The 226,447-nt window shown below is 66.8% G+C and carries 201 protein-coding genes, 4 tRNA genes and 3 riboswitches (2 of these 208 only partly in view); of the genes, 113 read left to right on the top strand and 92 right to left on the bottom strand.

Annotation, left to right across the window (positions count from 1 at the left end):
* On the top strand, positions 1-1,045 hold the 3' end of the coding sequence (locus SBI20_RS04875; RefSeq protein ID WP_317973991.1) for a TonB-dependent receptor. 1,391 nt of this gene lie to the left of the window's left edge; the window shows 1,045 of its 2,436 coding nt (coding positions 1,392-2,436); its start codon lies off the left edge, out of view; the stop codon is at positions 1,043-1,045.
* A gap of 74 nt (positions 1,046-1,119) precedes the next feature.
* On the opposite strand, the gene SBI20_RS04870 is transcribed toward SBI20_RS04875, so the two are convergent.
* Positions 1,120-1,953, bottom strand: a complete 834-nt coding sequence (locus SBI20_RS04870; protein ID WP_317973990.1) for an AIM24 family protein — start codon at positions 1,951-1,953, stop codon at positions 1,120-1,122.
* Positions 1,954-2,145: 192 nt separating this feature from the next.
* On the opposite strand from SBI20_RS04870, the gene SBI20_RS04865 reads away from it, so the two are divergent.
* Positions 2,146-3,468 carry a YceI family protein gene (locus tag SBI20_RS04865; protein WP_317973989.1) on the top strand — a complete coding sequence of 441 codons (1,323 nt, stop codon included), beginning with the start codon at positions 2,146-2,148 and terminating at the stop codon, positions 3,466-3,468.
* A gap of 78 nt (positions 3,469-3,546) precedes the next feature.
* Here the strand turns inward: SBI20_RS04865 and SBI20_RS04860 are convergent, their stop codons facing one another.
* The 5 genes from SBI20_RS04860 to SBI20_RS04840 form a co-directional block, all read right to left on the bottom strand.
* Complete coding sequence (locus SBI20_RS04860) at positions 3,547-4,194, bottom strand: TetR/AcrR family transcriptional regulator (RefSeq protein WP_317973988.1); 648 nt, start codon at positions 4,192-4,194, stop codon at positions 3,547-3,549.
* A gap of 28 nt (positions 4,195-4,222) precedes the next feature.
* Positions 4,223-4,513 carry a hypothetical protein gene (locus SBI20_RS04855; RefSeq protein ID WP_317973987.1) on the bottom strand — a complete coding sequence of 97 codons (291 nt, stop codon included), beginning with the start codon at positions 4,511-4,513 and terminating at the stop codon, positions 4,223-4,225.
* A gap of 165 nt (positions 4,514-4,678) precedes the next feature.
* Positions 4,679-6,196, bottom strand: coding sequence for an efflux transporter outer membrane subunit (locus SBI20_RS04850; RefSeq protein WP_317973986.1), 1,518 nt, complete (start codon positions 6,194-6,196; stop codon positions 4,679-4,681).
* A complete protein-coding gene (locus SBI20_RS04845; protein ID WP_317973985.1) occupies positions 6,196-7,782 on the bottom strand; it encodes an MDR family MFS transporter in 1,587 nt (528 codons plus the stop codon). Before SBI20_RS04845 ends, SBI20_RS04850 begins: the two co-directional genes overlap by 1 nt.
* A complete protein-coding gene (locus SBI20_RS04840; RefSeq protein WP_317973984.1) occupies positions 7,782-8,936 on the bottom strand; it encodes an HlyD family secretion protein in 1,155 nt (384 codons plus the stop codon). The genes SBI20_RS04845 and SBI20_RS04840 overlap by 1 nt, the downstream gene beginning before the upstream one ends.
* A 367-nt stretch (positions 8,937-9,303) precedes the next feature.
* Between SBI20_RS04840 and SBI20_RS04835 the strand changes: the two genes are divergently transcribed.
* From SBI20_RS04835 to SBI20_RS04820, 4 genes are all read left to right on the top strand, one after another.
* Entirely contained in the window at positions 9,304-10,776 is a 1,473-nt protein-coding gene (locus tag SBI20_RS04835) for a helicase HerA domain-containing protein (protein WP_317973983.1), read from the top strand.
* A gap of 154 nt (positions 10,777-10,930) precedes the next feature.
* Complete coding sequence (locus tag SBI20_RS04830; protein WP_317973982.1) at positions 10,931-11,410, top strand: MarR family winged helix-turn-helix transcriptional regulator; 480 nt, start codon at positions 10,931-10,933, stop codon at positions 11,408-11,410.
* A 41-nt stretch (positions 11,411-11,451) separates the two neighbouring features.
* Positions 11,452-11,937, top strand: a complete 486-nt coding sequence (locus tag SBI20_RS04825) for a c-type cytochrome (RefSeq protein WP_317973981.1) — start codon at positions 11,452-11,454, stop codon at positions 11,935-11,937.
* Positions 11,938-11,951: 14 nt separating this feature from the next.
* On the top strand, positions 11,952-14,465 hold the full coding sequence (locus SBI20_RS04820; RefSeq protein WP_317973980.1) for a glycosyl hydrolase: 2,514 nt from the start codon (positions 11,952-11,954) through the stop codon (positions 14,463-14,465).
* Here SBI20_RS04820 and SBI20_RS04815 read toward each other — a convergent pair.
* A complete protein-coding gene (locus SBI20_RS04815; RefSeq protein ID WP_317973979.1) occupies positions 14,420-15,418 on the bottom strand; it encodes a LacI family DNA-binding transcriptional regulator in 999 nt (332 codons plus the stop codon). The two genes, SBI20_RS04820 and SBI20_RS04815, sit on opposite strands and share 46 nt — an antisense overlap.
* Before the next feature lie 267 nt (positions 15,419-15,685).
* Between SBI20_RS04815 and SBI20_RS04810 the strand changes: the two genes are divergently transcribed.
* Complete coding sequence (locus tag SBI20_RS04810; RefSeq protein WP_317973978.1) at positions 15,686-16,129, top strand: RrF2 family transcriptional regulator; 444 nt, start codon at positions 15,686-15,688, stop codon at positions 16,127-16,129.
* Between the two features lie 77 nt (positions 16,130-16,206).
* Entirely contained in the window at positions 16,207-17,016 is an 810-nt protein-coding gene (locus tag SBI20_RS04805) for an outer membrane protein assembly factor BamD (RefSeq protein WP_317973977.1), read from the top strand.
* Between the two features lie 94 nt (positions 17,017-17,110).
* On the opposite strand, the gene SBI20_RS04800 is transcribed toward SBI20_RS04805, so the two are convergent.
* A complete protein-coding gene (locus SBI20_RS04800; RefSeq protein WP_317973976.1) occupies positions 17,111-18,196 on the bottom strand; it encodes a glycosyltransferase family 4 protein in 1,086 nt (361 codons plus the stop codon).
* Between the two features lie 10 nt (positions 18,197-18,206).
* Positions 18,207-19,094, bottom strand: coding sequence for a UDP-2,3-diacylglucosamine diphosphatase (locus SBI20_RS04795; protein WP_411911540.1), 888 nt, complete (start codon positions 19,092-19,094; stop codon positions 18,207-18,209).
* Between the two features lie 201 nt (positions 19,095-19,295).
* On the opposite strand from SBI20_RS04795, the gene recN reads away from it, so the two are divergent.
* Genes recN through SBI20_RS04775 form a run of 4 tightly spaced genes read left to right on the top strand, consistent with a single transcriptional unit; the run spans position 19,296 to position 24,388 of the window.
* Positions 19,296-20,960 (top strand): DNA repair protein RecN, encoded by a 1,665-nt coding sequence (gene recN, locus SBI20_RS04790; protein ID WP_317973975.1) that lies wholly within the window; start codon positions 19,296-19,298, stop codon positions 20,958-20,960.
* Positions 20,957-21,640, top strand: a complete 684-nt coding sequence (locus SBI20_RS04785) for a GNAT family N-acetyltransferase (protein ID WP_317973974.1) — start codon at positions 20,957-20,959, stop codon at positions 21,638-21,640. Before recN ends, SBI20_RS04785 begins: the two co-directional genes overlap by 4 nt.
* Before the next feature lies 1 nt (position 21,641).
* Positions 21,642-23,735, top strand: a complete 2,094-nt coding sequence (ligA, locus tag SBI20_RS04780) for an NAD-dependent DNA ligase LigA (protein ID WP_317973973.1) — start codon at positions 21,642-21,644, stop codon at positions 23,733-23,735.
* Between the two features lie 23 nt (positions 23,736-23,758).
* On the top strand, positions 23,759-24,388 hold the full coding sequence (locus SBI20_RS04775; protein ID WP_317973972.1) for a LysE family translocator: 630 nt from the start codon (positions 23,759-23,761) through the stop codon (positions 24,386-24,388).
* A gap of 63 nt (positions 24,389-24,451) precedes the next feature.
* Here the strand turns inward: SBI20_RS04775 and SBI20_RS04770 are convergent, their stop codons facing one another.
* Positions 24,452-25,420 carry a 50S ribosomal protein L11 methyltransferase gene (locus tag SBI20_RS04770; protein ID WP_317973971.1) on the bottom strand — a complete coding sequence of 323 codons (969 nt, stop codon included), beginning with the start codon at positions 25,418-25,420 and terminating at the stop codon, positions 24,452-24,454.
* Between the two features lie 267 nt (positions 25,421-25,687).
* Between SBI20_RS04770 and sdhC the strand changes: the two genes are divergently transcribed.
* The 3 genes from sdhC to sdhA are packed head-to-tail and all read left to right on the top strand — an operon-like array spanning position 25,688 to position 28,343.
* A complete protein-coding gene (sdhC, locus tag SBI20_RS04765; protein ID WP_317973970.1) occupies positions 25,688-26,113 on the top strand; it encodes a succinate dehydrogenase, cytochrome b556 subunit in 426 nt (141 codons plus the stop codon).
* A gap of 37 nt (positions 26,114-26,150) precedes the next feature.
* A complete protein-coding gene (sdhD, locus tag SBI20_RS04760) occupies positions 26,151-26,534 on the top strand; it encodes a succinate dehydrogenase, hydrophobic membrane anchor protein (protein ID WP_317973969.1) in 384 nt (127 codons plus the stop codon).
* Between the two features lie 3 nt (positions 26,535-26,537).
* On the top strand, positions 26,538-28,343 hold the full coding sequence (gene sdhA, locus SBI20_RS04755) for a succinate dehydrogenase flavoprotein subunit (protein ID WP_317973968.1): 1,806 nt from the start codon (positions 26,538-26,540) through the stop codon (positions 28,341-28,343).
* A 201-nt stretch (positions 28,344-28,544) separates the two neighbouring features.
* On the opposite strand, the gene SBI20_RS04750 is transcribed toward sdhA, so the two are convergent.
* Together SBI20_RS04750 and ypfJ are read right to left on the bottom strand one after the other, a co-directional pair.
* Entirely contained in the window at positions 28,545-29,129 is a 585-nt protein-coding gene (locus tag SBI20_RS04750) for a hypothetical protein (RefSeq protein ID WP_317973967.1), read from the bottom strand.
* 84 nt (positions 29,130-29,213) lie between these two features.
* Positions 29,214-30,140: a KPN_02809 family neutral zinc metallopeptidase gene (gene ypfJ, locus SBI20_RS04745; RefSeq protein ID WP_317973966.1), complete on the bottom strand. Its 927-nt coding sequence runs from the start codon at positions 30,138-30,140 to the stop codon at positions 29,214-29,216.
* 253 nt (positions 30,141-30,393) lie between these two features.
* Between ypfJ and SBI20_RS04740 the strand changes: the two genes are divergently transcribed.
* The 4 genes from SBI20_RS04740 (at position 30,394) to SBI20_RS04725 (ending at position 35,500) form a co-directional block, all read left to right on the top strand.
* The gene (locus SBI20_RS04740) at positions 30,394-32,127 is read left to right on the top strand and encodes a M28 family metallopeptidase (protein ID WP_317973965.1); all 1,734 of its coding nucleotides are present in this window, start codon (positions 30,394-30,396) and stop codon (positions 32,125-32,127) included.
* Positions 32,128-32,193: 66 nt separating this feature from the next.
* Positions 32,194-33,651, top strand: a complete 1,458-nt coding sequence (gene guaB / locus SBI20_RS04735; RefSeq protein WP_317973964.1) for an IMP dehydrogenase — start codon at positions 32,194-32,196, stop codon at positions 33,649-33,651.
* A complete protein-coding gene (locus SBI20_RS04730; protein WP_317973963.1) occupies positions 33,648-34,829 on the top strand; it encodes an RsmB/NOP family class I SAM-dependent RNA methyltransferase in 1,182 nt (393 codons plus the stop codon). The genes guaB and SBI20_RS04730 overlap by 4 nt, the downstream gene beginning before the upstream one ends.
* Before the next feature lie 77 nt (positions 34,830-34,906).
* Complete coding sequence (locus SBI20_RS04725) at positions 34,907-35,500, top strand: hypothetical protein (RefSeq protein WP_317973962.1); 594 nt, start codon at positions 34,907-34,909, stop codon at positions 35,498-35,500.
* Between the two features lie 79 nt (positions 35,501-35,579).
* On the opposite strand, the gene SBI20_RS04720 is transcribed toward SBI20_RS04725, so the two are convergent.
* Complete coding sequence (locus SBI20_RS04720) at positions 35,580-36,068, bottom strand: RNA pyrophosphohydrolase (RefSeq protein ID WP_317973961.1); 489 nt, start codon at positions 36,066-36,068, stop codon at positions 35,580-35,582.
* A 13-nt stretch (positions 36,069-36,081) separates the two neighbouring features.
* On the bottom strand, positions 36,082-37,041 hold the full coding sequence (locus SBI20_RS04715) for an alpha/beta hydrolase (RefSeq protein WP_317973960.1): 960 nt from the start codon (positions 37,039-37,041) through the stop codon (positions 36,082-36,084).
* A gap of 165 nt (positions 37,042-37,206) precedes the next feature.
* Here SBI20_RS04715 and SBI20_RS04710 point away from each other — a divergent pair, with 165 nt between their 5' ends.
* The gene (locus SBI20_RS04710) at positions 37,207-38,598 is read left to right on the top strand and encodes a cryptochrome/photolyase family protein (RefSeq protein WP_317973959.1); all 1,392 of its coding nucleotides are present in this window, start codon (positions 37,207-37,209) and stop codon (positions 38,596-38,598) included.
* On the opposite strand, the gene SBI20_RS04705 is transcribed toward SBI20_RS04710, so the two are convergent.
* The 3 genes from SBI20_RS04705 to purF all read right to left on the bottom strand — a co-directional run bounded on the left by SBI20_RS04705 (position 38,595) and on the right by purF (position 41,324).
* Entirely contained in the window at positions 38,595-38,924 is a 330-nt protein-coding gene (locus tag SBI20_RS04705; protein WP_317973958.1) for a PilZ domain-containing protein, read from the bottom strand. The genes SBI20_RS04710 and SBI20_RS04705 overlap by 4 nt on opposite strands.
* Positions 38,925-39,099: 175 nt before the next feature.
* Positions 39,100-39,843, bottom strand: a complete 744-nt coding sequence (locus tag SBI20_RS04700; RefSeq protein ID WP_317973957.1) for an SDR family NAD(P)-dependent oxidoreductase — start codon at positions 39,841-39,843, stop codon at positions 39,100-39,102.
* Between the two features lie 2 nt (positions 39,844-39,845).
* Positions 39,846-41,324: an amidophosphoribosyltransferase gene (purF, locus tag SBI20_RS04695; protein ID WP_317973956.1), complete on the bottom strand. Its 1,479-nt coding sequence runs from the start codon at positions 41,322-41,324 to the stop codon at positions 39,846-39,848.
* A 486-nt stretch (positions 41,325-41,810) separates the two neighbouring features.
* Between purF and SBI20_RS04690 the strand changes: the two genes are divergently transcribed.
* The 8 genes from SBI20_RS04690 (at position 41,811) to SBI20_RS04655 (ending at position 54,183) form a co-directional block, all read left to right on the top strand.
* The gene (locus SBI20_RS04690; protein ID WP_317973955.1) at positions 41,811-43,568 is read left to right on the top strand and encodes a sensor domain-containing diguanylate cyclase; all 1,758 of its coding nucleotides are present in this window, start codon (positions 41,811-41,813) and stop codon (positions 43,566-43,568) included.
* A gap of 178 nt (positions 43,569-43,746) precedes the next feature.
* Positions 43,747-44,988 (top strand): lipoprotein-releasing ABC transporter permease subunit, encoded by a 1,242-nt coding sequence (locus SBI20_RS04685; protein ID WP_317973954.1) that lies wholly within the window; start codon positions 43,747-43,749, stop codon positions 44,986-44,988.
* Positions 44,981-45,655 carry an ABC transporter ATP-binding protein gene (locus SBI20_RS04680; RefSeq protein WP_317973953.1) on the top strand — a complete coding sequence of 225 codons (675 nt, stop codon included), beginning with the start codon at positions 44,981-44,983 and terminating at the stop codon, positions 45,653-45,655. The genes SBI20_RS04685 and SBI20_RS04680 overlap by 8 nt, the downstream gene beginning before the upstream one ends.
* Positions 45,656-45,795: 140 nt before the next feature.
* Positions 45,796-46,062 carry a hypothetical protein gene (locus SBI20_RS04675; RefSeq protein WP_317973952.1) on the top strand — a complete coding sequence of 89 codons (267 nt, stop codon included), beginning with the start codon at positions 45,796-45,798 and terminating at the stop codon, positions 46,060-46,062.
* Positions 46,063-46,399: 337 nt separating this feature from the next.
* The gene (locus SBI20_RS04670; protein ID WP_317973951.1) at positions 46,400-46,894 is read left to right on the top strand and encodes a glutathione peroxidase; all 495 of its coding nucleotides are present in this window, start codon (positions 46,400-46,402) and stop codon (positions 46,892-46,894) included.
* Positions 46,895-47,018: 124 nt separating this feature from the next.
* Positions 47,019-48,851 (top strand): DUF885 domain-containing protein, encoded by a 1,833-nt coding sequence (locus tag SBI20_RS04665; protein WP_317973950.1) that lies wholly within the window; start codon positions 47,019-47,021, stop codon positions 48,849-48,851.
* Positions 48,852-48,928: 77 nt separating this feature from the next.
* Positions 48,929-52,525 carry a DNA polymerase III subunit alpha gene (dnaE, locus tag SBI20_RS04660; RefSeq protein WP_317973949.1) on the top strand — a complete coding sequence of 1,199 codons (3,597 nt, stop codon included), beginning with the start codon at positions 48,929-48,931 and terminating at the stop codon, positions 52,523-52,525.
* A gap of 50 nt (positions 52,526-52,575) precedes the next feature.
* Entirely contained in the window at positions 52,576-54,183 is a 1,608-nt protein-coding gene (locus SBI20_RS04655; RefSeq protein ID WP_317973948.1) for a long-chain fatty acid--CoA ligase, read from the top strand.
* Positions 54,184-54,258: 75 nt separating this feature from the next.
* Here the strand turns inward: SBI20_RS04655 and SBI20_RS04650 are convergent, their stop codons facing one another.
* The 6 genes from SBI20_RS04650 to SBI20_RS04625 form a co-directional block, all read right to left on the bottom strand.
* Positions 54,259-55,329 (bottom strand): PA0069 family radical SAM protein, encoded by a 1,071-nt coding sequence (locus tag SBI20_RS04650; protein ID WP_317973947.1) that lies wholly within the window; start codon positions 55,327-55,329, stop codon positions 54,259-54,261.
* Positions 55,330-55,401: 72 nt separating this feature from the next.
* A complete protein-coding gene (locus tag SBI20_RS04645) occupies positions 55,402-55,800 on the bottom strand; it encodes a hypothetical protein (protein ID WP_317973946.1) in 399 nt (132 codons plus the stop codon).
* A gap of 116 nt (positions 55,801-55,916) precedes the next feature.
* A complete protein-coding gene (locus tag SBI20_RS04640) occupies positions 55,917-56,333 on the bottom strand; it encodes a DUF4279 domain-containing protein (protein ID WP_317973945.1) in 417 nt (138 codons plus the stop codon).
* Positions 56,334-56,335: 2 nt separating this feature from the next.
* Positions 56,336-56,863: a molybdenum cofactor biosynthesis protein B gene (gene moaB, locus SBI20_RS04635; protein WP_317973944.1), complete on the bottom strand. Its 528-nt coding sequence runs from the start codon at positions 56,861-56,863 to the stop codon at positions 56,336-56,338.
* Positions 56,853-58,595, bottom strand: a complete 1,743-nt coding sequence (locus tag SBI20_RS04630) for a lytic transglycosylase domain-containing protein (RefSeq protein ID WP_317973943.1) — start codon at positions 58,593-58,595, stop codon at positions 56,853-56,855. The genes moaB and SBI20_RS04630 overlap by 11 nt, the downstream gene beginning before the upstream one ends.
* Before the next feature lie 50 nt (positions 58,596-58,645).
* Positions 58,646-59,359, bottom strand: coding sequence for a uracil-DNA glycosylase family protein (locus SBI20_RS04625; RefSeq protein WP_317973942.1), 714 nt, complete (start codon positions 59,357-59,359; stop codon positions 58,646-58,648).
* A 277-nt stretch (positions 59,360-59,636) separates the two neighbouring features.
* On the opposite strand from SBI20_RS04625, the gene SBI20_RS04620 reads away from it, so the two are divergent.
* The 7 genes from SBI20_RS04620 to SBI20_RS04590 all read left to right on the top strand — a co-directional run bounded on the left by SBI20_RS04620 (position 59,637) and on the right by SBI20_RS04590 (position 67,999).
* Positions 59,637-61,283, top strand: coding sequence for an electron transfer flavoprotein-ubiquinone oxidoreductase (locus SBI20_RS04620; protein ID WP_317973941.1), 1,647 nt, complete (start codon positions 59,637-59,639; stop codon positions 61,281-61,283).
* Between the two features lie 147 nt (positions 61,284-61,430).
* Complete coding sequence (locus tag SBI20_RS04615; protein WP_317973940.1) at positions 61,431-62,228, top strand: 4-(cytidine 5'-diphospho)-2-C-methyl-D-erythritol kinase; 798 nt, start codon at positions 61,431-61,433, stop codon at positions 62,226-62,228.
* Complete coding sequence (locus tag SBI20_RS04610; RefSeq protein WP_317973939.1) at positions 62,225-62,965, top strand: N-formylglutamate amidohydrolase; 741 nt, start codon at positions 62,225-62,227, stop codon at positions 62,963-62,965. Before SBI20_RS04615 ends, SBI20_RS04610 begins: the two co-directional genes overlap by 4 nt.
* A gap of 115 nt (positions 62,966-63,080) precedes the next feature.
* The gene (gene ilvD, locus SBI20_RS04605; protein WP_317973938.1) at positions 63,081-64,937 is read left to right on the top strand and encodes a dihydroxy-acid dehydratase; all 1,857 of its coding nucleotides are present in this window, start codon (positions 63,081-63,083) and stop codon (positions 64,935-64,937) included.
* A complete protein-coding gene (locus tag SBI20_RS04600; protein WP_317973937.1) occupies positions 64,937-65,314 on the top strand; it encodes a hypothetical protein in 378 nt (125 codons plus the stop codon). Before ilvD ends, SBI20_RS04600 begins: the two co-directional genes overlap by 1 nt.
* Positions 65,295-66,761, top strand: a complete 1,467-nt coding sequence (locus SBI20_RS04595; protein ID WP_317973936.1) for an NAD(P)H-hydrate epimerase — start codon at positions 65,295-65,297, stop codon at positions 66,759-66,761. Before SBI20_RS04600 ends, SBI20_RS04595 begins: the two co-directional genes overlap by 20 nt.
* An 8-nt stretch (positions 66,762-66,769) precedes the next feature.
* Positions 66,770-67,999 (top strand): class I SAM-dependent RNA methyltransferase, encoded by a 1,230-nt coding sequence (locus SBI20_RS04590; RefSeq protein WP_317973935.1) that lies wholly within the window; start codon positions 66,770-66,772, stop codon positions 67,997-67,999.
* A 6-nt stretch (positions 68,000-68,005) separates the two neighbouring features.
* On the opposite strand, the gene SBI20_RS04585 is transcribed toward SBI20_RS04590, so the two are convergent.
* The gene (locus tag SBI20_RS04585) at positions 68,006-68,674 is read right to left on the bottom strand and encodes a class I SAM-dependent methyltransferase (protein WP_317973934.1); all 669 of its coding nucleotides are present in this window, start codon (positions 68,672-68,674) and stop codon (positions 68,006-68,008) included.
* Entirely contained in the window at positions 68,671-69,831 is a 1,161-nt protein-coding gene (locus SBI20_RS04580; RefSeq protein WP_317976040.1) for a BtaA family protein, read from the bottom strand. The genes SBI20_RS04585 and SBI20_RS04580 overlap by 4 nt, the downstream gene beginning before the upstream one ends.
* Positions 69,832-70,211: 380 nt before the next feature.
* On the opposite strand from SBI20_RS04580, the gene SBI20_RS04575 reads away from it, so the two are divergent.
* From SBI20_RS04575 to SBI20_RS04565, 3 genes are all read left to right on the top strand, one after another.
* Complete coding sequence (locus SBI20_RS04575) at positions 70,212-71,417, top strand: saccharopine dehydrogenase family protein (protein ID WP_317973933.1); 1,206 nt, start codon at positions 70,212-70,214, stop codon at positions 71,415-71,417.
* 162 nt (positions 71,418-71,579) lie between these two features.
* Positions 71,580-72,779, top strand: a complete 1,200-nt coding sequence (locus SBI20_RS04570) for a carboxynorspermidine decarboxylase (RefSeq protein WP_317973932.1) — start codon at positions 71,580-71,582, stop codon at positions 72,777-72,779.
* Positions 72,780-73,019: 240 nt separating this feature from the next.
* Positions 73,020-74,219: a type III PLP-dependent enzyme gene (locus tag SBI20_RS04565; protein WP_317973931.1), complete on the top strand. Its 1,200-nt coding sequence runs from the start codon at positions 73,020-73,022 to the stop codon at positions 74,217-74,219.
* Between the two features lie 191 nt (positions 74,220-74,410).
* Here SBI20_RS04565 and hemA read toward each other — a convergent pair whose 3' ends face one another.
* Both hemA and murI read right to left on the bottom strand, forming a co-directional pair.
* Positions 74,411-75,637, bottom strand: a complete 1,227-nt coding sequence (gene hemA, locus SBI20_RS04560) for a 5-aminolevulinate synthase (RefSeq protein WP_317973930.1) — start codon at positions 75,635-75,637, stop codon at positions 74,411-74,413.
* Positions 75,638-76,046: 409 nt separating this feature from the next.
* Complete coding sequence (gene murI / locus SBI20_RS04555) at positions 76,047-76,889, bottom strand: glutamate racemase (protein ID WP_317973929.1); 843 nt, start codon at positions 76,887-76,889, stop codon at positions 76,047-76,049.
* Between the two features lie 94 nt (positions 76,890-76,983).
* On the opposite strand from murI, the gene plsY reads away from it, so the two are divergent.
* The 3 genes from plsY (at position 76,984) to topA (ending at position 81,488) form a co-directional block, all read left to right on the top strand.
* Positions 76,984-77,610: a glycerol-3-phosphate 1-O-acyltransferase PlsY gene (plsY, locus tag SBI20_RS04550; RefSeq protein ID WP_411911494.1), complete on the top strand. Its 627-nt coding sequence runs from the start codon at positions 76,984-76,986 to the stop codon at positions 77,608-77,610.
* Positions 77,610-78,749 carry a DNA-processing protein DprA gene (gene dprA / locus SBI20_RS04545; protein ID WP_317973928.1) on the top strand — a complete coding sequence of 380 codons (1,140 nt, stop codon included), beginning with the start codon at positions 77,610-77,612 and terminating at the stop codon, positions 78,747-78,749. The genes plsY and dprA overlap by 1 nt, the downstream gene beginning before the upstream one ends.
* A gap of 129 nt (positions 78,750-78,878) precedes the next feature.
* Positions 78,879-81,488 carry a type I DNA topoisomerase gene (gene topA, locus SBI20_RS04540; protein WP_317973927.1) on the top strand — a complete coding sequence of 870 codons (2,610 nt, stop codon included), beginning with the start codon at positions 78,879-78,881 and terminating at the stop codon, positions 81,486-81,488.
* Between the two features lie 342 nt (positions 81,489-81,830).
* Here the strand turns inward: topA and era are convergent, their stop codons facing one another.
* The 3 genes from era to lepB all read right to left on the bottom strand — a co-directional run bounded on the left by era (position 81,831) and on the right by lepB (position 84,431).
* Positions 81,831-82,769 carry a GTPase Era gene (gene era / locus SBI20_RS04535; RefSeq protein ID WP_317976038.1) on the bottom strand — a complete coding sequence of 313 codons (939 nt, stop codon included), beginning with the start codon at positions 82,767-82,769 and terminating at the stop codon, positions 81,831-81,833.
* Positions 82,770-82,887: 118 nt separating this feature from the next.
* On the bottom strand, positions 82,888-83,589 hold the full coding sequence (gene rnc / locus SBI20_RS04530) for a ribonuclease III (RefSeq protein ID WP_317976037.1): 702 nt from the start codon (positions 83,587-83,589) through the stop codon (positions 82,888-82,890).
* Positions 83,562-84,431: a signal peptidase I gene (gene lepB, locus SBI20_RS04525; protein ID WP_317973926.1), complete on the bottom strand. Its 870-nt coding sequence runs from the start codon at positions 84,429-84,431 to the stop codon at positions 83,562-83,564. The genes rnc and lepB overlap by 28 nt, the downstream gene beginning before the upstream one ends.
* A 168-nt stretch (positions 84,432-84,599) precedes the next feature.
* Here lepB and pgi point away from each other — a divergent pair, with 168 nt between their 5' ends.
* Both pgi and gorA read left to right on the top strand, forming a co-directional pair.
* Positions 84,600-86,132, top strand: a complete 1,533-nt coding sequence (gene pgi, locus SBI20_RS04520; protein WP_317973925.1) for a glucose-6-phosphate isomerase — start codon at positions 84,600-84,602, stop codon at positions 86,130-86,132.
* A 97-nt stretch (positions 86,133-86,229) separates the two neighbouring features.
* Complete coding sequence (gene gorA / locus SBI20_RS04515) at positions 86,230-87,600, top strand: glutathione-disulfide reductase (protein WP_317973924.1); 1,371 nt, start codon at positions 86,230-86,232, stop codon at positions 87,598-87,600.
* A 45-nt stretch (positions 87,601-87,645) separates the two neighbouring features.
* Here the strand turns inward: gorA and SBI20_RS04510 are convergent, their stop codons facing one another.
* Genes SBI20_RS04510 through crtY form a run of 4 tightly spaced genes read right to left on the bottom strand, consistent with a single transcriptional unit; the run spans position 87,646 to position 91,901 of the window.
* Positions 87,646-88,602, bottom strand: coding sequence for a phytoene/squalene synthase family protein (locus SBI20_RS04510; protein ID WP_317976036.1), 957 nt, complete (start codon positions 88,600-88,602; stop codon positions 87,646-87,648).
* Entirely contained in the window at positions 88,599-89,180 is a 582-nt protein-coding gene (locus SBI20_RS04505) for an LOG family protein (RefSeq protein ID WP_317973923.1), read from the bottom strand. The genes SBI20_RS04510 and SBI20_RS04505 overlap by 4 nt, the downstream gene beginning before the upstream one ends.
* The gene (locus SBI20_RS04500; protein ID WP_317973922.1) at positions 89,177-90,685 is read right to left on the bottom strand and encodes a phytoene desaturase; all 1,509 of its coding nucleotides are present in this window, start codon (positions 90,683-90,685) and stop codon (positions 89,177-89,179) included. Before SBI20_RS04500 ends, SBI20_RS04505 begins: the two co-directional genes overlap by 4 nt.
* Before the next feature lies 1 nt (position 90,686).
* Complete coding sequence (crtY, locus tag SBI20_RS04495; protein WP_317973921.1) at positions 90,687-91,901, bottom strand: lycopene beta-cyclase CrtY; 1,215 nt, start codon at positions 91,899-91,901, stop codon at positions 90,687-90,689.
* 179 nt (positions 91,902-92,080) lie between these two features.
* Between crtY and SBI20_RS04490 the strand changes: the two genes are divergently transcribed.
* The gene (locus tag SBI20_RS04490; RefSeq protein ID WP_317973920.1) at positions 92,081-92,581 is read left to right on the top strand and encodes a glycine zipper 2TM domain-containing protein; all 501 of its coding nucleotides are present in this window, start codon (positions 92,081-92,083) and stop codon (positions 92,579-92,581) included.
* A 167-nt stretch (positions 92,582-92,748) separates the two neighbouring features.
* Here the strand turns inward: SBI20_RS04490 and SBI20_RS04485 are convergent, their stop codons facing one another.
* The 5 genes from SBI20_RS04485 to SBI20_RS04465 form a co-directional block, all read right to left on the bottom strand.
* Entirely contained in the window at positions 92,749-93,081 is a 333-nt protein-coding gene (locus SBI20_RS04485; RefSeq protein WP_317973919.1) for a hypothetical protein, read from the bottom strand.
* A 404-nt stretch (positions 93,082-93,485) separates the two neighbouring features.
* Positions 93,486-93,788: an alkylphosphonate utilization protein gene (locus tag SBI20_RS04480; protein ID WP_317973918.1), complete on the bottom strand. Its 303-nt coding sequence runs from the start codon at positions 93,786-93,788 to the stop codon at positions 93,486-93,488.
* Between the two features lie 69 nt (positions 93,789-93,857).
* Positions 93,858-94,217 carry a hypothetical protein gene (locus tag SBI20_RS04475; RefSeq protein WP_317973917.1) on the bottom strand — a complete coding sequence of 120 codons (360 nt, stop codon included), beginning with the start codon at positions 94,215-94,217 and terminating at the stop codon, positions 93,858-93,860.
* 172 nt (positions 94,218-94,389) lie between these two features.
* Entirely contained in the window at positions 94,390-95,226 is an 837-nt protein-coding gene (dapD, locus tag SBI20_RS04470) for a 2,3,4,5-tetrahydropyridine-2,6-dicarboxylate N-succinyltransferase (protein ID WP_317973916.1), read from the bottom strand.
* A 57-nt stretch (positions 95,227-95,283) separates the two neighbouring features.
* Positions 95,284-95,976, bottom strand: coding sequence for a pyrimidine 5'-nucleotidase (locus tag SBI20_RS04465; protein ID WP_317973915.1), 693 nt, complete (start codon positions 95,974-95,976; stop codon positions 95,284-95,286).
* Positions 95,977-96,202: 226 nt separating this feature from the next.
* On the opposite strand from SBI20_RS04465, the gene SBI20_RS04460 reads away from it, so the two are divergent.
* From SBI20_RS04460 to folP, 3 genes are all read left to right on the top strand, one after another.
* Entirely contained in the window at positions 96,203-96,847 is a 645-nt protein-coding gene (locus tag SBI20_RS04460; protein WP_317973914.1) for a ribonuclease HII, read from the top strand.
* Positions 96,848-97,095: 248 nt separating this feature from the next.
* Entirely contained in the window at positions 97,096-98,283 is a 1,188-nt protein-coding gene (locus SBI20_RS04455) for a site-specific DNA-methyltransferase (protein ID WP_317976035.1), read from the top strand.
* Positions 98,284-98,304: 21 nt separating this feature from the next.
* Positions 98,305-99,420, top strand: a complete 1,116-nt coding sequence (folP, locus tag SBI20_RS04450; RefSeq protein ID WP_317973913.1) for a dihydropteroate synthase — start codon at positions 98,305-98,307, stop codon at positions 99,418-99,420.
* Between the two features lie 23 nt (positions 99,421-99,443).
* Here folP and SBI20_RS04445 read toward each other — a convergent pair whose 3' ends face one another.
* A complete protein-coding gene (locus SBI20_RS04445) occupies positions 99,444-100,862 on the bottom strand; it encodes a sigma-54-dependent transcriptional regulator (protein WP_317973912.1) in 1,419 nt (472 codons plus the stop codon).
* 163 nt (positions 100,863-101,025) lie between these two features.
* On the opposite strand from SBI20_RS04445, the gene SBI20_RS04440 reads away from it, so the two are divergent.
* The 4 genes from SBI20_RS04440 (at position 101,026) to SBI20_RS04425 (ending at position 104,107) form a co-directional block, all read left to right on the top strand.
* On the top strand, positions 101,026-101,148 hold the full coding sequence (locus tag SBI20_RS04440) for a hypothetical protein (protein WP_317973911.1): 123 nt from the start codon (positions 101,026-101,028) through the stop codon (positions 101,146-101,148).
* Between the two features lie 4 nt (positions 101,149-101,152).
* Positions 101,153-102,289, top strand: coding sequence for an NAD(P) transhydrogenase subunit alpha (locus SBI20_RS04435; protein WP_317973910.1), 1,137 nt, complete (start codon positions 101,153-101,155; stop codon positions 102,287-102,289).
* A 121-nt stretch (positions 102,290-102,410) separates the two neighbouring features.
* A complete protein-coding gene (locus tag SBI20_RS04430) occupies positions 102,411-102,695 on the top strand; it encodes an NAD(P) transhydrogenase subunit alpha part 2 (protein ID WP_317973909.1) in 285 nt (94 codons plus the stop codon).
* Positions 102,695-104,107, top strand: coding sequence for an NAD(P)(+) transhydrogenase (Re/Si-specific) subunit beta (locus SBI20_RS04425; RefSeq protein ID WP_317973908.1), 1,413 nt, complete (start codon positions 102,695-102,697; stop codon positions 104,105-104,107). The genes SBI20_RS04430 and SBI20_RS04425 overlap by 1 nt, the downstream gene beginning before the upstream one ends.
* A 57-nt stretch (positions 104,108-104,164) precedes the next feature.
* Here the strand turns inward: SBI20_RS04425 and thiC are convergent, their stop codons facing one another.
* Positions 104,165-106,027 carry a phosphomethylpyrimidine synthase ThiC gene (thiC, locus tag SBI20_RS04420; protein WP_317973907.1) on the bottom strand — a complete coding sequence of 621 codons (1,863 nt, stop codon included), beginning with the start codon at positions 106,025-106,027 and terminating at the stop codon, positions 104,165-104,167.
* A gap of 44 nt (positions 106,028-106,071) precedes the next feature.
* A riboswitch (TPP riboswitch) is annotated at positions 106,072-106,224 on the bottom strand.
* Positions 106,225-106,348: 124 nt separating this feature from the next.
* On the opposite strand from thiC, the gene SBI20_RS04415 reads away from it, so the two are divergent.
* The 7 genes from SBI20_RS04415 to gcvPB all read left to right on the top strand — a co-directional run bounded on the left by SBI20_RS04415 (position 106,349) and on the right by gcvPB (position 113,547).
* Positions 106,349-106,669, top strand: a complete 321-nt coding sequence (locus SBI20_RS04415) for a hypothetical protein (protein ID WP_317973906.1) — start codon at positions 106,349-106,351, stop codon at positions 106,667-106,669.
* A 109-nt stretch (positions 106,670-106,778) separates the two neighbouring features.
* On the top strand, positions 106,779-107,474 hold the full coding sequence (locus tag SBI20_RS04410) for an aspartate/glutamate racemase family protein (RefSeq protein ID WP_317973905.1): 696 nt from the start codon (positions 106,779-106,781) through the stop codon (positions 107,472-107,474).
* A 30-nt stretch (positions 107,475-107,504) separates the two neighbouring features.
* Positions 107,505-108,683 (top strand): deoxyguanosinetriphosphate triphosphohydrolase, encoded by a 1,179-nt coding sequence (locus tag SBI20_RS04405; RefSeq protein WP_317973904.1) that lies wholly within the window; start codon positions 107,505-107,507, stop codon positions 108,681-108,683.
* Positions 108,684-108,808: 125 nt separating this feature from the next.
* Positions 108,809-108,920: riboswitch (glycine riboswitch) on the top strand.
* A gap of 1 nt (position 108,921) precedes the next feature.
* A riboswitch (glycine riboswitch) is annotated at positions 108,922-109,047 on the top strand.
* 32 nt (positions 109,048-109,079) lie between these two features.
* Positions 109,080-110,252, top strand: a complete 1,173-nt coding sequence (gcvT, locus tag SBI20_RS04400; protein WP_317973903.1) for a glycine cleavage system aminomethyltransferase GcvT — start codon at positions 109,080-109,082, stop codon at positions 110,250-110,252.
* Positions 110,252-110,623 (top strand): glycine cleavage system protein GcvH, encoded by a 372-nt coding sequence (gcvH, locus tag SBI20_RS04395; protein ID WP_317973902.1) that lies wholly within the window; start codon positions 110,252-110,254, stop codon positions 110,621-110,623. The genes gcvT and gcvH overlap by 1 nt, the downstream gene beginning before the upstream one ends.
* Positions 110,624-110,629: 6 nt before the next feature.
* Positions 110,630-111,988, top strand: a complete 1,359-nt coding sequence (gene gcvPA / locus SBI20_RS04390; RefSeq protein ID WP_317973901.1) for an aminomethyl-transferring glycine dehydrogenase subunit GcvPA — start codon at positions 110,630-110,632, stop codon at positions 111,986-111,988.
* Complete coding sequence (gcvPB, locus tag SBI20_RS04385; protein ID WP_317973900.1) at positions 111,985-113,547, top strand: aminomethyl-transferring glycine dehydrogenase subunit GcvPB; 1,563 nt, start codon at positions 111,985-111,987, stop codon at positions 113,545-113,547. Before gcvPA ends, gcvPB begins: the two co-directional genes overlap by 4 nt.
* Before the next feature lie 79 nt (positions 113,548-113,626).
* On the opposite strand, the gene SBI20_RS04380 is transcribed toward gcvPB, so the two are convergent.
* Positions 113,627-113,758, bottom strand: a complete 132-nt coding sequence (locus tag SBI20_RS04380; protein WP_317973899.1) for an entericidin A/B family lipoprotein — start codon at positions 113,756-113,758, stop codon at positions 113,627-113,629.
* Positions 113,759-113,903: 145 nt separating this feature from the next.
* Between SBI20_RS04380 and SBI20_RS04375 the strand changes: the two genes are divergently transcribed.
* Positions 113,904-114,134, top strand: a complete 231-nt coding sequence (locus SBI20_RS04375) for a hypothetical protein (RefSeq protein WP_317973898.1) — start codon at positions 113,904-113,906, stop codon at positions 114,132-114,134.
* A 178-nt stretch (positions 114,135-114,312) separates the two neighbouring features.
* Here SBI20_RS04375 and SBI20_RS04370 read toward each other — a convergent pair whose 3' ends face one another.
* The gene (locus SBI20_RS04370) at positions 114,313-115,809 is read right to left on the bottom strand and encodes a CpaF family protein (RefSeq protein WP_317973897.1); all 1,497 of its coding nucleotides are present in this window, start codon (positions 115,807-115,809) and stop codon (positions 114,313-114,315) included.
* 132 nt (positions 115,810-115,941) lie between these two features.
* On the opposite strand from SBI20_RS04370, the gene SBI20_RS04365 reads away from it, so the two are divergent.
* Positions 115,942-116,265: an HNH endonuclease gene (locus tag SBI20_RS04365; RefSeq protein ID WP_317973896.1), complete on the top strand. Its 324-nt coding sequence runs from the start codon at positions 115,942-115,944 to the stop codon at positions 116,263-116,265.
* A 32-nt stretch (positions 116,266-116,297) separates the two neighbouring features.
* Here SBI20_RS04365 and SBI20_RS04360 read toward each other — a convergent pair whose 3' ends face one another.
* Positions 116,298-117,131: a response regulator transcription factor gene (locus tag SBI20_RS04360; protein WP_317973895.1), complete on the bottom strand. Its 834-nt coding sequence runs from the start codon at positions 117,129-117,131 to the stop codon at positions 116,298-116,300.
* Between the two features lie 335 nt (positions 117,132-117,466).
* Here SBI20_RS04360 and SBI20_RS04355 point away from each other — a divergent pair, with 335 nt between their 5' ends.
* The gene (locus tag SBI20_RS04355) at positions 117,467-118,777 is read left to right on the top strand and encodes an MFS transporter (RefSeq protein WP_317976034.1); all 1,311 of its coding nucleotides are present in this window, start codon (positions 117,467-117,469) and stop codon (positions 118,775-118,777) included.
* 89 nt (positions 118,778-118,866) lie between these two features.
* On the top strand, positions 118,867-119,967 hold the full coding sequence (locus SBI20_RS04350; RefSeq protein ID WP_317973894.1) for a glycoside hydrolase family 68 protein: 1,101 nt from the start codon (positions 118,867-118,869) through the stop codon (positions 119,965-119,967).
* A 37-nt stretch (positions 119,968-120,004) separates the two neighbouring features.
* Here the strand turns inward: SBI20_RS04350 and SBI20_RS04345 are convergent, their stop codons facing one another.
* Positions 120,005-121,051, bottom strand: a complete 1,047-nt coding sequence (locus tag SBI20_RS04345; RefSeq protein WP_317973893.1) for a LacI family DNA-binding transcriptional regulator — start codon at positions 121,049-121,051, stop codon at positions 120,005-120,007.
* Between the two features lie 248 nt (positions 121,052-121,299).
* Here SBI20_RS04345 and SBI20_RS04340 point away from each other — a divergent pair, with 248 nt between their 5' ends.
* Positions 121,300-123,807, top strand: coding sequence for a TonB-dependent receptor (locus tag SBI20_RS04340; RefSeq protein ID WP_317973892.1), 2,508 nt, complete (start codon positions 121,300-121,302; stop codon positions 123,805-123,807).
* 87 nt (positions 123,808-123,894) lie between these two features.
* On the opposite strand, the gene SBI20_RS04335 is transcribed toward SBI20_RS04340, so the two are convergent.
* Complete coding sequence (locus SBI20_RS04335; protein ID WP_317973891.1) at positions 123,895-124,827, bottom strand: ROK family protein; 933 nt, start codon at positions 124,825-124,827, stop codon at positions 123,895-123,897.
* A 375-nt stretch (positions 124,828-125,202) separates the two neighbouring features.
* Between SBI20_RS04335 and zwf the strand changes: the two genes are divergently transcribed.
* Genes zwf through SBI20_RS04310 form a run of 5 tightly spaced genes read left to right on the top strand, consistent with a single transcriptional unit; the run spans position 125,203 to position 130,540 of the window.
* Positions 125,203-126,651 carry a glucose-6-phosphate dehydrogenase gene (gene zwf, locus SBI20_RS04330; protein WP_317973890.1) on the top strand — a complete coding sequence of 483 codons (1,449 nt, stop codon included), beginning with the start codon at positions 125,203-125,205 and terminating at the stop codon, positions 126,649-126,651.
* Positions 126,644-127,288, top strand: a complete 645-nt coding sequence (locus SBI20_RS04325) for a 6-phosphogluconolactonase (protein ID WP_317973889.1) — start codon at positions 126,644-126,646, stop codon at positions 127,286-127,288. The genes zwf and SBI20_RS04325 overlap by 8 nt, the downstream gene beginning before the upstream one ends.
* The gene (gene edd / locus SBI20_RS04320) at positions 127,285-129,108 is read left to right on the top strand and encodes a phosphogluconate dehydratase (RefSeq protein ID WP_317973888.1); all 1,824 of its coding nucleotides are present in this window, start codon (positions 127,285-127,287) and stop codon (positions 129,106-129,108) included. The genes SBI20_RS04325 and edd overlap by 4 nt, the downstream gene beginning before the upstream one ends.
* 31 nt (positions 129,109-129,139) lie before the next feature.
* The gene (locus SBI20_RS04315) at positions 129,140-130,108 is read left to right on the top strand and encodes a glucokinase (protein ID WP_317973887.1); all 969 of its coding nucleotides are present in this window, start codon (positions 129,140-129,142) and stop codon (positions 130,106-130,108) included.
* 60 nt (positions 130,109-130,168) lie between these two features.
* A complete protein-coding gene (locus tag SBI20_RS04310; protein ID WP_317973886.1) occupies positions 130,169-130,540 on the top strand; it encodes a tRNA-binding protein in 372 nt (123 codons plus the stop codon).
* 50 nt (positions 130,541-130,590) lie between these two features.
* Here the strand turns inward: SBI20_RS04310 and aroB are convergent, their stop codons facing one another.
* The gene (gene aroB / locus SBI20_RS04305) at positions 130,591-131,697 is read right to left on the bottom strand and encodes a 3-dehydroquinate synthase (protein ID WP_317973885.1); all 1,107 of its coding nucleotides are present in this window, start codon (positions 131,695-131,697) and stop codon (positions 130,591-130,593) included.
* Entirely contained in the window at positions 131,688-132,278 is a 591-nt protein-coding gene (locus tag SBI20_RS04300; protein WP_317973884.1) for a shikimate kinase, read from the bottom strand. Before SBI20_RS04300 ends, aroB begins: the two co-directional genes overlap by 10 nt.
* A gap of 59 nt (positions 132,279-132,337) precedes the next feature.
* Between SBI20_RS04300 and SBI20_RS04295 the strand changes: the two genes are divergently transcribed.
* Genes SBI20_RS04295 through SBI20_RS04280 form a run of 4 tightly spaced genes read left to right on the top strand, consistent with a single transcriptional unit; the run spans position 132,338 to position 136,600 of the window.
* A complete protein-coding gene (locus SBI20_RS04295) occupies positions 132,338-132,622 on the top strand; it encodes a hypothetical protein (RefSeq protein WP_317973883.1) in 285 nt (94 codons plus the stop codon).
* On the top strand, positions 132,619-134,541 hold the full coding sequence (locus tag SBI20_RS04290; protein ID WP_317973882.1) for a hypothetical protein: 1,923 nt from the start codon (positions 132,619-132,621) through the stop codon (positions 134,539-134,541). The genes SBI20_RS04295 and SBI20_RS04290 overlap by 4 nt, the downstream gene beginning before the upstream one ends.
* Positions 134,538-135,620, top strand: a complete 1,083-nt coding sequence (locus tag SBI20_RS04285; RefSeq protein ID WP_317973881.1) for a tyrosine recombinase — start codon at positions 134,538-134,540, stop codon at positions 135,618-135,620. The genes SBI20_RS04290 and SBI20_RS04285 overlap by 4 nt, the downstream gene beginning before the upstream one ends.
* A gap of 32 nt (positions 135,621-135,652) precedes the next feature.
* On the top strand, positions 135,653-136,600 hold the full coding sequence (locus SBI20_RS04280) for an acetyl-CoA carboxylase carboxyltransferase subunit alpha (RefSeq protein ID WP_317973880.1): 948 nt from the start codon (positions 135,653-135,655) through the stop codon (positions 136,598-136,600).
* A gap of 367 nt (positions 136,601-136,967) precedes the next feature.
* Here SBI20_RS04280 and SBI20_RS04275 read toward each other — a convergent pair whose 3' ends face one another.
* Complete coding sequence (locus tag SBI20_RS04275) at positions 136,968-137,177, bottom strand: Flp family type IVb pilin (RefSeq protein ID WP_317973879.1); 210 nt, start codon at positions 137,175-137,177, stop codon at positions 136,968-136,970.
* 121 nt (positions 137,178-137,298) lie between these two features.
* Positions 137,299-137,469 carry a Flp family type IVb pilin gene (locus tag SBI20_RS04270; protein ID WP_317973878.1) on the bottom strand — a complete coding sequence of 57 codons (171 nt, stop codon included), beginning with the start codon at positions 137,467-137,469 and terminating at the stop codon, positions 137,299-137,301.
* Between the two features lie 111 nt (positions 137,470-137,580).
* On the opposite strand from SBI20_RS04270, the gene SBI20_RS04265 reads away from it, so the two are divergent.
* The 8 genes from SBI20_RS04265 to SBI20_RS04230 all read left to right on the top strand — a co-directional run bounded on the left by SBI20_RS04265 (position 137,581) and on the right by SBI20_RS04230 (position 142,723).
* The gene (locus SBI20_RS04265) at positions 137,581-138,102 is read left to right on the top strand and encodes a (deoxy)nucleoside triphosphate pyrophosphohydrolase (RefSeq protein WP_317973877.1); all 522 of its coding nucleotides are present in this window, start codon (positions 137,581-137,583) and stop codon (positions 138,100-138,102) included.
* A gap of 50 nt (positions 138,103-138,152) precedes the next feature.
* A tRNA-Arg gene (locus SBI20_RS04260) sits at positions 138,153-138,229 on the top strand.
* A gap of 70 nt (positions 138,230-138,299) precedes the next feature.
* A tRNA-Arg gene (locus SBI20_RS04255) sits at positions 138,300-138,376 on the top strand.
* Between the two features lie 57 nt (positions 138,377-138,433).
* Positions 138,434-138,510: transfer RNA gene (locus SBI20_RS04250), tRNA-Arg, on the top strand.
* 507 nt (positions 138,511-139,017) lie between these two features.
* Positions 139,018-140,175 (top strand): pyruvate dehydrogenase (acetyl-transferring) E1 component subunit alpha, encoded by a 1,158-nt coding sequence (gene pdhA, locus SBI20_RS04245; RefSeq protein WP_411911493.1) that lies wholly within the window; start codon positions 139,018-139,020, stop codon positions 140,173-140,175.
* Position 140,176: 1 nt separating this feature from the next.
* Entirely contained in the window at positions 140,177-141,556 is a 1,380-nt protein-coding gene (locus tag SBI20_RS04240) for a pyruvate dehydrogenase complex E1 component subunit beta (protein ID WP_317973876.1), read from the top strand.
* A 21-nt stretch (positions 141,557-141,577) separates the two neighbouring features.
* The gene (locus SBI20_RS04235; RefSeq protein WP_317973875.1) at positions 141,578-142,144 is read left to right on the top strand and encodes a hypothetical protein; all 567 of its coding nucleotides are present in this window, start codon (positions 141,578-141,580) and stop codon (positions 142,142-142,144) included.
* A gap of 102 nt (positions 142,145-142,246) precedes the next feature.
* Positions 142,247-142,723 carry an EF-hand domain-containing protein gene (locus SBI20_RS04230; protein WP_317973874.1) on the top strand — a complete coding sequence of 159 codons (477 nt, stop codon included), beginning with the start codon at positions 142,247-142,249 and terminating at the stop codon, positions 142,721-142,723.
* Between the two features lie 52 nt (positions 142,724-142,775).
* Here SBI20_RS04230 and trmFO read toward each other — a convergent pair whose 3' ends face one another.
* From trmFO to gyrA, 3 genes are read right to left on the bottom strand one after another with little or no spacing between them, the layout of a single operon-like run.
* Complete coding sequence (gene trmFO, locus SBI20_RS04225; RefSeq protein ID WP_317973873.1) at positions 142,776-144,134, bottom strand: methylenetetrahydrofolate--tRNA-(uracil(54)-C(5))-methyltransferase (FADH(2)-oxidizing) TrmFO; 1,359 nt, start codon at positions 144,132-144,134, stop codon at positions 142,776-142,778.
* A 7-nt stretch (positions 144,135-144,141) separates the two neighbouring features.
* Complete coding sequence (locus tag SBI20_RS04220; RefSeq protein ID WP_317973872.1) at positions 144,142-144,501, bottom strand: DUF952 domain-containing protein; 360 nt, start codon at positions 144,499-144,501, stop codon at positions 144,142-144,144.
* Complete coding sequence (gyrA, locus tag SBI20_RS04215) at positions 144,498-147,242, bottom strand: DNA gyrase subunit A (protein ID WP_411911539.1); 2,745 nt, start codon at positions 147,240-147,242, stop codon at positions 144,498-144,500. Before gyrA ends, SBI20_RS04220 begins: the two co-directional genes overlap by 4 nt.
* 427 nt (positions 147,243-147,669) lie before the next feature.
* Here gyrA and SBI20_RS04210 point away from each other — a divergent pair, with 427 nt between their 5' ends.
* Entirely contained in the window at positions 147,670-148,998 is a 1,329-nt protein-coding gene (locus SBI20_RS04210) for a tetratricopeptide repeat protein (RefSeq protein WP_317973870.1), read from the top strand.
* 78 nt (positions 148,999-149,076) lie between these two features.
* On the opposite strand, the gene SBI20_RS04205 is transcribed toward SBI20_RS04210, so the two are convergent.
* The gene (locus tag SBI20_RS04205) at positions 149,077-149,730 is read right to left on the bottom strand and encodes a carbonic anhydrase (RefSeq protein ID WP_317973869.1); all 654 of its coding nucleotides are present in this window, start codon (positions 149,728-149,730) and stop codon (positions 149,077-149,079) included.
* A gap of 67 nt (positions 149,731-149,797) precedes the next feature.
* On the opposite strand from SBI20_RS04205, the gene lipA reads away from it, so the two are divergent.
* Entirely contained in the window at positions 149,798-150,778 is a 981-nt protein-coding gene (gene lipA, locus SBI20_RS04200; RefSeq protein ID WP_317973868.1) for a lipoyl synthase, read from the top strand.
* Positions 150,779-150,782: 4 nt separating this feature from the next.
* A complete protein-coding gene (locus tag SBI20_RS04195; RefSeq protein WP_317973867.1) occupies positions 150,783-151,244 on the top strand; it encodes a type II toxin-antitoxin system RatA family toxin in 462 nt (153 codons plus the stop codon).
* 82 nt (positions 151,245-151,326) lie between these two features.
* On the opposite strand, the gene SBI20_RS04190 is transcribed toward SBI20_RS04195, so the two are convergent.
* The 3 genes from SBI20_RS04190 to SBI20_RS04180 are packed head-to-tail and all read right to left on the bottom strand — an operon-like array spanning position 151,327 to position 153,754.
* Positions 151,327-151,905, bottom strand: a complete 579-nt coding sequence (locus SBI20_RS04190; protein WP_317973866.1) for a CinA family protein — start codon at positions 151,903-151,905, stop codon at positions 151,327-151,329.
* Positions 151,906-151,922: 17 nt separating this feature from the next.
* Positions 151,923-152,525 carry a hypothetical protein gene (locus SBI20_RS04185; protein WP_317973865.1) on the bottom strand — a complete coding sequence of 201 codons (603 nt, stop codon included), beginning with the start codon at positions 152,523-152,525 and terminating at the stop codon, positions 151,923-151,925.
* Positions 152,522-153,754, bottom strand: a complete 1,233-nt coding sequence (locus SBI20_RS04180) for a bifunctional 2-C-methyl-D-erythritol 4-phosphate cytidylyltransferase/2-C-methyl-D-erythritol 2,4-cyclodiphosphate synthase (protein WP_317973864.1) — start codon at positions 153,752-153,754, stop codon at positions 152,522-152,524. The genes SBI20_RS04185 and SBI20_RS04180 overlap by 4 nt, the downstream gene beginning before the upstream one ends.
* A gap of 117 nt (positions 153,755-153,871) precedes the next feature.
* On the opposite strand from SBI20_RS04180, the gene dusB reads away from it, so the two are divergent.
* From dusB to hflX, 7 genes are all read left to right on the top strand, one after another.
* Positions 153,872-154,891, top strand: coding sequence for a tRNA dihydrouridine synthase DusB (gene dusB / locus SBI20_RS04175; protein ID WP_317973863.1), 1,020 nt, complete (start codon positions 153,872-153,874; stop codon positions 154,889-154,891).
* A 65-nt stretch (positions 154,892-154,956) separates the two neighbouring features.
* Entirely contained in the window at positions 154,957-156,123 is a 1,167-nt protein-coding gene (locus SBI20_RS04170) for a two-component system sensor histidine kinase NtrB (RefSeq protein ID WP_317976032.1), read from the top strand.
* Positions 156,120-157,592: a sigma-54-dependent transcriptional regulator gene (locus SBI20_RS04165; protein ID WP_317973862.1), complete on the top strand. Its 1,473-nt coding sequence runs from the start codon at positions 156,120-156,122 to the stop codon at positions 157,590-157,592. Before SBI20_RS04170 ends, SBI20_RS04165 begins: the two co-directional genes overlap by 4 nt.
* Before the next feature lie 77 nt (positions 157,593-157,669).
* A complete protein-coding gene (locus SBI20_RS04160; protein ID WP_317973861.1) occupies positions 157,670-159,949 on the top strand; it encodes a sensor histidine kinase in 2,280 nt (759 codons plus the stop codon).
* Positions 159,950-160,013: 64 nt separating this feature from the next.
* Positions 160,014-161,399, top strand: coding sequence for a nitrogen assimilation response regulator NtrX (gene ntrX / locus SBI20_RS04155; RefSeq protein WP_317973860.1), 1,386 nt, complete (start codon positions 160,014-160,016; stop codon positions 161,397-161,399).
* Between the two features lie 265 nt (positions 161,400-161,664).
* Entirely contained in the window at positions 161,665-162,255 is a 591-nt protein-coding gene (gene hfq, locus SBI20_RS04150) for an RNA chaperone Hfq (RefSeq protein WP_317973859.1), read from the top strand.
* Positions 162,252-163,589 (top strand): GTPase HflX, encoded by a 1,338-nt coding sequence (hflX, locus tag SBI20_RS04145; protein ID WP_317976031.1) that lies wholly within the window; start codon positions 162,252-162,254, stop codon positions 163,587-163,589. The genes hfq and hflX overlap by 4 nt, the downstream gene beginning before the upstream one ends.
* Before the next feature lie 54 nt (positions 163,590-163,643).
* Here hflX and mazG read toward each other — a convergent pair whose 3' ends face one another.
* The gene (gene mazG / locus SBI20_RS04140; protein ID WP_317973858.1) at positions 163,644-164,420 is read right to left on the bottom strand and encodes a nucleoside triphosphate pyrophosphohydrolase; all 777 of its coding nucleotides are present in this window, start codon (positions 164,418-164,420) and stop codon (positions 163,644-163,646) included.
* 138 nt (positions 164,421-164,558) lie between these two features.
* Between mazG and SBI20_RS04135 the strand changes: the two genes are divergently transcribed.
* On the top strand, positions 164,559-165,725 hold the full coding sequence (locus SBI20_RS04135; RefSeq protein ID WP_317973857.1) for a pyridoxal phosphate-dependent aminotransferase: 1,167 nt from the start codon (positions 164,559-164,561) through the stop codon (positions 165,723-165,725).
* 84 nt (positions 165,726-165,809) lie between these two features.
* On the opposite strand, the gene SBI20_RS04130 is transcribed toward SBI20_RS04135, so the two are convergent.
* A complete protein-coding gene (locus SBI20_RS04130) occupies positions 165,810-166,250 on the bottom strand; it encodes a globin domain-containing protein (RefSeq protein WP_317973856.1) in 441 nt (146 codons plus the stop codon).
* Positions 166,251-166,373: 123 nt separating this feature from the next.
* Between SBI20_RS04130 and SBI20_RS04125 the strand changes: the two genes are divergently transcribed.
* From SBI20_RS04125 to SBI20_RS04080, 10 genes are all read left to right on the top strand, one after another.
* Positions 166,374-167,057, top strand: coding sequence for a response regulator transcription factor (locus SBI20_RS04125; protein WP_317973855.1), 684 nt, complete (start codon positions 166,374-166,376; stop codon positions 167,055-167,057).
* 8 nt (positions 167,058-167,065) lie between these two features.
* Positions 167,066-168,493, top strand: a complete 1,428-nt coding sequence (locus tag SBI20_RS04120) for a sensor histidine kinase (protein ID WP_317973854.1) — start codon at positions 167,066-167,068, stop codon at positions 168,491-168,493.
* 222 nt (positions 168,494-168,715) lie between these two features.
* Positions 168,716-171,964: an efflux RND transporter permease subunit gene (locus tag SBI20_RS04115; protein WP_317976030.1), complete on the top strand. Its 3,249-nt coding sequence runs from the start codon at positions 168,716-168,718 to the stop codon at positions 171,962-171,964.
* Positions 171,954-173,132: an efflux RND transporter periplasmic adaptor subunit gene (locus SBI20_RS04110; RefSeq protein WP_317973853.1), complete on the top strand. Its 1,179-nt coding sequence runs from the start codon at positions 171,954-171,956 to the stop codon at positions 173,130-173,132. Before SBI20_RS04115 ends, SBI20_RS04110 begins: the two co-directional genes overlap by 11 nt.
* Complete coding sequence (locus tag SBI20_RS04105; RefSeq protein WP_317973852.1) at positions 173,125-174,639, top strand: efflux transporter outer membrane subunit; 1,515 nt, start codon at positions 173,125-173,127, stop codon at positions 174,637-174,639. Before SBI20_RS04110 ends, SBI20_RS04105 begins: the two co-directional genes overlap by 8 nt.
* A gap of 149 nt (positions 174,640-174,788) precedes the next feature.
* Entirely contained in the window at positions 174,789-176,132 is a 1,344-nt protein-coding gene (locus tag SBI20_RS04100) for a sensor histidine kinase (RefSeq protein WP_317973851.1), read from the top strand.
* Positions 176,129-176,797: a response regulator transcription factor gene (locus tag SBI20_RS04095; RefSeq protein WP_317973850.1), complete on the top strand. Its 669-nt coding sequence runs from the start codon at positions 176,129-176,131 to the stop codon at positions 176,795-176,797. Before SBI20_RS04100 ends, SBI20_RS04095 begins: the two co-directional genes overlap by 4 nt.
* Before the next feature lie 79 nt (positions 176,798-176,876).
* On the top strand, positions 176,877-179,381 hold the full coding sequence (locus tag SBI20_RS04090) for a TonB-dependent receptor (RefSeq protein ID WP_317973849.1): 2,505 nt from the start codon (positions 176,877-176,879) through the stop codon (positions 179,379-179,381).
* Positions 179,382-179,603: 222 nt separating this feature from the next.
* Positions 179,604-181,451, top strand: a complete 1,848-nt coding sequence (locus SBI20_RS04085; RefSeq protein ID WP_317973848.1) for a GGDEF domain-containing protein — start codon at positions 179,604-179,606, stop codon at positions 181,449-181,451.
* Between the two features lie 105 nt (positions 181,452-181,556).
* Positions 181,557-182,246, top strand: coding sequence for a TetR/AcrR family transcriptional regulator (locus SBI20_RS04080; RefSeq protein ID WP_317973847.1), 690 nt, complete (start codon positions 181,557-181,559; stop codon positions 182,244-182,246).
* Positions 182,247-182,277: 31 nt separating this feature from the next.
* Here SBI20_RS04080 and SBI20_RS04075 read toward each other — a convergent pair whose 3' ends face one another.
* Positions 182,278-182,832, bottom strand: a complete 555-nt coding sequence (locus SBI20_RS04075; protein WP_317973846.1) for a DUF2141 domain-containing protein — start codon at positions 182,830-182,832, stop codon at positions 182,278-182,280.
* Between the two features lie 98 nt (positions 182,833-182,930).
* Here SBI20_RS04075 and SBI20_RS04070 point away from each other — a divergent pair, with 98 nt between their 5' ends.
* Both SBI20_RS04070 and SBI20_RS04065 read left to right on the top strand, forming a co-directional pair.
* On the top strand, positions 182,931-184,112 hold the full coding sequence (locus tag SBI20_RS04070; RefSeq protein WP_317973845.1) for a hypothetical protein: 1,182 nt from the start codon (positions 182,931-182,933) through the stop codon (positions 184,110-184,112).
* Positions 184,109-185,440 carry a lipopolysaccharide biosynthesis protein gene (locus SBI20_RS04065; protein ID WP_317973844.1) on the top strand — a complete coding sequence of 444 codons (1,332 nt, stop codon included), beginning with the start codon at positions 184,109-184,111 and terminating at the stop codon, positions 185,438-185,440. The genes SBI20_RS04070 and SBI20_RS04065 overlap by 4 nt, the downstream gene beginning before the upstream one ends.
* A 17-nt stretch (positions 185,441-185,457) precedes the next feature.
* Here SBI20_RS04065 and SBI20_RS04060 read toward each other — a convergent pair whose 3' ends face one another.
* From SBI20_RS04060 to SBI20_RS04045, 4 genes are all read right to left on the bottom strand, one after another.
* Entirely contained in the window at positions 185,458-186,207 is a 750-nt protein-coding gene (locus SBI20_RS04060) for a nucleotidyltransferase family protein (protein ID WP_317973843.1), read from the bottom strand.
* A 47-nt stretch (positions 186,208-186,254) separates the two neighbouring features.
* Positions 186,255-187,166, bottom strand: a complete 912-nt coding sequence (locus SBI20_RS04055) for a hypothetical protein (protein WP_317973842.1) — start codon at positions 187,164-187,166, stop codon at positions 186,255-186,257.
* Positions 187,159-188,169, bottom strand: coding sequence for a diacylglycerol/lipid kinase family protein (locus SBI20_RS04050; RefSeq protein WP_317973841.1), 1,011 nt, complete (start codon positions 188,167-188,169; stop codon positions 187,159-187,161). Before SBI20_RS04050 ends, SBI20_RS04055 begins: the two co-directional genes overlap by 8 nt.
* Positions 188,170-188,528: 359 nt before the next feature.
* Entirely contained in the window at positions 188,529-189,128 is a 600-nt protein-coding gene (locus tag SBI20_RS04045; protein WP_317973840.1) for an SOS response-associated peptidase family protein, read from the bottom strand.
* Between the two features lie 126 nt (positions 189,129-189,254).
* Here SBI20_RS04045 and SBI20_RS04040 point away from each other — a divergent pair, with 126 nt between their 5' ends.
* Together SBI20_RS04040 and SBI20_RS04035 are read left to right on the top strand one after the other, a co-directional pair.
* Positions 189,255-190,607 carry an Hsp70 family protein gene (locus SBI20_RS04040; protein ID WP_317973839.1) on the top strand — a complete coding sequence of 451 codons (1,353 nt, stop codon included), beginning with the start codon at positions 189,255-189,257 and terminating at the stop codon, positions 190,605-190,607.
* Positions 190,604-191,098, top strand: coding sequence for a GreA/GreB family elongation factor (locus tag SBI20_RS04035; RefSeq protein ID WP_317973838.1), 495 nt, complete (start codon positions 190,604-190,606; stop codon positions 191,096-191,098). Before SBI20_RS04040 ends, SBI20_RS04035 begins: the two co-directional genes overlap by 4 nt.
* A gap of 6 nt (positions 191,099-191,104) precedes the next feature.
* Here SBI20_RS04035 and SBI20_RS04030 read toward each other — a convergent pair whose 3' ends face one another.
* The 4 genes from SBI20_RS04030 to SBI20_RS04015 form a co-directional block, all read right to left on the bottom strand.
* Entirely contained in the window at positions 191,105-191,377 is a 273-nt protein-coding gene (locus SBI20_RS04030; RefSeq protein WP_317973837.1) for a hypothetical protein, read from the bottom strand.
* Between the two features lie 34 nt (positions 191,378-191,411).
* On the bottom strand, positions 191,412-191,750 hold the full coding sequence (locus SBI20_RS04025; protein ID WP_317973836.1) for an HU family DNA-binding protein: 339 nt from the start codon (positions 191,748-191,750) through the stop codon (positions 191,412-191,414).
* An 888-nt stretch (positions 191,751-192,638) separates the two neighbouring features.
* Positions 192,639-193,274: a TetR/AcrR family transcriptional regulator gene (locus SBI20_RS04020; protein WP_317973835.1), complete on the bottom strand. Its 636-nt coding sequence runs from the start codon at positions 193,272-193,274 to the stop codon at positions 192,639-192,641.
* Between the two features lie 129 nt (positions 193,275-193,403).
* Complete coding sequence (locus SBI20_RS04015; RefSeq protein WP_317973834.1) at positions 193,404-194,906, bottom strand: CoA-acylating methylmalonate-semialdehyde dehydrogenase; 1,503 nt, start codon at positions 194,904-194,906, stop codon at positions 193,404-193,406.
* Positions 194,907-195,029: 123 nt separating this feature from the next.
* On the opposite strand from SBI20_RS04015, the gene SBI20_RS04010 reads away from it, so the two are divergent.
* The gene (locus SBI20_RS04010) at positions 195,030-195,920 is read left to right on the top strand and encodes a LysR family transcriptional regulator (RefSeq protein ID WP_317973833.1); all 891 of its coding nucleotides are present in this window, start codon (positions 195,030-195,032) and stop codon (positions 195,918-195,920) included.
* An 89-nt stretch (positions 195,921-196,009) separates the two neighbouring features.
* Complete coding sequence (locus SBI20_RS04005; RefSeq protein ID WP_317973832.1) at positions 196,010-198,052, top strand: M3 family metallopeptidase; 2,043 nt, start codon at positions 196,010-196,012, stop codon at positions 198,050-198,052.
* Positions 198,053-198,102: 50 nt separating this feature from the next.
* Here the strand turns inward: SBI20_RS04005 and SBI20_RS04000 are convergent, their stop codons facing one another.
* From SBI20_RS04000 to cyoA, 7 genes are all read right to left on the bottom strand, one after another.
* Entirely contained in the window at positions 198,103-198,687 is a 585-nt protein-coding gene (locus tag SBI20_RS04000; protein ID WP_317973831.1) for a response regulator transcription factor, read from the bottom strand.
* Positions 198,684-200,009, bottom strand: coding sequence for an ATP-binding protein (locus SBI20_RS03995; protein WP_317973830.1), 1,326 nt, complete (start codon positions 200,007-200,009; stop codon positions 198,684-198,686). The genes SBI20_RS04000 and SBI20_RS03995 overlap by 4 nt, the downstream gene beginning before the upstream one ends.
* Positions 200,006-200,722, bottom strand: a complete 717-nt coding sequence (locus SBI20_RS03990; RefSeq protein WP_317973829.1) for an SURF1 family protein — start codon at positions 200,720-200,722, stop codon at positions 200,006-200,008. The genes SBI20_RS03995 and SBI20_RS03990 overlap by 4 nt, the downstream gene beginning before the upstream one ends.
* 8 nt (positions 200,723-200,730) lie before the next feature.
* Entirely contained in the window at positions 200,731-201,135 is a 405-nt protein-coding gene (gene cyoD / locus SBI20_RS03985) for a cytochrome o ubiquinol oxidase subunit IV (protein ID WP_317973828.1), read from the bottom strand.
* A complete protein-coding gene (gene cyoC / locus SBI20_RS03980; RefSeq protein ID WP_317973827.1) occupies positions 201,132-201,773 on the bottom strand; it encodes a cytochrome o ubiquinol oxidase subunit III in 642 nt (213 codons plus the stop codon). Before cyoC ends, cyoD begins: the two co-directional genes overlap by 4 nt.
* Positions 201,770-203,818 (bottom strand): cytochrome o ubiquinol oxidase subunit I, encoded by a 2,049-nt coding sequence (gene cyoB, locus SBI20_RS03975; protein ID WP_317973826.1) that lies wholly within the window; start codon positions 203,816-203,818, stop codon positions 201,770-201,772. Before cyoB ends, cyoC begins: the two co-directional genes overlap by 4 nt.
* An 82-nt stretch (positions 203,819-203,900) precedes the next feature.
* Positions 203,901-205,079, bottom strand: a complete 1,179-nt coding sequence (gene cyoA / locus SBI20_RS03970; protein WP_317973825.1) for a ubiquinol oxidase subunit II — start codon at positions 205,077-205,079, stop codon at positions 203,901-203,903.
* 192 nt (positions 205,080-205,271) lie between these two features.
* On the opposite strand from cyoA, the gene SBI20_RS03965 reads away from it, so the two are divergent.
* Complete coding sequence (locus SBI20_RS03965) at positions 205,272-206,594, top strand: MFS transporter (protein ID WP_317973824.1); 1,323 nt, start codon at positions 205,272-205,274, stop codon at positions 206,592-206,594.
* A 126-nt stretch (positions 206,595-206,720) separates the two neighbouring features.
* Here the strand turns inward: SBI20_RS03965 and folD are convergent, their stop codons facing one another.
* Both folD and SBI20_RS03955 read right to left on the bottom strand, forming a co-directional pair.
* Positions 206,721-207,587 (bottom strand): bifunctional methylenetetrahydrofolate dehydrogenase/methenyltetrahydrofolate cyclohydrolase FolD, encoded by an 867-nt coding sequence (folD, locus tag SBI20_RS03960; protein ID WP_317973823.1) that lies wholly within the window; start codon positions 207,585-207,587, stop codon positions 206,721-206,723.
* Between the two features lie 489 nt (positions 207,588-208,076).
* On the bottom strand, positions 208,077-209,714 hold the full coding sequence (locus tag SBI20_RS03955; protein ID WP_317973822.1) for an NAD(P)/FAD-dependent oxidoreductase: 1,638 nt from the start codon (positions 209,712-209,714) through the stop codon (positions 208,077-208,079).
* A 53-nt stretch (positions 209,715-209,767) separates the two neighbouring features.
* Here SBI20_RS03955 and SBI20_RS03950 point away from each other — a divergent pair, with 53 nt between their 5' ends.
* The 3 genes from SBI20_RS03950 to SBI20_RS03940 all read left to right on the top strand — a co-directional run bounded on the left by SBI20_RS03950 (position 209,768) and on the right by SBI20_RS03940 (position 212,786).
* Positions 209,768-211,036 carry a dipeptidase gene (locus tag SBI20_RS03950; protein ID WP_317973821.1) on the top strand — a complete coding sequence of 423 codons (1,269 nt, stop codon included), beginning with the start codon at positions 209,768-209,770 and terminating at the stop codon, positions 211,034-211,036.
* Positions 211,037-211,086: 50 nt separating this feature from the next.
* A complete protein-coding gene (locus SBI20_RS03945) occupies positions 211,087-211,542 on the top strand; it encodes an Lrp/AsnC family transcriptional regulator (RefSeq protein WP_317973820.1) in 456 nt (151 codons plus the stop codon).
* Positions 211,543-211,679: 137 nt separating this feature from the next.
* Complete coding sequence (locus SBI20_RS03940) at positions 211,680-212,786, top strand: PLP-dependent cysteine synthase family protein (protein WP_317973819.1); 1,107 nt, start codon at positions 211,680-211,682, stop codon at positions 212,784-212,786.
* Between the two features lie 217 nt (positions 212,787-213,003).
* Here the strand turns inward: SBI20_RS03940 and SBI20_RS03935 are convergent, their stop codons facing one another.
* From SBI20_RS03935 to SBI20_RS03895, 9 genes are all read right to left on the bottom strand, one after another.
* On the bottom strand, positions 213,004-213,192 hold the full coding sequence (locus tag SBI20_RS03935; RefSeq protein WP_317973818.1) for a hypothetical protein: 189 nt from the start codon (positions 213,190-213,192) through the stop codon (positions 213,004-213,006).
* Positions 213,193-213,209: 17 nt separating this feature from the next.
* Complete coding sequence (locus SBI20_RS03930; protein ID WP_317973817.1) at positions 213,210-213,977, bottom strand: MBL fold metallo-hydrolase; 768 nt, start codon at positions 213,975-213,977, stop codon at positions 213,210-213,212.
* Positions 213,974-214,759, bottom strand: coding sequence for a TatD family hydrolase (locus SBI20_RS03925; RefSeq protein WP_317973816.1), 786 nt, complete (start codon positions 214,757-214,759; stop codon positions 213,974-213,976). The genes SBI20_RS03930 and SBI20_RS03925 overlap by 4 nt, the downstream gene beginning before the upstream one ends.
* Positions 214,759-216,348 (bottom strand): methionine--tRNA ligase, encoded by a 1,590-nt coding sequence (gene metG / locus SBI20_RS03920; protein ID WP_317973815.1) that lies wholly within the window; start codon positions 216,346-216,348, stop codon positions 214,759-214,761. Before metG ends, SBI20_RS03925 begins: the two co-directional genes overlap by 1 nt.
* Before the next feature lie 109 nt (positions 216,349-216,457).
* Positions 216,458-217,405, bottom strand: a complete 948-nt coding sequence (locus SBI20_RS03915) for a DNA polymerase III subunit delta' (RefSeq protein ID WP_317973814.1) — start codon at positions 217,403-217,405, stop codon at positions 216,458-216,460.
* Positions 217,405-218,064 carry a dTMP kinase gene (gene tmk / locus SBI20_RS03910; RefSeq protein ID WP_317973813.1) on the bottom strand — a complete coding sequence of 220 codons (660 nt, stop codon included), beginning with the start codon at positions 218,062-218,064 and terminating at the stop codon, positions 217,405-217,407. The genes SBI20_RS03915 and tmk overlap by 1 nt, the downstream gene beginning before the upstream one ends.
* 8 nt (positions 218,065-218,072) lie before the next feature.
* A complete protein-coding gene (locus tag SBI20_RS03905; RefSeq protein ID WP_317973812.1) occupies positions 218,073-219,275 on the bottom strand; it encodes a D-alanyl-D-alanine carboxypeptidase family protein in 1,203 nt (400 codons plus the stop codon).
* A 34-nt stretch (positions 219,276-219,309) separates the two neighbouring features.
* On the bottom strand, positions 219,310-220,347 hold the full coding sequence (locus SBI20_RS03900) for an SPOR domain-containing protein (protein WP_317973811.1): 1,038 nt from the start codon (positions 220,345-220,347) through the stop codon (positions 219,310-219,312).
* Positions 220,331-221,380 carry a lytic murein transglycosylase gene (locus tag SBI20_RS03895; RefSeq protein WP_411911492.1) on the bottom strand — a complete coding sequence of 350 codons (1,050 nt, stop codon included), beginning with the start codon at positions 221,378-221,380 and terminating at the stop codon, positions 220,331-220,333. The genes SBI20_RS03900 and SBI20_RS03895 overlap by 17 nt, the downstream gene beginning before the upstream one ends.
* A gap of 219 nt (positions 221,381-221,599) precedes the next feature.
* On the opposite strand from SBI20_RS03895, the gene SBI20_RS03890 reads away from it, so the two are divergent.
* A tRNA-Ser gene (locus tag SBI20_RS03890) sits at positions 221,600-221,689 on the top strand.
* A 157-nt stretch (positions 221,690-221,846) separates the two neighbouring features.
* A complete protein-coding gene (locus SBI20_RS03885) occupies positions 221,847-223,178 on the top strand; it encodes a tyrosine-type recombinase/integrase (protein ID WP_317973810.1) in 1,332 nt (443 codons plus the stop codon).
* 4 nt (positions 223,179-223,182) lie between these two features.
* Here the strand turns inward: SBI20_RS03885 and SBI20_RS03880 are convergent, their stop codons facing one another.
* The 6 genes in view from SBI20_RS03880 to SBI20_RS03855 are tightly spaced (at most 18 nt apart) and all read right to left on the bottom strand, a layout consistent with a single transcriptional unit that may run on beyond the window.
* The gene (locus SBI20_RS03880) at positions 223,183-223,371 is read right to left on the bottom strand and encodes a helix-turn-helix transcriptional regulator (RefSeq protein ID WP_317973809.1); all 189 of its coding nucleotides are present in this window, start codon (positions 223,369-223,371) and stop codon (positions 223,183-223,185) included.
* Positions 223,368-223,553: a hypothetical protein gene (locus tag SBI20_RS03875; protein ID WP_317973808.1), complete on the bottom strand. Its 186-nt coding sequence runs from the start codon at positions 223,551-223,553 to the stop codon at positions 223,368-223,370. Before SBI20_RS03875 ends, SBI20_RS03880 begins: the two co-directional genes overlap by 4 nt.
* Positions 223,550-223,747: a hypothetical protein gene (locus tag SBI20_RS03870; protein WP_317973807.1), complete on the bottom strand. Its 198-nt coding sequence runs from the start codon at positions 223,745-223,747 to the stop codon at positions 223,550-223,552. Before SBI20_RS03870 ends, SBI20_RS03875 begins: the two co-directional genes overlap by 4 nt.
* A gap of 2 nt (positions 223,748-223,749) precedes the next feature.
* Complete coding sequence (locus tag SBI20_RS03865; RefSeq protein ID WP_317973806.1) at positions 223,750-223,992, bottom strand: DUF2312 domain-containing protein; 243 nt, start codon at positions 223,990-223,992, stop codon at positions 223,750-223,752.
* An 18-nt stretch (positions 223,993-224,010) separates the two neighbouring features.
* Positions 224,011-224,499 carry a hypothetical protein gene (locus SBI20_RS03860; RefSeq protein ID WP_317973805.1) on the bottom strand — a complete coding sequence of 163 codons (489 nt, stop codon included), beginning with the start codon at positions 224,497-224,499 and terminating at the stop codon, positions 224,011-224,013.
* Positions 224,500-224,515: 16 nt separating this feature from the next.
* Positions 224,516-226,447: the 3' portion of a toprim domain-containing protein gene (locus SBI20_RS03855; protein WP_317973804.1), read on the bottom strand. Its footprint extends 795 nt past the window's final position; 1,932 of the gene's 2,727 nt are visible here — the last part of the coding sequence; the start codon falls outside the window, past its right edge; it ends in the stop codon at positions 224,516-224,518.

Below are 226,447 nucleotides of genomic sequence, written 5' to 3'. Positions count from 1 at the left end.
CAAGCTCACCAGCAAGCTCTCGATCCAGCCGGGCGTGCGCATCAACTACGACAAGAAGGATGGTGTCTACAATTCGGTGGTCAACGACGGCGCGGGCAACCTGCTGACCGTCCGGCCCGACAACACCGCGCGCGAGAAGGCCCAGCTTGGCGTGCTGGCGCCCCAGTATTTCGTCGCCAATTTCAGCGACTGGAATTTCTCGGGCGACGTGACGCTGGCCTATGACATCAGCCCCGTGGTCCATACATATGCGACCTATGCGCGCAGCTTCAAGTCGGGCGGCATCAACCTCAACGGGGTGCCGGCCGATGCGAACGGCAATGCGCTGACCCAGCTCGCCACGGTCAAGCCCGAGCGGGTCAACCACTACGAAGTGGGCATCAAGACCCAGTTCTGGGACCGCAAGGGCACCTTCAACCTCGCCGCCTTCCGCACCGAGATCGGCGACTATCAGGCGCAAGTCTCCAACTATGCGGTCGGCGCCCTGCGCGGCTATCTGGCCAATGCCGACAAGGTGCGCACGCAAGGCGTCGAGGTCGATTTCAGCCTGCGTCCGAGCGAACGCTTCAGCCTCTACAGCAATGCGGCCTATACCGACGCCAAGTACGTGCGCTTCACCAATGCCCCGTGCGCGCCCGAGCTTTCGGGTGGCGCGACAAGTCCGGGCTCGTGCGACATTTCCGGACAGGCGCTGCCCGGTGTCTCGAAGTGGTCGTTCTCCTATGGCGCGGAAGCCAACCTGCCGGTCTCGTTCCTGGGCGGCAGCGAGGATCAGGTCTATCTGGGCTTCGACGGCAACTATCGCTCGCGCTTCTCGTCGAACCCGACCCCATCGGCCTATACGTGGATCGAGGGCTATGCGCTCAGCAACTTCCGCCTCGGCCTGCGCCGTCAGGGCCGGTTCGACATCTATGGCTGGGTGCGCAATGCCTTCGACACCCACTACTTCGACCAGTTGGCCGTGGCCTCGGGCAACACCGGCCTGATCGTGGGCATGGTGGGCGATCCGCGCACCTACGGCTTCACCCTGCGCGGACAGTTCTGAATTTCTCCACGCCGCCTAAACCCTCCCCATGCCGATGGGGAGGGGGCCCCATGCAAAGCGCAAAGGGGATTTCATCATCGGTCCCCGTCGATGAAATCCCCCAGCGGCCCCAGAATCGACCCTTCGCCGCGGTTTTTGCCACCCCCCGGCATGGCGGCGGCAACCATCCGCCCGGCCAGCCGCGAAAACGGCAGCGACTGGATCCAGACTTTGCCCGGCCCGGTCAACCGTGCGAAGAACAGGCCTTCGCCGCCAAACAGCGCGCTGCGTACGCCGCCCACCGTCACCAGGTCAAATTCGACCGAGGGAGTATAGGCTGCCAGACACCCGGTATCGACGTGAAGCTGCTCGCCCGGTGCCAGTTCGCGCTCGATCAGCGTGCCCCCCATCTGCACGAAGACCCAGCCATCGCCATCGAGGCGCTGCATGACGAAGCCTTCGCCGCCGAACAGCCCGGTCATGATCCGCCGCTGGAAGGCGATGCCGATGGAAACGCCGCGCGCGGCGGCCAGAAAACTGTCCTTCTGGCAGATCAGCGTGCCGCCCAGATCGGAGAGCTTGAGCGGCAGGATCGTGCCGGGCACGGGAGCGGCAAAGGCCACCCGCGCCTTGCCGCTGCCATGGTGGGTGAAGACGGTGGTGAACAGGCTCGCCCCCGTCACCAGCCGCTTGCCCGCGCCCAGCAGCTTGTCCATGAAGCCGCCGCCATCGCCATGGCTGCCATCGCCGAACACCGTTTCCATGGTGATGGCCGCATCCTTCCACACGAAGGCCCCGGCTTCGGCCACGGCACTCTCGCCCGGATCGAGTTCGATCTCGACGAATTGCAGGTCGTTGCCGCGAATGGCAAAATCGACGTCGTCGGCAATGCCGGCGCGGCGGCTGTGGCTCCACGGACTGCTGCTCATGATGAAGTCACTCTCCGAAAAAAGCCGGCTCCGAAAAGGGCGGTCGGGGGTAGACCCATGGCCTGTATCAAAGCGGGGTAACAGCTGTTAGAATGGCGCCATGACCGGAGGCTGGCAACCCCGGTTCCTTCAACTCTGACTCCCACACTCTGGCTCCCACAACTCTGGCTCCCTCAAGGAGAATGGCAAGGCATGACGGCAACCGCGCGTGAAGGTATTGGTGGAGGCCTCTCCCCCCGGCGCTACGCCATCAGCGCCATCGTCCTGCACTGGAGCATCGCGGCGCTGCTGCTGTTCCAGGTCTCGCTCGGCTGGCGACTGGAAGACCTGCCCAAGGGCGTTGCCCGTTTCTCGGGCTACCAGTTCCACAAGTCGGTGGGCTTTCTCATCCTCGGGCTCAGCCTTGCGCGGCTGATCGTGCGGCTGGTGGCGCGGCGTCCGGCGCCTGCGGCAGGCACCCCGGCGGTGCGCCTGCTGGTCAAGGTCGTCCATGTCCTGCTCTATGCGGTCATGATCCTGGGCCCGCTGTCGGGCTGGATCATGGTTTCGGCCTCGAAAGTCCGCATGCACACGATGTTCTTCGGCGCGTTCCCGATCCCCAACCTGCCGGTGGGTGCGGGCTGGCACATGCCTGCCGAAACGGTGCACGGTTCGCTCGGGCTGGTCACGCTGGGCCTGTTCGCGCTCCATGTCGCGGGGGCCCTGCGCCATCATCTCCAGGGCGATGCCCTGCTCGAACGGATGATCCCGCTGGCCAGCCGCCGGGGGCTGACGATCGGCGCGGCGGTGGCGCTGGCAGGCGCGGTGGCCGCCATGGTGCTGGCGCAAGTCTGGCCCTTCGGGGCTGCGGCGGCTCCGGCTCCGGCTCCGACCGCTTCGGTTGAGCCGGGCGCGCAAGCCAGTCAGGATGCTGAGCCGGAAGATGCTTCGAACGATGCGCTGGCCTCGGGGGCGAGGCCCGTGCCGGCGTCCCCATCGGTTGCCGCGCTCGCCTCTGTCGCGGCACAGGCGCCCGATCTTGCGTTCTGGCAGGTGGCACCCGGCGGCAAGCTGGGCTTTCGCGCGACTTATTCGGGCGAGGACATCGCCGGCGCTTTTTCCCGCTGGGACGCGCGCATCCGTTTTTCGCCCGATGATCTCACGCATTCCTCGCTGCGCGTGACCATCGACCCGGCCTCGGTCAACTCGGGCGATACCCAGCGCGACGACATGCTCAAGAGCGATTCCTTCTTTGGCGCGGCGGCCCATCCGCGCGCGGTCTATACCGCCTCGCGCTTCCGCCAGCAGTCGCCCGGCCACTATGTCGCCGAGGGCACGCTGTCGCTCGGGGGCAAGATCCGTCCGGTGCCGCTGGCTTTCGTGCTGGCCATCAACGGGGCTTCGGCAAGGGCCCATGGCACGGCGACGCTCTCGCGCACGGCCTTCGGGGTGGGGACCGGCGAATGGAGCAGCACCGATGCGCTGCTCGATGCGGTGACCGTCGATTTTGACTTCAAGGCCATCCGCCAGTCGTAACCGGCCCACCCTGGCCGGCCTGCCCTGGTCGGCCTGCTCTTACCGGTCGGCTCTGGCTGGCAGGGGCCGGCGCGCGGCTCAGGCCAGCGGGCCGCCCGGCGATCCCTGAAGGCGTACCCCGGCAAAGAAGAACGCGACATAGCGTTCGGCCCAGGCGGCATGATCGGCGCGCTCCTGTCCGGCTTCCGAGCAGGACATCTTGATGTGGCCCAGCAGCCCTTCGAGCCAGAACCGGGCCGCATCCTCGCAATTGCCGATCACGATCTCGCCCTGGGCCTGGGCCTGGACGAATTCGTCGCGGATGGATTCCACCGCCGAGCGATAGACCCGCGCGCGATGGCCGCCCTGCGGGCTCCCGGCCTCGATGTCGAGCCATTCGATCAGGCTTTCGAGCAGCTTGCCATCGGGCGAATGCAGCAGGTTGAGGGTCTCGATGGCGCGCAGGCGGAAGCGTTCGGCCATCGAGCCACCGGGGCCTTGCGCGATGATCCGCGAGCGGCACAGCGCCACGCCATGTTCGAGCAGGACCTCCATGAGTTCGACTTTGCCCGCAAAGCGCGAATAGATCGTCGCCTTGCCGATATGGGCATGGCGCGCCACGCGGTCGAACGTGAAGGTCTCGAAGCCGGTCTCGCGCAGGACTTCCCAGCTGGCCTTGAGGATCTTGCCGTAAAGCTGCCCGGCCTCGGCCACGGAAGGGCGGCCCCGGCGCGGCATGCGCTGCATCGGGCAAGAGCCCCCGTTTTCGCCTGCCTCAGTGGAGAGAGCGATGGAAGGGTCCGCTGGCGGGGTCTGGTCCGAAGGAGGCGTCGTCATCGGGTGTTTGCGAGATTGGGGAGAGGGGCACTGCGGAGCGGCTGTCGCGCGCGGCGATCTGGCCTGACGGCGAACCGGATTGGGCTGTGCCGGGCTGGGCTGTTCCGGGCTGGCCCAAATCTGACGGACTGCCGGAAGACACCTGCTCCCAATAAGTCTGGCAGTTCATCGCCAGACCTTCCTGACAGGCCAGCCAGACACGGCGGCCAAAACCGGAAAACCAGTCCATCCTTCCCGATCCTTTCCGGCGTTCCGCATCGCGGAAGGCCGCTGTTCGGAGCGCCATGTGCCACGACTGCGTCCGAAGTGCGCCTTTGCGGCGTCACGCGATCGAGTATTGCCATGAAATCGAAGGACGGCAAAGCGCTATAAAAAGAACGGGTTAGTCCCATTTTCAGGCGCCAGCCGGGGTGGTTTGCCAGCCCAGCCCGAGGGCCTTTTCAACCGCGATGAAATCGGTGACCAGTTCAGCCTGGGCCGAGGTGCTGGACTGGAGGGCCGCAATGGCCTGACGGCGGGCGGTCAGGGCATCGCCGAGCGCGACGGTTCCGGCGCGGGCGCGCTGTTCCTGAAGCTCCTGCGCGCGGCGGGCCTGGGCCTGGGTGTCGAGCGCCTTGCCCAGAACCTGACGCTGGCTGCCAAAGCGGGTGAGGGCGCTTTCGGCATCCTGCAAGGCGGCCAGCACGGTGCGCTGATAGCTGGCCTGCGCCTCGGCATGGGCGGCGCGCTTGTTGCGGACCTGGGCCCGGTTGCGCCCGCCGTCAAAGGCGCTCCAGCGCAATTGCGGCATGGCCAGGCCGATCACCTTGTCCGGGTCGACCGCATCGCCCACGTTCGGCCCCCCCAGACCCAGCAGGCCCATGAAGGTGACACGCGGCAGGCCAGCGGCGATCTGCGCGCCGATATCGGCATTGGCAGCGGCCAGATCCCGCTCGGCGCGGCGGATGTCGGGCCGGTTGCGCAAGAGCAGCGCGGGATCGCCCACCGATACGCTGGCCGGGGGCAGCGGCACCGGGGCGGGGCTGGCGAGCAACCCGTCGAGCGCGCCCGGTTCCTGTCCGGTCAGCACGGCGATCTGGTCGATCAGCACGGTAATGTCGGCGCGGGCCGTGGCGCGGTCGCCTTCGGTGCGGGCGGCCTGCCCGCGGGCCTGGGCCAGACCCTGTTCGGGCGCGGTGCCGGCCTGAAGGCGGGCGCGGGCCAGATCGACCAGTCTGGCGTCGATCCCGGCCTGCTCATCGAGGCTGGCCAGAACCGTCTGGCGCGCGCGCAGCGAGACATAGGCCCGCGCGATTTCCGCCGAGAGGGTGACCTGCGCATCGGCAAGGCCCGCTTCGGCGGCCTGAGCCCGTGCCCCGGCGGCCTCGATCTTGCGGCGGGTGCCACCGAAAAGGTCGAATTCCCAGCTCGCGTCGAAGCCCAGATTGTAGATCGTGGTGTCGGTGCGTCCGGTCTTGTCGCTGCCCAGCACATCGGCCGGAACATTGATGTAGGGCACCCCGGTCGAGGCGTTGAAGGTGGGCAGCAGCGAGGTCTTGTTGGCGGCAAGGCCCGCGCGCGCCTGCGCGATGCGGGCATTGGCCACCGCGATGTCGGGCGAGGAGGCCAGCCCCTTGTCGATCAGCCCGGTCAGCACCGGATCGCCCAGCGCCTCCCACCAGCGCGCAGACGGGGCCTGCGGGGTGGTCGTGGCGCGGTCGGCGCGCAGGAAATCGCCGCGCGCGCTGGCGACCGGGGCCGAGGCGGGCGGGCCTCCATAGTGCGGGCCGACCGTGCAACCGGCCAGCGCTGTGGCCAGAACGACGAGACTGGCAGGGCCGACGAGACTGGTGGGGCCGGCGAGACTGGCTGGGCCGCCCAGGCGCAAGGCGCGAGAAGGGAAGGCCGAAAGGAAAGACAGCGAAAAGGGCATCAGTGCATCGCCATTTGATGGTTGCCCTTGGGCAACGGGCGGAGAAGGAAGCACAGCGGCAGGACGATCGAGATACCGACCATCAGCGCGATGAATTCGTCGGAATAGGCCATCACCATGGCCTGACGCAGGACCGTGTTGTCGATCATGCGCAGCGCGGCGGCAAGGCCGTCGGGGCCCCCGCCGAACGAGGCCACTTGCGAGGCCACCCAGTCCTGCACGGTGGGGCTGTTGGCGGGCAGGGCCTCGTGGATGGTCCAGCGGTGGAACTCCTCGCGCCGCTCCTGCAAGGTGGCGAGCAGGGCCAGCGCGATCGAGCCGCCAAGGTTTCGCGCCGCGTTGAACAGGCCCGAGGCATCGCCCGCCTCGTCGGGTTTCACGCTGGCAATCGCCGCCTGGTTGAGGAACAGCATGGCCAGCGCCTGTCCCAGCCCGCGCATGAGCTGCGAGATCACGAAGTCCGACCCGTCGGAATTGACCGTCAGCGTGGTATCGAGCCAGCACGACCCGGCCATGACCAGCATTCCCGTCAGGACCACCAGACGCAAGTCGAAGCGTTTGATGAGGAACGGGAAGAGCGGCATCATCATCAGCGAGGGGATGCCCGAGAGGAACACGATCTTGCCCGACTGATAGGCATTGTAGCCCGCGATCGAGGCCAGGAACTGGGGGATCACATAGGCCGTGCCATAAAGCACCGATCCCACCAGCAGGCCCAGGATGAACACCGCCGCAAAGGCCCGGTTGCGCAACAGCGCCAGCTTGACCACCGGGCGGCGGGCAAAGATCTGCCCTAGCCCGATCAGGATGAAGCCGACCACCGTGACCCCCGAAAGCTGCCAGATCAGGTCCGACTGGAACCACTGCTCGCGATTGCCTTCCTCAAGCACCACCGTCAGCCCGCCAAGGCCAAGGGCCATGCCCAGAATGCCGAGCCAGTCGGCACCGAGCAGGTCGTCGAGGTGCATCTTGCTGCTCGACAGGCTGACCATCAGGAAGATCATCAGCACGATGCAGATCGGGATATTGACGAAGAAGGCATAGTGCCACGAGAGGTTCTCGGTCAGCCAGCCACCGGCCAGCGGGCCGAGCACCGGCCCGAGGATCAGCGTGGAGCCGAACAGCGCGGTGCCCACCGGCTGCTGGTGGCGTGGCAGGCGCGTGGCGATGATGGTCATGCCCGTCGGGATCATCGCCCCGCCGGTAAAGCCCTGTCCCACGCGGCCCACGATCATCATCGTGAGCGTGGTCGAAAGCCCGCAGACGATCGAAAAGCCGGTGAACAGCACCGCGGCGACCAGCAGGAAGCGCTTGAGCCCGAACACCCGTTCGAGCCAGGCGGTGAGCGGGATGATCACGATCTCGGCGACCAGATAGCTCGTCGCGATCCAGGTGCCTTCGGTTGCCGAGGCGCCGATCTCGCCCTGGATGGTGGGCAGCGCGGAATTGACGATCGAGATGTCGAGGGTGGCCATCAGCGCGCCGATGGCCCCGGCCACGACCGCCAGCCAGGCGGTCAGGTCGGCCTTTTCAGGCGGCGCGGAAGGCCCTGCCGGGGAGGGCCCGGAAGGCATCGCGGCAGACATCAGTGCGTGCCCCGGTCCTGTTCGGCCCGGATCGACCTGATCGCGCCCTTCGCGCTCTTGGTATCGACCTCGACCGTCAGCGACAGGCCCGGCACGAGCACCTTGCGCGATTCCTCGCCGGCATTGATGCGGATGCGCACCGGCACGCGCTGGACGATCTTGGTGAAGTTGCCGGTCGCGTTCTGGGGCGGGATCAGCGAGAAATTGGCGCCCGTGCCCGGCGTGATCGAATCGACCACCCCATGGAAGTCCACCCCCGGCAGCGCATCGACATGCATCGTCACCGGCTGGCCGGGGCGCATCAGGCCGATCTGGGTTTCCTTGTAATTGGCCTCGACATAGATCGCCTGGGTCGGAACGATGGTCATCAGGCGCTGCCCGGCGGTTACATATTGGCCCAGCCGCACCGTGCGCGAGCCGATCTTGCCGGCAATCGGCGCGGTCAGGCGGGTAAAGCCCATGTCGTTGCGCGCGGCCAGCCGCGTGGCGTCGGCCGAGGCGATCTGGGCCTGGGCCTGCTCGACCTGGGCCTTGATCGTGGCGATCTTGGCGGTGGCGGCCTCGATCGCGGCCTGACGGGCGCGGACATCGGCGGCAGCCTTGTCGCGCGCACTGGTCAACTGGTCGAGCTGGGTGCGCGGCTCGGCCCCGCTGGCCGCGAGCGGGGCGTAGCGCGCGACTTCCTGCGCATAGTAGGCCAGATCGCGCCGCGCCGAGACAAGCCCGGCCTGCGCCTGGTCGAGGCTGGCCTGCGCCTCGGCAATGCCTGCCGCGGTGGCCTGCTCGGCAGCCTTGGCCACCGAGACCTGGGCATCGGCCTGGGTCAGCTTGGTGGCATAGTCCGTCGGGTCGATCTGGACGAGGAACGCGCCCTGGCCCACCTGCTGGTTGTCGACCACCCCGATCTGGCGGACGTAGCCGGCCAGTTTCGAGCTGACCGCCACGCCATCGGCCTGGACATAGGCGTCGTCGGTCGACTGGATGTACTGCCCGTTGGCGCGGTAGTCGATCAGGGCATAGACGCCATAGGCCAGTGCCACCACCGCCACGCCGATGGCGATCCGGCCAATGGTCTTCTTGCGGGTGCCGGTCATGGACGAAGAGGTGGAGGAATCGGCTGAGGAAACGACCGGGGAATCGTCTGGGGCGGGCATGCAGGGTTCCTGTGGGAAGCTTAAATTGAACGGAACAGTTCAGTTCTATAAAATGAGCGTGGTTCGAGAGCCCGCCTTCGGGCAAGTGATTTTTTTGGAATCCGGGCCTCGAAAATCGCAATCACACGAAAAAGCGCCAAAATCTTTTTCGTTCCCGCATGGCGCGGGGCTTTTTGATCGGGCTGCCAGTGCTGCTCTGGCGCCGTCGGAGCGAATCGGGTTGCGCGCGGCGCAAGGGCCATCCGGCCCGAACCGGCTTCCCGAAGGGCAGCGGCAGGCCGCGGGCAGGGCCCTTTCGACAATCTTTTGCCCACGCTTTTGCCCGCCCGGCCTTGCCGCGCGGGCTTTGGGCGTTAAGAGCGGGGGCGTGAGCGCAACCATCGTCATTGGCGCCGACGACAGGTCGGGCGCCGCCGTCCGCATCGACGTCGAGGAACTGCTGGCCACGCGCCTTCTGGTGCAGGGCAACAGCGGCTCGGGAAAGTCGCACCTTCTGCGCCGGATCCTCGAACAGAGCGCCAGCGTCGTCCAGCAGGTGGTGATCGACCCGGAAGGCGATTTCGTCAGCCTGGCCGAACCCTTTGGCCATGTCGTCGTCGATGGATCGGCCTATGACGGGGCCGAGATCGTCAAGCTGGCCGCGCGCATCCGCCAGCATCGCGCCTCGGTGATCCTCGCGCTCGACGGGCTCGAACTCGAAGCGCAGATGCGCTGCGCCGCCGTCTTCATGAACACCCTGTTCGATGCCCCGCGCGACCAGTGGTATCCCGCGCTGGTGGTCGTCGACGAAGCGCAGATGTTCGCGCCTGCCGCCGCCGGCGACGTGGCCGACGACGTGCGCCGCCTCTCGCTCGCGGCGATGACGAACCTCATGTGCCGTGGGCGCAAGCGCGGGCTGGCCGGGATCATCGCCACCCAGCGTCTGGCCAAGCTGGCCAAGAACGTCGCTGCCGAAGCCTCCAACTTCCTGATGGGGCGCACCTTCCTCGATATCGACATGGCCCGCGCCGCCGATCTTCTGGGCATGGAGCGCCGTCAGGCCGAACAGATCCGCGACCTCGAACGCGGCCATTTCCTCGCGCTTGGCCCGGCGATCTGCCGCCGCCCGGTCGGGGTCAAGATCGCCGACGTGGAAACCCGCGCGCGCAATGTCGTCCATGGCCTGATGCCCATGCCCAATGCGGCGGGCGAGGAGATGGAGGCGCTGCTCATGGCCGAGCCGCTGATGTTCGACCCCGTGCCCGCGCCGCCCGAGCCCGAGGACCACGCGCCCGACAGCGGCGAACTGCTCGACCGGATCGAAAGCAGCGTTCCGGCTGCCGAACAGGTCGAGCCGCCCGCCGAGCCGAGCCTGTTCGCGGCCGAGGAAACCGCCGCGCAGATCGTCGAGATCCTCGCCGACATGGCGCAGGAGCCCGACTGCACGTTCCAGCCCGCCTCGCAACTGTTCCAGGATTTCACCGTGCGCTGCCGCATGGCCCGGCTGGGCCCGGTGGGGATCGATCTTGCCCAGTTCCGCCGCCGCTTCGCGATGGCCGTGGCGGGCATTCCCGACGACCGCGAGCCGCGCTGGCAGCCCGCGCTCAACCTTGCGCGCGATGTGGCCGATGATGTGCTCGCGCCATTCCTCGTGCTGGCGGTGGCGGCAGTCGAAGGGCTGCCATGCCCGGATGACGAGCGCATGGCCGAAATCTATGGCACCCGCTCGCCCGGACGCATCCGCCGCCTGCTCGACCATCTCGAAAAGAGCGGCTTGATCGTGGTGCGGACCGATTATGGCGGGCGCCGTTCGATCGGCATCCCCGGCCTTGGCATGACGACCGCGCCGATGGAGGGCTGAAGGCCCGGAACCGGAAGGCGGAACCGGCGGTTTGCGCCCGCTGTCCGCGCACGATGTTGCACCGCAAAATGATTGCACGCAGGCTATCGCCATGCCTAATGCATGCCAGAGCGGTGGCATGGGGCGGCCGCATTACCCGCGAGATCCGGCTCTGGTGTCCGACAGTCCTGCCCGCCAATTCCCTGATGCCGAACTGGCGCTCGACGGGCTCGATGCGGTGCTCGGGCTGCATATCGGCACCGCCCATTCGCTGTTCGTCGGGCGGCTCGAACGCCAGCTCGATCCTCTGGGCGTCACCCCCAAGCAGGTGGCGATCCTCTGGCTGGTCAAGGCCAATCCGGGGATCAGGCAGACCGGGCTTTCGCGCTTTTTCCGGATCGAGCGGCCCACGGTGCACCAGTTCGTGCGCCAGTTGCGCGAGAACGGCTTCCTGATCAACGAGCCGTGCAAGCACGACCGCCGCGCGGGCGGGCTGTGGATCACCCCGGAAGGGCAGGCCATTCTTGCGCAGGCGCGCGCGGTGATCGGCGCTTACGAGGCCGAACGGGTCGCAGGCCTGAGCGGCGAGGAGCGCGCCGAACTGTTCCGCCTGCTGGCCAAGCTTTGTGCGACGGCCTCTCTCAGGGATGCCTGATGCCGGGGGGGGCTCAGGGGTTCAGGAACCACTCAGCCAGGATGTGGCTTGATGACAACGATGGGGCGCCCTTTGCGTGGCGCCTCCCGGAGACGATGATGAACAAGACCAAGTCCCTCGGTTTGCTGGCTGGCGCGGCGTTTGCGCTGGGTGTTGCCGTGGCTGCGGGCACGGTGGCGGGGCCTGCTTTTGCCCAATCTTCCGCCGTCCAGTTGCCTGCGGGTGATCCGGTGCGCGGTCACACGGTCTATGCGCGCTGCATTGCCTGCCACGATCTCAATACCGGGGTGACGCGGCTGGGCCCCTCGCTCAAGGGCGTGATGGGGCGCAAGGCGGGCGGGGTTGCCGATTTCGCGTATTCCGCCGCGATGAAGGGCAGCGGCGTGACCTGGGACACGGCCAGCCTCGACGCGTTCCTCAAGGCGCCCGCCGGGTTCATGAAAGGCTCGCGCATGGCTTTTGCCGGGCTTCCCGATGCGCAGGATCGCGCCGACGTGATCGCCTACCTGCAACAATCGGCCCATTGAAGGGCTTTGGGGGGATGAAGGGGCAGCAGGGCTGGCGCGCATGGCTCGCGGGGGGCTTCGTGTCGGCGGCGCTCGTGTCCGGGGGCAGCGGGGCATGGGCCGCCGGGGCACAGCCCGTCGCCGGTCAGGTGGAAGAGATCGGACAGGCGCGGGACGCCGGGGCCATGCTCGAAGCGCGGTTTCGCACGCCCCCGGCCTCGGCACGGGCGCGTCTGGACTGGCGCCTGCCTGATGGTGGTGCCGCCTCTTCTGCTGTCGCCGCCGATCTAGACTGGATGAGCCGGACCGGGCTGGGCGGGCTCCAGATTGAAAATGCCAGCGCGTCGCCACAGGCCTTGCGGCTGGTGGCGCAAGGGGCGCAGGCCCAAGGGCTCGATCTGGTCCTTGCCTTGCCGGCAGCCGAGGCTGTCGACAGCCTCGACGGGGCAGCCATGCGCATCTGGCTCAACCGCTGTTTCGATGATCTTCAGGCTGCGCTGGGGGCCGGGATGCTCGGGCCCCACGGGGTGCGCGGGCTGGTGAGCGGCACGCAACGGGTGGCCTTGCCCGCGACCACGCCCCTGATGAATGCCCAGTTCGCACGGCTGCGCGGCTATGATCCGGCGCCCTGGCTGCCGGTGCTGTCGGGCGCCGGTGTGGGGGAGGCCAGCGCGCAGGATCAGGCCCGCTTCCTGCGCGACTGGCGGCGCACGCGCGCCGATCTGCTCAATTCCGAACGCTTCGGCATGATCGCGCAAGTCGCGCACGAGCGCGGGCTCAAGCTCTATGGCGCCGCGCCCGAGGGGGCCGCGCCCGACGATGCCATGGCCATGCGCATGCGCGCCGACGTGCCGATGGTGGTGGTGGCGCAGGCCGCGCTGACCGGCGCGCGCGGCGCAGGGCTTGCGGGCGAACGGCGCATCGCCGAGGCCGCCTCGGTCGCCCATGTCTATGGGCAGAACTGGGTGGCGGGCGAAGTGCTGCCCGACATGGGGCCCTCGATTATCGCGCCGTGGACGGTCACTCCTTACGCGATGCGCGGCGCGCTCGATCTGGCCTTCGTGAACGGGGTCAACCGGGTGATCCTTCCGGCCCGGATCGGGGCGAGCGGGGCCCCATGGTTCGGCCCGCAGCAGAGCTGGGCCGGGCTCGCGCAAGGGTTTTCCGATTATCTCGCGCGCACCTCGCTGATGCTTCAGCAAGGGCACAATGTCGCCGATCTGGCCGAACTGGCCGATGAAGAGGCGCCGCGCGGCGATGCCCCGCCGCGCGGCGATGCCCCGCCGCGCGACGATGCCGTGCCGCCCGGCTATGCCCGCGATTTCGTGACCGCCGCGATGGTCGATGGCAGCTTTGTGGTCGATGGCCATGATCTGGTAAGCCAGAGCGGGGCCCGCTATCGCGCGCTCTGGCTGGGCGGGGTTGCCCGGCCCATGACCTTGCGGACACTGGCGCGGCTGGCCGATCTGGTCGCGGCGGGGGCCACCGTGATCGGGCCGCGCCCGCTCGCGTCCCCCGCGCTGGCCGATGCACAGGGCGATGCGCCCGCGCGCTGGCAGTCGCTGACCGCCATGCTCTGGCCCGAGGGACAGGTCGAAACGGTGGTCGGGCAGGGCCGGGTCATCGCGGGGGGGAATGCCGGGGTGGCGCTCGCCCGGATGGGCGTGGCCCCCGATTTTCGCCCAGCGGGCTCCGATGCGGGCTCCGATACGGCCTTCGTGCATCGCACGATGCGCGATGGCGAAAGCTGGTATCTGGTCAATCGCGCAGATCACGAAGTCCGCTTCGACGGGCACTTCCGGGTCATGGGCAAGGCTGCCGAAATCTGGCACGCCGAAACCGGGCAGATCGAGGCGGCCAGCTATCGGATCGAGGGTGGCGAAACGCGCGTTCCGCTCGTGCTGGCGCCTCGTGGCTCGCTCTTCGTGGTGTTCCGCAAGCCGGCCAGTGCGCGCGCGGTGCAGCTCGCGCCCGTGGTGGAGCGCCCCCTCGTCACCCTGACCGGGCCCTGGGCGCTCGCCTTTCAGGGCGGGCGCGGGGCCCCTGCGCGTTTGAACGTGCCTGCGCTCACGCGCCTCGACCGCAGCCCGATCGAGGGTGTGCGCCATTTTTCGGGCGAGGTGGCCTATGGCATCGGCTTCCGCCCCCCGCGCGGCTGGAAGCGCGGCATGCCCTTGTGGCTCGATCTGGGCGAGGTACACGATCTGGCGCAAGTGCGCGTCAATGACCGGGACATGGGCACGCGCTGGCAGGCACCCTATCGCTACGACATTGGCAGCGCGGTGCGCGGGGGCACCAACCGCCTCGTCGTGCAGGTTGCCGGAAGCTGGGCCAACCGGGTGATCGGCGATGCCGCCGCCCGTGCGGCAGGGGCGAAGGCAGCCATCGCGCCCGCCATCGCGCCCCTGACGGCGGATATTGCCCGCGCGCCGCTCGTGCCTTCAGGGCTGGTCGGGCCCGTTGTTCTGGGAACGACGGTTCAGGAAACCGGGAACGGCCCGGCTCATTCGGCGGGCGGCGGGCCGACCGAGGCCCGCTCGACAAGGTGATAGGGCAGGTTGCGCAAGGGGGGCGCCTCGGCCCCGCGCGTAACCAGCAGCGTGGCGGCGGCGTGGCCCTGTTCCTCGATCGGCTGGTAGACGGTCGTCAGATAGGGCCAGACCGAGCGCGCCACCCAGCTGTCGTCGAAGCCGCAGATCGAGATGTCGCGCGGGACGACCAGACCGGCCTGTGCGCAGGCGACCATCGTTCCGGCGGCCGAATCATCGTTGGTCGCGAAAATGGCCGTGGGCCGGCGGGGCAGGGCGAGCAGCTCGTTCCCCGCCCGGATGCCGCCTTCGAAGCTGTGGTCGCCCCCGGCTTCGGGCACGGGTTCCCTCAGGCCCAGATCGTGCAGGGCTTCGAGAAAACCCAGACGGCGGCGCCGGGCCGCGCCATGGCTGACCGGGCTGCTCACCATGGCAAGGCGGCGGTGGCCCGCTTCCCACAACATGCGCGCCACGGCCGCCCCGGCGCCATGGTCGTCCATGCCAACGCCCGGCGCATGGGCACTGGGCACGTCGGGCGAAATGCGCACATGGCGCACCCCGCGCGCGACGAGAAAATCGAGCACGACCGGAATGTCGGAGATCGGCGGGGTCAGCACGAAGCCGTCGCAGCGGCCATTGCGCAGCAAGGTGGCCAGTTGCGCCTCGATCTCGGTGTCCGGGCGCGAGGTGTCGATCCGGTCGATCCGCAGGTGATACTGGTTTTCCATGCAGGCGCGGTAGACCCCGGCCTGAAGCTTCACCGTGTAATTGGGGCTCGGATTGTCGAACAGCACGCTGATGATGAACGAGCGCGCCCCGGCCAGCGAACGGGCCGCCGTATCGGGCACATAGTCGAGTTCGGCGATGGCCCGTTCGACTTTGGCGCGCAGCGTGTCGGAGACATGGGGTTCGCGGTTGATGACGCGCGAGACGCTCTTGAGCGAGACACCTGCCCGCATGGCGACATCCAGCATGGTGGCCTGAGGGGCGGCCGCTGGCAAGACAAGTGATTGGGGCGCTTGTGCATGTTTCAGGTCTGGCATGAGGGGTGATATGGACGTTTCCGGCCTGCAAGCCAACCAGGCGTTGCGTGACAAATGTTGGCAACCGGCGTTGGCAACCGGGGTGACGGCGGGGGAGCCATGGTCGTGCCGGGGGCCGTTCGCCCGCGAAACGGCGCGATACGCAGCTTATTCAAGCTGCGCCGTTGACATTCCGGGGCATCCGGGTCTTGTGTCCCCATGCTTTCGCAAAAGACGCGATATACGATCCGGGCACTCCAGCATCTGGCCGACACTTTCGGGCAGGGGCCCGTGCGCCTCGATGCCATTGCCGAAGCGCAGAACATTCCGCGCAAGTTCCTGACCGTGATCCTTTCGGAAATGGCCCGCGAGGGCGTGGTCATCTCGCAGCGCGGGCGCGACGGGGGCTATGAACTGGCCCTGCCGCCGGTCGACATCCGCTATGGCGACATCATCCGCCTGACGCGCGGCAGCCTCGCGCTGGTTCCCTGCGCCAGCCGCAACGCCCACGAGCACTGCGCCAATTGCCTGCCCGAGGCCGATTGCCGGTTGCGTGGCCTGATGATCCGCCTGCGCGACGACATGGCCGACATGCTCGACACGGTGACCCTGGCCGATCCGATCACGCTGGTGCCTCCGTTTGACGAAACGGCGCAAGCCTGAAACCGGTTGGAATTTTTCACCTCCCGCTTGCGCAACCTCCCCTTGGCGAGGCCACGGGCGGTGGTTATAGGATTGGCATGACCGTTCCTGCTTCTGGCCGCAGCCCGCTGCGCATCGCCGTTCTTGCCGCCGCTACCGCCGCTCTGGGCCTGACCGCCGGCTGCGCCGGTGCGGGCAAGACCAAGAAGGACGTGGCCTATGTCGCACGCGACGTGGACACGCTCTACATGACGGCCAAGGACCGGCTCGACCATGGCGACGCCAAGCAGGCCGCCGCGCTTTTCGACGAAGTGGAACGCCAGCACCCCTATTCGCCCTGGGCCCGCCGGGCCCAGCTGATGGGCGCGTTCAGCTATTACGTCGCGCGCGACTATGCCAAGTCGGTCCAGACCGCGCAGCGCTTCCTGTCGATCCATCCGGGCAACAAGGACGCGCCTTACGCCTATTACCTCGTCGCGCTGTGCTATTACGAGCAGATCAGCGACGTGACCCGCGACCAGAAGATCACCCAGCAGGCGCTCACCGCGCTGACCGAAGTGATGCGCCGCTATCCCAACACCGACTACGCCACCGACGCGCGCATGAAGATCGACCTCGTGAACGATCACCTCGCGGGCAAGGAAATGGAAGTGGGCCGCTTCTACGAACGCAGCGGCAAGTGGCTGGCCAGCGCCCTGCGTTTCCGCGTGGTGGTCGACAAGTACCAGACCACGAGCCACACGCCCGAGGCGCTGTTCCGTCTGGTCGAAGCCTATCTGGCGCTCGGCGTTCCCGAGGAAGCGCACCGCGCCGCCGCCGTGCTGGGCCACAACTATCCGGGCAGCGAATGGTACAAGCGCGCGTTCAAGCTGGTGAATGCCAAGGGCGACAAGCTCTCGGCGGCCTGATCCGGGCGCTTTGCCAGAGCAGACATGCAAAACGGCGGGGCCAGCGGTCCCGCCGTTTTTCGTGTTTGCTCTACCGGATCAGGGATCGGGCGGCTCAGGCCGCCATGATCGCCCAGTTCGTCCGGGCCCATGTCTCGACCGCATCGCGCAGAGCGGCCTCGAACTGGTCGGTCGCCGCCTTCCACGAATAGCTGGCCCCGTGGGTGGCCACGGCGGCGCGGTCGCAGGCGAGCGCCCCGGCAATGGCGCGGGGCAGGTCCTCGTCGAGCATGCCGACCGGCGAGGCCAGCGTGCCGAACGGGCCACGTCCCTGTGGGCCCACGATGTCGAGCGGGCCGGGCACCGGGAAGGCCGCGACCGGCACCCCGCAGGCCATGGCCTCGATCATCACCAGCCCGAAGGTGTCGGTCCGGCTGGGGAACACGAAGCAATCGGCGGCGCGATAGGCGCGGGCGAGGTTTTCGCCTGCCATGGCCCCGGCAAACAGGGCTTGGGGATGGCGGGCCCTGAGCATGGCGAGGTCTGGCCCGTCGCCGACAACCAGTTTGGTTCCGGCAACGGGTGCCTCAAGGAACGCGCCGAGGTTCTTCTCGACCGCCACGCGCCCGACATAGAGCAGCAGGGGCCCCGGCAGGTCGGCCCAGGGCGTGCCTGCGCGTTCGGGCGTAAGGGCAGGGCGGAACTGCGCAGGCTCGATCCCGCGCGACCACAACCGCGTCTGGCACAGGCCATGCCCGGCCAGTTCCGCCGCAAGGCTGGGCGTGGCGACCAGAACCGCGCTGCTGCGCGCATGAAACCGCCGCATGACCGGCCAGAACGCCTCGGGGCTGAGCCCGGTGCGCATCGCCGCATAATCCGGGAAACGAGTGTGGAACGCGCTGGTAAACGGCATCCCTTCGGCCTTGCACCAGCTGCGCGCGGACCAGCCGATCGGCCCTTCGGTGGCGATATGGACGATGTCGGGCGCAAAGGCGCGCAAGATGCGCCGCGTGCCGAAACGCGGGGCCATGGCAAGGCGGATCTCGCTGTAGCCGGGCAGGGCCAGCGTGCGGAACTGCTCGGGCGTGACGAGGCAGACCTCGTGCCCGCGCGCGCGCAGCAGGGCCACCGTCGTCGAGAGCGTGCGGACCACGCCGTTGACTTGCGGGTGCCAGGCATCGGTGCAGATCGCGATCCTCATGCGACCGGCCTCATGCGACCGGTTCAGCCTGCGGGACGGGGGCTGTTGCGGGAGGGGCCAGCTCGGTCTGGGCAACGGGCGCCGGGTTCAGCCGGGCCTGTTCGGCGGCCCAGTCGACGATGCTCATCGCCCCGCAGAAGTCCTCGACCAGCGCGGTGCAGCTTTCCACCCAGTCACCGTCGTTGTAATAGGTCACGTCACCGATCTGGCGAATTTCGGCGCAGTGGATGTGGCCGCAGACCACCCCGTCGACCCCCATGTCGCGCGCGGCATGGGCCACGGCTTCCTCGAAGTCGCAGATGAACTGGACGGCGTTCTTCACGCGCTTTTTCATGTAGGCCGACAGCGACCAGTAGGGCAGCTTGAACTGGCGGCGGACCAGATTGACCCAGCGATTGGCCTTGAGCAGCACTTCGTAGGCCGCATCGCCCAGAAAGGCGAGCCAGCGGGCATAGAGCACCACCCCGTCGAACCCGTCGCCATGGGTGACCAGCAGGCGGCGCCCGTCGGCGGTGACATGGATGGTGTCGAGTGCGAGTTCGACGCCGCCGAAGGTCATCCCCGCATAAGGGCGCAGCATTTCGTCGTGGTTGCCCGCGATCAGCACGACACGGGTGCCGCGATGGGCCATCTTGAGCACGCGGCGGACGACTTCGTTGTGCGCGTCGGGCCAGTACCACCCGCGCGAGAGGCGCCAGCCATCGACGATGTCGCCCACGAGATAGAGCGTCTCGCATTCGATCGAGGCGAGGAAATCGAGCAGCATCTGCGCATTGCAGCCGCGCGTGCCCAGGTGAAGGTCCGAGATCCACACCGTGCGGACCCGGCGCTTGGGGCGAAATCCGCGCGGCTCGGGCAGATCGAGCCATTCGGGGAGGCCCTTGATCCACTCGCTCATCGGTGCCAATTTGCCGTTTTCCAGCATGTTACCGGGTGTCTTTCCCACGTTTTCCATGACCGGCGCCCCTTCCTGCCGCGGTTGCGTTCCGACTCTGATAGGCCCCTCAGGTTGCGTGGACGCGACAGAGTGTCACCAATGTGAAACAAGACGTGAACATTGGGGGTGACGCGGAGCCGCGCAGGCATTAGACACAATCGAATGCTGACCGGGCTTTCCATCCGTAATGTCGTCCTGATCGAGGCGCTCGACCTCGCATTTCCGGGCGGTCTGGGCGTTCTCACCGGCGAGACCGGGGCGGGCAAATCGATCCTGCTGGATTCGTTGGGGCTGATTCTGGGCGACCGGGCCGACAGCGGCCTCGTGCGCACAGGCACGGATCAGGCGAGCGTGACCGCCACTTTCGAATTCGCCGTGCGGCCCGAAGGCGTCGCGGCCCTGCTCGAAGAGGCCGAAATCGCGTGGGAGGCGGGCGAACCGCTGCTCATCCGCCGCCGCCTGAAGGCCGACGGGGGAAGCCGGGCGTGGATCAACGACCAGCCCGTGGGCGTTGCGCTGCTGCGCGATCTGGCGCGCTTCCTTGTCGAACTCCATGGCCAGCACGATGATCGCGGGCTGGTCAACGCGCGCGGACACCGCCTGCTGCTCGACCGCTATGCCCGCGCGGAAAGCGCCGCGGTCCAGTCTGCGTGGGAGATATGGCGCAAAGCGGAAATCGCGCTGGCACAGGCCCGCGCCCATCTGGCTGCCGCCGTGGCCGAACAGGACCTCATCACCGCGCACCTTGCCGAACTCGACAGCCTCGCCCCCAAGCCGGGGGAGGAGGAAGACCTCGCGCTCCAGCGCTCGGGCATGCAAAAGGGCGAGCGGCTCTCGGGCGATCTGGCCGCGCTTGATCAGGTCTGGTCGGGCCCGGATTCGCCGCTGGACGCCTTGCGCAGCGCGGCGCGGCGGCTCGACCGGATCGCGGGCGAACATCCGTTGCTGACCGAGGCGCTCGAAGCGCTCGACCGCGCGATCATCGAAGCGGGGGAGGCCGAAGACAAGCTGGCCGCCGCTGCCGAGGCGCTGGCCCATGACCCGGCCCTGCTCGACCGGATCGAGACCCGCCTGTTCGACTTGCGCGCCGCCGCACGCAAGCACGGCTGCACGGTCGACGAACTGCCCGCCCGGCGCGAGGCCTTGCAGACTGCGCTCGACGCCATCGAGGGCGGCGAGGCGCGGATCGCAGGGCTGGCCCGTCAGGCCATGGATGCCGGGCTCGATTATCGCGCCAAGGCCGAGACGCTCTCGGTCCAGCGCGCGGAGGCCGCGCGGCGGCTCGACAAGGCGGTGGCCGCCGAACTGGCGCCGCTGCGGCTCGATGCAGCGCGCTTCCACACCGCTGTCGTCCGCCTGCCCGAGGATCGCTGGGGGCCGCAGGGTGTCGATGGTGTCGAATTCTTGATCTCGACCAATCCGGGCAGCGATTTCGCCCCGCTGGGCAAGATCGCTTCGGGGGGCGAATTGTCGCGCTTCATTCTCGCGCTCAAGGTCGCGCTGGCCGAGGAAGGCGGCGCTGCCACGGTCATCTTCGACGAGATCGACCGGGGCGTGGGCGGCGCCGTGGCCAGCGCCATCGGCGAACGCCTCGCCCGGCTGGCACAGGGCGGGCAATTGCTCGCCGTGACCCACAGCCCGCAAGTGGCCGCGCGCGGGGGCGCCCATTTCCTGATCGCCAAGTCGAGCGAGGGGACGGTCACGCGCACGGCTGTCACGATGCTCGACAAGGGCGAACGCAAGGAAGAAATCGCGCGGATGCTCTCGGGCGCCGAAGTCACCGACGAGGCCCGCGCCCAGGCCGACCGTTTGCTGGAACAGGCATGAACCACCCTCTCGACCGCCCCGTGTGGCATGCGCTGACCGGGCCGCAGGCCGCGCTCGCGCGCCGCGCCGGACAGGCGCTGCGCATTGCCCCCTCCTATGGCCCGTTTGCGGCGGCCCCGCCCGGCGGCGAGGCCGATCTGGTCCGCCTGCTCGTCGATCCGGCCGATACGATCTGGCTGGTCGAGCCCGAGGGTGCCCCCGCGCCGCCCGGCCTTGTCGTCCAGCGCCGGGCCGAACTGGTCCAGATGATCGCCGATGGGCCGCTGCCCGCCAGTGCGCGAACGGGGCCCGAAATCGTGCCCTTGGGCGAGGCCGACGTGCCCGAGATGACCGCGCTGGCCCTTGCGACAAAACCCGGCCCCTGGGGCCCCGAAACATGGCGCTATGGCCAGTTCTATGGCATCCGTGCGCCCGATGGCCGTCTGGCGGCGATGGCGGGCGCGCGGATGCGCCCGGCCCCCGGCTTTGCCGAAGTGAGCGGGGTGGCGACATGGCCCGAATTTCGCGGGGCCGGCCATGCCGCGCGGCTGATCGGACATGTGATGACCGGGTTCCTCGCGCGCGGCGATGTGCCGTTCCTCCACAGTTATGCCGATAATCAGGGGGCGATCCGGCTTTACGAAGCCCTCGGATTGCGTATCCGGCAGCGATTGGTTGCGACGATACTGGGAAAAACGTGAAATGAGCGATCCGGCAAATCTGGATGAAGCGGCGGCAGCCAACGAGCTGATGCGGCTGGCACGGCAGATCGCCCATCACAACCGCCGCTATCACGCGCAGGACGAGCCGGAGATTTCCGACGCCGAGTTCGACGCCCTCGTGCGCCGCAATGCCGAGCTGGAAGCGGCCTTTCCCCATCTCGTCCGTGCCGACAGCCCCTCGCGCAGTGTCGGCTTCGAAGTTTCCGCCTCGCCCTTGGGCAAGGTGACCCACGAGGTTCGCATGATGAGCCTCGACAACGCCTTTACCGACGAGGAAGTCGAGGAATTCGTCGCGCGTGTCCGGCGCTTTCTGGCGTTGCCCGCCGATGAACCCGTGGCGATGACCGCCGAGGACAAGATCGACGGGCTCTCGTGCTCGCTGCGCTACGAGGATGGCGTGCTTGTCCGTGCGGCAACGCGCGGCGACGGGCAGGTGGGCGAGGACGTGACGCCCAATGTCGCCCATATCAAGGATATACCGCAGAAACTTGCGATGGCACCGGGCGAAGTGCCGCCCGCCGTGTTCGAGATCCGGGGCGAGGTCTTCATGGCCAAGGCCGATTTCCTCGCGCTCAATGCCGCGCAGGAAGAGCGTGGCGACAAGACTTTCGCCAATCCGCGCAATGCCGCTGCCGGATCGCTGCGCCAGAAGGACGCCAGCGTGACCGCCAGCCGCCCCTTGCGCTTCTGGGCCCATGGCTGGGGCGCGGCGAGCGCGGTTCCGGCTGAAACCCAGTTCGGCGTGATGCAGGTGATCGCGCGCTGGGGCGTGCCGGTTTCGCCGCTGCTGGTGCGGTGCGAGGATGTCGCGCAGATGCTCGCCCATTATCGCGCGATCCAGGTGCAAAGGCCTGATTTGCCGTATGATATTGATGGCGTCGTCTACAAGGTCGACAGCCTTGAATGGCAGAAGCGGCTGGGCTTTGTCGCCAAGGCGCCGCGCTGGGGCATGGCCCACAAGTTTCCCGCCGAGCGCGCCGAAACCACGCTGGAGGCCATCGACATTCAGGTGGGCCGCACCGGCAAGCTGACCCCGGTAGGGCGGCTTGCGCCCGTGTTGGTGGGCGGGGTGACGGTCACCAATGTCACGCTGCACAACCGCGACGAAATCGCCCGTCTGGGCGTGCGCGTGGGGGACCGCGTGGTCTTGCAACGCGCTGGCGATGTCATCCCGCAAGTGGTTGAAAACACGACGCGCGAGGAAGAACGCCCGGCCTTCGTGTTCCCCGATCATTGCCCCGAATGCGGCAGCGAGGCCGTGGCCGAGGAGGGCGAGGTCGACGTGCGCTGCACCGGCGGTCTGGTCTGCCCGGCGCAGCGGACCGAGCGCCTCAAGCACTTCGTCAGCCGCGCCGCGCTCGATATCGAGGGGCTGGGCGAGAAGACCATCGCCGAATTCTTCGCGCTGGGCTGGCTGGAAAGCCCGGCGGACATCTTCCGCCTGCGCAAGCGGCGCGACGAGATCGTCGGGCGCGAGGGCTGGAAGGACAAGTCGGTCGACAACCTGATCGCCGCAATCGAGGCCAAGCGCACGCCCGATGCGGCGCGGCTGCTGTTCGGGCTGGGCATCCGCCATGTCGGCGCGGTGACCGCGCGCGACCTGATGAAGCGGTTCGTGACGCTGCCGGCCTTGCGGGCCGTGGCCGAGCGGGCGCATGGGGATGGTGACCAGGCTGGCGACGAAGACGCGCGCGGCGAACTGCTGGGCATCGACGGCGTCGGGCCGGTGGTGGTCGAGGCGCTGGGCGATTTCTTCCACGAGGCGCACAACCGCGCGGTCTGGGATGATCTCTTGTCGGAAGTGACGCCGCCCGACTATATCGTCGAGACGCGCGCGAGCGCGGTGGCGGGCAAGACGGTGGTCTTTACCGGCAAGCTCGAAACGATGAGCCGCGACGAGGCCAAGGCCCAGGCCGAGGCTTTGGGTGCACGGGCGGCAGGCTCCGTCTCGCCGAAGACCGACCTGATCGTGGCCGGGCCGGGGGCGGGCTCGAAGCTCAAGAAGGCTGCCGAACTGGGCATCGAGGTGATCGACGAGGCGGCCTGGGCGGACATCGTGCGCGCGGCGGGGTAGCGGCAAAAAGGGGAGTTTTGGCGATGGCGTGGCATACCTGGTGGCTCTACGTGGTCACCGTGTTCTTTATTTCGACCTCGCCGGGGCCCAATATGCTCCATGTCATGTCGCGCAGCGTCACGCTCGGCTTTGGCCGGGCGATGCTGGCGATGAGCGGATGTTTCCTCGCGGTGCTGACCTTGCTCACGCTCTCGGCGGCGGGGCTTTCGGCGGTGCTGGTGGCCTTTCCCGGCGTGTTTCTCGCGCTCAAGATCGTGGGGGCGGGCTATCTGCTCTATCTGGGTTATCGCTCGTGGCGGGCTGATACGGCGCCCATCGATCTGGCCGCTGCGGATGGGCCGGTTCAGGTGCCTTCGCCCTTGCACCTGTTCCGCACCGGCTTCCTGATCGGGATCAGCAATCCCAAGGCCCTGCTTTTTGCCGGGGCCTTTCTGCCGCAGTTCATCGATCCGGCGCAGCCCAAGGTGCTTCAGTTTGCGATTCTGGTCGTCACGTTCGGGATGATCGAGGTCAGCTCCTACCTGCTCTATGCGCTGGGCGGGCGTTCGATGGCCGGGGTCCTGATGCGCGAGGGGCCAAGGCGCTGGTTCAACCGGGTGACCGGGGCGATCTTTGTCGCGTTCGGGCTGGCGATCGTGGGGAGCCGGGGCTGAGTTGCCGGATGTGATCGGGGAGGGCGCCGGACCTGATCCTGCGCCCTCCACCGGGGTTTCAGATCACCACTTTTGCGACCAGGCAGGCAGCGGTCCGGTCTTGGTCGCGCGGATACGCGGGCTGGGGCGGCGGCGCAGCCAGAGGATCGACCAGTCGCCGCGCACCGTGCGGGCGGCCAGACGCAAGCCGGCGCGGGCATAGGCGGCGCGCACGGCCTTTTCCTGCGTGGCCAGCAGCCCGGCGAGCAGGACATGACCGCCCGGCGCGACGGCGGCGGCAAAGTGCGGGGCCAGTTCGATCAGGGGCCCGGCCAGGATATTGGCGATCAGCAGGTCGTAAGGGGCCGAGAGCTGGAGCAGCGGATGGTCCATGCCGGCTGCGACCACCATCGCAAGCTTGCCCGGACCATCGCCGAGCGGAACGCCGTTGGCTTGCGCATTCGTGACCACCACCGGGGCGCAGACCGCGTCGATGTCGCTGGCGATGGCGCGCGCGCCGGGCCAGAGATGAAGCCCGGCAAAGGCGAGCAGGCCCGTGCCCGTGCCGATGTCGGCAAGATTGCGCACGACGGCGCCATGGGCCTTCATGTGGGCGAGCATGGCCAGGCACCCGGCGGTTGTCGCGTGCTGGCCGGTGCCGAAGGCCTGGCTGGTGGGGATCAGGAAGTTGCGCAAGGCCGGATCGTCGCTGTCCGGGTATTCGGGGGTGTGGACGTAGAACGGGCCTTCGTGGATCGGCTCGACGCCCTGCTGGCTGAGCGTGACCCAGTCCTGGTCTTCCAGCTCTTCCTCGATCATCGCGGGGGCGCAGGTGCCGGATTCGGTCTCGAACAGGGCAGTGAGCGCGGCGCGCGCGGCGTCGTCGGGTTCGTTGGCGAGCCAGGCTTCAAGCTGCCAGTCCTCGGGCTTGTCCTCGGCGATCTCGCTGCCCGCGATGACGATGTCGGGATCCCAGTCGAACATGTCCTCGTGGGCGATCAGGGCAGCCTGAACCACGGCGCGGGGGGCGTAGAAGGTGATTTTCCAGCTCATGGCGGGGTCTTTGCTGCGATGGGCGGGGCTTGGCAAGTGATCTTGGGGGAAGGCGGGGGAAGGCGCGAAAATAGCGCCAGTTCGGTGCTTTATTTGATATTAGTTCGCATTTGCTGATGTTTGAGCACAGGAAATGACGCAGAAGGGCATACGAATTCGTTTCAGGGCCTTCGACTGCTTGCGCACGGGGGCATTTCGACTAATAGCGACTCATCCCGACCGGCTACACAACTGCCGGTCACCTTTGCGAGAAGAAGGGGAAGTTCCATGGCGCTGGCGCGCAGCAACCGGCCACTTTCGCCGCACCTTCAAATCTGGCGTTGGGGACCGGCGATGCTGGTCTCGATCCTCCACCGCGTGACGGGCAATGGCCTCACGTTCGTGGGGCTTTCGCTTCTGCTCTGGTGGCTTGGTGCCATCGCTGGTGGACCCGATTCCTATGAAACCTTCATGACCTATGTCTGGACCGGCGCTGCTGGCGGCCTTTCGGCCTGCACCGCTGTTCTGGGCAAGATCGTGCTGGTCGGCCTGACCTGGGCCTTCTTCCAGCACGCGGCCACCGGCATCCGCCACCTCGTGCTCGACATTGGCGTCGGCTACGAGCTGTCGACCAATGCCCGCTGGTCGGTCTTCACGCTGATTGCCTCGGTCGGCCTGACCCTGGTGTTCTGGGGTCTTGTCCTCGCGCTGTAAGGCGCGGGCACCCTCGTTTCCTGTTATCGGAGGTTCCATGGGTAACGGCACTTCGATCGGTCGCGTGCGCGGGCTGGGTTCCAGCCACAAGGGCTCGCACCACTGGCTTGCTCAGCGCCTGACGGCGGTGGGCAACCTCGTTCTCCTGCCTTTCCTGGGTGTCAGCCTGGCCCTGCTGCCGGCGCACGACTATGCCACGCTTCACACGTGGGCGGCCCGTCCGCTGAGCGCGACCCTGCTGGTCCTGCTGGTGGTCAACACCCTCTATCATGCGCGCCTGGGCGTGCAGGTCATGCTCGAAGACTACATTCACGAGGAAGGCGGCAAGGTTGCGGCCTGGTTGCTCGTGAACTTCGTGCCCGCCGCCGCTGCCGTGTTCGGCATCGTCTCGATCATCCGCATCGCACTCGGGGGCGCCTGAGCCATGTCTTCTGCCTACAAGATCATCGACCATACCTACGACACCATCGTTGTCGGCGCGGGTGGCTCGGGCCTTCGCGCCACGATGGGGTCGGCCCAGGCGGGCCTGCGTACCGCGTGCATCACCAAGGTCTTCCCGACCCGTTCGCACACCGTGGCGGCGCAGGGCGGCATTGCCGCCTCGCTCCAGAACAACACGCCCGATCACTGGACCTGGCACATGTACGACACCGTCAAGGGGTCGGACTGGCTGGGCGACCAGGACGCCATCGAATACATGGTGCGTGAAGCCCCTGCGGCGGTCTACGAACTCGAACACGCGGGCGTGCCCTTCAGCCGCAACGCGGACGGCACGATCTACCAGCGTCCGTTCGGCGGCCACATGCAGAACATGGGCGAAGGCCCGCCGGTCCAGCGCACGTGCGCCGCGGCCGACCGTACCGGCCACGCCATGCTTCACGCACTCTACCAGCAGAGCCTGAAGTACGACGCGGACTTCTTCATCGAATATTTCGCCATCGACCTGATCATGGAAAACGGCGTGTGCCGTGGCGTGATCGCGCTGTGCCTCGATGACGGTTCGATCCACCGTTTCCGCGGCCATGCCGTGGTTCTGGCGACGGGCGGCTATGGCCGCTGCTACTTCACCGCCACTTCGGCCCATACCTGCACCGGCGACGGTGGCGGCATGGTTCTGCGTGCCGGCCTGCCGCTTCAGGACATGGAATTCGTGCAGTTCCACCCGACCGGCATTTACGGCGCGGGCGTGCTGATCACCGAAGGCGCACGCGGCGAAGGCGGCTACCTGACCAACTCCGAAGGCGAGCGTTTCATGGAACGCTATGCCCCTTCGGCCAAGGATCTGGCCAGCCGCGACGTCGTTTCGCGCTCGATGGCGATGGAAATCCGTGAAGGGCGCGGCGTTGGTCCCCACAAGGACCACATCTTCCTGCACCTCGACCACATCGATTCCAAGGTTCTGGCCGAGCGCCTGCCGGGCATCACCGAGAGCGGCAAGATCTTTGCCGGTGTCGACCTGACCCGCCAGCCGCTGCCGGTGGTGCCGACCGTCCACTACAACATGGGCGGCATCCCGACCAACTATCATGGCGAAGTCATGACGCTGGGCGCGGACGGCAACCCCGAGACGGTGGTGCCGGGTCTGTTCGCGGTGGGTGAAGCGGCCTGCGTGTCGGTCCATGGCGCCAACCGCCTCGGCTCGAACTCGCTGATCGACCTCGTGGTGTTCGGCCGTGCGACCGGCCTGCGCCTCAAGGAACTGATCAAGCCCGGTTCGGCCCATGCCTCGCTGCCCAAGGACAGCGCCGACCTCGCGCTCTCGCGTCTGGATCACTTCCGCAATGCCAAGGGCTCGCTGCCCACGGCCAAGATCCGCACCGAGATGCAGCGCGCGATGAGCCAGCACGCCGCGGTGTTCCGCACTGACGAACTGATGGCCGAAGGCAAGCACAAGCTGACCGACATCTATGCTTCGATGCAGGACATCGGGGTGACCGACCGCTCGCTGATCTGGAACTCGGACCTGGTGGAAACGCTGGAACTCGACAACCTGATCGCGCAGGCTTCGGTGACGATGCATTCGGCGCACAACCGCAAGGAAAGCCGCGGCGCCCATGCGCACGAGGACTTCCCGACCCGCGACGACGCCAACTGGATGAAGCACACCGTGAGCTGGTTCGACGGCTGGGGCGGCAAGGGCGGTTCGATCCGTCTCGACTACCGTCCGGTCCACGAATACACGCTGACCGACGATGCTTCGTACATCAAGCCCAAGGCCCGCGTGTACTGATCCACGCGGCGCCTGTGGCCCACACAAAAAGGGCCGGAGTCCTCAGGACTCCGGCCCTTTTTGTGTGCTGTTCGGAAACAGGCGCCAGTAGCCATGCCGAACAGTGCCATTTGCACTGCCCCATCCAAAGCCAATGGGGTGCAGGGGGCCTTGCCCCCTACGTTATCCCTTGTTCTTCAATGCTTTTAAACGGCGCATAGATCAGCGCCGCCGCTTGCCCTCGGCAGCCTGCTGAGCCTGGGCATCGCGCTGCGCGCGCAAAAGCTCGTAATCCGAAGCACGGGCCGGGCGGGCCGGGTAGGGGCAGCCACGGGCAAGGCCGGTGCCCTTGAGAAACGCGCGGCGGGCGGTGCCGGCATAGAGCGCGACCTGCCACTGGCGCTGCGATTCGTTGGCGCCCGAAACCTGCCGGATGATGCCGTTGAAGGGGATCAGCGAGCCGACGATGGACTTGGCGGTGTTGCCCACGCGCAGGACTTTCTGGCTGTAGTCGCTGACGTCGATGTCGTCGCCCAGAACGGCGTCGAGCTTGCGCACTTCATCGGAGAGCGCGGCGCAGGATTTGAGGCCGACGAGCGAATAGGGGGCCTGCCGGGCCTGAAGGAGGAGGGGGGGGATATCCTCCTTCTTGAGGTTGAGCGTTTCGAGGGGGGTTGTTGCCACATCGCCGACATTCGCGTCCTTGGGTGCGACGGCGGTTTGCGCGATGGCCGGGGTCGTGGCCATGGCAAGCGTCCCCAGCGCACCGGCAAGCATTGCACGAGCGAGGGTATGGGTCTGGAACATCTGGAAAAAACTCCGGAAGGGTCTCTTGCGACACTACGCAGGAGAGACCCGATTGTTCCAGACCGTCAAGCACCTCGTGCCGGTTCAGAGGGCGCCCGTGGCAAAGGTGTCGCACTGGGCCGGGTCGCCGCTGTCGAGGCCCTTGCGCAACCAGGCCATGCGCTGGGCCGAACTGCCATGGGTGAAGGCCGCTTCGACCGGCGTGCGACCGGCGCTCTTCATCAGGGTGTCGTCACCGATCTGGTGGGCGGCGTGGAGGCCTTCCTCGACATCGCCGGGTTCGATCCGCGAACGGTTGCGCGCGGCCCAGACCCCGGCATAGCAATCGGCCTGGAGTTCGAGCCGGACCGACAGCGCATTGGCCGCGCCCGGATTGGCGCGCTGGGCCTGCGTGACCTTGTCGGAGGTGCCCGTCAGCTTCTGGATATGGTGGCCAAATTCGTGGGCGATGACATAGATGCGGGCAAAGTCGCCGCCGGCGCCCAGCTTCTTGTCGAGTTCGGTGTAGAAATCGGTGTCGATGTAGATGCCCTGGTCGCTCGGGCAGTAGAACGGCCCCATCGCGCTTTGCGCCGCGCCGCAGCCCGAGGAACCCTGACGCGAATAGAACACCAGCTTGGGCGCGCGGAAGGGCACCCCTTGCGCGGCCATCAGCGGCTTCCATGTCTTGTCGAGCGAGGAGAGCGCGTTGCAGCTTTCATGGCTGTAGGCGTTGACGTTGCAGGCCTGTTTGAGGCTTTCCCCGCTGGCCGGGGCGGTTTGATAGGCCGGTGTTCCGCCGATCTGGCTCTCTGATCCTCCGCCCATCAGGCCGGGCAGCCCGCCCAGCAGGAGCGCCGCGCCGCCCACCAGCAAAACCCCCACCAGCCCGAAGCGCGAGCCGACGAGGCTCAGGATCAGGCCGAGCGGGAAGCCCCCGCCACCGCCGCCACCGCCCAGCGGGAACCCGCCGCCGCCGCTGCCGCGCTGGTCTTCCACATTGATGGAGTCGTCGTAGTCGTCGAGCCGCATGGCCTTCTCGTGCTTTCCTTGCCGGGGTTGGGTGGCGCTTCAATAGCCGGTTTTGCAAGCCGTTGCGCGTCCGATCGTTCCCGCATCCCGTCCGCATTGGGCCCGCATCGGGCCCCGTACCCGACAAAGTGCCGTAGAAACGCATTTTTTTCCCCAGATCGATGCGGTTCATCGTGCTTTCGGGTTTGGGAACTTGCGCGGGGCTGTGCGGTTTGTCAGCAATGGGTCTGCGATGAAACGGCTGGGGGCTTCGATGAAACGAGCAAGGGCGTGCTGGAGCCCCCTGTCCTTTGGGGGGCGGGCGTGGCGCCCGGCGGCGGGCGCGCGTCTGGCCGCGACCCTGCTGGCCCTGCCGCTGCTTGCGGGAGCGACGCATCGCAGTGCCGAACCGGCGCATTCCGAGGCATCTTCACTCGACGCGGTGCTGCGCGGCCATGTCGAGACGCTGTCCAGCCCGGCTTTCGGCGGGCGCCGTCCGGGGACCGAGGGCGAAACGCAGACCCTGCATTATCTGGTCCGCCAATGGTTCGGCATGGGGCTGGAATCGGGCACCAATCTGCCCGGCAGCCCGTGGTTCGCGCCCGTTGACCTGATCGCGCGGGCGCCGGTGCTTTCGCGCGCGAGTTTCATGCGCGGGCGCCATCATCTGGTGAGCGAGGAGGGGGAAGTCTTCGTCTATACCTCGGGCCTGCGCAATCTGGTCGAAGGGGCTCCGGTCCTGTTCGTGGGGCATGGCACGATCCCGGCGCGGACCGAACTGGCCGGGCGGGTGGCGCTGGTGCTCGATACGCCCGCGTCCCCGGCGGCAGGTATGGCGGGAGGCACGGCGGCAGGGCGCGGCGGGCGGGTGGGCTGGTTCTGGCGCCGCAAGAGCGCGGGGGACGCTGCGGAGGCTGTGCCGCCCAGCCATGCACAAGTGGTCGGGCGGCTGCTCGATGCCGGGGCCATGGCGGTGATCACCGTGCTCGATGGCGAGCGCACGCTGGCCGATGTCGCCGCCCGGCGGCGCAAGGCGGGCTATTCGCTGGCCGGGGAGCGGGTCGACAACGAGATCGAGGCCTTTGTGACGCCCGCACTGGCCGACCGCCTGCTGGGGGGCAGCGCGGCGGCGCCCGGAGCTGCGCTGGCCGCCTGGACGCACGAGGCCGACCAGGACGATTTCGTGCCCCGCGTGACCGGGGTGAGTGTCACCCTCGAAGCGACCAGCACGCAGACCCGCGTGCGCACGCACAACCTGATCGGACGGATACCGGGCCGTCATCCCGAGGCCGGGGCCGTCGTGCTGATGGCCCATTGGGATCATTTCGGGGTCTGCGACGGGCAGGGGCGGATCTGTCCGGGGGCGGTGGACAATGCCAGCGGGCTGGCCGCGATCACCGAAGTGGCGCGCCAGATTGTCGGCGCCGGGCCGCAGCACCAGCTCGACCGCGATGTCTATGTCGTGGCGACGACGGGCGAGGAACTGGGGTTGCTGGGCGCGCAGGCCTTTGCCGAAAACCCGCCGCTGCCGCTCGACCGGATCGTGGCGGCCTTCAATGTCGACAGCACGGGGCTGGTCCCGCCCGGTGGCCCGGTGGCCATCGTCGGGCGCGGGATGACCGGGATCGACGGGGAAGTGGCGCGCGTGCTGGCGGGCATGCGGCGCCGTCTGGTGCCCGAGGAGGACGAAGGCGGCGCTGAAACGGGCCCCAATGCCTATGTCCGGCGGCAGGACAGCTGGGCGCTGATCCAGCACGATGTGCCCGCGATGATGGTGAGCAACAGCTATGCCGATCCGGTGCGGCTGGGCGCGTTCATGGCCGGGGCCTATCACACGCCTGCCGATACGCCCGACAAGGTTGACTATGCGGGGCTGGCCGACGATGTGCGGATCAACACCGAACTGGTGCGCGATTTTGCCGATCTGCGGCGCTATCCCGGCCATGCCGGGCGCGATGGCGCAGGGAGGGATGGGGATAAGCGGCATGAGCAGCCGCAAAACCCCTAGCCATTCGCGGCGGGCTTGATTACATGGGCCGCCACGATTCTCCCCGGACAGAAAGTGGCAGTTATCATGGAAATCCCTCTCGGCCTGACCTTCGACGACGTTTTGCTGCGTCCGGCCGAGTCAGACATCCTGCCTTCGCAGGCTGACACCCGCACGCGCCTGACCAAGGGCATCGCGCTCAACATCCCCGTGCTCTCCTCGGCGATGGACACCGTGACCGAGGCCGACATGGCCATCGTCATGGCCCAGCTGGGCGGGATCGGCGTGTTGCACCGCAACCTGACGATCGAGGAACAGGCCGCCGCCGTGCGCGCGGTCAAGCGCTATGAAAGCGGCATGGTCGTCAACCCGATCACCATCGCCCCCGACGCCACGCTGGGCGAGGCGCAGGCGCTGATGAGCGCGAACCGCATCAGCGGCATTCCCGTGGTCGAGGCCGGTGGCAAGCTGGTCGGCATCCTGACCAACCGCGACGTGCGCTTTGCCGCCAACCCCTTGCAGCCCGTGCGCGAACTGATGACCAGCGACAACCTCGCGACGGTTCGCCTGGGCACCACGGGCGACGAGGCGCGCCGCCTGCTGCATCAGCGCCGCATCGAAAAGCTGCTGGTGGTCGACGATGCCTATCACTGCATCGGCCTGATCACGGTGAAGGACATCGAGAAGTCGGTGACCTATCCCAATGCCACCAAGGACAGCGCCGGGCGCCTGCGCGTGGCGGCAGCATCGACCGTGGGTGAAAAGGGTCTGGCCCGCACGACCGCGCTGGTCGAGGCCGAGTGTGACGTGATCATCATCGACACCGCCCATGGCCACAACCGCCAGGTCGCCCTCGCGGTCGAGGCGGCCAAGAAGCTGTCCGACACCGTGCAGGTGATCGCCGGCAATGTCGCTACCGCCGAAGCCACCCGCGCGCTGATTGACGCTGGGGCCGACGGCATCAAGGTGGGCATCGGGCCCGGCTCGATCTGCACCACCCGCATCGTGGCGGGCGTGGGCGTGCCGCAGCTGACGGCGATCATGGAATGCGCGGCGGAAGCTGAAAAGTCGGGCGTGCCGGTGATCGGCGATGGCGGCCTGCGCACGTCGGGCGATGCGGCCAAGGCCCTGGCGGCGGGCGCCAGCTCGATCATGATCGGCTCGATGCTGGCCGGGACCGAGGAAGCGCCGGGCGAAACCTTCATCTATCAGGGCCGGGCCTACAAGGCCTATCGCGGCATGGGTTCGGTCGGCGCGATGGCGCGCGGCTCGGCCGACCGCTACTTCCAGCAGGACATCAAGGATTCGATGAAGCTGGTGCCCGAAGGGATCGAAGGCCAGGTGCCCTACAAGGGCCCGGCCAAGGATGTCGTCCACCAGCTGGTCGGCGGGATCAAGGCCGCCATGGGCTATACCGGCAGCGGCACGATCGAGCATCTGCGCAAGAACGCCAAGTTCGTGCGCATCACCAATGCGGGCCTCAAGGAAAGCCACGTCCACGACGTGACGATCACCCGCGAAGCGCCCAACTACCCGACCCGGTGACCCCGGCTGCGCGGGTCCAGGCCGCGATCGACATTCTGGATCAGGTCATCGCTGCGGCGCGTGGGGGGGGAGCTTCGGCGGACCGCCTCGCCGCCGAGTGGTTCCGCCAGCGCCGCTTCGTCGGCTCGAAGGATCGCCGCGCGATCCGCGAGCTGGCGTGGGCGGCGATCCGCGCCTGTGGCGATATTCCCCCATCCGGTCGGGCGGCCATGCTGCGTCTGGCGCAGGCCGATGGCGCGCTGGCGGGGTTGTTCGACGGGTCGACCTATGGCCCGGCGGCGATCGTGCCCGGAGAGCCGGTGGCGCAGGGCGGGGTGCTGCCCGCGTGGCTGGCGCAGGCCATGGCGGCTTCGGGCCTCGACGAGGCGGAACAGGCCGCCCTGCTCGACCGCGCGCCGCTCGACTTGCGGGCGAACACCCTGAAAATCGACCGCGAGGCCTTGATGGCGCGCCTGCCGGTCGCGGCGGAACGGACCGCCGCGCCCCATGGCTTGCGCCTGCCACTGGGCACCCCGGCGGAAAGCTGGGAGGCCTTCGGGGAAGGGCTGTTCGAGGTTCAGGACACCGGCAGCCAGCTGGCCTGCGCTGCGCTTCCGGTCCAGCCGGGGCAGAGCGTGGTGGACTTGTGCGCCGGGGCTGGCGGCAAGACGCTGGCACTGGCCGCCGCGATGGAAAACCGGGGGCGCCTGCTGGCCTGCGACATCGACCGCGCGCGGCTTTCGCGGCTGGCCCCACGGGCCGAGCGTGCAGGCGCGCTGGTCGAGACGCGGCTGCTCGATCCGGGCCGCGAGGCGCAGATCCTGTCGGACTGGCAGGGGCAGGCCGATGCCGTGCTGGTCGATGCGCCCTGTTCGGGCACGGGCACATGGCGCCGCAACCCCGAGGCGCGCTGGCGCCTGACGCCCAAGACCATCGAACGCTATGCGGCCATGCAGGCCCATGTCCTCGATGTCGCGGCTGGGCTGGTCAGGCCGGGCGGCTCGCTGCTGTTCATCACCTGCTCGCTGATCGATGCCGAAGGGGCCGATGGCCTTGCCGCGTTTCTGGCGACCCATCGCGGGTTCAGGGCCGAGCCGATTGAAGCGCTGCTGGGCCGCCCGCACCGTGGCGGTTGGCGGCTTTCGCCCCATCACGATGGAACGGACGGGTTTTTCTTCGCACGGCTGGTGCGTCTGTGATAGACCCACGGGCCATGAGGCCAGCCATGAAAGTGGTCTATCGCCGGGGTGAGCAATCCCGGCTGAAGGAGTTTTTGATGCGCTATACCCCCGTCGCCCTCGCACTGTCCCTGCTTGCGGCGGTTACGGGGAGCATGGGGCAGGCACGAACCGGTGACCCGATCGATCCGCGCGCGCAGGCGCTCTTGCAGGATGGCCGCTCGGCGCTGGCCAGGGGCGAGGTCGAGCATGCGACCGACAGCCTTGAGGCCGCGCTGGCGATCGATCCGGCCAATGCGGGCATCCTGATCACGCTGGGCCAGGCCGCGCGCGCTGCCGGCCTTCAGGGCAAGGCGATCCACTATTACCGCGACGTGCTCGACCGCGAGCCGAACAATCTGGCCGCGATCGCCGGCGAGGGCGAGGCGCTGGCCGAAAAGGGCGCGCTCGAAAAGGCCAAGGCCAGCCTGACCCGGTTGCAGGGGATCTGTGGGCGGGGATGCGAGGAAACCGCAGCGCTTGAGGCGGCGCTGGGCAAGGCGCAGGTGCAGGCCGCGCAGCAGGCCCGGCTCGATGCCCAGAAGCAGGCACAGGCTGCCACCGGAGAGGCAAAGGAAGTCGCCGCCGACACCAGCGGGGAGGCGATCAAGACCGATGCGATCAAGGCCGAGCCGCCGGTAAAGAGCAACTGAGGTCAAAAACAACTGAGATCAAGGGCAACTGGCCCCGCTCGTGCGGGGCCAGTGCCGGCTATGTGCTCAGATCATCTGCTCAGATCAGGGCGCGGAATTCCTCGACGACCTGCCGATAGACGCGCTTCTTGAACGGCACGATCAGGTCGGCCAGCTGGTCGGGCTCGACCCATTTCCATTCGCAGAATTCGGCCGGATCGTGGGCGTCGAGCTTCACGTCGGCGTCCTGCCCGTTGAAACGCAGCAGCATCCAGGCCTGACGCTGGCCGCGATACTTGCCCTTCCACAGCTTGCCCAGCAGTTCGGCGGGAAGGTCGTAGAGGTGTTCCTCGCGGCTGTGGGCGAGCACGGTCACGTGATCGGCGGTCAGCCCGGTTTCCTCGTACAGCTCGCGCATGGCCGCCGTCACCAGATCCTCGCCCTCGTCGATCCCGCCTTGTGGCATCTGCCAGGCGTCGCCCTCCTTGTTGTCGATCCGCTTGCCCACGAAAACGCGGCCTTGCGGGTTGACGATCATCAGGCCCACGCAGGGGCGATAGGGAAGGGCGGCAAAGGGGTCCGCACTCATGGATTTCTGGTCCTCATTTCAAACTGTCCAGTACCAGGCGCGTGGCCGACAGGATGGCATCCGTATCGGCCTGGGCGCTTGGTATCGCCTTGCGAACCTGGATGAAGCCGTGGATCGTGCCCTTGCGTTCGAGGAACAGGACATCGGACCCGGCCTTCACCAGGGCGGCGCCATAGACCCGCCCGCTGTCGCGAATCGGATCGAGGCCTGCCGTCACTAGCACCGTGGGGGGCATCTGGTCATGCCTGCCGTGCACCGGAAACGCGCGCGGGTCGCCCGAAGGGGGGCGATAAGAGCCCACAAACCATTCAAGAACATCCGATTGCAGCAGGAACCCGGCGCCAAAGGCCGCCATCGAGGCGTGATCGGTGGCCTCGTCGGTGAGCGGATAGATCGGCACTTGCGCAACGACCGGAACGGCGGCGGGCTGTGCCATCAACGCCTGGGTGACGACGATCGCCAGCGTGCCCCCGGCTGAATCGCCGATGGGCACGAGGCCGGTGATCGTCCGGCCCAGCTCGGTCGGGCTTTGCGCGATCCAGCGGGCGGCGGCCTCGGCGTCGTCGGGCGCGGCGGGGAACGGATGTTCGGGGGCGAGCCGGTAGTCGACCGCGATCAGCGGCAGGTCGAGGCTGCGCGCAATCGTGGTGCAGACATTGTGGTGGCTGTCCAGCCCGCCCAGCACGAAGCCGCCGCCATGATAGAAGACCAGCGCCGGGCCGGGCGGGCGCGAGGGCCGCGCGTCGTAGAGGCGCAGCGGGATCGGGGCGTTAGCGGCAGAGTTGGGGGCCGGGCCGGGGCAGGCCAGATCCCTGATCACGGCCAAGGGCTCGGGCGGCAGGTCGGCCAGTTGCTGCATGGCGACATAGCTGGCCCGTGCGGCCACCAGCGGCATCTGGTGAATGCCCGGCATGCCATTGGCAGCGGCCTGACGCAGATAGTCGAGGAAAGGCTGGACGTCCGGGCGGGGCAATGGGGGCTGGGGGAGGAAGGGGCTTGTGAAGGAAAAGGGATTGACCAAGGGCAGACGGTTCCCACGCAGAAAAAAGACCGGTGCGCGCAAGGGGGCAGGCTGTTCCCCTGTACCAAGGGACAGGGGGCATGGCCAAGCGCGCGTGCAACCTCCACATAGCAAGCCATGACGAACCCAACAATTGTCTGGCTGCGCCGTGATTTGCGTCTGGCCGATCAGGCCGCTTTCGTGGCCGCACTGGCACAGGGCGGGCCGGTGATCCCGGTCTATGTGCTCGACGACGAGACGCCCCGGCACCGCCGCATGGGGGGCGCCTCGCGCTGGTGGCTCCATCACAGCCTTGCCAGCCTTGCCGCCAGCCTTGAGGCGATCGGCTCGCGCCTGATCCTGCGGCGGGGGCGGTGCGAGGCGGTTCTGGCGCAACTGGCCCACGAGACGGGCGCACGCACGGTCCACGCGCTCCACCATTACGAGCCGTGGTGGCGCATGGCCGAACGCGCGGTGGGCAAGGGGCTGGACTTGCGCCTTCACCACGGCAACTTCCTGCTGCCACCCGGAACCCTCGCCAATGGGTCAGGGCAGCCCTACCGGATCTATACCCCGTTCTGGCGCGCCTCGCTGTTGCACCTGCCCCCGCCGCCGCCCGTTCCCGCGCCCGGCCATCTGCCCGCGCCCGCGACATGGCCGGTGAGCGAGCATCTGGACGACTGTGGCCTTCTGCCCACCGCGCCCGACTGGGCCGGGGGCATGCGCGAGGAATGGACGCCGGGCGAGCCGGGCGGGCGCGCGCGGCTCGAAACTTTCGCAGGCCGTGCCCGACGCTATGGCGAGGAACGGAACCTGCCTGCGCGCGAGGGCACCTCGCGGCTCTCGCCGCACCTGCATTTTGGCGAGATTTCGCCCGCGACGGTCTGGCACGCGGTTGGCGGGGCGGGCGGCTCGGTCGATGTGTTCCTGAGCGAACTGGGCTGGCGCGACTATGCCCAGAACCTGATCCTTCAGGCGCCCGACTATGGCACGCGCAATGGCCGGGCGGCCTTCGATGCGATGGCATGGCGCGAGGCGCCCGCCGAACTGGCCGCGTGGCAGCAGGGGCGCACCGGTTATCCGATCGTGGATGCAGGGATGCGCCAGCTCTGGCACACCGGCTGGATGCACAACCGGGTGCGGATGATCGCGGCCAGTTTCCTCGTCAAGCATCTGCTGATCGACTGGCGCGCGGGCGAGCAATGGTTCTGGGATACCCTCGTCGATGCCGATTACGGGGCGAATGCCACCAACTGGCAATGGGTGGCCGGAAGCGGGCTGGACGCGAACATGTTCGTGCGGATCATGGCGCCGCTGGTCCAGTCGCCCAAGTTCGACGCGGCGGCCTATATCCGGCAATGGGTGCCCGAACTGGCGCACCTGCCCGATGGGGAGATTCACGATCCTTCGGGGCTTGCCCGTCCGCGAGGCTATCCCGCACGGATCGTCGAACATGCCGCCGCCCGTGCCCGCGCGCTGGCAGCCCATGGGGCGATGAAGGAGGGAGAGCAGGAAGGCGGGCTTGTTTAGCCGCTGTGGTTCATCACCAGTGCATCGTGCTCGCGCGGGGTCAGCAGGTTGTCGAAGGCGCAGCCGACGATCCCGGCATGCCACCAGACCACTTCGGCCTCGCGCGGGGCCATGCCGGGCAGGGTGAGCGAGACTTTGGTGCCCACAGCGATGCGCCCGGATGCCAGCGCCGAAAATCCGGCAAGTGAAAGATCGAGCACGAGGGTCTGGGTTGCCCTTCCGCCCGGACGGCGGAACTTGCTGGGGATGACCAGACGCGAGCGCGGCGCACACCGGTCGTCGCTGGCGGCCGCTTCGTAGTCTTCCTGCCATTTGATCGTCGGCATGGAAACGCCCCGTTGCTGCTGTCAAACCGAAACGCTGCATCGCGCTTCGTGGGCAAACGATGAGCAAATTGCCTTACTATCGGGTTAACAGGCGGGCGGAGCACAAAAAAATCCCCGCCATGACACACTGAACGGTGTGCCGTGACGGGGGCTGTCGTTGCCGGAAGGCGGCTTGTCAGCGCGGCTTTTCGATGCGTTCGCGATGCGGGCTGGCAAAAGGTTCGCTCGCAAGGGCGACGATCCGGTCGGCCACGACTTCGGGCGGCTTCACGCTCGACGGGTTTTCGCCCGGATAGGCCTTGGCGCGCATCTTGGTGCGCGTGGCGCCCGGATCGAGGATCGCCACGCGGATCGCGCTGGTGCTGGCCACTTCGCGGGCATAGCTTTCGAGCAGGGCGTCGAAGGCGGCCTTGGTCGCGCCATAGGCCCCCCAATAGGCACGCGGGGCGGCGCCCACGCTGCTGGTCAACCCGATCACGCGCGCGTCCTGGCTGCCCTTGAGCAGCGGGTGGAACGCGCTGATCAGCGATTGGGTGGCCAGCACGTTGAGCGTCATCGCGCGCGACAGGTCGCGCGGTTCGATCTGCCAGACCGGGGTGAGCGTGGGCAGCACGGCGGCGTTGATCACCAGCAGGTCGAGCGCGGCCCAGCGATCGGAAATCGCCGTGGCCAGACGCGCGATGCCATCGGGTTCGGTCAGGTCGACCGGGGCGATGGTGGCAGCGCCGCCGGCCTGAAAGATCGCGTCTTCCACGCGTTCGAGGTCGGAGGCCGTGCGCGCGACGAGCACGACATGCGCGCCCGCTGCGGCCAGAGCCTTGGCCGTGGCCGCGCCAATGCCCCGGCTGGCGCCCGTGACGAGCGCCAGTTGCCCTGCCAGCGGCTTGCCCGGCGCGGATGCTCCTGCGGCCTCGCTCACCCTCAGGCGACCCTGGCGGGCTTGGACTTGGCCTTGGCCGGGGCGCAGGCCGGGGCCCGGTCGCCCATGTCGGTCAGGCGGGTGGGGTAGTCGCCGGTGAAGCAGGCGTCGCAATATTGCGGGCAGGCGGGCTCGCGCTGGGCTTCACCCACGGCGCGATAGAGGCCGTCGATCGACACGAAGGCAAGGCTGTCGGCCTGGATGAACTCGGCCATGGCGGCGATGTCCATGCGCGCGGCGAGCAGCTTCGAGCGTTCGGGCGTATCGACGCCATAGAAGCACGAATGCTCGGTCGGCGGGCTGGCGACGCGGAAGTGAACCTCGCGCGCGCCGGCTTCGCGCATCATCTGCACGATCTTGAGGCTGGTGGTGCCGCGCACGATCGAATCGTCGATCAGCACGATGCGCTTGCCCTCGACGAGCTTGCGGTTGGCATTGTGCTTGCGCTTCACGTCGGCGTTGCGGGCGCCGTCGGAAGGCTGGATGAACGTGCGGCCCACGTAGTGCGAGCGGATGATCCCCAGTTCGAAGGGAATGCCCGACTGCTGGGCATAGCCGAGCGCGGCGGGCACGCCGCTGTCGGGAACGGGGATGACCAGATCGGCTTCGGCGGGGTTTTCGAGCGCCAGCTGCATGCCGATGGCCTTGCGCACTTCATAGACCGAGCGGCCGCCGAGCACCGAGTCCGGGCGGCTGAAATAGACGTGTTCGAAGATGCACGGACGCTGGGCGGTGTCGCCGAACGGGCGGTGCGACTGGATCGAGCCGTCGAGGCTGACCTGGATCAGCTCGCCCGCCTCGACTTCGCGCACGATGTCCGCGCCCACCACGTCGAGCGCGACGCTCTCGCTGGCAAAGACCACTGCATCGCCCAGCTTGCCCATGACCAGCGGACGGATGCCGAGCGGATCGCGGCAGGCGATCATGCCCTCGGGCGTCATGCAGATCAGCGAATAGGCGCCTTCGACCAGACGCAGCGCGTCGACGAAGCGGTCGAGCAGGGTGGGGTAGCGGCTCGTCGCCACGAGGTGGATGATCACCTCGGTATCGGACGTCGACTGGAAGATCGCGCCCTTCTGCACGAGGTCGCGCTTAAGGAACATCGCGTTCGAGATGTTGCCGTTGTGCGCGATGGCAAAGCCGCCCGCGGCCAGATCGGCAAACAGGGGCTGCACGTTGCGCAGGCCCGAGCCGCCGGTCGTCGAATAGCGGACATGGCCCGCGGCCATCATGCCGGGCAGTTCGGCAATGGCTTCGCCGCTGGAGAAATTCTGGGCGACGTGGCCGATGCCGCGCCGCGAGTAGAATTCCTGGCCATCGAAACTGGTGATGCCCACGGCTTCCTGACCGCGATGCTGGAGGGCATGAAGCCCCAGCGCGGTCATCGCCGCCGCGTCGCGTGCGCCCAGCACGCCGAAAATGCCGCATTCCTCGCGCAGCTTGTCGCCGTCGCTGTCTTCGAAGGGATTGGTGGTGATCATGTGTCTCGCAAGCGCCCGCGCCAAAGACTCGCGCCCGAGCCGGATGTCTCGGGGGGGCGAGCAACGGCGCCCATGTGGCGAGGTTTGCCGCCAAAGGCAAGGCCTGCGGCGTCCCGGATTGGCCAAAGGCCCCATTGGACGGGGAAATATTGCCCTTGCGCAACGATTTGGTGACAGTCCGGGGATGGTTGTGCCCGTGTGGCATGGCATGGCGGACAATATTTAGCCAACGTGGTTGTCCTTAGGTCGAAATTAACCAGTCATGCAGCAAGGCTTCCGGCCATGTCCGCTGCGCCGCCAGCCTCTCCTGCCTCCTTTCGCCGTCCTTCGTGGCGGTTCGCCGCTGTTGGCGGGGGCGCGCCGGGGGATCGGACGAAGGCGGGCGCCGGGTTTTACGGGCACGCGGGCGGGGGCCTTGCGGGTCGCGACAGCGGGGTACAGGACACTGGCTCCCGCGAAATTTACGCTGAAGGCACCGGCGGTGGCGTGATCGGAGCGGCCCTTGTCGGGCTGGCCTATTTTGCCTGTGCCATGCTCTCGGTGGCGTACAGCCGCTCCAACGGCGGTGTCGCGATGGTCTGGGGCGCCAATGCCATGCTGGCCGCGCGGCTTCATGTGCTGCCGGTGCGCAAATGGCATGCAACGCTCGTGGCCGCAGGGTTGGCGAGTTTTCTGGTGACCGGCTGCTTTGGTCTGGGATGGGCACCGGCGCCCGCGCTGGCCCTGGTCAATCTGGCTGAAAGCGCGGTTGCCGCGCTGCTGGTCCGCCATCTGACCGTGCAGTACTGGCCTTCGCGGATGATCTGCTGGATGCTCGGCTATGGTCTGGGGATCGGGCTGATGGTGCCGCTGGCCGGAGCCCTGATCGGGGCGGGGGTCGTGGCGAAGCTGTCCGGGCTGGCCTTCGGGCCCAATTTCGGAACATGGCTGGTCGGCCATTCGCTCGGGATGCTGGTGGTGCTGCCGCCTTTTGCAATGCTGGCGTGCAAGCTTCGCAAGGAGCAGCCGCTGCTCGACGAGGGACGCGGACTGCGGGCAGCCTTGCTGATCACCGCGATGGTTGCACTGTCCACGGCGGTCTTTGCCCAGCCTGCCCGGCCCTTGTTGCTGTTTCCGCTCCTGCTGGTGCTGTTCTCGGCAACATGGGCCAATGCGCTGGTCGCGCTGGCGCTGCCGATGATTCTGGCGACGGTCGGCGGGTTCATGACCCTCCACGGCTATGGACCGATCGCCCTGATGACACCGGTTCACGGCGAGCTGGGCATCGTGGGCGGCCATATGCAGTTCCTGCAACTCTATCTGGCGGTTGTCGCGCTGTCGGTCCTGCCGCTCGTGGCCGAGCGGGAGCGGCGGCAGCAGCGCCTGCACGAACTGGCGCGCAGCGAGGCGCACTACCGGCTGCTCTCCGACCATGCCAGCGACGTGATCATGCATCTGGGGTGCGAGGGCGACGTGCGCTATGCCTCGCCCGCCATTGCCCGGCTTACCGGCCATGCGCCGGGCGAACTGGCCGGCACCCCGTTGTCGCGCATTGTCATGCCCGCCTATCACGAGGCCGTGGCCGGGGCCTGGCAGGCGGCCATCGCAAGGCCGGGGCACCCGGTCGCGGTCGAATATCTGGGGCGCTGCAAGTCAGGCGATCCGCACTGGCTGGAAACCCATTTCCGGGGCATCGCCGACGAAGAGGGCCATGTCGAGGGGCTGGTCAGCGTCACCCGCGATATTGCCTCGCGCAAGCGGATCGAGGAAGATCTGGCCCATGCGGCGATGACCGATCCCTTGACCGGCATTCCCAACCGTCGCGCCTTCTTCGACATGGCCGGGCGCCTCGAAGCGGCTGAAAACGACGGGGCGCCCATGACCCTCGCGCTGATCGACATCGACTTCTTCAAGCAGGTCAATGACCGTTACGGCCACGGCGTGGGCGACGAGGTTCTGGAGGTCTTCGGGCGGACTGCGCAGGCTGTCGTGCGGGCCAGCGATATCCTCGCGCGGATCGGGGGCGAGGAATTCGCGCTGCTGATGCCCGATACCGATATCGAAGGCGCGCAGGTGGTGTGTCGCCGTCTGGCGGTCGCCGTTGCCGGAATGGGCGTCGAGACGCCGCAGGGCATCGTGCGGATCACGGTGAGCATGGGGCTGGCCGCTGTTGCGGGGTGTACCGATCTGGCGCTGGCTGCGGCCGATACGGCGCTCTATCGCGCCAAGAGCGAGGGGCGCGCGCGCCTGCGCGTGGCGGCGTAAGAGCTTACCTAGCGGGATGTCCGGGAACTCTTTGCCGCGCGGCGCATTGGGCGCGCGGCGGGGTGAGGCGTCTTGCCCCGCTGGCGGGGCCGTCCTAAAGCGGGGCGGGCCAGCTGGTTTCTCCAGCCGGTTTTTTGCCTCTCGCCAGCCTTCTTCCCGTATCGAAAGTGCTCTCCACTTGATCCTCTCGCCATTCGAATGGACCATCGCCAAGCGTTACATGCTGCCGGGGCGGGGGGAGGCCTTTATCGCCATGGTCGCCGGGATCAGCCTCGTGGCGGTCATGCTGGGCGTGGCCGCGCTGGTCATCGTGATGAGCGTGATGAACGGCTTTCGCGCCGAACTGCTCGACAAGATCGTGGGGCTCAATGGCCATGCGGTGGTGCAGGCCTATGGCGGGCGGCTCGACGACTGGCAGGATATTCTCGCCCGTCTCGAAAAGACCCCCGGCGTCACCCGCGCCTCGCCCCTGATCGAGCAGCCCCTGCTCGCCAGCTTCAATGGCCGGGTCGAGGCGATCCTCGTGCGCGGCAATACCCCCACGGACATCAACCGCCTGTCCGACAAGCTCAAGAGCGGCTCCTTGTCCGCGCTGCAACCGGGCAACGATGCGGTCGCCATCGGCTCGCGGCTGGCCGAAAGCCTGGGCGCGCAAGTGGGCGACACGATCACCATCATCAATCCGGCGGGGCGGTCGACCCCGTTCGGTACCGTGCCGCGTCAGGTCGCCTACAAGGTCGCCGCGATCTTCGAGATCGGCGTCTACGACTATGACAATGCCTTCGTCGTCATGCCCATTCCCGATGCGCAGACCCTGCTGCTGACCGGGGATTCCATCGGCATGATCGAGGTGACGACGACCGACCCGGACACCGTGGGGCAGACGCTCGCCCCGCTGAAAAAGGCGCTGGAAGGCCGCGCGGTGATCACCGACTGGAAGACCCTCAATGCCAGCCTGTTCGAGGCCCTCGCGGTCGAGCGGGTGGCGATGTTCGTGGTGCTTTCGATCATCGTGCTGGTGGCCGTGTTCAACATCCTCTCCTCGCTGATCATGCTCGTGCGCGCCAAGACGCGCGACATCGCGATCCTGCGCACGATGGGCGCCTCGCGAACCAGCCTGCTCAAGATCTTCATGACCATCGGCTTCGTGATCGGCGCGATGGGGACGGCTGTGGGCCTCGTGCTGGGCTTCGTCTTCCTCTATTTCCGCCAGCCGATCGTCCATCTGGTCGAGATCCTGACCGGGCAGAACCTGTGGGACCCCTCGATCCGCTTCCTTACCGAACTGCCCAGCCGCAGCGATCCGGTCGAAATCACCGTGATCGCGGTCATGGCGCTGGTCCTCAGCTTCCTGGCCACGCTCTATCCCGCCTTCAAGGCGGCAAGCACCGATCCGGTGCAGGTGCTCCGTTATGAATGAACCTGTCGTCCACCTGAAGAACCTTCGCCGCAGCTTCGAACAGGGCGGCGTGCGCATCGATGTCCTGCGCGGGGTCAATCTGGAAATCCGCCCCGGCGAGATCGTCGCGCTGCTCGGGCCCTCGGGCTCGGGCAAGTCGACGATGCTTCAGGCCGTGGGCCTGCTCGAAGGCGGCTTCGAGGGGGTGATCGAGATCGCGGGCACCGATGCGGCGGCGCTGGGGGCCGACGCGCGCACTGCGCTGCGCCGCGACCATCTGGGCTTCGTCTACCAGTTCCATCATCTCCTGCCCGATTTCAACGCGACCGAGAATGTCATTTTGCCCCAGCTCGTGGCCGGTCGCCGCGAGGGCGAGGCCCGCGCGCGGGCAAGCGAACTGCTCACCGCGCTCGGCCTTGGCCACCGCCTCGACCATCGCCCCAGCCAGCTTTCGGGGGGCGAGCAGCAGCGCGTGGCCGTGGCCCGCGCGCTGGCCAATCGCCCCGCGCTGGTGCTGGCGGACGAGCCGACCGGCAACCTCGACGAGGCGACCGCCGACCGCGTGCTCGACGAATTTCTCAAGCTCGTGCGCGGCGAGGGCAGTGCGGCGCTGGTGGCCACCCACAACGAACGTCTGGCATTTCGCATGGACCGGGTGATGCGTTTGCAGGACGGAGTGCTCGTATAAAATAAAGCACGTTCTGGAAGAGCGCGTTGCTACGTAATATGCGCCAAAACGGCTCTCATTGATGATTCGCGCGGAAACCTGTGAAGGCTCCATGCGTTGATTCAATCACCCGGAAAGGGAGCCCAAGGAGGGTTTGTCTGATGAATACCACCATTCGCGCTGAAGCGCATGATCAGGGCCAGGATTTCTGGAATGTCCACGCTACCATCGTCACGCGGGAGGCTGCTGGTGGCCTGCTGCATGGCTTTGCCGCGCTTCATTCCGGCAGCTTTGCCCAGATGGTCGGCCTGCTCGCGCGCATGCCCGAGGCCGACCGCGCCGATCTGGTGATCGAGCGGTCCGGCGATCGCAACTATGGCCCCGAAGAGGCCCTCGAACTCTACGGACGCGAGGACTATCCTCTCTGATCGTCTGTTCGAAATTCGCGAAAAGGCGAATTTCGGTTGGGCACCGGCCCGGTGCCCAACGATCCGAAACGATAGCTTCGGATCAGGCGCCAGGGTGAAAACGGCTGGAGCGTGCCGCCATGGCAGGCCGGAGCGATGCCGAGGGTGGCGTCATTCCTTGCCGTGGCGGCCAGCCTGCCGGATCTCCTGATCCGGGCTCGCTCGTTTTTGCGGATTTCTGACGAAAACCGCTGTCAGGTCGTGGCCGGGGCATGGATGCACGGTTGATCCCTGTTTCGCGTCGTGGCAGCAGGCCATCGAGATGGGGCGGCAGTACGGCTCCATCCGGAGACGCAGCATGACCGCCAAGACCGCGCACACGATTGCCGATTTCACCGCGCGCCTGCCCGGTGGCCAGGAAGTGAGCCTGGCCGACAAGCTGGGCAAAGTCGTGCTGGTGGTGAACACGGCCTCCAAGTGTGGCTATACCCCGCAATACGAAGGCCTTGAGGCGCTCTGGCGCGAGATGGGCCCGCGCGGGTTCGAGATTCTGGCGTTTCCGTGCAACCAGTTTGGCGGGCAGGAGCCCGGCAGCGCCGCCGAGATCGAAAGCTTCTGCAAGGTCAACTTCGGCCTGAGCTTTCCGCTCATGGACAAGATCGATGTCAACGGGCCCCAGGCCGCGCCGCTTTACGAGTGGCTCAAGTCGGGCGCGCGCGGGATCTTGCTGACCCGCTCGATCAAGTGGAACTTCACCAAGTTCCTCGTCGACCGGCAAGGGCGCGTGGTGCGCCGCTATGCCCCCAAGGCGCCCCCGCACATGCTTCAACAGGACATTCTCGCGCTGTTGTAAGGGTTTGATCCGAAACTGTCGTTTCGGATTGTTCGGGAGCAGGCGACGGTTTCCGTTGTAACATATCGCCATGTTTGGCAGACCTTCGTGCAAGCGAACCGCTTGTTTTCATGAGGGACTGTTGATGACAAAGACGATTCACATGGCGCTGGCCGCCAGTGCGCTTGCGCTGGCGGTGCCGTTTTCGCCTGTTCTGGCCAAGGCCCCGGCTCCTGCTGTTGCGCCGGCACAGGACGAGGACGCGCGTCTGACCGCCTTCCTCAACGCCGAATTCGACGCCGAGCTGGCGATGCGCCCGCAACTGGCGACCCGGCTGGGCCTCGGGCAGGGGATCGACCGTCTCGACGACATCAGCGACGCGGCCCAGCTCAAGCGGCTCGAATGGCGGCGGGCCAGCGTGGCGCGGATGAAGGCGGCTTTCGTGCGCGACCGCCTCTCGCCCGAGGGGCGCATCAATTATGACATCTGGGCCCTCGAACTCGACCGCGCCGAGCAGCAGTATCGCTTCCGCGCCTATCAGCCGCCGTTCTATTCGTTCCTCTATTCGATCCACGCCAGCCTGCCCAATTTCCTGATCAGCACGCATCAGGTCCACGATCTGGCCGAACTGCGCGGCTATGTCGCACGGCTGGGGGCGATGCCGGGCGTTCTGGATACGGCCATCGCGCAGAGCAGGGACTCTGCCCGGCAGGGCGTGATCCCGCCGCGCTTTCAGCTCGAACGGGTGATCGCGGGCAGCCAGCGCCTGATCACCGGCGCGCCCTTCGATACCGGCGCGGATTCGCCGCTCTGGGCCGACATTCAGGCCAAGATTGCCAAGGCGCAGGCTGCGGGCACGATTTCGGAAGGCGATGGCAAGACATATGCCGCGCAGGCGCGCACCGCGATCCTCGCGCTCGCCCCGGCCTATCGCGCGGTGATCGCCTGGGCACAGGACGAACTGCCCCATGCGCCTTCGGGCGTGGTTGGCGCGGGCTCGCTGCCGGGCGGGGCGGCCTGGTACGAGACGGCGCTGCGCCTCAACACCACGACCGACATGACCGCGCAGCAGATCCACGCGCTCGGCCTGTCCGAAGTGACCCGCATCGCCGCCGCCGAAGACGCGCTGGCCAGGAAGGCGGGCTTTGCCGATGCTGCCGCGCTGCGCGCCGATATCATGGCCAAGGACCCGCCGCGCCCATGGACCGATGAACTGCGCGCGCAGCGTCTGGCCAGGGCCAATGCCATCGTGGAGGCCAATCGCAAGCTTCTGCCCGGCTATTTCAACGCCTTGCCCGCCTATGGCACGCAAGTCGTGCGCGAGCCCTCGTTCAGCGAAGTGGCGGGCGGGGCGGCCCATGCCCAGTTCGCCAGCCCCGATGGCAAGCGTCCGGGGCAGGTCTTCCTGCACATGCTGGGCACCAAGGATGTCGACGCCGGGGTCTACAGCCTGATGTGCCACGAGGGCATCCCCGGCCACCTGCTGCAAGGCGACATCCAGGTCCGCCAGACCGGCACCCCGCTGTTCCGCAAGGGCTATGGCTATGTCGCCTTCAACGAGGGCTGGGCGCTCTATGCCGAGGCCTTGTGCAGCGAGATGGGGGCGTTCCCCGATGCGGCGGCCGATCTCAAGCGGCTCGACTACGAACTGTTCCGCGCCGCGCGGCTGGTGGTCGATACCGGCCTTCACGCCAAGGGCTGGTCGGAGGATCAGGCTGTTGCCTACCTGATCGACGTTGCCCACTATCCGTCCGACGATGCCCGCTCGGAAGTGCGCCGCTACATCACGCTGCCGGGGCAGGCGACCGGCTACAAGATCGGCATGCTCAAGATCATGGCCTTGCGCGCAAAGGCACAGGCCGCGCTGGGCCAGAAGTTCGACTTGCGCGGGTTCGACGACGTGGTGGTGAGCGCGGGCTCGGTGCCGCTGTCCGTGCTGGAAGCCCGCGTCGAGGCCTGGATCGCCGCGCAGCGATAAGGGGACGCCTGACAATCTGTTGATGAGGGGCGCTATGCCCTCTCAAAAAATCGCGAAGGCCATGCTATCTGGGGACCATGGCCTTCGCACCTTTCGTTCCTCTGCGCGTCTTCTCGTCCTACACGATGCTCGATGGCGCCATCGACCCCAAGGCGATTGCCAAGACGGCCGAAAAGCGCGGCTTCCCGGCCATCGCGATCACCGACCGCAACGGTCTTTATGGCAGCGCCGCCTTTGCCAAGGCCTGCAAGGACGCGGGCGTGCAGCCGGTGGTGGGCACGATGCTGGCCGTTGCCCGCCCCCAGCGCGAGGGGGCGAGCGCGCCTGGTTTTGGCCCTCAGGCGCCGACCATCGACTGGCTGGCGATCTATGCGCAGGACGAGCGCGGCTACGACAATATCTGCCACCTCGTCAGCCGCGCCCACCTCGACCGCCCGCTCGAATATGCGCCCCATGTCCTGTTGAGCGACCTCGAAGGCCATACCGATGGCCTGATCTGCCTGACGGCTGCCGGGGAGGGGGCGCTCGTGCGCCTGCTCGCGGGCGAACAGCAGGGCGCGGCGGAAAGCTACCTCGACACGCTTCAGGCGCTGTTCCCCGACCGGCTCTACCTCGAACTGGCGCGCCGGGGCGAAGCGGCCGAGGAAGCCGCCGAAGACGCCCTGATCGCGCTGGCCTATGCGGGCGACCTGCCGCTCGTGGCGACCAATCCGGCCTGCTTTGCCGATGCCGGTTTCTACGACGCACACGATGCCATGCTGTGCATTGCCAGCTCGACCCACGTCGACAGCACCGACCGCCCGCGCTCCTCGCCGCAATGGTGGGTCAAGCCGATGGAGGTCATGGCCGAGCTGTTCGCCGACGTGCCCGAGGCGCTCGCCAATACCCTCGTCGTCGCCCAGCGCACGGCCTGCATCCCGCCCAAGCGCAAGCCGATCCTGCCCAGCCTCGCGGGTGACAAGGAAGGCGAGGCCCGCGCCTGTGCCGCCGACAGCCGCACCGGCCTCGTCGCGCGCCTGCTGTCCTATTACCCGCAAGCGGCCCATGGCGAGCTGGAGCAGGTCCTGTGCATGGGCCCCGATGCCGAGCCCGATCCGGCCCAGTTCCCCGAACTGGCCGCCGCCGGCGCGTGGGAGGAAGTGCTCGACTATCGCAAGCGCCTCGAATTCGAGATCGCGATCATCAACCGCATGGGCTTTGGCGGCTACTTCCTGATCGTGGCCGACTTCATCAAGTGGGCCAAGGACCACGATATTCCGGTGGGGCCGGGCCGTGGTTCGGGCGCGGGCTCGCTGGTGGCCTGGGCGCTGACCATCACCGACCTCGACCCGATCAAGCTGGGCCTGCTGTTCGAACGCTTCCTCAACCCCGAACGCGTCTCGATGCCCGACTTCGACATCGACTTCTGCGAAACCCGGCGCGGCGAAGTGATCCGCTATGTCCAGCAGAAATATGGCGCCGATCACGTCGCCCAGATCATCACGTTCGGCAAGCTCAAGGCCCGCGCCGTGCTGCGCGACACGGGCCGCATCCTCCAGATGAGCTATGGCCAGACCGACCGCCTGTGCAAGATGGTGCCCAACCACCCGACCGACCCGTGGACGCTCGAACGCGCGCTCAACGGGGTGATGGAACTGAAACGCGAGTATGACCGCGACCCCGAGGTCAAGCGCCTGATCGATCTGGCCATGCAGCTCGAAGGCCTGCCGCGCAACTCCTCGACCCACGCGGCGGGCGTGGTCATCGGCGACCGTCCGCTCGCCCAGCTCGTGCCGCTCTACCGCGATCCGCGCTCCGACATGCCGGTGACCCAGTTCGACATGAAGCATGTCGAGGACGCAGGCCTCGTCAAGTTCGACTTCCTCGGCCTCAAGACGCTTTCGGTTTTGCGCAAGGCGGTTGATCTTCTGGGCAAGCGGGGGATCACCATCGATCTCTCGCAGCTTCCGCTCGACGACGTGGAAGTCTACCGCCTGCTTCAGGTCGGCGATACGGTCGGCGTGTTCCAGCTCGAATCCGAAGGCATGCGGCGCACGCTTGCGGCGGTGAAGCCCACCAATTTCGGTGACATCATCGCGCTCGTCTCGCTCTACCGTCCGGGCCCGATGGACAACATTCCCTTGTTCGGCCGTCGCAAGAACGGGCTGGAAAGCATTGAATATCCACACGACAAGCTTTCGGGCATCCTGTCTGAAACCTACGGGATCTTCGTCTATCAGGAACAGGTGATGCAGGCCGCGCAGATCCTGGCGGGCTATTCGCTGGGCGACGCTGACTTGCTGCGCCGCGCGATGGGCAAGAAGATCCAGGCGGAAATGGACGCCCAGCGCCTGCGTTTCGTGGCAGGCTGCAAGGAGGTTTCGGACATCGAGGCGGGCAAGGCCAACGAACTGTTCGACTTGATCGACAAGTTCGCCGGCTATGGCTTCAACAAGAGCCACGCGGCGGCCTATGCCCTGCTGGCCTACCACACCGCCTGGTTCAAGGCGCACTACCCCCACGAATTCTTCGCAGCCTCCATGTGCTTCGATATGCATCAGTCTGAAAAGCTGAATGTTTTTGTCGACGACATGCGCCGCAAGGGGGTCGCGCTGGCCGGGCCCGACATCAACGCGTCGGAGGCTGAATTCACCGTCGAGCGCACCACCGATGGCCATGCGGTGCGTTATGCGCTCGCGGGCCTGCGCAACGTGGGCGAAAAGGCGATGGATGCCATCGTTGCCGAGCGCGAGGCCAATGGGCCCTTCGCCACGCTCGACGACCTGTTCAAGCGCATCCCGGCAGGCTCGATGAACCGCCGCCAGCTCGAAGCGCTGGCGGCGGCGGGCGCGCTCGATTGCCTCGACACCAACCGCGCGAAGATCATCGCCAACGCCGAACTGCTGATGGCTGTCACCGACGAGGCGGTGCGCACGCGCACGTCCGGGCAGGGCGGGCTGTTCGGCGGCGACGGCCACGACCAGCCCGCAACGCGCCTCGTCGAAACCAAACCGTGGAGCCGCGCCGACCAGATGGCCGCCGAGCGCGAGAACTTCGGGTTCTATTTCGCCGCCCACCCGGTCGAGGAATATCGCGCGGTCGCCAGCGCCAATGGCGCGCGGACCTATGGCAGCCTGATGGCGGGCGCCGGAGAAGGCGGCGGGGGCCGTTCGGGCGCGGTCATGGCCGCGCTCGTCGAGAACGTCCAGAAGCGCAAGACCAAGCGCGGCAAGGACTTCATCATGGCCGATTTCTCCGACAGCAGCGGCCTGTTCACGGCCTCGTGCTTCGAGGAATCGCTGGTCGATGATTTCGTCCAGTGGGCCCGCGAGGGAACCTGCGTCCTGCTCAATGTCGAACTCGACCGTCCCAATGCCGACGAGCCCCCGCGCGTGACCGTGCGCGGCGGGCGTCCGCTTTCCTCGGTAACGAACGCGGCGCGGATGCACCTCACGCTCGACGTGGACAGTGTCGAGGCCATCCGCGAACTCGCGCTGCTCCTGCCCCGGCAGGAGGACGCCAAGGGCGAAGTGATCGCCCGCTTGCGCACAGGCACGGGCGAGGCCCCGCGCGTGCGACTGGGCCGCAATTTCAAGCTCGACACCGACCTGATCGAACGGCTGCTGCCGATCGAGGGGCTGGCCAATGTGGCGCTGACGGCCAAGGCCGACAGTCACTTGCGGCTGGTGAAATAGGCTTTCGCGAAGAAGCCGGAACGAAAGCGCCGGACAGAAAGGGATTAAGGATGCTGCTGGGTTCCATGCAGGATTGGCCGCTGCGCGTGGGCCGCCTGATCGACCATGCCGCGCGCGAACATGGCCACCGCGCCATCGTGAGCCGCTGGGCCGACGCGCGCGAGACACAGACCACCTGGGGGCAGGTGCGTGTCGATGCGCTCAAGCTGGCGCGCACCTTGCGCGAGGCCGGGATCGGCGCGGGCGACCGCGTGGCGACGCTGGCCATGAACCATGCCGCCCATCTGGTCGCCTGGTATGGCGTGCCGGGGGCAGGCGCCGTGCTCCACACGCTCAACCCCCGCCTGTTCGACGATCAACTGGCCTATATCGTCAACCATGCGCAGGACCGTGTGCTGCTGTTCGACGCGGCCTTTGCCCCGCTGGTCGAGCGGATGAAGCCGCACTGGCCGAGCATCGAGCACTATGTCTGCTTCGACAGCGCCGGGCCTGCGCCGCTGTTTGCCGACTGGATCGAAGGGGCGGAGGCCGAAGGCTGGGTCGAGGGCGACGAGCGCGAGGCCTGCATGCTCAGTTATACCAGCGGCACGACCGGCGATCCCAAGGGCGTGCTCTATTCGCACCGCTCGACCGTGCTTCATGCCTTCGGTGTGCTTCAGCCGCAGATTTTCGCGCTGGAAAGCCGCTCGGTCATGTTGCCTGTCGTGCCGATGTTCCATGCTGCCTGCTGGGGCATTCCCTGGGGCACGGCGATGGTGGGGGCGAGCCTGGTCTTCTCGGCGGTCGCCGATCCGGCGGTGCTGACCGACCTGATGGAGCGCCATGGCGTCACCTCGCTGGCCGGGGTGCCGACGGTCTGGCTGGCGCTGGCCGACTATGCCGACGCCCACCGCGAAGGGCGCTTCCCGCCGGCCTTGCACGATGTCCTGTGCGGCGGTTCGGCGCTGCCGCCTGACCGGATCGCCCGGTTCATGGCGCAGGGGCTGCGCGTCAGCCATGCCTGGGGCATGACCGAAACTTCGCCCATCGGCACCGCCGGGGGCGAGCCGTGGAACTGGGACGATCTTTCACCGGGCGAACGCCTCGCGCTCAAATCCAAGCAGGGGCGCCCGCCTTTTGGTGTCGAGATGCGCTGCGTTTCGCTCGACGATCCGGCTGTGGTCCTCCCGCGCGATGGCCAGACACCCGGCGCGCTGCAAGTGCGCGGGCCATGGGTGATCGCGCGCTATTACCGCGCCGAGCACGACGCTGTGAACGCGCAAGGCTGGTTCGACACCGGCGACGTGGCGATCCTCCACTCCGACGGCACCTTGCAGATCACCGACCGCACCAAGGACGTGATCAAGTCGGGTGGGGAATGGATCAGTTCGGTCGAACTGGAAAACGCCGCGATCAGCCATCCCGCGCTCGCGCAGGCGGCGGCCATCGGCCTGCCCCATCCGCGCTGGGACGAACGGCCCCTGCTGGTCGTTGTCTTGCGCGAGGGCGCGCAGGCGAGCGTGGCGGAGGTGATCGATCATCTGGCGAGCCGGGTGGCCAAATGGTGGCTGCCCGATGCGGTGGTCTTCGTCGAGGCCCTGCCGCTGACGGCGACAGGGAAAATCTCGAAGAAGCATTTACGGCTGCAATTTCAGGATTTTGCCTGGGGTTCCTCCTAGCTTTCCCGAAGGATGAAAGGGTGGCGGAGGGCACCGGATCAGGTCCGGGGCCCGCCGCCACCCTCAAATCCCCAATCAAAACAAATCCATCTGCCCATCGCGCGAAGGCGCGCGAAACTGTTCGCAGTCCAGATCGAGCCTGTCCTGTGCAATCCCCGCCCGCCGCACGCCCAGCCGGAACCGTGCGCGCACCAGATCGGCCCAGACGCCCTTGGGCTTCATCCGCGTGTGAAAGCTCGCCTCGTAGTCCTTGCCCCCGCGCATCGACTGGATGATGTGCATGACTTTGCCCGCCCGGTCGGGAAAGTGAACGTCGAGCCACTCGCGAAACAGCGGGGCGACCTCATGGGGCAGGCGGACCATGATCCAGCTGGCGGAACGCACCCCGCGTGCGCCCGCTTCCATCAGGATATCCTCGATAAAACAGTCGGTAATGGCGGGAATGACAGGGGAAAGCCCAAGATGGGCTGGCACCCCGGCCTCGACCAGCCGGGCGAGGGCATCGAGCCGCTTGGCCGGGCTGGCTGCACGCGGTTCGAGCAGCGAGGACAGGCGCGGGTCGAGGCTGGTGATCGAGATCCCCACCGCCACCAGCCGCCGCGCAGCCAGCGCGCGCAGAAGATCGAGATCGTCGAGCACGCGCGCTGATTTCGTGGTGATGGTCACCGGATGGCCGACCTCAAGGCACAGTTCGAGCACTTGCCGGGTGATCCGGTAGTCCCGCTCGATCGGCTGGTAGGGATCGGTGTTGGTCCCCATGGCGAGCGGGCGCGGGGTATAGCCGCGCTTGGCAAAGGCCTGCCGCAGCAGGGCGGCGGCCTGCGGCTTGGCAAACAGCTTGGTTTCAAAATCGAGGCCGGGCGAGAGATCGTGATAGGCGTGGGTGGGCCGCGCATAACAATAGATGCAGCCATGCTCGCACCCGCGATAGGCGTTGAGCGAGCGGTCGAACGGGATGTCGGGCGAGGTGTTGAAGGTCAGGACCGACTTGGGGAATTCGGGCGTGACACTCGTGCGCAGGCGCGGCGGCGCACCATCGACGACCAGCGCATCATCGCGCCAGTCGCCATCAGCCTCGCGCGTGGCCAGGCCAAAGCGCGTGGGAACCGCACACGATTGCGCACCTCTGCCCCGGATTCGTTCCATGGTCTGATTGGAACATAAAAAGAACAAATGAGCAAGGACTACCTTGCCGCCGCCCCGTTTCGGAGCAAGTCCTCACTTTGTGAAGAGGAAGCGGATGAGTGCCATGGCGAAGGCAAAAACGAACGCATAGCTGAACTTGTCGAGACCATCGGGCGCGATCCCTGATCGACGCTTTCTTTTGCCGAGCAGGGTGATGATGCCACCAGCGGCAAGCGGTGTGACGACCAGGTTGATTTTGCGCAGCACAGGATTGGTGACGAAGGAATGCGGGGCGAAAGTCAGGCTGATCAGGCCTGCGAGGCCCCCGAGGATCGTAAATCCGACGCTTGAATACAGGGTGTGGATCGGATGCCCGCTTTTGAGATCGAAGCTGTAGAGGAGGCTCTTGGCCAGAACCTCGACAAAGAGTTGGAGGAGGATTTCGCCAAAAAATTGCATCACGAATTCAAAAATGAATTCCATGGCTTCCATATCCCCCGCCGTTCGCTCGGGGATTCTTGGCAGACTGAATGGCAGGCTTGCAACACGAAACAGGGCCCGGTCGGGCCCTGTTCACGTTTCCGGGATGCCGGAGGCTTGATGAAGCCTCAGCCAGTGATGCCGTGGTCGTAGATGTCGAAGTGGAGGGCAAGGCCGCGCACGGCCAGTGCGCCGACCGCGCCGGGGGAGAGGGTGAAGCTCTCGTTGCCGGCCTGCATGAACAGGCCCACGACCATGTCGGCCTGATAGCGCGTGGTCACGTCGTGCCAGACGGTCAGGTCGTCGGTCACCGTGTCGAGCAGCTCGGCGATCTGCATCTCGATGTCGTTGGCATAGAGATCGCTGGCGCGCAGCAGCCAGCGCCCGGTTGCCGAAACGCTGGTCGCGCCGCTTTCCGACGTGGCGGTGTCGCCCTTGACCGAGAAATCGTCGGGCGGGCAGCCGAGGCGCTCGGTCAGGTATTCCGGATCAAGGTCATCGCCAAAGAAACGCAGGGTCAGGTTGGCATCGTGAATCGGTGGCAAGGTTATTTTTCCAGCAATCGCGGCATGAGTTCCACGAAGTTGCAGGGCCGGTTCCGGCTATCCAACTGCTCGGCCAGGATGCCGTCCCAACCGTCCTTCACTGCGCCATTGGAGCCAGGCAGGGCGAAAATGTACGTCCCTCGGGCCACCACGGCGCAAGCGCGTGACTGAATGGTGCTGGTACCGATGGTCTTGTAACTGATCCAGCGGAACAACTCACCAAATCCGGGGATATCGCGCGTTTTTACCCGGTCGAGTGCTTCGGGCGTGACATCGCGGCCCGTCAGGCCGGTGCCGCCGGTGATCACCACGGCGTCAATGGCCGGATCGTCGATCCAGTTGTTGAGTCGCGTGGCGATGCGGTCGGCCTCGTCGCGTTCGAGCGCACGCGCGGACAGGGTGTGGCCCGCGTCGCGGATGCGCTGGGCCAGAATGTCGCCCGAAGTGTCCTCGTCGGGGCCGCGTGTGTCCGAGACGGTGAGCAGCGCGATGTGGATGGGCTTGAACGTGCGGGCAGGATCAACGGGCAAGCGAGGCCACCCTGATATTGTTGCCGCCTTCAAGGCCCGGAAAACGGGGCCACAGGCCTTCGACAAGGCCGATCCGGCTGTCCGACGGGCCGCCGGCCTGCCGCTCGTACATCCAGTAGTTACGCATCACGGCGGACACATAGCCGCGCGTTTCCCAATAGGGAATGGATTCCATCCACAGCAGCGGATCGCCCTGGGCATTCACTTGCGTGTTCCAGCGGCTCACCGGCGCGGGGCCGGCGTTGTAGGCGGCGATCACCTTGGGCAGCAGGCCCCCGGTTGCGCTGTTGTCGCGCAAGCGCGCCAGATAGGCCTGCCCGAACGCGAGGTTGACCCCCGGCGTGTCGAGCTGGCTGTCGAGGCCGGTCATCGCCGGATCGGCGCGGGCCATGTCGCGCGCGGTGCCCGGAAGAACCTGCATCAGCCCGCGCGCGCCAGCCGGGCTGATCACGGCGGTGCGGAAGTTCGATTCCTGAAGCGAATGGGCGAACAGCAGGGCCGGATCGACCTTCCAGCCATTGGCCGGAACCCACTTGGGCGCCGGATAGCGCGCGGCCTCGTCGGCGCGGGCGCCGGGCGGGGCATTGTAGGCCATCCACAACTGGGTCGAGGGCAGGCCGAGATCGCGTGCGAGGCGCGAGAGCGGGGCATATTGCGACGGGCTGCCGATCCGCGCCTGATAGCGCAGCACTTCGTCGGCCAGCCCATCGGCGCCGATTTCGGAAAGCTGGACGGCGAGGCGCACATTGTTCAGCTCGCGCAGCGATTGCCAGTCCTGCGGCGAGAAATCGGGGGTGGACGTGGTGGCCGCATTGCGCAGGCCGAGCGCTTCGCCCGCCATCATGCCATAGAGCGTGTCGCGGTTGCGCGCGGCCAGACGCAGCGATTCGGCGACCTTCTCGGGCTGGCGGCACCGCACGAAAGCACGGCTGGCCCAGTAGTGGGCGGCAGACACCAGTTCCGGGTTCGATGCCTGAAGCGCGGCCTTCTGGAAGCTGTCGGCAGCCGCCATGCAGTCGTCCATGCGCCAGCTGGCAAGGCCTGCGGTCCACAGCGCCTCGGCCACCCACGGGCCGCTGCCTTCGGTGGCCGACAAGGCCATCAGCCGGGCATTGGCATCGTCGTTCTCGATGTAGAAGCTCCACCCGATCTTCTGGCGCCATTCGGCACGCGCATCGGGCGAAAGCATGGCGTCGACGCCGTCGAGCAGGACGCGCGCGCCGGTGGGATCGTCGGCCTTGATCCGCTCGACAATGGCCTGGGCCACGCTGTCGGGCATGGTGCCGTCGGCGGTCGAATGCGGGCGGGTACGGCGCGGGGTGCCGGGCAGGGGGGCCAGCGCCTGCGTGCTGGGCATGACCGGCAGGGTGAGCGCGCCACGCTTGAGCGCGAGGCGGCCAAGCTGGTCCGACCACGGAAGGTCGGGCGCGCGCGACAGCAGGTCGGTCAGCGAGCCCAGATCGGCCTTGGGTGATGTGGCGGCCAGATAGTAGCGGGCGCGGGCCACGGCATGAAGCGGGCCATCGGCGCGCTGGCCGAGCATCGACTGGACATTGGCCCAGTCCCCGCGGTCGATCGCGGCGAAGAGCTGGGTGTAATAAGTCCGGTCGTCCTTGCTGAGCAGGGTGGGGACCGCCGAGCGGTCGGCCCGGCTGCGGAAATATTCGGCCGCCGCGCTGTTCGCGTGGGCAGGGGCCGGAATGGCAAGGCTCGCTCCCAGGGTCAGGGACACGATGGCCCCGGCCAAGGCAGGAAAACGAGCGCGAGAAAGGCGCCGGTTTGTCACGTCAGGTCTGTTCCCGTCCAGTCAAGCAGGCGGTTCCACAAGGCCGCCTTGTGCGCCGGCCGAGCCATGAGCGCCGCAAGATCGTATGCGAAAACCGCAGGTACGCATCCCTTGTCATGGTTAAACTCACGTAAATCGGCAGGCTTATTCGGTGAATTGTGCATGATCAGCGTCGAAATGCCGCTGCGTCCGAACACGAGGACCCGTTCCGGGGCGGCCAGGGCGACGTGATGGGCCAGCAGCGCGCCAAGCCCCTGCTCGCGCAACTGTGTCCAGTCGGGCATCGGCACATGGCAAGGGAGGGCGCTGGCCAGATAGACCTTGGCCCGGTCGAGCCCGAGCGCGGCCAGCAGCCCGTCGAGCAGCTTGCCCGCGCGGCCCGAGAGAAGCGTCTCCGTATCGTCGGCCTCGGGCATCGGCAGCAGGATCATCAGCCGCGCGCCAGCCGGGCCCGAAGGCGCGATCCGCCGGGCGGGCGGGAAGGGCAGGGCCGCGGTTTCCATCCACCAAGTGGCAAATCCGGCCAGATCCTGTGGCCAGTCGCGCGCGAGGCCGCCCATTTCGGGCGGCGGGGGTGGCGCGACGGGCTGGGCCAGCGTGGCCTTGGTGGCAGCGGCCTTGCGGGTGCTGGCGGGCCAGGGCTGGGGCTGGTCGCTCCAGTCCCCGTCGACGCCGGCATCTTCCCACCAGGCAAAGGCGGCCTCGATCATGGCCGCGGAAAGAGGGGCGGCAGTGAGGGGAGCTGTCTGGCAAGGCGGGGAGCCGGAGGGCGGGGCCATCATGACAGGTGAGCCTGACCATCAGGGCCGCTTATTGTGCCCATGCGTTTTTGTGTGAAGCCCGGCTTCGTCATGCGCACCCTATTGACCTTGGCGGCACCAGCTTTCAAGGCTGATCGCCATTATCGTGTGGTTAAGCCGCGCCTGCTGCCCTGTTTTTACGTGTTCGGGCATGATCGCAGCGTGTCGGCGCCGATGGAGCGGGACAATGAGCGAACGGGAATCGATGCCTTATGACGTGGTGATCGTCGGTGGCGGGCCTGCGGGTCTGGCTGCCTCGATCCGGCTGAAACAGGCCAATCCCGAAATTTCCGTCTGCCTGCTCGAAAAGGGCTCGGAAATCGGGGCGCATATTCTTTCAGGCGCCGTGGTCGATCCGCGCGCGCTCGACGAACTGCTGCCCGAATGGCGGACGATGGACTGCCCGATGGCGCAAGTGCCGGTGACCGACAACTGGCACTGGGTGCTCACCAAGGCCAAGAAGCACGCGCTGCCGCACTGGCCGATGCCTCCGTTCATGTCGAACGAGGGCAATTATACGGGAAGCCTTGGCAACCTGTGCCGCTGGCTGTCGGAACAGGCGATGGAGCTGGGCGTGGAAATCTTCCCCGGCTTCGCAGCTGCCGAGATCCTCACCAACAAGCAGGGCGTTGTCTATGGCGTGGCCACGGGCGACATGGGTGTTGCCAAGGATGGCAGCCACAAGCCCGACTATCAGCCGGGCATGGAACTCCACGCCAAGTACACCCTCTTTGCCGAGGGCGCGCGCGGGCACCTGACCAAGCGCCTGAAGAAGACCTACCAGCTCGAACGCGATTGCCAGCCGCAGGTCTATGGCATCGGCATCAAGGAACTGTGGGACATCGACCCGGCCAAGCACGTGCCTGGCCGCGTGATCCACACCCAGGGCTGGCCGCTGTCGGAAAGCAATTCGTGGGGGGGTGGCTTTCTTTACCATCAGGCCAACAACCAGGTCGCGCTCGGCTTCGTCACCGCGCTCGACTATGCCAACCCCTATGTCTATCCGTTCGAGGAATTCCAGCGCTGGAAGCAGCACCCGGACATCCGCGCGATCCTCGAAGGCGGGCGCCGCGTGTCCTATGGCGCGCGCGCGATCAACGAAGGCGGCTGGCAGTCGGTGCCGCGCCTGTCGTTCCCCGGTGGCGCGCTGATCGGGTGCTCGGCGGGCTTCGTCAACGTGCCGCGCATCAAGGGCAGCCACACCGCGATGAAGAGTGGCATGCTGGCGGCTGACGCCATCGTGGCGGCGATCGCCGCTGGCCGCGAACTGGACGACATGACCGAGTACGACGATGCCGTGCGGTCGAGCTGGATCGCCGAGGAACTCAAGCTGGTGCAGAACGCCCAGCCGATGGTGTCCAAGTTCGGCGGCACCTGGGGCACGATCCTGGCCGGGGCGGACATGTGGGCCCGCGTGCTCAAGATCAACCCGATCAAGGGCATGAAGCATCACACCGATGCCGAGGCGACGCAGCGCGCCGACATTTTCAAGCCGATCGTCTATCCCAAGCCCGATGGCGTGATCAGCTTCGACCGCCTGACCAGCGTGTCGTTCTCGAACACCAATCACGCCGAAGACCAGCCGTGCCACCTCGTGCTCAAGGACCCGACCGTCCCCACGCGGATCAACCTGCCGCTCTATGCCGGGCCCGAGGCGCGCTTCTGCCCGGCGGGGGTCTATGAATTCGTGGGCGTGGACGAGGGCGAGCCGCGCTTGCAGATCAACGCGCAGAACTGCGTCCACTGCAAGACCTGCGACATCAAGGACCCCACGCAGAACATCGACTGGGTGACGCCCGAAGGCGGCGGCGGCCCCAACTATCCCAACATGTAAGGGGTAACTGATCGGAAATTCCGGCTTGCCGGATCGATCTTTGCGCGGCACCGGGCCTTTGTCTTTTGCGTCGGTTTCCCTTGGGGAAACGGCGCGGGGCAAGGGTCCGGTGCCGCGAGGCTTTTTGAAGGTTCGATTTTTTCGCCCATGCTTGAAACCGCTTACGCCAAGATCAACCTCGCGCTGCATGTCCGCTCGCGCCGCGAGGACGGCTATCACATGCTCGAGACGGCCTTTGCCTTCGTTGATGCGGGCGACACCCTGAGCGTTGCCCCTGCCGATCAGGACAGCCTGCGGGTGGTGGGCGAATATGGCGGCGAACTGCTCGATCCTTTTGGCAATATCGTGGCCAAGGCCTTGAATTGCCTGCCCCGGCCCCAGTCCTGGGCGATCACGCTGGAAAAGCGGCTGCCGGTGGCGGCGGGGCTGGGCGGCGGTTCGGCGGATGCGGGCGCGGTGTTCCGTCTGGTCGAGCGGCTTCAGGGCCTGCCCGCAGACTGGCACGCGCGCGCCGCCGCGCTGGGCGCCGATGTGCCCGCCTGTGTCGAAAGCCGCGCCTGCATTGGGCGGGGCACCGGGACCGAGCTGGAACCGGCGGACGACGATCTGGCCGGAACCCCGGTCCTCCTCGTCAATCCGCGCATTCCGCTGCCCACCGGGCCGGTCTTCAAGGGCTGGGACGGGATCGACCGTGGGCCGATGCCCGAGGGCACCACGCGCACGATCGCGCTCGAAGGGCGCAACGACCTTGAAGCCCCCGCGCTCGCGCTGGTGCCGCAGATCGGCGATGTTCTTGCCGCCTTGCGCGCAACCGGGGCATGGCTGGTGCGCATGTCGGGCTCGGGCGCGACGTGCTTTGCCCTTTACGACACCCTTGCCGCGCGCGATGCCGCGCTGGCCGCGATGCCTGCCTCATGGTGGACGCTGGCGGGCAAGCTGCGGTGAGGAGCGAGGCCTTCACCTTGCTGGGCACGCCGGTGACGGGCGGGGTGCTGATCGTGTCCGACCATGCCAGCGCCCATGTCCCGGCGGACATTGCGCTTGGTGTCGCGCCAGAGGTCTTCAGCCAGCATGTCGCCATCGACATCGGCGTGGCGCAAGTGGGCGCGCTGTTGGCGCAGGCGCCGGGGATCGCTGCGTTTCAGGGTGGGGTGAGCCGCCTCGTCTGCGATTTCAACCGCGATGCCGATGCCCCCGCGGTCATTCCCGAAGCCAGCGATGGCCATGCGATCCCCGGCAACCGCCTCGATGCGGCTGGCCGCGTGGGCCGACTGGCGCGCTTCTTCGATCCCTATCACGCTGCGCTCGAAGCCATTCTGGCCGCGCACGAGCCCGCGCTGATCGTTTCGCTCCACAGCTTTACGCCTCGTCTGGCCAGCGACCCTGCGGGCGCGCGGCCCTGGCATGTCGGCGTGCTCTACAACGAGGACGCGCGCGCCGCGCGGATCGCGATTCCCCTGCTGGAGGCCGAGCCGGGCCTGTGCGTGGGCGACCAGCAGCCCTATTCGGGCCGCCTGCTCAACGCGACGATGAACCGCCATGCCGAGGCGCATGGAAGGCCCTATCTCGGGCTGGAGATCCGGCAGGACTTGATCGGCGAGGAGGCCGGGCAGGCGCGCTGGGCCGCGCGGCTGGCGCGGATCATCCCGCAGGTCATGGCCGGGCTTGCTGCGAACCGCTGATAAAAGTCGCAAATGTAACCTTCGACGCTTGCGGCGCGGTGGAGTAGGGGGCATGGGCTTGCGCGTGCTTTCGCGCGGGCCCGTTTTTGTGCCGAATTGATCTGGAGTTTCCCCGATGCCTGCCTATCGCTCCCGCACCACCACCCATGGCCGCAACATGGCGGGCGCGCGCGGGCTCTGGCGCGCGACGGGGATGAAGGACAGCGATTTCGGCAAGCCGATCATCGCGGTGGTGAACTCGTTCACCCAGTTCGTGCCCGGCCACGTCCACCTCAAGGACCTGGGCCAGATGGTCGCCCGCGAAATCGAGGCGGCGGGCGGCGTCGCCAAGGAATTCAACACCATCGCTGTCGATGATGGCATCGCCATGGGCCACGATGGCATGCTCTATTCGCTGCCCAGCCGCGACCTGATCGCCGACAGCGTCGAATACATGGTCAATGCCCATTGCGCCGACGCGATGGTCTGCATCTCCAACTGCGACAAGATCACGCCGGGCATGCTGATGGCCGCGCTGCGCATCAATATCCCGGTCGTCTTCGTGTCGGGCGGGCCGATGGAAGCGGGCAAGGTCGTTCTGCGCGGCAAGGAACATGCGCTCGATCTGGTCGACGCGATGGTTTCGGCGGCCGACGAGAGCTTCACCGACGAAGAAGTCGAGACGATCGAGCGCTCGGCCTGCCCGACCTGCGGGTCGTGCTCGGGCATGTTCACCGCCAATTCGATGAACTGCCTGACCGAGGCGCTCGGCCTTTCGCTGCCGGGCAATGGCTCGACGCTGGCGACCCACGCCGACCGCAAGCGCCTGTTCCTCGAAGCCGGTCGCCTCGCGGTCGATCTGTGCAAGCGCTATTACGAGGAAGGCGATGAAACCGCCCTTCCGCGTGCCATCGCCAGCTTCCCGGCCTTCGAGAATGCGATGAGCCTGGACATTGCCATGGGCGGCTCGACCAACACCGTGCTGCACCTGCTCGCCGCCGCGCAGGAAGCGGGCGTCGATTTCACCATGGCCGACATCGACCGCCTGTCGCGCCGCGTGCCGGTGCTCTCCAAGGTCGCCCCGGCCAAGAACGACGTGCACATGGAAGACGTTCACCGCGCGGGCGGGATCATGGCGATCCTGGGCGAACTCGACCGCGCAGGCCTGCTCACCACCGATCTGCCCACCGTCCACAGCCGCACGATGGCCGATGCGCTGGCCCAGTGGGACATCGCGCAGACCAATTCGCCCGGCGTGCAGGAATTCTTCCGCGCCGCGCCCGGCGGCGTGTCCACGCAAGTCGCCTTCAGTCAGGATCGCCGCTGGGACGAACTGGATCTCGACCGCGAGAACGGCGTGATCCGCTCGGCCACCCACGCCTTCAGTCAGGACGGCGGGCTTGCCGTGCTCAGCGGCAATATCGCCGCCGATGGCTGCATCGTGAAAACCGCCGGGGTGGACGACAGCATCCTCAAGTTTACCGGCCCCGCCAAGGTCTATGAAAGCCAGGACGCCGCGGTGACCGCGATCCTCACCGGGCAGGTCGTCGAGGGCGATGTCGTGCTGATCCGCTACGAAGGCCCCAAGGGCGGGCCGGGCATGCAGGAAATGCTCTATCCGACCAGCTATCTCAAGTCCAAGGGGCTGGGCAAGGCTTGCGCGCTCGTCACCGACGGGCGCTTCTCGGGCGGCAGCTCGGGCCTGTCGATCGGCCACGTCTCGCCCGAGGCTGCCGAGGGGGGCGACATTGGCCTGGTCGAGACCGGCGATAGGATCGCCATCGACATTCCGGGCCGCACCATCGACGTTCTGGTGAGCGCCGATGAACTCGCCCGCCGCCGCGCCGCGATGGAAGCCAAGGGCGCCGACGCCTGGAAGCCGGCCAAGCCGCGTCCGCGTCAGGTTTCGGTCGCGCTTCAGGCCTATGCCGCGATGACCACGAGCGCGGCGCGCGGCGCCGTGCGCGATCTGTCGCAGTTGAAGCGGAACTGATGGTGCGCGCGGCTTCCGGCGGGGTTCTGCTGTTCGTGTGCGGCCTGCTTGCAGGCTGCGCAAAGGGCAGCGGCGATCCGCCGGACGTGCCGATGGTGATGATCGATTGCGCCACCGATGGTGCGCGCGATTTTACCCGCTCCTGCAAGGTCGAGCAGGTGGCGGAAGGGGGGCGGCATTTTCTGGTCGTCCACCATCTTTCGGGCGGGTTTCGCCGTCTGCTCAAGGTCGATGACGGGCGCGGGGTGATCGCTGCCGACGGGGTGGAAGAAGCCCGTGTCGGCTGGCTCGCCGATGGCCGCCTCGAAGTCGATCTGGGCGGCGACCGCTATCGTTTTCCCGCAAAAGTGAAGTCTGATGTCAAACCGAACCGATGATGCCCGCAAAAGGGCCCAAACCGCCCGCCAGATCCTGACCGTGGCGCAGATGCGCGCCGCCGAGCAGGGGCTGATGGATGCGGGCCACGATGTCCATGCGCTGATGCAGCGCGCCGGGCGCGGGGCGGGCGAATGGGTGCGCCGTCTGGCTGCCGGGCGTTCGGTGACGGTGCTGTGCGGGCCGGGCAACAATGGCGGCGATGGCTATGTGATCGCGCAGTATCTGGCCGATCACGATGTGCCGGTCTGCGTGGTGGCCGCGCGTCCGCCGCAGACCGATGCGGCCCGCCGTGCGCGCAGCCTGTTTGCGGGCGAAGTGCGCGAGGCGGGGGCCGCTCTGTCGCAAGAGGGCCTGCCGCGCGGGGGCGTTCTGGTCGATTGCCTGTTCGGCAGCGGCCTCTCGCGCCCACTGTCCGATGATCTGGCCGCGCTGCTGGGCGATCTGGCCGCGCACCATGCCATGCGCGTGGCGGTGGACCTCCCCAGCGGGGTCGATGCCGATACGGGGGCCCTCCTCAATGAAGGCCTGCCCGAATGGACGCTTACCCTCGCGCTCGGCGCGTGGAAGCCCGCGCATTTCATGATGCCGGCCTGCGTGACCATGGGCGCGGTGCGGCTGGTCGATATTGGCGTGGAGGCTATGCCCGGCGCCGCACAGGTCCTTGCGCGCCCGGTGATCGCCGCGCCCGCGCCCGATGCGCACAAGTACCGGCGCGGGCTGCTCGGGATCGTTGCGGGGGCCATGCCGGGGGCCACGCTGCTGTCGGCGCAGGCCGCCTTGCGCGGCGGGGCGGGCTATGTCCGCCTGCTGACCGGGGGCGAGGCGCCTTCGGGTGTGCCCGCCGAACTGGTGGTGAGCCGGGGCGCTTTGCCAGACCTGCTGGCCGACGGGCGCTATGGCGCGCTGCTGGTCGGGCCGGGGCTGGGGCGCGATGACGCGGCGCGGGCAAAGCTCGATGTGGCGCTGGCCTCGGGCCTGCCGCTGGTGATCGATGCGGACGCGCTGGTGCTGCTCCAGCCGGGGCTTGCGGGCGTGAACGGTCTGGCGACGCGCGCTTGCGTGCTGACCCCGCATGAAGGGGAAATGCAGGTGCTCGAACACAATTTCGGCCTTTCGGGCGAGGGCGACCGGCCTGCGCGCGCGGTCGCTCTGGCGCGGGCGAGCGGGGCGCATGTCCTGCTCAAGGGGCCGTGCAGCGTGATCGCCGCGCCCGATGGATCGGTGACGATGGGGTCGCGTGCGTCCTCGTGGCTTTCGGTGGCCGGATCGGGCGATGTTCTGGCCGGAACCGTGGCCAGCCGCCTTGCCGTCACCCGCGATGCGGGCGCGGCAGCAGCGCAGGCGCTCTGGCTTCACAGCCGCGCGGCGGAGCGGGCGGGCAGCGCCTTCACCTCGGGAGAGCTTGCCCATGCCATTGGCGGCGCCCTGGCGGAGGTGCTGGCATGAGCGGGGCCATGAACGGGGCTGCACAGATCGTCCGCGTCGCCGCCAAGGGCGAGGGCGCGACTGCCGACGGGCGCTATGTCGCGCTGTCCGCGCCCGGCGACATTCTGGAGGCCGATGGCAGCCTGACCTGGGGGCCCAACCATGTCGAGCCTTCGTGCCGTCATTTCCCGGCCTGTGGCGGTTGCCAGTTGCAGCACCTCTCGGACGCGGCGCTGGCTGACTATGTGACCGCTCGTGTGGCCGGGGCCGCGCGCGGGCAGGATCTCGATCCGGGCACGATGGAGCCCACGCATCTTTCGCCCCCGCGCACGCGGCGGCGCGCGGTGCTTCATGGGCAGGCCATCGGGCGCCGGGTCGTGCTCGGTTTCCGCGAGCAGGGCTCGCACAAGACCATCGACTTGCGCGAATGCGCGGTGATCGCGCCCGAACTCTTCGCGCTGGTGGCGCCGCTGCGGGCCCTGCTGGAAAGCTGGCAGGATCGCAAGCTGGCGGTCGATGTCGAACTGGTGCTGGCCGATCAGGGTGTCTGCGTGGGCCTTTCGGGCCTTTCGGCCGACAGCCTTGCGAGGACCGAGGCGCTGCTCGATTTCGCGCGTGACAATGGCCTTGCGCGCCTGACGCTCGACGCCGGCTATGGCCCGGAAACGACGTGGGAGCCCGACCCGGCCACGATTACGCTGGGCGGCACGGCGGTTGGCCTGCCTTCGGGCGCGTTCCTTCAGGCGACCGCCGATGGGCAGGACGCGCTGGTCGAGGCCGCGCGCGGCTGGCTGGCGGGCGTGCCGACCGTGGCCGACCTGTTTTCGGGGCTGGGCACTTTTGCCTTTGCGCTGGCAAGCGCATCGACGGACAGCCCGGCCACCAAGGTTCTGGCCGTGGAAGCCGCACGCGACAGCCATCTGGCCTGTCAGGCGGCGGCCCGGATGAACGGGCGCCCGGTCCATGCGCTCCACCGCGACCTGTTCCGCAACCCGCTGCGTGCCGAAGAACTCAATCGCTTCGCCGCCGTGCTGATCGACCCGCCGCGTGCCGGTGCGCGCGAGCAGGTGGCGCAGATAGCGGAGAGCACGGTGGTCCGCGTGGTCTACATCAGCTGCAACCCGGCAAGCTGGGCGCGTGATGCGGCGACCATGGTGGCGGCGGGCTATCGGCTGGCGGGCCTGAAGGCCGTGGGCCAGTTCCGCTGGTCCACCCATGTCGAACTCGCCAGCCTGTTCGTGCGCGAAACGGCGGCTTGATACCGTTCACCCCGCGCGGGTAAGCGTGATCAGCCGGTAGTAGCCGAGCGGGCCGGTGATGACCCGCAAGGCGAGGCCTGCCTGTGCCGCCTGCGCCCGCGCTTCGTCGGCCAGTGTCAGGCGCGGGGTGACATGAAAATGCGCAAGCCACGCGCGCAGCAGGCGCGCGAGCGGGCCGGGCAGGCCCTGACAATTGTGAAAATCGACGATGTGGATCGCCCCGCCCGGCGCCAGAACCCGGATCGCCTGTGCGAGCGCGCCGGGCCAGTCGGGGATCATCGAGAGCACGAACGAGAAGACCACGCGGTCGAACGTGTCGCACCCGAACAGGGCCTGGGGCGCGAAATCGGTGGCGTCGCCCTGCGCCAGCCGTGCCCGCCCGCCCAGCCTGTCGCGCGCGACGGTGAGCATGGCGGGCGAAATATCCAGCCCATGCAGCCGCGCGCCCGGCCAGGCGCGGGCGATCTGGGCCAGGTTGCGCCCCGTTCCGCAACCCAGTTCGAGCACGCGCGCCCCCGGCGGCGCTTTCAGTTCGCCGATCATCCGGTCGCGCCCGAACAGGTAGTACTTGCGCGTCACGTCATAGATGCGCGCCTGACGCCGATAGATCGCGTCCATCAGCGCGGCATGTGCGCCGCCTGTCTGTGTGCCGGTTTTGGTGGGGGCCGATGTCATGGGATGAGGCTGTAGAGGTGGACGCCGCCATAGATCGAGGAGCGGTCGCGCGCGGTGAACCCTTCGCATTCGCGGGCATGGTAGCGCCAGCGGGCGAGCAGCTCGGGCGCGAGGCGTCCGGGCAGCAGGCTGGGCTGGGCGGCGGTGCGGAACAGCACGCGCGCGCCGGGCCGGGCGGTGCGGGTGATTTCCTGCCAGAGCGCGTTGAGCTGGGCGTCGGTCATCCAGTCCTGCGCGTCGAGCAGGACATAACGGTCGCGCGAGGCATCGGGCAGGGTGGCCAGATGCTCGGTGAAATTGGCGTGGATCACCTGCACCCGCGATGCGCGCTCGCGAACGGCCTGCCAGTTGGCGCGCTGGAGATAGGGGGGCAGGGGGCCTTGCCCGTCGCGGGCATAGCCGCGCGAAAAAGCCTGCCAGGCGAAATAGTTTTCGGCCACGGGAAAATCGCAGGCGAGCCGTTCGAGGCGCCGCCGCAGGACTTGCGCCATGCGCTGGTCGCCCGCCAGCGCATCGAACTGCGCCGGGGGAATGCCCAGCCCGAACAGCGAGGCGGGCTGGTCGGTCAGCCAGCGCACGAAGCGCTTGTCGAAGACAGGGGCCAGTTCGGCCTCGAACACCGCGCGCTGGGCTTCGAGCGTGGGCGCGGCCAGAATGCGCGCAAGGTCGATCCGATAGAGCCGCGCGAGCAGGTGCGCCACGCCGATGAAATTGCCCAGCAGTCCGCGCTTGTAGATCCCGCGCGAGAACCCGCCGATGCGCCGCCGCCCGATCAGGTCGCGCCCTTCCCAATAGCGGCGCGTCGGTTCGTCGAGCAGGGGGGCGAGCTTGGCGCGATAGGTCGCGATATTGGCCGGGCTGTCGGCCTGGGCGAAGAAGCGGTGGAACTGCGCATGGTCGGGCAGGGTCTGGGCTGCGGCCAGCTTGAGCTTGTTGAGCGCGATGTGCGCGGTGTTGAGATCGACCGCAGTGATGCTGGCCGGATCGGCGACCAGATAGGACAGCACGTTGCACCCGCCGCTGGCGATGGCCACGACGCGGCTGTCGGGGCGAATCTGCAAGGCTTCCATGTCGACTTCGGGGTCTTCCCAGATCTGGGCATAGACAAGGCCGCGAAACGCGAGCGCGAACGTGTGGTCGAGCAGACGGTTCGCCATGCCCGCTCCCTTGCGCACGACGGAGCGCACGAGAGGGGAGTGGGCGGGAGGGGATTGCTCGGCAGCGGCTTCGGGCTTGGACTTCTTGCGCAATTCCATGGTCTGTGGACTTCCCATGCGTATGGATGGGCGCTGCTTTACGCGCGTGGCATTGCGGGATTGTGGCAATTGTGGCTCGCGTGGCTGGTGCGGGCATGGAGAGCTTTCCCCACCTATTTCGCCAAAACAGGGGCAGGGCATGCCTTGCGGGGCACACAGCCGGTCACAAGGGTCTTGGGTTTGTCATGGGCTTGGCTTATGGGCCTTGCCATGAAACCTCCGCGGTCCTGTGGCAGGATCGGCGGGATATTCCCCCTGTTTTGATGGATGATGGAGTGACGATGGCAAAGGTTCTTGTGATTGGTGCCGGTGGCGTCGGCTCGGTTGCGGTTCACAAGATGGCGATGAATGCCGATATCTTTACCGGCATCGCCCTTGCCAGCCGCACCAAGAGCAAGTGCGACGCAATCGCCGCCTCGGTGAAGGAACGCACCGGGGTCGACGTGGCGACCTACCAGATCGACGCGGACGACGTGGCCGCGACGACCGCGCTGATCAACGAGGTCAAGCCCGTGCTGGTGGTCAACCTCGCGCTGCCCTACCAGGATCTGACGATCATGGACGCCTGCCTTGCCGCTGGCGTCAACTACATGGACACCGCCAACTACGAACCGCGCGAAGAAGCCAAGTTCGAATACAAGTGGCAGTGGGCCTATCAGGAACGCTTCAAGGAAAAGGGCCTGATGGCCCTGCTCGGCTCGGGCTTCGATCCGGGCGTGACCTCGGTCTTCGCCACCTGGCTCAAGAAGCACAAGCTCGACACGATCAAGACGCTCGACATTCTTGATTGCAACGGCGGCGACCATGGCCAGCACTTTGCCACCAACTTCAACCCCGAAATCAACATCCGCGAAGTGACCGCGCCCGCGCGTCACTGGCTCAACGGCGAATGGGTGGAAACCCCGGCGCTCACGATCCGCCACCAGTTCGATTTCGAGGCCGTTGGCCCCAAGAACATGTACCTGATGTATCACGAGGAAATCGAAAGCCTCAAGACGCACCTGCCCGAGATCGAGCGCATCCGCTTCTGGATGACCTTTGGCGATGCGTACATCACCCACCTCACCGTGCTCCAGAACGTGGGCATGACCCGCATCGACCCGGTGATCTACGAGGGCAAGGAGATCATCCCGCTCCAGTTCCTCAAGGCCGTCCTGCCCGAGCCTGCCTCGCTGGGCGCCACCACCAAGGGCAAGACCAACATCGGCGACATCGCCACGGGCACCAAGGATGGGGTGGAGAAGACCTTCTACATCTACAACATCTGCGACCACGAAGACGCCTTTGCCGAAACCGGCAACCAGGCCGTCAGCTACACCACCGGCGTTCCCGCAATGATCGGCGCGGCGCTGGTCGTGCAGGGCCTGTGGAAGGGCGAGGGCGTGTTCAACATCGAACAGCTCGATCCCGATCCGTTCATGGACATGCTCAATGCCCATGGCCTGCCCTGGCAGGTCAAGGAACTGGCCGGGCCGCTGGAATTCTGATCCTGCGGTTCTGAGGCCACCCGTGGCCCGTCCCTTGCAGGGAGGGCGGCGGGGGCCGATATGGCAAAGTATCCGGCGCCGGCTTTCCGCAGTCCTTGCGGGGCTGGCGTCCGTCGTTTCAAGACCCCTCTCTTGCATCTCTCCCGAAAGGCCTCGCCTCCCATGGAAACCAGAGCCGGTGATCCGGGCGCCTTTGCCCATTTCGACCTGTCGCGCGTCGACAGCCCCTCGTTTGTCGTCGACGTTCAGGCCCTGCGCCGCAATCTGGCGGTTCTGGCCGACATCCGCGACCGGGCCGGGATCAAGGTGCTCAGCGCGCTCAAGGCCTTCTCGATGTGGAAGGTCGCGCCGATCGTCGGGGACTATCTCGACGGGGTGTGCACATCGGGCCTGTGGGAGGCCAAGCTTGCTGCCGAGCATTACAGGGGCGAGATCGCGACCTATTGCGCGGCCTACAAGGGCGAGGATCTGCCCGAGATCCTCGACTTGTCCGACCATGTGATCTTCAATTCGCCGTTCCAGATCGCGCGGTTCGCGCCCGAGCTGGCCGCCGCGCGCGCAGCGGGCAAGGTGTTCGACGTGGGCCTGCGGATCAACCCGCTCCATGCCGAAGGCGAAGTGCCGCGCTACGACCCCTGCGCCCCCCATTCGCGCCTCGGCTTTCCGGTCGACCAGTTGACGCCGGAACACCTCGAAGGCGTCTCGGGCCTGCATTTCCACACGCTGTGCGAGCAGGACTTCGAGCCGCTGGAACGCACGTGGGAGGCGCTCAAGCCCCGCATCGCGCCGTTCTTCGGCCAGCTCAAGTGGCTCAACTTTGGCGGCGGCCACCATGTGACCCGCGCCGACTATCAGCGCGACGATCTGGTCGCCTTCCTCAAGGCGGTAAAGGCGGAAACCGGCTGCGAGATCTATCTCGAACCGGGCGAGGCCGTCGCGCTCGACGCGGGCATCCTCGTGGGCACCGTGCTCGACCGGCACTGGAACGGCATGGACATCGCCATCACCGACATTTCGGCGACCTGCCACATGCCCGACGTGATCGAGGCGCCCTATCGTCCGGCCATGCTCGGCGAGCGGCCCATCGACGAATACGAGGGCACCGATGGCGCCGATGCGCCGGTGCGTCTGGGCGGGCCTTCGTGTCTGGCGGGCGACGTGATCGGCGACTACCGCCTGCCGGTTCGCGCCGAGCCGGGCGTGCGGTTCGCCTTCCTTGATCAGGCCCATTACTCGATGGTCAAGACCACCACCTTCAACGGGGTGCCGCTGCCTTCGATCTGGCTCTGGGACAGTGCGACCGACACGCTCGAATGCCTGCGGACTTTCGCCTACGAGGATTTCCGCGACCGCCTCGGATAAATTCGGTAATTTTGTTTTGAATCATGATCCTGTCGTGTCGTCCGGGGACCATTTCTGCGCCCGGACGGGGCAGGTGTGCGCCGGGGTGCGGCCTGCAATGTGACAGATTTGTGAAGCTGTGATTTTTTTCGCTTGAACTTCGTTCCACCGGCCCTATTTAGCGCTTCCTCGCTGCCCCATGGGGACTTCCAAACCGCAAGGCAGCTTTTCGTTCCACGTTTTGTTTGGGGGTCCCTTGAGTTGCACAATTATCTTGATGCACGGGCTGTAGTTCGCGCCACCGCGCCTGACCAACCCGCCATTCTCAACCGCCCGCATGCAGCCGCGCGCGCAGCCCGCTTCTTTGTCGAGAAGTTTCCGGGCAAGTCGCTCTATGCGGTGAAAGCGAACCCTTCCCCTGACCTTCTGCGCGTGCTCTGGGACGCCGGGGTCACCCATTACGATGTCGCTTCGATCACCGAAGTGCGTCTGGTGCGCTCGGTCCTGCCCGAAGCCACGCTGTGCTTCATGCACCCGGTCAAGGCGCCGCGCGCCATTGCCGAGGCCTACAAGACCTACGGCGTGCGCACGTTCAGCCTCGATTCGCTCGACGAACTGGAAAAGATCCGTGAAGCGACCGATGGCGCTCAGGATCTGACGCTCTGCGTGCGCCTGCGCGTCTCTTCGGAGCATTCCGAACTGAGCCTCGCCTCCAAGTTCGGCTGCGACCTCGTCGATGCGCGCGAACTGCTCCAGCAGACCCGCCAGCTCGCCGACAGCCTTGGCGTGTGCTTCCACGTCGGCAGCCAGGCGATGAGCCCGCATGCCTATGTGCTGGCCCTCGAAAAGGCGCGCGCGGCGATCGTCGATGCGGCCGTCACGGTCGACATCATCGATGTCGGCGGCGGCTTCCCGTCGGTCTATCCGGGCATGGAGCCTCCGCCGCTCGAAGACTACTTCGCGCTGATCGACCGGACCTATGAATCGCTGCCGGTGTCCTACTCGGCGGAACTCTGGTGCGAGCCGGGCCGTGCGCTGTGCGCCGAATACAACTCGATCATCGTGCGCGTCGAAAAGCGCCGCGAGAACGAGCTGTACATCAACGACGGCGCCTATGGCGCGCTGTTCGATGCGGCCCATGTCGGCTGGCGTTTCCCCGTGCGCCTGATGCGCGACGGGGAGGTGATCGAAGCGGGCGAAATGGCTGATTTCAGCTTCTATGGCCCGACCTGCGACGACATGGACTTCATGGAAGGCCCGTTCCCGCTGCCCGCCGACGCACGCGCCGGCGACTACATCGAGATCGGCATGCTCGGCGCCTATGGCGCGGCGATGAAGACCGCGTTCAACGGTTTCGAGGCGGTGGAAACCTACACCGTCACCGACGAGCCGATGTCCAGCCAGTACAACGGCAGCCGCCGTGGCCTGCGCCTGAGCGACAACGTGGTCTCGCTGCGCTGATTGTAAAAAAGGTTGCATTGCGAAATCGGTTCAGGGTGGTGACAGCTTGGCACGGCTAGGCGCAACCCACACCTCGAGCCCGTCTCGGGTCGCACATAAGAAGAAAGCCCCGCCGGTTGGTTCCGGCGGGGCTTTCTCGTATCTGTTGCCCCGCCTTCCCCGAAAGGAAGGGCGGGGCAAAAAGTGGGCTATTACGCAGCCTGCTGTTGCGCCATTTCGAGGTCGAGGCGTTCCCAGATCTCGACGAGGGCGCGGGTCAGGTCCTGCATCATCGCTTCGGTGTGGGCCGGGCCGGGGGTGAAGCGCAGGCGCTCGGTGCCGCGCGGCACGGTCGGGAAATTGATTGGCTGAACATAGACGCCATATTCGGCGAGCAGGATATCCGACACCTTCTTGGCGCGCACCGGATCGCCGACCATCAGCGGGACGATATGCGTCGTGCTGTCCATCACCGGAAGCCCGGCGTCGCGGAACAGTTGCTTGAGCGTGGCGGCGGCGGCCTGCTGGGCGTCGCGCTCGACGCTCGAAGCCTTGAGGTGGCGCACCGAGGCCAGCACGCCGGCCACCAGCACCGGCGAGAGCGAGGTGGTGAAGATGAAGCCGGGGGCATAGGAACGGATCACGTCGATGATCCGCGTATCGGCCGCGATATAGCCGCCCATCACGCCAAAGGCCTTGCCCAGCGTGCCTTCGATGATGTCGATGCGGTGGGCCGCCTCGTCGCGGTCGGTGATGCCGCCGCCGCGCGGGCCATACATGCCCACGGCATGGACCTCGTCGATGTAGGTCAGGGCATTGTACTTTTCGGCCAGGTCGCAGATCGCGTGGATCGGGGCGACGTCGCCGTCCATCGAATAGACGCTCTCGAAGGCGATCAGCTTGGGCAGGGCCGGGTCGGTCGCGGCCAGCAGTTCTTCGAGATGTTCGAGGTCGTTGTGGCGGAACACGCGCTTTTCCGCGCCCGAATTGCGGATGCCCGCGATCATGCTGGCGTGGTTCAGCTCGTCGGAGAAGATCACGCAGCCGGGCAGGACCTTGGCGAGCGTGGAAAGCGTCGCGTCGTTCGAGACATAGCCCGAGGTGAACAGCAGTGCACCGTCCTTGCCATGCAGGTCGGCCAGTTCGCGCTCAAGGTCGATGTGATAATGGGTGTTGCCGCCGATGTTGCGCGTGCCGCCAGAACCCGCGCCCACGTCGTGGAGCGCTTCTTCCATGGCGGCGATCACCTTGGGGTGCTGGCCCATCGCGAGATAGTCGTTCGAGCACCATACCGTGATCGGCTTGGGGCCGTTGTGTCCGGCAAAGCAGCGGGCGTTGGGATAGGCGCCCTTGTTGCGCAGAATGTCGATGAAAACGCGGTAGCGACCTTCGGAATGCAGGCGGTCGATCGCAGCATCGAAAATCTGGTCGTAATTCACTGCTGCGGCTCCTTCGTTTCTGCAGCCGACCGGCCGTCCGGATGACTTTGGCCTGAACGAGGAGGCCTCAAACATGGTCCGGGTGACCGCGTCATTGTCTTATCGCAACATCTTGCCGCAACGTCCTACTGCACCTTTGCCAACTCCGTGATGAACGGGGTGGGCCGTGAGATGCCGCATCGTCGCTTTTTACCTGACCGCCATCCTCGCTCCCCGACAAGGACTGCCGCCCGAGTTTCCGGCCAGTTTCCTGTCCAGTCGTCGGGATGCCGGCGATCTTGCCGGGCTTCTACTCCTCGCGGCAAAGCCTTGCCAAGTGGCTTTATTGTCCAAGGGGGCGTTCACCTGCCGGGTTTGGACCAAAGGATAAGGCCTAAGAGCCCGACCCGCAGGACTTTTGGGTCGGGCTTTAAAAGCATGCGATGCGCTCCAGCCCTTGCGCCGCCAGCACCGGGCGCAAGGTTTCGACATCGGCGTCGAGGCGGGTGAACAAGGCCAGATCGGGCGCCTCGCGCACGAAATCCTGGCCCTGCGTGAGCGTGGCGATGCGCCGCGCGATCCCGGCCGAACCGTCGATGAAGGATACGCCGGGGCCAAAGGCACGGCCCAGATCGGCTTCGATCAGGGGGAAGTGCGTGCAGGCCAGCACCACGGTATCGATCCGCGCGCCATCGGGTTGCTCGCGCAGGGCCTGGGCCGCGCGGTCGAACACGGCGGGGTCGACATCCTGCCCGCGCAGCCGCGCTTCGGCGGCGGCGACGAGTTCGGGCGCGCCGTGGCGCAACAGGCGCTTGTCGGCGGCAAATTCGGCTTCGAGCCGGTCGACATAGCCCTGGCGGATGGTCGCCTGCGTGCCCAGCAGGCCGATCACCCCGCTGCGGGTCAGTGCGGCGGCAGGCTTGATCGCGGGGACGGTGCCCACGATCGGCACTTCGAGCACCTCGCGCACCGAGGCAAGCGCGATGGTCGAGGCCGTGTTGCAGGCAATGCACACGAGGCGCGGACGCAGCCGCTCGGTCAGGCGTCCGAGCAGCCCGGAAACCCGCGCGGCGATCTGCGCTTCGGTCTTGGTGCCATAGGGCAGCCCGGCATTGTCGGCGACATAGATCACCGGCGCCTGCGGCAGGAGCGCGCGCACCTGCGCCAGCACGGAAAGCCCGCCGACCCCGGAATCGAACAGCAGGAGCGGGGCTTGCGCGGCAGGCAGGCGCAGGGGCAGGGAACCGGCGACGGGGAGCGGGGAAGACGTCATCGCCACCGCTTTTAGCCAGTGTGGCAGCAAAAAGGGAGGGGGCAGTGCTGCGCGGTGCCTTCCGATTGTCGGCAAGCGCGGCTAAGGCGGCGCTGTGACCATTTCCCTTGCCCTTCAGGCCCTGATCCCGGCCTATCTGCTCGGCTCGATTCCGTTCGGCCTCATTCTCACCCGCCTGACCGGCGCTGGCGACTTGCGCGCCATCGGTTCGGGCAACATTGGCGCGACCAATGTCCTGCGCACCGGGCGCAAGGGCGTGGCGGCGGCCACGCTGCTGCTGGACCTGTTCAAGGGCGCGGCGGCGGTCTGGCTGGTGCGCGCGATGCTGCCGGGCGCCGAAGTCATGGCGGCGGGCGGGGCGGTGCTCGGTCATTGCTTCCCGGTCTGGCTGCGGTTTCGCGGCGGCAAGGGCGTGGCGACGCTGATGGGGGTTTCGCTCGGTCTGGCCTGGCAGATCGGCCTTGCCTATGCGGTGGTGTGGATTGGCCTTCTGGCCTTGCTGCGCATTTCCTCGGTGGCGGGCATGGCTGCCGCGATTGCGGCGCCGCTTGCCGCGCTGGCCATCGGGCGGCCCGATTATGCCGCCGAACTGGGCGGCCTTGCCGCGCTCGTGCTGTTTCTTCACCGCGCCAATATCGCCCGCCTGCTTGCCGGGACCGAACCGCGCGTTGGCGGCTCGCGCAAGAAGGCCGAGGGCGCCGCTCCGGGCGATCAGGCCTGATGGTCTGGCCGGACGAAAGGCCCCGCGCGCCGCTTTCGTCCGCCGAAGCCTTTGCCCGTCTACGCCTCCTGCGCTCGCCGCGCGTGGGGGCGGTGACCTATTATCACCTGCTGGCCAGCCATGGCAGCGCGGCTGCCGCGCTCGATGCATTGCCTGGCCTGGCGGCGCGGGGCGGGGCGGCCTATCGCCCGGCGGACCCGGCACGCATCCGCGCCGAGATGGACGCGCTCGATGCCATGGGCGGGCGCTATCTGTTTCACGACGATCCCCACTATCCCGACCTTCTCGCCCAGATGGAGGGCGCCCCGCCGATCCTGAGCCTGCTGGGCGAGGGGGCCTTGCTCGACCAGCCCGGCGTTGCCATCGTGGGCGCGCGCAACGCTTCGGCAGCAGCGATGCGGCTGGCCCGCGAATTTGCCGCCGCCCTTGTCGCGCAAGGCTATGCCGCGGTTTCGGGCATGGCGCGCGGGGTCGATGCAGCGGCCCATCGCGGCGCCCTGCTGCCGGGCACGGCGGCACAGGGAGGCGGGACCATCGGAGTGATCGGCGGGGGCCTCGACAAGCCCTATCCGCCCGAAAACATCGATCTTCATGGCGTCATGGCCCGCGAGGGCCTGCTCGTGGCCGAAATGCCGATGGGGACCGAGCCGCAGGCCCGCCATTTCCCCCGCCGCAACCGCATCATCGCCGGGCTTTGCGCGGGAACCGTGGTGGTCGAGGCGGCGCCCGGTTCGGGCTCGCTGATCACCGCGCGGCTGGCGGGCGAGGTCGGGCGCGAGGTCATGGCCATTCCCGGCTCGCCGCTCGATTCGCGCGCACATGGCTGCAACCAGTTGATTCGCGACGGGGCGATCCTCGTCCAGACCCCTTCCGACGTGATCGAACTGATCGAAAGTTTCACCGGCACCCCGCGCTCGACTTTCCGCGAACCGGCCCACGGCCTGTCCCCGGTCTTCGTGCCGCCCACCGATGAAGGCCCGGCGGACATCGAGCCCCTGCTCGGCGTGGCGCCGATTGCGGTCGATGAACTCGTGCGCCAGAGCGGGGCTTCGCCGGGCGCGGTGCAACTCGCCCTGCTCGAACTCGAACTGGCCGGGCGGCTGATCCGTCATGCCGGGGGGCGGGTATCGCTTGGCTGATCGCGCACATTCGTTCAGGGGGACACGCGTGTGGCACGGTGATGCGTCCGACTCGCCTCTTGACGGGGTGGTCTTCCCTTCGTCACCCTCACACGCACGTATACGCGTAAGGACATTTCGACCCTCGCCATGAAGCTTGTCATCGTAGAATCCCCGGCCAAGGCCAAGACCATCGAGAAGTACCTGGGCCCCGGCTACAAGGTTCTGGCATCCTATGGCCATGTCCGCGACCTTCCGGTCAAGGACGGCTCGGTCCGCCCGGACGAGGATTTCGCCATGGACTGGGAGCTTTATGGCGACAAGCAGTCGCGCGTGAAGGCCATTGCCGACGCCGCCAAGGAAGCCGACAGCCTGATCCTCGCGACTGACCCTGATCGCGAGGGCGAGGCGATTTCATGGCATGTGCGCGAACTGCTGTCCAAGCGCCGCGCGCTGCCCAAGGCGGTCAGCCGGGTGACGTTCAACGCGATCACCAAGCAGGCGGTCACGACTGCCATGGCCGCCCCGCGCGAGCTGGATCAGGACCTGATCGACGCCTATCTGGCGCGCCGTGCGCTCGACTACCTGTTCGGTTTCACGCTCTCGCCGGTGCTCTGGCGCAAGCTGCCCGGCGCCAAGTCGGCGGGCCGCGTGCAGTCTGTCGCGCTGCGCCTGATTGTCGAGCGCGAGCGCGAGATCGAGACGTTCAAGGCGCAGGAATACTGGTCGGTTGCCGCGCGCATGGAGCACGATGGCACGCCGTTCGTCGCGCGCCTCGTCAAGTTCGAGGGCCAGAAGCTCGACCGCCTGTCGCTGGGCGAGGAAGGCGTGGCGATGCGCGCCAAGGCTGTCGTCGAGGCGGGCACGTTCCGCGTCGAGGATGTCGACGTGCGCCCCACGCGCCGCAATCCCTCGCCCCCGTTCACCACCTCGACCCTGCAACAGGAAGCCGCGCGCAAGCTGGGCTTTTCGGCCAGCCACACGATGCGCGTGGCCCAGACGCTCTACGAAGCAGGCGCGATCACCTACATGCGTACCGACGGCGTGCAGATGGACCCGAGCGCCATCGATGCCGCACGCCGCGCCATTTCCGACCGCTACAACGGCCACTTCCTGCCCGAAAAGCCGCGCGTCTACGAAACCAAGGCCAAGAACGCGCAGGAAGCCCACGAAGCGATCCGCCCGACCGACTTTACCCGCGACCATTATGGCAGCGGCGACGAGGCGCGGCTCTATGATCTTGTCTGGAAGCGCGCGCTGGCCAGCCAGATGGCTTCGGCGGCCATCGAGCGCACGACCGTGACCCTGCGCGAAGGCACCGGCCAGCACGACTTGCGCGCGACGGGCCAGGTCGTGAAGTTCCCCGGCTTTCTGGCCGTCTATGAAGAAGGCCGCGACCAGAAGGCCGATGGCGACGACGAGGACGCCAACCTCCTGCCCATGCTCAACAAGGGCGATTGCCCGGCCAAGCAGGGCGTCGACGCCACGCAGCACTTCACCCAGCCGCCGCCGCGCTATTCGGAAGCCAGCCTCGTCAAGCGGCTGGAGGAACTGGGCATCGGGCGCCCTTCGACGTATGCGGCAACGCTTCAGGTTCTGAAAGATCGCGCCTATGTGCGTACCGAGAAGAACCGCTTCTTTGCCGAGGAAAGCGGGCGCATGCTCACCGCCTTCCTCGAACGCTTCTTCGACCGCTATGTCGCCTATGAATTCACGGCGGGCATGGAAGACGAACTCGACGACGTGTCGGGTGGCCGCGCCGCGTGGAAGCAGGTGCTTGCCGAATTCTGGCGCGACTTCAAGCCCAAGGCCGACGAGGTCATGGAGAAGAAGCCGAGCGAGGTGACCGCCGAACTCGACGTGTTTCTGGGGGACTACCTGTTCCCCCCGCGCGCCGATGGCCACGATCCGCGCGAATGCCCCAAGTGCGGCGAAGGCCGCCTGTCGCTGCGCGGTGGCCGCTATGGCGCATTCATCGCCTGCTCGAACTATCCCGAGTGCAAGTTCACCCGCAAGTTCGCCCAGCCCGGCGGCGCGGAAGGCGAGGGTGGCGACGATACCCCGCTGGGCAAGGATCCGGCGACGGACCTTGAGGTCACCCGCCGCACGGGCCGTTTCGGGCCCTATATCCAGCTTGGCGAGGGCAAGGAGGCCAAGCGCGCCTCGATCCCCAAGGACATTCCCGAACTCGATCTGGAATGGGCGCTCAAGTTGCTGCATCTGCCGCGCGAACTGGGGCCGCATCCGGAAACGGGCAACATGATCACCGCCTCGATCGGGCGCTATGGTCCCTATCTGGCTCATGACGGCAAGTATGCACGGCTCAAGTCGACCGCCGAGGTCTTCGAGACGGGTATGAACGCGGCGGTCGTGCTGCTGGCGGAAGCGGCCAGCGGGGCAGGGCGTCGCGGCGCGCGCACCGCCGCCGAACCGCTCAAGACCTTTGGTGTGCACCCGACGTCGGGCGGCGAAATCAAGCTCATGGCCGGGCGCTATGGTCCTTATGTGACCGACGGCACCACCAATGCCACGCTCCCGCGCGACAAGCAGCCCGAAACCCTGACCGAGCAGGAAGCGATCACCCTGATCGACGAACGCGCCGCCAAGGGCCCGGCCAAGGGCAAGAAGAAGGCCCCGGCCAAGAAGGCGGCACCCAAGAAGGACGCTGCTGCCAAGAAGGAACCGGCAGCCAAGAAGGCTCCGGCCAAGAAAGCCGCCGCACCCAAGAAAAAAGCCCCCGCCAAGAAGGCAGAGGCCTGAAACCCTGATCCTCCCCGCTCGGCGGGGAGGTGGCAGGCCGCAAGGCCTGACGGAGGGGTTTTGAAAGCGCAGCGCAGTTCCCCTCCACCCCGCGTTCCGGGCGGTCCCCCTCCCCAAGGTGTGGAGAGGATCGGGAAGCCTCATCCGCGCCGATCCTCCCCGCTTGGCGGGGAGGTGGCAGGCCGCAAGGCCTGACGGAGGGGTTTTGAGGGCGCAGCGCAGATCCCCTTCACCCCGCGTTCCGCGCGGTCCCCCTCCCCACGGTGTGGGGAGGATCGGAAAGCATCCTCCCCGCTTGGCGGGGAGGTGGCGGGCCGCAAGGCCCGACGGAGGGGCGGCGGCTTACTTCACCCAGTCGAGCCCGATTTCTTCATAGATTTCGCGGCTCTCGGCCCAGTTTTCCTCGACCTTCACATGGAGGAAGAGGTGGACCTTGATCCCCAGCAGTTCGGCCAGTTCCTTGCGCGAGGCTTCGCCGATGGCCTTCAGCTTCGAGCCGGCCTTGCCCAGCACGATCCCGCGCTGGCTGTCGCGCGCGATCACGATTTGCTGGTGGATTTCGACCGAGCCGTCCTTGCGGTACTGGTAGCTTTCCGGGCGCACCGCGCTGTCATAGGGCAGTTCGTCGTGAAGCTGGCGGTAGATCTGCTCGCGGGTGATCTCGGCGGCGAGCAGGCGTTCCGAGGCGTCGGACACCTGATCTTCGGGATAGTGCCACGGGCCTTCGGGCATCAGGGCGGCAAGGCGCGTCTTCAATTCGGGCACGCCGTCGCCGGTCAGCGCCGAGACGAAGAACACTTCGTCGAACTGGCCTTGCGCGCTCAGTTCCTCGGCCATGACCAGCAGGGGTTCCTTGGGCGTGGCGTCGACCTTGTTGAGCACGAGGAACTTGCGCTCCTTGCGCTCGGCCAGCGAGGCGAGGATCGGTTCGAGGTATTCGCGCTTCTTCTTGCGTGCATCGACCACCAGCAGGATCGCGTCGGCTTCCTGCGCGCCTTCCCAGGCGGCGCTGACCATTGCGCGGTCCAGGCGGCGGCGCGGTTCGAACAGGCCGGGGGTATCGGCCAGAATGATCTGGGCGCGCCCTTCGAGGGCGATGCCCATCAGGCGCGCGCGGGTGGTCTGGGCCTTGGCCGAGACGATGGCGACCTTCTGGCCGACCAGCGCGTTGACCAGCGTGGACTTGCCCGCATTGGGCGCGCCGATCACGGCAACCAGGCCGCAGGTATCGGGGCCGCAGGTATCGGGGCCGCAGGTATCGGGGCCGCAGGTATCGGGCATGCTGGTTTCGGGGGTATTTGGGGTGGAGTCTGTCATGAAAGAAAGATGAACCTGATGGCGCCCTTCGGCAAGCCGGGGGCTTTTGCAAAAAATGGCGAAAATGCCGGGCCCGGAGGGCTCAGGCGAACTGCTTGAGGAAATCGCGCGCGGCGGCGGTCTCGGCTTCCTGCTTGCTCGATCCGCGGGCCTGCGTCTCGCCCACGCCGTTGACGCTCACTTGCACGGTGAACGTGGCGGCATGGTCGGGGCCGGAGCGGTCGATCAGGGCATAGACCGGCGGCTTGCGGCGATTGCCCGCCGCCCATTCCTGAAGCGCGGCCTTGGGGTGCTTGCGCTGCCCGGCGCCTGCGCGCATCGGCTTGTCCCAGGCCTTGCGGATGAAATCGCGCGCGGCGGGAAAGCCGCGTTCGAGGAACAGCGCGCCGATCAGCGCCTCCATCACGTCGCCCAGGATGTTGTCGCTGTCTGCGCCGCCATCGTCGCGGGCCTGCTTGCCCAGGCGAATGTGGGCCGGAACGCCCAGCGCGCGCGCGACATCGGCGCAGGTCTCGCGGCTGACGAGCGCGTTGAGGCGCTGCGAAAGCTTGCCTTCGGCCGCATCGCTCAAGCCATGGAGCCAGTCGGCCACGGCCAGGCCCAGCACGCGGTCGCCGAGGAATTCGAGGCGCTGGTAATCGCGCGCCTCGCCCATCGAACCGTGGGTCAGGGCCTCGTGCCAGAGCGCGCCCTGCTTGACCGGAAAACCGGTCAACTGGGCGAGGAACGCGGCGGTTTCGGGGGTGAGGGGCGTGCTCAGAACATCCCCCCGATACGCTTCCAGCGCAGTGCCGTGAACCAGGTCCAGGGCAGGAACCAGTTGGCCGAACCGTCGGTCGACCACATCACGATCGTCGCGCGGCCCACGAGGTTGTCCTGCGGGACAAGGCCGATGCCGCCGCCTTCGACGGCCGGGAAACGGCTGTCCATCGAGTTGTCGCGGTTGTCGCCCATCAGGAACAGCTTGCCTTCGGGCACGACCACCGGGGGCGTATCGTCCTGCGGGCGATAGCCGAGGTCGAGCACGTTGTAGCTCTTGCCGCTGGGCAGCGTTTCGCGGAACTGCGGATAGTGGCAGGTCTGCTTGCCGTCGGCTTCGGTCACGGCGAAGTCGGGCGAGATGCAGTCGGTATTGGCCGAGACGGGGATCACGAAGTCCTCGATCTTGACCTTGGGCACGGTCTTGCCGTTGAGGTGCAGCACGCCGCCGATCATCTGCACGGTATCGCCCGGAAGGCCGATCACCCGCTTGATATAGTCGACATCATTGCCCGGAGGGGCCTTGAAGATCACCACGTCGCCCCGCTCGGGCTGCCCGGCGAAGATGCGCTTGGCGGGCAGCAACGGCAGGCTGTAGGGCAGCGAATAGCGCGAGAAGCCATAGGGCCACTTGGCCGCGAGCAGATAGTCGCCATCCTCCAGCCTCGGCAGCATGGATTCCGAGGGAATGTTGAACGGCGAGAAGAAGAAGCTGCGGAAGATGGCCACGATCAGCACCAGCTTGATCACGAAGACCGGGAAGCTGTCTTCCTTCCGGGGCTTGCGGGTGCCCTGCGCCGGCTTGCCGGGCGCGGGGGCCGCAGATGTTTCGACCGCGGGGTTCGCGGGTTCGGGCGTTTCATTCATCGTCGGGGTCATGTGGAGGGCGCGTGCATCCGTCAAGAAGGAATGCAACGCCCATAGCCTCTGGCAAATACGTTTGCACGCGCCGTTCGTCGAGGCGAACGTATGCTTGGAAGATCGGCGTCAAGCGGGCATGAGGGGAAATACACGCAATTCCCAATAAAGGACAGGATGACAATGGCAGCACAGGACCAGACCGCGCTGTGGAGCGCGCTTGAGGCGCTGGACCAGCCCACCCTTGCCACGCTCTTTGCCGATCCGGCCCGGCTCGATGCCTATGCCGCCACGCTCGACCTGCCCGGCGGCCCGATTCGCTTCGACTGGTCCAAGACCCATCTTTCTCCTGCCGTCGAAGCCGTGCTGGCCGATCTGGCGCAGGCCACGGACTTTGCCGGCAAGCGCGCGGAATTGCTCTCGGGCGCGAAGATCAACAACACCGAAGGCCGCGCCGCCGAACACACCGCCCAGCGCGGCGTGGGCGCGGAAGCCAGCGTCGAGGAAGCCGATGCGCTCCACGCACGCATGGCGCTGCTGGTCGATGCGATCCACGAAGGCCTGCTGGGCGAGGTGAAGAGCCTGATCCACATCGGCATCGGCGGGTCCGCGCTCGGCCCGGCGCTGGCCATCGACGCGCTCGCCCGCGAGGACGCCAAAGTCGCCGTCCATGTCGTCTCCAACATCGATGGTTGCGCGCTCGAAGCGGCGATGAAGCAGTGCGATCCGGCCACCACGCTGATCGCGCTCGCGTCCAAGACGTTCACCACCACCGAAACCATGGTCAATGCGGCCAGCGCGCTCGAATGGCTGCGCGAGGGCGGCGTGGCCGATCCCTATGGCCGGGTCATCGCGCTGACGGCGGCGCCGGAAAAGGCGGTCGAATGGGGCGTCGATGAAACGCGCATCCTGCCGTTCTCGGAAACCGTGGGCGGGCGCTATTCGCTGTGGTCGTCGATCGGCTTCCCGGTCGCGCTCGCGCTCGGCTCGGTCGCCTTCGCCGAATTCCTCGAAGGCGCGAAGGCCATCGACGAACATTTCCGCGATGCGCCCATCGGGGAAAACGTCGTCGTGCGCGCCGCCTTTGCCGACCTCTATTACACGCAGGCGCTCGGCTGCCAGACGCGCGCGGTCTTCGCCTATGACGAACGCCTCGCCCTGCTGCCCGACTATCTCCAGCAACTGGAAATGGAATCGAACGGCAAGCGCGTCCACGCCGATGGCACGCCGCTTTCCCGGCCCAGCGCGCCGATCACCTGGGGCGGCGTTGGCACCGATGCCCAGCATGCGGTGTTCCAGTTGCTCCATCAGGGCACGCACCTGATCCCGGTCGATTTCCTCGCTGTCAAGGTGCCCGGCCACGATCTCGACCCGGCGCACCACAAGATCCTGCTGTCGAACTGCTTCGCGCAAGGCGCCGCGCTCATGGCGGGCAAGGCCAGCGAGGACGGCGCGCGTGCCTATCCGGGCAACCGCCCTTCGGCCACGATCCTGTGCGACGACCTGAACGCGGCGACGCTGGGCGCGCTGATCGCCTTCCACGAACACCGCACGTTCGTTTCGGCGATGCTGCTGGGGATCAACCCGTTCGACCAGTTCGGCGTCGAACTGGGCAAGGCGATTGCCAAGCAGATCGACGCAGGCGGCGGCGGGGGCTTCGACCCCAGCACCGAGGCGCTGCTCGCGCTTTCTGGCATCGGCGTCGAATAAGCGCCTGATTCAAAATTCGCCGAAGAGGGCTGGCGCCGGAGGGGCTTGATTGCCATATCCGGCGCCAGTTTTTTGTCTGCCCATGCCGAGGATTGCCATGACCGACCCAGCCCCCCAGCCGACTTACGACTATGACCTGTTCGTGATCGGGGCCGGTTCGGGGGGCGTGCGCGCCAGCCGGATTGCCGCCGGCTATGGCGCGCGGGTCGCCGTGGCCGAGGAATATCGCGTGGGCGGAACCTGCGTGATCCGCGGCTGCGTGCCCAAGAAGCTGCTGGTCTACGGATCGCATTTTGCCGAGGAACTTCAGGACGCGGCCAACTATGGCTGGAGCGTGGAGAACCTCAAGTTCGACTGGGCGACCTTGCGCGATGCGGTGCTCAGGGATGTCGACCGCCTCAATGCGGCCTATACGAACACGCTCGACAACAACAAGGTCGAGCACTTCCTCGAACGCGCGACGATTGCCGGCCCCCACACGGTAAAGCTCGCCAGCGGGCGCGAAATCACGGCGAAGGTCATCCTCGTGGCGACGGGCGGCTGGCCGGTCATGCCCACGTTCGAGGGCGCCGAACACGCCATCAGCTCGAACGAGGTCTTCCACCTCGAAGCCTTGCCCAAGCGTGTGGTGATTTCCGGCGCGGGCTATATCGCGATGGAATTTGCCGGGATCTTCAACGCGCTGGGCTGTCAGGTCACGGTGGTCAACCGCAGCGAGACGATCCTGCGCGGCTATGACGCGAGCCTGCGCGATCGCCTGCTCCAGATCACCATGGCGCGCGGCATCCAGTATCGCTTCAACTGCGGGATCGAGCGCATCGAGAAGCAGGCCGATGGCACGCTGCTCACCCACCTCAAGGGCCAGAGCGACCCGCTGCCCGCCGATGTCGTGCTGGTGGCGACCGGGCGCCGCCCCAAGACCGACGGGCTGGGCCTTGAAAATGCAGGGATCGTGCCGGGCAGCCATGGCGAGATCGTGGTAAACGATCTGGCGCAGACCGCGTGCCCGAGCATCTATGCCGTGGGCGACGTGACCAACCGCATCCAGCTCACGCCCGTCGCCATCCGCGAGGGTCATGCTTTTGCCGACCGCGTGTTCGGCGGCAAGGACACCCGCGTTGCCTACGATTGCGTGCCCAGCGCGGTGTTTTCGCAGCCTCCGATTGCCAGCGTGGGCCTGACCGAGGCGCAGGCGCGCGAGAAGCTGGGCAATGCGGTCAAGATCTTCACCTCGGACTTCCGCCCGATGAAGAACATCTTCGGCCACCGTCCCGAGCGCGGCCTCTACAAGCTGGTCGTCGATGCGCAGAGCGACAAGGTTCTGGGGGTCCACCTGATCGGCCCGGAAGCGCCCGAAGTGCTTCAGGGCGCGGCCATCGCGGTCAAGGCCGGGCTGACCAAGGCCGATTTCGATGCGACCGTGGCGCTGCATCCCTCGATGGCCGAGGAACTGGTGCTGATGCGCTGAAATTGCGCGGATGGGGCGGAAGGGCCCGGCTCAAGGTCGGGGCCCTCACACAAAAGAACGCCGGGTAAACCGCCGCCGCAAGGCCCCCGTGCGGCACCGGCCCGGCACCGGCAGCAGGGCCTGAACCAGAGCCCGCCCGATCCAGACCAATTTGGCTCCGCGCGAAACCCGCGTCCGGCTGTCCCAGGCGCGCGTTCCCCGCGCCGCCACTTGCCGGGCTATCGCGCCATAGATCCCGGCTGCGGCCAGAATGGCCCAGCGCTGGCGAAAGCGCAGCCGGGCCGCGCCGATCCGCGCGGAATCCTCGTGCGGCCGTGCCAGATCGCACAGCCTTGCGGTGAGCCCGGCCAGAACGGGCCGATAAGGCGGCTTGAGCTGCTCGCCGGGGGGAATATCGGCATCGGCCAGCCACTGCGCGGGCAGGTAGCAGCGCCCGGCGGCGTCATCCTCGGCCAGATCGCGCGCAATATTGGCAAGCTGGAAGGCCAGCCCCAGATCGGCGGCGCGGTCGAGCGTGTCTTCGTCCCGAGGAGAAACGCCCATGACCACGGCCATCATCACCCCGACCGCGCCGGCCACATGCCAGCAATAGCGCATGAGGTCGGCCTCCTCGCGCGGGTGCCAGTCGGTCACGTCGAGGGCGAAACCGGCGATCACGTCTTCGGCCATGGCCGGGGTCAGCCCGGTTTCGCGGGCGACCACGCCCAGCGCGTCGAAGGCAGGGGTGCCGGTCGGCGTTCCGGCAAAGGCCTGTGCGGTGAGCGCGCGCACGTGCGCGAGGCGGGCCGGGGCGCCTGCCTGATCGCCCAGCGCCCCGCCCAGATCCTGCGCATCGATCAGGTCGTCGCAGGCCCGCGCCCAGGCATAGAGCAACCAGACCCGCTCGCGCGTGACGGCGTCGAACAGGCGCGAGGCCGCCGCGAAGCTTTTCGAGCCCTTGGCAATCGTCTCGCGCGCATGGGCGACGAGAGCGTCCCGCGAAAAGGAAGAAGCCGTGTTCAGAGGTCCGCCGCGTTCATCGCGAAGATCGGCTTGTGCGGTTCGTGCGCGGCCATGCGGGTGAGCAGGAGATCGAGTTCATGCTCGGCGATCATGATCCCGGCGTGGACCTGCCGGATGAAGCCGGTCTCGATCATGCGGGCATTGAACGCGAGCAGGTGGTCATAGAACCCGAAGGCATTGAGCACGCCCACCGGCTTGGCGTGATAGCCCAGCTGGGCCCAGCTGATCGCTTCCCACAACTCGTCCATGGTGCCCACCCCGCCCGGCAGGGTGAGGAAGCCGTCGGACAGCTCGACGAAGGCCTGCTTGCGCTCGTGCATGCCGCGCACGATGTCGAGCCGGGTGAGGCCGGTATGCGCCACTTCGGCGCTCACCAGTGCCTCGGGGATCACCCCGATCACTTCGCCCCCGGCCTCCAGCGCGCCATCGGCAACCGCCCCCATCAGGCCCAGCCTGCCGCCGCCATAGACGACGCCGATGCCCCGTTCGGCCAGTTGGCGGCCGACCTGGGCTGCCAGTTCGACATACCGGGTGTCGGCCGGGCTGGCCGATCCGCAATAGACCGCGATGCGCTTCACTTGAGATTCTCCAGCATGAGATCGCCCGACATGAGATCGTCCAGCATGAGACTGGCGGTGGCCTTGGCACTGCCCACGACGCCGGGAATCCCCGCGCCCGGATGCGTGCCGGCGCCCACCAGATAGAAATTGGCGATGTCGTCGTCGCGATTGTGCCCCCGGAACCAGGCGCTTTGCGTCAGGATCGGTTCGAGGCTGAACGCGGAGCCCTGAAACGCGGCGAGGTCATCGGAAAAGTCGGTCGGGGTATAGTGGAATTTGGTGACAATCCGGCTGTGGATGTCGGGGATCAGGCGGCGCCCGATCTCGTCGAGCACGCGCTTTTCGAGGATCGGCCCGATTTCGTCCCAGTCGAGCGGCAGCTTGCCCAGATTGGCCACCGGCACCAGCGCGTAGAACGTGCTCATCCCCGGCGGCGCCACCGAAGGATCGGTCACGGTCGGATGGTGGAGGTAGATCGAGAAATCCTGCGGCAGCACGCCATGCTGGAAGATGTCGTCGAGCAGGCCCTTGTAGCGCGGCCCGAACAGGATCGAATGGTGCGGGATGCCCGGCCAGGTGCCCTCGATGCCGAAATGGACGACGAACAGGCTGGGCGAGAACCGCTTGCGCTTGAGCGCGGCGGCGCGGCGGCGGCCCACCGGGCTCTCGCCCAGCAGGTCACGATAGGTGTGCATGATGTCGCCGTTCGAGGCGACCGCATCGAAATTGCCGTGCCAGCCGCTCGCGGTGTGGATGCCGGTCACGCGGTTGCCCAGTGTCTCGATCCGCTCGACCTTGTCGCCCAGCCGCACTTCGCCGCCGATCCGCTCGAACTGGCGGACCATGGCCGCCACCAGTTGGTTGGTGCCTCCGCGCGCCCACCACACGCCGCTGTCCTTTTCCAGCTTGTGGATCAGCGCATAGATTGCGCTGGTGGTCATCGGGTTGCCGCCCACGAGCAGGGTGTGGAAACTGAACGCCTCGCGCAGTTTCTCGCTTTCGAGGAACTTCGAGACGACCGAATAGACCGAGCGCCAGGCCTGATAGCGGGCGAGGGCAGGCGCGGCCCTGACCATGCTGGCAAAGTCGAGGAAGGGCACGGAGCCCAGCTTGACATAGCCTTCCTGGTAGACCCCGCCCGCATAGAGCAGGAATTCCTCGTAACCGGCGATGTCGCGCGGGGAAATCCGCGCGATTTCGGCGCGCAGGGCCACTTCGTCGTTGGAATAGTCGAACGTCGTCCCGTCGGGCCAGTTAAGCCGGTAGAACGGCATGACGGGCAGCAACTCCACGTCATCGGCCATGCGGTGGGCAGAGAGCGCCCAGAGTTCCTCAAGGCAGGCCGGATCGGTGATCACCGTGGGGCCGGCGTCGAACGTGAAGCCGTCGCGCTCCCAGACATAGGCGCGCCCGCCCGGCTTGTCGCGCGCCTCGACCAGCGTGGTCTGCACGCCGCCTGCCTGAAGGCGGATCGCCAGGGCAAGGCCGCCAAATCCGGCACCGATGACGCATGCGCGTTTCATTTTACTTGCGTATCCCAGCCAGAGTGAGGGGCTTTGCGCCCGGACCGCGCCGCTTGAACAGCGAGGCCGCCAGAACCGGCAGCGCGCGTGTCACGGGCACGGGTGGCCGTCCGGCAAACACGCGCAGACGGTCGAGACGCGTGCTCTTGCCCGCATAGAAGCGTTCGATCAACCCGCTGTCGAGCCCATAGAAATGTTCGAGCATCCGATAGCGGTCCATCGGCGGCGCGGCGAGGAACAGCATGGCCGAGAGCGTGCGCGCAAAGCGCCCCTTGCGCCAGTGCTGCTCGGCCCAGTTCCGGGAGAAATCGGCAAGGGCCTCGTGCGAGAGGTCGTCCTGCCGGGCAAGGGCCAGGGCCTGGCGCAGGGCCTCGGGCAGGCTGTAGCCGGTGACCGGATGGAACAGCCCCGCGCGCGTGCCCGCCCGCGCGCCATGGCCGCCGCTCGACCGCCAGAAGCCCTCCCAGTCTCCCCCGGCGACGACTGGCAGGACGCCGCGCTCCTCGTCGAGCACGGCCTCGATCATCCACCCCTGCGCACGGGCATAGGCCGCGATGCGCAAGGCCAGCGCGGGCTGGTCGATGGTCGGGCTGTCGGAATAGTAGGTGTCCTCGATGAAGATCTCTTCGGGGGCGAGCGGCAGGCAATAGACAAAGCGGAAACCGTCGATCTGCTCGACCCCGGCATCCATGACGATGGGCCGGGCAAGGCCGTGGGGATGGGCAAGGCGCAGGCGCTGGCCCACGAATTTCTGCCAGCCGCCGGTCAGGTGCCCGTGGTGGCGCATCCCGCGGGCATCGATCACCGCCCCGCATTCGACCCGCGTGCCATCGGCCAGCGTGACAGCGCCAGTGCCCGCTGCCAGCACGCGCGCGCCCGTCAATACGGCTTCGGGCGGGAGCGCGGCGCGCACGACCGCATCGAAACGCGCCGAGGTGATCGTGTAGTAGCTGGTCGAAAGATCGCGGCGATAGCGCGGAAAGCGCACGCCATAACCGGGCCAGGCCTGCTCGACCATCGGCGCGATCAGGTCGCGTCCGGCCTTGCCCACATCGGTTCCGAAGAACGACCAGCGGTGATGGCCGCCCAGCGTCTGCTCCTGTTCGATCAGCAGCAGCGAGCATTCGGGCCGCGCCTTGCGCAGGGCCAGGGCGATCAGTCCCCCGGAAAGCCCCCCTCCCAGGATCGCGATGTCGGCGTGACGCAAACTCATCATGTCCAGCGTTACGGCAGGCGAGGGGGGCTGGCAACAGGCGCGCGCAAACAGGACAGGTGACGGGAAGGAGGGATGACAGGCTGGAACCGGGAGGGCATGGTAAACGTTTGGCGAGGGAATGGGACGCCAGGCCATGACGGGCTTGCGCATGCCCAGGTTACCCCAACGGAGATACGCCGATGAAAAAGGCACTCATGGTGCTCGCCCTGGCCGCCTCGGGCCTGACGGCTGCCTGCACCGACGACTATGGCTATGGCGGGGGCTATGGCGGGCGTCCGGGCTATGCAGGCCACCACCGGGGCTATGATGGCGGTTATGGCCGGGGCGGGGATTGGGGCTATTATGATCGCGGCTACTACAGCCAGTACGGCGGCTATGACTATGACCGCCCCGATCCGCGCTACAACGGCTATTATGCCGAACGCTATTACCGCGCCGACCCGCGCTATGGCGAACGGCGGCTGAGCATGAACGACCGGGTCTATCGCGGTGGCGACGGGCGCTATTACTGCCGCCGTTCGGATGGCACGACCGGGCTGATCGTGGGCGGCCTTGCCGGTGCGGCGCTCGGCTCGATGATCGCGCAAGGGGATTCGCGGCCCCTGGGGGCGATTATCGGGGGCATCGGCGGCGCGGCGGCTGGCGCGGCCATCGACAGCAACAACGTGCGCTGCCGCTGATCCCTGCCCGAGGGAGTCCCACGGAAAAGGCCCTTCTGCCGGTTTGCGGCAAAAGGGCCTTCCGGGGATCGGATTGGGGCCTGCCATGCATGGGGCAGGCCACCGGGAGGCGGGGAGCTCGGGCGTCGTGACCGATCAGGCCATCAGGCGCCGCGCCCGCCCTCGGGTCACTTTTCCTCGACGGTGATGCCCATCTTCTTCACGTCGTTCAGCGAGAAGCTGACCGGACGATCGTTGAAGGTGCCTTCGACCGACTTCTTGCGGATATGCAGTTCGAAGGGCATCTTGCCGGCATAGGCCGTGCCGCGCACGATCTTTTCGGCGCCCTTGGTCTCGGTGGTGTAGGAATAGTTCACGCCCTTGTAGGCAAAGCTGTCGGCAGCGCCCGGCGTGGTCGTGATGGCTTCGGCATGCGCTGCGACGGGCGCGCCAGCGAGAAGAACGACGGCGAAAGCCCCACGGACGAACTTGGGAGCGATCGGGAACGAAGAAGGAAGCATGGCAATTTCCCTTGGCAAGAAGGTGAGATTGCCTTCGGACACCCGTCTGTTGTGTTCTTGTTGCGATCCGTTTTGCCCATGCTGCACTTGCGAGCAATTGATTAGCCCGCCTGCATGATTGCGTAACGTGCAACTCAATTGCGTCCCGCGCGGAAAAATCTTCGTTTTCAAGACAGCGGCAGGATCGCCGTTTTTTTGCAGGGCGCGCACCCTGCCGCACAAAATACCCCGAGTGGCGAAAGTCCTCAGCTTTGGAAGGTGCTTTCGAGGGACATTGCGCCGTCGAGGCGGCGCGAGGCGGGGGCGTTCCGGCCCGACGCCGCCTGCCCGGCGCGCTCGGGCGCAGGCAGGCGGACAGGGGGCAGATCGATAGGCCGACAGGTGCTTTCAGGCGCCCTTGCGGATCAGCGCTTGCGCACGAACTCGGCGCGCAGCACGAGGCCCTTGATCCCGTCGAACTTGCAGTCGATTTCCTGCGCGTCGCCGGTCAGGCGGATCGACTTGATCAGGGTGCCGCGCTTGAGCGTCTGTCCGGCGCCCTTCACGTCGAGATCCTTGATCAGGGTGACCTGGTCCCCGTCGGCCAGCAGATTGCCCACGGCGTCGCGCACTTCCACGGTGTTGGCCGCAGCCTGCTTGGCCGCCAGTTCGGAAGCGGTCATCCATTCGCCGGTGTCTTCGTCGTAGACGTAGTCTTCGTCGCTCATCGTTGTCCTTTCGGGTTGGGGCCTGCCCCGGTTGCGGGCGGGCCCGCCCATGCGAAAGGACGGCCCCGCTCACGGGGAAGGCTGGTGTTCTGTTTCGTGCATGGCCCGGCTTGCGCCGTTTTTGGTTGGGCCAACATCATTCAGGCCTGCTTCGGCCATGGCGGCGCTGGCATGGCCCGGCGTGATCAGGGCGCCGGTGATCCATATCGCGCCAAGGGCCAGGATGGCCAGCGACAGGCTGATCAGCAGGCCCCAGCGCACCAGGGCAAGGCCGATGCTGTCGCGGTCCTGATGACCATTGGCCTGGCCATTGGGCCGGGACATGGCTGGGGCAGGCTGGGCGGAGGCAAGCTGGGCGGGGGCAGGCCGGGGCCCGTCCTGCTGTTGCCTGTCCTGTCTTTCGGCGTCGCGCGGGTCGTCGCGATACACGGGGGCGCTCTCCTTGGCGGGTCGGGGACGGGCCACGGTCGTGTGGCTCGCGCTCAGTTCCAACTTACGCCCGGAGAGTGTATCGGGTTCCGGCCAACCCTGCGGTTTGCGCCCAAATCATGTCTTCGTATCTGCCCGCCCGGCGCGAAGGCCGGGCGGGCAGGGGTATCGATCAGTCGCGCAGCAGGTCGTTGATGCCGGTCTTGCTGCGGGTCTGCGCGTCGACGGTCTTGACGATCACCGCGCAGTAGAGCGAGGGGCCGGGGGTGCCGTCGGGCAGGGGCTTGCCGGGCATCGCGCCGGGGACGACCACCGCATAGGGCGGCACGCGGCCAATGTGGACTTCGCCGGTCGCGCGGTCGACGATCTTGGTGCTTGCGCCCAGGTACACGCCCATCGAAAGCACGGCGCCTTCGCCCACGATCACGCCTTCGGCCACTTCCGAACGCGCGCCGATGAATGCGCCGTCCTCGATGATCACCGGACCAGCCTGAAGCGGTTCGAGCACGCCGCCAATGCCGGCGCCGCCCGAGATGTGGACGTTCTTGCCGATCTGCGCGCACGAGCCGACCGTGGCCCAGGTGTCGACCATGGTGCCTTCATCGACGAAGGCGCCGATGTTGACGAAGCTGGGCATGAGCACGACGCCCTTGGCGATATGCGCGCCGCGCCGCGCCACGGCGCCGGGCACCACGCGGAAACCGGCGGCGCGGAAGGCCGCATCGTCCCAGCCGTCGAACTTGCTGGGCACCTTGTCGAACGCCGGGGCGCCGCCTGCGCCGCCTTCGATCACGACATTGTCGTTGAGGCGGAACGAGAGCAGCACGGCCTTCTTGAGCCACTGGTTGACGACCCATTCGCCGTCGATCTTCTCGGCCACGCGCACTTTGCCCGCGTCGAGCAGGGCAAGGGCTTCCTCGACCACCGCGCGCACGTCATCGCTGCGCGGGGTGACATCGGCGCGCGCTTCCCAGGCGGCTTCGATGGCGGCTTCGAGCTGTGCGGTCATGCGTCAATTTCTCCGACAAAATATGCTGTATCAGGCAGGAATGGATCGTTTGGGCGACTAGCCGAGGCGGCCGGTGGCGGCAAGCGCGTCGAGCCAGCCGGGCAGGTCCTGTCCGGCGGTGGCGTCGATGGTGTCGTCGATGGCGCCTTCGACCATGGCGCGCGCGCCCCAGTCGGTCCCGAAGTCGAGCCAGACGGTCTGCATGCCCATGGTCTTGGCCGGGGTGAGGTTGCGGGCGCTGTCCTCGAAGAAGACCGCGCGCGCGGGGTCGACATCGAAGGTCGAGACAAAGCCGCGATAGGCCGAAGGCTCGGGCTTGGGGCGATAGTCCATCGCGTGGATGTCGTAGAGCCCCTCGAAGCAGTCGGTGATGTCCAGCGCTTCGAGCACGCGCGCCGCATAGGGCGCGTCGCCATTGGTGAAGACGAGGCGGCGGCCCGGCAGGCGCATCAGCCGCTCGCGCAGGCGCGGCGCGCGGGCAAGCGGGGCCATATCGATATCGTGGACGAAGCCGAGGAACTCGTAAGGGTCGACCCCGTGGAAGTGCATGAGCCCGGCCAGCGTGGTGCCGTGGTCGTGGAAATACATCTTCTGCACCCGGCGCGCCTCGGCATGATCGCAGCCCAGCAGGTCGGCGATATACATGCCCATGCGCAAGTCGATCTGGTCGAACAGGCATGTCGAGGCGGGGTAGAGCGTGTTGTCCAGATCGAAGATCCAGCAATCCACGCGCGAAGGGTCAAACGGCATCAGGTATCCTTGGGGCGGGCCGCAAGGGCGACCCGATACGCAAGATCAGCGGGCGCATGATCGGCTTGGGAGGGAAGAATGCAAGTCTCCGGGCGCCTGCCCGCAAATCGGGCGCGGGGCAAGCCCGGAAGTGGCGTGGTGGCGGCATTTGCGAGGTCTTGCTTGGGCGCGCGGGGCAGGGCAAGAGCGCAAGCCCACGCGCATTTCGCCCCGAAGACTGGACCCCATGCCCGAAACGCCCATTCCTTCCGCTTCGCCTGCCTTCCGTCCGCGCGGGCTGATCATCGGGGTGGACGAGGCCGGGCGCGGGCCGCTGGCAGGGCCCGTGGTGGCCGGCGCGGTCGTGCTCGGGCGGCGGCGGATCGAGGGGCTCGACGATTCAAAGAAGCTGACCGCCCGCCGCCGCGCCCTGCTCGAAGCCGAGATCAAGGACCGCTGCCACTGGGCGGTCGGCGTGGTGGACCCCGAGGAGATCGACCGGCTCAATATCTTCGGCGCGACGATGCTGGCCATGACGCTGGCGGTCGAGGCGCTGCTGGCCCGGATCGGAGAGGAAAAGCCGGTGCGCGAGGTGCGGGTCGATGGCAATCTCACCCCGCAGGGGCGGTGCGCGCAATGGCTGTGGCCCGCGCGCGCGATCGTCGGGGGCGATGCGATCGAACCGTGCATCTCGGCAGCCTCGATCATCGCCAAGGAACACCGCGACCGCCTGATGAAGGAGGCCGCCCAGCGCTACCCGCACTATGGCTGGGAGCGCAACGCGGGCTATGGCACGGCGCAGCATCTGGCGGCCCTGCGCGCCCATGGGCCCACCCCGCTCCATCGCCGCAGTTTCGCGCCGGTTGCGCAACTGGTGCTGTTCCAGACGTGATCTGTGGTCCTTCGCAACGTTGCGAAACCCTGCGCGACTCGCGATGCAAGGCCCGAAAATAAATTCCCCACAAGTTTGCATACCACATCTTGAGTCATGTGCTGTGTGACAGACTCAAGATATGGTTTTGCCCCCCTTCCGTTCCCCAGCCCATAGGCCGCGACTCGTGGAGTCAGCACGAGTCGCGGCTTGACCTGCGAGTCGCGATGATTCAGATTCAGCCTCGACGCAGACAGGAAGGAACGATGATGGTTACGGCAGTGAAAACGCGCAAGCGCACCTTGAAGGCCAAGGCGCCGGTCAAGACGCGCGCGGCGATCCTGCCCCCCGTCCATGATCTTCCCCCCGTACACGGCCTGCCCGTCAACCAGATCCTGAAGGGCGACTGCATCGAGATGATGCGCTCGCTTCCCTCGGCCTCGATCGACATGATCTTCGCCGATCCGCCCTACAACCTGCAACTGGGTGGCAACCTCGCGCGTCCCGATGGCAGCCATGTCGATGCCGTGACCGATGCCTGGGACCAGTTCGACAGCTTCGCCGTCTACGACCGCTTCACCCGCGAATGGCTGAGCGAGGCCTATCGCCTGCTCAAGCCCAATGGCTCGATCTGGGTGATCGGCAGCTATCACAACATTTTCCGCCTGGGCACGATGCTTCAGGACATGGGCTTCTGGATCCTCAACGACATCATTTGGCGCAAGACGAACCCGATGCCCAACTTCAAGGGCACGCGCTTCACCAATGCCCATGAAACGCTGATCTGGGCCGCCAAGAGCGAGAAGGCCAAGTACACCTTCAACTATCGCGCGATGAAGACCCTGAACGACGAGTTGCAGATGCGCTCGGACTGGGTGCTGCCGATCTGTTCGGGCAAGGAGCGCCTCAAGCGCAACGGCACCAAGGCCCACCCGACGCAGAAGCCGGAATCGCTGCTCTATCGCGTCGTGCTGGCCACGACCAACAAGGGCGACGTGGTGCTCGACCCGTTCTTCGGCACCGGCACCACCGGCGCGGTTGCCAAGCGCCTTGGCCGTCACTGGATCGGCTGCGAGCGCGAGGACAGCTATATCGAGGTCGCCAACGAGCGCATCGAACTGGCCCTGCCGCTCGACGAAAGCGCGCTCAAGACCATGCAGAGCAAGCGCGCGGCGCCCAAGGTGCCGTTCGGCTCGCTGGTGGAATCGGGCTGGCTGGCGCCGGGCGCCGTGCTGACCGACAAGAAGCGCCGCTGGCAGGCCATCGTGCGCGCCGATGGCAGCCTGGCCGTGGGCCAGGATACCGGTTCGATCCACGGCATGGGCACCAAGGTCCAGAACGCGGCCTCGTGCAACGGCTGGACCTTCTGGCACTATCAGGACAAGGATGATGCCAAGAACGACCTGAAGCCCATCGACACCCTGCGCCAGCGTTACCTGCTGGCGATCGAGGACTGATCAGGCTAGGGGCGCTGTCCCATGAGCGCCTCCGTTTATATCCGCCCGCTGTCCCTTTCGCATAGCCCGCAGAGCGATCCGGGCGAGGCCGTTCGCATTGCCGGAGGGCTCGCCTGTGCCAGCCGCTTCGCGCTGCTGGTGCGCGAGGGCGGGCGTATCACGTCGCAGCGCGTGCTCTCGGCGCAGGCCCTGCCCGAGGCCATCGCCATGCTTCCCGACGCGCTCGCCCTGGAGGCGGGCGCCCAGTGGGCGGCGCTGCGCAAGGTCCATGCCCCCATCGGCTGTGGCGAGCGCCTGCTGCGCATGGACCAGCCCGGCGTCATGGGCATTCTCAACGTCACGCCCGACAGTTTTTCGGATGGCGGGCGCTTCCTCGACAAGCCCGATGCGGCCATCGACCATGCCGCCGCGATGATCGCGGCGGGCGTGGGCGTGATCGACGTGGGCGGGGAATCGACCCGTCCGGGCGCCGCTGCCGTCTGGGAAGGCGACGAGATCAAGCGCGTCGTCCCGGTGATCGAGCGCCTGTCGGCCATGGGCGCTGCCATTTCCATCGACAGCCGCCGGTCGAGCGTGATCGCCGCCGCGCTGGCCGCTGGCGCGCATATCGTCAACGACGTGTCCGCGCTGCGCCACGATCCGCGCAGCATGGAAATCGTCGCCGCCAGTGGCGCGCCGGTGGTCCTCATGCACGCGCCGGGCGGGGCGGACAACCTTCACGCCGATGGCCACTACACCGATGTCGTGCTCGACGTGTTCGACGATTTGCGCGCACGCCGCGATGCCTGCCTTGCCGCCGGGATCGCGCGCGAGAAGATCATGATCGATCCGGGCATCGGTTTTGGCAAGTCGCTGGCCGACAACCTCGCGCTGGTCAACGCGCTGCCCTTGCTCCATGCGCTGGGCCAGCCGGTGCTGTTTGCCGCCAGCCGCAAGCGGATGATCGGCGCGCTGTCCAGCGAGGCGCCCGCGCATCAGCGGCTGGGCGGCTCGCTCCTGCTTGCGATCCGCGCGTTCGAGGCCGGGTGCCAGATGGTGCGTGTCCACGACGTGGCTGAAACGGTTCAGGCCATGCGCGTCTGGCGCGGCCTGCGCGATGCGGCGCTGACCGATTTTTCGCTGGTGGGCGAAGACTGAGGCTGGAAGGGGATGCAGCCCTCTCAGGCCGCGTTGTCGATCCCCAGTTCGGAAAGCTTGCGATAGAGCGTCGAGCGCCCGATCCCCAGCCGCCGGGCCACTTCGGTCATCCGCCCGCGATAGTGCCCGATGGCGAGGCGGATCACATCGGCCTCGATCTCTTCGAGCGGGCGCAAGTTGCCGTCGGGCGTGAACAGCATGACCCCGGCCCCGTCGCTGATGGGCGCTGACGCGCGCGGCGCCTCGCCCACCATGGTCGAGAGGTTGGGAAAATCCTGCGCGGTGAGCGTTTCGGCGTCGCAGAACACCGCCGCGCGAAACAGCGTGGCCTGCAACTGGCGGACATTGCCCGGCCAGTCGTAGGCCGAGAGCAGCGCAAGGGCGCCGTCGGTGATCCCCAGCGGGCGCAGGCCCGGCTGTTCGCCGATGCGGGCGAGGAAATAGCGGGCAAGGGCCGGAATGTCGCCCACGCGCTGGCGCAGCGCGGGCAGGTGGACATGAACCGCGCTCAGGGCCTCGACCAGATCGGCGCGGTAGAGCCCGGCATCGGCCAGTTCGCGCAAGGGCGCGTTGCTGCACGCGATCAGCCGCACGTCGATGCGGAACGAATGGCGCGCGCCGATCGGCTGGACATCGCCCTTGGCAAGGAACTGGACAAGGCGCTCCTGCACGGGCGCGGGCAGGCGGTCGATCTCATCGATCACCAAAGTGCCGCCATCGGCATGTTGCAGCGCGCCGACATGGCGGTCGAAGGCGCCGGGAAAGGCGCCTTTCTCGTGCCCGAACAGCACGCTTTCGATCTGGTTGGCCGGGATGCCCCCGGCGTTGACGATGCGCAGCGGGGTCTTGGCGCGCGGGCTTGCCGCATGCATCGCGCGCACCAGCATTTCCTTGCCGGTGCCGCTCTCGCCCTCGATCAGCACCGATTGCTGGGTGCGCGCGGCCTTGGCCGCGACCGCCAGCGCCGCGCGAAAGGCGGGTGCGGCACCGATCATGGAATCGAAATCGAGCGTCGTGCCGATCTTTTCGGTCAGCGGCTGGAGTTCGGCTGCGGGGGCCTCGCGCGTGGTGGCGCTGCGCAGGGCCTGAAGCAGCCGGTCGGGTGCGACCGGCTTGATCAGATAGTCCGTCGCGCCCGCGCGCATCGCCTCGACCGCCAGCAGCGGCGAGGCGCTGGTGGTGAGCATCAGGATCGGCAGGGCAGGGCGGCGGGCCTTGAGTTCGGCGATGAGCGCGCAGGCATCCTCGCCGGGCACCCACTGGTCGAGGATGATCGCGCCAAGCTGCATGCCCTGGCGCGTGCCCAGCGTGGCAATGGCGGTTTCCGAATCGCGCGCGATCACCGTGCGCCAGCCCTCGCGCGCGGCGAGCGCGGTGATGAGGCGGCACTGGGCCGGCTCGTCATCAATCAGCATCAGCAGGCGGTCGTCGGGGTCGGCCATGGTTTTCCCGTCGGTTGAACAGGGTGGATGTGACACCATCGGGTAAAGACCGGATTAAACCCCAGTCTACAGCTTCCTGTCTACAGGTACAGCTTCCCGCTTGAGCCGGGAGGGCGCGCGCGATAGGCTGCCGGATGCGATCAGAAAATGAAGGCGAAACCCCATGACGTCAGCTGTTGACATGAAGGCTGCGCGCGAGACCTATGACGGATTTCTCACGGTGATCAAGATCGCCGTTCCGGTGATCGCGCTGATCGTGGCATTCGTGATTGCGGTCATCCAGTAAGCCGATGACGCAGAACCTTGTTATCGCCGCCCTGCGTGAACGCGCACCGGGCGAGACCCGCGTGGCGGTCACGCCCGAAACCGTGCGCAAGCTGGTCGGGCTTGGCGCTGCTGTTGCCGTGGAAAGCGGTGCAGGAACGACCGCCGGCATTGCCGATGCTGATTATCAGGCCGTTGGCGCGCGCATCGCGCCCGATGCGAGCGCGGCTCTGGCAGGCGCGGGCATCGTGCTGGGCATTCAGGGCCCCGATCCAGCCCTGCTGGCGGGCGTTGCGCCCGGTGCCTGGGTCGTGGCCGGGCTCGATCCGTTCGGGCAGCGCCCGCGGGTGGAGGCCTATGCCGCTGCCGGGCTCGAAGCGCTGGCCATGGAGTTCATGCCGCGCATCACCCGCGCCCAGTCGATGGACATCCTCTCCTCGCAGGCCAACCTTGCCGGCTACAAGGCCGTGCTCGTGGCCGCCAACCTCTATGGCCGGGCCTTCCCGATGATGATGACGGCCGCTGGCACGGTCAGCGCGGCCAAGGCCTTCGTCATGGGCGTGGGCGTGGCCGGGCTTCAGGCCATCGCCACCGCGCGCCGCCTTGGCGCGCAGGTTTCGGCCACCGACGTCCGCTCGGCGACCAAGGAGCAGATCCTCTCGCTCGGCGCCAAGCCGATCTTCGTGGAAAGCGTGGCGGGCATCGAGGGTGAAGGGTCTGGCGGCTATGCCACCGAGATGAGCCCGGAATACCAGAAGGCCCAGGCCGAACTGGTTTCCAGCCACATCGCCAAGCAGGACATCGTGATCACCACGGCGCTCATTCCGGGCCGGGCCGCGCCGCGCCTGATCACCGACACCCAGATCGCCACGATGCGCCCCGGTTCGGTCATCTACGACCTTGCCGTGGCCCAGGGCGGCAATGTCGAGGGCAGCGTGGCCGACCAGGTGGTCGAGCGCCACGGGGTCAAGATCGTCGGCTATTCCAACACGCCTGCACACCTGCCGGCCGATGCCTCGGCGCTGTTCGCGCGCAACCTGTTCAATTTCCTGTCCGCGTTCTGGGACAAGGAACAGGGGCGCCCGGTGCTCGACGAGGAAATCGGCACGGCCATCCGCCTCACGCAAGGCGGCAAAATCGTGAACCAGCGGTTGCTGGGCTGAACGGACACCCTCCCTGCATGCGGGGAGGGGCGCCCGCGTGCGACGCCGTGATCCGGCGAAAGGGAGAGCCAAGGCCAATGCCCCTCTCCCGCGCGCGGGCGATCATGAAGGTAAGTGTGTCATGGACTTCATTTCGATCCTGAGCATTTTCGTGCTCGCCTGCTTTGTGGGCTATTACGTGGTCTGGTCGGTCACGCCCGCCCTCCACACGCCGCTCATGGCGGTGACCAACGCCATTTCCTCGGTGATCATCGTGGGGGCGCTGGTGGCTTCGGCGGCGGCGGGTTCGCCGCTGGCCAAGTGGCTGGGGCTGGGCGCGGTGGTGCTCGCCTCGATCAACATTTTCGGCGGCTTTGCCGTCACGGAGCGCATGCTCGCGATGTACAAGAAGAAGGACAAGAAGTGATGGGCGGCCTCGCTTCCTCACCCTTTGTGGGCCTGGCCTATCTGGTCGCGGGGGTGCTGTTCATCCTCGCGCTGCGCGGGCTGTCGAGCCCGGCGACGAGCCGCGCGGGCAACCGCTATGGCGTGATCGGCATGGTCATTGCCGTGGCGACCACGCTGGTCACCCACGGCATTGCCAGCCTGCCCGAGATCGCCGTGGCGATCGCGCTGGGCGGCGGCATCGGCTTTTTCATCGCGCGCCGCATCCAGATGACGGCGATGCCCCAACTGGTCGCCGCGTTCCACTCGCTGGTGGGCCTTGCCGCCGTGCTGGTCGGCCTTTCGGCCTATGCCAATCCGGCGGCCTTCGGCATCCTGCTGCCCTCGGGCGTGATCAATCCCGACAGCCGCATCGAGATGGGGCTGGGCATTGCCATCGGTGCGATCACGTTCTCGGGCTCGATCATCGCCTTCCTCAAGCTGGCAGGCAAGATGAGCGGCGCGGCGATCCTGCTGCCGGGGCGCCATGTGATCAATCTGGGCACGCTGGCGGCGATTGTCGGCCTCGTCGCCTGGTTCACCCAGGACGAAAGCGGCTGGGTGATCGTGGCGATCACCGGGCTTGCCTTCCTGATCGGCTTCCTGCTGATCATCCCCATCGGCGGCGCGGACATGCCGGTGGTCGTCTCGATGCTCAATTCCTATTCGGGCTGGGCGGCTGCGGCGATGGGCTTCACGCTCCACAACACCGCGATGATCATCACGGGCGCGCTCGTCGGCTCGTCGGGCGCGATTCTGTCCTACATCATGTGCAAGGCCATGAACCGCTCGTTCCTGTCGGTGATTGCCGGGGGCTTTGGCGCCGAAGCGGCCAGCGGCGGTGGCGCGGCCAAGGAACAGCGCCCTTGGAAGCGCGGCAGCGCCGAGGACGCGGCCTTCCTGATGAAGGAAGCCGAGAACGTCATCATCATTCCGGGCTACGGCATGGCCGTCAGCCAGGCGCAGCACGCGCTGCGCGAGATGGCCGACAACCTCAAGGCGCACGGCGTCAAGGTGAAGTACGCGATCCACCCGGTGGCAGGGCGCATGCCCGGCCACATGAACGTGCTGCTCGCCGAAGCCAATGTGCCCTACGACGAAGTCTACGAGCTTGAGGACATCCAGGGCGATTTCGCCCAGTGCGACGTGGTCTTCATCATCGGCGCCAACGACGTCGTGAACCCGGCGGCCAAGACCGACAAGTCCAGCCCGATCTATGGCATGCCGGTCTTTGATGTCGAGAAGGCCAAGACGATCCTCTTCGTCAAGCGCTCGATGAATGGCGTGGGCTATTCGGGCGTCGACAACGACGTGTTCTACATGGACCAGACGATGATGCTCCTGTCCGACGCCAAGAAGATGGTCGAGGACATCAACAAGGCCCTTCAGGACTGACCAGGCCATGCGCCCGACCGGAAGGAGCGATGCTGCTCCTTCCGGTCGGCACCCGCTTCAGTCGGCCACGGGCATGTAGAGGTCGCCGCCTTCGCGGTACTTCCGGCTCATCTCGGCCATGCCCTTTTCGGCGTCCCGGGCGGCGGCAAAGGTCTCGATCGGGGCGTTCTGCCTGGCGGCGAAGTCGCGCACTTCCTGTGTGATCTTCATCGAGCAGAACCTGGGGCCGCACATCGAGCAGAAATGGGCCGACTTGGCGCCCTCGGCAGGCAAGGTCTGGTCGTGATACCGCTCGGCGGTGTCCGGGTCGAGTGACAGGTTGAACTGGTCGCGCCAGCGAAATTCGAAGCGCGCGCGCGACAGGGCATCGTCGCGCAGCCTGGCCGCCGGGTGGCCCTTGGCGAGGTCGGCTGCATGTGCAGCCAGCTTGTAGGTCACCACGCCCACCTTGACGTCGTCGCGGTCGGGCAGGCCCAGATGCTCCTTGGGCGTGACGTAGCAGAGCATCGCCGTGCCGAACCAGCCGATCATCGCCGCGCCAATGCCACTGGTGATGTGGTCATAGCCGGGCGCGATGTCGGTGACGAGCGGCCCGAGCGTGTAGAAAGGCGCTTCGCCGCAGACTTGCAGCTGCTTGTCCATATTCTCCTTGATCTTGTGCATCGGCACATGGCCGGGGCCCTCGATCATCACTTGCACGTCCTGCTCCCAGGCGCGCTTGGCCAGCTCGCCCAGCGTGTAGAGTTCGGAGAACTGCGCTTCGTCATTGGCGTCGGCAATCGAGCCGGGGCGCAACCCGTCCCCGAGGGAGTAGGCCACGTCGTATGCCTTCATGATCTCGGTGATCTCGTCGAAACGCTCGTAGAGGAACGATTCCTTGTGGTGCGCCAGGCACCACTTGGCCATGATCGATCCACCGCGCGAGACGATGCCGGTGACGCGCCTGGCGGTCAGCGGGATGTAGGGCAGGCGGACACCGGCATGGATGGTAAAATAGTCCACCCCCTGCTCGGCCTGCTCGATCAGCGTGTCGCGGAAGATTTCCCAGGTCAGTTCCTCGGCAATGCCGCCAACCTTTTCCAGCGCCTGATAGATCGGCACGGTGCCGATCGGAACCGGCGCGTTGCGGATGATCCACTCGCGCGTGTCATGGATGTTGCGTCCGGTCGAGAGGTCCATCACCGTGTCGGCGCCGTGGCGGATCGACCAGACCATCTTGTCGACTTCGCTGGCCACGTCCGAGGCCACAGCCGAGTTGCCGATGTTGGCGTTGATCTTCACCAGGAAATTGCGCCCGATCGCCATCGGCTCGCTTTCGGGGTGGTTGATGTTGCTGGGAATGATCGCACGGCCGCGCGCCACTTCCTCGCGCACGAATTCGGGGGTCACGAAATCGGGAATGGCCGCGCCCCAGTCGTTGCCATCGCGCAGCAGCTTGTCCTTCAGGATCGCGCGGCCCAGGTTCTCGCGGGTGGCGACATAGTGCATCTCGGGCGTGATGATGCCGCGGCGGGCATAGTGCATCTGGCTGACGTTGGCGCCAGCCCTGGCGCGCAGCGGGCGCTTCACCGTGTTGGGGAAGGCAGGCACGCCGCCGCTGCGGTCAGGGCCCAGCTGGCCGTTGTCCTCGGGCTTGACGGGGCGGGCCTCGTACTCCTCGACATCGCCGCGCGCGATGATCCAGTCGCGGCGGATGTGTGCAAGGCCGGCCGAGATGTCGATGGTGGCCGCCGGGTCGGTATAGGCGCCCGAGGTGTCATAGACGCGCACCGGCGGTTCGCCGCTGCCCGCTTCCTGCGCGATCTCGCGCATGGCAACCATGACCGAGGGATCGCCGGGAGCGGGCAGGTAAATCTTGCGGCTGCCGCGGATCGGGCCGGTGGTCACGCCAATGTCGAGTCTGGAAGGGATGTCAGTCATGATCAGTCCTTTCGAGGCGACGAAGGGACTGGCACGCGCATTGCGCATGGCCGAACAACCCTCCCTCCGCCCGTACTAACGGGTTCAGGTTCAACGGGTCGGGCGGTGCGAACCGCCCCTCTCAGCCATTGCCGTCCGTCGCGATGGGCCATCGACCCGTCCGACGGGCAAGCGCGCAGGCTCCCCGGGGATGAACCGTGTGTAAGCCTTGTCTGCCGCGCCGTCCAGAGGGGGCGATCACGATGCTCGACGGCCCCGGGCCTTCCCCGGCGCGAGAATGTCGATTGACAGCAAGAGGATGAAGGAGGAGGGGCCTTGCCCATGAAGGCTCCCCTCATCGCCGCTGTCGCTGCCCTGTCGATCCTGACGGGTGGCTGCGTCTCCAAGCTTGCCGAAGGCCGCGTGCGCTCGGCGCTGGTCGATGCAGGGCTCTCCCGGCCCACTGCCGCCTGCATGGCCGAGCGGATGACCGACCGCCTCTCGATCAGCCAGCTTCGCCGTCTGGAATCCCTGCGCGGCCCCAAGCGCACCCTGGCCGACTATGTCTGGACGGTGCGCCGCCTCGAAGATCCCGAACTCTTGCAGGTGACCCTGTCGTCGGCGGCCCTGTGCGCCTCCGGCCTCGCGCCCGAGCGCCATTGAGCGCGTCCCCCTTCCGAGGGGGAACTTCCCTTGCAGGGCTGGACCTTGCAGTCCTGCTTGCGTAAGCCTTGCCAGATGACCGGACGGGACACCGGCAGGAGATACACGTTTGCGCAAGATTGGCCTTATCGGCGGGATGAGCTGGGTTTCGACCCGCACGTATTATGACCATATCAACAAGCTGGTCCAGGGACGCACGAGCACGCTGTCGAGCGCGCCGCTGATCATCGAGAGCCTCGATTTCGCGCCGCTCGCCCGGCTGTCGAGCGCGGAAGAATGGGCGCGCGCCGCGCTGGTTCTGGTCGAAAGCGCCCAGCGCCTCGCCCAGGCCGGTGCCAGTGCGATCCTGATCGGCGCCAATTCGATGCACAAGGTCTATGACAAGGTCGCCGCTGCGGTCGATGTGCCGGTGATCCACATTGCCGACGCCGTGGGCGCGCGGATGCAGGCCGACGGCGTGACGACCGCCGCGCTGATCGGCTCGCGCAATGTCATGGTCGAGAGCTTCTATCGCAAGCGGCTGGTCGCCCACGGGGTGACGCTGCTGCCCCCGGTGATGGACAATGTCGAGGAAATCGACCGCATCATCTACGAGGAACTGATGCAGGGCCGCGTCACCCGCGCCGCCGAGCGCACGTTCAAGACGATGATCACCTCGATGGATCAGGCTGGCGCGCAGGCCGTCGTGCTCGGCTGCACCGAACTCGACACGGTGATCGACGTCGACGCCAATGTCCTGCCGATCTACGACGGCGCCCGCATCCACGCCGAAGCGGCGGTGGGCTGGATCATGGGCGATTCATGAGCCGATGGGCCTGAACCGATGGGGGGCTGCATGACGGACGCGCCGATCAGGGCTCCTTTCGCCAGCGATCCGGCCGCCTCGCGCGGGCGCGAATTTGCCACCGACAAGGGCGGCGTGCGCGGCCCGCGCAGCGAATTCCAGCGCGACCGCGACCGGATCATCCACTCGATCGCGTTCCGGCGCCTGCGTCACAAGACGCAGGTGTTCATCGCGCCCGATGGCGATCACTATCGCGTCCGGCTCACCCACAGCCTCGAAGTGGCCCAGATCGGGCGGGTGATCGCCCGCACGCTGGCCGTGGACGAGGATCTGACCGAGGCGCTGTGCCTCGCCCACGACATCGGCCATCCCCCGTTTGGCCATGCGGGCGAAAGCGCGCTCGAAGCCGCGCTCTCCCATGCAGGCGGGTTCGACCACAACGCCAATACCCTGCGCGTGCTGATGCGGCTCGAAAGCCCCTATGTCGAGCATGATGGCCTCAACCTGACGTGGGAGACGCTCGAAGGCCTTGCCAAGCACAATGGCCCCATTCGCAAGGCGCCCTGGGCCCTGGCCGAACTCGACGCGGCCTTTCCGCTCGATCTGGCCAGCCATGCCTCGCTCGAAGCGCAGATTGCGGCCATTTCCGACGACATCGCCTATGACAACCACGACATCGACGATGGCCTGCGCGGCGGCTTCCTCACGCTCGACGACCTGCTCGAACTGCCCTCGCTGGCCCAGCAGTGGTATGTCATCGAGGCGCGCTTCCCCCAGGCCCCGCGCGAGCGGCTCTTGCGCGAACTGGTGCGCGGGCAGATCGGGCGGATGGTCAACGACGTGATCGCCGAAACCGGGCGCCGGGTGAGGGAGGCCGGCGTTGCCAGCGTGGCCGATGTCCGCGCCGCCGGGCGCACGCTTTGCGGCTTTTCCGAGGACATGCGCCGCGAGGAGCGCGCGCTCAAGCAGTTCATGTATGCCCGGCTCTACCTCCATCCCGAGCAGGTCGCCGCCGCTGATCGTGCGCGGGCCGTCGTCGAGACCCTGTTTGCCGCCTACCGCGCCGATCCCGCGCTGATCTCGCCGGACTGGCATGGCCGACTGCCCGAAACCGAGCCCGCCCGCTCGCGCGCCATTGCCGACTTCATCGCCGGGATGACCGACCGTTACGCCATCGAATGCTATCGCAAGATCACCGGACAAGTCCCTGAAGGCCTTAGGAATGTCTGACGGGTTAAGCCTGCTTGCAGAGAACGGTGCCCGTCTGTCCATTCATTTTTTTGATGATCTCCATAAGCGGGTTTGAGTCGCTATTGACTTGACAGGGTGCCTTGCGCGAAAGGGGCCTCCTGTCGCTGACCCGCGCGGGAGAGTTCGTTTGTTGATTCGCTTCAGGGCGGAAAGGCAAGCGGCGCCGAAGGAGCAACCGCCCCGGAATCTCTCAGGCCAAAGGACCGCACGGGGTCTATAGCGACACTCTGGAAAGTGTTTCCGCGCCTGTTGGCGGGGAAGCCGCCGAAGGGGTAACTCCGCGACGCGTCTTCGGGCCCGTCATGGGGGAAAGCTCTCAGGTTTCCGTGACAGAGGGGGCACCATTGGGTGCTGCTCTGTGCGGAGTTGATTCTTGTGAGTGATACATACAATCCCGCTGCCCCGGCGGGCGCTGATCCGTCGCATCCCGTTCTTGCGCTGCCTCTCGATGGCTGGCACCGTGCCCACGGTGGCCGCATGGTCGAGTTTGCCGGCTACCACATGCCCGTCCAGTACGAGGGCATCATGGCCGAACACGCATGGACCCGTTCCCAGGCCGGGCTGTTCGACGTCTCGCACATGGGGCAACTCGTGCTGCGCGGCGCCAATGCCGCCCAGGCGCTCGAAAGCCTGCTGCCGGGGGCCTTCCTCGGCCTCAAGCCGGGCAAGCTGCGCTATTCGCTGCTGCTGGCCGACGATGGCGGCATTCTCGACGACCTCATCGTTACCAATCGCGGCGAGGATTTCTACATCGTCGTCAACGGCGCGACCAAGCATGGCGACATCGCCCATATCGCCGCCCGCCTGCCCGAAGGCGTCACCCTCGAACACCTGACCGGCCATGCCCTGCTGGCGCTGCAAGGCCCCGAGGCGGCCCGCGCGCTCGCCACGCTCGACCTCGTGCCCGCGCACGATCCGGCCCGCACGCTCGAAAGCCTGGTCTTCATGGAGGCCGCGCCTTTCCTGTGGGGCGAGGTCGAACTGGGCGTGAGCCGCTCGGGCTACACCGGCGAGGACGGCTTCGAGATCTCGGTTCGCGCCGACCATGTCGAGGCGCTGGCCGATGCCCTGCTTGCCCACGAGGCAGTTCGCCCGATCGGCCTTGGCGCGCGCGATTCGCTGCGCCTCGAAGCGGGCCTGCCGCTCTATGGCCATGATCTTTCGGTCGAAACCGACCCGGTCGAGGCCGATCTGGCGTTTGCCATTCCCGCGCGCCGCCGCGCCGCCGCCGATTTCCCCGGCGCCGCGCGCATTGTCGCCGCGCTCGAACAGGGCCCGGCGCGTCGCCGCGTGGGCCTGCTGCTCGAAGGCCGCATGGCCGCGCGCGAGGGCGCGCAGGTTCTCGCCGACAATCGTGTCGTGGGCACCGTCACCTCGGGCGGCTTTGCCCCCACGCTCGGGCGTCCGATCGCGATGGCCTTCGTCGAGACCGCGCTGGCCGCTCCCGGCACCGAACTTTCGCTTTCCGTGCGGGGCAAGACGATCCCCGCCACGATCACTTCGCTTCCCTTCATCCCCCATCGCTATGTGCGCAAAGGAATCGCCTGATGACCCGCTATTTCACGGCTGACCACGAATGGATCGCGGTTGAAGGTGACACTGCCACTGTCGGCATCACCGATTATGCGCAAGGGCAGCTTGGCGACATCACGTTCGTCGAACTGCCCGCCGAAGGCGCGGTTCTGACCAAGGGCGACAGCGCCTCGGTGGTCGATTCGGTCAAGGCCGCCTCGGACGTCTACGCGCCTGTCTCGGGCACGGTGAGCGCGCTCAACACTGCGCTCGAAGACGCCCCCGAACTGGTCAACTCGGCCCCCGAAGGCGAAGGCTGGCTCTGGAAGATGACGCTGTCCGACGCCGCCCAGCTCGACGGCCTGATGGACGAGGCGGCCTATGCCGCCCATGTCGCGGAGCTCTGATCGCCGATGCGCTATCTCCCTTTGAGTGAACACGACCGTGGCGAGATGCTCGCTGCGGTCGGGGTTCCCGACGTGGGCGCCCTGTTCGTCGATGTGCCCGAGGCCGCGCGCCTGTCCGGGCCCATCGCCGGGCTGCCCGGCCACGCCAGCGAAATGGCTGTCGAACGCCACATGGCCCGCCTTTCGGCGCAGAGCCTGACGGCGGGCGAGGTACCCTTTTTCCTCGGCGCCGGGGCCTATCGCCACCATGTTCCCGCCTCGGTTGACCACCTGATCCAGCGCGGCGAATTCCTCACCGCCTATACCCCCTACCAGCCCGAAATCGCGCAAGGCACGCTTCAGGTTCTCTTCGAGTTCCAGACGCAGGTCGCGCGCCTGTTCGGAACCGACGTGGCCAATGCCTCGCTCTACGACGGTTCGACCGCGTGCTGGGAAGCCATCGCCATGGCCGGGCGCATCACGCGGCGCAACCGCGCGGTGCTCTCGGGCGGGCTGCACCCCCACTATGTCGGCACGGCGCAGACGATGGCGCGCTTCACCGGCGACCGTCTGGTCACGGCCTTGCCGACGCTGGGCGCCCATGCCGATGAAGACGCGCTGATCGCGGCCATCGACGGGGAAACCTCGTGTGTTCTCGTCCAGTACCCGGACGTTTTGGGCCGCGTGCCCGATCTGGCCCGCGTGGCGGCTGCCGCGCAGGCCAAGGGCGCGCTGCTGGTGGCGGTCGTGACCGAGCCGGTCGCGCTCGGCCTCATCGAAAGCCCCGGTGCGCTGGGCGCGGACATCGTTGTGGGCGAGGGCCAGTCGCTGGGCGTCGGCCTGCAATTCGGCGGGCCCTATCTGGGCCTGTTCGGCTGCCGCGAAAAGTACGTGCGCCAGATGCCCGGTCGCCTTTGCGGTGAAACCGTCGATGCCGATGGCCAGCGTTCGTTCGTGCTGACCCTTTCGACCCGCGAGCAGCACATCCGGCGCGAGAAGGCCACCAGCAATATTTGCACCAATTCAGGTCTTTGTGCGCTGGCCTTCAGCATTCACATGAGCCTTCTGGGCGGTGAAGGCCTGGCCCGCATGGCCCGCGCCAGCCACTTGCGCGCGGTCCAGACGGCGCAGGCCCTGGCCCGGGTGCCCGGCGTGGCCCTCGTCAACGAGACCTATGTCAACGAGTTCGCGGTGACCCTGCCGCGCCCGGCGGCCGATGTCGTCGAGGCGCTGGCGCAGCGCCGCGTTCTGGGCGGTGTCGCGCTTTCGCGCCTGCTGCCCGGCGCGAGCGACCTCGCCAACGTCCTGCTGGTCGCCACCAGCGAACTGACCACCGACGAGGATATCGCCACCCTTGTCGCCACGCTTGGGGAGGTGCTGGCATGACCGCTCTCAATCCTTCGGGCTGGCGCCCGGAAATGGGTGATGCCGCTTGCGCACCCGAAGGCGCGGGCGCGACCTTCACCGGCAATCGCGCGCTGCACCTCGAAGAGCCGCTGCTCTTTGAAATTGGCCGCGCCGACCATTGCGGCGTCGATTTCGACGAGGTGGCCGGTTCGCCGCTGGCCGGGCTGGCCCTGCGCGCGGCCCCGGTTGATCTGCCGGGCCTGAGCGAACCGGAAGCGGTGCGCCACTACACGCGCCTGTCGCGCCAGAACTATGCCATCGACCTTGGCCTGTTCCCGCTCGGCAGCTGCACGATGAAGCACAACCCGCGCCTCGATGAAAAGGTCGCGCGGATGCCCGGCTTTGCTGATGTTCACCCGCTCGCGCCCGAAGGCACGGTGCAGGGCGCGCTCAAGGTCATCGACGAACTGGCCCACTGGCTGGTCGAACTGACCGGCATGGCTTCGGTCGCGATGACGCCCAAGGCGGGCGCCCATGGCGAACTGTGCGGCCTTCTGGCGATCCGCGCCGCGCTCGACGCGCGCGGGGACAAGCGCGAGGTCATCCTCGTGCCCGAAAGCGCCCATGGCACCAACCCGGCCACGGCCGCCTTCGCGGGCTTCAAGGTCGAGGCCATTCCGGCAACGGCTGCGGGCCGCGTCGATACCGCCGCACTGATCGCCCGTCTCGGCCCGAACGTGGCCGGGGTGATGATCACCAACCCCAATACGTGCGGCTTGTTCGAGAGCGATCTCAAGACCATTGCCGACGCGGTCCATGCGGCGGGCGGCTATGTCTATTGCGACGGCGCCAACTTCAACGCCATCGTCGGGCGGGTTCGCCCCGGCGATTTGGGCGTCGACGCGATGCACATCAACCTGCACAAGACCTTCTCGACGCCGCATGGCGGGGGCGGGCCGGGTGCAGGGCCGGTGGTCCTGTCGGAAGCGCTGGCGCCGTTCGCGCCGCTGCCTTTCGTCAAGCCGGGCACCGATGGCGTGCTTCACCTGATCGAGGAAGCGCAAGGGGCCGAGCAGGCACCGGGCGCTTTTGGCCGGATGTGCGCGTTCCATGGCCAGATGGGCATGTTCACCCGCGCGCTGGCCTATATCCTGAGCCACGGGGCCGATGGTCTGGCCCAGGCCTCGGGCGATGCGGTGCTCAACGCCAACTACGTGTTGCGCCGTCTCGAACACGTCCTTCACGCGCCGTTTGGCGCGACGGGGCCGTGCATGCACGAGGCGCTGTTCAGCGATGATGGCTTTGCCGAAGGGTTTTCGACGCTCGACCTCGCCAAGGGGCTGATCGACGAGGGCTTCCACCCGATGACGGTCTATTTCCCGCTCGTCGTCCATGGCGCGATGCTGGTGGAACCGACCGAGACGGAGAGCAAGGCCGGGCTCGACCAGTTCATCGCCGCGATGGAAAGTCTGGGCCAGCGGGCCCGCGCCGGGGATGCCGCGCTCAAGAGCGCGCCGCACTTCGCCCCGCGTCGCCGTGTCGATGAAACCCGCGCCGCGCGCAAGCCGCGTCTGATCTGGACGCCGACCGAAGGCTGACCGGCCTTTTCGGCAGGCGCATAAAAAACGCCGCGATACCACTGGTATCGCGGCGTTTTTTGTTACGCGATCAGTCCGCTCAGTGGATCGCGTCCGAACCGGCCTGGCCGATCGACTGGATGTCGCGGCCAGCACCCTTGACGGTGTTGCAGGCCGCCGTTGCGAGCAGCAGGCCGCCCATGGTCATGGCGAGGATGATCTTGCGGGTCATGGTCTGTGTCCTCATGAAATTATGGCTTGGGGCCAGCCGCATTGCCGCAAGCCCCCGAACGCAGCCTTAACGCGCATGGACATGGCCGGTTCCAGCCTGCCACGGGCATATTGCTTCGCGCTCAAGAGCAGGCCATGGGGGCGCGATGACGGGGTGGTGGCAGATGATCGACTGGAACGGGCCGTGGCAGGCCTTGGCGGCCTGCGGGGGCGGGTTGCTGGTCCTCGCCGTGGCGGCGCTGCTGGCCGAGCGACGGCGCCATGCCCGCCACGATCTCGACCGCGTGGGCTGCATGCCCTGGACGATGATCTACGTCCTGAGCTTTTTCATGGGGATCATGCTGGTGGGGACGGCCCTGAAGACCGCTCTCCACTGACAGTGGCAAGGGCAGGTGAAAGCGTTGCGCGAGGCCGGTTTCATTTCCTGTCATTCCCGCGCAGGCGGGAATCCAGATTCCACGCTTTGCTTGCGTGCTCGCCCTCCGGAACTGGATCCCCGCCTGCGCGGGGATGACGAATGAAATCCTTATTTTTCTGCCAGAACGAAGACACTGCCTAGAGGCAGGCTTCGAGGAAGGCCTGATCGAACCCGAACTGACGCGCCTTTTCAAGGGTATAGGGGCGCAGGCCGGAAGGGCGGAATTCGCCGATGATCTTGCCCTCTTCGGTCTCGTCGAGATATTCGAACTTGAAGAGTTCCTGCGTGACGATCACGTCGCCTTCCATGCCGATCACTTCGGTGATGTTGGTCGTCCGGCGCGACCCGTCGCGCAGGCGCTTGACCTGCACGATGAGATCGACCGATTCGGCGATCTGGCGGCTGATCGCTTCCTTGGGGATCTTGATGTCGCCCATCAGGATCATGTTTTCCATACGCCCCAGGCATTCGCGCGGGGAGTTGGCGTGAAGCGTACACATCGAGCCATCGTGGCCGGTGTTCATCGCGGCCAGCAGGTCGAAGCATTCCGCGCCACGGATTTCGCCCAGGATGATGCGGTCGGGTCGCATGCGCAGGGCGTTCTTCACGAGGTCGCCGATGGTGATCGCGCCCTGTCCTTCGAGGTTGGGCGGGCGGGTTTCGAGCGGGAGCCAGTGCGGCTGTTGCAGGCGCAGTTCGGCCGCGTCCTCGATGGTCAGCACGCGCTCGCCCGGATCGATCATCTTGGAAAGGGCATTGAGCATCGTCGTCTTGCCCGAGCCCGTACCGCCCGAGATCACGATGTTCATCCGGCAGGCCCCGGCGATTTTCAGGGCCGTACACATCTTGTCGCTCATCGATCCGAAATCGCGCAGCATGTCGAGCGTGATCGGCTTTTCGGAGAATTTGCGGATCGAGATCGCCGTGCCGCGCAAGGAGAGCGGGGGCACGATGACGTTGACGCGGCTGCCGTCCTTGAGGCGGGCGTCGGCCAGCGGGGTCGTCTGGTCGACACGGCGGCCGACCTGGTTGACGATGCGCTGGGCGATCTGGAACAGGTGGCTCTCGTCGCGGAAGCGGATCGGGGCGAGCTGGAGCTTGCCCTTCTTTTCGATGTAGGTCTGCTCCGGGCCATTGACCATGATGTCCGAGACATCGGGGTCGTTGAGCAGCTCTTCGAGCGGGCCGAAGCCGAGAAGCTCGTCGATCAGCACCTTTTCGAGCGCGAACTGCTCGCGCCGGTTGAGGGTGACCTTCAGCTCGGCCAGCACTTCCATGATGATCGGGCGGAATTCTTCCGACAGTTCATCCTTGGTGAGCGTGGCGGCGGCTTCGGGGTCGACGCGTTCGAGCAGGCGGGGGAGCACCTGTTCCTTGATCTTGTGGACCGAGGCCTCGAAACCTTCGGCATGGTAGGTGTTGTCGACCACGGAATTGACGCGTTCAGCCAGACGCGAGAGCGCATCGCCGTTGCGGCTCGTGAACGGGTCATCGCTCGGGGCAGAAAAGGCGCCGGGATCGGACGCGGGCGGGGGAGCGGCAGGTTCGCCAGCCTTCATCGGACGTGCAACGCCGAACGAAGGGCGGGTGGCACTTGCCCCGCCAATACCTGTCTTCCGGCCAAAAGCGCTCATGCGTCTTTCCCTGTATGCTCTACCCCGATGGCGTCCTCAAGGTGGTTAGGCCTGTCGGGGTGTTCTCGCTGGCGTCAATAAGCCGTAAACCTTCAGGATTCCCTAAAAACGCGCAGGAACGGAGTGGGGCGTGTGACTTTTGAAGGCGAAAGCGGGACGCAAGGCGCTGTACCGTGCTGGTTATGCTGCCGTCCGCTCGGACAGCGGTGCGAGTGGCACCATCCGGTGCCCAAAAGCCGGGGCGGGCGTGATGTCGTCCCCCTGCATCCGATCTGCCATCGCACGATCCATGCCTGTTTCGACAATGCGCGACTGGCGCGGATCGGGGCGGACAGGGCCAGGCTGGTCGAAGATCCCGCGCTCGCCCGGTTCGTGGCGTGGATCGCAAGCAAGCCGCCCGATTTCCATGCCCGGACGGCGTCGCGGATTTCATTGCGGTCAAGGACCCGGCGCTAGCCCGAGGGAAGGCGTGGCGCCGGGCGTCCTGATCAGATGCGGGCCGCGAACAGATAGCCTTCGCCGCGCACGGTGCGGATCAGCGCGCCGCCGCCGTGGCGCACGAGCTTGGCACGCAGGCGCGAAACGGCCACGTCGATGGCGCGGTCGAAGGCTTCGGCTTCGTCGCCATGAACCAGCTTGAGCAGCGCTTCGCGGCTGACGACCTGCCCGGCATGGCCGGCAAGGGCGTGGAGCAGCTTGAATTCGCCGCTGGTCAGGTCGACATCGCGCCCGGCAGCATCGCGAACGACGTAGAACGTGGGGTCGAGCACCCAGCCGGCGAAGCTGAGCACCGGGGTGGCGGCCACGCGCACGCTGGCAGCATTGCTGCGGCGCAGCACGACGCGCAGGCGGGCGAGCAGTTCACGCGGGTTGAACGGCTTGGCCATGTAGTCGTCGGCGCCCAGTTCGAGGCCGACGATGCGGTCGATGTCGCTGGCGACCGCCGAGAGCAGCATGACCGGCGGGGTGCCGGGCTGTTCGGCCATCTCGCGCAGCAGGGCCAGCGAGTCTTCGCTGCGGGCCATCGCATCGAGGATCACCGCGTCGATCGGCTCGTGGTGGATCAGCTGGCGCAGTTCCTGGCCATTGGCCACGGAAATGACGTGCATGCCCTGGCCTTCGAGATATTCGCGCAGCAGATCGCGGGTCTGCTGGTCTTCATCGAGCAGCGCGATGCGCGCGTCGTGGGTCCGGCGCGTCGAGGGCTCGAAGCCGGTGGCAGGGGTGTTGGCGGGGGCGGGGGGCGCCACCGGTCCGTCGGTACGGCCAAAGCGCATGGCACCAGCCGGGTTCGGGCGAAGTTCGGGGTGAGCAAGGGGCATTCGGTCAGGTCCGTCGTTGGGAGGGGAGGGATGAGGGACACCCCTTCAACGGGGCGGTGGGCAAATCCCTTCGCGACAAATTTCTTTTCTTTGCTGCGAGCGCTAAGAAGCCTTTCGGGATGTATCGAACCTGAATGCAATCGATTGTTGTCAGCGCCATTCTGATATGCCATGGAAGAATCTGCTCGAAAAAGGGCATGAAGGGCCGGTGAGCCCGAGGGGAGAGCGTGATGGACAGTGCCCGCAATGTGGCATCAGGAGAGGCGGTGGGCAGCGTATCGTGCCCCGCGGAAGGCACCGCGCGGCCGCATCTTTCGCTGGGCCGCATTCTCGAAATGAATCTCGGTTTCCTGGGGCTGCAATTCAGCTTCGGCCTGCAACAGGGCAACATGGGGCCGATCTACAGCTATCTGGGCGCCAACGAGGCGCAACTGCCGCTGCTCTGGCTGGCCGGGCCGATGACCGGGCTGCTGGTCCAGCCGCTGATCGGCGCGCTGTCGGACCGGACGGACGGGCGCTGGGGGCGGCGCACGCCCTATTTCCTTGTCGGGGCGGTGCTTTGCGCGCTCGGGCTGATGGCGATGCCGCTCTCGTCCTCGTTGCTGATGGCCACCTCGCTGCTCTGGCTGCTCGATGCGGGCAACAACATCACGATGGAGCCCTATCGCGCCTATGTGTCCGACCGTCTGGCCCCGGCGCAGCGGCAGGTCGGCTTTCTCGCGCAGAGCGCGTTTACCGGCCTTGCCCAGATGCTGGCGTTCCTTACCCCGTCGCTGCTGGTGGCGCTGGGGATGAACCGGGACTGGGTCGATGCCCATGGCATTCCCTATACCGTGCGGGTGGTGTTCATGGTCGGGGCGGCGCTGTCGCTGGTGACCATCGTGTGGTCGGTGCGCCGCGTGCCCGAACTGCCGCTGACACCCGCCGAGCGTGCGCGGATCGCCGCGGCCCCCCGCGGGCTGGGGGCGGCCCTTGCCGAAATCGTCGATGCGATTGCCACGATGCCCGCCGCCATGCGCAAGCTCGGGCTGATGAGCCTGTTCCAGTGGTCGGGGATGTGGGGCTACTGGCTCTATGTGACGTATGCGATCGGGCGGGGGGTCTATCACACCGCCGATCCGCACAGTTCGGCGTTTCACAGCGCGGTCCTGACCAATGGCGAGATCGCGGCGTTCTACAATGGCGTGGCCTTCGTCGCGGCCTTTGCCATGGTGCCGCTGGTGCGCCGGATCGGGCCGGGGCCGCTCCATGCGCTGTGCCTGCTGGCGGGCGGCCTTGGCATGCTGGCGCTGCCCCATGTGACCGACAAGGCCTGGCTGTTCGTTCCCGCCGTCGGCGTCGGGCTGGCCTGGGGGAGCATCATGGGCAACCCTTATGCGATCCTGTCGAGTTCGATCCCGCCCGAGCGCACCGGGGTCTACATGGGCATCTTCAACATGATGATCGTGATCCCGATGGTGCTCTTTGCGCTGGTGACCAGCGAGCTGGACCTGGGCTTCCTGCATCTTGGACTGGGCCTCTACGAGCGCGCGCTCGGCGGCGATCCGGGCCGGATGCTTTCGGCCTGTGGCGCGAGCCTCGTTCTGGCGGCCCTGAGCGTGCTGTGGGTGCGCGAGGGGCGGCCGTCTTCCTCTCCGGCGCTCTGACGCGTCCCTTTTTACTTCACGAGGTCTGCATGACTGCCGATTTCACGCCTGCTTCGCCGACTCTGTCGATGCAAACGATTGTTTCCCGCATGCCCTCGCGCTGGGAGCCTCATGGCTATGACCCCGTGCCCGAAATCCCGCTGGTGACGGCGGCCGATGTCGTGCCGATCCTGCCGGGGTTCGACGTGTGGGACTGCTGGCCGCTGGCGCACGAGGACGGGCGCACGGTCGTTCACGAGGGGCGCACCTGGTGGTTCTTCCTGAGCGCGCCCTGCTTCGATGATCCGCACGAGCGCCACGATGTCGCGCGCATCCGCCTGCTCTCGCAAGGCGCGACGGGGGATTGGCGGGATCATGGCAATGCCCTGCCCGACGGGCTCAGCCCCGGCACGCGTGAATGGGCGGGGAGCGCGGTCCTGATGGACGACGGGGTTTCCGTCTGCCTGTTCTACACCGTGGCCGGGCGGCGTGGCGGGGTCTTTTCCTACGAGCAGCGCCTGTTCGAAGTGCCGGGGCGGATGGGCGCACAGGGGCCGGGGCACTGGGGCACGCCGCGCGAGATCGTGGTGGCCGACGGGATGCGCTATGTCGCCGACCGGCAGGAGATCGCCAACCCCGTGCCCGGCTCGATCAAGGCCTTCCGCGATCCGGCGTGGTTTCGTGATCCGGCGACCGGCCTTGCCCATATCGTCTTTACCGGCAGCGCGGCCTGGACGCAGGACAGCCACAACGGCCTTGTCGGCCTTGCCACGAAAACGCCGCAAGGCTGGGTGCTCGATGATCCGCTGGTCGAGGCGATCGGCACCAACAACGAGATGGAGCGCCCCTGCGTGGTCCTGCGCGACGGGCTCTATTACCTGTTCTGGTCGACCCAGCGGCATACGTTTGCCCCCGGTGCGCTGGCCGGGCCCAACGGGCTCTATGGCATGGTGGCGCCGGCCCTGACCGGCCCGTGGCGCGCGCTCAATGGGGGCGGACTGGTCGCGCCCAACCCGGCGGGCGAGGCGGGGCAGACCTATAGCTGGTGGGTGACCGGCGAGGGCGCGGTGTGGAGCTTCATCGACTATTGGGGCATGAAAGGGCGCGGGCTGGCCGACCATCCCGAATTGCGGCGCGCGCAGTTCGGCGGGGCGCCCGCGCCGGTGTTCCAGCTGGCCTTCGATGGTGACCGGGTGAGTATCGTCCAATAACAAAATTTTGATGAAATAGGGGCTTGCGGCCCCTCTTTCAGGCGCTTTCGCGGATGACCAGTTCGGGCGGCATCACGCACGAAGGCGTATCGACCCCGGCGATGCGCTGCATCAGGAGGTCGACCATGGCGCGCGCGCCGCTCGCGATGTCCTGCCGGATCGTGGTCAGGCGCGGGACGGTCTGCGTGGCGAGGGGCACATCGTCGAAGCCGGTCACCGCGATGTCGACCGGCACGCGCACGCCGCGCTCGTGGAGCAGGCGCAAGGTGGTCATCGCAATCACGTCGGACGCGCAGACGATCCCGTCGAAACCCGAGCCCATTTTTTCGAGGTGGGCGGCGACCTGCTCGGGGATTTCGTCGTTCGAAAGATGGGTGGGGAAGGCGGCGATGCGGTAGCTGCCGCCGCCCTTCGTCACTGCATCGCGCGCGCCGTGGAGGCGGTCGGCGATTTCTGGCGCCCCGGTATCGCCGAAGAAGGCGAGGTGGTGCATGCCCTGGTCCATCAGGCGCTGGGCAGCCAGGCGCCCGCCCTCGCGGTTGTCGGTGCCCACCGTGCAGTGGATCTGGCCGGGGCGGTGGCTGCCCCAGACGACGAGCGGGCGATAGCGTTCGGCCACGCGCTCGATGGCTTCCATCTGGTTGGACTGGCCGATCACCAGCGCGCCGTCGAGCATGCCGGAATCGACGATGCGGTCGAGCCATTCATCGTCGCCGGGGATCACGCGGCTGAGCATCAGGTCGTGCCCGCTTTCGGTCAGGGCATCGGCGAGGTGGCCAAACAGGGTCATGAAGAAGGGGTCGGAAATGTGCTGGCGCCGCTCGTGCCCGAGCGGGATCACCACGCCGATCACCCCGGTGCGCTGGGTGCGCAGGCGCCGCGCCATCTGGTTGGGGCGAAAGCCATGTTCGCGCGCGATGGTCTGGATGCGCTCGCGGGTCTCGGCGTTGACCAGGCTCTTGCCGGCCAGTGCGCGCGACACCGTCCCGGCTGAAACGCCAGCCATGCGTGCCAGCTCCGCAATGTTGCGGATGCGCGGCTTGTTTCCCTCTCTCGTGCTCTTGTCGGCTGCCGTGTCGGTCATGCTTTTGCTTGTAGCCTCAGGGCCTGTGAAAGCAAGGGCATGGCAGCGTTCCTTAAAGGCCCGTTTGCTTTTCGGAAAGGGATGGCGTGCTGCAATCTCCCGGTGCCACACGGCTTGCGAGTACAGGTATTATGCAATCCTTTGCATAAGGCGAAAAACGGCGTTGCAAACGATTGCATCGGTGTCTATCACAAAATATATCGATTCCCGCAGAACGATGCGGGGACATGTCATGGGAGAGTACCTGCATGAAGCCTTTCGCTCATCTTGCGAGCGCGTCGCTTGTCGCGCTGGCCGGAGCCCTCTTCGCCACCCCGATCCATGCCCAGGATGCCGCACAAGCTCCGGCATCGGCCACGGATGCGGCACCGGATGCGGGCGCGCCGGGTGACAGTGTGGCCGACATCGGCCCGATCGTGGTGACGGCGGCGGCCAGCGGCAAATCGGCGCGGCTCTCCTCGATTTCCGTCTCGCAGATCAACCAGGATGCGGTGATCGCCTTCACCCCGCGCTCGCAGGCCGAAGTCCTGCGCACGATCCCCGGCCTCAATGTGCAGGATACCGCAGGGCCGGGCGGCAACTCGAACATCGGCGTGCGCGGGATTCCGGTCTCGACGGGCGGTTCGGAATATGTCGGCCTTCAGGAAGACGGCCTGCCGGTGACGCTGTTTGGCGACATCATGTTCGGCAACAACGACTACTGGGTGCGCTTCGACAACAATGTCGACCGGGTCGAGGCGGTGCGCGGCGGTTCGGCCTCGACCTTTTCGAGCCAGGCGCCGGGCGCGGTGATCAACTATGTCTCGAAGACCGGCGAGCATGACGGCGGCCAGATCGGCGTTTCGCAGGCGATCAACTATCGCGAAACGCGCGTCGATTTCGATTATGGCGGCCATCTCTCGGACAGCGTGCGCTTCCACGTCGGGGGCTATGCCATCGACGGCAACGGCCCCACGCACCTGCCCTACAAGGCCCAGAGCGGCTATCAGATCAAGGGCAACATCACCAAGGAACTGGCTGATGGAAAGGGCTATATCCGCCTCAATTTCAAGCGCCTGGACGACAAGGAGCCGACCTTTACCTCGATGCCCAGCCTGGTAACGGTTGATGGCAACAAGGTCACCGGTTTCTCGACGTTCGACGGGGTGAACGCGCGCCGCTATGCGTCGAGCGGGCTCTACAACCAGACCTTCCGCGTGCTCGATGCCGATGGCCAGCTGCGCACGGTGCCCATGGAAGGCATCCACCCGGTCGTGACTTCGGTCGGCGGCGAATTCCATTATGAATTCTCGCGTGCCTTCACCGTGACCGACAAGGCGCGCTGGACGGCGATGCGCGGCACGTTTGCCAACCAGTGGACCGGCGAGGCCACCACCGGTTCGGTCGCTGGCGACGGCACCTTGCGCTATGCGACCGGGCCCAACCAGGGCGAGATCTATGGCGGGCGCTTCGTCAGCAACGGTGCGCAGGCCTATGTCACCATGCGCGACGTGGGCAGCTTCGTGAACGACCTGACGCTCAACGGAAAGTTCGAGCTGGGCAACACCGCGAAGATCAATGCCCATGCCGGCTGGTTCCACATGCGCCAGACGATCGACATGGACTGGCGCATCAACAACATGACGCAAACGCTTGACAGTTCTGGCAATCCTGTTCCGCTCGACTTGTTCGATGCGGCGGGCAACCAGCTTGGGGCGATGGGTGTCAACGGGCTCAACACCCAGTGGGGCGCGTGCTGTGGCGGGCGGTCCTATGCGGTGACCTATACCAACGACGCGCTCTACGGGCAGCTCGAAGGGCAGATCGGGCGCCTCAACCTCGACGCGAGTGTGCGCTATGATACCGTCAAGGCGGGCGGGGTGGCCTATGCCAATGAGCAGGTCGCCAATGTCACGCTGAGCGATGCGCTCGGTTCGGCTTCGGTCCCGGCCTACAACACCAGTGCGACCCCGGCCAATGTGCTCAATTATGCCAAGGGCTATGTCAGCTGGTCGTTCGGGGCGCTCTACGAGGTGAGCCCGAGCACCAGCGTGTTCGTCCGGGTGAGCCGGGGCGGGCGTTTCAACGCCGACCGCCTGCTCTACAACAACGCCAACTTCACCGCCGATGGCAAGCTGACGGCGGGCGGCAGCCATCTTTCGCTCAACTATGTCACCCAGCAGGAACTGGGGATCAAGCAGCGCGGCGGCCTTCTGGGCGGGCGCTATCATGCCGAAGTCACGCTCTACCGTGCGCAAGTCAAGGAGAGCAACTACGACTTCACGGCGCCCTCGCGCGGGGAAAATCCTTTCATCGACGCCATCTATCATTCCTATGGCGTCGAGGCATCGGGCGGGGTGGCGGCCGGGCGCTTCTCGCTCGATGGCTATGTCGTCTACACCCATTCGCGCAACGCGGGCACCGGGGCAACGCCGGTGGCCATGCCCGACTGGACCTGGCTGGCCTCGCCCAGCTATGACGCCGGGATCGCCGCGTTCGGGCTTTCGGCGAGCGGGCAGTCGAACTTCCAGATCGCCGGGGGCTATCGCGTGCGGGGCAGCACGTTCCTCAACGGGTATGTGAAGGTGCGTCCGCTCGATGGGCTCGAAGTGAGCTTCAATGTCAACAACCTGCTCAACACGCTGGGCTATCGCGCCAACAACGGTTCGCTGACCGTTGCTCCGGGCAGCGCCGGGCTGGCGGCCAACCAGGCGATCCTCGACAATTCGGCCATGCTCGGCCGGACGATGACCGCTTCGGTCCGCTATCGCTTCTGACGCACTGACCATGTGCTCAAAAAAGGCCCCGGAAGCAGATGCTTCCGGGGCCTTTTTGATGTTTCCCCTTATCGGGGGAGCGCCTGATTATTGGGGGAGGGTCTGGCAGGCCAGCGCAATGGCCCCGGTGATCCCGGCATCGTCGCCAAGGCCGGGGGTGACGATGTAGGTTTCGAGGCCTGCGTCGAGCCGGGGATGGCGGACATAGCCGGCGAGGCGGGCCTGCGTCTGGCGGCGGACCGATTCCACGAGGCCGGGCGCCTTCATCACCCCGCCCCCGAAGATCAGGCGGTCGGGCATGTGGAGCAGGACGAGGCTTGTCGCCAGATGGGCGATATAGCCGCCGATGAGGTCGATGGCGGATGGATCGTCGGCCAGCTGGTCGAGGCTCTTGCCCCAGCGCTTCTCAATGGCCGGGCCCGAGGTCAGCCCTTCGAGGCAATCGCCATGGAACGGGCAGTTGCCGGGGAAGGGGTCGGTCGCATGGTCGTGCGGGCAGGGGATGTGGCCGCTCTCGAAGTGCGAAATGCCCATCAGCGAACGCCCGTCGCGCACCACGCCGGTGCCGATACCCGTGCCGATGGTGGTATAGGCCAGCGTGCGGCAGTGCGATCCGTCCTTTTCGCGCCCGGCGCCCTTCATCCATTCGCCAAGGCAGGCGCCGTTGACATCGGTATCGACGACGATGGGGGCGCCGAACGAGGCCAGCACGTCATGAAAGCGCGCGCCCTGCCAGCCCGGCTTGGGGGTGGTGGTGAAGGTGCCATAGGCGGGCGAGGCCGGGTCGATGTCGATCGGGCCGAAGCTGGCGACGCCAAAGGCGCTGGCCTTGCCGTGCTGCTCCTGCGCGGCGCCAAAGAAGGCGGCGAGCGCGGGAAAGCAGGTTTCGGGCGTTTCGGTCGGGATGCGGGCGCGGGCGAGCACTTCGCCTTGCGCGGTGGCCAGGGCCGCGATGAACTTGGTGCCACCGGCCTCGATGGCGCCGACCAGCGGGGCGCTGGATAAGGGGGTTTGGGTCATATGTCTCTCCCATCCTTGTTTTTGCACGATTTTTATGGGTATGCCCCGGAGCCCGTCAGGGGTGGTGCATGGGGGTATGCAATCGGTTTCAGGCGTATTTTCTGGCGGCGTGGGCGCGGTGGGTCAACCTCTTTGCAGACGAATTACCTGTGGCAAACAACTGGCTGTTTTTCCGTGTTTTGATGGCTGTTTCGACGGACAGGGCGCAGAGGCTTGCAAAAGGGGAAGGCGGGCCTGAAAATTGGGGGCGGTCTTGCATACTTATGCAGCGTGCATCGCGCGCAATCCCGCTCTAGGGCTGCTCGCCGACGGGGCCGCATTGCGGTCTTGCGCGTTGATGATACGTGAAACAACAGAACTTGAGGAGAATCCGGGATGGCCGACGGCAGTTGTTCTGCGCTTTTGCTTTTCGGCGCGACCGGCGATCTTTCGCGCCGGATGCTCTTGCCCTCGCTCTATGCCCTGCACGAGGATGGCCTGATCGCGCCGGGTCTGCGCTTTGTCGGGACCGCGCGCTCGGCGCATGACGATGCCGAATTCCGCGAATTTGCCCGGCTGGCGCTCGACGAGTTCCTGCCCGCCGACCGCAAGGACGAGACCAAGCTTGCCAGTTTCCTCGACCGCCTCGAATACCAGACGCTCGATGCCTCGGACATCGACGGCTTTGCCGCGCTCGCCGACAAGCTGGGCGATACGAGCGGCGGGCTCTCGATTTTCCTGTCGACCGCGCCCGCGCTGTTCGAGCCGACCATTGAAGGCCTGCGCCGCGCGGGGCTGGCCCATGCCAATGTGCGGATCGGCCTTGAAAAGCCGCTGGGCAACGATCTGGCGTCGAGCCGCCGCATCAACGACGCGGTGGCAGCCGGTTTTGCCGAGAACCAGATTTTCCGCATCGACCACTATCTGGGCAAGGAAACCGTCCAGAACCTGATGGCGCTGCGCTTTGCCAACATGATGTTCGAGCCGCTGTGGAACGCGGGCAATATCGACCATGTGCAGATCACGGTCAGCGAGACGGTCGGCCTCGAAGGGCGCAAGGGCTTCTACGACGATACCGGCGCGCTGCGCGACATGGTGCAGAACCACATGCTCCAGCTTCTCGCGCTCACCGCGATGGAGCCGCCGCGCGATTTCGACGCGACCTCGATCCGCGACGAGAAGGTCAAGGTCCTGCGCGCGCTGCGCCCCGTGGCTGCCGAGGAGATGGTGCGCGGGCAATATCGCTCGGGCGCGGTCAGGGCCGAGAGCGTGGCCGGCTATGTCGAGGATCTGGGCCAGCCTTCGGACACCGAGACGTTCGTGGCGATCAAGGCCCATATCGAGAACTGGCGCTGGCAGGGGGTGCCCTTCTATCTGCGCACCGGCAAGCGTCTGGGCGAGCGTCGCTCGGAAATCGTCGTGCAGTTCAAGCAGGTGCCGCACAACATCTTTGCCGAACGCGGCGCTAGGCTGCGCGCCAACCGGCTGGTGATCCGCCTCCAGCCCGAGGAATACGTGCGCCTTCAGGTCATGGCCAAGGAACCCGGCCTCGACCGCGGCGGGGTGGTCCTGCGCGAGGTGAACCTCGATCTTTCGCTCACCACCGCCTTTGCCAAGGCGCGCCGCCGCATCGCCTATGAACGCCTGCTGCTTGACCTGATCGAGGGCGAGCAGACGCTGTTCGTGCGCCGCGACGAGGTCGAGGCGCAGTGGAAGTGGATCGATGCGATCCGTGCCGTCTGGGCGCGCGACGATCTGGAATGCAAGCCCTATGCCGCCGGAAGCTGGGGCCCCAATGCCGCGATTGCGCTGACCGAACGCGACGGGAGAAGCTGGAATGACTGAGCCTGCTGTCATCGCGACGGCCAATCCGCGCGTGCGCTGGGCGCAGCCGGGCGATGCGGCGGCGGTGGCCGACCGGATCGCCGCCGAACTGGCCAAGCCGGGCCCCAGGCGGCTGGCGATGACCGGCGGATCGACCCCGCTCAAGGTCTTTGCCCTGCTCAAGACGCGGGGGCTGGACTGGCGCGGCACGACCCTGGCCCTGACCGACGACCGCCGCGTGCCCGACGACCATCCGGCGAGCAATTTCGGCAAGCTTTTTGCGGCCTTGGGTGACAGCGGTGCCAGTTTCGAGCGGCTGGAAGAAGGCGCGAGCGTGGCCCCGTTCGATCTCGTGTGGCTGGGCATGGGCGAGGATGGCCATGTCGCCTCGCTGTTCCCGACGATGCAGGCGCTGGTCCGTCCCGGCGCCACGGTGATCGCCACGACGCCGGTCCCCTTGCCGCCCGAAGCCCCGTTCGACCGCCTGACGCTGACCGCGCGGGCCCTGAAAGCGACGCGGGAGATCATCCTTGTCGTGACAGGAGCCGCGAAGAAGGCTTTGATCGAGGACGTTCTTTCGGGCAACGCCGATTACCCGGTTTCCGAATTCCTGCGCGGCGCCGATGGCCCGCCGGTTACCATCTACTGGAGCGAATGATGGCCCTTCATCCCACTCTCGCCAAGGTCACCGACCGTATCGTTGCGCGCAGCCGCGACACCCGCGCGGCCTATCTCGCCCTGATCGACCGCGCCCGCGAGGCCGGGGTCAACCGGCCCACGCTCTCGTGCGGCAATCTGGCCCACGGCTTTGCCGCCTCGGGCGAGGACAAGGCCGCGCTGCGCGGGGGCAAGGCCCTCAACATCGGCATCGTCACCGCCTACAACGACATGCTTTCCGCGCACCAGCCCTATGGCCGCTATCCCGAGCAGATCAAGCTCTTCGCCCGCGAAGTGGGCGCCACCGCGCAAGTGGCGGGCGGGGTTCCGGCGATGTGCGACGGGGTCACGCAAGGGCAGGATTCGATGGAGCTGTCGCTGTTCAGCCGCGACACCATCGCGATGAGCACCGCCGTTGGCCTGTCGCACGGGATGTTCGAGGCCGCGCTGTTCCTGGGCATCTGCGACAAGATCGTGCCCGGCCTGATCATCGGGGGCCTGCGCTTTGGCCACCTGCCCACGATCCTCGTCCCCTCGGGCCCGATGCCCACCGGCCTTGCCAACAAGGAAAAGGTGCGCATCCGCCAGCTCTATGCCGAAGGCAAGGTGGGCCGCGAGGAACTGCTCGAATCCGAGAGCGCCAGCTATCATGGGCCGGGCACCTGCACGTTCTATGGCACGGCCAATTCGAACCAGATGATGATGGAGATGATGGGGCTGCACATGCCCGGCTCCAGCTTCGTCCTGCCCGGCACGAAGCTGCGTCAGGAACTGACCCGCGCGGCCGTGCATCGCGTGGCGCAGATCGGCTGGGATGGCGACGATTATCGCCCGCTGGGCCATTGCGTCGATGAAAAGGCGATCATCAATGCGGTCGTCGGCCTGCTCGCCACGGGCGGTTCGACCAACCATGTGATCCACATTCCGGCCATGGCCCGTGCGGCGGGCGTCCAGATCGACTGGGACGACATGGACGAGCTTTCGCGCGTGGTGCCGCTGATCGCCAGTGTCTATCCCAATGGCGCGGGCGACGTGAACTATTTCCACGCGGCGGGCGGCATGCCCTATGTGATCCGCGAACTGCTCGACAATGGCCTGGCCCATGGCGACATCATGACCGTCTATGGCACCTCGCTGGCGCAGGGCGCGCAGGAGCCGGTGATGGATGGCGACACGCTGACCTGGAACCCGGCGCCGACGACCAGCGTCGACGAAAGCATGTTGCGCCCGGTCACCGCGCCGTTCCAGCCTGAAGGGGGCCTGCGCCTGCTTCAGGGCAATCTTGGTCGCGGGACGATCAAGGTGAGCGCGGTCGATCCCTCGCGCTGGACGATCGAGGCGCCCGCGCGCGTGTTCGACGACCAGAACGATGTGCTCAAGGCCTTCAAGGCGGGCGAACTGGAGAAGGATGTCGTCGTCGTCGTCCGCTTCCAGGGCCCGGCGGCCAACGGCATGCCCGAACTCCACAAGCTGACCCCGCCGCTCGGCGTGCTTCAGGATCGCGGCTTCCGCGTTGCGCTGGTGACCGACGGGCGCATGTCGGGCGCTTCGGGCAAAGTGCCTGCGGCCATCCACGTCTCGCCCGAGGCGCGCAAGGGCGGCCCGCTCGCCCGTCTGCGCGATGGCGACGTGGTGCGCGTCTGCGCGCAGAGCGGACAGCTTGAAGTGCTGGTGAGCGAGGCCGAATGGGCCGCGCGCGAGGACGCCCCGGCCCCGGTCGAGGCGATGGGCGTCGGGCGCGAGCTTTTCGCGCTGATGCGCCACCATTCCGACCCTGCCGAACGCGGCGGCTCGGCCATGCTGGCTGCTGCCGGGCTTTGACCCCCTGCGGCACGATTTGGGAGAGAGATTGATGGAACTCGTTACCGTCGACATCGGCGGAACCCACGCGCGTTTTGCCCTTGCCGAAGTGGCGGGCGGGCGCGTCGTGCATCTGGGCGAGGCGGTCACGCTCAAGACCGCCGAGCATGCCAGCCTGCAACTCGCCTGGCAGGAATTTCGCCGCCAGAACGGGGGAAGCCTGCCCACGTCCTGTGCCATCGCGGTGGCCGGGCCCGTGGGGGGCGAGGTGATCAAGTTCACCAACAACCCGTGGATCATTCGCCCCGCGCTGATCCCCGAGCGGCTGGGATGCGACGAATATGTCGTCGTCAACGATTTTGCCGCTGTCGCCCATGCCGTGGCGCAGGCAGGCCCTGAGCATTTCCTGCACCTGTCGGGCCCCGATACGCCGCTGCCCGACGAGGGCGTGCTCAGCATCGTCGGGCCGGGCACCGGGCTGGGGGTGGCCCAGCTCTGGCGCCATGGCGCGGGCTATCAGGTCCAGCCGACCGAGGGCGGGCATGTCGACTATGCGCCGCTCGACGGGATCGAGGATGCGATCCTTTCCCGCCTGCGCAAGCGCCATCGCCGGGTTTCGGTCGAGCGTGTGGTGGCCGGGCCGGGCATCGTCGACATCTACGAGACGCTGGCCGCCATCGAGGGCGCGCCGTTCATTCCGCGCGATGACAAGGCGATCTGGACGCTGGGCACCAATGGCGAGGATGGCCTTGCCGCGGCGGCCATCGACCGCTTCTGCCTGTCGCTGGGCAGCGTGGCGGGCGATCTGGCGCTGGCCCATGGCGCCTGCGGGGTGGTCATGGCCGGCGGGCTGGGCCTGCGCATCAAGGATACGCTCGTGCGCTCGGGCTTTGCCGAACGGTTTCGCGCCAAGGGGCGGTTCGAGCAGATCATGGCCCAGATGCCGGTCAAGCTGATCACCCATCCCCAGCCGGGCCTGTTTGGCGCGGCGGCAGCCTTTGCGCAGGCGCATCGCGACTGATCGGAGGGGCCCCTTTCCGCCAGGGCTTGCCCGGGCGGAAAGGGCAGCGCATGATGGGGCATGCATCTTGTTCACGACCCCGCCGCCCCCGCTCAGGACACCATCGGTTTCGATGATTTCCTCAAGGTCGACATTCGCATCGGCACGGTGATCACCGCCGAGGAACTGGTCGGCGCGCGCAAGCCTTCGATCCGGCTGCTGATCGATTTCGGGCCGGGGATCGGCCAGAAGAAGAGCTGCGCGCAAGTGGCCGCGCTCTATGACCCGGCGGGGCTCGTCGGGCGGCAGATTGCCGCGGTCGTCAATTTCCCGCCCCGACAGGTGGGCAAGGCGATGTCCGAGGTCTTGACGCTCGGGTTTGCCGATGCGCAGGACCGCGTGGTTCTGGCCATGCCCGAGCGGCCCGTGCCCGACGGGACGCGGTTGTTCTAGGATGGCTTTGCGCGGCGCCCCGGATCTGTTCCGGGGCACCGCGTCTAGGCTCAGGCGGCCAGTTCGCTGTCGAGGAAGGCGGCGATGTCGGCCAGGTCGACATCCCTGGCCAGGAACGTCTGGCCGATCCCGCGCATGAGCAGGAAGGGCAGGGTGCCCGCGTCCATCTTCTTGTCGTGGAGCATGTGGTTCTTGAGGCGCTCGCCGTCGCACGAAAGGCCCAGCGCCTTGAGCGAGGCGGGCAGGCCCACCGCGCCGATATGGGCACTGATGCGCCCTGCGTCCTGCCCGCTCATCAGGCCCAGACGCGCCGAATAGCGCGCGGCCAGCACCATGCCCAGTGCCACGCCCTCGCCATGGAGCAGGCGCGCGCCAAAGCCGGTTTCGGCTTCCAGCGCATGGCCGAACGTGTGCCCGAGGTTGAGCAGCGCGCGCGTGCCGGTGGTTTCCTTCTCGTCCTGCGCCACGATCCGCGCCTTGGCCGCGACGGAGCGGGCAATCGCGGTCTCGCGCGCGGCAGGGTCGCCCGCCAGCAGGCTTTGCGCGTTGGCCTCGCACCATTCGAAGAAGGCGGGGTCGTCGATCAGGCCATACTTGACCACTTCGGCATAGCCCGCGCGCACATCGCGCAAGGGCAGCGTGTCGAGGCTGGAAGGATCGGCCAGCACGAGGCTGGGCTGGTGGAATGCACCGACCAGGTTCTTGCCCATGGGCGTGTTGATCGCGGTCTTGCCGCCCACGCTGGAATCGACCTGGGCGAGGAGCGTGGTGGGCATCTGGATGAAGCCGCAGCCGCGCTTGACCATCGAGGCGGCAAACCCGGTGAGGTCGCCGATCACCCCGCCACCCAGCGCGATCACGTTGTCCTTGCGCTCGACTTCCTGACCCAGCAGGAAATCGACGACGCGCGCGAGGCTCTCCCAGCTCTTGGTGCCTTCGCCGGCGGGCAGCACGAGCCATTCGCTTGCGATTCCCGCCTGCGCCAGCCCGGCGGTGACCGTCTCGCGCCAGGCGGCGGCAACGTGTTCGTCGGTGACCACCGGCACGCTGGCCTTGCGCACGAAGGGGCGGCAATGGGCGCCCGCACGGGCCAGCACGCCCGGCTCGATCACCACGTCATAGGGGGCGCCGGCAATGGCGACGGGAATTACAGCCATGCGTCAATCGCTTTCAGGATGCGGCCTGCGGTCACCGTGTGGGGCTGGTTGCCGCTGGTGATGTGGATGGCGGCCTGCTGGTAGAACGGGCGGCGTTCCTCGCGCAGGCGCGTGAGGATCTCACGCGGGTTGCCGCCGCGCAGGAGGGGGCGGTTGTCCTTGCGGCCCACGCGTTCGACGAGGGTGTCGATGTCGCTGTCGAGCCAGACCGAAATCGCCTTGTCGAGGATCAGCGCGCGGGTGTCGGGATCGACGAAGGCGCCCCCGCCGGTAGCCAGAACCTTGCGCTTGCGCGGCGCATCGGGATTTTCATGGCCCAGCAGGCGGGCGATGACCCGGCGTTCGCCGCTGCGGAAATGGGGTTCGCCATAGGCGGCGAAGATTTCCGGGATCGGCATCTGTGCGGCGCGTTCGATTTCCTCGTCGGCATCGACGAAGGGCACGTCGAGCATCGCGGCCAGCTTGCGGCCTACGGTCGTCTTGCCCACGCCCATCATGCCGACCAATACCACGGGCCGGTCGATGCGGCGGGCGATCCGGGCGATTTCCGCCGAGGTCAGGAGAGAGCTTTCGTGGTCCATTGCCGCGCCGCCTATACTTGCGCTAGGGCCAAGCGCAAGCGTGCAGGCAGTGAGGCATCGTGATCAAGCAGAGTTCGACCCTTTCCCGCCCCACTTCTGGCCCCTCCACTGCCGGATCAGGGGCGTTCGCGCCGCGTGGCCGGCGCCGGGCCTTCGGGCTGGCGGTGATGGCCGGCCTTGTGGCGGCCGGTGTGGTGGGGCTTGTGGTGCTGGCCTGGTCGATGGGCGGCCCCCGGCCGGAAAGCTGGCACGAGGTTCCCGTGGCAATGCCCGCCGTGGCTCCGGCCAGTCCGGTTCCGGCGCAGAAGTCCGGGCCTGTTGCCGGGCCGGGAGCGCACGCATGAAGCCGCGTCTGTTGCGCTCGCCGCTCTGGCGCCATGCCTTGCTCGGCTGTGTCGGCCTTGGCGGGATGACCGGGGCTTTGCTGGCGCAGGAATCGCTGTTGCCACCCGGTTTCGAGAAGCCGGGGACGAGCGCGGCGACGCGGCCTGCGCGCCCTGCGCCCCGGCCCACCCCCCATCCGGCGGCGGCCCCGGCTGCTGCGCGAGCCGCCGCAGTGCAGGCCCCTGCCGCATCGGTGCCTGCCCCGGCGGCTGCCCCGGTGATCCAGCCCCTGCCGCTCGATGAAAGTGTCGACGTGGCAGGCACGGCGGCCCCGCGCGGGCCGGTCGATCCGCTCGATTCGATCGACCCGAACACGCTCGATGCGCTGATCGCCAGGGCCCGGCCCAAAGAGGACATTCCCCCGCGTGCCCAGCGCAGCCTTGCGCGGGTGGGGGTGATCGATCAGGTCGATGGCGGTTTTCCGGCCACGTCGACGCATTACCTCAACGGTGCTTTCGTCGAGCCGTTGCTCGCGCAGATGAACGGGCCGCTGGTTTCGCGCTGGGGGCACATTCTGGTGCGGCGCGCGCTGGCCAGCCGCCTCGATACGCCGGTGGGCATGAACGGGGCCGACTGGGCCGCGCTGCGCGCCGGGCTGCTGTTGCGCATGGGCGAGGCCGATGCCGCGCGCGCCATGGTGCAGTCGGTCGACAGCGGGTTCTTCACCCCCGGCCTCGAAGATGCGGCCATGGGCAGCTTCATGGCCACGGCCGATCCGATCGGGCTGTGCCCGGTGACGGCGCTGACCGCTTCGGGGCGTCCGGGCTGGAACTGGGATCTCGCCCGTGCGATCTGCTCGGCCTATACCGGCGACGGGCCGCCCGCGATGGCCCAGCTCGACCGCCTGATCCGGCGGGGCGGGGGCGCGCGGATCGATGTTCTGCTGGCCGAGAAGTTTGCCGGGGCGGCGACCGCCACCCGGCGCGCGGTGACGATAGACTGGAAGGATGTCGACGGGTTGACGCCGTGGAACACCGGCCTTGCCTTCGCGACCGGGATCGAGCCGCCGCAAGACCTGCGCGAGAAGGCCTGGGCCGATTATGCGGTTCTGGCGGTGCGCGCGCCGATGCTGCCCTTGGCCACGCGCTGCGCCGCAGCCGACGTGGCCGGGGGGCGCGGCATCCTGTCGAGCGCGGCCATGGTCGATCTCTACAGCCAGGTTGCCGCCATCGATGCGGCGGACGGGGCGGTTCAGGACAAGACCTGGGGCCCGCTCGCCGCGCAGTTGCGCACGGCCTATGTGGCGACAGATGCCGGGGACCGTCTGGCCGCGATCAAGGCGCTGTGGGGCTCGCCCGACGACCCCGAGAAGGCCTATTCGCGTCTCGTGCTCACGGCCTATGCCGCCGCGCGGATGGTGCCCAGCCAGGACATGGCGGGCGATGCGCGCACGCTGATCGCCTCGATGCTGACCGCCGGGCTCGATGCCAATGCCGCGCGCTGGGGCGCGGTGGTGCCTGCCGGAAGCGGGGCCTGGGGCCTTGTCGCGCTGGCCGCTCCGGTCAAGAGCGCGGTGATCAATGGCGAAGTGCTCGACAGTTTCCAGAGCGAGGATGACAGCAGCGGGGCCTTGCGCTCGCAGTTCCTGCTGGCAGGCCTGATGGGCCTGGGCCGTGTCGACGATGCGACGGGGCAGGCCTTTGCGGGCAAGCTCAAGCTCAACCTCGCGCGCGAGACGCGCTGGACCCGTGCGATCGACGATGCCGCCGCTTCGGACAACCCCGCGCTTGTCGCGCTGCTCGCCGGGTTCGGCATGCAGGCGGCCAGCTGGGACAAGATGACCGCAGTCCACCTCTACCACATCGTTTCGGCGCTGCGCCGGGTGGGGCTTGAGGGCGAGGCGCGGATGATCGCCGCCGAAGCCGTGGCGCGGGTGTGAGCGGCAAGCTGGCCGGGCGGCAGGACGAAACGGCGCAGGATGGGGCACGGCAGGCGGGTGCATCCGCCGCTTTTGCAGGGTCTTCGCGCCCGGTTGCCGCTTTTCTGGAAATGATGGCGGCCGAGCGCGGGGCGGCGGCCAACACGCTGGCGGCCTATGCCCGCGATCTGGCGGCGGCAGAGGCTGTGGTCGGCGATCTTCTGGCCGCCGACGAGGACGACCTTGCCGGGCTGGGCGAGGCGTGGATCGATCTGGCTGCCTCCTCGGTGGCACGGCGGCTTTCGGCCTTGCGGCAGTTCATGGCCTTTGCCCAGGAAGAGGGCCTGCGCGAGGACAACCCGGCGGCAACGCTGGCCCGTCCGCGCGCGCGGCGCCCTTTGCCACGCCTGCTGACCCATGAAGAGATCGACCGGTTTCTCGACACCGCCGAGGCCGAGGCCGCAGGCGGGACGCCCGAGGGCCTGCGCCTACTCGCGCTGGTCGAGCTGCTCTATGGTTCGGGCCTGCGGGCGAGCGAACTGGTGGGACTGCCGCTTGCGGCGCTGCCGCGCGACGTGCCGTTTCTGGCGGTGACGGGCAAGGGGGGACAGCAGCGGCTGGTGCCGGTCTCGACCCGCGCGCTGGCGGCCTTGCGGGGCTGGCTGGCGGTTCGTCCCGGTGGAAGCAATGGGGGGGGAGGCAATGCGGGCGGGAAGGGCGGGGGCTCGCGCTTCCTGTTCCCCTCGCCGCGCGGGGGGCATCTGAGCCGGGTGCGGCTGTTCCAGCTGGTCCGCGAACTGGCGGTAAAGGCCGGGATCGACCCCGAAAAGGTCAGTCCGCATGTCCTGCGCCATGCCTTTGCCACGCATCTGCTCGAAGGCGGGGCGGACTTGCGCGTGTTGCAGACACTGCTGGGCCATGCCGACATCGCGACCACCGAAATCTACACCCACGTCGATTCCGCGCGGCTCGTCGAACTGGTCAATGCCCGGCATCCCCTGAGCGATTGCCAGAGTGCCCGGCAAAACGACCCCGAAGGCGCCCCGGAAGCCGCCCCCGAAGGCGATCCCCAAAACGGTCATTCCATGCGGGGCCATTGACCAAACGCGAAGCTGCCCCTAGCGAAGCCGCCATGATTTCGTACCTCGAATTCGAAAAGCCCGTCGCCGCTCTCGAAGCCCGTATCGCCGAACTGCGCGAAACGGCTGCTGCCAGTGGCGAACTGGACATCGCCGCCGAGATCCGCCGCCTGGAAAACAAGTCGGCTGAACTTCTGGCCAGCACCTATCGTGCGCTCTCGCCCTGGCAGAAGACGCAAGTGGCGCGCCACCCCGCGCGCCCGCATTTCCGCGACTATGTGGCCAACATGTTCACCGGCTTCATGCCGCTGGGCGGGGACCGTCTCTATGGCGAGGACCAGGCCATCATCGGGGGCTTTGCGCGCCTTGGGGACCGCCGGGTCATGCTGATCGGCCACGAAAAGGGCCACGACACGCAGAGCCGGATCAAGCACAATTTCGGCATGGGCAAGCCCGAAGGCTACCGCAAGGCGGTGCGCCTGATGGAAATGGCCAGCCGATTCGGGCTGCCGGTGGTCACGCTGGTCGATACTTCGGGCGCGTTTCCGGGCGTGGAAGCCGAAGAACGCGGCCAGGCCGAGGCGATTGCCCGCTCGACGCAGGCCTGCCTCGAACTGGGCGTGCCGATGGTCGCCACGATCGTGGGCGAGGGCGGCTCGGGCGGCGCGGTGGCGCTGGCGAGCGCCGAGCGCGTGCTGATGCTCGAACATGCGGTCTATTCGGTGATCTCGCCCGAAGGCTGCGCGTCGATCCTGTGGCGTACGGCGGCCAAGGCCCCCGATGCCGCCGAAGCGATGAAGGTGACCGCGCAGGACCTGCTGGGCCTTGGCGTGATCGACCGCATCGTGGCCGAGCCGGTGGGCGGGGCCCATCGCGATCCGGTCGCGACCTGTGCGTCGCTGGCCACGGCCATTGGCGAGGAACTCGATCATCTGGCGGGCAAGACGCCTGATTCCCTGCGCGCCCTGCGCGCCGAACGGTTCCTGCGCATCGGGGCCTGATACCGGACCTTCGGGACCGAAAAAAGGGCCGCTGGACGTGTCTGACGTCCGGCGGCCCTTTTCGTGTCCGGGCTTCAGGCCGGTCCGGGGCTGCTCCCGATCGGAGCGGTTGATCCGATTGTATCGGTTCAACCGCTCAAGGTCTTTGTTTTGCCGCGTTTTCCGAAACGCCGGGTGATTCCACCCGGCTTGAAAACGCTTTAGAGCCCGACCCAAAAGTCGGGCGGCGGAGGTTTGGCGAGGGATTTTGGGTCACCACAAGAAGGCTGAGAGCCCAGCGATGCTAGAGGCATCGTGGCGAACAGCCGACGCCGTGGTGGCACAAAAGACCCGCCAAACCGACCCGAAAGACTTTTGGGTCGGGCTCTTAGAGGTGGCCATCCTGGGCGTTGTCCATGTCGTTCGACACCAGGTTGAAGGTGTTCGAGATCGAGTTGCCCAGGGCGCCCATCGCGGTGATGGCGGCAACGGCGATGAGCGCGGCAATCAGGCCATACTCGATGGCGGTGGCGCCTTCTTCGTTCCGGACGAGTTCGCTTTGCGAAAGGCGGCGAGAGAGGCGGCGGATGAAATTCATGTCGTAATCTCCTGGCGAGAGCTTCTGACCCGGACCGGAACGCCAATGGCCGACGCCAATGGATTTCCTCGGACAGGCAGAGAACTACGCAGGAAAGCCGAATATCGGTCTAAGTCGCCCCTCAGGGATTGTGCGTAGCGTTTTTGACGACCTGGAAGAGAACGTAGAGCTGATTGGTAAATGCGGTCAGCCCAAAGACCATCGCGAGGCCCAGGAGGCCGACCAGCAGCCCGTACTCGACGAGGGTCACGGCATTGTTGTCGCGCATCACCTTGCGCAGGAATTGAATCATTTGCTTGCCCCGTCACCACCTTGTCCGATGCCTCTAGCGCAAACGCAGCTAAGAAAGTGTAGCCATGGCCTGCGCGGCCTTGCGCAAGCCTGTCAGGGAGCCTGTTAATCGATGTCGTCAATCTTGCCTGCCGATCAGCCTGCGACCCCTGCTGCGGGCGCTCAGGGGCCTGTGGGGCCGCTTCTGGTGGTGGCGGGGGCTCTGGTCGAGGGAGAAGGACCTCTGGCCCGTGTGCTGCTGCAAAGGCGCCCCAGGGCCAAGCATCATGGCGGGTTGTGGGAATTTCCCGGCGGCAAGGTCGAGGACGGGGAGAGCCCGGCTGCCGCGCTGGCGCGCGAACTGGGCGAGGAACTGGGCATCGTGGTCGATCAGGCCGATCTCGTGCCGATGACCTTTGCCGTGGACGATGTGCGGCAGGGGGGAGGGCCGGGGACAGGGCAGCGGGCCCTCGTGCTCATGCTTTATCTGTGCCGTCGCTGGCAGGGTATTCCCGTTGCCATGGAAGGGGTTGAGGATGGGGCCGCGCTCGAATGGGTGGCTCTGGCAGACATGAAGGAATGGGCGATTTCCGCCAAAATGCCCCCTCTCGACATTGCGCTGTGCATAACTTTCCAAAAAATGCTTTTGGCCTGAACAAGGCGCTTGCCAACCCCGCCAGTCTGACATAGAGGCGCGGCTCCCCGGCACCCGTAGCTCAGCTGGATAGAGCATCAGACTACGAATCTGAGGGTCGGACGTTCGAATCGTTCCGGGTGCGCCATCCTTCCAGGGGTGGGGCAGGGGAAGCAGCTCAGGGCCTGTTCGCAGGTTTTGGGCGATGACATTGGCAGGCACCCGTAGCTCAGCTGGATAGAGCATCAGACTACGAATCTGAGGGTCGGACGTTCGAATCGTTCCGGGTGCGCCACATGTCATCCTTCGCGTTTGCCTTTTGGGGCGCGCGCAGGGCGGATCACATCGGTATGCACCCGTAGCTCAGCTGGATAGAGCATCAGACTACGAATCTGAGGGTCGGACGTTCGAATCGTTCCGGGTGCGCCACCGCCCTTTGGGCCAGAGGCCAATCTTCTCTCCATCAACGCTGTATCGTCCTGTCGTCTGGTCGGGGCGCTTTGTCTGGTCCGCTCGTTGGGCCTGCTGGCCGCGTGCGCACGGGCATGGCGCTTTCGGGGTGCCCGGCGGCGCTTTCGCAAAATATTTCTTCGTTCATGCGATTGCCGCGCGCGCAGGGTGCGTCTGCGCAATGGGCCCTGCCTCATGCTGCACTTGCGAAGCGGTGGGCGTGCCGTGATTTTGGCGGTAGCCGGCTTCTTTGTCCGGGCTCTCTCCCAGCTTGCCGCTCCGGGCTTGCGCAAGTGCGAACAAGGGTCTTTCCGACCAGCATTTTCGTTATACTAGTATAACAAGGGCGCTGTCGTTATCGAACGTGATCGTTCGGCGGAAAACCGCCCGTGGGGGGCGTTGCGCAATGCGTGAGAGTGGTTCAAGACAAGCGCGGTCCTGCGAATTCGCAGGATTTTGAGGCTGCCAGAATAAGGATATTGAGACTTGGCCAAGTCCGCCAGGCCGCGCGCCGCCACTCCGCAATCTTCCGCTCCCCAGGCCCCCGCTGCGCAAGCGGCCCCGACGCCGGCTGCAACGCCCGACGCGTCGGCCGCATCCGACAGCCCGGTCGAGGATGAAGCGACGTTCGCCCTGCGCAGCCTTCAGCAGCGCCACGCGAACAACACCCGCTACGAGGCTTCCGACGCCGAGCTGCTCAAGTTCTACGAGCAGATGGTCCTGATCCGCCGCTTCGAGGAAAAGGCCGGCCAGCTTTATGGTCTGGGCCTGATCGGCGGCTTCTGCCACCTCTACATCGGCCAGGAAGCGGTCGCGGTGGGTCTCCAGTCGGCGCTCAACGAGGGCCACGACAGCGTGATCACCGGCTATCGCGACCATGGCCACATGCTGGCCTATGGTATCGATCCCAAGGTGATCATGGCCGAACTGACCGGTCGCGGTGCGGGTATCTCGCACGGCAAGGGCGGTTCGATGCACATGTTCTCGACCGACCACAAGTTCTATGGCGGGCACGGCATCGTTGGCGCGCAAGTGCCGCTGGGCGCGGGCCTTGCCTTCGCGCACAAGTATCGCAACGATGGCGGCGTGTGCATGGCCTACTTCGGCGATGGCGCGGCCAACCAGGGGCAGGTCTACGAAACCTTCAACATGGCCGCGCTGTGGAAGCTGCCGATCGTGTTCGTGGTCGAAAACAACGGCTACGCCATGGGCACGGCGGTCAAGCGCGGTTCGGCCGAGACGCATTTCTATCGTCGTGGCACGGCCTTCCGCATTCCGGGCATTCCGGTCAACGGCATGGATGTGCTCGAAGTGCGCCAGGGCGCCGAAGTTGCGCTCGAATTCGTGCGCGCGGGCAATGGCCCGGTCCTGCTCGAACTCAACACCTATCGCTATCGCGGGCACTCGATGTCCGACCCTGCCAAGTATCGCAGCCGCGAGGAAGTGCAGGAAATGCGCGAGAAGCACGATCCGATCGAGGCCGCCAAGCAGGAACTGCTCAAGCGCGGGGTGACCGAGGACGCGATCAAGGACATCGACAAGCAGATTCGCCAGCAGGTGGCCCAGGCCGCCGACTTTGCCGAAAGCTCGCCCGAGCCGGACATGGCAGAGCTTTATACCGACGTGCTGGTGGGGACCTACTGAGATGGCAATTGAACTGAAGATGCCGGCCCTCTCGCCGACGATGGAAGAGGGCACGCTCGCCAAGTGGCTGGTCAAGCCGGGCGACGAAGTGAAGTCGGGCGACATTCTCGCCGAGATCGAGACCGACAAGGCCACGATGGAATTCGAGGCGGTCGACGAAGGGACCGTGGGCGAACTGCTGATCCCGGCCGGGACCGAAGGCGTGAAGGTGGGCACGGTGATCGCCACGCTTCAGGGCGAGGACGAACCGGCGGCAACGCCCGCTGCGGCGCCTGCTCCTGCCCCGGCAGCCGAAGAAACCGACCACGGTACTGACCACAAGGCCAAGGCCGCAGCGGCCATCGCGCCCAAGACCAGCACCAAGCCTGCTGCCGACCCGGAAATCCCGGCCGGCACGACGATGGTGCCGACGACCGTGCGCGACGCCCTGCGCGACGCCATGGCCGAGGAAATGCGCGCCGACGACGCCGTCTTCGTGATGGGCGAGGAAGTCGCCGAGTATCAGGGTGCCTACAAGGTGACCCAGGGCCTGCTCGACGAATTCGGCGCCCGCCGCGTGATCGATACCCCGATCACCGAATATGGCTTTGCCGGGATCGGCGCGGGCGCGGCCATGGGTGGCCTCAAGCCCGTGATCGAGTTCATGACGTTCAACTTCGCCATGCAGGCGATCGACCACATCATCAACTCGGCGGCCAAGACCAACTACATGTCGGGCGGCCAGATGCGGTGCCCGATCGTGTTCCGTGGCCCCAACGGGGCGGCGGCGCGCGTGGGCGCGCAGCACAGCCAGAACTATGGCCCGTGGTACGCCGCCGTGCCGGGCCTCATCGTCATCGCGCCTTATGACGCGGCGGACGCCAAGGGCCTGCTCAAGGCCGCCATCCGCAGCCCTGACCCGGTGGTCTTCCTCGAAAACGAACTCGTCTATGGCCGCACGTTCGACGTGCCCGCGCTCGACGACTTCGTCCTGCCGATCGGCAAGGCGCGCGTGGTGCGCGAGGGCAAGGACGTGACGATCGTGTCGTACTCGATCGGCGTCGGCTTTGCGCTCGAAGCGGCTGAAAAGCTCGCCGCCGAAGGCATCGAGGCCGAAGTGATCGACCTGCGCACGCTGCGCCCGCTCGACAAGGACACCGTGCTGGCCAGCCTCGCCAAGACCAACCGCATGGTCGTGGCCGAGGAAGGCTTCCCGGTCTGCTCGGTCGCCTCGGAAATCATCGCCATCGCGATGGAAGAAGGTTTCGACAACCTCGACGCGCCGGTTCTGCGCGTGTGCAACGAGGACGTGCCGATGCCCTATGCCGCCAACCTCGAAAAGGCCGCGTTGATCGACGCGGGCAAGATCGTGGCGGCGGTCAAGAAGGTCTGCTACCGCTAAGCGGTTGGAGACGTTCTTGATATGCATGATCTGATTGATACCTTGCCGCCGCTCGAAAGGCTGGCGGCAAGTTATGCCCCTGCCGCAACCCGTCCGCTGTGGATCGGGTATTTCGCGCTTGAACAGCGCCTGGCCGATACCGCGCGCGACGGGCGCGATCCGATCATGGTGCAACTGCGCCTCGCCTGGTGGCGTGACCGCCTGGGCGAGGACAGCGCCAAATGGCCCAAGGGCGAGCCTCTGCTCGCCGCGCTGGGCCCGTGGAATCCCGAACGGGCGGCGCTGGTCGCGCTCGTTGACGGGATCGAAGCCCTTCATGTGGGCGAGAAAGGCCCGGCTGAGCGTGATGTCGCGCGGGTCGGGATCATGGCCGCGCTCGCGCGCTTTTCCGGCGGAGCCGGGGGGGGCGCTGTCGAGCGGGCGGCGCGCGAATGGACGGGGCTGGAGCCTGCGCCCGGTTCGGCGCCGCGTTTGCCGCGCGCGATGCGGCCTCTGGTGCTCTTGCGCGGGCTGGCGCTGCGCGGCGAGGGCGGTTCGCCGTTCCTGCGCTTCCTGACCGCCTTGCGCCTCGGCCTGCTGGGCCGCTGATCTCCCTTTTCTGATCGGTCCTGCCAATTCGGCAGGGGTTGCCTCTTTTTCGCGGCTCTCATGCGCCTACCATCATGGCGGGCGTTATGGGAGTGGCGCGGGATGAGCAGGATCTTGCTTGGCGGGCTGGGGGCTTTGCTGCTGGTGGCCGCTGGCGTGTTCTGGTGGCAGGGGCAGGCGGCGGTTCAGGCCACTGCGCCGGTGATCGCCGGGCCTTCGGCAGAAGCGCCACCCGATGACGGGGCGGACGAGGCGCTGCCCAGTGCCGATCCGGGCGACATGGCCGGGCCTGCCTTGCCCCATGCGAGCGAGCAGACCCGCGAACAGCGCCGCTTCGACCGGCTCGACAGGGATCGCGACGGGCGGATCACCCGCAACGAGATGCTCGCGCCCCGCGTCAAGGATTTCCGCAAGCTCGATGTCGATGGCAACAACCTGCTGACATTCGAGGAATGGGCCGTGGCGACCGGCAATCGCTTCAAGGCCGCCGATGCGAACGGCGATGGGGTGCTGGAACGGGGCGAATATGCCGCGACGAAGGCCAAGGCGGCGAAGAAGCCGGTTTGCCGGTGCAAGTGAGGACGTGACGCAGGGCCCCGGACCCGATCCGGGGCCCTGCGTTGAGGGAGGATCAGGGCGCTGTTGGCAGATCAGGGGCAAGGGTTTCCAGCCATGGGGTAAAATCGGCCTTGCCGCGCGCGGTATAGGCTTCCTTGCGGCTCTTTTTCTTGACCGAGGGATCGACCGGCGGGAACAGGCCGAAGTTCACGTTCATCGGCTGATAGGTCTGGGCTTCGGCATCGCCGGTGATGTGGCTGAGCAGGGCGCCGAGCGCGGAGGTGACGGGCGGGGGCGTCCAGTCGCGGCCCGCCAGTTCGCTGGCCGCCATGAGCCCGGCGAGCATGCCGATCGAGGCGCTTTCGACATAGCCTTCGCAGCCGGTGATCTGCCCGGCAAAGCGGATGTTGGGCGAGGACTTGAGGCGCAACTGGCGGTCGAGCAGCGTGGGCGAATGGATGAAGGTGTTGCGGTGAAGCCCGCCAAGCCGCGCGAATTCGGCGTTTTCAAGGCCGGGGATCGTGCGGAACAGGCGGACCTGCTCGGCATGCTTGAGCTTGGTCTGGAAGCCGACCATGTTCCACAGCGTGCCCAGCTTGTTGTCCTGCCGAAGCTGGACGACCGCATAGGGCCAGCGCCCGGTGCGCGGATTGTCGAGGCCGACCGGCTTCATCGGGCCGAAGCGCAAGGTTTCGACGCCGCGCTGGGCCATGACCTCGATGGGCATGCAGCCATCGAAATAGGGGGTATTGGCCTCCCATTCCTTGAACTCGGTCTTTTCGCCGTCGATCAGGCCCTGGTGGAAGGCAAGGTACTGGTCCTTGTCCATCGGGCAGTTGATATAGTCCTTGCCGGTGCTTTCCGGGCCTGAGGCCTTGTCCCAGCGGCTCGCCATCCAGCAGATGTCCATGTCGATGGAGTCGCGATAGACGATCGGCGCGATGGCATCGAAGAAGGCCAGCGCATCGGCGCCGGTGGCCTGCCCGATGGACCCGGCAAGGGCCGGGGCGGTCAGCGGGCCGGTGGCGACGATGGCCATGCCTTCGCCCGGCAGGGTGTCGACGCGTTCGCGCACGACTTCGATATTGGGAAGCTGCGCCAGTGCGGCCTCGACGGCGGCGGAGAACACGTCGCGGTCGACCGCGAGGGCCGAGCCTGCGGGCACGCGCGCCTTGTCGGCGGCGGCCATGATCAGGCTGTCGCAGCGGCGCATCTCGTGGTGGAGCAGGCCGACCGCGTTCTTTTCATCGTCGTCCGAGCGGAACGAGTTCGAGCAGACGAGTTCGGCCAATCCGTCGCCCTGATGGGCCGCGGTGGTTTCGCCGCTGCCGCGCATTTCCGACAGGCGGACGCGAAAACCCCGGCGCGCGAGCTGCCAGGCCGCTTCGGAGCCGGCCATGCCGCCCCCGATGATGTGGATCTGATGGGACATGAAACGCTTACTCGGGCTGGGGAAGGGCGACCGAGCCATCGGGCAGGCGCGAAAGCGGCTCCATCGCCACCACCGCGGCGAGCGGCAGCGGCACGTAGAGATGGGGGAACAGCGCCCCGCCGCGCGAGACTTCCCACTTCAGGCTGGGGCCGAAGGCGGTGAGATCGACAGTGGCGACATGAAGGTCGCCCTGCCCGGCGAAATGCTTGTCCACCGTGGCGGTCACCTGATCGGCGGTCGACATGTGGATATAGCCATCGGCCAGATCGACCGGGGCGCCGCCGAACGTGCCGCTTTCGAGTTCGGCACGCTGTTCGCCGGTCAGCACCTTGTAGGCGAGGGTTTCAGCCGGAATGGCGGCGCTCATTCCGCGCCGCCTTCGTCACCGGTTTCGCCGGCTGCTTCCGGTGCGATCCCGGCCAGTTCGGCTTCTTCGCCATCGGTGTCCGGTTCAGCCAGACGCACGGCGCTCACTACCTGTTCGGCGCCCGAGACGTTGAACAGGCGCACGCCGGCCGAGCCACGCCCGATCACGCGCAGCGAGCCGAGCGGCAGGCGGATCAGCTTGGCCTGGTCGGTCACCAGCATCAACTGGTCGGCCTGGGTCGCCGGGAAGCTCGCCACCACCGGGCCGTTGCGGCCGATGTTGTCGATATTGGTGATGCCCTGACCGCCACGGCCCGTGCGGCGATATTCATAGGCCGACGACATCTTGCCATAGCCGTTGGCGCAGACGGTGAGGATGAACTGTTCCTTGCCCACCAGTTCCTGATAGCGCTCGGCGGACATCTGCGGTTCGCCTTCCTTTTCGGCCTTCCACGGCGCGAAGCGGAGGTAATCCTCGCGTTCGTCCTGATCCTTGACCCCGGCGCGGTGGAGGATCGAGAGCGAGATGACCTCGTCGCCGTCCTTGAGCGCCATGCCGCGCACGCCGGTCGAGGTGCGGCTCTGGAATTCGCGCACGTCGTCGGCGGGGAAGCGGATGGCCTTGCCCGCGCGGCTTGCCAGCAGCACGTCGTCGCCTTCGGAGAGCAGCGCCACGCCGATCAGGCGGTCTTCGGTCTCGTCCTCGAACTTCATCGCGAACTTGCCGTTCGAGGGGATGTTGGCAAAGCTGTCCATCGCGTTGCGGCGCACGTTGCCCTTGGCCGTGGCGAACATGACGTTGAGCTTGCCCCATTCGGCCTCGTCTTCCGGCAAAGGAAGCACGGCGGCGATGGTTTCGCCCTGGTCGAGCGCGGGCAGCAGGTTGACGACCGGACGGCCACGGGTGGCCGCGCCCCCTTCGGGAAGGCGCCAGACTTTCAGGCGATAGACCTTGCCCGCCGTCGAGAAGAACAGCACCGGGGTATGCGTGCTGGCCACGAACATCGTGCCCACGGCATCCTCGTCCTTGGTGGCCATGCCCGAACGGCCCTTGCCGCCGCGCGCCTGGGCGCGGAAGGTCGAGAGCGGGGTGCGCTTGATATAGCCGTCGAGGGTGATCGTCACGACCATGTCCTCGCGCTCGATCAGGTCTTCGTCGTCGATGCCGTCGGCGGCCGGGGCGATCTGCGAGAGGCGCGGGGTGGCATAGGCCGCCTTCACCTCGACCAGTTCCTCGCGCATGACCGCATAGAGCTTCTGGCGGTCGGCGAGGATCGAGAGGTATTCGGCGATGGCGATGGCGAGCTTTTCCAGCTCGTCGCCGATTTCGTCGCGGCCCAGCGCGGTCAGGCGGTGGAGGCGCAGATCGAGGATCGCGCGGACCTGGATTTCCGAGAGGCGATAGGTGCCCTCGGTGGCGACGGCATCGTCCTCGATCGCTTCGACGAGGCGGATATAGGAGGCGATTTCACCCATCGGCCATTCGCGGGCAAGCAGGGCCTCGCGAGCCAGCGCCGGGTTGGCCGAGCCACGGATGATCCTGACGACTTCATCGAGGTTGGTGACCGCCACCACGAGGCCGAGCAGGATATGGGCGCGGTCGCGCGCCTTGTTCAGCTCGAACTTGGTGCGCCGCGTGATCACTTCCTCGCGGAAGCGCACGAAGCTTTCGATGATGTCCTTGAGGTTGAGGATTTCCGGGCGCCCGCCACGGATGGCGAGCATGTTGGCCGGGAAATTGGACTGGGCAGGGGTGTTGCGCCAGAGCTGGTTGAGCACGACCTCGGGCGAGGCGTCGCGCTTCAGGTCGACGACGACGCGCACGCCCTCGCGGTTGGATTCGTCGCGGATGTCCGAGATGCCCTCGATCCGCTTGTCCTTGGCGGCTTCGGCGATCTTCTCGACGAGGTTCGACTTGCCGACCTGGAAGGGAATCGAGGTGAGCACGATCGAGCGGCGGTTGGCGTCGCGGCCCCGGCCTTCCTCGATCTCGTGGCGGCAGCGCATCATGATCGAGCCGCGGCCTTCGGTATAGGCCTTGCGCGCGCCGCTCGCGCCCATGATCAGCGGGGCAGTGGGGAAATCGGGGCCCGGAATGATCTGGATCAGCTCATCGATCGAGATCAGCGGGTTGTCCATGTAGGCCAGGCACCCGTCGATCACTTCGCCCAGGTTGTGGGGCGGGATATTGGTGGCCATGCCCACCGCGATGCCGCCCGCGCCGTTGACCAGCAGGTTGGGGAAGCGCGCGGGGAGAACTTGCGGTTCGTGCTCGGCGCCGTCGTAGTTGGGCTGGAAATCGACGGTGTCCTTGTCGATGTCCGCGAGCAGGCTGTCGGCGACCTTGGCGAGGCGCGCTTCGGTGTAGCGCATCGAGGCCGGCGGATCGGGGTCCATCGAGCCGAAGTTGCCCTGGCCGTCGATCAGCGGCAGGCGCAGCGACCAGTCCTGGGTCATGCGCGCGAGCGCGTCGTAGATCGCCGCGTCGCCATGGGGGTGATATTTACCCATGGTGTCGCCGACGATACGCGCCGACTTGCGATAGGGCTTGCCCGAGGTGAAGCCGTTTTCGTGGCTGGTCCACAGGATACGACGATGAACCGGCTTCAACCCGTCGCGCACGTCGGGCAGCGCGCGGGCCACGATCACGCTCATCGCGTAATCGAGGTAGCTGGTTTTCATTTCATCGACGATGTCGATCCGCTGGAATTCGGCTTCGGGAATGCCGGGGGTAGGATCGATCGGGGTGATGTCGTCGCTCACTATGCAGGGCTCACTGTGCTGGCTTTTGTGTCATATCGTCCAGAGAACCACAGGCCCTAGGCCTCTTGTGCGCAAAAGGCCAGCAAACGGTGCGACTTCGCGCGGAGGATGGGGCACTTTTCCACACATGTGGAGCACAGGCGACGGGGGCCTGAGGAGTGGGGCGAACGTCATTCAATCGCGGTTCACGGCAAGGTTCCTATTCTCTTCAAGAGTTGCCAAGGGCGTCATTGTGCGTATCAAGCGGCAGTCAGGCCCAAAAACGGGCCGACCGGGTTTTAAGAGGCCGACCTGAAATGATCGGCGGGGGTTAACAGGGGATCGGGCATGACCGATGCGCAATGGCTGGTCCCTGCGTATCAGCCCGTTCGTCCGTCCCGCCGGGGGTCGAACAGGAGACATGACAATGCACGGTTCTGTGTGGAGTTCGGGTAAGGGCGCGATTGCCCGCGCGGCGATGGCCGTGGCGCTGGCCTCGGGCCTTGGCATGAGCCTGGGGGCGGTTCCGGCGATGGCCAAGGATGCCAAGCCGGCCGCTGGCGCCAATTCCAAGGAATTCCTGGCCGCTGCCGGGCCGTATCAGCAGCAGTTCAACGCCTGGGTGGCCACCAAGGGCAAGGCTGCCGACGCCGAGTACAAGGCTGCCGCGCAGAACCTCGTTCCGGGTCTGGCTGCTGTCGAGGCGGCGGCCAAGACCCCGCTCGATTTCATGATCGTGGGCAACTGGCAGCAGGTTCTGGGCGGCGCCACGGGCGACACCAAGCTTCAGCAGAAGGGCCTCCAGCACATGGCCGACAGCGGCCAGATGCCCGCCGACCGTGTGAGCATGGTGCAGTATTTCCTGGGCGCCACGGCCTATCAGAACGGCGACTATGCGACCGCGACCAAGGCGCTGCGCGCGGCGGTCGACGCCAACTACAACGAGGACAACGCCGCCGAAATCCTCGCCGACTCGTTCGTCAAGCAGAACCAGCCCGCCCAGGCCCTCGACGCGCTCAAGGCTGCGATCGCCGTGCGCAAGGCTGCCAATGGCACCGTGCCGGTCAACTGGTACAAGCGCGGTCAGGTGATCGCCTACAACGCCAAGCTCGGCCCGCAGGCCATCGAATGGGCGACGCTGACCGTTTCGGTCGACCCGACCCCGCTCAACTGGCTGGGCGCCGGCCAGCTCGTTCGTGAATTCAGCACGTTCGGCAAGGAGGAATCGGTCGATCTGGGCCGCCTGTTCCTGCGCACGGGCGCGCTGGGTGTCGACAAGCAGTACACCGCGCGTGAATACATCGAATATATCCAGGCCGCCGACCCCCGTCGCCAGCCGGCCGAAGTGATCAAGGTGGCCCAGCAGGGCATCGCTGCGGGCGCGATCTCGGCGACTGACCCGTTCGTGGCGGACTCGATCGCCCAGGCCAAGGGCCGCATCGCGGCGGGCGACAAGGCCTCGCTCACCAGCCTCGAGCGCGATGCCAATGCCGCTGCCGATGGCAAGCTGGCCGCCATCGCGGGCGACGCCTACTTGTCCTATGGCGAGGCGGCCAAGGCCGAGGAACTCTACACGACCGCGCTCAAGAAGGGCGTGGCCGACAAGGACCGCACCGAAACGCGCTTGGGCATCGCCCTGCTCGACGAAGGCAAGACCGCCGAAGCCAAGGCCGCGTTCGCGACCGTGGGCGGCGTGCGCGCGCCGCTGGCCAAGCTCTGGACGGTCTATGCCGATACCAGGACCGCCGCGAAGTAAGCGGCCGGTCTTGCGGTAGAGAAAAAGGGCGGCCCGCAAGAGCCGCCCTTTTTTTGTATTCGCAGAAGCGAGCGGCGATCAGATCGCCGGGGCGAATTCGCCGGTCTCTTCGTCGAGCAGGTGCAGCACGCCATCGGAAATGGCGAAGAAGGCACCGCGCAGGCGAAGCGTGCCGTTGGCTTCCTTGTGCTTGACGCAGGGGAACGTGCGCAAGTTGGCAAGGCTGGCCTTGACCCCGGCCATTTCCATCGCGCGCTCGGCGGTGCGGCCGGTGGTGCCATGAGCGGCGACCACGGGCGCGCGCGCTTCATCGAGCATCGAGATCCAGTCGGCCACGAAGCCGCCGTTGCCCGGCTCGCAACCGGCCAGTTCCTGGGTCAAGGCCGCGCGGCAACCGCCGCACATGCCATGGCCCATGACGATCACTTCGTTCACCTTGAGGACCTGGACGGCATATTCGAGCGCGGCGGAAACGCCGTGGTGGCCGGGCGTGGTTTCAAACGGAGGGACCATCGCGGCCACGTTGCGCACGACGAACATCTCGCCCGGATCGGTATCGAAGATCTGGGCGGGGTCCACGCGGCTGTCGGAGCAGGCGATGATCATGACCCTGGGTTCCTGGCCCTCGCGAAGGCGTTCCCAGCGGTCGTGGTGGGGGGTCCAGCCATCGCTGCGGAAGCGGCGATAACCATCGAGGAGCTGTTCCAGCTCGGGAGAAGTCTGCTGTGCCATGGCAAACGGGCATGCCGTGTTCGATTGGCACTTTCAAGTGCTCGAAGTTATGCCTATCTGCACCCCCATGACCGAACCCGCCAGCAATCGCACCATCGCCCAGGCTTCTGTCGAGACCGTTGATCAGGCCCGACCCGAGCGCAACCGCAAGCCCGACTGGATCCGCGTGAAGGCGCCGGGCAGCAAAGGCTATGGCGAGACGCGCCAGCTCATGCGCGACCTCAAGCTCAATACCGTGTGCGAAGAGGCGGCCTGTCCCAATATCGGCGAATGCTGGACCAAGAAGCACGCCACGGTGATGATTCTGGGCGACGTGTGCACGCGCGCCTGTGCGTTCTGCAATGTGAAGACGGGCATGCCGCGCATGGTCGATGCGTCCGAGCCGGGCCATGTGGGCGAGGCCGCGGCGCAGATGGGCCTTGAGCACATCGTGATCACCTCGGTCGACCGCGACGACCTGCCCGACGGCGGCGCAGGCCAGTTCGTCAAGGTGATCAGGGCCCTGCGCGAGCAGACCCCTTCGACCACCATCGAGATCCTGACCCCCGATTTCCGCAACAAGATGGAGCGCGCCGTCGCCGCCATCGTCGAAGCCGGGCCCGACGTCTACAATCACAATCTCGAGACCGTCCCGCGTCTCTATCCCACGATCCGTCCCGGCGCGCGCTATTATGCCTCGCTGCGCCTGCTCGAACAGGTCAAGCGCCTGAACCCGATGATCTTCACGAAATCGGGCATCATGCTCGGCCTTGGCGAGGAACGTCTCGAAGTGCATCAGGTGATGGACGACATGCGCTCGGCGCAGATCGACTTCCTGACCATGGGCCAGTACCTCCAGCCCACGCCCAAGCACACCAAGGTCATGGAATTCGTGACGCCCAAGGCCTTCGATGCCTATGGCGCGATCGCGCGGGCCAAGGGCTTCCTTCAGGTCGCGTCGAGCCCGCTTACGCGTTCGAGCTATCACGCGGGCGAGGATTTTGCCCAGATGAAGGCCGCGCGCGAGGCACAGCTGGCCAAGGCTGCCGCTCGCACCGGCGCGGCCTGATTCCATGCCCCGCATTGCCGAAAGACGGAGCCTGGCCTGGTCGGCCCGGCAGATGTACGATCTCGTCGCCGATGTGCGCCGCTACCCGGAGTTCCTGCCCTGGGTCGTGGCCACGCGGATCAAGTCGGACAGCGAGACCGAAATGGTGGCCGACATGATGGTCGGCTTCAACGCTCTGCGCGAAAAGTTCACCTCGCGCGTGCACAAGCATGCGCCCCGTGATGGTGATCCGGGGCGCATCGAGGTCGACTATCTCGACGGGCCGATGAAGAGCCTGTCGAACAACTGGGTTTTCGAGGACGCGGACAACGGAGGCTGCACGATCGCCTTCACGGTCGAGTTCAGCTTCCGCAATGCCCTGTTCGAGAAGATCGCCGGGCAATATCTGGATCGCGCGTTCCGCAAGATGGTGGCCGCGTTCGAGACGCGGGCCGAGCGGCTTTACGGGAACGAGGCCCTGACCTGACTCTGGGGGGGCCTGATCCTGTCGGCTGTTTCCGGTCGTTGCCCCACGTCTGATCGGGGGCAACGACCGGAGGTTGCTCCTGTCAGGGGACGAGGTTGTTTTCTTCGCCCGGTTCGGGAAGCTCATCGGTCGGCTCGGCCGGAACCAGCGTATCGGCGAGCGGAAGCAGCAGTTCGAGCGCGCAGAGCGTGGCGGCATGGCGCACGGCGCTGCGGGTGTGGCAATCGTCGAACAGGCGGGTTTCGGCCATGATGTCTTCGGGGTTCTGCCCGCGTTCGGCCCGCGCGAAAACGACCGTGCCCACCGGCTTCTGCTCCGAGCCGCCATCGGGCCCGGCAATGCCGGTGATCGCCACGGCGACATCGGCGCCCGAGTGCGCCAGCGCGCCTTGCGCCATCGACCAGGCCACCGCGACCGAGACCGCGCCCACAGCGTCGATCACGTCGAGCGAGACGCCCAGTTGCTCGTGCTTGGCCTCGTTCGAATAGGTCACGAAGCCGCGGTCGACCACGCTCGACGAGCCCGCGATTTCGGTCAGCGCGGCGGCGACGAGGCCGCCGGTGCAGCTTTCGGCAAGGGCGACGGTGCGCCCCGCGTCACGGTTTTCGTCGATCACGCGCTGGGCCAGCGCCACGATGTCCTGGGGAAGTAGGCAATCCATAAGGGGACTTTCGCTTGTCACAGGTCTGTCGGGCACAAAGGGAGCCCGGATTTACCCACCGGCGCACCGGTGGTTCCCGGCCGCGGCGCGGTCAGGTGTAAAACGAAGCCGACGAGAGCGGCGGTATTGCCCGGCGGGAGCGGGGCGAGCAGGCGCGTGGCCATTTCGAGCGCGCCGCACTGGTCGGGCTTGAGGCGTTCGCTCACCAGTTGGCCGACCATGCCGTCGGCAAAGGGTTGCAGCGCCGTATCGGGCAGATGGGCCATGCTGGCGATCGTGGGGTCGATCTTGCCGTTCGCGCCCGTGCCGCCTTGTTGCGCGAGCTTGAGCAGCGCGGCCTTGGCATGGGGCCAGGCGGCGGGCTTGGCGGCGGCATAGCGGGTGAGCAGGCCCTGGCCTTCGCGGGCAAAGAAGCCCTGGGGCGAAAGGTGGGGCGCGCAGGCGCTCATCGCGCTGCCCATGGCCGAGGGCAGGGCATAAGTCACGATGGCCTCGACATCGCTGTTGTCGAGGCAGGGGGCCCTGTTCGATGCGGGGCCGGGTGCGGGCGCCGCCTGTACCGTCTGCGCGCCGGCCATGGCGGCCAGGGCAGCGATGAGGGCGGCGCGGCGCACGGTCATTTCGGCATCACCGTGGCGACGGCCTGGGCCGCGATGCCTTCGCCGCGTCCGGTCAGGCCGAGGCGTTCGGTGGTGGTGGCCTTGACGCTCACCCGGTCGAGCGGAAGCTTGAGGATTTCGGCAAGGCGCGCGCGCATGGCGGCCTTGTGCGGGCCGATCTTGGGCGCTTCGCAGATGATCGTCACGTCGACATGGGCGATCTGGTGGCCGCTCTGGTCGACGAGGTGGGCAGCATGGGCGAGGAACCGGTCGGACGAGGCGCCCTTCCACTGCGGGTCGGACGGCGGGAAGTGGTCGCCGATGTCGCCCGCCGCGATGGCACCCAGGATCGCATCGACGAGGGCATGGATCGCAACGTCGGCGTCGGAATGACCCGACAGGCCCATGGTGTGATCGATCTTGATCCCGCAGAGCCAGAGTTCCTGCCCCGATTCAAGGCGATGGACATCAAAGCCCATACCGGTTCGAGGAAGGGCGATGGGCGCGGTGGGCGCAACAGGCATTGTCTCGGTCTCCAGATCGCTGGCGAAAGTCACCTTGCGCAGGGCTTCGTCGCCCGGAACGAGGGCCACGGCCAGGCCTGCGGCGGCGGCGACTTGGGCGTCGTCTCCCGCTTCGGCGGGCTTGTTGTCTTGTGCTTCCCCCACCTGTTTACCCCACGCGCGGTGGGCGGCAAGGATCGCGTCATAATGAAACGCTTGCGGGGTCTGCACGCGGTAGAGGTCCTCGCGCGCAACCATGTGGTCGCGCAGGCCCTGCGCGCCGCGCACCACGCTGTCGACCACCGGCAGCACGGGGATCGCGCCCGGCACGGTGTCGAGCGCGGCGATCAGGCCCGCGATCACGGCGGCGGGCAGCACCGGGCGCGCGGCGTCGTGGATCAGGACATGGGCGGGCGCGCTGTCGGCCAGGGCTTCGAGCGCATGGGCGACCGATTCCTGCCGCGTGGCGCCGCCGTGGATGAACACGAGGTCGGGCAGGCCTTGCAGGCTGGCTGCGGCGGTCTGTTCCCAGCCGGCCGGGATCGCCACGACGATGGGGGCGATGCCCGCCGCGACGAGCGCCTCGACACTGTGGCGAACCAGCGGCTTGCCATGCCAGATCGCGAACTGCTTGGGCACGGCGCCACCCGCGCGCAGGCCCTTGCCCGCAGCCACGACGATGGCGGCGGCGGAGGGGGCGGCAGGGGAGGGCTGAACCGATGGTGAAGGGGGGGGAGGTGTGGTCATTCGAGGGGCGCCTCTACCAGCAGGTCCCCCCATCGGGCAAGCGCTCTTGCCGACAAGCTTGCCGGGCACGCTGTCTTGGATTAAGGCGCCTGCCTGTTTTTTAGGCAATACGTGATCATGACTCAGGCACCCGTTCCCCCCAGGCTCGCCCCTTTGCAGGTCGGCCCCGTCCGTATCGACAGCCCCGTCGTGCTCGCGCCGATGACCGGGGTTTCGGATCTTCCGTTCCGCACGATGGTCCGCCGCTTTGGCTCGGGCCTCAACGTGACCGAGATGATCGCCAGCCCGGCGGCCATCCGCGAAACGCGCCAGTCGATCCAGAAGGCCGCCTGGCACCCGATGGAAGAGCCCGTCTCGATGCAACTCGTGGGCTGCGAGCCCGAGCAGATGGCCGAGGCGGCCAAGCTCTCGGAAGACAAGGGCGCGGCGATCATCGACATCAACATGGGCTGCCCGGTGCGCAAGGTCGTCAATGGCGACGCCGGCTCGGCGCTGATGCGCGATGTGCCGCTTGCCGCGCGGCTGATCGAGGCGACGGTCAAGGCGGTCAAGGTCCCGGTCACGGTCAAGATGCGCATGGGCTGGTGCCACGACAGCCTCAACGCCCCTGAACTGGCGCGCATCGCCCAGGATCTGGGCGCGCAGATGATCACCGTTCATGGCCGTACCCGCAACCAGATGTACAAGGGCAGCGCCGACTGGGGCTTTGTCGCCCGTGTCAAGGAAGCCGTCTCGGTGCCGGTGATCGTCAACGGCGACATCTGCGGCGTGGACGACGTGGCCCAGGCTCTCGCCCAGAGCGGGGCTGACGGGGTGATGATCGGGCGCGGGGCCTATGGCCGCCCGTGGCTGCTCGGGCAGGTCATGCACTGGCTGGAAACCGGCACGCTGCGTGAAGACCCGAGCCTTGAGGAACAGTATCGCCTGATCGTCGAGCACTATCACGCGATGCAGGAGCATTATGGCACCGTCACCGGCGTCAACATGGCGCGCAAGCATCTGGGCTGGTACACCAAGGGCCTGACCGGCTCGGCCGAGTTCCGCAACCGCGTCAACTTCATCGACAATCCCAGGGACGTGCTCGACAGCCTCGAAGCGTTCTACGCCCCTCTGGTGGAGGCCCGCGCGGCGGCATGAGCCAGCAGGGGCAACCGGATCGTGTGGACAGGGCCGAAACCGGTCCTGTGCCCGATGCGGGCCGGATGCCCGATCCGAACCGGATGCCAGATCCCAACAGGATGATCGCCAGTTTTCCGCTGGCGGTCCTGCTGCTCGATCCGGCGATGGTCGTGGCGGCGGTCAATCCGGCGGCGGAGCAACTGCTCGGGCAGAGCGTGCGGCGACTGGTCAACCGGCCGCTCGAACAGGTGCTGGTGTTCGACGAGCCCTTGATCGTGAGCCGTCTGGCCGATGCCCAGACCCATCTGGTCGCGCGCAAGGTGCGGGTCGGTCTGGCCGGGCAAAGCGCGCGCGCACTCGACCTGATGACCGCGCCGGTCGCGCATCATCCGGGCTGGCAGATGCTCGTGCTGCACGAGATGAGCGGGGTCGAGGGGCTGGGCGACGATGTCCATGGCGCGGGCGAGGGCGAAACCGGCGCCTTGCGCGCGCCCGAAGTGCTCGCCCACGAGATCAAGAACCCGCTGGCGGGCATTCGCGGCGCGGCGCAACTGCTCGACCGCAAGCTGGGCGAGGCGGATCGCGCACTGACCGGGCTGATCACCGCGGAAGTCGACCGGATCGCCAAGCTGATCGACACCATGCAATCGCTTTCGCGGCGCATCCGCGAGCCTGCGGTGCCCTGCAACCTCCATGTCGCCATCCGCCGCGCCGAGGCGATCATTGCCGCGAGCGATGCGGCGAGCGATCGTGGGGTGGTCCCCGTCCGCGAGGAATTCGATCCCTCGCTGCCCCCGGTCATGGCCAATCCCGATGCGCTCGTGCAGGTCATGCTCAACCTGATGACCAATGCGCGGGAAGCCTGCGAAGGACGGGATGAGGGAATGGGCGGGCGGCAGATCATGATCCGCACGCGCTTTGCCAGCGGCATTCAGGTCCATTCGCGCGGGCAGCGGGCGCTGCGCCTGCCGATCGAGGTCAGGGTCAGCGACAACGGGCCCGGTGTGGACCCGACCTTGCGCGACCATATCTTCGAGCCCTTCGTGACCGCCAAGAAGCACGGACAGGGGCTGGGACTGGCGCTGGTGCAGAAACTGGTGCGCGAGATGAACGGGCGGATCACCCACGACCGCGACGAGGAAGGGGGCTGGACCCATTTCCGCCTGCATCTGCCCGTGGCCGGGTCGGTTGCCGAGGATGCCCCGGAAAAACGCGATCCGCAGGAAAAAGAGGCAGGGAAGGGACGATGACCGAGGCCATCTTGCTGGTCGAGGACGATGCCTCGATCGCGATCGTCATTACCGCCGCGCTTGAGGCCGAAGGGCTGCGCGTCGATCGCTGCGACAGCATCGCCGGGCGCGACCGGCTGCTGGCGGCGCATTCCTATGGCCTGATGCTCACCGACGTGATGCTGACCGATGGCGATGGCATTGCCAGCCTGCCCCCCGTGCGCGCGGCGTTTCCGCGGATGCAGGTGATCATCCTTTCGGCGCAGAATACCCTCGATACGGCGGTGCGGGCGAGCGAGACGGGGGCTTTCGAGTATTTCCCCAAGCCTTTCGACCTTGAGGAACTGGTCCGCACGGTGCGACAGGCGCTCGGCTCGAACGAGGCGGCGGACCTCTCCGGGGCCGACGAGGAGCTGGGGCAGGCCCTGCCGCTGGTCGGGCGCAGTCCGGCGATGCAGGCGGTCTACCGGATGATCACGCGCGTGCTGCGCAACGACCTGACGGTGCTGATCCTGGGCGAATCGGGCACCGGCAAGGAACTCGTGGCCGAAGCGATCCACCAGCTCGGCAGCCGGCGCGAAGGGCCGTTCGTGGCGGTCAACACGGCAGCCATTCCGCATGAGCTGATCGAGAGCGAGCTGTTCGGCCACGAAAAGGGCGCGTTTACCGGGGCTGTGGCGCGCCATGTCGGCAAGTTCGAGCAGGCCGCGCGCGGCACGCTGTTCCTCGACGAAATCGGCGACATGCCGCTCGAAGCGCAGACCCGGCTGCTGCGCGCGCTGCAATCCGGGCGCATCCGCCGCGTGGGCGGGACCGAGGAAATCGCGCTCGACTGCCGGATCATCGCGGCGACCAACCGCGATCTCGTGCCGATGATTGCCTCGGGCCAGTTCCGCGAGGATCTCTATTATCGCCTCGCGGTCGTGCCGATCGAGCTGCCGCCCTTGCGCGAGCGGGCCGACGACGTGGAGGCGCTCTCGCGGCATTTCCTCGCTCGTGCGGCGGCTGACGGGCTGCCCCGGCGCCAGCTTTCGGCCGGCGGCGCGGCGCTGCTCGCGCGGCAGCCCTGGCGGGGCAATGTGCGCGAGTTGCGCAACGTGATCTTCCGTCTGGCCCTGCTCGCGCGCGATGACGTGATCGACGAGGCCGCCATCGAGCCGTTGCTGGCTGGCGACGTGCCCGCCCTTCCGCGCGCCGGGGAGGCCGGGCTGTTTCCGGGCGAGGCCGATGGCGAAGGCATCGCGGGTGATGGCCGCGAGGATTTTGCCACAGCCCTTGCCCGTTTCATCGAGGAAGCCCGACCCGAGGCCGGAACCCTCTATGACGCGGCACTGGCCGCGTTCGAGCGCCCGCTGTTTCTCCATGCGCTGGCCCAGACCGGGGGGAACCAGTTGCGCGCGGCCCAGCTTCTGGGGATCAACCGCAATACCTTGCGCAAACGTCTGGGCGATCTGGGGATCGCGCCCGAGGATGCCCTGACCATCCGGTAAGGCTCGCCCGACAGGGACGGGCGGGCGCGACAAAATGACTTGCATTTTTGCAACAGCGGCGTTGTAAAGCAGTCACGATGGTCGCCAATGCATTCCGCTCGGGTAAACGGCTGCCGCGCTGGTGGCGCAGGCTGCTCATAGCCTTGCGCCGGGCGAACGTGTTCATCCTGCTCGAAATGGTTGCGGGTACTGCGCTGATCACCATGCTGTCGGTGGCGTGGCAGACGGTGACCGCCGATGGCACCGCCAACCAGTTGCTGCCCGCGCGGGTTACCTCGGTCCTGCTGGTGGGCTCGCTGGTTCCGGCCATGGCGCTGATCGTGCTGGGCGGGCGGCGTCTGGCGCTGGCGCGCGCGGCGCGCAGCGGTCTGGGGACGAGCGGGCGGCTGCATGTGCGGCTGGTCTGGCTGTTCTCGCTGATCGCGGCGATCCCCACGCTGCTGGTGGTGATCTTTGCCTCGCTGATGTTCCAGTCGGGCGTGGAGTTCTGGTTTTCCAAGGATTCGCGCGGGATGCTGGAGAATGCCAGCAGCCTTGCCAATGGCTATTATGCCGACAAGCTACGCGATGTGGGGCGCGAGAGCGTGGCCATGGCTGGCGACATTCGCGGTTATTTCGATCAGGCGCCGATCACCAGCCAGGATTTCGCGGCGGGCTATTCGTGGCAGGTCTACAGCCGCAAGATGGACGAGAGCGCGATTGTCGAGCGCGCCGCCGATGGCACCTTGCGCACGGCGGCCATCGTCGATCCCAATGGCAAGGACAACCGCGAGCGGATCACGCCCGACGAATTGCGCAAGCTCGATGCCGGCGAGCAGGTCGTCGTGAGCGCTTCGGCCCAGCGGATCGAGGCGGTGACCACGATCGACCATTCGCGCGGCATTTATCTTTACGTGGCGCGCAATTCGGACAGGCTGGCGCTGAGCCAGTTCGAGCGCGCCAAGAGCGTGCTGAGCGCCTATGATACGCTCACGCGCAGTGCGCGGGCGCTGCAATTGCGTTTCAACATCGCGCTGTTCCTGATCAGCCTTGCGCTGGTCCTGCTGGCGGTGTGGGTGGCGCTGCGCTTTGCCGACCGGCAGGTCGCGCCGCTGATCGAGCTGGTCAAGGCCGCACGCAGCGTGGGCAGCGGCAATTTTGCCATGCGCGTGGCACCGGGCAAGAAGATCGACGAAGTCGGCCTGCTGACCCGTGCGTTCAACCGCATGACCGCCCAGCTCGAAGGGCAGACGCAAGCCCTCGTCAACGCCAATGCCCAGCTCGACGTGCGTCGCGTCTTCATCGAGACCGTGCTGGAGGCGATCACCGCGGGGATCATCTCGGTGGGCACCGATGGCACGATCCTGCTGATGAATTCCTCGGCCCAGAAGCTTCTGCTCGATGGCCCGGATGCCCATGGCGAGGGCCACGCCCTTGCCGAGATCGCGCCCCAGATCGCCCAGATGGTCGCCAGCGGCGAGCCGAGCGGGATCATCCAGTATGCCCGCCAGGGTGAATTGCTGACGCTGGCGGTCAAGGCGACAGCGGACCGCCATGGCCATGTGATCACCTTCGAGGACATCACCCGCCAGATCATCACCCAGCGCCGCGCCGCCTGGTCGGACGTGGCCCGGCGCATCGCCCACGAGATCAAGAATCCGCTGACCCCGATCCAGCTGGCGACCGAGCGCCTCAAGCGCCGCTATCGCCGCCAGATCGTGACCGATCCCGAACTGTTCGAGGAACTGACCGCGACGATCATCCGGCAGGTGGGCGACTTGCGCAAGATGGTCGACGAGTTTTCCTCGTTCGCCCGCCTGCCCAAGCCGGTGTTCCGCGCCGAGGATGCCAGCGATCTCGTGCGTCAGGCGCTGTTCCTTCAGGAAGTGGCCCATGGCGAGATCGATTTCTCGTTCTCCAGCCAGGCGCCCATGGTCCCCTTCGAATGCGACCGTCACCAGTTCGGGCAGGTCATGACCAATGTTCTCAAGAATGCGGTCGAAGCGATTGAACAACAGCGCGTCAGGCTGGGCAACCTTGGCGGCAGCGAGGGCTATCGCGGGCGCGTGGCGGTCATGCTGACGGCCGATGAGCAGGCGGTGACGGTCAATGTCATCGACAATGGCATTGGCCTTCCTGCCGAGCGCGAGCGCATTCTCGAACCTTACGTGACCACGCGCGAAAAGGGCACCGGGCTGGGCCTCGCGATCGTCAACAAGATCGTCGAGGAACATGGCGGCACGATGGCCTTTGCCTCGGAGCCCGAAGGCGGCACGCGGGTAACCATGCGGTTCGCACGCGATCCGCTGGCGCAGGCATCCTCGGGCAACGGGGCTTCAGGCGCGGGCGGCGCCACCAACGAGGCGGTTGTCTCGTAACGTGCATAATTTCTTGTTGTTTGAATATTTTGAGCGGCATTTTCGATAGGGTCTGATCACTTCCATGGCACTCGATATCCTGATCGTCGACGATGAACGTGACATTCGCGAACTGGTCGCAGGGGTGCTCAGCGACGAAGGCTATGGCTGTCGTCTGGCAGCCGACAGCACTTCGGCGCTGGCCGCCATCGACGAGCAGCGGCCCAGCCTCGTCCTGCTCGATGTCTGGCTGCACGGGAGCCCGATGGACGGGCTCGAAGTGCTCGACGAGATCAAGAAGCGTGAGCCCGAACTGCCGGTGATCATCTTTTCGGGCCACGGCAATATCGACACCGCGGTCTCGGCGATCAGCCGGGGGGCGATGGATTTCCTCGAAAAGCCGTTCGAGGCCGAGCGCCTGCTGCTGCTGGTCGAACGGGCGACCGAGACCGAGCGCCTGCGCCGCGAAAACCAGCGCCTGCGGCAGGGTTTCGTTGCATCCGAAGAGTTTACGGGCAATTCCTCGTCGATCAATCAGGTTCGCGCGACGCTCAAGCGCGTGGCCAATACCGGCAGCCGCCTGCTGATCACCGGGCCGGCCGGATCGGGCAAGGAAGTGGCCGCGCGCCTGCTGCACAGCTGGAGCCCGCGCGCGCAGAATGCCTTCATCACCGTCAATTCGGCGCGGATCACGCCCGAACGCTTCGAGCAGGAACTGTTCGGCGAGGAAGCCGACGGCAAGCTTGTGCGTGCCGGGCTGCTCGAAATGGCCGATGGCGGCACGCTGTTCCTCGACGAAGTAGCCGACATGCCCGCTTCGAGCCAGGCGCGCATCCTGCGGGTGCTGACCGAGCAGGCCTTCGTGCGCGTGGGCGGGCACCGGCAAATCCGGGTCGATGTGCGCGTGGTTTCCTCCTCGTCGCGTCCGCTCGAAAAGGAGATCGCCGAGCGGCGCTTCCGCGAGGACTTGTTCTATCGCCTCAACGTGGTGCCGGTGGCCATTCCCCCGCTGACCGAGCGGCGCGACGACATTCCCGCGCTCGTCGATCATTTCTTTGCCCGTCATGCCGCCGAGCAGGGCATCGCCCCGCCGGGGATTTCGAGCGAGGCAATGGCCGCGTTGCAGAGCTATGACTGGCCGGGCAACGTGCGCCAGTTGCGCAATGTGGTCGAACGCACGATCATCCTCACCCCGCGCGAGCGGCTGGGGCGGATCGAGGCCGACATGCTGCCTGCCGAAATCGTCAGCACCCGGCTGGGCGCCGAAAGCGGGGCCTCGGCGCTGATGGGGGTGCCGCTGCGCGAAGCGCGCGAGAACTTCGAGCGCGAATATCTCAAGGTCCAGATCCGGCGCTTTTCGGGCAACATTTCCAAGACCGCCAGCTTCATCGGCATGGAACGCTCGGCGCTGCACCGCAAGCTCAAGCTGCTGGGCATGGCCGAGCGGCGCGAAGGCGAGGATGAGGATTGAGTGAAGAAGACTGAGTTGCGGGGGGCGGGCGCAGGCGCTGTGACTGCCCCGGATTCCTGCCTTTGCGAGGCATGTGCATTTATGTGATTTATGCAGGGGTTTTTGTGTGACGGCGCGTCGGGGCGGCAAAAAGCCGGTTTACGCGGGCGCCATCGGGCCATAAAAAGGCCGCGAACCCGGCGGGGTTTTGCGATGCACAATCGCGATGGCCCGCCAGATCGCGCAAGCCTTTTCAAGGCGCGCCAATATGATGGAGTCACATATAATGACCGGCAAGACGCTGTCCGCTCGCCCTCGTGCCAAGTCGGAAGCCGCTGAACCCGAAGATGCCGTGCCCTCGGCTCCCGCTCCTGCCCCGACGCATGCGGGTGGCAGCGTGAAGGGCCAGAACCTTCAGGACGTTTTCCTCAACCACCTGCGCAAGAACAAGATTCCCGTGACCATGTTCCTGGTCAAGGGAGTCAAGCTTCAGGGCATCGTCACCTGGTTCGACAATTTCTCGATCCTGCTGCGCCGCGATGGCCAGTCGCAGCTGGTCTACAAGCACGCCATTTCGACGATCATGCCCGGCCAGCAGCTTTCGGTCGCCCATTTCCAGGGTGGCGAAGGCGAAGGCGGCCGCAAGCGCCTGCTTCAGGAAGTGTTCCTGTCGAGCGTGCGCGATGCGGGCGTGCAGGTCACCATGTTCCTCGTCAATGGCGTGATGCTTCAGGGCAAGGTCGCGGCCTATGACCTGTTCTGCATGCTGCTCGAACGCGAAGGCTATGTGCAGCTGGCCTACAAGCATGCCGTCTCGACGATCCAGCCTGCGGGCCATGTCGATCTGACCGGCGACTGGGAAGGCGAAGCCAACTGAGCACGTTTGAATTTGGTCGCAACGCGGGTGATCTCGAAGGCGAGGTCACCCGTGGCGCACGGGCCATCGTCGTCCTGCCCGACATTCGCCAGCGCGGTGGCCTTGGCGAAGACGCCGAGGCGCGTCTGGAAGAAGGGCAAGGGCTGGCCCGCGCCATCGGCATCGAGGTCGTCGATGCCTTCATCGTTCCCATTCGCGCGGTGCGCCCCGGCACGCTGTTCGGTGAAGGGCAGGTCGAGCGTCTGGCGATCTCCATCGCCCAGAACGAGGCCGAACTGGTCATCGTCGACGGGTCGCTTTCGGCGATCCAGCAGCGCAACCTCGAAGACAAGCTCAAGCGCAAGGTGATCGACCGCACCGGGTTGATCCTCGAAATCTTTGGCGAGCGCGCGGCGACCGCCGAAGGGCGCTTGCAGGTCGAACTGGCGCATCTCGACTATCAGGCCGGGCGACTGGTCCGCTCGTGGACCCACCTTGAACGCCAGCGCGGCGGGTTCGGGTTCCTGGGCGGCCCCGGCGAGACCCAGATTGAGGCCGACCGGCGGATGATCCGCAACCGCATGGGGCGCCTGCGCCGCGAACTCGAACAGGTTCGTCGCACCCGCGGTCTGCATCGCGAGCGGCGTCAGCGCGCGCCCTGGCCGATTATCGCCCTTGTCGGCTATACCAATGCGGGCAAGTCGACGCTGTTCAACCGCCTGACCGGGGCGGATGTGATGGCGCAGGACCTGCTGTTTGCCACGCTCGACCCGACGATGCGCGCGATCCGCCTGCCCGGTGTCGAAAAGGCGATCCTGTCGGACACGGTGGGCTTCATTTCCGACCTGCCGACCCAGCTCGTCGCGGCTTTCCGTGCGACGCTCGAAGAAGTGACGGCGGCCGACGTGATCGTCCATGTCCGCGACATTTCCAACCCCGCGACCGCTCAGCAGAAAGCCGAAGTCGAGGAAATCCTCGCCGACCTTGGCGTGATTGGCGAGGAAGGGGCCTCGGTTCCGATCATCGAGGCGTGGAACAAGTGGGACTTGCTGAGCGACGAGGACAAGGCCTTGCGTGCCGACATCATCGCCCATGGCGTGCCGGAAAACCGCGTCGTGCCGATTTCGGCGATGACCGGCGAGGGCACGGATGCCCTGCTTGAGGTGCTCAGCGATATTCTGACCGGGGGCGCGCAAGTGCTCGAACTGACTGTGCCGATGGCCGACGGGCAGCGCCTTGCGTGGCTTCATGCCCATGGCGAGGTTCTGGGCGAGCAGCCGATCGAGGGCGAAAATGCCTTGCGGGTGTCGGTGCGCATGAGCCCGGCCGATCTGGGGCGGTTTACCCGGCTTTGAGGGGCAGGCAGCGAGTGGGCCCCGGATTTCAGTCCGGGGCCTTTTGCTTTGGTGTCAGGCTTGCCGTTCGGTGGCTTTGACCGCTTGCCAGAGGGCTTCCTGCGCTTCGAGGTCGAGCGTGGGGAACGTGCCCTGGGCCAGGGCCTCCATTCCGCGGAAGCGGCGTTCGAATTTGGCGTTGGCGTGGCGGAGGGCTTCTTCGGGGGCGACACCATGCGCACGGGCGAGGTTGACGGCGGCGAAGAGCAGGTCTCCGGCTTCGTCGAGCTTTTCCTCAGGGGTGGCCGCGGCGGCCAGTTCGTCGAGTTCCTCGATCACCTTGGCGCGCGGGCCTGATGTGTCGGGCCAGTCGAAGCCGACGCGGGCGGCGCGCTTTTGCAGCTTTTCGGCGCGCATGAGCGCGGGCAGCGCGAGGGCGACGCCATCGAGCGCGCTTTGCGCGCCCTTGGCCGCGCGTTCGGCCTCCTTGGCATTTTCCCAGCGGTCCTGCCGGGATTGACCAGTGTCGTCTTGCGCGGCGAAAATATGGGGGTGGCGGGCCTCCATCTTGTCGGCGATGGCCGCGGCCACGGCGTCGAAGTCGAAATGGCCTGCTTCCTGCGCGATCCGGCTGTGGAAGACGACTTGCAGGAGCAGGTCGCCCAGTTCCTCGCGCAAGTCGGCGATGTCGTTGCGGGCGATGGCGTCGGCCACTTCGTAGGCTTCCTCGATCGTGTAGGGGGCGATCGTCGCGAAGCTTTGCGCCAGATCCCATTCGCAACCGCCTTGCGGATCGCGCAGGCGGGCCATGATCGCCAGCAGGCGGGCGAGTGCGGGGGTGGTTTGGGTCATGGACAGTGTTCCTAGGCGCTGGCAGGTATCCTGTCACGCCGGGTATTTTGCCGCACTGCACAAGGACTGGGTTGACCGCCGTCGCAAGTCGTTACACCTTGTTTCCCATTGCATTGTTGCAGTGGAGGAATGTGCGCCATGGCTGATTACGTCGGGTCCGAATCTGTCTCTTCCGAAGCTTCCGGGGGGCTGGCGCTCGACCGTCGGCGGATGTTCCAGATGGCTGCCTTGCTGGGCGGCAGCCTGGCCATGGGCGAGCGGGCGCTTGCAGCGCCGGTGGCGCTCCCGAGCCGGGGCGCGCCGGGCATGGCGCGGATTGGCAGCAACGAATACTGGGAGGGGCCGGTCCCCGATGCGGTTGCTGCGGTGCGGGAGGTGACGCCCCATTGCAATTATTACGATCCCGATGGCGAGTGCGATGCCCTCATCAAGCTCGTGGCCTCGATGGAGAAGGTGCCGGTCGACCATGTCGTGCCCTGGGCCGGGTCGACCAGCCCGCTGGTACGCTCCGTCCTGGGGATGTGCAGCCCCGAGCGCGGGCTGGTGACCGCCAATCCGACCTTCGAGGTCGCGTGGACGACGGCAGAATATATGGGGGTGCCGCTGGTCAAGGTGCCGCTGCGTGCGTCCGACCAGGCGCACGATGTGCGCGCGATGGTCGCGGCCAATCCGAAAGCCGGGCTGTTCTACATCTGCAACCCCAACAATCCGACCGGTTCGCTGACCCCGAAGGAAGACATCGCCTGGTTGCTGGCCAACAAGCCGGCCGGTTCGATCGTGCTTCTCGACGAGGCCTACCTGCACTTCTCGGAAGCCGAGTCGGGCATGGATTTCGTGCGCTCGGGCGCCGATGTGGTGATCTTGCGCACGTTCTCGAAGATCTTCGGCATGGCGGGGATGCGCATGGGGCTTTCCATCGGGCGGCCTGAACTGCTCGAAAAGCTGATGATGGCCGACGGGCATGTCCTGATGGGGCAGCTGCCGGTGCCCGCGCTGGTCTGCGCGACGGCGAGCCTCAAGCGCCCGGACCTGATCGCCGCGCGCCGCACGCTCACCGCGCGCACGCGGGCAACGACGGCGGAGTTTTTGCGCGGGCGCGGGTTCAAGGTCCTGCCGAGCGAGGCCAACATGCTGATGGTCGACTGGGGGCGCCCGGCAGCCCCGATCAAGGCGGCGTTCGAGGCGCGCGGGGTCGTCATCGGGCGGTCCTGGACGATCTGGCCGACGATGTCGCGGATCACCATCGGCTCGCCCGCCGAGATGCAGCGTTTTTGCGCAGCGGTGGACCCGATCTTGCGGGCCTGAGTTTCGCGAGGCGCTGAGTCTCGGGGACCAGAAAAAAAGGGGGCGCGCAAGCGCCCCCGGACCCGGTAGCCGGGCATGAACGGGTCAGGCGCTGGCCTGGGTTTCTTCGGGCCTTTGCGTGTCGGGCTTGTTGGCCATGTGCCAGCCGAGCGCATCGACTTTCTCGAGGATGCTGGCCGACAGCGGCGAAGCGGGCACCAGTTCGCCCCAGGCGCGGTGGAAGCAGGCCAGCCAGCCCTCGATCTCGTCTGCGCCGATGGGCGCCATGAAATGGCGCATGCGCAGGCGCGGATGGCCATACTGGCTGGTGTAGAGCGGCGGGCCGCCCAGCCAGCCGGTCAGATATTCATAGAGCTTGCGCTCGGCGTTGACGAGCGAGGGAGGATGGACCGCGCGGCAGGCTGCCGCTTCGGGCAATTCGTCCATGAGCGCGTAGAAACGCGCGCACACCGCGCGCACCATGGCTTCGCCGCCCAGCAGGTCGTAGGGGGTGGGGGTTGCAGGATCGGATGCTTCTTGGGTCATGGCGGGATCTCCTAGGCGCTCATGCGCGGGAAGGCCAGCGTGCTGTGCATGATGATATATGGCTTGGCATGTCCGGTGCCGGTGGTCTGGCCAGCGGTCGTGTTCGGGGGTAGGAAGCGGGGCATGGCCCGTATTCTTGTCATCGAGGACGATCCCGATACCGCCGCCGAAATCGTGACCGAACTGACCGGGCACGGCCACGAGGTGCGCTCGGCCGGGGACGGGGCTGCCGGGGTCGAGATGGCCTTGCGCGAGCCGTTCGATGCGGTGACGCTCGACCGCATGCTGCCCGGCCTTGACGGCCTTTCGGTCGTGGCCCGGTTGCGGGCGGCGGGGCTGGCCCTGCCGGTGCTGATGATCAGTGCGCTGGGCGATGTCGACGAGCGGATCGCGGGCCTGCGAGCGGGCGGCGACGATTATCTGATCAAGCCTTTCGCGCCCGACGAGATGGCGATGCGGGTGGAAGTCCTGTTGCGGCGCCAGCGGCAGATGAGCGCGGCAACGGCCCTGCTGGTGGCCGGGCCCGTCGAGATCGACCTGATCGCGCGCGAGGTCCGCGTGGACGGGACGCCGGTGCGACTGTTGCACATGGAATTCCGCCTGCTCGAATTTCTCGTGCGCAATGCCGGGGAAACGATGCCCCGGCAGATCATCTTCGAGCGGGTCTGGGGCTATTATTTCGATCCGGGGGCCAACCTGATCGCGGTCCATATCGCGCGCCTGCGCAAGAAGATCGACATCGTGCCGGGCCGCTCGTCGCTGATCGAGACGGTCAAGGGCGAAGGGTATCGTTTCGATGGCAGCTAGGAACCAGCGTGCCTAGGGGCTGGCCCCGTCTTTCGGCGGTCAGCAAGACCAGCACGTTCCGCCTGACGGTGATGTTCGGCATGGCCGGGGTCATGGGGGTGCTGCTGGCCTTGCTGCTGGTCTACAGCCTGACGGCCAACGATCTGGACGTGCGCGTCGACCAGATCCTGCGCAGCGAGATGGCCCATCTCGAAGAAGTGCCGCCAGCCAATCTGCCGGAGGTCATCGAGCGGTCGGTGGGCAGCGGAAGCCGGTTCGGCCATTACGGGCTGCTCTCGGCCGGGGGGCGCTGGCTGGCCGGGGATCTGGGGGCGAGCCCGCCCGAAGCGATCGGCACGCCCTATTATCGCGACACCGGTGCCGATGTCAGGGCGCCTTTGCGCATTCTGGCCAAGCGCCAGCCCGACGGGAGGGTGATCATCGTCGGGCGCGACATCAGCCTGCTGCCTGCCTTGCGCGACCATGTGCTGCTCATGCTGCTGGTGACAGGGTTCGTGGTGGTTCCGCTGCTGCTGCTGACGGGGCTGGCGCTGAGCCTGGGGCCCTTGCGCCGGGTGGACCGCTTGCAGCGGGTGGCCGCCGAGATCGCGGGCGGACGACTCGATGCACGCATGCCGATCGAGGGGCGCGGCGACGAGCTCGACCTCTTTGCCGAGACGGTCAACCACATGATCGGCGAAGTCGAGGGCTCGATGGAGCAGGTCAAGTCGGTCACCGATGCGATTGCCCACGACTTGCGCACCCCGCTCACCCGCGTGCGCAACCAGCTCTACCGCGCTGCCCGCGCGCCCGATATGCCGCCTGCCGGGACCAGCCGGATCGAGGCGGCGATGGATGGGCTCGACACCGTGCTGGCCCGCTTTGCCGCGCTCCTGCGGATTTCCGAACTGGAAGCCGGGCATCGCAGGCAGGGCTTTGGCGCGGTCGGGATCGACGGGCTCGTCGATGTGGTGATCGATCTCTATGCTCCGCTGGCCGAGGAACAGGGGGTGCGCCTGCTGTCGGGAACGGTGATGCACGCCGTGCTGTTCTGCGATGCCCAGTTGATGGTCGAGGCGTTGAGCAATCTGGTCGACAATGCGATCAAGTTCAGCCCGGCGGGCGGGGATGTGGTCGTCTCGGTGATCTGCGGCGAGGCGGAACGCGAAGGGGATGTGGTGATCGAGGTGCGCGACGACGGGCCCGGCATCCCGCCCGAGCAGGTCGAGGCGGTGGTGCGCCGGTTCGACCGTGGGGCGGCCTCTCCGGCGGTGCCCGGTTCGGGGCTGGGGCTCAGCGTGGTGGCCGCGATTGCCCACTTGCACCAGTATACGCTCGAATTGGCCGCGTCCCGTCCGGTGGCGGGGGGGGATGGGGACGCGGGCCGGTCTGGCGGGCTGGCCGCGCGGCTTCATGCGCGGGCCTTCGGTGGCAAGGGGGCTGATGGCGCCCTTTGACCGGGAGCCCGCGCGGGTCGGATACATGGGAAGGCCCGGCCATGTGAAATTCATTTCATTGGTGCGGTGCGGCATGGTCGTTCATGAGCAAGGGGTAGGCATCGCCCTTTCCGGGTGAGGCCGTCGTTTCTGGCGCCTGTGTCGCGTATCCCTCGTTCTGCTCCTTCACGGGATTGCATGGACGAGCGGGCTGCGGAGCAGGCCAAACCCCATGGGAACGCCATGCTGCAACTGGTCAAGCTTGCCCTCGGCAAGCCCTATACCTTCGTCGTCCTAGCCATCCTGATCGTGCTTTCGGGCTCGATTGCCTGGATACGCACCCCGACCGATATTTTCCCGGACATCCGCATCCCCGTGATCGCGGCGGTCTGGCAGTACAAGGGCCTTTCGCCCCAGGACATGTCGGGCCGTGTGGTCTATTACTACGAGCGTTCGCTCACTTCGACCGTCAACGACATCGACCATATCGAAAGCCAGTCGATGAACGGCGTAGGCGTGGTCAAGATCTTCTTCCGCCCCGGCGTCGACATCCGCACGGCCACCGCGCAGGTGACTTCGGTTTCGCAGACGGTGCTCAAGCAGATGCCGCCGGGCATGACCCCGCCGCTGATCCTCAACTATTCGGCTTCGACGGTGCCGATCCTGCAAATGGCGCTCTCGTCGGGGAGCCTGTCGGAACAGGCGATCTACGACCTTGGCCAGAACTCGATCCGCCCGCAGCTGGCGACCGTGCAGGGCGCGGCCGTGCCTTCGCCCTATGGCGGGCGTGAACGCCAGATCCAGATCGACCTCGACCCCGCCGCCCTGTTGCAGCGCCACCTTTCGGCGGCTGACGTGGGCGCCGCGCTCGCCGCGCAAAACCAGATCGTGCCAGCCGGGACCACCAAGATCGGCGAGTACGAGTACCAGATCCGCCTCAACAACAGCCCGCAGGTGATCGACACCCTCAACGCGCTGCCGATCCGCACGACCGACGGCACCACCGTGACCATCGGCGACGTTGCCCATGTTCACGACGGTTCGCCCCCGCAGGTCAACGAAGTGCGCGTCGACGGGGGCCGCGCGGTGCTCATGACGATCCTCAAGGCGGGCTCGGCCTCGACGGTGGACATCGTCGAGAACGTCAAGGCGCTGCTGCCCAAGCTGCGCGAGACGCTGCCCGCCGACCTGAAGATCCAGTTGCTCTCCGACCAGTCGCTGTTCGTGAAGGCGGCGATTTCCGGGGTGGTGCGCGAAGGCGTGATGGCGGCGGCCCTCACCAGCCTGATGATCCTCCTGTTCCTGGGCTCGTGGCGCTCGACGGTGATCATCGCGACCTCGATCCCGCTGGCCATTCTGGCGGCGGTGGCGGGCCTCGCGCTGTCGGGCGAGACGCTCAACATCATGACGCTGGGCGGCCTGGCGCTGGCGGTGGGCATCCTCGTCGACGACGCGACGGTGACCATCGAGAACATCAACTGGCACCTCGAACAGGGCAAGGGCGTGGCTGAGTCGATCCTCGACGGGGCACAGCAGATCGTCGGCCCGGCTTTCGTCTCGCTGCTGTGCATCTGCATCGCCTTCGTGCCGATGTTCTTCCTGCCGGGCGTGGCGGGCTTCCTGTTCGCGCCGATGGCCAAGTCGGTCGTCTTCGCGATGATCGCCAGCTTCGTGCTCTCGCGCACGCTGGTGCCCACGATGAGCAATTTCCTGCTGCGCGCCCATGGTTCGGGCCATGACGCCCAGACCATGGTCAGCCACGATGCGCTGGCCGGGGCCAATCCGGGCGGGAACCGCATCGTCCATGGGTTGCGCGCGTTCCAGCACGGTTTCGAGACCCGCTTCGAGGCGATCCGCACCTGGTATGTCGGCGCCTTGCGCTTTGCCCTCGCGCGGCGCCGGGTCTTCGTGCCCGGCTTCCTCGCGGTGGTCCTGTTGTCGCTGGCACTGGTGCCGTTTCTGGGGCGCAATTTCTTCCCGAGCATCGACTCCGGGCAGATCAGCCTTCATGTGCGCGCGCCGGTCGGCACGCGTCTGGAAGAGACTGCGGCCCTGTTCGACAAGGTCGAGGACGAAATCCGCCGCGAGGTGCCCCATGACCAGCTGGTCTCGATTGTCGACAACATCGGCCTGTCGTCCTCGGGCATCAACACGGCCTACATGAACAGTGGTGGCATCGGCGCGCAGGATGGCGACATTCTGGTCACGCTGGGCGAGGACCATCGTCCGACCGAGGGCTATGTCCGCGCGCTGCGCGAGAAGCTGCCGCGCCTGTTCCCCGGCACGACCTTCTCGTTCCTGCCTGCCGACATCATCAGCCAGATCCTCAACTTCGGTGCGCCTGCCCCGATCGACGTGACGATCACCGGCGCCAATGTGAAGGACAACGAGGCCTATGCCCGGCTGGTGGCTGGCCGCATGCAGCACATTGGCGGCATTGCCGACGTGCGTCTGCAACAGGCCAGCAATTCGCCCCAGCTCAACTTCGACATCGACCGCGCCCAGGCCGACCGCCTTGGCGTGACCGAAAACGACGTGACCCGCAGCCTTTCGGTCAATCTGGCCGGCAGTTCGCAGGTCGCGCCGACGTTCTGGCTCAACCCGAAGAACGGGGTGTCCTATCCGATCGTGGTGCAGACCCCGCAATATCGCACGGATTCGGTCAATGCGCTGCAAACGCTGCCGATCACCTCGTCGAGCCCGAACAGCGTTCAGCTTCTGGGGGCGCTGGGCACGATGCACCGGACGCCGACGGCGGCCCTGATCACGCACTATGCAGTGCGCCCCGCGTTCGACGTCTATGCCACGATCCAGGGGCGCGACCTTGGCGCGGTGGCCGGGCAGGTGCAGAAGGTTCTCGACGATACCAAGGCCCAGCTGCCCAAGGGATCGAGCGTGATCATCCGCGGCCAGGTCCAGACCATGAATGCGGCCTTCACCGGCCTCATCCTCGGGCTGGTTGGCGCCATCGTGCTGATCTACCTGCTGATCGTCGTCAACTTCCAGAGCTGGACCGACCCGGCGGTGATCATCTCGGCGCTGCCGGCCGCGCTGGCCGGGATCGTCTGGACGCTGTTTGCCACCCATACGCCGCTGTCCGTGCCAGCCTTGACCGGGGCCATCATGTGCATGGGCGTGGCCACGGCCAACTCGGTGCTGGTGATCAGCTTTGCCCGTGAAAAGCTGGCCGAGCTGGGCAATGCCACGGCAGCGGCGATCGAGGCGGGCTCCACCCGTTTCCGTCCGGTGCTGATGACGGCCCTTGCCATGATCATCGGCATGGGGCCCATGGCCCTGGGCCTTGGCGAGGGCGGCGAACAGAACGCCCCGCTGGGCCGCGCCGTGATCGGCGGCCTGATCTGTGCCACTTTCGCCACGCTGGTCTTCGTGCCCGTGGTCTTCTCCATCGTCCATCGCAACCACCGCCGGGATGCCGCACATGCCCCGGACGCGCCGGTTCCCACCAAGGGAGACCTTGTCCATGCAGAATGAAACCCACAGGCCGGAAGCAGACTTGCTGTCGGGCAAACCGCCGCGCGGGCTCAGGACCGCCGGGATCGTGGCCGGGGTACTGGCCGTGGCGGTGGTTGCCGCCGGGCTCTACACCCGCCACGGGGAGGCACTCGATGCCAGCGCGTGGAGCGAGCAGCAGGCCGTGCCGACCGTCCATCTGATCACCGCCAATCCGGTTGCGGCCAATGGCGACCTGACCCTGCCCGGCACGATGGCCGCCTGGAACACCGCGCATATCTTTGCGCGCGTGGCCGGCTACATGCAGTCGTGGGATCGCGATATCGGCGCGGCGGTCGAACAGGGCACGCCGCTGGCCCGGATCGAGACCCCCGAACTCGACCAGCAGATCATCGCCGCGCGGGCCGCGCTGGCCAAGGCACAGGCGAGCGCCGCGCTCGCCCGCAGCACCGCCGCGCGCTGGAACGACCTGCTGACCGATCATTCCGTCTCGCAGCAGGAAGCCGATGAGCGCAACGGCAATCTGGCGGTGCAGGTGGCGACCGTGCGCGGGGCCAGGGCCGATCTCGACCGGCTGCTCGCGTTCAAGGCCTATGCCACCGTGCGCGCGCCCTTTGCCGGTGTGGTTACCCAGCGCACGACCGACATCGGCGATCTGGTGGGGCCGGGCGCGACCACCCAGCAGCCGATGTTCACCGTGGCCGATACCAGCCGCATCCGTCTCTATGTCGGCGTGCCGCAGGCCTATGCGGCGGCGATGAAGGCAGGGCTGGACGCGACGCTGACCGTGCCTGACCATCCCGGCGAGACATTCGCGGCGCGGGTCGTGGGGACGTCGGATGCGATCAACCCGGTCAACGGCGCGCTTCAGGTCCAGCTGCTGGCCGACAACAAGGCCCATGCCCTGCGCGCGGGCGGCTATGCCCAGGTGAGCTTCAAGGTGCCAGCGCAAGCTGGCGCGGTCTCGATCCCCGCAAGCGCGCTGCTGTTCCGCTCGTCGGGTACGGAAGTCGCCACGGTGGGGCCGGACAACAAGGTGCGGATGGTGCCGATCCAGATCGGTCGCGATCTGGGCAAGACGGTCGAGGTGGTCTCGGGGCTGACGCCGGGGGCCCGGATCGTCGACAATCCCCCCGATTCCATCGCGCAAGGTCAGGCCGTGCGTGTCGACGAGGCGCATCATGGCTAAGGCACGGTGGCGCCCGCTCGCCGGAGCAGCGGGCATTCTCACCCTGGCCCAGGGACTGGCGGGGTGTTCGTTCGCCCCCCACTACGAGCCGCCCAAGGTGGCTCTTGCGCCCAAATTCGACGGCATGGGGCCGTGGGTTCCGGCCAATCCGGCGCAGGATATGCCCAGCGAGACCTGGTGGACGGCCTATCAGGACCCGCAGCTCGATGCCCTCGAACAGCGGCTGCTGACCGACAGCCCCTCGCTCGCCGCCGCGCTCGCCCGGCACGACCGGGCCCGCGCGATGCTGCGCGAGGCACGCGCGGACCTGTTCCCGCAAGTGGGCCTTGGCGGGACGCTGACCGCCAACCGCCAGTCGGATCAGCGCCCGTTGCGCTCAAACGGAAGCCTTCAGCCCGATTATTATGGCGCGCATACGGTCAGCGCGAGCGGCAGCTACGAGGCCGACGTCTGGGGCCGGGTGCGGGCCAATATCTCGGCCGGGCGCGCCGATGCCCAGGCCGCTGCCGACGATCTGGCCGACACGCGCCTGCAATTGCAGGCCGAACTGGCCGAGGGCTATATCGTGCTGCGCGGGCAGGATCGCGAGATCGAGCTGCTCACCTCGACCGTGGCGGCCTATAGCCGCGCCGACCACATGACCGAGCGGCGTTTTGCCGGGGGCATCGCCAACGGCATGGAAATCGGCCAGTCGGGCGCCCAGCTGGCCGAGGCCAAGGCCGCGCTGGCCGAAGCGCGCAATGCCCGCGCGCTGGCCGAACATGCGGTGGCGACCCTCGTGGGGACACCGGCGACCGGCTTTTCGGTGCCCGCTTCGGCCCGGCCCTTGCCCATGCCCGAAGTGCCGGTCAGCGTTCCCTCGACCCTCCTTGAACGCAGGCCCGACATCGCGGCAGCCGAGCGGCGGGTGGCGGCGGCCAACCAGCGCATCGGGGTGGCCAAGGCGGCCTTCTTCCCCTCGCTGTTGCTGGGCGGGCAGATCGGCACGCAGACCACGTCGGTGGCCAACCTGTTCACCGCGCCCACCACGTTCTGGTCGATCGGCCCCAATGTCGCGTTTACCCTGCTCGATGGCGGGCGGCGTCATGCCCGTGTTCGCGAGGCGCGGGCCGATTGGGAAGCGGCGGCGGCGACGTATCGCGGCAAGGTGCTTTCGGCGGTGCAGGATGTCGAGGACGGGCTTTCGCAGCTCCACCACCTCGGCGATGAAGCCATGGCCGAAACCCGTGCCGCCCAGCAGGCCGGGCAGGTCGAGACGCTGGCGACGCGGCGCTACGAGCGTGGCGCGGTCAGCTATCTCGATGTCGTGAATGCCCAGACCACCGCGCTGCGCACGCGCCAGCAGGCGATCCGGGTCGAGACGCGCCGGCTTCAGGCCAGCGTGCGGCTGTTCCGCGCGGTGGGCGGCGGCTGGTCGCTGCGGACACCGGGCAAAGCCGATGCGAATGCTGCGGCGTTGCCCGCAACGGTGCCCGCAACGAAGGGGGCCGAGCCGGGCAAAGGCTGACAATTGACGGAAGGGGGCTTGGCTTTTCGCGCTGGCCCTTTGACAAGGGCGGCGGAGAAACATGAAGGTGTCCGCCGTCCCTGTTATGTCTGAAGTCCATGCCTGACGCTCTGGAAGGGGCCAATCCACCACCGCGCCGGAGCGGGGGAATGCCGCTGGCAGCGGTGCTGTTTGGCGTGCTGGTCATGGCGCTGGCCGGGCTGGTGGTCGGCTTTGCGCTGAGCGCGGCCCATGCCGACCGGCAATTCGCGCGGGCCAGCCTGTCCGAGCAGCAGGCGGCGGCAGTGGCGCGGATCGTGGCGTTAGCCCGAGAACCTGGGGCCCGTGAACCTGGCACCCGTGAACCAGGGGCGCCTGAACCAGGATCGCCGGATCAGGCCGGGCTGGAGGACGCTTTGCGGTCTTATCGGGGCCTGATCGCGCAGGAAGCGCAGTCAATCGGAACGGATGCAGAACAATTGCGCGAGGCCGGGGATGCGGCCCTGCTCGAACGGCTGGCCCATGCCCGCTGGCAGGACGGCGCCAGCCGGGCCCGCTTCCTGACCCTTGCTCGCGCGATCGACCGGCGCGAGGCCGCCGAAGTGCGCGCGGTGCGCGCGGCGCTGGCACTGGCGGGCAGGCGCAGTGTCGTTCTGGCGGTCCTGTTGGCGGGGGTGGCGCTCGCCTGTGCGGGGGTGGGCGGCTGGCTGCTGTGGCGTTCGAACCGGACGCTTGGTGCGCTGGTGGAGGCGCGCACCGCGCGGATTGCGGCGGTCGATGCCTCGCGCCGGTTGTTCTTTGCCAAGGCCAGCCACGAATTGCGCACGCCCGTTGCAGGCTTGCGCAGCGCCGCCGAAGTCGCGCTCGAAGCGGCAGGGGACGATACCACGATGCTGCGCGAGGCGCTCCATCAGGCCGTGGCGGGGGCCACGTTCCTCTCGCACCGGATCGATGAACTGCTCGGGCTCGCCGGGGCCGATGAAGGGCAACTCGTGCTCGCGCAGGCGCGGTTCGACCTTGCACAGTGTGTGGGAGAGGCTCTGGCCGAGGCGAAGGCCTATGCCCGGTCTGTCGAGGTGGAACTGGCGCTGGTGCTGCCTGATGATGCCGCATCGGGCTTGCCGATGACGGGGGATGCGCGCTGGCTGCGGCAGGCCTTGCTCGCGGTGATCGAAAACGGGCTCAAGTTCGCGCCGATGCATTCGGTGCTGGTCGTCGCGGTCGAGCGGATCGGGGATGCGCGGGTGGCCGTCTGCGTGACCGATCGCGGCCCCGGCATCGTGGCGGCGGACTTGCCGCGCATCTTCGACGCCTATTATCAGGCGCAGGCCGGGCGCGAGCGCGGGGGCAGCGGATTGGGGCTGGCGCTGGCCCGGTGGGTCGTCGAACAGCATGGCGGGCAGGTGCGGGCGGCCAATGTCGCGAGGGATGAACAAGGGGTCGGCGGCTGCGTGGTGCGTTTCGACCTGCCGCTGGAGGGGCCTCTGGAGGGGCCTCTGGAGGGGGTGGCATGAGTGTTCTGGTGGTCGAGGACGACGTGGCGATCGGCCGCGCGGTCGTACAGGGGCTGACGGGCAAGGGCTTTCCCACGCGCTGGTTGCGGCAGGGGGAAGGGGTGCTCGACCTGCTCGGGCGCGAGGCGGTGGCGACCGTGGTGCTCGACATTGGCCTGCCCGATGCCGATGGCTTTGCCCTGTGCCGCCAGATCCGCGCTGCCGGGCACGACATGCCGATCCTGATGCTGACCGCGCGCGGCGGGCTTGATGACCGGCTCGACGGGTTCGACGCCGGAGCCGACGATTATCTGGCCAAGCCATTCGCCTTTGCCGAGCTGGCCGCGCGGGTGGCCGTGCTGGTGCGCCGGTCCGCCCAGCGCCAGCCCGCGCCCGTCGTCTGGGAGGGGCTGGAGATCGATGCCGTCACCGGGGCCGCGTGCTGGCAGGGCGAGCCGCTCGCGCTCGAACCGCGCAGCCAGGCCCTGCTGCTCCATCTGGCGCGGGAACGCGGGGGCACGGCGACCCGTCAGGATCTGTTCGATGCGGTCTGGGGTGTCGAGGCCGAGATCACCGACAATGCCCTCGATGTCGCCATCAGCACGCTGCGCAAGCGGCTGGCCGGGACGGGCATTGCCGTAACGACCGTGCGCGGGCAGGGCTTTCGGCTGGATATCATACCTTAGGTCAGTCTGAGGAAACCTTCAGGTTTGTGTCGTTGCGGTCTGTTACGAGCGCTTTCAACGAGAAAAACCGGAGGTGAGGATGATCGGAAAGGTCTGGATCGGCGCGGGCGTGTCGCTGATGGCCATGATGGGCCCATGGGTTGCACCGGCGATGGCGAAACCGGCCGAAGCGCCTGCTGAAGCGCTGCCCGAGGTTGGTACAGGCGAGGCCGTCGAGCGCGAAATCCTCGTGCTGGCCAGCCCGCTGTCGGGCGAGGCGCTCGAAGTGGGCAATGCGCAGGCGCTGCGCACCACAAGCGCGATCAGCATTGCCGAACATCTGGCCCGCACCGCACCGGGGGTGACGATCAACGAGGTTCAGGGCAATCCGCTCCAGCCCGATGTCAACTATCGCGGGCTGACCGCATCGCCGCTGCTGGGCACGCCGCAGGGGCTTTCGGTCTATCTCGACGGGGTGCGCGTCAACCAGCCCTTTGCCGATGTGGTGAGCTGGGACCTGATCCCGACCGGGGCCTTGTCCGACATCGACCTCGTTTCGGGCGCCGCGCCCCAGTTCGGGCGCAACGCGCTGGGCGGGGTGCTGGTCCTGCGCACCAAGAGCGGGCGCAGCGATCCCGGCTTCGGCGCGGAAGTGAGCGGCGGCTCTTTCGGGCGGATCCAGGCCAGCGCGCAGGCGGGCGGGGTCTTTGCCAACGGGATCGACTGGTTCGTGGCCGGTGACAATTTCCACGAGGACGGCTGGCGCGCGCTGTCCCCCTCGCGTGCCTCACGCGCCTTTGCCAAGCTGGGCTGGAGCGAGGGCACGACGAACATCGCGCTGTCCGGCCATTTTGCCGATACCGACCTCAACGGCAACGGCCTTCAGGAAATGCGTCTGCTCGCCGCCGACCGTTCGAGCATCTACACCGCGCCCGACAACACCCGCAACCGTATGGGCATGCTGGTGCTCAAGGGCGAGACGGGGCTGGCCCGGAACCTGACCTTGCGCGGCAATGGCTTCTGGCGCACGATCCATACCCGGACCTACAATGGCGATGTCAACGACGATGCGCTCGGGCAAAGTCTCTACCAGCCCAATGCGCAGGAGCGCGCGGCTCTGGCGCAGGCGGGCTATTCCGGCTTCCCCCTTGCCGGCGAAAGCCAGGCCAACACACCATTCCCCAAATGGCGCTGCATCGCCAATGTCCTGCTCAATAGCGAGCCCAACGAGAAGTGCGACGGGCTAATCAACCGCTCGCAGACCCGCCAGAGCGAATGGGGCGTCACGTTCGAACTCGAATGGGCCGGGCATCTGGCCGGGATGGAACACCGGCTGACCGGGGGGCTGTCCTATGTGCGCAGTGTCGCCGATTTCACCCAGTCGACCCAGTTCGGCTATATCCTGCCCAACCGCACGATTGCCGCCGTTGACGGGCCGGGTGCCTTTGCCGATGGCACGCAGGATTCCGAAGACGCACTCGACGCGCGGGTCGACCTTCACGCGGTCACGTCGACCTTTTCGGCCTATGCGCTCGATCATGTGGTTCTGGCCGGACCGGTCAGCCTCGATCTGGCCGGACGCTATGACCGGGTGGCGCTTACCAACCGCGACCGCATCACGCCGGGCGGCGGAACCGGCTCGCTCGACAGCAATCCGGTCTATCAGCGGTTCAATCCGGCGGCCACGCTCTCGGTGCGCGATCATGCGGGCTCGGGTCTGTCGTTCTCGTGGAGCCAGGCCTCGCGCGCGCCCTCGGCCATCGAACTGGGCTGTTCCGATCCCGAAAGCCCCTGTCGCCTGCCCAATGCCCTGGCTGGCGATCCCCCGCTCGCGCAAGTGGTGGCCCGCACGCTCGAACTGCGGTTCGATGGCGTGGCCGGGCCGGTGCGGGGGCATGTCAGCCTGTTCCGCACCGACAGCAGCGACGATATCCTGTTCGTGGCCGACAATGCTTCGGGCTATGGCTACTTCCGCAATTTCGGCAAGACGCGGCGACAGGGGATCGAGGTTTCCGCCGATGCGCGGCTGGGCAAGGTTTCGCTCTCGGCCAGCTATACGCTGCTCGACGCGACCTACCGTTCGCCCGAAGTGGTCAATGGCTCGGCCAACAGCAGCAACGATGGGGAAGGACCGGGCTTCGATGGCAGCATTGCCATCGCGCCGGGGGACCGCATCCCGCTGCTCGCCCGCAACACGGTGAAGGCCGCGGTGGACTGGGAGGCGCGCTCGTGGCTGTCCTTCCATCTCGACATGACGGCCCAGTCGGGCGTCTTTGCGCGCGGCAACGAGAACAACGCGCACGAGCCGGACGGCACCTATTATCTGGGAGCGGGCAAGACCGCGCCTTTTGCGGTCATGAACCTTGGCGTCGAAGTGCGGCCGCGCAAGGGGCTGAGCCTGTTTGCCACCGTACGCAACCTGCTCGACAAGGACTATGCCACGGCGGCCCAATTGGGCGCCACGGCCTTCGATGCCCAGGGGCAGGTCGTCGCGCGGCCCTTTGCCGGGCCGGTCATCGATGGGGAAAGGCCGCTGCTCAATTCCACCTTTTTTGCGCCGGGCGCGCCGCGTGCGATTCAGGTGGGAGGGCGAGTTCGTTTCTGAAATTGATCCAAAATTGAGAGAATAATTCACTGCATTGGAAAGACGGTAATTATTTACTGAGAGGTTTGTGGCAGGAAACCCCTTATGACGGGTTTGGGTTCTGCTTCTTTCATGCGCGCTTGCGCTTCGGGCTCTGGCGATTCTCGCCGGAACCCGGACAGTGCCCCCCTGTCCGGTAGCGGGTCGCTCGGGAACGGGGGCATCCCCCAGGCTGTCCGGCTGGTGCTGGCGATCATGCTGGCGCTGGTGGCCATGCTGGGGATGGCCACGCGGGCCGAAGCGGAAACCGCATCTGCCCACGCGCAAGTGCCGATGGTCTGGTCGGCCCAGCAATGGTTGCCGCTTTCCGCGCTGTGCCATGCCTCCGGGCCCACCCCGGCGCATGACGCGGTCATGCCATCGCACTTCGAATGTTCGGGTGAACCCCACGATTTCCAGCACGGCAGCCTGTGGCTGCGGGCCAGGGCCGGGGCTGTCGGGTCTCTGGACGAGACACCGGTCCTCATGGTCCATTCCTCGCGCTTCGACCGACTGCTGGTCGGGTTCGGCTATGCCGACGGGACGACCGAGTGGCAGGACGTGCGCAGCGGCGATTATGGCGCACGCTGGCGGCTGGGCGGACAGATCGCTTTCGTGCCGACCCAGCGGGAAGTGCCCCTGACGGGGATCACGATGCGCTTCGACCGACTGGGCAGCGCCGAAATGCTGCGCATGCGGCTGGTCGACCGCGGGCAGTCGGAATTGCAGGCGACAGCCATGGCCAGCATGATCGGTGCGGCGCTGATGCTGCTGGCAGTGGGCGCGCTCTACAATCTGGGGCTGGCGATTGCCGTGCGCCGGATGTTCCCGGCCTGGCAGGGGGCCTGGGCGGCCGCGATGGTGGTCTGGGGCGCGATGTGGTCGCAGTTTCACCTGTTCTTCGTGCCGGGGCTGGCCGGGGCGGTTTCGGCGCAGATCTGCACGGGGCTTTCGTGCATGGCGATCTTTTTTGCCACGCTGAGCCTGACCACCTCGATCGAGCCGGGACTGGTGCCGCGCTGGCTGCTGCGGAGCACGTCGGGCACGGCGCTGGTGTGCGGGCTGCTGGGCATTCCTCTCGGGATGATGCGCAGCGGGCCGATGGAGCTTGTGGCGACCTCAACCGGGGTGCTGGCGCTCGGACTGCTGATCGAGATCATCGCGTGTCTGGTCATCGCGATGCGGCGGGGCAGCCGGGCGGCGCGCTCGTTCCTCGGAGCCTGGCTTTTCCCGATCCTGGTGATGTTCCTGTCGGGCTTCTACAACACCGACCAGTGGTTCTGGGGTGGCGGGGCACAGATGCTGGTGCTGGTTTCCGCCTCGTGGCAGACGGTCTGGCTCTCGGTGGCGGCCACGCGCGGGTTCACGCGCATGCGGATCGAGCGTGATCGTGCGCTCGCCGCACAGGCTGCCGCGCAGGAGCAGGCCCGGCGCGATCCGTTGACCGGCCTGCGCAACCGGCGCGGGTTCATCGATAGCATTGCCCCGGTCATGAAGCGGCTGGCTCATGCGCCTGCCCATGCTCCTGCGCCTGTCGATGCCCGCCGCGGCCATTCGCAGCGCAATGCGGAAGGGGCGAATGGGGCCGATGAAGATGCTGTCGCGCTGATGGTGCTCGATGTCGACCGCTTCAAGGGGATCAACGACACGTTCGGCCACGAGGCGGGCGATGCCGTGCTGGTAACGCTGGCGCGCAGGCTCGAACGCTGGGACGAGGGCATGTGCGTGGTCGCGCGGCTGGGGGGCGAGGAATTCGCCGTTCTGGCCAATGGCATGGGTCGTTTTGCCGCACTGCAACTGGCCGAGAGCGTGCGGGCAGGGATCGAGGCCTGCGATCATCGTGCCGCCCTTGGCGAGCGCACGGTAACGGTCAGCATCGGGGTGGCCATGGCCCGGCCGGGCGACGATTTCGCCACGCTCTACCGCACCGCGGATGCCGCGCTCTATGCTGCCAAGCATCAGGGACGCAACCGGGTGGTCATGGCCCCCGAGATCGACAGCCACCTTCGCCCGGTAATGGCCGGCCTGCAACGCTCGGCGGGTATCGAATAAGTCCCTTTTGCCGGTGTATCCGGGCCTGCTATGCGGGTCATTTGGGCGCGCCGATGGCGCGCGCCATCGGGTTTCGGGTGCGCCAAGGGGGATGATTTGGCAAGATTGACACGGATTGAGCGACTGACACAGGCCGAGCGGCTCGCATCAGAGCGGCAGACACGGGCAGAGCGACAGGCGATCACGCGCGAGCGGCTGGTCGAGGCCGCCTCCGACCTGTTCCGCCGTGATGGCTATGCGATCACCTCGATCGACCGGATCGCGCAAGCCGCCGGCTATACCAAGGGCGCGGTCTATTCGAATTTCGAGGACAAGGAGGCGATATTCCTCACCGCCTTTGGCGCCGAGGCGAACGAAAACCTCGGCGCCCTGCTCGCCCGGATCGACGAGGCTCCCACGCGCGAGGCGGTGATCGAGGAAGTCGCCCAGTGGGCCAACGAACGGTCGCGCCACGGCGGCTGGTCGTTTCCGGTGCTTGAACTGGCGCGGTCCTTGTCGCCCGGACCTGCCGGTTCTGATCCTGCTACGGCGCCCGCTTCTGTGTCGGCTTCGTGCTCTGAACACCTTGAAGCCATCGTGCGAAACGGCTGGCGGCGTCTGGGAGAGCACTTGCGCGCGCGCTTTCCCCATGGCCCGTCCTCGCCCGAGATGCTCGGCGCCCTGTTGTTCGAGATCGCCTATGCCCCGGCACTGACCTTTCTGCCCAGCCCGCGTGCGGGTGACCTTGTGCGCCTCGTGCTGCCGGGGCAACTGGCCGGACACCCGGACGACGCCCCGGAGGATGCGCGGCCCTGAGGGGCTTTGCCGCCGGGCATCGCGCCTGGCATCAAGGGGCGATGGGGCCAATCGACAGCCCCCGTCGATATTGCATGATGATTTTGGCCTGAACCGGTTGCGAGCCCACTTCCACGGCGGCCTTGTCGAAATCGGGCTTGAGGTGGAACAGCGAAAGGCGCGGGTTGCCGGTAAAGCCGCCGCCATCATTCCAGTCCGACTTGCCGTTGACATTGGCATCGTGGCGGATCGCCACGGCATAGCGGCCCGGCTGGTCGATGGGGAAGCAGAAATGCATGGGGCCGGCCTCTTCGCGCTGGCGTTCGATCCGCATCGACCACGCCCCCTTGTCGAGGAAATGCTCGCCGCCCGGTCCATAGAGCTGGGCCCGCACTTTGCCGGTCGTGCCGGAAAAGCCGGTCACGGTCACGCTGAGGGAAGGGTGGCCGGGCTTGCAGGTGCGGTCGGGGGTGCGGGTCTCGGCCCGGGAGGGGGCGCTCGCCATCACGGCCAGTAAGGCGGCGGCCAGTGTGGCGGCAGCAGGCGTGGCGAGCCCCGCTCTGGAAGCAAGGCCGGGGTGGCGGAAAAGGGGCAGGTGGGGTTTCATCGGGTTCTCCGGGCTGTGCCGGCGCGCGGGGGCAGGGGGAGGCGCCAGCCATCAGCAAAAGGTTGCAATTGGCGCGGATTTGGGAGACCGCGACCATCATGGCGGATGAGGTCCTTTTTCTGTTCAATCACGATGCGCCCCATCAGGTGGCGCATATCGCGGGTATCGCGCGCGCGCTGTACGAAAGCCGAACGGGCCTGACGGTGACGTGTGCCACGGCCACCCCGGCCATCCGTGATCGGGTGGCCGCGATCCTGGGCGCGGAAGCCGGGCGCGGGGTGACCTGGCTCGACATCGGCCTTCCCGGCTGGCTGGAAACGGCGCTGGCCCTGCCCAACAAGGTGGCCCCGGTGCGCCGTCTGATGCGGCTGCGCCATCATGCGGGCCGGATCAATGCCGCGCGGGTGGTCGTCAGCGCCGAGCGCACATGTCTTTCGATCCGCGACGAGGTGGCGCACCGGGCGGGTAGGGGCGCCCGCTTTGCCTATGTGCCCCATGGCTCGGGCGACCGGATGGTCTCGTTCCATCCCGACAAGGGCGGGTTCGACCGCATTCTGGTCAGCGGGGCCAAGACCGCGCGCGAACTGGTGGCGCGCGGCGTGGCAGCCCCCGAAAAGATCCGGGTAGTCGGCTATCCCAAGTTCGACACCATCGATCTTTCGCGCCGCGAGCGCCTGTTTGAAAACGACAATCCCGTTTTCGTCTACAATCCGCATTTCGATCCGCTGCTTTCGAGCTGGTACGATCATGGTCCGGCGCTGCTCGACTGGTTCCTGACGCGTGAAGGGCAAGCCTTCAATATCATTTTTGCCCCGCATATCATGCTCTTCAAGAAGAAACTGCATGTCTCGCTGGAATATCGCACGGCCCGCCTGCGCCCCGATCTGGCCCCGCGCTGGGACGAGGCGGCCAATATCCTGATCGACACCGGCAGCACGCGACTGGTCGACATGACCTATACCCTTTCCGCCGACGGCTATATCGGTGACGTGTCGAGCCAGATCTACGAGTTCCTCGTTCATCCGCGCCCCTTGCTGTTCCTCGATGTCTTTTCCGACGATCCCCGCTCGCGCGAAGGGCGCTATCCGGCGTGGGACGCGGGCGAAGTGGCACGCGATGCCGCCGGGCTGACAGCCCTGATCCCCGGCGCGCAAGCCCGGCAGGAAGCCTTGCGCCCGGTGCAGGAGGCGATCTTTGCCGATACCGTCTCCTATGAGAGCGGCCATCCGGCCACGCAGCGGGCGGCAGAGGCGCTCGTTGAACTGGCGGGCGCGGCATGAAAACCGATGGCATCAAGAAAAGCGGGCGGTTCCAGTCTGTCCTGCGCAATCTGGGCTGGCTGCTGGCCAGCAATGCGCTGATGGCGGTGCTCTCGCTGGTCTATATCGGCATGGTCACGCGCGCGCTCGGACTGGCCGATTTCGGGCGCTTCGCGCTGATCACCGGGACGGCGCAGACCCTTGCGACGCTGGTGAGCTTCGAGACGTGGAAGGTCGTCGTCCAGTATGGCCTCGAACACGAAGGCGCGGGGCGCCGCGAGGCGGTCTGGCGGCTCGAACAGGCCGCCGCCTTCGTCGAACTGATGAGCGCGGGGGTGGGGATCGGGCTGGTTGCGGCGCTGTTCCTGCTCTGGCCGCGCCCGTTCGGCATGGACCCGGCGCTGGTGCCTTATGCGTTTGGCTATGTGGTGGTCCAGTTGATCACCTTGCGCTCGACCCCCACGGGCATCCTGCGCATGCGCGACCGGTTCCGTCTGGCTGCGCTGGCCGACAGCGTCCAGCCGGTCGGGCGGTTGATCGGAGCCTGTCTGGCGCAAGCCCTGATGCCCACGCTGGCCGGGTTCCTGAGCGCCTGGGCGCTCGCCGAAGTCCTCACGCTGCTGGCGACATGGGCGCTGGCCGCCCAGACCGGCGATGTCGGCCCGATGCTGGCGGCCCGTGGTTCGCTGCGCGAAGTGCGCGCTGAAAATCCGGGCATGCTGCGCATTCTGGCCAGTACCAACGGCCAGTCGACGCTGGGGCTGGCCGCCCGGCAGGCCCCGCTCCTGCTGGTGGGCGGGTTTGCCGGGCCGGCGGCGGCGGGCGCCTTCCGTCTGGCCGCGCAATTGGCCAATGCCCTGTCCAAGCTGTCGATCCTGGTGACGCGGGCCGCCTTTCCCGAGATCGTCCGCACGATCCGCAGCGCCTCGCGCGCGCGATTCCGCATGGGGGTCTTGCGGGTGGGGCTGGCCTCGATCGCGGCGGCGGGCGTGGTGATCGGGGTGGTCGCGCTGTTCGGGCATCGCTTGCTGATGCTGGTGGGCGGCCATGCTTTTGGCGCCGGCTATATCTATCTGCTCTGGCTGGCCGGGGCCGGGGCCATCGAACTGGCGGCGGCCAGTTTCGAGCCCATCCTGCTTTCGGTCCACCGCGCGCTTTCGGCAACCGTGGCGCGCGGGGTGGCGGTGGCCCTGCAACTGGGGCTCATGCTGGTCCTGCTGCCGCGCATCGGGGCGCTGGGGGCCAGCATCAGTGTCTTTGTCGGCGCGGTTGCGGCCAGCCTGACCCTTGGTGCGGTGCTCTGGCACTATGCCATGCGCCATGGCCTCGACGCGCAGGCCCCAGTCTGATCATGCAGGCCTGAAGCTTATTGCCCGGCGATCCGGCGGGCCAGGGTGAGGTCGTCGGGCTTGTCGACATCGACGGCGGCGAGGCCATGCGGGCTGGCCACGGCCTCGACGACGACCCCCGCCTTGCGGCCCAGATGGGCCATGGCATCGGCGAGCGAGAGGCGCCCGGCCAGATAGCGCAGCAGCAGCCAGGGGCCGAGGCGGCGGACGATCCGCCAGGGGTGCTTGCGGTCACGCTCGACCGCCTGCCACAGCGAAAAAGCCGCCGCCGCGCGCGGGGTGGCGAAGTGGAACAGGTTGCAGCCCGACCACTGCCCGTCGGCAAAACGCAGCCAGGTGCGCCGGGTATCGGGCACGGCGGCCTCGACGACATCGCGGCGGGCGAGCAGGACCGCGACATCGGTCTGCGGGGCGATGGCGGCGCGGAAATCGGTGATCCATTCGCCTTCGAGCAGGGCGTGATCGGCGGTGGTCAGCAGCATCGGCGCGCCCAGCAGGGCAAAGCCGCGCCCGGCGCTCTCGCTCGGCCCATCGGCGGCTTCGATCACTTCGCAGCCCAGCGACCGGGCCAGCGCCACGACTTGCGGGTGCGAGGCGGCAACGGCGATGCGCGTGGCCCCGGCGGCCCGCAGGGCAGCGATCACGCGGGTGAGCATGGGCTTTCCGCCAACGGTTGCCAGAACTTTGGTGGCGACACCGGCGACTTGCGCCACGGGATCGGGGCCGGGCCGCGATCCGGCGAGGACCAGTGCCGAAAAACCGCTCATGTTCAATGTTTTCCTGCTCGAAGTTGCGATCAGACAGAAGGGGCGCTTCAGGCCTGCCTTGGCGCCTTGTCCTGACGGCGGGCCAGCCAGAGGCGGGCGAGAACCGCAGGCGCGGCCAGGATCGGGTGCTTTTCCCGCCATGGGGTCAGGGGGATATGAATGCCGCTGTGGCGTTCGATCTTCCACAGGGCATAGCGGGTGGCCCCGGCAAATGTGAAGGCGGCCTTGATCAGGCGCACGACATTGAGCGGGCGCCCGAGCGCGCGCCGCAAGGCCCAGGCCCGGCGCCAGGCGGCCAGCCGCTGCGGATCGACCTGCGGGGCGAAGGTCTCGCCGGTCCGGGTGAAAGGCACGCCCAGCCATTCCCAGGCCAGCGGCAACAGGGTGCGATAGTGTTCGGGATCGGCAGCCAGAACGCTGTCGGCGCGCGACTGGCGCTCGACGCGCAGTTCGGCGCGGTAGGTCTCGCGGAACAGGGCCAGCCACCAGTCCTGCGCCTGTCCCGTGGCGGGCCCGAGCGCGAGGGCAAAGCGCGCGGCGGTTGCCATGGCATCGGCCAGCCCGGCCACGACGGCCTTGTGCATGGCGCCGTCGCTGGCCATCAGCAGGCGCGCCGGTTGGCAGAAACGGGTCCAGATGGTCGTGTCGATGCCGCGTCCGGCGGCGGCGCGGCGAAACTGGCCGAGCGACATGACGGCCACTTTGGCGCGCACGGTCTGCCCGTCGACAGGAATTTCATGATAGCCCACGTCGGGCCAGATCACCGCGCTGATCCCGCGCGCCGGGCGGCGGCGCAGCACGTAGAAATCGACCACGCCCTCCAGATCGCCCCGGCGCAGGTTGGAGCCATAGAACAGCACGGCATCGCCACCCAGATCAGCGGCAAGGCGCTGGGCGGCCAGCGTTATCTCGGGGCGCACCGGCTGTGAAAGCCGGGCGTCCAGTGCGCGTTCAAGCATTGGCCGGGACCACGAAGTGGATCGGTTCGCCCCGGCTGACGATCAGGTTGCCACCGGGGAACTGCTCGCCATCGAGGATGAAGCTGCGGTCGAGCGAGAGGTAGATACGGTCGGCATCGCGGCGCAGATAGCCGTCGGCCTCCAGTTCGGGGGTTTCCGCCCCGGTCAGCACCGGCAGGATATTGCGCGCCAGCGCACGGGGGGGCGCCTTGACGGTCAGGAACTTGAGCCCGTCGCGCACCCGTCCGAACGGGCGCAGCCCGGCGGGCATTTTTCGCAAGGTCGAGGCGAGGATCAGGTAGACGCGTTCGGCAAAGATCTCGACCCCGTTGCGCGAGACACGCGCCATGTCGCCGCGCCGCCAGCTGTTGCGATCACCGCCGAACAGGCTCTTGAGGAAGGCCATGGCCAGTGTGAAGAACACCGCCACGCCATTGAACAGCCCCTTGCGGTGGACGTTCTGGGCGAGCATCGTGGCGCGGCTGAACACGCCGAGGCCGAAGATGAAGCCGAGCTGGTCGGGAAGGGCGTTGTTGTTCCAGTGGATGTGGATCGGCGCGCGGTCGATCGTGTGGTCGGCCGCATGGGCCGCGATGGCATCGCCCAGGTTCCAGTGCGAGGGCAGGCCCAGATCGTAGGTGAGGGCATTGGTCTTGCCCGAGGGGATCACCGCGATGCGCGGCAACTTGCCACGGTAGACGCCATGGGCGACGCTGAGCACATCGCGCACGGTCCCGTCGCCACCGTCGATGACGATCAGTTCGACTCCTTCGTTGACGAACTGCGTGAGAACGCTCATCAATTCGTTGCGGGACGAAGGCTCGCGTTTGATCACATAGGCTTCGGGCAGGGCCGTAGGGCGCGCCCGCCCGCGATTGCGGTGGCTGCGCGGGTTGCTGATCACCCCGACCCGCGGGATCGGATGGTTGTCCTCGCTGGGCGCGAAGTCCCTGGCATGGAGCTTGGTCACTCCGCCGCCCTGATGCATGAAGTCCAGTTTCATTGCCGCTCGATCCAGATGATCGCCCTGTTTTTGGGAGCCGGGTTTGAACGCCCGGGTCCGATGTGACGTGTCGGTCCGCGAGGCCCCCCACTGGAACAGGAAACGCTCAAAGCCAAGGTCGGTTTCCGAAAAAAACTCAGTTTGTCATAAAATTTGTCTTCTTCACCGCGAAGTTCTTGCACGAGGCGAGATTTTTTGAGTGAATTTCAGACGTTTGTGCAGTGCTCGCAAGGTTGGAGGCATTTGCGGCCCCTCCTCTGCACGCTGCAACACAGAAGCTAGCAACAAACCGCGCCGAAGAATTGTACGAATTTGTCGTACTTTGTCCTCATTCTTGCCAAATCATGCTCCGGGCCATTTCAGGGCGTGCCAAGGGGGCGGATCCGGTCGGGATGAAGGGGGCGCACCAGGGCTTCGGCCTTGCTCCATTCCTGCGTGAGCCAGCGCTCCTGTTCGGCGGGCGAGAGCACAAGGGGCACCACGGCGGGCAGGTCGTCCGGGCCCGAGAGGTCATCGGGCGCAACGGTGACAATGGCAAAGCTGGGCACTTCGGAATCGCGCCAGACCCCGGCAAAGGCCATGATCGCGCCATCCCCGCCTTCCTGCGGCGCGGCGGCCCACCAGCGCGGGGCGCCGTGGCGGGGACGGCTTGCCAGAAAGTGAGTCGCGGGGACCAGGCAGCGCATGCGCGGGTGGCGCAAGGTGCCGATCCAGAACGGGCTTTCGATATTGCGCAAGGTGGTGACGACATGGCGCGTGGCCATGGTGTGCGGCGGTGGCGGGGGCACGCCCCATTGGCGGGGGAGGAGGCGTCGGCGCCCGTCGCTCCCGCGCAGCACGACCGGGGCATAGCTTCCGGCGTGGAGTGTCCCGCCTGACCAGACATCGCCCGCCGGATCGGCGTTCAGCGCCCGGCCAATCGCTTGGGCACTGGCGTCGAGTGTGTAGGAAACGGGCATCGCGGGCTTTTGCGCGCCGAACCGGTGTTCTGTCCACCCGCATTCCAGTCCCATCCGTTGCTTGCACAGGTGGCCGGCCCCTGTCATAGGCCCCCGCCCTGAAGAGGAGATAGGAAGATGGCGTCCATGGCCGCTCACTCGCCGGCACCCGGAGCGGTCGGGATCGACTTCGGCACTACCAATTCGGTCATCGCGCGCAGCATGGCCGGTCCCGAAGGGGTGCCCGACGCCGCCCTAGTCGATTTCACCACGCCCGAAGGCCTCGCGAAGGTCTTTCGCACGGCGCTGTGCTTCTGGCAGGACGATGGTCCGCGAGGCAGTCTGGCCCATGCCGCCGGTCCCTGGGCCATCGCCGAATTTCTCGATTTTCCGCAAGGGAGCCGCTTTCTCCAGTCGTTCAAGTCGGTGGCGGCAAGCCCGACATTCGAGCACGCGAACCTGTTCGAGAAGCGCCTGCGGTTCGAGGAACTGGGCGAGATTTTCCTGCGCCATCTGGTGCGCTGTGGCGGGCAGGCGCTGGCCAGCCTGCCCGCACGGGTCGTCGTCGGGCGTCCGGTGCGCTTTGTCGGCGCCCGGCCCGACGAGGCGCTTGCGCGCAGGCGCTATGACGCGATGTTCGCCAGCCTCGGGCGCCCGGTGCACTATGTCTACGAACCGCTGGGGGCAGCGTTCAGCTTTGCCCGGCGCCTGTCGCGCGCGGCCACGCTGCTGGTGGCCGACTTCGGCGGCGGTACGAGCGACTTCTCGCTCGTGCGGGTGGCGCCGGCGGGCACGGCGCGTCGCTGCCAGCCGCTTGGCTCGGCGGGGATCGGGCTGGCCGGGGACCGGTTCGATTACCGCATCATGGACAAGCTGGTCCTGCCGATCCTGGGCAAGGGCGGCACCTATCGTTCGTTCGACAAGCTGGTCGACATTCCCGACGGGCATTTCACCGATTTCGGCGACTGGTCGCGTCTGGCCCTGATGCGCAACCGGCGCACGCTGGAGGAACTGGCCCGCCTGCGCCGTGCGGCGACCGATCCGGCAGCCATCGACCGCATGATCGCGGTCGTCGACAAGGAACTGGGCTATCCGCTCTATGAGGCGGTGGGCCGCCTCAAGCGCGCGCTTTCGGGCGAGGAAAATGCGACGCTCGCCTTCGAGAACGAGAACCTGACGCTCCATGCGCAGGTGACCCGCGCCGAGTTCGAGAGCTGGATCGCCCCTGATCTGGAGCGGATCGCCCAGACCGTCGATGTCGCGCTGGCCCGTGCCGGTGTCGCCGCGCACGAGGTCGACCATGTCTTCCTGACCGGCGGTTCGTCGCTGATCCCGGCCGTCCGGCGCCTGTTCGTCGAGCGTTTTGGCGAGGGGCGCATCGAAAGCGGCGAGGAACTGACCTCGATTGCCCACGGGCTTGCGCTGATCGGCGAGGAACCCGACATGGAAGAATGGACCGCCGGCGGCGATGGAGCCGAGGGCGAGGGAGACACGGCATGAGCGTGGCATTCCGGCGCGAGAGCGACGACGAACATCTCGAGCCGCGTTTCGAACTGCCGATCCCGCCGGGCCCCAATCTGGTGACCGCTCGCGGCCTCGCGCTGATTCAGGAGGAAGTCGCCCGGCGCGAGGCGGGGCTGGCCGATCTTCTGGCCAGATTGCCTGCGCAGCAAGCCGGCAGCGAGGACGAGGCCGTGAAGGCGATCCGCCGCGAGTTGCGCTATTGGCGCACGCGGCAGGCCAGCGCGCAAGTCATGCCCGTGCCCGATGGCACAAGCGTGGAATTCGGCTGTCAGGTGCGCCTGTCGATGAACGGGCGCGAACGCGTGGTGACCATCGTGGGCGACGACGAAGCCGATCCGGCCTCGGGCCTGCTGGCCTATGCCGCGCCGCTGGCGCGCGCGATCATGGGCGCCGAAGAGGGCGAACGGGTCGATTTTGCGGGGAAGGCCGAGGCCATCGAGGTGCTGGAGATCAGGGCGCAGCCGTAAACCGGCTTACCCTTGGGGCAGACCTGAGGCGATCTGGTCCAGCATGTCCATGAAATTGCGGGCCGCGTCGCGTTCACCCGGATCGGGGAAGGCCACGTCGAGATCGGGCGCATTGCCCAGGATGTGCATGAGCGCCCACATCGCGAAGCGTCGGCCCGGATCGGTCTCCAGACCAAACTCCACGGAAAGGCGTTCCATGCCGGCGGCCATGGCCTCCGGTGTGGCCGATGCAGGATCGGTCACACCGAAATAGCGACGCATCTGGTCGTCGAAATCCACGAAACGCCTTTCCGAGAGAAAGCCAGCGCGGCGATCAGCCGTTCAGCTTGTCCTTCAGCGCCTTGGCGGGCGCGAAGCTGAGCTTGCGCGAAGCAGCGATCTGGATCGGTTCGCCGGTCGAGGGGTTGCGGCCTTCGCGGGCCGGCACGTCCTTGACCTTGAACTTGCCGAATGCGTTCAGCGAGATTTCTTCGCCCTTGGCAGCGGCTTCCGCGATCGCGGCAAACACGGCGTCGACCGTCTTGCGCACTTCGGCCTTGGCAATGCCCTGGCTGGCGGCGACGGCATCGACAAGTTCAGTAGTGTTCATGGTAGCGTTTCTCCAAAATTCTGGGTGGGGCCTAACGCCAGATTTGCGCGCTGTAAATCGCATGACACGCGAAGAACCGTGGTTTTACGTCGTTTCGAACCACATTTAACGGTTGATGAGAGGGGCCGGCACGGGAAAACCGCCGTGGAATGGCAGCCATGTGCGGGCATCGTGAATACCGGCAGCGGGCCGGGCCCCATGGCGCGCGGTGCGGCAGCGATTCTGTTCCCCTTGCAGCCGGGATCGCGCTGAGGCCGCAGTGCAGCGCGGGGCAATCCAGCCTGATGCAAAGGGCTTTTGATCCAGTTTGTTGCGATGCGGCATTGTCGCATGCGCAACTGCTCTCCGCTTCCGGCAAGGGGCCGGGAAGGCGGCCTTGGACCGCATTTTGCGGCCAGCCCTGTGTCGGGCGAGGTCCTCGTCCGGGCGCGGGGACGATCCTGTGGATGGATGCTGCTGAAAAGCGGTGAAACGAGCCAAAGCAACCACAATGGATGGGATAATTGGTGCGCGCGGATGTCCGGTGGCGGCCCCTGGGCGCAAGGCGAAGCTGCGTGCGCAGAGTCGGGCCCCTGTCGCAGGGCAAGCGCGGGGATGAGCCGGAAAACTGTGGAGGATCGGTGAAGGGCGGTTCCGGTTCCGTCATCACGCGCAAGCGGGCACGAGCGCGCCAGGACGGAACCGGCGCCATTTCCGGAACAATCGGCTTCGATCATGCAAAGCCAGGATTTTTACCGGTCTTTGACCGATGCGCAGGGCACGCATCGCAGGCTGAACACCCGCGAGACCATCGGGGGGGGAGGGGCGCCGGCAAATAGGAGGGGGGGCCGGCTCGGCCTGCAAGCATTCAGTACCAATCGGTATAGAAACGCTCCGATGGTGCGTCAACCGCTAATATACCATCGAGTATCCATGCAGCAGGCCTCGACTGTACGATCCTGGCGGGCGCGGTCAATTCGCCTTCCACAGGCTGAGCGCGGTGCTGGCCACCAGATGCAGTTGCTCGTGGCTGGCGCCAGAACTGGCCATGACGCTCAAGCCATTGAGAACGCAAAGCACATAGGCGGCCATCGATTCTGCGGTCTGTCCTTCGGGCAAGTCGCCCTCGATCTCGGCGCGGCGGAACCGCGTGATGAATTCCTGGTCATAGGCCGCGCGCCGGGCGATCACTTCGGTTCGCATCGATTCGTCGAACGTGCTGCAAGCCACGGCGCTCATTACGCCGAAACAGGCCCGGTGAGACGATCCCCCGGTCAGCAGCACGAGCGCACGGCGCAGGACATCCTCGACGGCCTGGCGTGAATTGGGTTGCGCCAGCCCCTCGCGCACGAAGACCAGCTGGCTGTTCTCGTACAAGTCCAGGGCCTTGCGAAACAGGGCTTCCTTGTTGCCGAAGCAGGCATAGAGGCTGGGCCGGGTGATGCCCATGGCTTCGGTCAGTTCGGACAGCGAGGCACCTTCGTATCCCCTTGCCCAGAACACCTTGAGCGCGGCCACGAGGGCCGCGTCGGGGTCGAACTGCCGGGGACGTCCGCGGCCACTGGTGCATGCGACCCCATTGACGTCGCCGGATTCAATTTTGTTCATTATGGATGTAATTATAGGCCCGGCTTGGCCTGAGTCCAGTTTTCGCCGGGAAAGAGCCCCTCCCATTGGGCGCAAGAGGCCCCGGATCGTCCTGTCCGGCGCCTCTTGCAGATCATGGCCGGGGAGCCCTCAGCGCATCGTGGGGATCACGAAGCTCTGGTCGATCACGCCGTCTGCCGTATCGGGCCAGCGCTGGGTGACCGTCTTGGTTCGGGTGAAGAAGCGGATGCCGTCCATGCCATACTGGTTGAGATCGCCAAAGCCCGAGCGCTTCCATCCGCCGAAGCTGTGATAGGCGACCGGAACCGGGATCGGCACGTTGATGCCGACCATGCCCACCTGCACTTGCGCGGCAAAGGCACGGGCGGCGGCGCCGTTGCGGGTGAACATCGCCACGCCGTTGCCATAGGGATGGTCACTGGCCAGCGCGATGGCCTCCTCGACACTGGCCGCGCGGACCATCTGGAGGACCGGGCCGAAGATTTCATCCTGATAGGTCTTCATCGCCGGGGTCACGCGGTCGAAGAACGTGGGGGCAAGGAAGAACCCTTCCTCGTGGCCGGGCAGGGTGAACCCGCGCCCGTCGAGGACGAGGTCCGCGCCTTCGTCGACACCCATCTGGATATAGGCTTCGATGCGCGCCTTGTGCTGGGCCGAGACGACGGGGCCATAATGCGCCTGCGGGTCGGTCGACACGCCGACCTTGAGCCCGGCGATCCCCCTGATCAGGCGTTCGCGCAGCTCATCGGCGGTCTTTTCGCCGACCGGCACGACGACCGGGAGCGCCATGCAGCGTTCGCCCGCCGAGCCATAGGCCGCGCCCAGAATATCGCTGACCACCTGATCGAAATCGGCGTCGGGCAGGACGATGCCGTGGTTCTTGGCCCCGCCCATGCACTGCATGCGCTTGCCCGCCGCCGCGCCGCGCTGGTAAACATAGTTGGCGATGTCGGACGAACCGACAAAGCTGACCGCCTTGATCGCGGGATGGTCGAGCAGCGCATCGACGGCGACCTTGTCGCCATGGACGACATTGAACACGCCGAGCGGACCACCTGCTTCCAGGAACAGCTCTGCCAGCATGTTGGGCACCGAGGGATCGCGTTCCGAGGGCTTGAGGATGAAGGCATTGCCGGTGGCCAGCGCGGGCCCGGCCATCCACAGCGGGATCATCGCAGGGAAGTTGAACGGGGTGATCCCGGCCACCACGCCGAGCGGTTGGCGCATCGAATAGACGTCGATCCCCGGTCCGGCGCCCTCGGTATAGTCGCCCTTCTGGAGATGGGGCACGCCGCAGACGAACTCGATCACTTCGAGGCCGCGCTGGATGTCGCCCTTGCTGTCGGCGATGACCTTGCCGTGTTCGGCCGAGAGGACGAAGGCCAGCTTGTCCATGTCGCGTTCGATCAGGCGCTTGAACTCGAACATGACGCGTGCGCGGCGCTGCGGGTTGAGCGCGGCCCAGGCGGGCTGGGCGGCCTGCGCGAGGGCGACAGCCTGCTCGATGTCGTCGAGGCTGGCCAGCCCCACTTGCGCCTGGATTGCGCCGGTGCAGGGATCGTAGACCGGGCTGGTGCGGCCCGAAGTGGCGGGAACGGTCTGGCCGTTCAGGAAATGGTCGATCTGGCGCATGGGAACTCTCCGGTACGAACGGGGCGGTTGGCCATGGCCTAGATCGTGCGCAAATATCATGATAGCGGCAATTTCGCCAAACAGGCTGTGCGAATTTGCACAACGGGCGGGGCTCGGGGAAACATGCGGATCAGGCATTGGGACGATTTGCGGATATTCCTCGAAGTGGCGCGCCATGGCCGGTTGACGGGAGCGGCGCGCGCGCTCGGGCTCGATCATTCGACAGTCTCGCGCCGGATCGACGGGCTCGAACAGGGGCTCGGGGCAAGGCTGGTCGACCGCTCGCCCAGCGGGGCGCGGCTGACCGAGGCGGGGCGCGCGCTCCTGCTCCATGCCGAACGGATCGAGGCCGAGACCCAGGCCGCCGACAGCGCGCTCGGCGGGGTCGACAATGCCCTGACCGGCACCGTGCGCGTGGCGACGCCTGCCGCGTTTGGCACCTATCTGCTGGCCCCGCGCATCGGTGCCTTCATGGCCCGCCACCCGCGCATCGAACTGGAGCTCGCGCCCGAAAGCCGCACGGTCAGCCTTTCGCAGCGCGAGGCCGATCTGGCCGTGACCCTCAAGCGGCCCCCGCGCGGGCGGCTCTATGCGCGGATGCTCGGGCAGTTCACCGTCGGCTTCTATGCCTCGCCGGGCTATCTGGCCGAGCATGGCCAGCCCGAAACCATCGCCGACCTGGCCGCGCACCGGCTGATTTCCTATATCGACGACCTGATCGACTTTCCCGAACTGCGCTATCTCGACGAAGTGGCGCCGGGCCTTGTCGGGCAATTCCGCTGCACCTCGGCAACCGTGCAACTGGCTGCGGTGCGCGCGGGGGGCGGGATCGGCCTGTTGCATGAATTTGCCGCGCGCGATGATCCGCAACTCGTGCGGATCCTGCCCGAAATCGCGCCCCAGCGGGCCTATTGGCTGGTCGTCCATGCCGAATTGCGGCGCCTGCCACGGGTGCGGGCGGTGGCCGATTTTCTCGACGAGGCGGTGCGCGCGGCAGGCTTGCGCACAAAATAATCGTGTCAGTGGGCCCTGACGGGGCAGACAAACCGCGCGGGCTTCCTATCTTGGAGATCAGGACACAGACTGGAGCCGCGAACTTTTCCATGACCCAAGCTGCCGCGACCGACCTCGATTTTGCCTTGCTTGCGCCCCACGGCCAGCCTGCCTTCGCCGCCATCCGTCCCGAGGAGATCGTTCCGGCGGTGACCAGCCTGATCGCCGATCACGGCGCGGCCATGGCGGCCTTTACCGCCCGCGCGGGCGATCCGGCGATGCTGGCCGACAAGGAAGAGGCCGACCGCCGGTTTGGCGAGGCATGGCGCACGGTCGGCCACCTGCTCGCGGTGACCAATACCCCCGAACTGCGCGCCGCCCATGCGCAGGCGCAGCCGCTGGTGGCCGCGCATTTTGCCGCTGTCGGACAGGACCGCGCGCTCTACGAGGCGATCCGCGCGATCGATCCGGCCTCGCTCGATCCGCTGGCCGCCCGTGCGCGCGAGCTGGCCTTGCGTGATTTCGAACTCTCGGGCGTCGCGCTCGATGGCGAGGAGGCCCGCGCGTTTGCCGAAAACCAGATCGAGCAGGGCCGCCTGACCACCGAATATGCCAATGCCGTGATGGATGCGACCGAGGCCTGGACCCTCCACATCACCGACGCTGCACGTCTGGCCGGGGTGCCCGAGGCCGATCTGGCCGGAATGGCCGCGATGGCGCGCTCCAAGGGGCACGAAGAAGGCTGGATGATCACGCTTCACGCGCCCGTGGTCATCGCGATCCTGACGTATGCGCAGGACCGTGCGCTGCGCGAGCAGGTCCAGCAGGCCTATGCCACGCGCGCGTCCGATCAGGGGCCGCATGCCAGACAGTTCGATAACGGGCCGCGCATGGACCAGTTGCTGGCCTTGCGCGCCGCTTCGGCCCGGCTGCTCGGACAGGACAACGCCGCCGCGCTCTCGCTGGCGACCAAGATGGCCGGGAGCCCGCAGGAGGTCGAGGCCTTCCTGCTCGATCTGGCCCGCCGGGCGCGTCCGCTGGCCGAGGCTGAACTGGCCGACCTTGCCGCCTTCGCCCGCGCCGAACTGGGCATCGAGAGCCTTGAGCCCTGGGACATGGCCTATGCCAGCGAGCGCGCACGGCTTGCCCGCCATGCGCTCGACCAGTCGGAAGTGCGCCGCTACCTGCCGCTCGAACGCGTGCTGGCGGCGCTGTTCGACCATGTCGAACACCTGTTCGGCGTCCGTGTGCGCGAGGAGCCCGCGCAAGGGCTGTGGCATGGCGACGTGCGGGCCTTTGCGCTGTTCCGCGCGGGTGAGGACGCGCCCTTTGCCCGCCTCCATGCCGATTTCTTTGCTCGCGAGGGCAAGCGCGGCGGGGCGTGGATGAACGTGTGCCGCTCGCCGAGCCGCGCGGGCGCGCAGGCGCAGATCCCGATGGCCTATCTGGTCACCAATTTCGCGCCGCCCGCACCGGGACAGCCGGTCCTGCTCCAGCACAGCGACGTGGTGACGCTGTTCCACGAGATGGGGCACTGCCTCCACCATCTGCTGGGCGAGGGCGACCTGCCTTCGATCGGCGGGATCAGCGGGGTGGAATGGGATGCGGTCGAACTGCCCAGCCAGTTCCTCGAAAACTTTGCGTTCGATGCCCGCGTGCTCAAGGCCGCCTCGGCCCATGTCGAGACTGGCGAGCCACTGCCCGACGACCTGATCGCCCGGCTCGACGCGGCGCGTGGCTTCATGGGCGCGCTGGCGGTCCTGCGCCAGATCGAGTTCGCGCTGTTCGACATGCGGTTGCATGTGGCCGCGGGCGAGGCGCCCGATGTTCAGGCCATGCTCGACGCGGTGCGCGCCGAAGTGGCAGTGGTTCGCTATCCGGCATGGAACCGCTTTGCCCATGCCTTCAGCCACATTTTCGCCGGTGGCTATGCGGCGGGCTATTATTCGTACCTCTGGGCCGAACTGCTCTCGTCGGACGCCTACGAACAGTTTGCCGCCGCGCCCGAGCGGCAGGGCGAACTGGGACAGGCCTTCCGCCGCGAAGTGCTCTCGCAGGGTGGCGGCCGCGGAGCCATGGACAATTACGTGGCATTCCGCGGGCAGGCGCCCGATCCGGGGGCTCTGTTGCGGGTGCGCGGGCTGGCGGCCTGAGGTGCCCGATCCGAGGCGAAGGAGAGCAGTCTTTCCTTCGCCTCAGGAGATCAGCGCAAGGGGCGCTTTTCGAGTTTGCGGGCCAGCGTGCGGCGGTGCATGCCCAGGCGCCGCGCGGCTTCGGAGATGTTGAAATCGCATTCGACGAGGGTGGAATGGATATATTCCCATTCGACCGTCTTGATCGACGTCTTGCGCGTGTCGAGCGGGACGGTCGGATCGCCGCCGACGCGACCGAAGGCTTCCTCGATGTCGTCGGTATTGGCGGGCTTGGCCAGATAGTGAGACGCGCCCAGCTTGATTGCTTCGACCGCCGTCGAGATCGAGGCGAAGCCGGTGAGCACGACGATGCGGGTCTCAGGATCGCGTTCAGCCAGCATCTGCACGCAAGTCAGCCCCGAACCCGTGCCCAGCTTGAGGTCGACCACCGCGAACTGGTAATCGCGTGCGTCGAGCAGGGCTTCGAGTTCGTCCGGGGTTGCCGCAGGATCGACCAGATAGCCACGCCGTTCGAACGAGCGGCGCAAGGTGCGCGCGAAGGCCGGATCGTCCTCGACGATCACCAGGTGGGGGACGTCATCGTCCCATGCCGGGCTTTTTTCGGGCTGGTTGCTTGCGGGATCATCCATCATCATTCCCCGGTGCGATAGGCCAGCGAGGCCATTGGGATAACCAACCGCACCACGGCACCGCCCGTCGCCCGGTTGTTCACTTCGACGCGGCCGCCCAGCTTGCGGATCACGTTCACCACCAGAAACAGCCCCAGCCCGCCGCCCTCGCGGCCCTTGGTGGAGTTGTAGGGGCGCCCGAACGAGGCGAGCATCTCGGGGGCGAAACCCGGTCCCCGGTCCAGTACGGTCAAGCGGATGTCTCCGCCATCCATTTCTGCCCGGAATTCGACAAGATGGGGCGAAACTTCGAGGGCGTTGTCGATTACGTTGCCGATGATCTGGCGCAGCGCCGGGTCGGCCACGATGGGGCGCTCGCTCTCGACCTTGTTGATGAAATGGACGGCACCGTGGCAGCGTTCGTTCCATTCGTCGGCGATCGTGCCGAGGAATTCGCCCAGCGTGGTGATCTGCGGGTTGTCGCCGCGCGCTTCGCCCGCGCTCATCAGGATGCCCGAGAGGATCGCCTTGCAGCGCCTGAGCTCGGAGGCCATGTCCTGGACCTCGTCGCGCAAGTCCGGGTCGGCGGCGATGGCCGGATGGCGCTGCCAGTCGCCCAGGATCACCGACATCGTGGCCATCGGCGTGCCCAGCTCGTGGGCCGCGCCCGAGGCCAGCAGGCCAAGGCGCACGATGTGCTGTTCCTCGGCGGCTTCCTGGCGCAGCGTGGCGAGCGCCGCCTCGCTCTGGCGGCGGTTGCGGTCCATGCGGATCACGAAGAACACCAGCAGCACGGCCATGAGCAGGAAGCACACGAGGTTGCCGAGCTGGAACAGCTCCATGTAGCCGTCGAACGTGCCTGCCGGAAGGATTACCGGACGGTGCGCAAAGGCGAGGCGCGCGACGATCAGCGCGGCCATGCCAGCCACGATGCCGCTCCAGCTGGGGGGGAGCAGGATGGCGCCGATGACGATCTGCATCAGGAACAGGAACGTGAACGGGTTGGCCGTGCCGCCGCTGAAATAGATCTGCCAGGCCAGTGCCAGCATGTCGAGCGTGAGCGCGCCGAGCAGTTCGACGTGGCTGTAGCCCACCCGTCCCCGGTCGAGCAGGAGGGTGATGCCGTTGATCACGATCATCAGCACCGGAACGGCGACCAGCGGTGCGATTTCGAGCCGGAGGCCGAGCACCGAGACGCTCACCCAGATGGCGATCAGTTGTCCGGCGGCGGCGACCCAGCGCAACTGGACCAGCAGCGCCATGTTGCGGGCGCTGGCGGCGGGGTAGATGGAGCGGGGAGCGGGCGTCTGGCCGGGTGTCTGGCCGGGTGTCTGGTTTATGGGGGTCATCGAGCCTTGCGCCATACCACGATTGTCGCGGCAAGCGAGAGGGCCGCCAGAGCGAACCAGGTCAGCGCGTAGGACAGGTGGTTGTTGGGGAAGGCGATGACCGTCAGGCCCGGCACCGGCACGGGCGCCACGGTGGGGCGCGGGGTCTCGCTCTGCGCGTCGACGAAATAGCGCGGCTCGGTGCCCAGATGGCGGGTGGCGGCCATGACCGGAAGGTCGCGCGCGTACCAGCGCTCGTCGGACGGGCGGTTGGCGCGAAACAGGGTGCCTTTGGGTTCACTCGGACGCAGCAGGCCGGTCACGCTCACGTCCCCGGTGGGGACGGCGCCACGGGCCGCATCAAGACGGGTGCCCAGCGGCACGAAGCCGCGGTTGATCCAGACCGGCACGCCACCTTGGTGCGCGGCAAGCGGGACCATGACCCAATAGCCGTTGCCCAGTGGGCTGGTCGCCGTGACGAGGACAGTGGCTTGGGGCAGGAAATGGCCCGAGAGGATCAGGCGGTGATAGGAGAAGGGGGCGACATCGCCGGCAGGAAGTGCGGCCGGAGCAATCGGCGCGGCGTGGAGCGCCCGGTCCACGTCGGCAATCAGCGCCTCTTTCCAGGCGAGGCGCCTGACCTGCCAGGTGCCCAGGGCCAGGAACAGGCCCATGAACACCAGCAGAACGAAAACGGGCAGCACCCGCCGTGTGGGGGAACTGCCCGTTTTCATCGGTTTGATCAGTCCATCTGCGCGGCTTGTTCCGCGCCCATGGGCATCATGTTGGTGTTCATGTGATACATGACCCACAGCGAGCCCGAGAGAATGATCAGCACGACGACGCCGGTGAAGATCAGGGCCAGCAGGTTCCAGCCCCCTTCGGCCTTGCCGTTCATGTGCAGGAAGTAGACCATGTGGACGACGATCTGCACCGCGGCGAAGCCCGCGATGACGAGAGCGGCGGTGTGATGGTCGGTGATCAGGCCGCCCATGACGATGGCGAAGGGGATCGCCGTCAGGATGACCGAGAGCACGAAGCCGATCACGTAGTCGCGCATGGAACCATGGGCTTCTTCGTGATGGTGGCCATGGTCGCCGTGACCATGATCGGTGTGCCCGTGATCGGTGTGGTTGAGAGCGCTCATCGCAGCATCCCCATCAGGTAGACGAAGGTGAAGACGCCGATCCACACGACGTCGAGGAAGTGCCAGAACAGCGACAGGCACATCAGGCGACGCTTGTTGGCCTGGATCAGGCCCTTGCGTGAAACCTGCACGACCATCGTGAACAGCCAGATCAGGCCGAAGGTCACGTGGAGACCGTGGGTGCCGACCAGCGTGAAGAAGGCCGAGAGGAACGCGCTGCGCTGGGGCGTTGCACCTTCGTGGATCAGGTTCGAGAATTCGTAGAGTTCGATCGACAGGAAGGCCGCGCCGAAAACGGCGGTGACCAGCAGCCACATCTGGGTCTGCGAGACCGAACCGCGCTGCATCGCCAGCATGGCAAAGCCATAGGTGATCGACGAGAACAGCAGCATCGAGGTGTTCACGGCCACCAGCGGCAGCTCGAACAGTTCCTTCGGGCCGGGCCCGGCGGCATAGTTGCCACCGAGCACGCCGAAAGCGGCAAAGAGCATGGCGAAGATGAGGCAGTCGCTCATCAGGTAGACCCAGAAGCCCAGCATGGTGCTGTGGCCCTCGGGGTGGTCATGCTCGTTCAGGTCCCAGTAGCGCCCCAGCTTGCTGGGGACGCCCGAGACGTCGTGATGGGTGGCGTCGCTCATGCAGCGGCTCCCTGGGTCTTGCCAAGGCGTTCCAGTTCAGCCGTGCGTTCCGCTTCCTTGGCGGCGACGACATCGACGGGAATGTGGTAATCGCGCTTGTAGTTGAAGGTATGGATGATGCTGCCCAGGATCAGCGCCACGAGGGCCGGGGCGGCGATCCACCAGATGTGCCAGATCAGACCGAAGCCAAGGATCGTGCTCAGACCAGCCAGGACCACACCGGCGCCCGTGTTGCGGGGCATGTGGATCGGGCGGTAGCCTTCGGTCGGACGACCGACCTTGGCCTGCTTCATGTCGGCCCAGGCATCCAGGTCGTGGACGATCGGGGTGAACGCGAAGTTGTAGTTGGGCGGGGGCGAGCTGGTCGACCATTCGAGGCTGCGGCCATTCCAGGGGTCGCCACCGGTCTTGTCGGCAAGGGCTTCACGCTTCCAGATCGACACACCGTACTGGATGACCATGGCGGCGATACCCGCACCGATCAGCAGGGCGCCGAGCAGGGCGACGATGAAGTAGGGCTGGAGGCTGGGATCGTCGAACACGCGGGTACGACGGGTCACGCCCATCAGGCCCATCATGTAGAGCGGGGTGAACGCCAGCCAGAAGCCGGGGACCCAGCACCAGAAGCTGACCATGCCCCAGAACTTGTTCAGCTTGAAGCCGAACGCCTTGGGCCACCAGTAGTTGATCGCCGCGAAGGTGCCGAAGACGACGCCGCCGATGATCACGTTGTGGAAGTGGGCGATGAGGAACAGCGAGTTGTGGAGAACGAAGTCGGCCGGGGGAACGGCGAGCAGAACGCCGGTCATGCCACCGATGGTGAAGGTGAACATGAACGCGATGGTCCACATCATCGGCAGTTCGTAGCGGATGCGGCCACGGTACATGGTGAAGAGCCAGTTGAACAGCTTGGCCCCGGTCGGGATCGAGATGACCATGGTGGTGATCCCGAAGAAGCTGTTGACGCTGGCACCCGAACCCATGGTGAAGAAGTGGTGCAGCCAGACGAGGTAGGAGAGGATGGTGATGACGATGGACGCGTAGACCATCGAGGTATAGCCGAACAGGCGCTTGCCCGAGAAGGTCGAGGTGATTTCCGAGAACACGCCGAACAGCGGCAGGATCAGGATGTACACTTCCGGGTGACCCCAGATCCAGATCATGTTCACGTACATCATCGGGCTGCCGCCGAAGTCGTTGGTGAAGAAGTTGGTCCCCACGTAACGGTCGAGCGAGAGCAGCACGAGAACGGCGGTCAGCACCGGGAAGGAGGCGATGATCAGGACGTTGGTGCACAGCGCGGTCCAGGTGAAGACCGGCATGCGCATCATGGTCATGCCAGGTGCGCGCATCTTGATGATCGTGGCGAGCAGGTTGATGCCCGACAGGGTGGTGCCGACACCGGCGATCTGGAGCGACCAGATGTAGTAGTCGACGCCCACGCCCGGGCTGTAGGTCGCGCCCGAAAGGGGCGGGAACGCCAGCCAGCCGGTCTGCCCGAACTCACCAAGGAACAGCGAGGCCATGACCAGCACGGCGCCGCCCGTGGTCATCCAGAAGCTGAAGTTGTTGAGGAACGGGAAGGACACGTCGCGCGCACCGATCTGGAGCGGAACCACGTAGTTCATCAGACCAGTGACGAACGGCATGGCCGCGAAGAAGATCATGATCACGCCGTGAACGGTGAAGACCTGGTCGAAGTGATGCGGGTTGAGGTAACCCTGGCTGCCGTTGAAGGCCAGCGCCTGCTGGAGGCGCATCATCAGCGCGTCGGCAAAGCCGCGCACGAACATGACCAGACCCAGGATCATGTACATGATCCCGATCTTCTTGTGATCGACGCTGGTGAACCACTCCTTCCAGAGATAGCCCCAGAGGCGGAAATAGGTGAGCACGCCCACCAGCGCGATCCCGCCAAGGATCACACCCGCAAACGTGGCGGCCACGATGGGCTCGTGGAGGAAGGGAAGCTGCTCAAGGGAAATTCTTCCCAGGAGCGGTGTCCACTGCGGCGGGGCAGTGGCTGGAAGGGGGACAGCGGTCATCGCGGTATCCATCGGTCAGAAATGGCAGGGCCGGAACGGGTCTGGCGCGGCGTAATCAAATAAGAGGGGCCAGGCCCACCTCTCACGAGGCGGGCTGGAGCTGCGGATTGGCCAGGCTGACACCGGCACCACGCAGGTGGTCGAGCGTCTTGGGCGCAGCCGTCTCGCCGCTGGGTGCGGACATCGGACGGTTGTCGCTGCAATAGGCCTTCACGAAACGGTCGGTCTGGGCAACCACGCTGCCGGGCAGGATGGTCGTGGCAGCCGCGCGGCCCGATTTGTCGTAAGTGAGCGCGGCAACGTTGAGCCGTGCGGCTTCCTTGCTCACACCGCCCTTGGCGTCGATCATGGCCATCTGGCTCTGGCAGATGCGGCCAGGCTGGACGCACAGGTCGACGACGGCGTCGAACAGGGTGGGAGAAACCGTGGCGTAGTGACGCACCGGCTCGGCGACGCTGGGCTTGTCGAGCTGGAGGTAGGCGGCGCGGTCGAGGGTGGTGGCCGACTTGTCAGCCTTCACCGAAGCAACCCAGGCATTGAAGTCCTGGTCGGAGACCGAGCGGGTCACGAAGTGCATCTGCGAGAAGCCCGCACCGCTGTAGTGCGAGGAGATACCCTTGAAGGTACCTTCCTTGTTGAACACGGCGTGAAGCTTCGTTTCCATGCCGGGCATGGTGTAGATCATGCCGGCCAGTTCGGGGACGTAGAAAGCGTTCATCACGGTCGAGGAGGTCAGGCGGAAACGCAGCGGGCGGTTCGCCGGAACAACCAGTTCATTGACGGTGGCGATGTTCTGTTCGGGATAGATGAACAGCCACTTCCAGTCGAGTGAGACGACTTCGACGTTGACCGGCTTGGCATTGGCGGCAAGCGGGGTCTGCGCGTCGACGCGCGAGAGCGAACGGTAGGGGTCCAGAAGGTGGGTGCCGACCCAGGTCACGGCGCCCAGGGCGATGATGATGAGCAGGGGAGCTGCCCAGATCATCAGTTCGAGTTGAGTGGAATGGCTCCATTCGGGTTCGTAACGGGCCTGGGTATTCCCGGCACGATACCGCCAAGCAAACACGCCAATGGCGGCCATGACGGGCACGACAATAAGCAGCATCAGCAAGGTGGCGATTATGACAAGATCGCCCTGCTGGCGCGCCACGTCGCCCGAGGGGTTGAGAACAACCCAGTCGCAGCCGGCAAGCGGCAGGGCCAGGAGCGGGACGATGGCGCAGCGCAGCAGGCGCGCCCGATTCAAGAGTTTCGCACGCATGAATGGGGCCCTAGAAGCGGTGGAGCGTGCAAACGATAGGACATTTTGTCCAATCCCTTTTGCGCTGGGTCAAGACAATAGGGAAAACAAAGGCAGGCTGCCGTCCGGCGGTCGGCCATCCGGCGCGTTTGCAATTGCCGTTCCCCGGCGTTTGTGAAAAACGCCGGGGAATCCAAGGAGTTTGTGTCACCCATGACTGCTGCCGTAGTCGACCACCACGAAGGGCAGGGGCCCGATTCCCACGGACACGCCGGTCACGGGCCGGTGTCGCCCGGCGAGATCGCCATTGGCGTGATCATCGGTCGTACCTCCGAGTTCTTCGACTTCTTCGTCTACGCGATCGCTTCGGTGCTCGTGTTCCCCAAGGTGTTCTTCCCGCATCTTGATCCGCTCAACGCCACGCTGGCCTCGTTCGCGCTGTTTCCGCTCGCGTTCGTTGCCCGTCCGATCGGCACCATCTTCTTCATGTGGCTCGACCGTGTCTATGGTCGCGGCTTCAAGCTGACTGTCGCGCTGTTCGGCCTTGGCGGCTCGACGGCGGCCATCGCCTTCCTGCCCGGCTATGCCGAGATCGGCCAGACTTCGATCCTGCTGCTCGCGCTGCTGCGTCTGGGCCAGGGTTTCTCGCTGGGCGGCACCTGGGACGGTCTGGCCTCGCTCCTCGCGCTCAACGCGCCGAAGGAAAAGCGTGGCTGGTATGCGATGATCCCGCAGCTGGGCGCGCCCTCGGGCCTGATCGTGGCCAGCCTGCTGTTCGCGTTCCTGACTTCGGCGCTCTCGGCTGAAGACTTCCTCTCCTGGGGCTGGCGCTTCCCGTTCTTCGTGGCTTTCGCGATCAACGTGGTGGCCCTCTTCGCGCGTCTGCGCATGGTCGTGTCGCCCGAATACCAGCACCTGTTCGAAACCCGTGACCTCGTGGCCGAGCGCCCGTCGGTGACGATCGGCGAGCAGGGCAAGACCATCGTGATCGGTGCCTTCGCGCCGCTCGCCAGCTTCGCGCTGTTCCACATGGTCACCGTGTTCCCGCTCTCGTGGGTCTTCATCTTCACCTCGCAGGAGCCTTCCGGCTTCCTGACCATCGAAGCGGTGGCCGCTGCTGTCGGCCTGATCGCCATGGTGGTTTCGGGTACGCTGGCCGACCGCGTGGGCCGTCGCACGCTGCTGGGGGCCTCGGCTGCGGCGATTGCCGTGTTCTCGGCTTTCGCGCCCACCATGCTGGGGACCGGCGTCAACGGCGAAATCGCGTTCATGGTGACCGGTTTCGTTCTGCTCGGCCTCTCGTTCGCGCAGTCGTCGGGCGCCATTGCCGACTCCTTTGAAGCGCGTCACCGCTACACCGGTTCGGCCCTGACCGGCGATCTGGCCTGGCTGTTCGGTGCCGGTCTGGCGCCTTACGTGGCGCTGTATCTGGCGGCCAACCACGGCCTGCTGGCTTCGGGTGCCTACCTGCTTTCGGGCGCGGTCTGCACGCTGCTGGCGCTGTGGATCAACCGCAGCCTCGCGGCTTCGAAGTAAGGTCGGGTTTCTTGGGGGTGGGCGTCTCCGGGCGCCTGTCCTGAAGAGAACAGGCCCAAAAAAAGGCGGTTCGGGTCAGTCCCGAACCGCCTTTTTCGTGTCTGGCCTCTTCGGCCTTCTCCGGCCTTATGAACCCGTGCGGGCCGTTCTGGCCGCCTGGAGGGTGTTGGACAGGAGGCAGGCGATGGTCATTGGCCCCACGCCGCCCGGAACCGGGGTCACGGCGCGGGCATGGTCCATCTCGTGTGCGGCGCAATCGCCGACAAGGCGGGTAGTGCCATCGGGGTTGGTCACGCGGGTGATGCCCACGTCGATGAGGATGGCGCCGGGCTTCACCCAGTCGCCGCGTACGAGTTCGGGGGCGCCGGCTGCGGCCACCACGATATCGGCCTTGCGCACGATGTCAGGAAGGCCCTGCGTGGCGATGTGGGTGACGGTCACCGTGCATTCGCGTTCGAGCAGGAGCATCGCCACGGGCTTGCCCACGATGTTGGACTTGCCGATGACGACAGCGTCGAGGCCGCGATAGTCCTCCACCACCGTGTCGAGCAGCATCATGCAGCCCAGCGGCGTGCAGGGGATCAAACCGCCCGTGCCGGTCGACAGGCGTCCGACATTGACCGGATGGAAGCCATCGACATCCTTGGCCGGGTTGATCGCGTCGAGCACTTTGCCCGCGTCGATCTGGGCGGGCAGCGGCAACTGGACGAGGATGCCATCGATGGTGGCATCGGCATTGAGCGCGGCAATCAGCGCGAGCAGTTCGTCCTGGCCGGTGGTCGCGGGCAGGCGGTGCTCGACCGAGCGAATGCCGACTTTGGCGCATTGGCTGATCTTGCGGCCGACATAGACCTCGCTGGCCGGATCATTGCCGACCAGGATCACGGCCAGGCCGGGAGCCTCGCTACCCTGGGCCACCATCTCGGCCACACCTTGCGCTGTCTTGAGCGAGAGGGCGCGGGCAATTGCCTTTCCATCAATAAGCGTGGCCATGGATCTCCCTTTGTGCGTTCAGCCTGGCAGGCTCGTGCCTTCGGCGGTTTCCCGACAAGTTGCCACAGGAATTTTAGTATGTGCAACATACTAAATGGCAGGGGCTCGCCCCTGAAGCGACATCCCGCGAGATAAGCAAAAAAAAGGGCCGCCCGGAAAGTCCGATCGGCCCTGGAAGTTTTGGGAGAGGATGCCTGAAAGGCGTGTTCCGAATGACCCAGATGACGGGGGCAAGCAAATGCGTTTCACGCAATAATAATTGCTAATTGCGCAATTGTGACCCGGCATTTCCGCCGTTTACAGCAAGGTTCCTCCGTTTCGGGCGCAAATTTCAAACGATTTAAGGCGCTTGCTGTCCACGCTCGAAACGGGCCTGCCACAGGGCGCACTGCGACAGGAAATCCGTGAAAAGGTATGCACGGGAGGGCCGTCTCGCGATTAACCACGAGGAAACTGCCCTCGACGCAGAGGAAACATGGGGCAGGCGAATCAGGCTCCCAGAACGCGCGCGGCCAGAGCCTCGGCAACGCGGATGCCATCCACCGCCGCCGAGAGAATGCCACCGGCATAACCGGCCCCTTCACCGGCCGGATAGAGGCCGGCGGTGTTGAGGCTCTCGAAGTCTTTTCCGCGCGGGATGCGCACGGGCGAAGAGGTGCGCGTTTCCACGCCGGTCATCACCACGTCGGGGTGATCGTATCCGGCCATCTGGCGCCCGAATACGGGCAGGGCCTCGCGCAGGGCATCGGTCACGAAATCGGGCAGGCATTCGCGCAAGTCGGTCAGGTGGACGCCCGGCTGATACGATGGCGTCACGCTGCCCAGTTCGCGGCTTGGGAGCCCTGCGAGGAAATCGCCGACCTTCTGGCCCGGCGCCTGATAGGTGGAGCCCCCGGCCACGAAGGCGCGCTCTTCCCAGTGGCGTTGCAGGGCGATCCCGGCCAGCGGATGGCCGGGAAAGTCGCGCTCGGGGGTGATGTCGACGACGAGGCCCGAATTGGCGTTGAATTCCGCGCGTGAATACTGGCTCATGCCATTGGTCACCACGCGGCCCGGCTCGCTCGCGGCGGCGACCACGCGCCCGCCCGGACACATGCAGAAGCTGTAGACCGAGCGCCCGTTGCTGGCCTTGTGGGCCAGCGCATAGGCTGCCGCGCCCAGGATCGGGTTCTTGGCGCAGGCGCCGAAGCGGGCGGTGTCGATCCAGCTTTGCGGATGCTCGATGCGCACGCCTATGGCAAAGGGCTTGGCCTCGATCTGCACGCCCCGGTTGTAGAGCACCTCGAAGGTATCGCGCGCCGAATGGCCGACGGCCATGATCACATGGCGGGCCGGGAGGTATTCGCCGGTCGAGAGATGGAGCCCGGCCAGGCGCCGCGCCCCATCGGGCGCCGTTTCGACCTCGAAATCGTCGACGCGGGTGCCGAAGCGATATTCACCGCCCAGTTGCTCGATGGTCTCGCGCATGGCGATCACCATCGTCACGAGGCGGAAGGTGCCGATATGGGGGTGGGCTTCGGTCAGGATGTCGTCGGGGGCGCCGGCCTTGACGAATTCGACGAGAACCTTGCGGCTCAGGTGCCGGGGGTCCTTGATCCGGCTGTAGAGCTTGCCGTCCGAGAACGTGCCCGCGCCGCCTTCGCCGAACTGGACGTTGGATTCAGGCGTCAGCACCGACTTGCGCCAGAGCGCCCAGGTATCCTTGGTCCGCTCGCGCACGGCCTTGCCGCGCTCGATGATGATCGGCTTCAGCCCCATCTGGGCGAGGATCAGCGCGGCAAGCAGCCCGCAAGGCCCCGCGCCGATCACCACCGGGCGTTCGCCGGGGGCAGGGGACCAGCCCTCGGGCGCGCGGACGGGAAAGCGATAGGTCGTATCGGGGGAAGGGCGGACATGGCTGTCGCCCGCCAGACGTTCCAGAACTTCGGCTTCCAACGCCTCGGGCAGGGTCACGTCGACGGCATAGACCAGCTGGATCGCGTTCTTGCGCCGGGCATCATTGCCGCGCCGGGCGATGGCAAAGCGCACGATCTGGTCCTCGCGCAGGCCCAGACGGGCGGCGATGGCAGGGGCCATGGCTTCGGGGGCATGGTCGAGCGGCAACTTGAGTTCGGTGATACGCAACATGGGGCAGCCTCTACCCCTTGCGCCGCGCGAGGGAAAGCGGGATGAAATGGGCCATGCGTGTCCTTTCTGCCCGGTGCTCCATCCTCGCTCCCGTCCTTTCGTCGCTGGCGCTGGCTTTGCTGGCCTGTCCCGCGCAGGCCGATCCCCTTCCGCCAGAGCCAACGAAGGCCGAACAGGTCTTCCACCAGCACTTGCTGACGCTCGACACCCATCTCGATACGCCCGCCTCGCTGGTTCTGCCCGGATGGTCGATCATGGCGCGTCACGCCGTGCGCGACGATGGCACGCAAGTCGATGTGCCGCGCATGGAGCAGGGCGGGCTCGATGGCGGGTTCTGGGCGATCTACACCCCGCAAGGGCCGCTCGATCCGGTCCATACCCGCGCGGCGCGCGACTATGCGTTCGCGCGGGCCGTGGCGATCCACGACATGGTGGCCGCCAACCCCAAGGCTTTCGCTCTGGCCGACAGGGCTGCCGATGCCGCGCCCATCGCCGCGTCGGGGCGGCGGGTGGTGTTCCTGTCCATCGAGAATGCCTGGCCGCTGGGCGATGACCCCACCTTGCTCCAGACGTTCCATGCGCTGGGCGTGCGGATGGCGGGCTTTGCCCATTTCAAGACCAACCAGTTCGCCGACAGCGCCACCGATGCGCCCCGATGGGACGGGCTCAGCCCCGAGGGCGTCCAGCTTCTCGCGCAGATGAACCGCCTTGGCGTCGTGCCGGATCTGTCGCACAGCTCCGACCGCGCGCTCGACGATGCCTTGCGCCTGTCGAAGACGCCGGTGATCCTCAGCCATTCGGGGTGCAGGGCGGTCTATGATCATCCGCGCAACATTGATGACGCGCATCTGCGTGCGCTCGCCGCGCAGGGCGGGGTCATCCAGATCAATTCGGTCTATGTGAAGGCCCTGCCGCAAAGCGCCGGGCGCAAGGCCGCGCTTGCCGATCTGGAGCAGCGCTATCCCGAGGACCGCGTGCTCAGCGTGGCCGAACGGGCCGACTATCTCGCGCGGCGCCACAGGATCGACCACGACTGGCCCGAGGTGCGCGCCGGGTTCGACGACTTCATGGCCAACCTGCTCCATGCGCTCGCCATCGTTGGCCCCGATCACGTCGGGATCGGCATGGACTGGGACGGCGGGGGTGGGGTGAGGGGCCTCGAAGATGTGGCAGACCTGCCGCGTGTCACCGCCGCCTTGCGCCGCAACGGCTATGGCGAGGCCGACATTGCGAAGATCTGGTCAGGCAATGTCCTGCGGGTGCTGGCCGCTGCCGAAGCAGAGGCCAAGAAGGAACAGGAAAAGGGGCAGGGTGCGGATTGATTTGCGCCTGGGGCCATGTTTCTGCATCAGGAATGCAGGAGGCAGCACCCATGCTCACACCACGCGATCTGGCCATTCTCGATATTCTCCAGCGCGACAGCGATACCCCGCTGGCGGATATCGGCGCAAAAGTGCATCTCTCGCCCTCGGCCTGTTCGCGGCGCATCGCCCACTTGCGCGAGAACGGCTATATCCGGCGCAATGTGGCGATGATCGACCGGGCGAGGGTGGGCTTGCCCACGACTGTCTTCGTCACTGTCAGCGCCCGCACGCACAGCGCCGGATGGACCGAGCAGTTTCGCCATGCCGTGGCGCAAATACCTGAAATCGTGGAGGTTGTCCGCCTGACCGGGAGCATCGACTATCTCTTGCGGGTCGTCCTGCCATCGGTCGATGACTATGACAGGGTCTACAAGGCGCTGGTGGCCCGGATCGAGATGAACACGGTCAACGCCTCGATCGTGATGGAAACGGTCAAGGCTGCCGAAACTTTGCCGCTTGGGTGAGGGGTTGCACTCAAATTGTGTCATCATGCGATTTTACGCATTTCATTTGCAATTAATCTGAAAATGGCGTAATCTTTGCATCCTGTCGGCAGTCGGCTTTTGCTACATCCCGGTCCAGCGACGAGTTGGAGGGTTCGATGGTGCATGAGCGGCGTATGGGGCGGGTGATCGATGGGCGTTGGGTGGACTGGGCCATCGCGCGGATCGAGGCGGACTTTACTCGCTCGGCTGACACGCATCTGATCCCGCTGTCGATGCCGGCGCTGCCGGGCATCGCGATCTATCTCAAGGACGAGAGCAGCCATCCCACTGGCAGCCTCAAGCACCGTCTGGCGCGCTCGCTGTTTCTTCATGCGCTGTGCAGCGGATGGATCGGCGAGGGGACGTGCATCGTCGAGGCCTCATCGGGGTCAACCGCAGTGTCCGAAGCCTATTTCGCGCGGATGCTGGGGCTGCCGTTCGTGGCGGTAATCCCGGCCACGACGGCACAGGAAAAGATCACGGCGATCGAGGCGCTGGGCGGAACCTGCCACAAGGTGACCGATCCGGGGGCCGTCTATGGCGAGGCGCAGCGGCTCGCCGATGCGCGTGGCGGCCATTACATGGACCAGTTCACATTCGCCGAGCGGGCGACCGACTGGCGGGGCAACAGCAACATCGCCGAGAGCATTTTTGCGCAGATGGTGCGCGAACCGGCATCCGTGCCGACCTGGATTGTCTGCGGCGCGGGCACGGGTGGCACATCGGCAACACTGGGGCGCTTTGTGCGCTATCATCGCCACACCACGCAGATTTGCCTGGCCGATCCGGAAGCCTCGGTCTTTCACCGGCATTGGCACGACCGCGCGGTACGCACGACCCAGGGCGCGTGCAGCCTGATCGAGGGGATTGGCCGCCCGCGCGTGGAACCATCGTTCGTGCCTTCGGTGATCGACCGTGTCGAGGTGGTCAGTGATGCGGCCTCGATCGCTGCCGCGCGGGCCTTGTCGCGCCATCTGGGGCGTCGCGTCGGTGGATCGACCGGAACCAATCTCGTGGCCTGTGCGCGTCTGGCGCATGAAATGGCGCGCAATGGCATCGACGGTTCGATCGTGACGATCCTGTGCGATTCCGGCGACCGTTATGGCTCGACATGTTTCAACGACGACTGGCTGGCCGCGCGCGGCATCGCCATTGCCGAGGAAGAAGCGCGCATGGATCTGTTTCTGGCGTCCGGGCGCCTGACTGAACCATGCGATGCCTGAACCGTGCGATGCCGTGACCATGTGATGTGCTGAAAAAGGCCTGCGAAACGCCGTAAAAACGGTGTTCCGCAGGCCCTGAACATAAGTATGATAAGATGTATTATGTTAAACAAAGCCTCTTTACAGAGGCCCTATTTAACATATTTTCTGTTATCTGTTTTAGGGATAAACCCGAACCGGGATTGGGCATTCTGTGGCTTTGCAGCCTGTGAATGGATCACGATCCGCGCTGGCCAATCAGCGTGAACAGCGCGGCTGTCACCAGAATGATCAAGACCCAGATCAAGGCCCAGGGTCCGATCTTTCCCGGCGCAACCGAACGCAATCCGCCGTTGTACCAGGCGCTGTTGTACCAGACCAGGATCCCGGCCATCACGAGCCCGATGACACTGACCCAGCGATCCATCCGTCCGGTGCTCCTTCCTACAGAATGATCTCCAGGCCATCGTAGCCCGGCTCGACATGATCGGGAGTTTCTGCGCACAGCGTGCGATAGTCCATCGACTTGTCGAGGTGGGTCAGCACGGCCCGCCCTGCCCGTGTCGTCTCGATCAGTTCGAGCGCCATGCCCAGATGGGCATGCGTGGGATGCGGTTGGCGGCGCAGGCAATCGACCACCAGCACGTCGACCCGGTAGAACAGGTTGACCATCTCGTCGTTGATCGCGCTGAAATCGGTTGCATAGCCGACCGACTTGCCGTTCTGGTCGAACCGGAATGCCGTCGATTGCGCCGGTCCATGGGCCATCTGGCAATGGCTGATGCCGATCCCGGCGACCATGCGCATGCGGTCGAGATTGTCGAGCTGGCAGATCGTGTGATAGCCGTGCTGCCCGGCAAAGACATAGCCGAAGCGCTGGCGCAACCGGCGGACGGTCTCCTCGGCGGCATAGCCGGGGATCGGCGCGCCCCGCCCCATGCGCAGCGGGCGCAAGTCGTCGATGCCGTGGGTGTGATCGGCATGGTCGTGGGTCCACACCACGCCGTCGAGCCGGTCGATCCCGGTTGCCAGCAATTGCTGGCGCAGATCGGTGGGCGTGTCGACGAGGATGCGCGAGCCATCGTTGCCCTCGACCACGATGGCCACGCGCGTGCGCCGGTTGCGCGGCTCGTTCGGGTCGCATTCGCCCCAGTCATTGCCGATGCGCGGTACGCCGGTCGACGTTCCCGACCCCAGAATGGTCAGCTTCACGCCGTGGGCCTTTCCGCTTTCGTGAAGAGGCCGAAGAAGTTCCCGGTGGTCGTTCTGGCGAGGTCCTCAAGGCTTTCCCCGCGCAATTGGGCCACGAAGGCAGCCGTATCGGCCACGAAGGCCGGTTCGCATGGCTTGCCGCGATGGGGGACCGGCGCGAGGAACGGCGCGTCGGTCTCGACGAGCAGCCGGTCTTGCGGGATCGTCTTCACGAAGGCCTGCAAGTCCTTGGCGTTCTTGAAGGTCACGATCCCTGAAATCGAGATCGTCAGCCCCAGATCGAGGACCGCCCGGCCAAAATCGGCACTGGCGGTGAAGCAGTGGATCAGCGCCGGGAAGGCCCCCTTCCCCATTTCCTCGGTCAGGATGGCCAGCGTGTCGGCCTCGGCCTCGCGCGTGTGGATGATCAGCGGCAGCCCGGTTTCGCGCGCCACGCCGATATGCATGCGGAACAGGTCGCGCTGAATCTGCTGGTCCGAATGGTCGTAGTAATAGTCGAGCCCGGTCTCGCCGATGCCGATCACGCGCGGGTCGTGCGTGGCTTCCAGCAGGGCGGCGGCGCCCAGATCGGCGTGGGCATCAGCCTCGTTCGGATGGATGCCCACGCTCGCCCAGACGTCGCTTTCGCGGTGGGCGACGGCGACGACCGCCTCCCATTCGCGTTCACGGGTGGAGATATTGAGGAACCCGCCGATGCCGCGCACACGCGCGGCAGCGAGGGCTTCGGCCTGACGGTCGATGAGGCCTTCGTAGATCAGGTGACAGTGGGAATCGATCAGCATCAGGAGGCAGCGCCCTCTTCGGCAGGGAGTTCAAGGCGCGGGAACGCGCCGACCGGCTGCGCCAGCGCCTCGCCCGTGGCCACGCGCTCCATGTACCAGCCCGCATGGGCAAAGGCGGTGAAGCCGCGCTGGTCGCCCGGAATGCCGATCTGGTCGAGCACCTTGCCCGCCGCCGTCGGCACCACCGGGGCAATCGCGATGGTCAGGTCGCGGATGGCCATGAACAGCGTGAGCAGGACCGCGCGCATGCGCTCCGGATCGGTCTTGCGCAGGGTCCAGGGGGCCTGCTCGTCGATATAGGCGTTGCAGGCGAAGACCGCGCGCATCCACGCCTCGATCCCGGCCGAGAAATTGAGCGCGGCAAATTCGCGGGGGAGTTCCTCGGCTGCGGCCGCGCGCACGGTGGCGAGCAGCGCGTCGTCGGCCCCGGTGCTCGAAAATGCCTCCAGAGTGCCGCCCATGTTCTTGAAGATCATCGAAAGGACGCGCTGGACCAGATTGCCGAAGCTGTTGGCCAGTTCGGCGTTGCAGCGTGTCACGATAGCTTCGGCGGACCACGAACCGTCCTGCCCGAAGGCGACTTCGCGCAGGAAGAAATAGCGCAAGGTATCGACGCCGAAACGTTCCGCCAGTTCGATGGGATCGGTCACGTTGCCCAGCGACTTCGATTCCTTCTGGCCCCGGTTGAGCAGGAAGCCATGGCCAAAGACCTGCTGCGGCAAAGGCAGGTTCGCGCTCATCAGGAACGCGGGCCAGTAGATCGTGTGGAAGCGCACGATGTCCTTGCCGATGAGGTGCAGGTTCGCCGGCCAATACTTTGCAAAGGCGTCGGTTTCATCGGGCCAGCCAAGGCCGGTCAGGTAGTTGGTGAGCGCGTCGACCCACACATACATGACATGGGCCGGGCCCCCTGTTTCCGCGTCGGCGGCCACGGGCACCTTGACGCCCCATTCGAAGCTCGTGCGCGAGATCGACAGGTCGCGCAGGCCCTGCGAGACAAAGGCGATCATCTCGTTGCGGCGCGTTTCGGGGCGGATGAAGTCGGGGTTGCTCTCGTAAAGCGCGAGCAGCTTGTCCTGATACTTCGACAGGCGGAAGAACCAGCTTTCCTCGACCGTCCATTCGACCGGGGTGCCCTGGGGCGAGAGCTTGGCGCCCCCTTCCCCTTCGACGAGTTCGCCTTCGTCGTAATAGGCTTCGTCGCGGACCGAGTACCAGCCCTCGTAGCGGTCGAGATAGAGGTCGCCATTGGCCTCCATGCGCTTCCACAGTTCCTGGCTGGCGCGGTGGTGGCGCGGCTCGGTCGTGCGCAGGAAGACATCGTAGTTGATGTCAAGGGCGGCGCACATGTCGATGAAAGACTGCGACATCTCGTCGCTCAGCTGCGCCGGGGTGATCCCCATGTCGCGGGCCTTCTGAGCCATCTTCAGGCCGTGTTCGTCGGTCCCGGTCTGGAGCCGCACGTCGCGGCCCATGCTCTTGTGAAAGCGCGCGATGACATCGGCGGCAATCGCTTCATAGGCATGTCCGATGTGCGGCTTGCCATTGGGATAGGAAATGGCGGTGGTGATATAATAAGGTTCGCCCATGGCGACAGTCGCTTCCTTGCGCGTGATGTTGTGCCCGCTCTAGAGCATCGGGCGAAAAAGTGGGAACCGCTTTTTTCCCGTCAAACGACAGGATTGCCGAAAATCTCGATTATCCGGGGCCCGCGGCGCGGGCCAGCAACCCGCCGACTTCCATGATCAGCAGGCCGGGCTCGAAATTGTGCGTGGGCACTTCGCCGCCCAGTTCGACGAGGCGCTCGTGCGCGGCGATGATGCCCAGACGGTTGCCGGGCCCGGAATGGGGCAGCGCTTCGACCAGAACGGTGCGCGCGGTTTCGACGGTGGCGAGCAGGCGTTCGCGGTCGGGCCGGGCGCCGAGCGCGCTGGCAAGCTCGGCGCGCAGGCTGAGATCGGGATCGCCCTGTGCGAGAATGCGCCGCAGGAGCGCGAGGGGGCGGGCCAGATCGTGCTGGGCGAAAGTCAGCGCTGCGCCGGGCGCGCCATGGGCCACGGCAATCGCCGCCGCGCGGGTCTCGGCATCGAGTTCGGGCGCGGCCTCACCCAGCGCGCGCTCCATTTCCGCCGGTTCGAGCGGGCGGAACCGCAGGACCTGACAGCGCGAGCGCACCGTGGGCAGCAGGCGGCCCGGTTGATGGACGACAGCCAGAAAAAACGTGCCCTGCGGCGGCTCCTCCAGCCCCTTGAGCAGGGCGTTGACCGCGCCCTTTTCCAGATGATCGGCCGCATCGATGATCACCGCCCGCCGCGCGCCCAGCGTGGGCCGGGTGTGCAGGCGATGGAGCATCGCGCGGATCTGGTCGACATTGATGTTGCGCTTGCGCGCATAAGGCCGCCCATCGTCCTTCTTCTTTGCCTCGTCGTCGTTGGCGGGCAAGGGTTCGAGGATCAGGATGTCGGGATGGTGATGCGGCTCGGGCTGGGGCACGCCCGGTTCGGCGACGAGGGCGGCGGCGGCCTCGATGGCGAAGCTCGCCTTGCCCAGCCCTTCCCGCCCGGCCAGCAGCCAGGCGTGGTGCATCCGGTGCCCGGCCATGGCCGCGCGCCAGGCGGCCCAGGGGTGTTCGTGACCGATCAGCATCAGGCGGCCCGATGATCCAGCCAGCGATCCAGCGCGGCCATGATCCGCGCGGACACCGCCTGTGGGCTGCCCTCGGCAGGAATGCGGGCGAAGCGTTCGGGTTCGGCTGCGGCGAAGGCGGCAAAGGCCTCGCCCACGCGGGCGTGATAGGCCGGGTCACGCCCGCCGATACGGTCGGTCACGCCCTGATCGCGCAAGGCGCAGCGCGTGGCGGCTTCCTGTGGATCGACTTCGAGCAGGATCGTGCAATCGGGCAGCAATCCCTCGCTGCCGATCCGGTGAAGGGTGAGCACGTCGGCGTCGGACAGGCCATTGCCACCGCCCTGATAGGCGCGGCTGCTGTCGATGTAGCGGTCGCAGATAACCCAGGCCCCGCGTGCCAGCGCCGGGCGGATCAGGCGTTCGACATGATCGGCCCGCGCGGCGGCAAACAGCAGCGCTTCAGCCCGCGCGCCCCAGCCTTCGCCCTGCGTCGAAAGCAGCAGGGTGCGGATCGCCTCGGCGCCGGGGGTGCCGCCCGGCTCGCGCGTGAGCACGGCCTCGATCCCGCGCGCGGCGAGCGCCTCGACCAGAAGGCGCGCCTGGGTGGACTTGCCCGCCCCCTCGCCGCCCTCGAACACGATGAAACGGCCCGTGTTGCTTGCAGTTTGATCCATCATGGCCGCGCTCATCGTCCGACCATCGCGGCAAAACCATCGCGCAGGCGGTCGATCACGCCCCCCTGCCCAATGTTCTCGGCGGCGACGAGCGGCAGCCGCGCCTCGGGCTGTCCGGGGGCGCGCACGACCAGCGTGGCGATGTCCTGCCCCTTGGCGATGGGAGCATGAAGCGGCCCCTTGTAGCGGATCGCAAGGCTCGGGCGCACGGTTGTCCCATGGGGCGAAAGCATGGCGAAGGCGCGTGGCGCGACGAGGCCGACGCTGGAGGCCGTTCCCCCTTGCACTTGCGCCTCCCCGATATGGGCTCCGGCGGCGATCAGCGGCTTTTCGTCGAAGGCGGCAAAGCCCCATTCGAGCAGGGCGGCCCCTTCGCGCGCGCGGTCCTGCGGCTTGTCATAGCCGCCCACGACGACCATCAGCCGCCGCCCGCCCCGCTGGGCCGAGCCGACCAGGCCATAGCCGGCCTCGTTGGTGAACCCGGTCTTGACCCCGTCGGCCCCGGCCACGACGCCATAGAGCGGATTGTGGTTCTGCTGGGCAATGCCGTTCCAGGTCATCGCCTCGCGGCCATAGAACCGCGCGTAAAGATCAGGATGGCGGGTGATGAGCGCGGTGGACAGCGTCGCCAGATCGGCGGCGGAAACATAGGTCCGGCCTTCGTCCATCCAGCCATTGGGGGTGTTATAGTGGGTGTCGCGCATGCCCAGCGCGCGGGCCTTTGCGTTCATCATCGCGGTAAAGCCGGGCACGCTCCCGGCGATCCCTTCGGCCAGCACGATGCAGGCATCGTTGGCCGAAACCGTAACGATCCCTTCGAGAAGGTCCGCTGCGCGGGTCCGGCTGTTGTTGTCGAGGAACATCGTGCTGCCCACGCGGTGCCACTGGCGGAACGTCTCGGGCCGCATGACGAAAGGCGTGTCGAGGTTGAGCTTGCCTTGCGCGGCCAGCTCGAAAGCGACGTAGCTGGTCATGATCTTGGTGAGCGAGGCGGGCACGAAGCGGCGGTGCGACTGCCGCTCGAACAGCACGCGCCCCGAATTGACATCGACCAGCAGCGCGATCGGCGCGATCACTTCGGGCGGACGGGCCGGATCAATCGAAACAGCAGCGCTTGCGGCCAGCACCGGGCTGGCCGCCACGACAGGCGCAAGCGTCAGGGCAAGGGCCGGCACAGCCCCGGAACGGGCGAAAACGGAAATCAGATGGCGCAAGAAAAACCCCGGTGAAGATTAAGAGCCCATTCCATCAGGGTGCGCGCTGCACCCAGGCATCGGCATAGCCTGCTCGCTTGGCCTTCGCCAGCGCCCCCTTGGCCTCCGCCTCGGAGCCCAGGGGCCCCGCCTGAACGCGAAAGACCTTGCCGACTTGCGCGACATGGCCCCCCACTTGCCCGGCGGCGCGCTCGGCATTGGCGCGCGTGGAAAAGGCGCCCACCTGCACGACATAGCTGCGCTTGGTCGCCGATTTTTGCTCCGCTCTGGCGTTCGTCCGGGTTTCTGCCTTCGGGGCCGGAGCAGGCTTGGGCGTGGCAACAGCCGCCGTCGCGGGCGCCTTGGGCGGCGTGGACGGCTTGGGAGGATGCGGCGCGGGCATCGGCGTGGTGTTGCGAACGACCACGGGCCGGGCAGGCGCCTGCGCAACCGGCGCTGGCGCAGAAGCCGCATGCTGGGCCGCCAGCGCGGCGGCGAGCGTCGTGGGCGAAGGTTCGACAGGCGGCAGGACACCAAGCTTGCGCTTGAGCGCCGCCAGCAGGCCGGGCGGCGTATCCATGCGCGCGGAAGCCTGCTGGCCGGTGCGCAGCAGGGCCCGCTCGGTTTCGGGCGGGTTGACCCGGCGCACGCGCACCGGGCCATGCGGGCCGGTCATCCCCAGTTGCGCCATGGCGCCGGGCGAAAGGGCAATCAGCCCGTCCCCGCTCATCGGGCCGCGCCGTTCAAGGCGAAGAAGGATCGTATGCCCGCTTTCGAGCGAGGTCACCTCGACATAACAGGGCAAGGGCAATGTGCGATGCGCGCCCGTGATCGCCGCCTCGTGCCCGGCCGCGACCAAGGCATCGGGCACGGCATAGCCCACCGCATCGTAGTTCATCGTATCCACGGGCGTATATTTTACCCCGTCAATCTCGAAAGGGCTGCCCAGAACCATCGGGTAATCCGCCGCTGGCCCCGTCGGATGCGCAGCAGGCGCGGGCGTTTTGGCCAGCACCACGGGGCCGGAAAGCGCCATGGTACCGGCCAGAAGGCCGGTCATGACGAACGCGAGGCGGTTAGCGGCTGATTTCATCGGAAAGCAATCCCACGGACAGGGCGTAAAAGTTCGAGCAATTGTAATCGAGGATGACTCGATAATTTCCGGTTAGCAGATAGGCCGTCCGTCCGGGGCCGTCGGGTTCGAAGAACGTGGCCATGGTATCATCACCGGTCGGCCAGGTACCTGCCTTGGGCAGCAGGCCCAGCGCCCGCCATTCGCCCACCGTGCGCCAGCGGCTGTGCCGGGCAAAGACTTGCGGGCAGCGCGGGCTGGCCAGCGCCGTTCCCAACTGCGTGCGGTCCAGCGCGGCAGGCGCCGTCACCGCAAAGCCCCAGGGCTGGCCCGTGCGCCAGCCAGCATCGCGGAAATAGTTGGCGATCGAGGCCAGCGTGTCCATTCGGCTCGACCAGATGTCGGCCAGTCCGTCGCCATCGGCATCCTGCGCCACGCGCAGATAGACGCTGGGCAGGAACTGCGGATTGCCAAAGGCCCCGGCCCAGCTTCCCACCAGCTTCTGCCGTGGAACGCCGCGGTCGATCATCTTGAGCACGGCCACGAATTCGTCGGCGAAGAGTTCGCGGCGGCGGCCATCGTAGGCCAGTGTCGCAAGCGAACGGGCAAGGTCGAAGTTGCCGGTAAAGCTGCCGAAATTGCTTTCGTGGCCCCAGATCGCCAGAACCACCGAGGCCGGCACGCCATACCGGCGACTGATTTGCGCCAGCATGTCAGCCGATTCTGCATAGACCCGCCGCCCTCGCGCGATGCGCCCGGCATCGACATGGCGCCGCCGATAGGGTTCAAACGCGGGAATGCTGCCTGAAGGCCCGCTGCCCGGCTGGTTGCGGTCAAACGCGATCACGCGCGGGTTGTAGGTCAAGCCGGCCATGGTCTGGGCAATGGTCTGCTCGCGCACCCCCGCCCCACGCGCCCGCGCCGCCAGAAGCTGAAGATAGCCCTGAAACCCCGCGTCCACACTCTCCTGGGGCGCTTCCTGCGCCATCGCCGCCTCGGGAACCCCGGTCAGAGCACACACAAAGCCCAGCCCCGAGGCCAGAAGCGCCCTCATGCCAATGTGCCGAGAAGCAGTCGAAATCGAAGAAAACGCAAAAGCCATCACGCAAGCTGTCTTGCACGCCTAGCCCACCAAAGAAATCCCCTACCGCTCCTCAAGGCCCACCCCGATCCCCAAAATACGCCGCTCCGCGCACAAATTGCGTGGAAGGCCTGTGCAAAGCCCCTTCCCGCCCCGCCCGAACCTCGCTATCGGCCAGAACACCGCTGGCGCGGAAGAGTGGCCGAGCGGTTTAAGGCACCGGTCTTGAAAACCGGCGAGGGTGCAAGCTCTCCGTGGGTTCGAATCCCACCTCTTCCGCCAACAAGCCGTACCAGTTAATCTGCAAATGTCTTATTTACAGATTCTTACGGCCAGTTTTTCCGGTTTTGCGTCCACAGTTGTCACCGTTTGTTCTCATGCATCGCCTCTGCCATATGGCTTAGCCTATGGTATGTGATTCTGAGGATATGGTATGGGCATGCTGAGCGACACCAAGGTTCGCGGGGCCAAGGGCACAGGCAAGGCCTACAAGCTTTCGGACGGCGAGCAGCTTTACCTGCATGTTTCGGCTGTCGGCGGCCGGGTCTGGCGCATGAACTACCAGTTCGGCCGCAATGCTCAAGGCAAGCTGGCGCAGAAGACGCTGACGATCGGCCCCTACCCCGCCATTTCGCTGAAGGACGCGCGGGACGCCCGCGATCTGGCCAAGTCGATGCTGGCCAAGGGGATCGAGCCCAGGCCTGGGGATCTGTTCGAACGAGGCGCGGGTCATGATACGCGGCCCACGTTCAAGGGTGTCGCCATGGCATGGCACAAGCTCCAGATGCAGCGGTGGTCGAAGGTGCATGCCAAGGATGTCCTCGACTGCCTTGAAAAGCTTGTGTTTCCGGTAATCGGCGATCTCGCCATCGAGGATATCCAGTCGCCCGAGGTGCTCAGGCTGCTCCAGAAGATCGTGGAAGGCGGCGCGATCGAGACCGCGCACCGGACGCGCCAGCGGATCAGTGCCATATTCGTCTATGGTATCGCCACGAATCAGACCGTGCGCGATCCGGCGGCCAGTCTGGCCATCGCCCTGCCCCGCAAACCCAAGGCCAAGCCACAGCCGGCCATCACCGACCTGCCCGCGCTTCGCCAGATGCTCGTCGACTGCGAGGCGGAACGGTGCCGCGCGCACACCAAGCTGGCGCTGCGCCTGCTGGCCCTGACAGCGGTCAGGCCGAACGAGATCCACGGCGCCCGGTGGGATGAGTTCGAGGATCTCGATGGCGAGGAACCCTTGTGGCGGATCCCCGCGCACCGGATGAAGGGCGACGTGGACCGCAAGGCGGAAGAAGATGGCGACCACCTTGTGCCGCTGGCGCCCCAGGCGGTGGCCGTGCTGAAGGCCATGATGCCGCTGACCGGCGACCTTGAGCTGATTTTCCCGTCAGACCGCCATGTGCATCGGCCCATGAGCGAGAACACGCTGCGCGCCCTGCTGATCCGGGCCGGATACTACCAGCGCCACGTTCCCCACGGGTTTCGCTCGGCCTTCTCGACGATCATGAACGAGAGGGTGGAGCGCGCATGGCGCGAGGCCGGGCATGCGACCGCCTCCCCCGATCGCGCGATCATCGACCTGATGCTGGCCCATGTGCCCGCGAACCGGGTGGAAGGCGCCTATAACCGCGCGGCCTACATGCCCCGCCGGAGAGAACTGGCGCAGGAATGGGCCGACATCCTGCTGGCAGACATGTGGCCGCCAGCGATCCATATCGGCCAGCCCATGCGCTATGGTGTGGCCGGGGCAGGACGCCCCGGCCTCTGATCCGTTACGTGACGCTGCCGCGCGCCCAGGCGTCGACCTCGCTTTCCCGCCACCGGGCGCACTTGTGGCCCAGCTTGCGCTGATCGGGGAACGCCCCTTTGCGCATCAGGGCATAGATATAGGAGCGCGAGAGCGACGTGCGGGCCATCACCTCGCGGATGGTCAGGAGCCTTTCAGGCGGCGGGGCGCTCATGTGCCCTTCCCCCGCCCCTTGAGGTGGCTGCATTCGGCGGTGTCCCATGGGGGCATGTGCTTCTGGCACTGCGCGAGGGCGCTGTAGCGCTCGATGCAGCCGGACAGGAGCAGGCACAGCACGGCCATGCGGGCCGCGCGCCAGTGCCCCTGCCATGGCCGATCTACCGGACGGTGGATCATCCCCGCCCTCCTTTCAGGCCGGCCAGCGCCTGGGCGACGAGGAACGGGATCGCGATCAGCAAGGCGAGCAGGACCAGGGCGCGCGAGGCGCTCCTGATCGTGAAGCAGGCGCGGTGCCTGTGGGGCGCGACGGGCGCGCAGGCCCGGCATGGGCAGCCGATCGGGTGGACGGCGTTCGAGGGGCGAGCGGCCATGGTCAGTCGAGCCCCAGCGCGTTCTTGTAGATGTCGGTGATGCTTTCCATTTCGCGGCGGTCGTCGGGGCGCATCTTGCGCAGGCGGACGATGAGCCGCATGACCTTGGTGTCGTAGCCGGTGGCCTTGGCCTCGTTGTAGACGTCGCGGATGTCGTCGCTGATCCCTTTCTTTTCTTCTTCAAGCCTTTCGATGCGCTCGATCAGGTGGCGCAGTTGCTCTTCGGTGGCGTTTGCTTCGGACATGGGATGCTCCTTGGAAGGTCAGGCGGCGATCTGGTGGCCGCGATCGGGTGTCTGGCGGGGGTGAGGATTGGGCAGGCGCGGCGTGAACACGCGGCGGCCTGTCTGGGCGCAGAGGGAGCAGATCCGCGGATCGGCCTGCGCCCATGTGCAGTCGAAGCCCTCGACATCGAGCTGCGGGGTCCATTCGTCCCACCCGCAGGCCCGGCACAGGCGCGGGTGCCGGTCGGCCGGGGTGTCGCAAAGCTGGCGGTAGACCGTCAGGCTGAGCGGAAACGCGCGGGTCATGGACCACAGCCGCTTCATGCGGATCCCGACCGTCTCGATGCGGCGGAAGTTGCGCTCGACATCGGCCTGGTGCGCGCCATGGTGCCAGAATGGCCGGGCGGCCTGCGCAATCGAGAGCCCGGCGGCCTCGCGGCGCATGCGGATATAATCCCAGGGCATGACCGCCGCCCCAACGGGATCGGGATCACCGATCATGGACAGAAGGGAGGGAACGCTGCGCATGGTCGTCCTTTCGCTTTCAGGAATGGGGGGCCGTCGCGCGCGAGCGATCGTGGAAGACCCAGCAGCGGACCGGGGGCACGCCCTCGTTCCGCGAATTGACGGCGGTCTGCTCGACAAAGCGGCGGTTTTTGGAGGTCTTGAGGGCGCGGATCAGCTCGGCATGGGTGGGCAGCTCCAGGCGCTTTTCGGCGCAGCGGGCCTCCATTTCGTTGAGGCGGACCGCGATGATACCCTCGGCATGGCGGCGATGGTGGTTGATGTGGCCGCTCGGCGCTGCCGGATCCTCGTTCTCTTCGAGGTAGTCGAACCGCTCCCAGAACAGGGTGACGATGGGGTCTTCGCTGTTCACGGCCAGTTGCCGCTCGATCGCCATGTCGACGATAAACTTGGCCGTGGCGGCCTGCTGCTCGTCGGTGATCGGGAGCAGCGCGCGCAGCGCATCGAGGAAGGCGAGCAACTGCCCGTGGGTCTTGGCGAGGCGGTTGGTGCGGATGCCCGGCATGGCGAGCAGTTCCTCCTCGTACTGGGCAAAGGCCTGCCGGAAGCGGGCCATGACCTCGTTCTCGCGCTTGGCGGCATGGACGATGAAGCCCGAGACGGTCTCGATCGGCCACTGCTCAAGCCGCTCGGCCGAGGCCTTGGTCTGGGCCGACCAGCCCGTCATGTCGAAGCCGAGCGACATGATGCGTTCGAGCACGGCCCGGCTCGCATTGACCGGCTCGTTCTGTTCGATGACGATCGCGCCCCGGAACGGCGGCTCGAAGGTTTCCATGCCCCCGTTGCGCACCCCGCGTGCGCGCACGGTGCGCCCGTTGTAGGCGGTCTTGAGTTCTTCCCACTCGAACTTGCGGGCGTGGCTGGCTTCCTCGCGGCGGTCGCCCTCGATCAGCACGACCGGCAGGTTGCCCACTTTGCCCAGGTTGCGCGCCATGGCGGCGGGCGTGGCCTTGGCCGGGTCGAAGCCCTCGTAGTTCTCGCGGCCCAGCAGCTTCCAGAGGAACTCGACCAGCGTGGTCTTGCCGGTGCCGGGCAGCCCGTGCATTTCGAGGAACGGGAAGCTCTTCATTTCGGTGCGGACCTGCTCGGCAAACAGCGATCCGAAGAAGAAGCTCAGGCACACCAGCCCCTTGGCGCCATAGGCGGTCCACAGATCAGCCAGCCAGCTGGTGTCGAGGCGGTCGGCGTCATACTCGATGTCGAGCAGCCGTTCCGAGGTGCCCAGCTTGATCGCCTGCTTGCCGATCTGGAAGAAATCGTCGTCGTTGGGCCGGAACACGCGGCCATTGGCGACCGCCAGTTGCCCGAAGACATAGGCCTTGGCCTCGCGGCAATAGCCGGTGAAGCCGAGCGGGCGCACATCGGGCAGATCGGGGGTCTGGTGCTGGAGGATGCGGGTCAACTGGGCGACGTTGCCGGTCCACACCCCGCCAAAGGCGAACAGCCGGTCTTCGAAGTTCGAGGACTTGCGCAGCTGGGCGGCAGTGAAATCGCCCTTGACCGGCGCGCGCTTGCTGCTCGGATAGCGGATATCGAGGAAGAATTTCGTCTCGTCGGTCGCCTCGTCGCGCTGGCGATAGAGGACGCGGAACGCGCAATTGGCGATTTCCTCGACGCCCAGCGCCTCGCGCGAGGCTTCCATGCGGATGATCGCCTCTTCCCGGCTGTCGATGTCCTTCAACTCGCGGGTGCGCCCGCGCCGGTATTCGTCGATCTTTTCCTGCACGACCGAAATGTCGATCGAGCACCAGTAGGTCCGGTTGCCGAAATTGAAGTGGAAGCTGTTCCAGCGGTGCTTTTCCCAGATCAGGTAGGCCTTTTCCTGCGCGCTCTGGGCCAGCAGCACCTGCCCGTGCCACAGGTAGTCGGCACGGTGGCTCTCGCCCAGGCGATCGAGCCGGAGCAGGTCGTTCCAGTCCAGCTCCTTGCCGGCTTCGTCCTCGCCCATGGG

The organism is Novosphingobium sp. IK01 (assembly GCF_033242265.1).
In the GTDB taxonomy this organism is placed as follows: Bacteria; Pseudomonadota; Alphaproteobacteria; order Sphingomonadales; family Sphingomonadaceae; genus Novosphingobium; species Novosphingobium pituita.
Note: the sequence above shows the minus strand (reverse complement) of the source record. Positions and strands in the feature narration are given on the sequence as shown.

What these genes read in the sequence shown, in the direction of transcription:
- gcvPB (WP_317973900.1), top strand. Translation starts at nt 111,985, where the DNA reads ATGACCGCTCTCAATCCTTCGGGCTGGCGCCCGGAAATGGGTGATGCC.
- SBI20_RS04180 (WP_317973864.1), bottom strand. Translation starts at nt 153,754, where the DNA reads ATGACCACACCTCCCCCCCCTTCACCATCGGTTCAGCCCTCCCCTGCC.
- SBI20_RS04050 (WP_317973841.1), bottom strand. Translation starts at nt 188,169, where the DNA reads ATGAAACTGGACTTCATGCATCAGGGCGGCGGAGTGACCAAGCTCCAT.
- SBI20_RS03935 (WP_317973818.1), bottom strand. Translation starts at nt 213,192, where the DNA reads ATGGATCGCTGGGTCAGTGTCATCGGGCTCGTGATGGCCGGGATCCTG.
- SBI20_RS04680 (WP_317973953.1), top strand. Translation starts at nt 44,981, where the DNA reads ATGAATGAACCTGTCGTCCACCTGAAGAACCTTCGCCGCAGCTTCGAA.
- thiC (WP_317973907.1), bottom strand. Translation starts at nt 106,027, where the DNA reads ATGACTGACATCCCTTCCAGACTCGACATTGGCGTGACCACCGGCCCG.
- lepB (WP_317973926.1), bottom strand. Translation starts at nt 84,431, where the DNA reads ATGAATGAAACGCCCGAACCCGCGAACCCCGCGGTCGAAACATCTGCG.
- SBI20_RS04500 (WP_317973922.1), bottom strand. Translation starts at nt 90,685, where the DNA reads ATGAAACGCGCATGCGTCATCGGTGCCGGATTTGGCGGCCTTGCCCTG.
- SBI20_RS04785 (WP_317973974.1), top strand. Translation starts at nt 20,957, where the DNA reads ATGAACCACCCTCTCGACCGCCCCGTGTGGCATGCGCTGACCGGGCCG.
- SBI20_RS04235 (WP_317973875.1), top strand. Translation starts at nt 141,578, where the DNA reads ATGCATGATCTGATTGATACCTTGCCGCCGCTCGAAAGGCTGGCGGCA.
- SBI20_RS04265 (WP_317973877.1), top strand. Translation starts at nt 137,581, where the DNA reads ATGTCGTCAATCTTGCCTGCCGATCAGCCTGCGACCCCTGCTGCGGGC.
- SBI20_RS04070 (WP_317973845.1), top strand. Translation starts at nt 182,931, where the DNA reads ATGGCGGATGAGGTCCTTTTTCTGTTCAATCACGATGCGCCCCATCAG.
- SBI20_RS04430 (WP_317973909.1), top strand. Translation starts at nt 102,411, where the DNA reads ATGGACTTCATTTCGATCCTGAGCATTTTCGTGCTCGCCTGCTTTGTG.
- SBI20_RS03955 (WP_317973822.1), bottom strand. Translation starts at nt 209,714, where the DNA reads ATGTTGCGTATCACCGAACTCAAGTTGCCGCTCGACCATGCCCCCGAA.
- murI (WP_317973929.1), bottom strand. Translation starts at nt 76,889, where the DNA reads ATGACGTCTTCCCCGCTCCCCGTCGCCGGTTCCCTGCCCCTGCGCCTG.
- SBI20_RS04375 (WP_317973898.1), top strand. Translation starts at nt 113,904, where the DNA reads ATGACGGGGTGGTGGCAGATGATCGACTGGAACGGGCCGTGGCAGGCC.
- SBI20_RS04220 (WP_317973872.1), bottom strand. Translation starts at nt 144,501, where the DNA reads ATGAGCGCCGCCATTCCGGCTGAAACCCTCGCCTACAAGGTGCTGACC.
- SBI20_RS04800 (WP_317973976.1), bottom strand. Translation starts at nt 18,196, where the DNA reads ATGAGGATCGCGATCTGCACCGATGCCTGGCACCCGCAAGTCAACGGC.
- SBI20_RS03875 (WP_317973808.1), bottom strand. Translation starts at nt 223,553, where the DNA reads ATGATCCACCGTCCGGTAGATCGGCCATGGCAGGGGCACTGGCGCGCG.
- SBI20_RS04125 (WP_317973855.1), top strand. Translation starts at nt 166,374, where the DNA reads ATGGCCCGTATTCTTGTCATCGAGGACGATCCCGATACCGCCGCCGAA.
- SBI20_RS04065 (WP_317973844.1), top strand. Translation starts at nt 184,109, where the DNA reads ATGAAAACCGATGGCATCAAGAAAAGCGGGCGGTTCCAGTCTGTCCTG.
- SBI20_RS04455 (WP_317976035.1), top strand. Translation starts at nt 97,096, where the DNA reads ATGGTTACGGCAGTGAAAACGCGCAAGCGCACCTTGAAGGCCAAGGCG.
- SBI20_RS04095 (WP_317973850.1), top strand. Translation starts at nt 176,129, where the DNA reads ATGAGTGTTCTGGTGGTCGAGGACGACGTGGCGATCGGCCGCGCGGTC.
- SBI20_RS04615 (WP_317973940.1), top strand. Translation starts at nt 61,431, where the DNA reads ATGCTTGAAACCGCTTACGCCAAGATCAACCTCGCGCTGCATGTCCGC.
- SBI20_RS04105 (WP_317973852.1), top strand. Translation starts at nt 173,125, where the DNA reads ATGGCTAAGGCACGGTGGCGCCCGCTCGCCGGAGCAGCGGGCATTCTC.
- SBI20_RS04580 (WP_317976040.1), bottom strand. Translation starts at nt 69,831, where the DNA reads ATGGCGAACCGTCTGCTCGACCACACGTTCGCGCTCGCGTTTCGCGGC.
- guaB (WP_317973964.1), top strand. Translation starts at nt 32,194, where the DNA reads ATGGAAATCCCTCTCGGCCTGACCTTCGACGACGTTTTGCTGCGTCCG.
- sdhA (WP_317973968.1), top strand. Translation starts at nt 26,538, where the DNA reads ATGTCTTCTGCCTACAAGATCATCGACCATACCTACGACACCATCGTT.
- SBI20_RS04275 (WP_317973879.1), bottom strand. Translation starts at nt 137,177, where the DNA reads ATGAATTTCATCCGCCGCCTCTCTCGCCGCCTTTCGCAAAGCGAACTC.
- SBI20_RS03945 (WP_317973820.1), top strand. Translation starts at nt 211,087, where the DNA reads ATGCTCACACCACGCGATCTGGCCATTCTCGATATTCTCCAGCGCGAC.
- SBI20_RS04600 (WP_317973937.1), top strand. Translation starts at nt 64,937, where the DNA reads ATGGTGCGCGCGGCTTCCGGCGGGGTTCTGCTGTTCGTGTGCGGCCTG.
- SBI20_RS04490 (WP_317973920.1), top strand. Translation starts at nt 92,081, where the DNA reads ATGAAAAAGGCACTCATGGTGCTCGCCCTGGCCGCCTCGGGCCTGACG.
- SBI20_RS04355 (WP_317976034.1), top strand. Translation starts at nt 117,467, where the DNA reads ATGAATCTCGGTTTCCTGGGGCTGCAATTCAGCTTCGGCCTGCAACAG.
- tmk (WP_317973813.1), bottom strand. Translation starts at nt 218,064, where the DNA reads ATGATGGATCAAACTGCAAGCAACACGGGCCGTTTCATCGTGTTCGAG.
- SBI20_RS04040 (WP_317973839.1), top strand. Translation starts at nt 189,255, where the DNA reads ATGGCCGCTCACTCGCCGGCACCCGGAGCGGTCGGGATCGACTTCGGC.
- SBI20_RS04340 (WP_317973892.1), top strand. Translation starts at nt 121,300, where the DNA reads ATGAAGCCTTTCGCTCATCTTGCGAGCGCGTCGCTTGTCGCGCTGGCC.
- SBI20_RS04205 (WP_317973869.1), bottom strand. Translation starts at nt 149,730, where the DNA reads ATGGCACAGCAGACTTCTCCCGAGCTGGAACAGCTCCTCGATGGTTAT.
- SBI20_RS04625 (WP_317973942.1), bottom strand. Translation starts at nt 59,359, where the DNA reads ATGATCGAGGCCGCCTTTGCCTGGTGGGAAGATGCCGGCGTCGACGGG.
- SBI20_RS04570 (WP_317973932.1), top strand. Translation starts at nt 71,580, where the DNA reads ATGGAAACCAGAGCCGGTGATCCGGGCGCCTTTGCCCATTTCGACCTG.
- SBI20_RS04025 (WP_317973836.1), bottom strand. Translation starts at nt 191,750, where the DNA reads ATGCGATTTACAGCGCGCAAATCTGGCGTTAGGCCCCACCCAGAATTT.
- SBI20_RS04805 (WP_317973977.1), top strand. Translation starts at nt 16,207, where the DNA reads ATGACCGTTCCTGCTTCTGGCCGCAGCCCGCTGCGCATCGCCGTTCTT.
- SBI20_RS03915 (WP_317973814.1), bottom strand. Translation starts at nt 217,405, where the DNA reads ATGCTGATCGGTCACGAACACCCCTGGGCCGCCTGGCGCGCGGCCATG.
- zwf (WP_317973890.1), top strand. Translation starts at nt 125,203, where the DNA reads ATGGCCGACGGCAGTTGTTCTGCGCTTTTGCTTTTCGGCGCGACCGGC.
- SBI20_RS04585 (WP_317973934.1), bottom strand. Translation starts at nt 68,674, where the DNA reads ATGACATCGGCCCCCACCAAAACCGGCACACAGACAGGCGGCGCACAT.
- SBI20_RS04865 (WP_317973989.1), top strand. Translation starts at nt 2,146, where the DNA reads ATGACGGCAACCGCGCGTGAAGGTATTGGTGGAGGCCTCTCCCCCCGG.
- SBI20_RS04415 (WP_317973906.1), top strand. Translation starts at nt 106,349, where the DNA reads ATGAAGGCTCCCCTCATCGCCGCTGTCGCTGCCCTGTCGATCCTGACG.
- SBI20_RS04675 (WP_317973952.1), top strand. Translation starts at nt 45,796, where the DNA reads ATGAATACCACCATTCGCGCTGAAGCGCATGATCAGGGCCAGGATTTC.
- SBI20_RS04860 (WP_317973988.1), bottom strand. Translation starts at nt 4,194, where the DNA reads ATGCAGCGCATGCCGCGCCGGGGCCGCCCTTCCGTGGCCGAGGCCGGG.
- era (WP_317976038.1), bottom strand. Translation starts at nt 82,769, where the DNA reads ATGCCCGATACCTGCGGCCCCGATACCTGCGGCCCCGATACCTGCGGC.
- SBI20_RS04840 (WP_317973984.1), bottom strand. Translation starts at nt 8,936, where the DNA reads ATGCCCGCCCCAGACGATTCCCCGGTCGTTTCCTCAGCCGATTCCTCC.
- SBI20_RS03895 (WP_411911492.1), bottom strand. Translation starts at nt 221,380, where the DNA reads ATGAGGGCGCTTCTGGCCTCGGGGCTGGGCTTTGTGTGTGCTCTGACC.
- crtY (WP_317973921.1), bottom strand. Translation starts at nt 91,901, where the DNA reads ATGATGAGTTTGCGTCACGCCGACATCGCGATCCTGGGAGGGGGGCTT.
- SBI20_RS04770 (WP_317973971.1), bottom strand. Translation starts at nt 25,420, where the DNA reads ATGAGCTGGAAAATCACCTTCTACGCCCCCCGCGCCGTGGTTCAGGCT.
- SBI20_RS04440 (WP_317973911.1), top strand. Translation starts at nt 101,026, where the DNA reads ATGACGTCAGCTGTTGACATGAAGGCTGCGCGCGAGACCTATGACGGA.
- dnaE (WP_317973949.1), top strand. Translation starts at nt 48,929, where the DNA reads ATGGCCTTCGCACCTTTCGTTCCTCTGCGCGTCTTCTCGTCCTACACG.
- SBI20_RS04020 (WP_317973835.1), bottom strand. Translation starts at nt 193,274, where the DNA reads ATGAACAAAATTGAATCCGGCGACGTCAATGGGGTCGCATGCACCAGT.
- trmFO (WP_317973873.1), bottom strand. Translation starts at nt 144,134, where the DNA reads ATGTCCCATCAGATCCACATCATCGGGGGCGGCATGGCCGGCTCCGAA.
- SBI20_RS04280 (WP_317973880.1), top strand. Translation starts at nt 135,653, where the DNA reads ATGATTTCGTACCTCGAATTCGAAAAGCCCGTCGCCGCTCTCGAAGCC.
- SBI20_RS04190 (WP_317973866.1), bottom strand. Translation starts at nt 151,905, where the DNA reads ATGGATTGCCTACTTCCCCAGGACATCGTGGCGCTGGCCCAGCGCGTG.
- SBI20_RS04670 (WP_317973951.1), top strand. Translation starts at nt 46,400, where the DNA reads ATGACCGCCAAGACCGCGCACACGATTGCCGATTTCACCGCGCGCCTG.
- hfq (WP_317973859.1), top strand. Translation starts at nt 161,665, where the DNA reads ATGACCGGCAAGACGCTGTCCGCTCGCCCTCGTGCCAAGTCGGAAGCC.
- topA (WP_317973927.1), top strand. Translation starts at nt 78,879, where the DNA reads ATGAAGCTTGTCATCGTAGAATCCCCGGCCAAGGCCAAGACCATCGAG.
- SBI20_RS03885 (WP_317973810.1), top strand. Translation starts at nt 221,847, where the DNA reads ATGCTGAGCGACACCAAGGTTCGCGGGGCCAAGGGCACAGGCAAGGCC.
- SBI20_RS04135 (WP_317973857.1), top strand. Translation starts at nt 164,559, where the DNA reads ATGGCTGATTACGTCGGGTCCGAATCTGTCTCTTCCGAAGCTTCCGGG.
- SBI20_RS04665 (WP_317973950.1), top strand. Translation starts at nt 47,019, where the DNA reads ATGACAAAGACGATTCACATGGCGCTGGCCGCCAGTGCGCTTGCGCTG.
- SBI20_RS04045 (WP_317973840.1), bottom strand. Translation starts at nt 189,128, where the DNA reads ATGCCCGTTTCCTACACACTCGACGCCAGTGCCCAAGCGATTGGCCGG.
- gorA (WP_317973924.1), top strand. Translation starts at nt 86,230, where the DNA reads ATGACCGACCCAGCCCCCCAGCCGACTTACGACTATGACCTGTTCGTG.
- SBI20_RS03925 (WP_317973816.1), bottom strand. Translation starts at nt 214,759, where the DNA reads ATGCTGATCGATTCCCACTGTCACCTGATCTACGAAGGCCTCATCGAC.
- SBI20_RS04185 (WP_317973865.1), bottom strand. Translation starts at nt 152,525, where the DNA reads ATGACCGTGCGCCGCGCCGCCCTCATCGCTGCCCTGGCCGCCATGGCC.
- sdhC (WP_317973970.1), top strand. Translation starts at nt 25,688, where the DNA reads ATGGCGCTGGCGCGCAGCAACCGGCCACTTTCGCCGCACCTTCAAATC.
- SBI20_RS04870 (WP_317973990.1), bottom strand. Translation starts at nt 1,953, where the DNA reads ATGAGCAGCAGTCCGTGGAGCCACAGCCGCCGCGCCGGCATTGCCGAC.
- recN (WP_317973975.1), top strand. Translation starts at nt 19,296, where the DNA reads ATGCTGACCGGGCTTTCCATCCGTAATGTCGTCCTGATCGAGGCGCTC.
- SBI20_RS04815 (WP_317973979.1), bottom strand. Translation starts at nt 15,418, where the DNA reads ATGCTGGATGTCGCCATGCGGGCAGGTGTCTCGCTCAAGAGCGTCTCG.
- SBI20_RS04360 (WP_317973895.1), bottom strand. Translation starts at nt 117,131, where the DNA reads ATGCCCCTTGCTCACCCCGAACTTCGCCCGAACCCGGCTGGTGCCATG.
- SBI20_RS03860 (WP_317973805.1), bottom strand. Translation starts at nt 224,499, where the DNA reads ATGCGCAGCGTTCCCTCCCTTCTGTCCATGATCGGTGATCCCGATCCC.
- SBI20_RS04230 (WP_317973874.1), top strand. Translation starts at nt 142,247, where the DNA reads ATGAGCAGGATCTTGCTTGGCGGGCTGGGGGCTTTGCTGCTGGTGGCC.
- SBI20_RS04845 (WP_317973985.1), bottom strand. Translation starts at nt 7,782, where the DNA reads ATGTCTGCCGCGATGCCTTCCGGGCCCTCCCCGGCAGGGCCTTCCGCG.
- SBI20_RS04825 (WP_317973981.1), top strand. Translation starts at nt 11,452, where the DNA reads ATGTGGCTTGATGACAACGATGGGGCGCCCTTTGCGTGGCGCCTCCCG.
- SBI20_RS04075 (WP_317973846.1), bottom strand. Translation starts at nt 182,832, where the DNA reads ATGAAACCCCACCTGCCCCTTTTCCGCCACCCCGGCCTTGCTTCCAGA.
- SBI20_RS04740 (WP_317973965.1), top strand. Translation starts at nt 30,394, where the DNA reads ATGAAACGAGCAAGGGCGTGCTGGAGCCCCCTGTCCTTTGGGGGGCGG.
- SBI20_RS04465 (WP_317973915.1), bottom strand. Translation starts at nt 95,976, where the DNA reads ATGCCGTTTGACCCTTCGCGCGTGGATTGCTGGATCTTCGATCTGGAC.
- SBI20_RS04170 (WP_317976032.1), top strand. Translation starts at nt 154,957, where the DNA reads ATGCCCGATCCGAACCGGATGCCAGATCCCAACAGGATGATCGCCAGT.
- SBI20_RS04315 (WP_317973887.1), top strand. Translation starts at nt 129,140, where the DNA reads ATGGAACTCGTTACCGTCGACATCGGCGGAACCCACGCGCGTTTTGCC.
- SBI20_RS04100 (WP_317973851.1), top strand. Translation starts at nt 174,789, where the DNA reads ATGCCGCTGGCAGCGGTGCTGTTTGGCGTGCTGGTCATGGCGCTGGCC.
- SBI20_RS04115 (WP_317976030.1), top strand. Translation starts at nt 168,716, where the DNA reads ATGCTGCAACTGGTCAAGCTTGCCCTCGGCAAGCCCTATACCTTCGTC.
- SBI20_RS04435 (WP_317973910.1), top strand. Translation starts at nt 101,153, where the DNA reads ATGACGCAGAACCTTGTTATCGCCGCCCTGCGTGAACGCGCACCGGGC.
- SBI20_RS04335 (WP_317973891.1), bottom strand. Translation starts at nt 124,827, where the DNA reads ATGACCCAAACCCCCTTATCCAGCGCCCCGCTGGTCGGCGCCATCGAG.
- SBI20_RS04210 (WP_317973870.1), top strand. Translation starts at nt 147,670, where the DNA reads ATGCACGGTTCTGTGTGGAGTTCGGGTAAGGGCGCGATTGCCCGCGCG.
- ilvD (WP_317973938.1), top strand. Translation starts at nt 63,081, where the DNA reads ATGCCTGCCTATCGCTCCCGCACCACCACCCATGGCCGCAACATGGCG.
- SBI20_RS04705 (WP_317973958.1), bottom strand. Translation starts at nt 38,924, where the DNA reads ATGCCGACGATCAAATGGCAGGAAGACTACGAAGCGGCCGCCAGCGAC.
- SBI20_RS03995 (WP_317973830.1), bottom strand. Translation starts at nt 200,009, where the DNA reads ATGACCCCCATAAACCAGACACCCGGCCAGACACCCGGCCAGACGCCC.
- cyoA (WP_317973825.1), bottom strand. Translation starts at nt 205,079, where the DNA reads ATGCGTGCGAAACTCTTGAATCGGGCGCGCCTGCTGCGCTGCGCCATC.
- SBI20_RS04055 (WP_317973842.1), bottom strand. Translation starts at nt 187,166, where the DNA reads ATGCTTGAACGCGCACTGGACGCCCGGCTTTCACAGCCGGTGCGCCCC.
- ntrX (WP_317973860.1), top strand. Translation starts at nt 160,014, where the DNA reads ATGGCACTCGATATCCTGATCGTCGACGATGAACGTGACATTCGCGAA.
- SBI20_RS04750 (WP_317973967.1), bottom strand. Translation starts at nt 29,129, where the DNA reads ATGTTCCAGACCCATACCCTCGCTCGTGCAATGCTTGCCGGTGCGCTG.
- SBI20_RS04810 (WP_317973978.1), top strand. Translation starts at nt 15,686, where the DNA reads ATGCTTTCGCAAAAGACGCGATATACGATCCGGGCACTCCAGCATCTG.
- SBI20_RS04310 (WP_317973886.1), top strand. Translation starts at nt 130,169, where the DNA reads ATGCATCTTGTTCACGACCCCGCCGCCCCCGCTCAGGACACCATCGGT.
- SBI20_RS04015 (WP_317973834.1), bottom strand. Translation starts at nt 194,906, where the DNA reads ATGCGCCAGATCGACCATTTCCTGAACGGCCAGACCGTTCCCGCCACT.
- SBI20_RS04130 (WP_317973856.1), bottom strand. Translation starts at nt 166,250, where the DNA reads ATGACCCAAGAAGCATCCGATCCTGCAACCCCCACCCCCTACGACCTG.
- dprA (WP_317973928.1), top strand. Translation starts at nt 77,610, where the DNA reads ATGGTCTGGCCGGACGAAAGGCCCCGCGCGCCGCTTTCGTCCGCCGAA.
- SBI20_RS04370 (WP_317973897.1), bottom strand. Translation starts at nt 115,809, where the DNA reads ATGAGCGCTTTTGGCCGGAAGACAGGTATTGGCGGGGCAAGTGCCACC.
- SBI20_RS04345 (WP_317973893.1), bottom strand. Translation starts at nt 121,051, where the DNA reads ATGACCGACACGGCAGCCGACAAGAGCACGAGAGAGGGAAACAAGCCG.
- pgi (WP_317973925.1), top strand. Translation starts at nt 84,600, where the DNA reads ATGACAATGGCAGCACAGGACCAGACCGCGCTGTGGAGCGCGCTTGAG.
- SBI20_RS04655 (WP_317973948.1), top strand. Translation starts at nt 52,576, where the DNA reads ATGCTGCTGGGTTCCATGCAGGATTGGCCGCTGCGCGTGGGCCGCCTG.
- cyoC (WP_317973827.1), bottom strand. Translation starts at nt 201,773, where the DNA reads ATGAGCGACGCCACCCATCACGACGTCTCGGGCGTCCCCAGCAAGCTG.
- SBI20_RS03965 (WP_317973824.1), top strand. Translation starts at nt 205,272, where the DNA reads ATGACTGCTGCCGTAGTCGACCACCACGAAGGGCAGGGGCCCGATTCC.
- ypfJ (WP_317973966.1), bottom strand. Translation starts at nt 30,140, where the DNA reads ATGCGGCTCGACGACTACGACGACTCCATCAATGTGGAAGACCAGCGC.
- ligA (WP_317973973.1), top strand. Translation starts at nt 21,642, where the DNA reads ATGAGCGATCCGGCAAATCTGGATGAAGCGGCGGCAGCCAACGAGCTG.
- folP (WP_317973913.1), top strand. Translation starts at nt 98,305, where the DNA reads ATGAGCGCCTCCGTTTATATCCGCCCGCTGTCCCTTTCGCATAGCCCG.
- SBI20_RS03900 (WP_317973811.1), bottom strand. Translation starts at nt 220,347, where the DNA reads ATGAAATCAGCCGCTAACCGCCTCGCGTTCGTCATGACCGGCCTTCTG.
- SBI20_RS04290 (WP_317973882.1), top strand. Translation starts at nt 132,619, where the DNA reads ATGAAGCCGCGTCTGTTGCGCTCGCCGCTCTGGCGCCATGCCTTGCTC.
- SBI20_RS03870 (WP_317973807.1), bottom strand. Translation starts at nt 223,747, where the DNA reads ATGGCCGCTCGCCCCTCGAACGCCGTCCACCCGATCGGCTGCCCATGC.
- SBI20_RS04820 (WP_317973980.1), top strand. Translation starts at nt 11,952, where the DNA reads ATGAAGGGGCAGCAGGGCTGGCGCGCATGGCTCGCGGGGGGCTTCGTG.
- SBI20_RS04000 (WP_317973831.1), bottom strand. Translation starts at nt 198,687, where the DNA reads ATGATGATGGATGATCCCGCAAGCAACCAGCCCGAAAAAAGCCCGGCA.
- cyoB (WP_317973826.1), bottom strand. Translation starts at nt 203,818, where the DNA reads ATGACCGCTGTCCCCCTTCCAGCCACTGCCCCGCCGCAGTGGACACCG.
- SBI20_RS04620 (WP_317973941.1), top strand. Translation starts at nt 59,637, where the DNA reads ATGAGCGAACGGGAATCGATGCCTTATGACGTGGTGATCGTCGGTGGC.
- SBI20_RS04725 (WP_317973962.1), top strand. Translation starts at nt 34,907, where the DNA reads ATGCGCTATACCCCCGTCGCCCTCGCACTGTCCCTGCTTGCGGCGGTT.
- dusB (WP_317973863.1), top strand. Translation starts at nt 153,872, where the DNA reads ATGACTCAGGCACCCGTTCCCCCCAGGCTCGCCCCTTTGCAGGTCGGC.
- SBI20_RS04425 (WP_317973908.1), top strand. Translation starts at nt 102,695, where the DNA reads ATGGGCGGCCTCGCTTCCTCACCCTTTGTGGGCCTGGCCTATCTGGTC.
- SBI20_RS04850 (WP_317973986.1), bottom strand. Translation starts at nt 6,196, where the DNA reads ATGCCCTTTTCGCTGTCTTTCCTTTCGGCCTTCCCTTCTCGCGCCTTG.
- SBI20_RS04405 (WP_317973904.1), top strand. Translation starts at nt 107,505, where the DNA reads ATGACGGACGCGCCGATCAGGGCTCCTTTCGCCAGCGATCCGGCCGCC.
- SBI20_RS03950 (WP_317973821.1), top strand. Translation starts at nt 209,768, where the DNA reads ATGCGTGTCCTTTCTGCCCGGTGCTCCATCCTCGCTCCCGTCCTTTCG.
- SBI20_RS04710 (WP_317973959.1), top strand. Translation starts at nt 37,207, where the DNA reads ATGACGAACCCAACAATTGTCTGGCTGCGCCGTGATTTGCGTCTGGCC.
- SBI20_RS04160 (WP_317973861.1), top strand. Translation starts at nt 157,670, where the DNA reads ATGGTCGCCAATGCATTCCGCTCGGGTAAACGGCTGCCGCGCTGGTGG.
- dapD (WP_317973916.1), bottom strand. Translation starts at nt 95,226, where the DNA reads ATGACCGCACAGCTCGAAGCCGCCATCGAAGCCGCCTGGGAAGCGCGC.
- SBI20_RS04595 (WP_317973936.1), top strand. Translation starts at nt 65,295, where the DNA reads ATGTCAAACCGAACCGATGATGCCCGCAAAAGGGCCCAAACCGCCCGC.
- SBI20_RS04350 (WP_317973894.1), top strand. Translation starts at nt 118,867, where the DNA reads ATGCCCTCGCGCTGGGAGCCTCATGGCTATGACCCCGTGCCCGAAATC.
- metG (WP_317973815.1), bottom strand. Translation starts at nt 216,348, where the DNA reads ATGGGCGAACCTTATTATATCACCACCGCCATTTCCTATCCCAATGGC.
- SBI20_RS04090 (WP_317973849.1), top strand. Translation starts at nt 176,877, where the DNA reads ATGATCGGAAAGGTCTGGATCGGCGCGGGCGTGTCGCTGATGGCCATG.
- SBI20_RS04380 (WP_317973899.1), bottom strand. Translation starts at nt 113,758, where the DNA reads ATGACCCGCAAGATCATCCTCGCCATGACCATGGGCGGCCTGCTGCTC.
- cyoD (WP_317973828.1), bottom strand. Translation starts at nt 201,135, where the DNA reads ATGAGCGCTCTCAACCACACCGATCACGGGCACACCGATCATGGTCAC.
- SBI20_RS04445 (WP_317973912.1), bottom strand. Translation starts at nt 100,862, where the DNA reads ATGGCCGACCCCGACGACCGCCTGCTGATGCTGATTGATGACGAGCCG.
- SBI20_RS04300 (WP_317973884.1), bottom strand. Translation starts at nt 132,278, where the DNA reads ATGGACCACGAAAGCTCTCTCCTGACCTCGGCGGAAATCGCCCGGATC.
- SBI20_RS04110 (WP_317973853.1), top strand. Translation starts at nt 171,954, where the DNA reads ATGCAGAATGAAACCCACAGGCCGGAAGCAGACTTGCTGTCGGGCAAA.
- SBI20_RS04270 (WP_317973878.1), bottom strand. Translation starts at nt 137,469, where the DNA reads ATGATTCAATTCCTGCGCAAGGTGATGCGCGACAACAATGCCGTGACC.
- SBI20_RS04480 (WP_317973918.1), bottom strand. Translation starts at nt 93,788, where the DNA reads ATGAGCGACGAAGACTACGTCTACGACGAAGACACCGGCGAATGGATG.
- SBI20_RS04855 (WP_317973987.1), bottom strand. Translation starts at nt 4,513, where the DNA reads ATGGACTGGTTTTCCGGTTTTGGCCGCCGTGTCTGGCTGGCCTGTCAG.
- gcvPA (WP_317973901.1), top strand. Translation starts at nt 110,630, where the DNA reads ATGCGCTATCTCCCTTTGAGTGAACACGACCGTGGCGAGATGCTCGCT.
- SBI20_RS04325 (WP_317973889.1), top strand. Translation starts at nt 126,644, where the DNA reads ATGACTGAGCCTGCTGTCATCGCGACGGCCAATCCGCGCGTGCGCTGG.
- SBI20_RS04650 (WP_317973947.1), bottom strand. Translation starts at nt 55,329, where the DNA reads ATGGAACGAATCCGGGGCAGAGGTGCGCAATCGTGTGCGGTTCCCACG.
- purF (WP_317973956.1), bottom strand. Translation starts at nt 41,324, where the DNA reads ATGATCACCACCAATCCCTTCGAAGACAGCGACGGCGACAAGCTGCGC.
- SBI20_RS04775 (WP_317973972.1), top strand. Translation starts at nt 23,759, where the DNA reads ATGGCGTGGCATACCTGGTGGCTCTACGTGGTCACCGTGTTCTTTATT.
- gcvH (WP_317973902.1), top strand. Translation starts at nt 110,252, where the DNA reads ATGACCCGCTATTTCACGGCTGACCACGAATGGATCGCGGTTGAAGGT.
- SBI20_RS04195 (WP_317973867.1), top strand. Translation starts at nt 150,783, where the DNA reads ATGCCCCGCATTGCCGAAAGACGGAGCCTGGCCTGGTCGGCCCGGCAG.
- aroB (WP_317973885.1), bottom strand. Translation starts at nt 131,697, where the DNA reads ATGGCTGTAATTCCCGTCGCCATTGCCGGCGCCCCCTATGACGTGGTG.
- SBI20_RS03990 (WP_317973829.1), bottom strand. Translation starts at nt 200,722, where the DNA reads ATGAAAACGGGCAGTTCCCCCACACGGCGGGTGCTGCCCGTTTTCGTT.
- SBI20_RS04060 (WP_317973843.1), bottom strand. Translation starts at nt 186,207, where the DNA reads ATGAGCGGTTTTTCGGCACTGGTCCTCGCCGGATCGCGGCCCGGCCCC.
- sdhD (WP_317973969.1), top strand. Translation starts at nt 26,151, where the DNA reads ATGGGTAACGGCACTTCGATCGGTCGCGTGCGCGGGCTGGGTTCCAGC.
- SBI20_RS04005 (WP_317973832.1), top strand. Translation starts at nt 196,010, where the DNA reads ATGACCCAAGCTGCCGCGACCGACCTCGATTTTGCCTTGCTTGCGCCC.
- SBI20_RS04590 (WP_317973935.1), top strand. Translation starts at nt 66,770, where the DNA reads ATGAACGGGGCTGCACAGATCGTCCGCGTCGCCGCCAAGGGCGAGGGC.
- SBI20_RS04485 (WP_317973919.1), bottom strand. Translation starts at nt 93,081, where the DNA reads ATGCTTCCTTCTTCGTTCCCGATCGCTCCCAAGTTCGTCCGTGGGGCT.
- SBI20_RS04165 (WP_317973862.1), top strand. Translation starts at nt 156,120, where the DNA reads ATGACCGAGGCCATCTTGCTGGTCGAGGACGATGCCTCGATCGCGATC.
- SBI20_RS04575 (WP_317973933.1), top strand. Translation starts at nt 70,212, where the DNA reads ATGGCAAAGGTTCTTGTGATTGGTGCCGGTGGCGTCGGCTCGGTTGCG.
- folD (WP_317973823.1), bottom strand. Translation starts at nt 207,587, where the DNA reads ATGGCCACGCTTATTGATGGAAAGGCAATTGCCCGCGCCCTCTCGCTC.
- SBI20_RS03880 (WP_317973809.1), bottom strand. Translation starts at nt 223,371, where the DNA reads ATGAGCGCCCCGCCGCCTGAAAGGCTCCTGACCATCCGCGAGGTGATG.
- SBI20_RS04795 (WP_411911540.1), bottom strand. Translation starts at nt 19,094, where the DNA reads ATGAGCGAGTGGATCAAGGGCCTCCCCGAATGGCTCGATCTGCCCGAG.
- mazG (WP_317973858.1), bottom strand. Translation starts at nt 164,420, where the DNA reads ATGACCCAAACCACCCCCGCACTCGCCCGCCTGCTGGCGATCATGGCC.
- SBI20_RS04010 (WP_317973833.1), top strand. Translation starts at nt 195,030, where the DNA reads ATGCGGATCAGGCATTGGGACGATTTGCGGATATTCCTCGAAGTGGCG.
- SBI20_RS04645 (WP_317973946.1), bottom strand. Translation starts at nt 55,800, where the DNA reads ATGGAAGCCATGGAATTCATTTTTGAATTCGTGATGCAATTTTTTGGC.
- SBI20_RS04240 (WP_317973876.1), top strand. Translation starts at nt 140,177, where the DNA reads ATGGCAATTGAACTGAAGATGCCGGCCCTCTCGCCGACGATGGAAGAG.
- SBI20_RS03865 (WP_317973806.1), bottom strand. Translation starts at nt 223,992, where the DNA reads ATGTCCGAAGCAAACGCCACCGAAGAGCAACTGCGCCACCTGATCGAG.
- SBI20_RS04460 (WP_317973914.1), top strand. Translation starts at nt 96,203, where the DNA reads ATGCCCGAAACGCCCATTCCTTCCGCTTCGCCTGCCTTCCGTCCGCGC.
- SBI20_RS04720 (WP_317973961.1), bottom strand. Translation starts at nt 36,068, where the DNA reads ATGAGTGCGGACCCCTTTGCCGCCCTTCCCTATCGCCCCTGCGTGGGC.
- edd (WP_317973888.1), top strand. Translation starts at nt 127,285, where the DNA reads ATGATGGCCCTTCATCCCACTCTCGCCAAGGTCACCGACCGTATCGTT.
- SBI20_RS04035 (WP_317973838.1), top strand. Translation starts at nt 190,604, where the DNA reads ATGAGCGTGGCATTCCGGCGCGAGAGCGACGACGAACATCTCGAGCCG.
- SBI20_RS03940 (WP_317973819.1), top strand. Translation starts at nt 211,680, where the DNA reads ATGGTGCATGAGCGGCGTATGGGGCGGGTGATCGATGGGCGTTGGGTG.
- lipA (WP_317973868.1), top strand. Translation starts at nt 149,798, where the DNA reads ATGACCGAACCCGCCAGCAATCGCACCATCGCCCAGGCTTCTGTCGAG.